This window comes from Amycolatopsis alba DSM 44262 (assembly GCF_000384215.1).
Taxonomy (GTDB): Bacteria; Actinomycetota; Actinomycetes; order Mycobacteriales; family Pseudonocardiaceae; genus Amycolatopsis; species Amycolatopsis alba.
Genome location: NZ_KB913032.1, coordinates 3480740 through 3705417, shown reverse-complemented (window position 1 = coordinate 3705417; position 224678 = coordinate 3480740). Strand labels below are relative to the sequence as shown.

223 protein-coding genes and 1 tRNA gene (2 of these 224 running past the window's edge) are annotated in these 224678 nt (G+C 68.2%); 118 read left to right on the top strand and 106 right to left on the bottom strand.

Annotated features, from left to right (window positions below):
• From AMYAL_RS0117575 to AMYAL_RS0117560, 4 genes are all read right to left on the bottom strand, one after another.
• Nucleotides 1–4972, bottom strand: the 5' portion of a protein-coding gene (locus AMYAL_RS0117575) for an NAD--arginine ADP-ribosyltransferase (RefSeq protein WP_039794038.1). The gene continues 2540 nt to the left of window position 1, outside the view; the window shows 4972 of its 7512 coding nt (coding positions 1–4972); it begins with the start codon at nt 4970–4972; its stop codon lies beyond the left edge, outside the window.
• A 10-nt stretch (nt 4973–4982) separates the two neighbouring features.
• On the bottom strand, nt 4983–5312 hold the full coding sequence (locus AMYAL_RS0117570) for a WXG100 family type VII secretion target (RefSeq protein ID WP_020632619.1): 330 nt from the start codon (nt 5310–5312) through the stop codon (nt 4983–4985).
• Nucleotides 5312–5932, bottom strand: a complete 621-nt coding sequence (locus AMYAL_RS0117565) for a YbaB/EbfC family nucleoid-associated protein (RefSeq protein WP_020632618.1) — start codon at nt 5930–5932, stop codon at nt 5312–5314. Before AMYAL_RS0117565 ends, AMYAL_RS0117570 begins: the two co-directional genes overlap by 1 nt.
• Nucleotides 5933–6014: 82 nt before the next feature.
• Nucleotides 6015–7259: an MFS transporter gene (locus AMYAL_RS0117560; RefSeq protein ID WP_026467179.1), complete on the bottom strand. Its 1245-nt coding sequence runs from the start codon at nt 7257–7259 to the stop codon at nt 6015–6017.
• A 209-nt stretch (nt 7260–7468) separates the two neighbouring features.
• Between AMYAL_RS0117560 and AMYAL_RS0117555 the strand changes: the two genes are divergently transcribed.
• Nucleotides 7469–8050: a YqgE/AlgH family protein gene (locus tag AMYAL_RS0117555; protein WP_020632616.1), complete on the top strand. Its 582-nt coding sequence runs from the start codon at nt 7469–7471 to the stop codon at nt 8048–8050.
• On the opposite strand, the gene AMYAL_RS0117550 is transcribed toward AMYAL_RS0117555, so the two are convergent.
• The gene (locus tag AMYAL_RS0117550; protein ID WP_020632615.1) at nt 8047–8469 is read right to left on the bottom strand and encodes an SdpI family protein; all 423 of its coding nucleotides are present in this window, start codon (nt 8467–8469) and stop codon (nt 8047–8049) included. The two genes, AMYAL_RS0117555 and AMYAL_RS0117550, sit on opposite strands and share 4 nt — an antisense overlap.
• Before the next feature lie 65 nt (nt 8470–8534).
• On the opposite strand from AMYAL_RS0117550, the gene AMYAL_RS0117545 reads away from it, so the two are divergent.
• From AMYAL_RS0117545 to AMYAL_RS0117535, 3 genes are all read left to right on the top strand, one after another.
• On the top strand, nt 8535–9683 hold the full coding sequence (locus tag AMYAL_RS0117545; RefSeq protein WP_020632614.1) for an esterase-like activity of phytase family protein: 1149 nt from the start codon (nt 8535–8537) through the stop codon (nt 9681–9683).
• Between the two features lie 170 nt (nt 9684–9853).
• Nucleotides 9854–12700, top strand: coding sequence for a leucine--tRNA ligase (leuS, locus tag AMYAL_RS0117540; RefSeq protein ID WP_020632613.1), 2847 nt, complete (start codon nt 9854–9856; stop codon nt 12698–12700).
• A gap of 89 nt (nt 12701–12789) precedes the next feature.
• Nucleotides 12790–13527 carry an SDR family oxidoreductase gene (locus AMYAL_RS0117535; RefSeq protein ID WP_020632612.1) on the top strand — a complete coding sequence of 246 codons (738 nt, stop codon included), beginning with the start codon at nt 12790–12792 and terminating at the stop codon, nt 13525–13527.
• On the opposite strand, the gene AMYAL_RS0117530 is transcribed toward AMYAL_RS0117535, so the two are convergent.
• Both AMYAL_RS0117530 and AMYAL_RS0117525 read right to left on the bottom strand, forming a co-directional pair.
• Nucleotides 13524–14243 carry a TetR/AcrR family transcriptional regulator gene (locus AMYAL_RS0117530; RefSeq protein ID WP_020632611.1) on the bottom strand — a complete coding sequence of 240 codons (720 nt, stop codon included), beginning with the start codon at nt 14241–14243 and terminating at the stop codon, nt 13524–13526. The genes AMYAL_RS0117535 and AMYAL_RS0117530 overlap by 4 nt on opposite strands.
• Before the next feature lie 17 nt (nt 14244–14260).
• The gene (locus tag AMYAL_RS0117525; RefSeq protein ID WP_020632610.1) at nt 14261–14653 is read right to left on the bottom strand and encodes a hypothetical protein; all 393 of its coding nucleotides are present in this window, start codon (nt 14651–14653) and stop codon (nt 14261–14263) included.
• Between the two features lie 187 nt (nt 14654–14840).
• Here AMYAL_RS0117525 and AMYAL_RS0117520 point away from each other — a divergent pair, with 187 nt between their 5' ends.
• From AMYAL_RS0117520 to AMYAL_RS0117485, 8 genes are all read left to right on the top strand, one after another.
• Complete coding sequence (locus tag AMYAL_RS0117520) at nt 14841–15389, top strand: YbaB/EbfC family nucleoid-associated protein (protein WP_020632609.1); 549 nt, start codon at nt 14841–14843, stop codon at nt 15387–15389.
• 25 nt (nt 15390–15414) lie between these two features.
• Nucleotides 15415–15753, top strand: a complete 339-nt coding sequence (locus tag AMYAL_RS0117515; RefSeq protein ID WP_020632608.1) for a hypothetical protein — start codon at nt 15415–15417, stop codon at nt 15751–15753.
• Entirely contained in the window at nt 15746–16759 is a 1014-nt protein-coding gene (locus AMYAL_RS0117510) for a hypothetical protein (protein ID WP_020632607.1), read from the top strand. The genes AMYAL_RS0117515 and AMYAL_RS0117510 overlap by 8 nt, the downstream gene beginning before the upstream one ends.
• 65 nt (nt 16760–16824) lie before the next feature.
• Nucleotides 16825–17928 carry a DUF6346 domain-containing protein gene (locus tag AMYAL_RS0117505; protein WP_020632606.1) on the top strand — a complete coding sequence of 368 codons (1104 nt, stop codon included), beginning with the start codon at nt 16825–16827 and terminating at the stop codon, nt 17926–17928.
• A gap of 324 nt (nt 17929–18252) precedes the next feature.
• Nucleotides 18253–19113 carry a ribokinase gene (locus tag AMYAL_RS0117500; protein ID WP_020632605.1) on the top strand — a complete coding sequence of 287 codons (861 nt, stop codon included), beginning with the start codon at nt 18253–18255 and terminating at the stop codon, nt 19111–19113.
• Nucleotides 19114–19181: 68 nt separating this feature from the next.
• Complete coding sequence (gene ptsP, locus AMYAL_RS0117495; RefSeq protein WP_020632604.1) at nt 19182–20816, top strand: phosphoenolpyruvate--protein phosphotransferase; 1635 nt, start codon at nt 19182–19184, stop codon at nt 20814–20816.
• A 24-nt stretch (nt 20817–20840) separates the two neighbouring features.
• Complete coding sequence (locus tag AMYAL_RS0117490; RefSeq protein ID WP_039795551.1) at nt 20841–21398, top strand: cadmium resistance transporter; 558 nt, start codon at nt 20841–20843, stop codon at nt 21396–21398.
• 67 nt (nt 21399–21465) lie between these two features.
• Nucleotides 21466–22884 carry an MFS transporter gene (locus tag AMYAL_RS0117485; protein ID WP_020632602.1) on the top strand — a complete coding sequence of 473 codons (1419 nt, stop codon included), beginning with the start codon at nt 21466–21468 and terminating at the stop codon, nt 22882–22884.
• Here AMYAL_RS0117485 and AMYAL_RS0117480 read toward each other — a convergent pair.
• Complete coding sequence (locus AMYAL_RS0117480; protein ID WP_020632601.1) at nt 22881–23543, bottom strand: DUF1707 SHOCT-like domain-containing protein; 663 nt, start codon at nt 23541–23543, stop codon at nt 22881–22883. The two genes, AMYAL_RS0117485 and AMYAL_RS0117480, sit on opposite strands and share 4 nt — an antisense overlap.
• Before the next feature lie 189 nt (nt 23544–23732).
• Between AMYAL_RS0117480 and AMYAL_RS0117475 the strand changes: the two genes are divergently transcribed.
• Nucleotides 23733–24659, top strand: coding sequence for a hypothetical protein (locus AMYAL_RS0117475; protein WP_020632600.1), 927 nt, complete (start codon nt 23733–23735; stop codon nt 24657–24659).
• Nucleotide 24660: 1 nt separating this feature from the next.
• Here AMYAL_RS0117475 and AMYAL_RS0117470 read toward each other — a convergent pair whose 3' ends face one another.
• Genes AMYAL_RS0117470 through AMYAL_RS0117460 form a run of 3 tightly spaced genes read right to left on the bottom strand, consistent with a single transcriptional unit; the run spans nt 24661 to nt 27682 of the window.
• Nucleotides 24661–25320 (bottom strand): response regulator, encoded by a 660-nt coding sequence (locus AMYAL_RS0117470; protein WP_020632599.1) that lies wholly within the window; start codon nt 25318–25320, stop codon nt 24661–24663.
• A complete protein-coding gene (gene macS, locus AMYAL_RS0117465) occupies nt 25317–26483 on the bottom strand; it encodes a MacS family sensor histidine kinase (RefSeq protein WP_020632598.1) in 1167 nt (388 codons plus the stop codon). The genes AMYAL_RS0117470 and macS overlap by 4 nt, the downstream gene beginning before the upstream one ends.
• Nucleotides 26480–27682: an AI-2E family transporter gene (locus AMYAL_RS0117460; protein WP_020632597.1), complete on the bottom strand. Its 1203-nt coding sequence runs from the start codon at nt 27680–27682 to the stop codon at nt 26480–26482. The genes macS and AMYAL_RS0117460 overlap by 4 nt, the downstream gene beginning before the upstream one ends.
• A 279-nt stretch (nt 27683–27961) precedes the next feature.
• On the opposite strand from AMYAL_RS0117460, the gene AMYAL_RS0117455 reads away from it, so the two are divergent.
• Complete coding sequence (locus AMYAL_RS0117455; protein ID WP_020632596.1) at nt 27962–28975, top strand: hypothetical protein; 1014 nt, start codon at nt 27962–27964, stop codon at nt 28973–28975.
• Nucleotides 28976–29170: 195 nt separating this feature from the next.
• Nucleotides 29171–32401, top strand: a complete 3231-nt coding sequence (locus AMYAL_RS0117450; RefSeq protein ID WP_051137678.1) for a beta strand repeat-containing protein — start codon at nt 29171–29173, stop codon at nt 32399–32401.
• 234 nt (nt 32402–32635) lie between these two features.
• On the opposite strand, the gene AMYAL_RS0117445 is transcribed toward AMYAL_RS0117450, so the two are convergent.
• Nucleotides 32636–33856: an ROK family transcriptional regulator gene (locus tag AMYAL_RS0117445; protein WP_020632594.1), complete on the bottom strand. Its 1221-nt coding sequence runs from the start codon at nt 33854–33856 to the stop codon at nt 32636–32638.
• Nucleotides 33857–33946: 90 nt separating this feature from the next.
• Between AMYAL_RS0117445 and AMYAL_RS0117440 the strand changes: the two genes are divergently transcribed.
• The gene (locus tag AMYAL_RS0117440) at nt 33947–35113 is read left to right on the top strand and encodes an MFS transporter (protein WP_026467175.1); all 1167 of its coding nucleotides are present in this window, start codon (nt 33947–33949) and stop codon (nt 35111–35113) included.
• Here AMYAL_RS0117440 and AMYAL_RS0117435 read toward each other — a convergent pair.
• Together AMYAL_RS0117435 and AMYAL_RS0117430 are read right to left on the bottom strand one after the other, a co-directional pair.
• Nucleotides 35110–35880, bottom strand: a complete 771-nt coding sequence (locus AMYAL_RS0117435; protein ID WP_020632592.1) for a dioxygenase family protein — start codon at nt 35878–35880, stop codon at nt 35110–35112. The two genes, AMYAL_RS0117440 and AMYAL_RS0117435, sit on opposite strands and share 4 nt — an antisense overlap.
• 60 nt (nt 35881–35940) lie before the next feature.
• Nucleotides 35941–36291, bottom strand: a complete 351-nt coding sequence (locus AMYAL_RS0117430; protein WP_020632591.1) for a MarR family winged helix-turn-helix transcriptional regulator — start codon at nt 36289–36291, stop codon at nt 35941–35943.
• A gap of 63 nt (nt 36292–36354) precedes the next feature.
• On the opposite strand from AMYAL_RS0117430, the gene AMYAL_RS0117425 reads away from it, so the two are divergent.
• Nucleotides 36355–36816, top strand: coding sequence for a MarR family winged helix-turn-helix transcriptional regulator (locus AMYAL_RS0117425; RefSeq protein WP_020632590.1), 462 nt, complete (start codon nt 36355–36357; stop codon nt 36814–36816).
• Here AMYAL_RS0117425 and AMYAL_RS0117420 read toward each other — a convergent pair.
• On the bottom strand, nt 36792–37163 hold the full coding sequence (locus tag AMYAL_RS0117420; RefSeq protein WP_020632589.1) for a VOC family protein: 372 nt from the start codon (nt 37161–37163) through the stop codon (nt 36792–36794). The genes AMYAL_RS0117425 and AMYAL_RS0117420 overlap by 25 nt on opposite strands.
• Nucleotides 37164–37247: 84 nt before the next feature.
• On the opposite strand from AMYAL_RS0117420, the gene AMYAL_RS0117415 reads away from it, so the two are divergent.
• Entirely contained in the window at nt 37248–38207 is a 960-nt protein-coding gene (locus tag AMYAL_RS0117415; RefSeq protein ID WP_020632588.1) for a helix-turn-helix transcriptional regulator, read from the top strand.
• Here the strand turns inward: AMYAL_RS0117415 and AMYAL_RS0117410 are convergent.
• A complete protein-coding gene (locus AMYAL_RS0117410) occupies nt 38161–39357 on the bottom strand; it encodes an FAD-dependent monooxygenase (protein ID WP_020632587.1) in 1197 nt (398 codons plus the stop codon). The two genes, AMYAL_RS0117415 and AMYAL_RS0117410, sit on opposite strands and share 47 nt — an antisense overlap.
• Before the next feature lie 84 nt (nt 39358–39441).
• Here AMYAL_RS0117410 and AMYAL_RS0117405 point away from each other — a divergent pair, with 84 nt between their 5' ends.
• Nucleotides 39442–39924 carry a MarR family winged helix-turn-helix transcriptional regulator gene (locus AMYAL_RS0117405; protein ID WP_020632586.1) on the top strand — a complete coding sequence of 161 codons (483 nt, stop codon included), beginning with the start codon at nt 39442–39444 and terminating at the stop codon, nt 39922–39924.
• Nucleotides 39925–39930: 6 nt separating this feature from the next.
• Here the strand turns inward: AMYAL_RS0117405 and AMYAL_RS0117400 are convergent, their stop codons facing one another.
• Entirely contained in the window at nt 39931–41106 is a 1176-nt protein-coding gene (locus AMYAL_RS0117400; protein ID WP_020632585.1) for a serine hydrolase domain-containing protein, read from the bottom strand.
• A gap of 65 nt (nt 41107–41171) precedes the next feature.
• Here AMYAL_RS0117400 and AMYAL_RS0117395 point away from each other — a divergent pair, with 65 nt between their 5' ends.
• Nucleotides 41172–42053: an aminoglycoside phosphotransferase family protein gene (locus tag AMYAL_RS0117395; protein WP_026467173.1), complete on the top strand. Its 882-nt coding sequence runs from the start codon at nt 41172–41174 to the stop codon at nt 42051–42053.
• On the opposite strand, the gene AMYAL_RS0117390 is transcribed toward AMYAL_RS0117395, so the two are convergent.
• Complete coding sequence (locus AMYAL_RS0117390) at nt 42045–42725, bottom strand: TetR/AcrR family transcriptional regulator (protein WP_026467172.1); 681 nt, start codon at nt 42723–42725, stop codon at nt 42045–42047. The two genes, AMYAL_RS0117395 and AMYAL_RS0117390, sit on opposite strands and share 9 nt — an antisense overlap.
• 70 nt (nt 42726–42795) lie before the next feature.
• Here AMYAL_RS0117390 and AMYAL_RS0117385 point away from each other — a divergent pair, with 70 nt between their 5' ends.
• Nucleotides 42796–43908 carry an FAD-dependent oxidoreductase gene (locus AMYAL_RS0117385; protein ID WP_020632582.1) on the top strand — a complete coding sequence of 371 codons (1113 nt, stop codon included), beginning with the start codon at nt 42796–42798 and terminating at the stop codon, nt 43906–43908.
• Nucleotides 43909–43914: 6 nt separating this feature from the next.
• Here AMYAL_RS0117385 and AMYAL_RS0117380 read toward each other — a convergent pair whose 3' ends face one another.
• The gene (locus tag AMYAL_RS0117380; RefSeq protein WP_020632581.1) at nt 43915–44508 is read right to left on the bottom strand and encodes a TetR/AcrR family transcriptional regulator; all 594 of its coding nucleotides are present in this window, start codon (nt 44506–44508) and stop codon (nt 43915–43917) included.
• A 71-nt stretch (nt 44509–44579) separates the two neighbouring features.
• Between AMYAL_RS0117380 and AMYAL_RS0117375 the strand changes: the two genes are divergently transcribed.
• The 5 genes from AMYAL_RS0117375 to AMYAL_RS0117355 are packed head-to-tail and all read left to right on the top strand — an operon-like array spanning nt 44580 to nt 47555.
• The gene (locus AMYAL_RS0117375; protein ID WP_245192937.1) at nt 44580–45218 is read left to right on the top strand and encodes a DUF3159 domain-containing protein; all 639 of its coding nucleotides are present in this window, start codon (nt 44580–44582) and stop codon (nt 45216–45218) included.
• Nucleotides 45219–45264: 46 nt separating this feature from the next.
• Nucleotides 45265–45861: a TetR/AcrR family transcriptional regulator gene (locus AMYAL_RS0117370; RefSeq protein ID WP_020632579.1), complete on the top strand. Its 597-nt coding sequence runs from the start codon at nt 45265–45267 to the stop codon at nt 45859–45861.
• Nucleotides 45858–46658, top strand: a complete 801-nt coding sequence (locus AMYAL_RS0117365) for an alpha/beta fold hydrolase (RefSeq protein WP_020632578.1) — start codon at nt 45858–45860, stop codon at nt 46656–46658. The genes AMYAL_RS0117370 and AMYAL_RS0117365 overlap by 4 nt, the downstream gene beginning before the upstream one ends.
• 32 nt (nt 46659–46690) lie before the next feature.
• A complete protein-coding gene (locus tag AMYAL_RS0117360) occupies nt 46691–47191 on the top strand; it encodes a TetR/AcrR family transcriptional regulator (RefSeq protein WP_020632577.1) in 501 nt (166 codons plus the stop codon).
• Between the two features lie 13 nt (nt 47192–47204).
• Nucleotides 47205–47555, top strand: coding sequence for a hypothetical protein (locus tag AMYAL_RS0117355; protein WP_020632576.1), 351 nt, complete (start codon nt 47205–47207; stop codon nt 47553–47555).
• Between the two features lie 24 nt (nt 47556–47579).
• Here the strand turns inward: AMYAL_RS0117355 and dnaB are convergent, their stop codons facing one another.
• The 12 genes from dnaB to AMYAL_RS0117295 all read right to left on the bottom strand — a co-directional run bounded on the left by dnaB (nt 47580) and on the right by AMYAL_RS0117295 (nt 57470).
• Nucleotides 47580–48989, bottom strand: coding sequence for a replicative DNA helicase (gene dnaB / locus AMYAL_RS0117350; protein WP_020632575.1), 1410 nt, complete (start codon nt 48987–48989; stop codon nt 47580–47582).
• 476 nt (nt 48990–49465) lie between these two features.
• Nucleotides 49466–50263: an ESX secretion-associated protein EspG gene (locus tag AMYAL_RS0117345; protein ID WP_020632574.1), complete on the bottom strand. Its 798-nt coding sequence runs from the start codon at nt 50261–50263 to the stop codon at nt 49466–49468.
• Between the two features lie 97 nt (nt 50264–50360).
• A complete protein-coding gene (locus AMYAL_RS0117340) occupies nt 50361–51722 on the bottom strand; it encodes a PPE domain-containing protein (protein ID WP_020632573.1) in 1362 nt (453 codons plus the stop codon).
• Between the two features lie 3 nt (nt 51723–51725).
• Nucleotides 51726–52319 (bottom strand): DUF3558 domain-containing protein, encoded by a 594-nt coding sequence (locus AMYAL_RS0117335; RefSeq protein WP_020632572.1) that lies wholly within the window; start codon nt 52317–52319, stop codon nt 51726–51728.
• Nucleotides 52319–52729 carry a hypothetical protein gene (locus AMYAL_RS0117330; protein ID WP_020632571.1) on the bottom strand — a complete coding sequence of 137 codons (411 nt, stop codon included), beginning with the start codon at nt 52727–52729 and terminating at the stop codon, nt 52319–52321. The genes AMYAL_RS0117335 and AMYAL_RS0117330 overlap by 1 nt, the downstream gene beginning before the upstream one ends.
• Before the next feature lie 165 nt (nt 52730–52894).
• Entirely contained in the window at nt 52895–53350 is a 456-nt protein-coding gene (gene rplI, locus AMYAL_RS0117325; protein WP_020632570.1) for a 50S ribosomal protein L9, read from the bottom strand.
• A gap of 12 nt (nt 53351–53362) precedes the next feature.
• Nucleotides 53363–53611, bottom strand: coding sequence for a 30S ribosomal protein S18 (gene rpsR, locus AMYAL_RS0117320; protein ID WP_005168122.1), 249 nt, complete (start codon nt 53609–53611; stop codon nt 53363–53365).
• 76 nt (nt 53612–53687) lie between these two features.
• A complete protein-coding gene (locus tag AMYAL_RS0117315) occupies nt 53688–54197 on the bottom strand; it encodes a single-stranded DNA-binding protein (protein ID WP_020632569.1) in 510 nt (169 codons plus the stop codon).
• Nucleotides 54198–54214: 17 nt separating this feature from the next.
• Nucleotides 54215–54535: a 30S ribosomal protein S6 gene (gene rpsF, locus AMYAL_RS0117310; protein ID WP_174720483.1), complete on the bottom strand. Its 321-nt coding sequence runs from the start codon at nt 54533–54535 to the stop codon at nt 54215–54217.
• Nucleotides 54536–54635: 100 nt separating this feature from the next.
• A complete protein-coding gene (locus AMYAL_RS0117305) occupies nt 54636–55520 on the bottom strand; it encodes a hypothetical protein (protein WP_020632567.1) in 885 nt (294 codons plus the stop codon).
• A gap of 118 nt (nt 55521–55638) precedes the next feature.
• Entirely contained in the window at nt 55639–56538 is a 900-nt protein-coding gene (locus AMYAL_RS0117300; RefSeq protein WP_020632566.1) for a hypothetical protein, read from the bottom strand.
• Between the two features lie 134 nt (nt 56539–56672).
• Nucleotides 56673–57470, bottom strand: coding sequence for a hypothetical protein (locus AMYAL_RS0117295; RefSeq protein WP_020632565.1), 798 nt, complete (start codon nt 57468–57470; stop codon nt 56673–56675).
• Between the two features lie 119 nt (nt 57471–57589).
• Between AMYAL_RS0117295 and AMYAL_RS0117290 the strand changes: the two genes are divergently transcribed.
• A complete protein-coding gene (locus AMYAL_RS0117290) occupies nt 57590–58369 on the top strand; it encodes a deoxyribonuclease IV (protein ID WP_020632564.1) in 780 nt (259 codons plus the stop codon).
• Between the two features lie 54 nt (nt 58370–58423).
• Here the strand turns inward: AMYAL_RS0117290 and AMYAL_RS0117285 are convergent, their stop codons facing one another.
• Nucleotides 58424–58906 carry a hypothetical protein gene (locus AMYAL_RS0117285; protein WP_020632563.1) on the bottom strand — a complete coding sequence of 161 codons (483 nt, stop codon included), beginning with the start codon at nt 58904–58906 and terminating at the stop codon, nt 58424–58426.
• 104 nt (nt 58907–59010) lie between these two features.
• Here AMYAL_RS0117285 and AMYAL_RS0117280 point away from each other — a divergent pair, with 104 nt between their 5' ends.
• Together AMYAL_RS0117280 and AMYAL_RS0117275 are read left to right on the top strand one after the other, a co-directional pair.
• On the top strand, nt 59011–59526 hold the full coding sequence (locus tag AMYAL_RS0117280; RefSeq protein WP_020632562.1) for a hypothetical protein: 516 nt from the start codon (nt 59011–59013) through the stop codon (nt 59524–59526).
• A 44-nt stretch (nt 59527–59570) separates the two neighbouring features.
• A complete protein-coding gene (locus AMYAL_RS0117275) occupies nt 59571–59906 on the top strand; it encodes a hypothetical protein (RefSeq protein WP_020632561.1) in 336 nt (111 codons plus the stop codon).
• Here the strand turns inward: AMYAL_RS0117275 and AMYAL_RS0117270 are convergent.
• A complete protein-coding gene (locus tag AMYAL_RS0117270) occupies nt 59863–61401 on the bottom strand; it encodes a glycosyltransferase family 87 protein (protein ID WP_020632560.1) in 1539 nt (512 codons plus the stop codon). The two genes, AMYAL_RS0117275 and AMYAL_RS0117270, sit on opposite strands and share 44 nt — an antisense overlap.
• Nucleotides 61402–61418: 17 nt before the next feature.
• Entirely contained in the window at nt 61419–62507 is a 1089-nt protein-coding gene (locus tag AMYAL_RS0117265) for an ROK family transcriptional regulator (protein WP_020632559.1), read from the bottom strand.
• Between the two features lie 70 nt (nt 62508–62577).
• Between AMYAL_RS0117265 and AMYAL_RS0117260 the strand changes: the two genes are divergently transcribed.
• Entirely contained in the window at nt 62578–63612 is a 1035-nt protein-coding gene (locus tag AMYAL_RS0117260; RefSeq protein ID WP_020632558.1) for a Gfo/Idh/MocA family protein, read from the top strand.
• A gap of 67 nt (nt 63613–63679) precedes the next feature.
• Here AMYAL_RS0117260 and AMYAL_RS0117255 read toward each other — a convergent pair whose 3' ends face one another.
• From AMYAL_RS0117255 to AMYAL_RS0117245, 3 genes are all read right to left on the bottom strand, one after another.
• On the bottom strand, nt 63680–66208 hold the full coding sequence (locus tag AMYAL_RS0117255) for a transglycosylase domain-containing protein (protein WP_026467170.1): 2529 nt from the start codon (nt 66206–66208) through the stop codon (nt 63680–63682).
• A 251-nt stretch (nt 66209–66459) separates the two neighbouring features.
• Nucleotides 66460–68865 carry a transglycosylase domain-containing protein gene (locus AMYAL_RS0117250; RefSeq protein WP_020632555.1) on the bottom strand — a complete coding sequence of 802 codons (2406 nt, stop codon included), beginning with the start codon at nt 68863–68865 and terminating at the stop codon, nt 66460–66462.
• Nucleotides 68866–69370: 505 nt separating this feature from the next.
• Nucleotides 69371–69784 (bottom strand): DUF5318 domain-containing protein, encoded by a 414-nt coding sequence (locus tag AMYAL_RS0117245; protein WP_020632554.1) that lies wholly within the window; start codon nt 69782–69784, stop codon nt 69371–69373.
• Between the two features lie 247 nt (nt 69785–70031).
• On the opposite strand from AMYAL_RS0117245, the gene AMYAL_RS0117240 reads away from it, so the two are divergent.
• From AMYAL_RS0117240 to AMYAL_RS0117220, 5 genes are all read left to right on the top strand, one after another.
• Nucleotides 70032–70577 (top strand): PadR family transcriptional regulator, encoded by a 546-nt coding sequence (locus AMYAL_RS0117240; RefSeq protein ID WP_020632553.1) that lies wholly within the window; start codon nt 70032–70034, stop codon nt 70575–70577.
• A gap of 62 nt (nt 70578–70639) precedes the next feature.
• On the top strand, nt 70640–71722 hold the full coding sequence (locus AMYAL_RS0117235; RefSeq protein ID WP_020632552.1) for an inositol-3-phosphate synthase: 1083 nt from the start codon (nt 70640–70642) through the stop codon (nt 71720–71722).
• 205 nt (nt 71723–71927) lie between these two features.
• On the top strand, nt 71928–72248 hold the full coding sequence (locus tag AMYAL_RS0117230; protein WP_020632551.1) for a hypothetical protein: 321 nt from the start codon (nt 71928–71930) through the stop codon (nt 72246–72248).
• Nucleotides 72248–73975 (top strand): alpha/beta hydrolase, encoded by a 1728-nt coding sequence (locus AMYAL_RS0117225; RefSeq protein WP_020632550.1) that lies wholly within the window; start codon nt 72248–72250, stop codon nt 73973–73975. Before AMYAL_RS0117230 ends, AMYAL_RS0117225 begins: the two co-directional genes overlap by 1 nt.
• A 101-nt stretch (nt 73976–74076) precedes the next feature.
• Nucleotides 74077–74481 carry a hypothetical protein gene (locus AMYAL_RS0117220; protein WP_245192935.1) on the top strand — a complete coding sequence of 135 codons (405 nt, stop codon included), beginning with the start codon at nt 74077–74079 and terminating at the stop codon, nt 74479–74481.
• On the opposite strand, the gene AMYAL_RS0117215 is transcribed toward AMYAL_RS0117220, so the two are convergent.
• Complete coding sequence (locus AMYAL_RS0117215) at nt 74478–75122, bottom strand: HAD family hydrolase (RefSeq protein ID WP_020632548.1); 645 nt, start codon at nt 75120–75122, stop codon at nt 74478–74480. The two genes, AMYAL_RS0117220 and AMYAL_RS0117215, sit on opposite strands and share 4 nt — an antisense overlap.
• 77 nt (nt 75123–75199) lie before the next feature.
• On the opposite strand from AMYAL_RS0117215, the gene AMYAL_RS0117210 reads away from it, so the two are divergent.
• The 8 genes from AMYAL_RS0117210 to AMYAL_RS0117175 all read left to right on the top strand — a co-directional run bounded on the left by AMYAL_RS0117210 (nt 75200) and on the right by AMYAL_RS0117175 (nt 86329).
• Nucleotides 75200–75670, top strand: coding sequence for a MarR family winged helix-turn-helix transcriptional regulator (locus tag AMYAL_RS0117210; RefSeq protein ID WP_020632547.1), 471 nt, complete (start codon nt 75200–75202; stop codon nt 75668–75670).
• On the top strand, nt 75660–76877 hold the full coding sequence (locus tag AMYAL_RS0117205; protein WP_020632546.1) for an MFS transporter: 1218 nt from the start codon (nt 75660–75662) through the stop codon (nt 76875–76877). Before AMYAL_RS0117210 ends, AMYAL_RS0117205 begins: the two co-directional genes overlap by 11 nt.
• A 97-nt stretch (nt 76878–76974) precedes the next feature.
• Complete coding sequence (locus tag AMYAL_RS0117200) at nt 76975–79008, top strand: PhoX family protein (protein ID WP_026467169.1); 2034 nt, start codon at nt 76975–76977, stop codon at nt 79006–79008.
• Nucleotides 79009–79186: 178 nt separating this feature from the next.
• Nucleotides 79187–81289 (top strand): PhoX family protein, encoded by a 2103-nt coding sequence (locus AMYAL_RS0117195; protein WP_020632544.1) that lies wholly within the window; start codon nt 79187–79189, stop codon nt 81287–81289.
• 135 nt (nt 81290–81424) lie between these two features.
• Nucleotides 81425–83065, top strand: coding sequence for a DUF7850 domain-containing protein (locus AMYAL_RS0117190; protein WP_020632543.1), 1641 nt, complete (start codon nt 81425–81427; stop codon nt 83063–83065).
• Between the two features lie 31 nt (nt 83066–83096).
• Nucleotides 83097–83717 (top strand): class I SAM-dependent DNA methyltransferase, encoded by a 621-nt coding sequence (locus AMYAL_RS0117185; RefSeq protein ID WP_020632542.1) that lies wholly within the window; start codon nt 83097–83099, stop codon nt 83715–83717.
• 53 nt (nt 83718–83770) lie between these two features.
• Complete coding sequence (locus AMYAL_RS0117180; RefSeq protein ID WP_020632541.1) at nt 83771–85498, top strand: arabinofuranosyltransferase AftB family protein; 1728 nt, start codon at nt 83771–83773, stop codon at nt 85496–85498.
• 144 nt (nt 85499–85642) lie between these two features.
• Nucleotides 85643–86329 (top strand): SDR family oxidoreductase, encoded by a 687-nt coding sequence (locus tag AMYAL_RS0117175; RefSeq protein WP_020632540.1) that lies wholly within the window; start codon nt 85643–85645, stop codon nt 86327–86329.
• A gap of 80 nt (nt 86330–86409) precedes the next feature.
• Here the strand turns inward: AMYAL_RS0117175 and AMYAL_RS0117170 are convergent, their stop codons facing one another.
• From AMYAL_RS0117170 to AMYAL_RS0117160, 3 genes are read right to left on the bottom strand one after another with little or no spacing between them, the layout of a single operon-like run.
• Nucleotides 86410–87717: an amidohydrolase family protein gene (locus AMYAL_RS0117170; RefSeq protein ID WP_026467168.1), complete on the bottom strand. Its 1308-nt coding sequence runs from the start codon at nt 87715–87717 to the stop codon at nt 86410–86412.
• 16 nt (nt 87718–87733) lie between these two features.
• Nucleotides 87734–88384, bottom strand: a complete 651-nt coding sequence (locus AMYAL_RS0117165; protein ID WP_020632538.1) for a response regulator — start codon at nt 88382–88384, stop codon at nt 87734–87736.
• Nucleotides 88381–90153, bottom strand: coding sequence for a sensor histidine kinase (locus tag AMYAL_RS0117160; RefSeq protein ID WP_026467167.1), 1773 nt, complete (start codon nt 90151–90153; stop codon nt 88381–88383). Before AMYAL_RS0117160 ends, AMYAL_RS0117165 begins: the two co-directional genes overlap by 4 nt.
• A 180-nt stretch (nt 90154–90333) precedes the next feature.
• On the opposite strand from AMYAL_RS0117160, the gene AMYAL_RS0117155 reads away from it, so the two are divergent.
• Nucleotides 90334–91029, top strand: a complete 696-nt coding sequence (locus tag AMYAL_RS0117155; protein WP_026467166.1) for an ABC transporter ATP-binding protein — start codon at nt 90334–90336, stop codon at nt 91027–91029.
• On the top strand, nt 91029–93278 hold the full coding sequence (locus tag AMYAL_RS0117150) for an FtsX-like permease family protein (RefSeq protein ID WP_020632535.1): 2250 nt from the start codon (nt 91029–91031) through the stop codon (nt 93276–93278). The genes AMYAL_RS0117155 and AMYAL_RS0117150 overlap by 1 nt, the downstream gene beginning before the upstream one ends.
• Nucleotides 93279–93494: 216 nt before the next feature.
• Here the strand turns inward: AMYAL_RS0117150 and trmB are convergent, their stop codons facing one another.
• The 6 genes from trmB to AMYAL_RS0117120 form a co-directional block, all read right to left on the bottom strand.
• Nucleotides 93495–94178: a tRNA (guanosine(46)-N7)-methyltransferase TrmB gene (gene trmB / locus AMYAL_RS0117145; protein ID WP_020632534.1), complete on the bottom strand. Its 684-nt coding sequence runs from the start codon at nt 94176–94178 to the stop codon at nt 93495–93497.
• Between the two features lie 205 nt (nt 94179–94383).
• A complete protein-coding gene (locus tag AMYAL_RS0117140) occupies nt 94384–94935 on the bottom strand; it encodes a hypothetical protein (RefSeq protein ID WP_020632533.1) in 552 nt (183 codons plus the stop codon).
• Nucleotides 94936–95095: 160 nt separating this feature from the next.
• Entirely contained in the window at nt 95096–95848 is a 753-nt protein-coding gene (locus tag AMYAL_RS0117135) for an ABC transporter permease (protein ID WP_020632532.1), read from the bottom strand.
• Nucleotides 95845–96762 (bottom strand): ABC transporter ATP-binding protein, encoded by a 918-nt coding sequence (locus AMYAL_RS0117130; RefSeq protein ID WP_020632531.1) that lies wholly within the window; start codon nt 96760–96762, stop codon nt 95845–95847. The genes AMYAL_RS0117135 and AMYAL_RS0117130 overlap by 4 nt, the downstream gene beginning before the upstream one ends.
• Before the next feature lie 152 nt (nt 96763–96914).
• On the bottom strand, nt 96915–97646 hold the full coding sequence (locus AMYAL_RS0117125) for an ABC transporter permease (RefSeq protein ID WP_020632530.1): 732 nt from the start codon (nt 97644–97646) through the stop codon (nt 96915–96917).
• Between the two features lie 30 nt (nt 97647–97676).
• A complete protein-coding gene (locus tag AMYAL_RS0117120) occupies nt 97677–98615 on the bottom strand; it encodes an ABC transporter ATP-binding protein (protein ID WP_020632529.1) in 939 nt (312 codons plus the stop codon).
• Between the two features lie 190 nt (nt 98616–98805).
• Here AMYAL_RS0117120 and AMYAL_RS0117115 point away from each other — a divergent pair, with 190 nt between their 5' ends.
• Together AMYAL_RS0117115 and AMYAL_RS0117110 are read left to right on the top strand one after the other, a co-directional pair.
• Entirely contained in the window at nt 98806–99384 is a 579-nt protein-coding gene (locus tag AMYAL_RS0117115; RefSeq protein ID WP_020632528.1) for a TetR/AcrR family transcriptional regulator, read from the top strand.
• Nucleotides 99385–100296 (top strand): SDR family NAD(P)-dependent oxidoreductase, encoded by a 912-nt coding sequence (locus tag AMYAL_RS0117110; RefSeq protein WP_020632527.1) that lies wholly within the window; start codon nt 99385–99387, stop codon nt 100294–100296.
• Between the two features lie 331 nt (nt 100297–100627).
• Here AMYAL_RS0117110 and AMYAL_RS0117105 read toward each other — a convergent pair whose 3' ends face one another.
• The 3 genes from AMYAL_RS0117105 to AMYAL_RS0117095 all read right to left on the bottom strand — a co-directional run bounded on the left by AMYAL_RS0117105 (nt 100628) and on the right by AMYAL_RS0117095 (nt 102983).
• Nucleotides 100628–101047 carry a VOC family protein gene (locus AMYAL_RS0117105; RefSeq protein WP_020632526.1) on the bottom strand — a complete coding sequence of 140 codons (420 nt, stop codon included), beginning with the start codon at nt 101045–101047 and terminating at the stop codon, nt 100628–100630.
• 74 nt (nt 101048–101121) lie between these two features.
• Nucleotides 101122–101778 (bottom strand): response regulator, encoded by a 657-nt coding sequence (locus tag AMYAL_RS0117100; RefSeq protein WP_020632525.1) that lies wholly within the window; start codon nt 101776–101778, stop codon nt 101122–101124.
• Nucleotides 101775–102983 carry a sensor histidine kinase gene (locus tag AMYAL_RS0117095; RefSeq protein WP_425332237.1) on the bottom strand — a complete coding sequence of 403 codons (1209 nt, stop codon included), beginning with the start codon at nt 102981–102983 and terminating at the stop codon, nt 101775–101777. The genes AMYAL_RS0117100 and AMYAL_RS0117095 overlap by 4 nt, the downstream gene beginning before the upstream one ends.
• A 195-nt stretch (nt 102984–103178) precedes the next feature.
• Here AMYAL_RS0117095 and AMYAL_RS0117090 point away from each other — a divergent pair, with 195 nt between their 5' ends.
• From AMYAL_RS0117090 to AMYAL_RS0117035, 11 genes are all read left to right on the top strand, one after another.
• On the top strand, nt 103179–104702 hold the full coding sequence (locus tag AMYAL_RS0117090) for a dynamin family protein (RefSeq protein WP_093976505.1): 1524 nt from the start codon (nt 103179–103181) through the stop codon (nt 104700–104702).
• A gap of 47 nt (nt 104703–104749) precedes the next feature.
• Entirely contained in the window at nt 104750–105229 is a 480-nt protein-coding gene (locus tag AMYAL_RS0117085; RefSeq protein WP_020632522.1) for a YqeB family protein, read from the top strand.
• Nucleotides 105226–105882 (top strand): TetR/AcrR family transcriptional regulator, encoded by a 657-nt coding sequence (locus AMYAL_RS0117080; protein ID WP_020632521.1) that lies wholly within the window; start codon nt 105226–105228, stop codon nt 105880–105882. The genes AMYAL_RS0117085 and AMYAL_RS0117080 overlap by 4 nt, the downstream gene beginning before the upstream one ends.
• Before the next feature lie 33 nt (nt 105883–105915).
• Nucleotides 105916–106419: a nucleotide exchange factor GrpE gene (gene grpE / locus AMYAL_RS0117075; protein WP_020632520.1), complete on the top strand. Its 504-nt coding sequence runs from the start codon at nt 105916–105918 to the stop codon at nt 106417–106419.
• On the top strand, nt 106416–108257 hold the full coding sequence (locus AMYAL_RS0117070; RefSeq protein WP_020632519.1) for a dynamin family protein: 1842 nt from the start codon (nt 106416–106418) through the stop codon (nt 108255–108257). The genes grpE (AMYAL_RS0117075) and AMYAL_RS0117070 overlap by 4 nt, the downstream gene beginning before the upstream one ends.
• A 285-nt stretch (nt 108258–108542) precedes the next feature.
• Nucleotides 108543–109265 (top strand): DUF6802 family protein, encoded by a 723-nt coding sequence (locus tag AMYAL_RS0117060; protein WP_020632517.1) that lies wholly within the window; start codon nt 108543–108545, stop codon nt 109263–109265.
• A gap of 407 nt (nt 109266–109672) precedes the next feature.
• The gene (locus tag AMYAL_RS0117055; RefSeq protein WP_020632516.1) at nt 109673–111499 is read left to right on the top strand and encodes a phosphoenolpyruvate carboxykinase (GTP); all 1827 of its coding nucleotides are present in this window, start codon (nt 109673–109675) and stop codon (nt 111497–111499) included.
• A gap of 255 nt (nt 111500–111754) precedes the next feature.
• Nucleotides 111755–112627 carry an LLM class F420-dependent oxidoreductase gene (locus tag AMYAL_RS0117050; RefSeq protein ID WP_020632515.1) on the top strand — a complete coding sequence of 291 codons (873 nt, stop codon included), beginning with the start codon at nt 111755–111757 and terminating at the stop codon, nt 112625–112627.
• Complete coding sequence (locus AMYAL_RS0117045) at nt 112624–113229, top strand: ABC transporter ATP-binding protein (protein WP_020632514.1); 606 nt, start codon at nt 112624–112626, stop codon at nt 113227–113229. The genes AMYAL_RS0117050 and AMYAL_RS0117045 overlap by 4 nt, the downstream gene beginning before the upstream one ends.
• Complete coding sequence (locus AMYAL_RS0117040) at nt 113223–114470, top strand: DUF6297 family protein (protein WP_020632513.1); 1248 nt, start codon at nt 113223–113225, stop codon at nt 114468–114470. Before AMYAL_RS0117045 ends, AMYAL_RS0117040 begins: the two co-directional genes overlap by 7 nt.
• A 76-nt stretch (nt 114471–114546) precedes the next feature.
• Nucleotides 114547–115122, top strand: a complete 576-nt coding sequence (locus tag AMYAL_RS0117035) for an EndoU domain-containing protein (RefSeq protein ID WP_020632512.1) — start codon at nt 114547–114549, stop codon at nt 115120–115122.
• Between the two features lie 226 nt (nt 115123–115348).
• Here the strand turns inward: AMYAL_RS0117035 and AMYAL_RS0117030 are convergent, their stop codons facing one another.
• Both AMYAL_RS0117030 and AMYAL_RS0117025 read right to left on the bottom strand, forming a co-directional pair.
• The gene (locus AMYAL_RS0117030) at nt 115349–115633 is read right to left on the bottom strand and encodes a helix-turn-helix domain-containing protein (protein WP_026467163.1); all 285 of its coding nucleotides are present in this window, start codon (nt 115631–115633) and stop codon (nt 115349–115351) included.
• A 227-nt stretch (nt 115634–115860) separates the two neighbouring features.
• Nucleotides 115861–117477 carry an alpha/beta hydrolase gene (locus tag AMYAL_RS0117025; protein WP_020632510.1) on the bottom strand — a complete coding sequence of 539 codons (1617 nt, stop codon included), beginning with the start codon at nt 117475–117477 and terminating at the stop codon, nt 115861–115863.
• A gap of 203 nt (nt 117478–117680) precedes the next feature.
• Here AMYAL_RS0117025 and AMYAL_RS0117020 point away from each other — a divergent pair, with 203 nt between their 5' ends.
• Nucleotides 117681–117959, top strand: a complete 279-nt coding sequence (locus AMYAL_RS0117020) for a DUF3311 domain-containing protein (RefSeq protein ID WP_026467162.1) — start codon at nt 117681–117683, stop codon at nt 117957–117959.
• Nucleotides 117956–119599, top strand: a complete 1644-nt coding sequence (gene mctP / locus AMYAL_RS0117015; protein WP_020632508.1) for a monocarboxylate uptake permease MctP — start codon at nt 117956–117958, stop codon at nt 119597–119599. The genes AMYAL_RS0117020 and mctP overlap by 4 nt, the downstream gene beginning before the upstream one ends.
• Here the strand turns inward: mctP and AMYAL_RS0117010 are convergent.
• From AMYAL_RS0117010 to AMYAL_RS0116985, 6 genes are all read right to left on the bottom strand, one after another.
• Complete coding sequence (locus AMYAL_RS0117010) at nt 119596–120222, bottom strand: hypothetical protein (RefSeq protein WP_020632507.1); 627 nt, start codon at nt 120220–120222, stop codon at nt 119596–119598. The two genes, mctP and AMYAL_RS0117010, sit on opposite strands and share 4 nt — an antisense overlap.
• An 85-nt stretch (nt 120223–120307) precedes the next feature.
• Complete coding sequence (locus tag AMYAL_RS0117005) at nt 120308–121234, bottom strand: bifunctional helix-turn-helix transcriptional regulator/GNAT family N-acetyltransferase (protein ID WP_020632506.1); 927 nt, start codon at nt 121232–121234, stop codon at nt 120308–120310.
• A gap of 238 nt (nt 121235–121472) precedes the next feature.
• Entirely contained in the window at nt 121473–121622 is a 150-nt protein-coding gene (locus AMYAL_RS49880) for a hypothetical protein (protein ID WP_005155873.1), read from the bottom strand.
• Between the two features lie 231 nt (nt 121623–121853).
• Entirely contained in the window at nt 121854–122126 is a 273-nt protein-coding gene (locus AMYAL_RS0116995; protein WP_143267706.1) for a hypothetical protein, read from the bottom strand.
• 68 nt (nt 122127–122194) lie between these two features.
• A complete protein-coding gene (locus AMYAL_RS0116990; protein ID WP_026467161.1) occupies nt 122195–123385 on the bottom strand; it encodes an ATP-binding protein in 1191 nt (396 codons plus the stop codon).
• Nucleotides 123386–123490: 105 nt separating this feature from the next.
• A complete protein-coding gene (locus AMYAL_RS0116985; protein WP_020632503.1) occupies nt 123491–124252 on the bottom strand; it encodes a MerR family transcriptional regulator in 762 nt (253 codons plus the stop codon).
• Nucleotides 124253–124323: 71 nt separating this feature from the next.
• Here AMYAL_RS0116985 and AMYAL_RS0116980 point away from each other — a divergent pair, with 71 nt between their 5' ends.
• Complete coding sequence (locus tag AMYAL_RS0116980; protein ID WP_020632502.1) at nt 124324–125355, top strand: glycerophosphodiester phosphodiesterase family protein; 1032 nt, start codon at nt 124324–124326, stop codon at nt 125353–125355.
• Nucleotides 125356–125485: 130 nt separating this feature from the next.
• Entirely contained in the window at nt 125486–125992 is a 507-nt protein-coding gene (locus AMYAL_RS0116975; protein WP_020632501.1) for a DoxX family membrane protein, read from the top strand.
• 61 nt (nt 125993–126053) lie between these two features.
• Here AMYAL_RS0116975 and AMYAL_RS0116970 read toward each other — a convergent pair whose 3' ends face one another.
• From AMYAL_RS0116970 to AMYAL_RS0116955, 4 genes are all read right to left on the bottom strand, one after another.
• On the bottom strand, nt 126054–126425 hold the full coding sequence (locus AMYAL_RS0116970; protein WP_020632500.1) for a YciI family protein: 372 nt from the start codon (nt 126423–126425) through the stop codon (nt 126054–126056).
• A 97-nt stretch (nt 126426–126522) separates the two neighbouring features.
• On the bottom strand, nt 126523–127326 hold the full coding sequence (locus AMYAL_RS0116965) for an ABC transporter permease (protein WP_020632499.1): 804 nt from the start codon (nt 127324–127326) through the stop codon (nt 126523–126525).
• The gene (locus tag AMYAL_RS0116960) at nt 127323–128276 is read right to left on the bottom strand and encodes a daunorubicin resistance protein DrrA family ABC transporter ATP-binding protein (RefSeq protein ID WP_020632498.1); all 954 of its coding nucleotides are present in this window, start codon (nt 128274–128276) and stop codon (nt 127323–127325) included. Before AMYAL_RS0116960 ends, AMYAL_RS0116965 begins: the two co-directional genes overlap by 4 nt.
• 70 nt (nt 128277–128346) lie before the next feature.
• Entirely contained in the window at nt 128347–129636 is a 1290-nt protein-coding gene (locus AMYAL_RS0116955) for an acetyl-CoA C-acetyltransferase (RefSeq protein ID WP_026467160.1), read from the bottom strand.
• 92 nt (nt 129637–129728) lie between these two features.
• Here AMYAL_RS0116955 and AMYAL_RS0116950 point away from each other — a divergent pair, with 92 nt between their 5' ends.
• Nucleotides 129729–131063, top strand: a complete 1335-nt coding sequence (locus AMYAL_RS0116950; RefSeq protein ID WP_020632496.1) for a 3-oxoacyl-ACP reductase — start codon at nt 129729–129731, stop codon at nt 131061–131063.
• Nucleotides 131064–131065: 2 nt separating this feature from the next.
• Nucleotides 131066–131911, top strand: coding sequence for a MaoC family dehydratase (locus tag AMYAL_RS0116945; protein ID WP_026467159.1), 846 nt, complete (start codon nt 131066–131068; stop codon nt 131909–131911).
• Here the strand turns inward: AMYAL_RS0116945 and AMYAL_RS0116940 are convergent.
• Nucleotides 131894–132559: a TetR/AcrR family transcriptional regulator gene (locus AMYAL_RS0116940; protein ID WP_005155885.1), complete on the bottom strand. Its 666-nt coding sequence runs from the start codon at nt 132557–132559 to the stop codon at nt 131894–131896. The two genes, AMYAL_RS0116945 and AMYAL_RS0116940, sit on opposite strands and share 18 nt — an antisense overlap.
• Nucleotides 132560–132686: 127 nt before the next feature.
• Between AMYAL_RS0116940 and AMYAL_RS0116935 the strand changes: the two genes are divergently transcribed.
• Nucleotides 132687–133331, top strand: a complete 645-nt coding sequence (locus tag AMYAL_RS0116935) for an SCP2 sterol-binding domain-containing protein (RefSeq protein WP_020632493.1) — start codon at nt 132687–132689, stop codon at nt 133329–133331.
• Between the two features lie 86 nt (nt 133332–133417).
• On the top strand, nt 133418–134008 hold the full coding sequence (locus AMYAL_RS0116930; protein WP_020632492.1) for an SCP2 sterol-binding domain-containing protein: 591 nt from the start codon (nt 133418–133420) through the stop codon (nt 134006–134008).
• On the opposite strand, the gene AMYAL_RS0116925 is transcribed toward AMYAL_RS0116930, so the two are convergent.
• Together AMYAL_RS0116925 and AMYAL_RS0116920 are read right to left on the bottom strand one after the other, a co-directional pair.
• Nucleotides 134005–134295 carry a hypothetical protein gene (locus AMYAL_RS0116925; RefSeq protein ID WP_020632491.1) on the bottom strand — a complete coding sequence of 97 codons (291 nt, stop codon included), beginning with the start codon at nt 134293–134295 and terminating at the stop codon, nt 134005–134007. The two genes, AMYAL_RS0116930 and AMYAL_RS0116925, sit on opposite strands and share 4 nt — an antisense overlap.
• A 63-nt stretch (nt 134296–134358) precedes the next feature.
• Nucleotides 134359–134841, bottom strand: coding sequence for an FxsA family protein (locus AMYAL_RS0116920; protein ID WP_020632490.1), 483 nt, complete (start codon nt 134839–134841; stop codon nt 134359–134361).
• Nucleotides 134842–134899: 58 nt separating this feature from the next.
• Here AMYAL_RS0116920 and AMYAL_RS0116915 point away from each other — a divergent pair, with 58 nt between their 5' ends.
• A complete protein-coding gene (locus AMYAL_RS0116915; protein ID WP_020632489.1) occupies nt 134900–136213 on the top strand; it encodes a hypothetical protein in 1314 nt (437 codons plus the stop codon).
• A gap of 12 nt (nt 136214–136225) precedes the next feature.
• Here the strand turns inward: AMYAL_RS0116915 and AMYAL_RS0116910 are convergent, their stop codons facing one another.
• From AMYAL_RS0116910 to pdhA, 5 genes are all read right to left on the bottom strand, one after another.
• Nucleotides 136226–138175 (bottom strand): ABC transporter ATP-binding protein, encoded by a 1950-nt coding sequence (locus AMYAL_RS0116910; protein ID WP_020632488.1) that lies wholly within the window; start codon nt 138173–138175, stop codon nt 136226–136228.
• A 26-nt stretch (nt 138176–138201) separates the two neighbouring features.
• Complete coding sequence (locus tag AMYAL_RS0116905; RefSeq protein ID WP_026467157.1) at nt 138202–138777, bottom strand: TetR/AcrR family transcriptional regulator; 576 nt, start codon at nt 138775–138777, stop codon at nt 138202–138204.
• 149 nt (nt 138778–138926) lie between these two features.
• Nucleotides 138927–140276, bottom strand: a complete 1350-nt coding sequence (locus AMYAL_RS0116900) for a dihydrolipoamide acetyltransferase family protein (protein WP_020632486.1) — start codon at nt 140274–140276, stop codon at nt 138927–138929.
• 16 nt (nt 140277–140292) lie between these two features.
• On the bottom strand, nt 140293–141285 hold the full coding sequence (locus tag AMYAL_RS0116895; protein WP_020632485.1) for an alpha-ketoacid dehydrogenase subunit beta: 993 nt from the start codon (nt 141283–141285) through the stop codon (nt 140293–140295).
• Nucleotide 141286: 1 nt separating this feature from the next.
• Entirely contained in the window at nt 141287–142492 is a 1206-nt protein-coding gene (gene pdhA / locus AMYAL_RS0116890) for a pyruvate dehydrogenase (acetyl-transferring) E1 component subunit alpha (RefSeq protein WP_020632484.1), read from the bottom strand.
• A gap of 373 nt (nt 142493–142865) precedes the next feature.
• Here pdhA and AMYAL_RS0116885 point away from each other — a divergent pair, with 373 nt between their 5' ends.
• On the top strand, nt 142866–144278 hold the full coding sequence (locus AMYAL_RS0116885; protein WP_020632483.1) for a M20/M25/M40 family metallo-hydrolase: 1413 nt from the start codon (nt 142866–142868) through the stop codon (nt 144276–144278).
• A gap of 494 nt (nt 144279–144772) precedes the next feature.
• Here AMYAL_RS0116885 and AMYAL_RS0116880 read toward each other — a convergent pair whose 3' ends face one another.
• Nucleotides 144773–145771, bottom strand: a complete 999-nt coding sequence (locus AMYAL_RS0116880) for an ABC transporter substrate-binding protein (protein WP_020632482.1) — start codon at nt 145769–145771, stop codon at nt 144773–144775.
• Between the two features lie 66 nt (nt 145772–145837).
• On the opposite strand from AMYAL_RS0116880, the gene AMYAL_RS0116875 reads away from it, so the two are divergent.
• Together AMYAL_RS0116875 and AMYAL_RS0116870 are read left to right on the top strand one after the other, a co-directional pair.
• Complete coding sequence (locus tag AMYAL_RS0116875; RefSeq protein ID WP_020632481.1) at nt 145838–146869, top strand: FecCD family ABC transporter permease; 1032 nt, start codon at nt 145838–145840, stop codon at nt 146867–146869.
• Nucleotides 146866–147870 carry a FecCD family ABC transporter permease gene (locus AMYAL_RS0116870; RefSeq protein WP_020632480.1) on the top strand — a complete coding sequence of 335 codons (1005 nt, stop codon included), beginning with the start codon at nt 146866–146868 and terminating at the stop codon, nt 147868–147870. Before AMYAL_RS0116875 ends, AMYAL_RS0116870 begins: the two co-directional genes overlap by 4 nt.
• Here AMYAL_RS0116870 and AMYAL_RS0116865 read toward each other — a convergent pair.
• Genes AMYAL_RS0116865 through AMYAL_RS0116855 form a run of 3 tightly spaced genes read right to left on the bottom strand, consistent with a single transcriptional unit; the run spans nt 147867 to nt 151326 of the window.
• Nucleotides 147867–148709 carry a transglutaminase family protein gene (locus AMYAL_RS0116865; RefSeq protein ID WP_026467155.1) on the bottom strand — a complete coding sequence of 281 codons (843 nt, stop codon included), beginning with the start codon at nt 148707–148709 and terminating at the stop codon, nt 147867–147869. The two genes, AMYAL_RS0116870 and AMYAL_RS0116865, sit on opposite strands and share 4 nt — an antisense overlap.
• Entirely contained in the window at nt 148706–149653 is a 948-nt protein-coding gene (locus AMYAL_RS0116860; RefSeq protein WP_020632478.1) for an alpha-E domain-containing protein, read from the bottom strand. Before AMYAL_RS0116860 ends, AMYAL_RS0116865 begins: the two co-directional genes overlap by 4 nt.
• Before the next feature lie 11 nt (nt 149654–149664).
• The gene (locus AMYAL_RS0116855) at nt 149665–151326 is read right to left on the bottom strand and encodes a circularly permuted type 2 ATP-grasp protein (protein ID WP_020632477.1); all 1662 of its coding nucleotides are present in this window, start codon (nt 151324–151326) and stop codon (nt 149665–149667) included.
• Between the two features lie 148 nt (nt 151327–151474).
• Here AMYAL_RS0116855 and AMYAL_RS0116850 point away from each other — a divergent pair, with 148 nt between their 5' ends.
• From AMYAL_RS0116850 to AMYAL_RS0116840, 3 genes are all read left to right on the top strand, one after another.
• Entirely contained in the window at nt 151475–152290 is an 816-nt protein-coding gene (locus AMYAL_RS0116850) for a transporter substrate-binding domain-containing protein (RefSeq protein WP_020632476.1), read from the top strand.
• Between the two features lie 70 nt (nt 152291–152360).
• Nucleotides 152361–153164, top strand: a complete 804-nt coding sequence (locus AMYAL_RS0116845) for an amino acid ABC transporter permease (protein WP_020632475.1) — start codon at nt 152361–152363, stop codon at nt 153162–153164.
• The gene (locus AMYAL_RS0116840; RefSeq protein ID WP_020632474.1) at nt 153161–153916 is read left to right on the top strand and encodes an amino acid ABC transporter ATP-binding protein; all 756 of its coding nucleotides are present in this window, start codon (nt 153161–153163) and stop codon (nt 153914–153916) included. The genes AMYAL_RS0116845 and AMYAL_RS0116840 overlap by 4 nt, the downstream gene beginning before the upstream one ends.
• On the opposite strand, the gene AMYAL_RS0116835 is transcribed toward AMYAL_RS0116840, so the two are convergent.
• The 6 genes from AMYAL_RS0116835 to AMYAL_RS49250 all read right to left on the bottom strand — a co-directional run bounded on the left by AMYAL_RS0116835 (nt 153913) and on the right by AMYAL_RS49250 (nt 158323).
• Nucleotides 153913–154656: an ESX secretion-associated protein EspG gene (locus AMYAL_RS0116835; protein ID WP_020632473.1), complete on the bottom strand. Its 744-nt coding sequence runs from the start codon at nt 154654–154656 to the stop codon at nt 153913–153915. The two genes, AMYAL_RS0116840 and AMYAL_RS0116835, sit on opposite strands and share 4 nt — an antisense overlap.
• Nucleotides 154657–154658: 2 nt before the next feature.
• Nucleotides 154659–155870 carry a hypothetical protein gene (locus AMYAL_RS0116830; protein WP_020632472.1) on the bottom strand — a complete coding sequence of 404 codons (1212 nt, stop codon included), beginning with the start codon at nt 155868–155870 and terminating at the stop codon, nt 154659–154661.
• Nucleotides 155871–155873: 3 nt separating this feature from the next.
• Nucleotides 155874–156479 carry a DUF3558 domain-containing protein gene (locus AMYAL_RS0116825; protein WP_245192933.1) on the bottom strand — a complete coding sequence of 202 codons (606 nt, stop codon included), beginning with the start codon at nt 156477–156479 and terminating at the stop codon, nt 155874–155876.
• Nucleotides 156479–156985, bottom strand: a complete 507-nt coding sequence (locus tag AMYAL_RS0116820; protein WP_026467153.1) for a PE domain-containing protein — start codon at nt 156983–156985, stop codon at nt 156479–156481. Before AMYAL_RS0116820 ends, AMYAL_RS0116825 begins: the two co-directional genes overlap by 1 nt.
• Nucleotides 156986–157361: 376 nt before the next feature.
• Entirely contained in the window at nt 157362–157964 is a 603-nt protein-coding gene (locus AMYAL_RS48445) for a DUF3558 domain-containing protein (RefSeq protein WP_084702126.1), read from the bottom strand.
• Nucleotides 157965–158083: 119 nt separating this feature from the next.
• A complete protein-coding gene (locus AMYAL_RS49250) occupies nt 158084–158323 on the bottom strand; it encodes a hypothetical protein (RefSeq protein ID WP_020632468.1) in 240 nt (79 codons plus the stop codon).
• Between the two features lie 394 nt (nt 158324–158717).
• Here AMYAL_RS49250 and AMYAL_RS0116805 point away from each other — a divergent pair, with 394 nt between their 5' ends.
• Complete coding sequence (locus AMYAL_RS0116805) at nt 158718–161063, top strand: hypothetical protein (RefSeq protein ID WP_020632467.1); 2346 nt, start codon at nt 158718–158720, stop codon at nt 161061–161063.
• Nucleotides 161064–161098: 35 nt separating this feature from the next.
• On the top strand, nt 161099–161563 hold the full coding sequence (locus AMYAL_RS0116800) for an SRPBCC family protein (protein ID WP_020632466.1): 465 nt from the start codon (nt 161099–161101) through the stop codon (nt 161561–161563).
• A 139-nt stretch (nt 161564–161702) separates the two neighbouring features.
• Here the strand turns inward: AMYAL_RS0116800 and AMYAL_RS0116795 are convergent, their stop codons facing one another.
• A complete protein-coding gene (locus AMYAL_RS0116795) occupies nt 161703–162272 on the bottom strand; it encodes a hypothetical protein (protein ID WP_020632465.1) in 570 nt (189 codons plus the stop codon).
• Between the two features lie 113 nt (nt 162273–162385).
• Here AMYAL_RS0116795 and AMYAL_RS0116790 point away from each other — a divergent pair, with 113 nt between their 5' ends.
• The 4 genes from AMYAL_RS0116790 (at nt 162386) to AMYAL_RS0116775 (ending at nt 167273) form a co-directional block, all read left to right on the top strand.
• The gene (locus AMYAL_RS0116790; protein ID WP_020632464.1) at nt 162386–163162 is read left to right on the top strand and encodes a class I SAM-dependent DNA methyltransferase; all 777 of its coding nucleotides are present in this window, start codon (nt 162386–162388) and stop codon (nt 163160–163162) included.
• A gap of 89 nt (nt 163163–163251) precedes the next feature.
• The gene (locus tag AMYAL_RS0116785) at nt 163252–165060 is read left to right on the top strand and encodes an NHL domain-containing thioredoxin family protein (protein ID WP_020632463.1); all 1809 of its coding nucleotides are present in this window, start codon (nt 163252–163254) and stop codon (nt 165058–165060) included.
• Nucleotides 165061–165100: 40 nt separating this feature from the next.
• The gene (locus tag AMYAL_RS0116780; protein WP_007032412.1) at nt 165101–165394 is read left to right on the top strand and encodes a GroES family chaperonin; all 294 of its coding nucleotides are present in this window, start codon (nt 165101–165103) and stop codon (nt 165392–165394) included.
• Nucleotides 165395–165425: 31 nt separating this feature from the next.
• On the top strand, nt 165426–167273 hold the full coding sequence (locus tag AMYAL_RS0116775) for a VanW family protein (protein ID WP_020632462.1): 1848 nt from the start codon (nt 165426–165428) through the stop codon (nt 167271–167273).
• Between the two features lie 3 nt (nt 167274–167276).
• On the opposite strand, the gene AMYAL_RS0116770 is transcribed toward AMYAL_RS0116775, so the two are convergent.
• The 6 genes from AMYAL_RS0116770 to mug all read right to left on the bottom strand — a co-directional run bounded on the left by AMYAL_RS0116770 (nt 167277) and on the right by mug (nt 172406).
• Nucleotides 167277–167993: a leucine-rich repeat domain-containing protein gene (locus AMYAL_RS0116770; RefSeq protein ID WP_020632461.1), complete on the bottom strand. Its 717-nt coding sequence runs from the start codon at nt 167991–167993 to the stop codon at nt 167277–167279.
• A gap of 29 nt (nt 167994–168022) precedes the next feature.
• Nucleotides 168023–168316, bottom strand: a complete 294-nt coding sequence (locus tag AMYAL_RS0116765; protein WP_020632460.1) for a GlsB/YeaQ/YmgE family stress response membrane protein — start codon at nt 168314–168316, stop codon at nt 168023–168025.
• A 74-nt stretch (nt 168317–168390) separates the two neighbouring features.
• The gene (locus AMYAL_RS0116760) at nt 168391–168666 is read right to left on the bottom strand and encodes a GlsB/YeaQ/YmgE family stress response membrane protein (RefSeq protein WP_020632459.1); all 276 of its coding nucleotides are present in this window, start codon (nt 168664–168666) and stop codon (nt 168391–168393) included.
• Nucleotides 168667–168788: 122 nt separating this feature from the next.
• A complete protein-coding gene (locus tag AMYAL_RS0116755) occupies nt 168789–170633 on the bottom strand; it encodes an acyl-CoA dehydrogenase (RefSeq protein ID WP_020632458.1) in 1845 nt (614 codons plus the stop codon).
• A gap of 139 nt (nt 170634–170772) precedes the next feature.
• Complete coding sequence (locus AMYAL_RS0116750) at nt 170773–171573, bottom strand: response regulator transcription factor (protein WP_020632457.1); 801 nt, start codon at nt 171571–171573, stop codon at nt 170773–170775.
• A 281-nt stretch (nt 171574–171854) separates the two neighbouring features.
• Nucleotides 171855–172406 (bottom strand): G/U mismatch-specific DNA glycosylase, encoded by a 552-nt coding sequence (gene mug / locus AMYAL_RS0116745; RefSeq protein ID WP_020632456.1) that lies wholly within the window; start codon nt 172404–172406, stop codon nt 171855–171857.
• Nucleotides 172407–172610: 204 nt separating this feature from the next.
• Here mug and AMYAL_RS49875 point away from each other — a divergent pair, with 204 nt between their 5' ends.
• Nucleotides 172611–172787 (top strand): hypothetical protein, encoded by a 177-nt coding sequence (locus tag AMYAL_RS49875; protein WP_020632455.1) that lies wholly within the window; start codon nt 172611–172613, stop codon nt 172785–172787.
• Here AMYAL_RS49875 and AMYAL_RS0116735 read toward each other — a convergent pair.
• Nucleotides 172728–173372 (bottom strand): VanZ family protein, encoded by a 645-nt coding sequence (locus AMYAL_RS0116735; RefSeq protein ID WP_020632454.1) that lies wholly within the window; start codon nt 173370–173372, stop codon nt 172728–172730. The two genes, AMYAL_RS49875 and AMYAL_RS0116735, sit on opposite strands and share 60 nt — an antisense overlap.
• A gap of 150 nt (nt 173373–173522) precedes the next feature.
• Between AMYAL_RS0116735 and AMYAL_RS0116730 the strand changes: the two genes are divergently transcribed.
• The 4 genes from AMYAL_RS0116730 (at nt 173523) to AMYAL_RS0116715 (ending at nt 177055) form a co-directional block, all read left to right on the top strand.
• Nucleotides 173523–174011 (top strand): GNAT family N-acetyltransferase, encoded by a 489-nt coding sequence (locus AMYAL_RS0116730; RefSeq protein WP_020632453.1) that lies wholly within the window; start codon nt 173523–173525, stop codon nt 174009–174011.
• Nucleotides 174012–174025: 14 nt separating this feature from the next.
• The gene (locus AMYAL_RS0116725) at nt 174026–174814 is read left to right on the top strand and encodes an alpha/beta fold hydrolase (RefSeq protein WP_020632452.1); all 789 of its coding nucleotides are present in this window, start codon (nt 174026–174028) and stop codon (nt 174812–174814) included.
• A gap of 106 nt (nt 174815–174920) precedes the next feature.
• Complete coding sequence (locus tag AMYAL_RS0116720) at nt 174921–176606, top strand: bifunctional metallophosphatase/5'-nucleotidase (protein WP_020632451.1); 1686 nt, start codon at nt 174921–174923, stop codon at nt 176604–176606.
• A gap of 110 nt (nt 176607–176716) precedes the next feature.
• Nucleotides 176717–177055, top strand: coding sequence for an MmcQ/YjbR family DNA-binding protein (locus tag AMYAL_RS0116715; protein ID WP_026467151.1), 339 nt, complete (start codon nt 176717–176719; stop codon nt 177053–177055).
• Here AMYAL_RS0116715 and AMYAL_RS0116710 read toward each other — a convergent pair.
• Nucleotides 177052–177579 (bottom strand): GNAT family N-acetyltransferase, encoded by a 528-nt coding sequence (locus tag AMYAL_RS0116710; protein WP_020632449.1) that lies wholly within the window; start codon nt 177577–177579, stop codon nt 177052–177054. The genes AMYAL_RS0116715 and AMYAL_RS0116710 overlap by 4 nt on opposite strands.
• 35 nt (nt 177580–177614) lie before the next feature.
• Complete coding sequence (locus AMYAL_RS0116705) at nt 177615–178007, bottom strand: pyridoxamine 5'-phosphate oxidase family protein (RefSeq protein WP_026467150.1); 393 nt, start codon at nt 178005–178007, stop codon at nt 177615–177617.
• 36 nt (nt 178008–178043) lie between these two features.
• On the opposite strand from AMYAL_RS0116705, the gene AMYAL_RS0116700 reads away from it, so the two are divergent.
• Both AMYAL_RS0116700 and AMYAL_RS0116695 read left to right on the top strand, forming a co-directional pair.
• Complete coding sequence (locus AMYAL_RS0116700) at nt 178044–178445, top strand: DUF4279 domain-containing protein (RefSeq protein ID WP_020632447.1); 402 nt, start codon at nt 178044–178046, stop codon at nt 178443–178445.
• Nucleotides 178446–178531: 86 nt separating this feature from the next.
• Nucleotides 178532–179185, top strand: coding sequence for a hypothetical protein (locus tag AMYAL_RS0116695; protein WP_020632446.1), 654 nt, complete (start codon nt 178532–178534; stop codon nt 179183–179185).
• Nucleotides 179186–179201: 16 nt separating this feature from the next.
• Here the strand turns inward: AMYAL_RS0116695 and AMYAL_RS0116690 are convergent, their stop codons facing one another.
• Nucleotides 179202–179690, bottom strand: a complete 489-nt coding sequence (locus AMYAL_RS0116690) for a GNAT family N-acetyltransferase (RefSeq protein WP_020632445.1) — start codon at nt 179688–179690, stop codon at nt 179202–179204.
• Nucleotides 179691–179705: 15 nt separating this feature from the next.
• Entirely contained in the window at nt 179706–180230 is a 525-nt protein-coding gene (locus AMYAL_RS0116685) for a hypothetical protein (protein WP_143267705.1), read from the bottom strand.
• A gap of 194 nt (nt 180231–180424) precedes the next feature.
• On the opposite strand from AMYAL_RS0116685, the gene AMYAL_RS0116680 reads away from it, so the two are divergent.
• From AMYAL_RS0116680 to AMYAL_RS49240, 3 genes are all read left to right on the top strand, one after another.
• On the top strand, nt 180425–181003 hold the full coding sequence (locus tag AMYAL_RS0116680; RefSeq protein WP_020632443.1) for a hypothetical protein: 579 nt from the start codon (nt 180425–180427) through the stop codon (nt 181001–181003).
• Between the two features lie 825 nt (nt 181004–181828).
• Nucleotides 181829–182365 (top strand): hypothetical protein, encoded by a 537-nt coding sequence (locus AMYAL_RS49245; protein ID WP_143267704.1) that lies wholly within the window; start codon nt 181829–181831, stop codon nt 182363–182365.
• A gap of 44 nt (nt 182366–182409) precedes the next feature.
• A complete protein-coding gene (locus tag AMYAL_RS49240) occupies nt 182410–183189 on the top strand; it encodes a hypothetical protein (protein ID WP_143267703.1) in 780 nt (259 codons plus the stop codon).
• 23 nt (nt 183190–183212) lie between these two features.
• On the opposite strand, the gene AMYAL_RS0116675 is transcribed toward AMYAL_RS49240, so the two are convergent.
• Together AMYAL_RS0116675 and AMYAL_RS0116670 are read right to left on the bottom strand one after the other, a co-directional pair.
• Nucleotides 183213–183875 (bottom strand): YdcF family protein, encoded by a 663-nt coding sequence (locus AMYAL_RS0116675; protein WP_020632442.1) that lies wholly within the window; start codon nt 183873–183875, stop codon nt 183213–183215.
• Between the two features lie 13 nt (nt 183876–183888).
• A complete protein-coding gene (locus AMYAL_RS0116670) occupies nt 183889–184656 on the bottom strand; it encodes a GntR family transcriptional regulator (RefSeq protein ID WP_020632441.1) in 768 nt (255 codons plus the stop codon).
• A 168-nt stretch (nt 184657–184824) separates the two neighbouring features.
• Here AMYAL_RS0116670 and AMYAL_RS0116665 point away from each other — a divergent pair, with 168 nt between their 5' ends.
• From AMYAL_RS0116665 to AMYAL_RS0116630, 8 genes are all read left to right on the top strand, one after another.
• On the top strand, nt 184825–185280 hold the full coding sequence (locus AMYAL_RS0116665; RefSeq protein ID WP_020632440.1) for a hypothetical protein: 456 nt from the start codon (nt 184825–184827) through the stop codon (nt 185278–185280).
• 303 nt (nt 185281–185583) lie between these two features.
• Entirely contained in the window at nt 185584–185832 is a 249-nt protein-coding gene (locus AMYAL_RS0116660; protein WP_020632439.1) for a hypothetical protein, read from the top strand.
• The gene (locus AMYAL_RS0116655; protein ID WP_039795529.1) at nt 185810–186064 is read left to right on the top strand and encodes an AMED_5909 family protein; all 255 of its coding nucleotides are present in this window, start codon (nt 185810–185812) and stop codon (nt 186062–186064) included. Before AMYAL_RS0116660 ends, AMYAL_RS0116655 begins: the two co-directional genes overlap by 23 nt.
• A 310-nt stretch (nt 186065–186374) precedes the next feature.
• Nucleotides 186375–187940 carry an FtsK/SpoIIIE domain-containing protein gene (locus AMYAL_RS0116650; protein ID WP_020632437.1) on the top strand — a complete coding sequence of 522 codons (1566 nt, stop codon included), beginning with the start codon at nt 186375–186377 and terminating at the stop codon, nt 187938–187940.
• Entirely contained in the window at nt 187937–188323 is a 387-nt protein-coding gene (locus tag AMYAL_RS0116645; protein ID WP_020632436.1) for a hypothetical protein, read from the top strand. The genes AMYAL_RS0116650 and AMYAL_RS0116645 overlap by 4 nt, the downstream gene beginning before the upstream one ends.
• A gap of 53 nt (nt 188324–188376) precedes the next feature.
• Entirely contained in the window at nt 188377–189942 is a 1566-nt protein-coding gene (locus tag AMYAL_RS0116640; protein ID WP_039795524.1) for a replication initiator, read from the top strand.
• Between the two features lie 17 nt (nt 189943–189959).
• On the top strand, nt 189960–190178 hold the full coding sequence (locus tag AMYAL_RS0116635; RefSeq protein ID WP_020632434.1) for a helix-turn-helix domain-containing protein: 219 nt from the start codon (nt 189960–189962) through the stop codon (nt 190176–190178).
• Nucleotide 190179: 1 nt separating this feature from the next.
• The gene (locus tag AMYAL_RS0116630; RefSeq protein WP_020632433.1) at nt 190180–191358 is read left to right on the top strand and encodes a tyrosine-type recombinase/integrase; all 1179 of its coding nucleotides are present in this window, start codon (nt 190180–190182) and stop codon (nt 191356–191358) included.
• A 94-nt stretch (nt 191359–191452) separates the two neighbouring features.
• Here AMYAL_RS0116630 and AMYAL_RS0116625 read toward each other — a convergent pair.
• Nucleotides 191453–191523, bottom strand: a tRNA-Gly gene (locus AMYAL_RS0116625).
• A gap of 110 nt (nt 191524–191633) precedes the next feature.
• Here AMYAL_RS0116625 and AMYAL_RS0116620 point away from each other — a divergent pair.
• Together AMYAL_RS0116620 and dcd are read left to right on the top strand one after the other, a co-directional pair.
• The gene (locus AMYAL_RS0116620) at nt 191634–192839 is read left to right on the top strand and encodes an oxygenase MpaB family protein (RefSeq protein ID WP_020632432.1); all 1206 of its coding nucleotides are present in this window, start codon (nt 191634–191636) and stop codon (nt 192837–192839) included.
• Between the two features lie 13 nt (nt 192840–192852).
• Nucleotides 192853–193434: a dCTP deaminase gene (dcd, locus tag AMYAL_RS0116615; protein WP_016338162.1), complete on the top strand. Its 582-nt coding sequence runs from the start codon at nt 192853–192855 to the stop codon at nt 193432–193434.
• A gap of 4 nt (nt 193435–193438) precedes the next feature.
• Here the strand turns inward: dcd and AMYAL_RS0116610 are convergent, their stop codons facing one another.
• The gene (locus AMYAL_RS0116610; RefSeq protein ID WP_020632431.1) at nt 193439–194617 is read right to left on the bottom strand and encodes an FAD-dependent oxidoreductase; all 1179 of its coding nucleotides are present in this window, start codon (nt 194615–194617) and stop codon (nt 193439–193441) included.
• 73 nt (nt 194618–194690) lie between these two features.
• Here AMYAL_RS0116610 and AMYAL_RS0116605 point away from each other — a divergent pair, with 73 nt between their 5' ends.
• Complete coding sequence (locus AMYAL_RS0116605) at nt 194691–195173, top strand: MarR family winged helix-turn-helix transcriptional regulator (protein ID WP_020632430.1); 483 nt, start codon at nt 194691–194693, stop codon at nt 195171–195173.
• A 121-nt stretch (nt 195174–195294) separates the two neighbouring features.
• A complete protein-coding gene (locus tag AMYAL_RS0116600) occupies nt 195295–195984 on the top strand; it encodes a CAP domain-containing protein (protein WP_020632429.1) in 690 nt (229 codons plus the stop codon).
• Here AMYAL_RS0116600 and AMYAL_RS0116595 read toward each other — a convergent pair.
• The 3 genes from AMYAL_RS0116595 to AMYAL_RS0116585 all read right to left on the bottom strand — a co-directional run bounded on the left by AMYAL_RS0116595 (nt 195978) and on the right by AMYAL_RS0116585 (nt 199955).
• Nucleotides 195978–196973, bottom strand: a complete 996-nt coding sequence (locus tag AMYAL_RS0116595) for a cation diffusion facilitator family transporter (protein WP_020632428.1) — start codon at nt 196971–196973, stop codon at nt 195978–195980. The two genes, AMYAL_RS0116600 and AMYAL_RS0116595, sit on opposite strands and share 7 nt — an antisense overlap.
• Nucleotides 196974–197003: 30 nt before the next feature.
• On the bottom strand, nt 197004–197405 hold the full coding sequence (locus AMYAL_RS48435) for a DUF742 domain-containing protein (RefSeq protein WP_245192930.1): 402 nt from the start codon (nt 197403–197405) through the stop codon (nt 197004–197006).
• 267 nt (nt 197406–197672) lie between these two features.
• Nucleotides 197673–199955 (bottom strand): (Fe-S)-binding protein, encoded by a 2283-nt coding sequence (locus AMYAL_RS0116585; protein ID WP_020632426.1) that lies wholly within the window; start codon nt 199953–199955, stop codon nt 197673–197675.
• Between the two features lie 152 nt (nt 199956–200107).
• Here AMYAL_RS0116585 and AMYAL_RS0116580 point away from each other — a divergent pair, with 152 nt between their 5' ends.
• The 3 genes from AMYAL_RS0116580 to AMYAL_RS0116570 are packed head-to-tail and all read left to right on the top strand — an operon-like array spanning nt 200108 to nt 201452.
• Entirely contained in the window at nt 200108–200434 is a 327-nt protein-coding gene (locus tag AMYAL_RS0116580; RefSeq protein WP_020632425.1) for a DMT family transporter, read from the top strand.
• On the top strand, nt 200435–200995 hold the full coding sequence (locus tag AMYAL_RS0116575) for a TetR/AcrR family transcriptional regulator (protein ID WP_020632424.1): 561 nt from the start codon (nt 200435–200437) through the stop codon (nt 200993–200995).
• Between the two features lie 22 nt (nt 200996–201017).
• Nucleotides 201018–201452: a GNAT family N-acetyltransferase gene (locus AMYAL_RS0116570; RefSeq protein WP_026467147.1), complete on the top strand. Its 435-nt coding sequence runs from the start codon at nt 201018–201020 to the stop codon at nt 201450–201452.
• A 216-nt stretch (nt 201453–201668) separates the two neighbouring features.
• Here AMYAL_RS0116570 and AMYAL_RS0116565 read toward each other — a convergent pair whose 3' ends face one another.
• Complete coding sequence (locus AMYAL_RS0116565; RefSeq protein ID WP_020632422.1) at nt 201669–202208, bottom strand: YbhB/YbcL family Raf kinase inhibitor-like protein; 540 nt, start codon at nt 202206–202208, stop codon at nt 201669–201671.
• 161 nt (nt 202209–202369) lie between these two features.
• On the opposite strand from AMYAL_RS0116565, the gene AMYAL_RS0116560 reads away from it, so the two are divergent.
• The 7 genes from AMYAL_RS0116560 to AMYAL_RS0116530 all read left to right on the top strand — a co-directional run bounded on the left by AMYAL_RS0116560 (nt 202370) and on the right by AMYAL_RS0116530 (nt 209687).
• A complete protein-coding gene (locus AMYAL_RS0116560) occupies nt 202370–203137 on the top strand; it encodes a DUF4097 family beta strand repeat-containing protein (RefSeq protein ID WP_020632421.1) in 768 nt (255 codons plus the stop codon).
• A gap of 28 nt (nt 203138–203165) precedes the next feature.
• Complete coding sequence (locus tag AMYAL_RS0116555; RefSeq protein WP_020632420.1) at nt 203166–203837, top strand: DUF4097 family beta strand repeat-containing protein; 672 nt, start codon at nt 203166–203168, stop codon at nt 203835–203837.
• Nucleotides 203834–205240, top strand: a complete 1407-nt coding sequence (locus AMYAL_RS0116550; RefSeq protein WP_020632419.1) for an alpha/beta hydrolase — start codon at nt 203834–203836, stop codon at nt 205238–205240. Before AMYAL_RS0116555 ends, AMYAL_RS0116550 begins: the two co-directional genes overlap by 4 nt.
• A 165-nt stretch (nt 205241–205405) precedes the next feature.
• Nucleotides 205406–207277, top strand: coding sequence for a molecular chaperone DnaK (dnaK, locus tag AMYAL_RS0116545; RefSeq protein WP_020632418.1), 1872 nt, complete (start codon nt 205406–205408; stop codon nt 207275–207277).
• Entirely contained in the window at nt 207274–208044 is a 771-nt protein-coding gene (grpE, locus tag AMYAL_RS0116540) for a nucleotide exchange factor GrpE (RefSeq protein ID WP_020632417.1), read from the top strand. Before dnaK ends, grpE (AMYAL_RS0116540) begins: the two co-directional genes overlap by 4 nt.
• A 33-nt stretch (nt 208045–208077) precedes the next feature.
• A complete protein-coding gene (dnaJ, locus tag AMYAL_RS0116535) occupies nt 208078–209253 on the top strand; it encodes a molecular chaperone DnaJ (protein WP_020632416.1) in 1176 nt (391 codons plus the stop codon).
• Between the two features lie 5 nt (nt 209254–209258).
• The gene (locus AMYAL_RS0116530) at nt 209259–209687 is read left to right on the top strand and encodes a heat shock protein transcriptional repressor HspR (RefSeq protein WP_026467146.1); all 429 of its coding nucleotides are present in this window, start codon (nt 209259–209261) and stop codon (nt 209685–209687) included.
• A 336-nt stretch (nt 209688–210023) separates the two neighbouring features.
• Here AMYAL_RS0116530 and AMYAL_RS0116525 read toward each other — a convergent pair whose 3' ends face one another.
• From AMYAL_RS0116525 to AMYAL_RS0116510, 4 genes are all read right to left on the bottom strand, one after another.
• Nucleotides 210024–210623 carry a DUF305 domain-containing protein gene (locus AMYAL_RS0116525; protein WP_020632414.1) on the bottom strand — a complete coding sequence of 200 codons (600 nt, stop codon included), beginning with the start codon at nt 210621–210623 and terminating at the stop codon, nt 210024–210026.
• Entirely contained in the window at nt 210620–211369 is a 750-nt protein-coding gene (locus AMYAL_RS0116520; RefSeq protein ID WP_020632413.1) for a lytic polysaccharide monooxygenase, read from the bottom strand. The genes AMYAL_RS0116525 and AMYAL_RS0116520 overlap by 4 nt, the downstream gene beginning before the upstream one ends.
• A 160-nt stretch (nt 211370–211529) precedes the next feature.
• Nucleotides 211530–212630, bottom strand: a complete 1101-nt coding sequence (locus AMYAL_RS0116515) for a globin domain-containing protein (protein WP_020632412.1) — start codon at nt 212628–212630, stop codon at nt 211530–211532.
• Nucleotides 212631–213160: 530 nt separating this feature from the next.
• Entirely contained in the window at nt 213161–214366 is a 1206-nt protein-coding gene (locus AMYAL_RS0116510) for a globin domain-containing protein (protein ID WP_020632411.1), read from the bottom strand.
• 269 nt (nt 214367–214635) lie between these two features.
• Here AMYAL_RS0116510 and AMYAL_RS0116505 point away from each other — a divergent pair, with 269 nt between their 5' ends.
• From AMYAL_RS0116505 to AMYAL_RS0116490, 4 genes are all read left to right on the top strand, one after another.
• The gene (locus tag AMYAL_RS0116505) at nt 214636–215100 is read left to right on the top strand and encodes a MarR family winged helix-turn-helix transcriptional regulator (RefSeq protein ID WP_020632410.1); all 465 of its coding nucleotides are present in this window, start codon (nt 214636–214638) and stop codon (nt 215098–215100) included.
• 75 nt (nt 215101–215175) lie between these two features.
• A complete protein-coding gene (locus AMYAL_RS0116500; protein ID WP_020632409.1) occupies nt 215176–216363 on the top strand; it encodes an MFS transporter in 1188 nt (395 codons plus the stop codon).
• A gap of 84 nt (nt 216364–216447) precedes the next feature.
• Nucleotides 216448–219045, top strand: a complete 2598-nt coding sequence (clpB, locus tag AMYAL_RS0116495) for an ATP-dependent chaperone ClpB (protein WP_020632408.1) — start codon at nt 216448–216450, stop codon at nt 219043–219045.
• A gap of 184 nt (nt 219046–219229) precedes the next feature.
• Nucleotides 219230–219940 (top strand): type III secretion system chaperone family protein, encoded by a 711-nt coding sequence (locus AMYAL_RS0116490; RefSeq protein WP_020632407.1) that lies wholly within the window; start codon nt 219230–219232, stop codon nt 219938–219940.
• On the opposite strand, the gene AMYAL_RS0116485 is transcribed toward AMYAL_RS0116490, so the two are convergent.
• Nucleotides 219937–221061 carry a hypothetical protein gene (locus AMYAL_RS0116485; RefSeq protein WP_020632406.1) on the bottom strand — a complete coding sequence of 375 codons (1125 nt, stop codon included), beginning with the start codon at nt 221059–221061 and terminating at the stop codon, nt 219937–219939. The genes AMYAL_RS0116490 and AMYAL_RS0116485 overlap by 4 nt on opposite strands.
• 108 nt (nt 221062–221169) lie before the next feature.
• Here AMYAL_RS0116485 and AMYAL_RS0116480 point away from each other — a divergent pair, with 108 nt between their 5' ends.
• Nucleotides 221170–221937 (top strand): SDR family NAD(P)-dependent oxidoreductase, encoded by a 768-nt coding sequence (locus AMYAL_RS0116480; protein ID WP_020632405.1) that lies wholly within the window; start codon nt 221170–221172, stop codon nt 221935–221937.
• A gap of 126 nt (nt 221938–222063) precedes the next feature.
• On the opposite strand, the gene AMYAL_RS0116475 is transcribed toward AMYAL_RS0116480, so the two are convergent.
• Nucleotides 222064–222744 carry an MgtC/SapB family protein gene (locus tag AMYAL_RS0116475; RefSeq protein ID WP_026467144.1) on the bottom strand — a complete coding sequence of 227 codons (681 nt, stop codon included), beginning with the start codon at nt 222742–222744 and terminating at the stop codon, nt 222064–222066.
• Nucleotides 222745–222847: 103 nt separating this feature from the next.
• On the opposite strand from AMYAL_RS0116475, the gene AMYAL_RS0116470 reads away from it, so the two are divergent.
• A complete protein-coding gene (locus AMYAL_RS0116470) occupies nt 222848–223606 on the top strand; it encodes an ABC transporter ATP-binding protein (RefSeq protein ID WP_020632403.1) in 759 nt (252 codons plus the stop codon).
• Nucleotides 223606–224678 carry the 5' portion of an FtsX-like permease family protein gene (locus AMYAL_RS0116465; protein WP_020632402.1) on the top strand. Its footprint extends 1462 nt past the window's final position, so 1073 of the gene's 2535 nt are visible here — the first part of the coding sequence; the start codon lies at nt 223606–223608; the stop codon falls past the right edge of the window. Before AMYAL_RS0116470 ends, AMYAL_RS0116465 begins: the two co-directional genes overlap by 1 nt.

Here is a 224678-nt window from a genome sequence, read left to right as displayed (position 1 = left end):
GCGCGCCGACGATCGCCCGCGTGCTGCGCTGGGCGTTCTCGAAGTCGGGGTGCGACTCACCCCGGCGATTCGCCTCGTTGATCGCGTAGGCGTGCTCGCGCGAGTACGAGTAGATCGCTTCCGCGGCCTCGGGCGAGACACGGTCCTTCAGCGGGCTGGCTTCGAGCCGCCTTTGCGCCTTCTCGCGGGCCTGCTCGGCCTGATCGGCGTTGTCGTAGCGGTCACGAAGGCTCTTGTGGTCCTCCGGCGAACCGCGGAAGTTCTCGTCGTCGACGTAGCTTTCGTCGTGCCGCGCGGGTGCCTCTTCGGTGCCCTTGAGCCGCTCGCTGATGTCGGTTTCGGTCTTGGGCGCCTGCTGCTCGTCGGGCCGGTCGGCCGGGGGCGGCTCTTCGTCGCCGCGCAGCCGGTCGGCCGTCGACTGGGGCGGTGCCTCGGCGTGCGTCTCGGGCTGTGTTTCGGTGTGTGCCCGTTGGGGTGCTTCCGGCGCTTCCGGGGTGTGGGCGTGCGGTGCGTCGCCACCGCCCATCGGCATCGCCTTGATCGACGTCGGATTGTCGGGCAGCGTCGCGAGCCGCCCGGTCATCGGATCCGCGAAGACCACGCCGTGCGGAGTGTTCACCGCGGCGACGATCCGGGTCTCGATCCGGTCCATGGACCGCGGCGAGCCCTCCGGCGCGTTCGGTTCGGCGGCGGCGTGATGCTCGAACGCCACCGCTGTCCGCGCGCCGACCGGACGTTCGCCCAGCTCACGGGCGATGTCGCCGAAGCCGTTCCGATCAGACCACTGCCCGCCGAGCTGGTCGCTGACGTGCTGCAGCGGCGAGCCGTTCGAAGGCCCGGCGACGGCCTCGCGACCGTCCATGCGGTTCTCGAACGCGACCAGCGCCTCGGCCGAGTTGGTCTGGTAGCCGTCCTTCCACGACTCGGGCGCGTAGTAGTTGCGCGTGTTGGCCTCGCCGATCGCCGGAAGCTCGTCCATGACCAGCCGGACCTGCTGATGCGGTGTCTCGGTCGAACCTGCGTGGATGACCGGCGTCCCGCCCTCGTCGAGCGGCTTCGCCAGTTCGGACCAGCCGCCGTCGGGAGCGTGTTCCTTCTTCGGCTGGGGGGTTTCGGGGGGCGGAGCGTCGGAGACGTCGATCCAGCCGCCGTTGCCGTCGGAGATCTTGGTGCCGAGGCTGGCCATGCCCTTGGTCTGGAACAGCTCCGGGCGTTCGCGGCGCAGCTGTTCTTCCTGGGCGGCCGCCTCCTCGGCCAGCCGGTCCCGCTCGGCGTTGTTGAACTCGCGCCGCTCGGCGACCTTCTGCTGGACCTGCTCCGAGGTCATGTGGCCGTCGTCGCCGGCGACGACCTCTTCGCATTCGACGACCCACTTCGGCAGCCTGCCCGCCGTGCCGTCCGCGACCCGCGCCGCGTGCTCGGGGTGATCGGGATGCCCCGGACCGATCTTGACGTCGGTGACCCGCAGCTGCGTCGCCGACTTCATCAGCACTTCGCGCTCGACCGGCCTGGAAGCGAGGTCTTCGATGTGGCGCCCGGTCTTCGACTGGATGCGCATCTCGACTTCGCCTGCGAAGGTGCTGCGCGGATGGTCGTCGGTGACCCGCGACGCGCTCAGCATCTGCGGGTCGGCGATGACCTGGCCCTTCGTATGCGCTTCGAGGAAACCCCGGATCGCGCTTTCGTTGCCGTTGAAGTTCACCCGCCGCGAGACGAGGCCCTCGTACGCGGGCATCTCGTTGAGGCCGGAGGTGATCGCCTCGATATGCGGCCGGAGCGCCTCCAGCTCCGGGCCGCCGTGGCGCTGGGCGTGAGTGATCCGCTCGGCCATGTCGGTCCGCGTGTAGCTGTGCACCGCGTACGCGCCCTGATCCGACATGTCCTTGACGCGCTGGTCTCCGTGCGCGTCACGCTTGGCCAGACCTTCGCGACGGACCTGTTCGCTCCGGGACTCCCCGGTCGAGGTGTCGAAACCACGCTTGTCGATCTGCGTTTCGGCGAGCGCGCGGTAGGCCGCGGGGTCGTCGGTGTGGAAATCCGGATCCGTCAGGTACGGCTCGTCGACCGTCGAACCGATGTCGTCGGTGGTCTTGTCGTCGGGCGTGACGTCCTGGGGCGCCTCGGTGTCGTGAGGAGCGTCGGTGTCCTTCGGGGTGTCGGTGTCCTTGGGGAGCTCCGTGTCCTTCGGGGTCTCGACGTCCTTGGGCAGCTCGGTGTCCTTGGGCAGGCTGCCGCCGTGGTCCTGGGGTGCCTGCTGCGGCGTCGGCTCCGCAGGCCGCACCGGGGCAGGCTGCTGCGGCGGACGCTGCGGCTGCTGCGTGCGGTCCTGAGGCGTGCGGTCCTGCGGACCCGCGTGCCCGTCCTGACCAGGACGCGGCGCCGGGACCTGCGGCGGACGTTGCGGCTGTGGGCCACCGAAGCGCGGCGGCTCGGCACCGGGCGGCATCGGACGGCCGGGCTGCGGACCAGGGTGCCGAGGCTGGCCCGGCTGCCCCTGATGACCCTGCTGTCCCGGCTGACCGGGGTGGTGGCCGGGCGGAGGCGGCGGTACGGGACCACGGTTGCCGGGGAACGGACCGTTCCCCGGATGCGGAGGACGCTGCGGGGGCGGCGGATAGCCCGCCGGGCCCCGCTGCTGGCCAGGGTGCTGCCCCGGCGGCGGGGGCGTCTGCGGACGCGGCGGGACACCGCCGTTCGGACCGGGACCCTGCGGCGGCCTTCCCTGATAGCCCTGGGGCGGGCCCTGCTGAGGCCGCGGCTGGCCATGCGGACCCTGCGGCGGCGGACCCTGCGGCGGCTGCTGGGGGCGCTGCCGCGGCCCGCGGTCCTGCGGATATCCGCCCTGGCCCTGGTGCTGGGACGGCTGCGGTCCGGTGGGACGCGGGCCCATCGGACCCTGCGGTCCACGGGGCGGCATCGGGCCTCCGCCACCACCAGGCGGCGGCGGAGGAGGAGGCGCGAAACCACCCTGCGGGCCCTGCTGCATCGGCTGGCCCTGGAACGGCATCTGGGCGGGTTGCTGGTCGAAACGCGGCTGCTGCGGTCCGCCGTTGCCGGAGAGCCCGGCTGCTTGGACGTTGTCGTTCGGCCGTCCCGGCCGCGACGGATCGTGCCCGCCAGGGGGAAAACCGCCGGGTGCGGGCCCATTGCCACCGGATCCCATGCCATAGCCGCCCGACGAGCCGGGCGTGCTCGAACCCGAGTTCGGCGCCATGCCGTACCCGCCGGAGGACCCGGACGAGGACGCGCCAGAGGAAGCGGCTGGCGGCATCCCGCCTGCCTGCGACGGACCGGACGAGGGACTCGACGCCGGTCCCTGCGATGGACCAGGCGACGGGCTCGACGCGGGCCCCTGCGACGGGCTGGCCGCCGGTGTCTGGGCAGCGCTCGCCGCGGGTGCCTGCGAGGGGCTCGCCGCCGATGTCTGCGCTGGTGACTGCGCGGATGCCGCGGGTGTCTGCGCAGGGCTCGCCGCTGGTGACTGCGCTGATGCCGCCGGTGACTGCGCCGGTGAATGAGCCGATGCCGCCGGTGTCTGCGCCGCCGCGGCGGGTGCCTGCGTCTGTGTCGGTGCCTGCTGCTGATTCGCGGCCGCCGCGGGAGCCTGCTGCTGATTGCCCTGCTGCTGACCGGAACCGGCGCCGTTGTCCGCGGCCGGAGCGTTGTGGTGGGTTTGCGCCGCGCGCTGACCGTCGCCGGTGCTCGCCGGGGCATCCGCCGGACGTTCCGGAGCCTGCGCCGAGGACTGGCTGACCCTGTCGCCGTCCGCCGCCCGCTGCGGCGGGCCGTCGTCAGAACTCGGTGTGTGCTGCTGAGGGGCCTGGCCCTCCGAACGCGGCTGCGACCCGGACGAAGGCTCGGAAGAACTCCTCGCCGAGGAATCGCCATCAGAGGACGAATCGCGGCTGGAAGAACCGGAATCCGAAGGAGAACGCGAAGGCGTCCCGGAATCACCGGAATCGGCATCCGGCGTCGGAGGACCGTCGACGTCCGGCGTGGCACTGGGCGTGTTCGCGGTGCGGATGTCGCCGATCTGGCTCTTCGCCCCGTCGACACCGCCGCCGACGGCCCCGCCGGAAGCGCCCATCAGGACGTCCTTGGCCGAAAGCTTGTCCAGGTCACCGGTGACGGCGGCCTGTCCGACCGTGCTGACGGCCCCTTCGGCCGCGCCGCGCACGGCACCCCGCGCCGCGCTGTCGACGATCTGGCCGCCCACGCTGTCGGAAAGCCCCTTGGTGGCGCCCTTGCCGATACTGCTGCTGCCCGCGCCGACGACCCCGTCGACGGCGCCGCTGATCGCGGAATCCTTGGTCTTGCTGAGGTCCCAGCTGTCGCGGTCGCCCTTGGCCATCTGCAGGCCCTGGATGCCCGCGTCCATGGCGAGGTTCATCGCCGTGTTCTGCAGGACCTCCTTGCCGATCTTCTTCAGGCCCTCCTTGAGGAGTTTCTCGAGGAGTTCCTTCGCGACCTTCTTGAAGCCTTCCTGCGCGAGCTTCTGCATCAGCTGGCGGAACATCATCTGGACGGTCATGCGGGTGGCGATCTGCGCCGGCGCGATCCCGGCCGTCGAACCACCGAACGTCACCGCGGCGGCCGCGATCATCGCGACGATCTGCGCGGCCAGGATCACCAGCGAGATGATGATCATGTACTTCGTGTACTCGACGTCCAGCGCGGTCGCGTTGCACGAGTCGCCGAGCGCCTTCGAGGAATCGGCGAGCGACTTGAAGTACGCCTCGTCGCCCTCGACGAACTTCTTCCAGGCCTCCGCGAACTTCTCCGCGCCCTCACCGGTCCAGCCGCCGAGGACTTCGGTGGCGCCCTTGGTCGCGGTGTCGGCGATCGGCTGGACGGCCTTCGAGGCGTTGTGCCAGGCGTCGCGCAGATCGCGGAGCTTGTCCTCGTCGCCTTCGGGCCAGCTTTCCCCGACGACGATCGGCAAGAGCCACTTGACCGCGTCGGGCATCTCCATACCCACGGCGCTAGACCTTCTTGTCCAGCGTCGTCTTGATCTCTTCCTCGGCGTTAGTGAACGCGGTCATCGACCGTTCGACGTTGTGCTGCATGCCACGCAGCGCCTCGACGATGTTCGCGAACCCCTCGGACGAACCCTTCGCGCCCGGTTCGTAGTCCTTCGCGAACTCCTTGCCTGCGTCGTCGGTGCCCCAGCACTGGCCGAGCGAGTTGATCGCGGCCATCAGTTCCTTGCCCGCGTCGTCCAGCTGGTCCGCGGCGAGCCCGAGCTTCGCCGCGGCGGTCTTCACCGCGTCCGGATCAGCGGTGAATCCGCCTCCGCCCCCACCGTTCGGCATCAGACTCCCCTGGTCAGCCAGCTCGAAGGCGGCTCTTCCTCGTCATCGTCCGACGTCTGACGCACGCGCTTGGGGATCGGTTTCGGCGTCGGCGGCGCGGGCGGGGCAGCCGCAGGAGGCGGCAGCGGGGCGTCGTCCTTGCGCAGCAGCGGGTCTTCGAAGTCGTCGTCGGACTTCGACGGCGCGGCAGGTTCCTCCTCCGCGAGGAAGTCCGGGATCGCCGGCATCAGCCCTCGCAGCGAAGGGGCGCCTTCGATGAGGTCCGAGAGATCCGGCAGGCCTTCGGTGATCGGGGCCATGAGATCGGCGACCTGCTGCTTGACCTGCAGCGATCCCTGGCGCACCAGGGTCAGCACGGTGTTGGCCAGCTGCGCGGGGTTGGTGCGCTCGAAGGCGTTCGGCTGGATCTCGAGTTTGGCGAGCGTGCCGGTCGCGTCGATGGTGGCGCGCACGAGACCGTCCTGCGAGACCACGGTCGCGGATGTCTGCGAGGCGGCTTCCTGCGCGTCCCGGAGCTGGGCCGTCTGGCGCTCGAACTGCTCGAGCAGCGTGTCGACCTGGTCCTTCATGGCGGCATTGCGCGCTTCGAGGCGTGCGCTGTCGTCGCCGGCCGTCGTCACTTGAGCCCCCGCAAGTACTGGTACCGGGCATACGCCACCCGGTGTCGGTAAGCGTCACCCTAATGCCAAGGGCAAAGCGGTATCACCGGATCTTGCGTTTTCGTACCGCGAGCAGGTGACCGGCGGCTCCGGCCAGGTAGAGGACGGTGGCCGCGATCAGCAGCCCCGGCGAACGGCCGTCGTCCGGGACCACCGTCGCGGCCAGTGAGACCGCGGCGACCTGGGTGATGTTGAAAAGCGTGTCGTAGAGCGAGAAGACCCGTCCCCGCGCCTCGTCGGCGACGTCGAGCTGGACCGACGAATCGACGCAGAGTTTCAGCACCTGACCGGCACCGGTCACCAGGAACGCCGCGAGCAACGCCGTCGGGACCACCATCGGCAGTCCGAGCGCGGATTGCGCGACCGCCGCCAGCACCAGCGCGCCCAGCACCACCCGGAGCCTGCCGAACAGCCGGATCAGCCGGGCGGTCAGCAGCCCGGCCACCAGGATCCCCGCCCCGGCGAACGCCGCCATCTGGCCAAGCCCCTTCATCCCGGCGGCGAAGTGGTTGCGCATCAGCAGCACGGTCACCAGCAGCGAGATCCCGTACGACGCGCGATGGGCGAACAGTGCGACGAACCCGGCCGTGACACTGGGCGTGCGCCAGGCCGCCTTCGCACCGTCGGAAAGGCCGCGGGCGACGGCGAGGGCCGGGTTCGACGGCTCGTCGACCGCCGACGGACCGAGCAGCCCGCGTGCGAACCCGGAGGCGAGTACCGCGGCGCCGATCCCGCCCAGCGCGGCGACCGCGGTGACCCACGCGGAACCGGCGTCGTCGGCACCGGTCAGTTCCCGGAGGCCGATCGCGCAGCCGCCGCCGACGACCGCGAGCACAGAACCCCACGTCGCCGCGAAGGCGTTCGCGGCGACCACGGACGTCTCGTCGACGACGTGCGGCAGCGACGCGGACAGACCGGAGCCGATGAACCGGGAGATGCCTTCGGACGCCAGTGCCAGGGAGAACAGCCCGATCCCCGCCGCTCCCGTGCCGACGGCGACGGCCGTCGCGAGGATGGTGAAGGACCGCAGGAGGCTCGCGAAGATCAGGACCTTCCGTCGGTCCCAGCGGTCGAGCAGCGCGCCCGCGAACGGTCCGACGATCGAATAGGGCAGCAGCAGCGCCGCGAACCCGCCCGCCATGGCGAGCGCGTCGGCGGCGCGTTCGGGGTTGAAGAGGACGGCTCCGGCCAGTCCGGCCTGGTACATGCCGTTGCCCCAGTGCGCGGAGAACCGCGTGAACAGCAGCCGGCGGAAGTCACGGTCGCGCACAAAGGCCCTGGTCGGCACAGCTGAACCCTAAAGAAGGCGGTCGGTGCGCTTTAGGGTCGCCTCTCGGCGGCTATGCGCAGTGTGGCTCCAGCCGGACGGTATTCCACAAAGGCGGTTCTTCAGTGAGCCCGTGGGACACGGAAAGCACACCGACCTGATGTGTCCAACGGTGCTCGTGATGCTGTTGTTCCCTGGCCGGACGATTTGTCTCTGCTCGAAGTGGGATCATGGCGGACGTGCCAGCGGACGCCGAGGTCGAACCGGGAACGCTCCTGGTCGCCGCCCCCACGATGGTCGATCCCAACTTCCGGCGGACCGTCGTGTTCGTCATCGACAACCGGGACGAGGGAACGCTCGGCGTAGTGCTCAACCGGCCGAGTGACGTCCCGGTGTACGACGTACTGCCCAACTGGGGCAGCCATGTCGCGGAACCGCAGTCGGTGTTCGTCGGCGGTCCGGTCGAGAAGAAGACCGCGTTGTGCCTGGCCGCGCTGCGGACCGGCGAGACGGCGTCCAGCGTGCCAGGCGTGATCGCCGTCCGCGGTCCGGTGGCGCTGGTCGACCTCGACACCGATCCCGAGGTCCTGGTCCCGAAGGTCCGCGGCGTGCGGGTGTTCGCCGGGTACTCGGGCTGGGATTCCGGCCAGCTCGCGAACGAGATCGAACGCGACGACTGGGTGATCGTCCCGGCGCTGCCCAGCGATGTCCTCGCTTCGCCGCACCACGACCTCTGGGGTCAGGTGCTGCGCCGCCAGGGCATTCCGCTGGCGCTGCTGGCCACCCATCCGGGAGACCTCCAGCGCAATTAGGCGGTGGCGGTGTCGGCCTTCTTGAAGACGCCGCAGGTCCCGCACGCGCAGCCGCTGCAACCGGCGGGCCGCTCCGGCTCCGGCTCGGGGACCGTCGCGGCGGCGCGGTTGCCGAGCACTCCCCCGGCCGCGACCAGCGCGATCATCCCGGCCACGCCCACGACCGAGGCGAGCACCAGCCCGAACGTCGTCGGCATGACCAGAGCGGCGATACCCGCGAGCACGGCGATCACGCCACCGGCCAGCGTCGGGAGCCCCGCGACCTTGTTGCCGAGGCGGAAGGCGTCGTCGCTGCGCATGGTGGCGGCGGTGCGCACGCCCGCGCCGCGGTCACGCGGCAGTTTCTCGCGCAGACCGAGGAAGCCACCCCAGCCGACGAGGACACCCAGCACGATCGGGACCAGCGCTATGACGAACACTCCACGAGGATAAGCGTGACGTCCCGGCAACCTGCCGGATACCCTGATGGACTGTGCTACAGGCCATGTCACGCCGCGCTCTAGCCGTCGCCCTGATCGGGGCCCTTCCGCTCACCCTGATGGCCGCACCGGCCGCCGAAGCGGGTCACCGTCCGCTTCGTCTCATCGGAGAACAGATCGTCCCGAACTTCCTGCCCTACGAGGGCACGATCGTCGGCGGCCTCTCCAGCATCGACTACGACCACCGCACCGGCGAGTACGCGCTGATCTGCGACGACCGGTCCGCCATCAACCCGGCGCGGTTCTACACGGCGAAGTTCACCCTCGACGCCAAGGGACTCGGCCCGGTCACCTTCACCGGCACCAAGCCGCTCCTGCGCCCCGACGGCACGCCGTACCCGCCGCTCGCGAAGAACGACCCCGCGCAGCCGCAGAACATGCAGACCATCGACCCCGAAGAACTGCGTGTCGACCCCTGGACCGGCCAGTACCTGTGGGCGCAGGAGGGCGAGCGGTCGGCGGCGGCGCGGATCGACCCGTCGATCCGCGAGGCGAAGCGCGACGGCTCTCACGTCCGCGACCTGCCGATCCCCGCCAACGAGAAGATGGCCGAGACGACAGGGCCGCGGCAGAACCTCGCCCTCGAAGGCCTCACCTTCGCCGGATTCGGGTCACTGATCGCCAGCTCGGTCGAGGGACCGCTGCTGCAGGACGGCCCCGAGCCGACCACCACGTCAGGCGGTCTTTCGCGGATCACGCTGCAGTCGCGGTTCGGCCCGATCCTCGCGCAGTACGCGTACCCGCAGGAGAAGGTCTTCGCGTCCCCGAACCCGCCCGGCGGTTTCGCGACCACCGGCGTCTCGTCGCTGCTGGCCGTCGACCAAGCCGATCCGACCCGCTACCTGGTGATGGAGCGCGCGTTCGTCACCGGCGTCGGCAACAAGATCCGCATCTACGAGATCGACACCAAGGGCGCCACGAACGTCGCGAAGGTCCCTTCGCTCGGCAACGCCAAGGTCAAACCGGTCAAGAAGCGCCTGCTCGCCGACCTCGCGGACTTCAAGCTGTCCACTGTGGACAACGTCGAGGGGATGACCTGGGGGCCGCGGCTGCCCGGCGGGGAGCGCAGTCTCGTGCTCGTCAGCGACAACAACTTCTCCGCGACGCAGGTGACCCAGTTCATCGCTCTGGCGGTCCCCTCGGAACGGCTTTGACCAGGGCGTTAAACTGGACTCATGAACACGGCTCGGCTGCTCCTTAGCCTGCCGCGCTGAACTCGGCCGATCGGCCGGGACCAGCGCGGCGACCCCTCATGCCCTCCGGGCTGAGGGGTCGAGTTGTTTCTGGAGTGGCTTGACGTGGATGAGCACGGAGGATTTCGGCGATGAACCAGGCGAGCGAAGGCGCCGACGCGGCCCCTCAGCACCGCTACACCGCGGAGCTGGCGGGCCAGATCGAGCAGCGTTGGCAGGACTACTGGTCCGACCACGGCACCTACCACGCGCCGAACCCGGTCGGCCCGCTCGCGGACGAGAGCGGCGAGGTCCCGTCGGACAAGCTGTTCGTCCAGGACATGTTCCCGTACCCGTCGGGCGCAGGCCTGCACGTCGGGCACCCGCTGGGCTTCATCGCGACCGACGTCTTCGCGCGGTACCACCGCATGATCGGCCGGAACGTGCTGCACACGATGGGCTTCGACGCCTTCGGCCTGCCAGCCGAGCAGTTCGCGGTGCGCACCGGCCAGCATCCGGCCAAGACCACCGACGAGAACATCGCGACGTATCTGCGTCAGCTGCGTGGCCTGGGCCTCGGCCACGACGACCGGCGCCGGATCCGCACCACCGATCCGGAGTACTACCGCTGGACGCAGTGGATCTTCCTGCAGATCTTCAACTCGTATTACGACGAGAAGGCGGGCAAGGCCCGGCCCATCGTCGAGCTGGAGACCGAGTACGCGCAGGACAAACGCCGTACGCCGGACGGCCGCAACTGGTGCGAGCTGACCCGCGCCGAGCAGCTGGAGATCATCGACTCGCACCGCCTGGTCTACATCTCCGAGGCGCCGGTGAACTGGTGCCCTGGGCTGGGCACGGTGCTGTCGAACGAAGAGGTCACCGCCGACGGCCGCAGTGAACGCGGCAACTTCCCGGTGTTCCGGCGCAATCTGCGTCAGTGGATGATGCGCATCACCTCCTACGCCGACCGCCTGGTCGACGACCTGGACCTGCTGGACTGGCCGGAGAAGGTCAAGTCCATGCAGCGCAACTGGATCGGCCGCTCGCACGGCGCGCGGGTGTCGTTCGATTCCGGCGAGCGGAAGATCGAGGTCTTCACCACCCGCCCGGACACGCTGTTCGGCGCCACCTACCTGGTGGTCGCGCCCGAGCATCCGCTGGTCGACGAGCTGACGGCCGCGACCTGGCCGGAAGGCGTCGACGCGCGCTGGACCGGCGAGGCGGCCACCCCGGCCGACGCCATCGCCGCCTACCGCGCCGCCGCGGCGCGGAAGTCCGAATTGGACCGTCAGGAGAGCAAGGAGAAGACCGGCGTCTTCACCGGCTCCTACGCGGTGAATCCGGCCGACGGCAAGGAAATCCCGGTCTTCGTCGCCGACTACGTGCTGATGGGCTACGGCACCGGCGCGATCATGGCCGTCCCCGGCCAGGACGCCCGCGACTGGGAGTTCGCCGAGAAGTTCGGCCTGGAGATCATCCGCACCGTCCAGCCGACGGAAGGCTTCGACGGCAAGGCGTTCAGCGGAGACGGGCCCGCGATCAATTCGGGCTTCCTGGACGGGATGGCCGTCGACGAAGCCAAGAAGACGATGATCGGCTGGCTGGAGGAGCACGACCACGGCCGCGGCACCGTCCAGTACAAGCTGCGCGACTGGCTGTTCTCGCGCCAGCGCTACTGGGGCGAGCCGTTCCCGGTGGTCTACGACGAGGACGGCCAGGTCCACGCGCTGCCGGACAGCATGCTGCCGCTCGAACTGCCCGAGGTCGCCGACTACTCGCCGGTGACCTTCGACCCGGAGGACAAGGACAGCACGCCGTCCTCGCCGCTGGCGCGCGCCACCGAATGGGTCGAGGTCGAACTGGACCTGGGCGACGGCAAGAAGACCTACCGCCGCGACATCAACACCATGCCGAACTGGGCGGGTTCCTGCTGGTACCAGCTGCGGTACCTGGACCCGACCAACTCCGAAGCGCTGGTCGCGCCGGAGAACGAGGCGTACTGGGTCGGCCCGCGGCCCGCCGAGCACGGTGTCGAAGACCCTGGCGGCACGGATCTGTACGTCGGCGGTGTCGAGCACGCGGTGCTGCACCTGCTGTACTCGCGGTTCTGGCACAAGGTGTTGTTCGACCTGGGCCACGTGTCGTCCAAGGAGCCGTACCGGAAGCTGTTCAACCAGGGCTACGTGCAGGCGTACGCGTACACCGATTCCCGCGGTTTCTACGTGCCGGCCGAAGACGTCGTGGAGAAGGACGGAAAGTTCTTCTACCAAGACGAAGAGGTCAAGCAGGAATACGGGAAGATGGGGAAGACGCAGCGCAACGTCGTCACCCCGGACGAAATGTGCGCGTCCTACGGCGCCGACACCTTCCGTTTCTACGAGATGTCGATGGGCCCGCTGGACGTCTCGCGGCCGTGGGCGACCAAGGACGTCGTCGGCGCGCAGCGGTTCCTGCAGCGGCTGTGGCGCCTGGTCGTCGACGAGGAGTCCGGCGAGCTGCGCGTGTCCACTGTGGACGCCACGGACGCGGACCGCAAGCAGCTGCACAAGGCGATCGCCGGTGTCCGCGAGGACTACGCGGAACTGCGGTTCAACACGGCAGGCGCGAAGCTGATCGAGCTGAACAACCACGTCACCAAGGCCTACGGTTCGGCCGACGCCACGCCGCGGGAACTGGTGGAGCCGCTGGTGCTGATGCTGGCGCCGCTGGCCCCGCACCTGACCGAGGAGCTGTGGAAGCGCCTGGGCCACGCGGATTCCCTGGTGCACGGGCCGTTCCCGGTCGTCGACGAGAAGTACCTGGTCGAGGACTCCGTGGAGTACCCGATCCAGGTCAACGGCAAGGTGCGCTCCCGGATCACCGTGCCCGCCGAGGCGGGCAAGGACGCCGTGCAGGCGGCCGCGCTGGCCGACGAGAAGGTCGCCGCCTTGGTCGGCGACGGCACTCCGCGCAAGGTGATCGTCGTGCCGGGACGTCTGGTCAACATCGTGCTGTAGCGACGTGACCGATTTGCGCCAGCGTCGAGGGTCATGAGGCGATTCGATGGAGTTGTTCAAGGACAACGAAATCGAACGGAGAACACCGCATGACCCTCGACGGCAAGGTGGCTTTGGTGACCGGCGGCAGCCGCGGGATCGGGGCCGCCACGGCGATCCGGCTCGCCGAGGACGGCGCAGACGTCGCGCTCACCTACCAAAACAACGCTGAACTCGCGGCCGGTGTCGTGGACACGATCAAGGCACTCGGCCGTCGCGCGCTGGCGGTCCAGGCCGACAGCGCCGACGCCGCCGCGATCTCCGCGGCCGTCGAAACGACGGTCGCCGAGTTCGGCAGGCTCGACGTGCTGGTCAACAACGCGGGCGTCGGCTTCGTCGGCCCGCTCGACCAGACGAGCCTGGAGGACATCGACCGCGTGCTCGCGGTCAACGTCCGCGGTGTCTACGTGGCCACCCAGGCCGCGGCCCGGCACCTCGGCGAAGGCGGCCGCGTGATCAGCATCGGCAGCTGCGTCTCGGACCGCGTGCCCGGTCCGGGGATGTCGCTGTACGCGGTGAGCAAGACCGCGCTGCTGGGCCTGACCAAGGGGCTCGCCAGGGAACTCGGGCCGCGCGGCATCACCGTGAACATCGTCCACCCCGGCCCGACCGACACCGACATGAACCCGGCCGACGGCCCGTACGCCGCCGACCAGCGGAGCCTGACGGTGTTCGACCGCTACGGCTCGCCGTCGGAGGTCGCCGCCACCGTGTCGTTCCTGGCACGGCCGGAAAGCGCGTACGTGACCGCGACGACCGTCTCGGTCGACGGCGGGCACGCGGCCTAGTCGGCGGACAGGCCGATCTCGCGCGCGAGATCGGCCAGCATCGCGTCGAAGAGGACGTCCGGTTTCGAGAACGGGATCGGATAATTGCCGAAGACCTCGAGCGTGACGTGCCCGTAGAGCCGGGCCCAGAACTGGATCATCAGGTACGTCACGCCGAGGTCGAGCTTCTCGAGCGGGAACGTCTCACCGGACTCCTCCAGTACGGCCAGCAATTCCCCTTGGAACGACGTGAGATCGTCGCGCAACTCGGCCGGGACCACGTCGTTCGACGGCGTCACCAGATCGTGCATCGCGAGCACCCGGCCCGCCGCCGCGAGGAAGATCCGCCCGAACGGCTCGCCCAGCCTGCTCAACGTGTCGTCGCCCGCGGGCGACGCGAAGACCAGCGTGAACTCCTTGGTGTGCGCGAGCGCCCAGCGCCGGAATCCCTTGCAGATGGCGAAAAGCTGAAGCGCGCCCTCGTCCGGCAGTTGCGCGATGTCCTCGGCCAGCCCGGCCGCGAGATCCGCGACGACGTCGGCGCGAAGGTGCTCGACCAGATCGTCACGCGAGCCGTAGTAGCGGTACAACGCCGGCGCCGTGATGCCGAGCTCGCGCGCTATCGCCCGCAGGGTCACGGCCTCCGGCCCCTGCTCGACCAGGAGCGCCCGCGCCGTCCGCCGGATGTCCTGATCGGTCGCGGCCCGCTCGCGACCCCTGCGGCCGGTGTTGTTCATCCGGGCATTCTAGGTGGTCAGTGCGCCCTTACCGCGGAACAGCCCAACAGGCGAGCCTGGAGCGCCGTGAGTGGCCGGAGCGCCAGGAAAATCGGTACGGACATCCCGGCCGCGACGAAGAAATGCACGATCCACGCCCCCGCCAGCGTCGGCCCGCCCCACGTGCCCTCGGGGTCGTCCCCGGACCAGAAAAGTCCGTAGGTCGCGATGCGGCCGACGAGATACAAGAGCAGAAACGCGAGCAGGAACGCGACCGCACTCGGCCCGAAGGCCACCACGAACCGCGCCCGTCCCCCGCCCTCCCGCCCGAGCCACCGCCGCGCCAGCCCGCGCTGGACCTTCGCGCCGCCGAGGAAGCCCGGAAGTACGAGAAGCGCGTAGATCGCGCGTTTCCAGTCCGAAATCGTCATGCTCCGCACGCTATGAGCCGCTGACCAGCGCGGATACCGGGTCAGCCGCCATCTCCGGTAGGGGAAACCGGATGCTGTGGTGATCCACACGACCGGGGTGTTGATGCGCGCGAAACGTCCCCTGATGCCAGACGGGTATGCCACACTCGGTCGCCGAACGGCTACGACGTGAACAGGGGAGGTTCGCGTGTCGAACCCTGAGCAGCTCTTCGCTGATTTCGAGGCCAAGCTGGCCGACGCCCAGCGGAAGGCGAATCAGATGCGCACCGAGATCGAAGGTGTCTCGGTGTCCGAACGCAGCAAGGACGGCCAGATCTCGGTCAAGGTCAACCACGCGGGGAACCTGGTGGGCCTGGAGATCGGCCCGTCCGTGCGGGACAACCCGGCGCTCGCGCAGGAGATCCTCCGCGTCGTCCAGAGCGCCCAGAGCAAACTGGCGGGCGCGATGCAGACCGGTGTCCCGTCCATCGCGGGCACCGAGACCATGAACGAGCTGGTCAACCAGCTGCACAACGAGTACCCGGAACCCGAACCGACCGACTACGTCGAGGGCGGCCACCAGGCCGTGGACGAGGACGACCGCTTCGTCGCCGAAGACGAACTCGACGCGCCTCCGCCCCCGCCTGCTCCGAAGCCGCCCGCTCCTCCGGCCCCGCCCGTGCCGCCGCGTGCCGCGCGTCGGCAGCAGCCGGATCACGAGGACGACTACTTCGCCGGCGGCGACTTCCTGCGCTGAGCGGGTTTCTTGAGGGAGGGAAATCATGGTGCAGCCACAAGGCGATCAGGGCTTCAACGTCGATCCGGTGCAGATCGACGAACACGCCAAGCAAGTGGAAGAGACGCACGAGCATTTACGGGTCGCGCTCGACGCTGACAGAGATCGTGTGGACATGTTGGCCTTCGGACTGATCGGCAACATGTGCGGAATGCCGTTGATCTGCAACAACCTTTCGGAGAATGTGCGAGAGGCTCTGCAGTCGGCGATCTCGGCAGGTGAGCACCATGTCGCAGCGGTACGGAAGTGGGCTGAGGTGCGTCGGGTGACCGAGCAGGACGCGATCGACCTTCTGAAGCGGGCAGAGCAGGTGGAACGTGGCTGAGAACGACGTCCTCAAGAACGCCAAGGGCGAAACGGACGCCGAAAAGTACAAGGTGGACAACGCGCTGGAAGGTGCGGGCGCGGTCCAAGACCTGGCCGGCGGCGTCGAAAAGCTCGCGAACGGTGATTGGACGGAAGGACTCCTCAGTCTGGCGGGAGCCGTCCCGGACATCATCGAGGTCATTAAAAACCCTCTGGAAACCCTGATGAGCTGGGGTTTCGGGTGGATTATCGAGCATGTCGACTTTCTGAAGGAGCCGCTCAACTGGGTCTCCGGTGATCAAGACGCCCTCGATCTCGAAGTGCAGAAATGGCTGGAGGTCGGCAAATACGTCAAGACAACCGCCGAGAAGCTGACCGATGAGGTCCAAAAGAACTGTATGGAGTGGTCAGGTGCCGCGGCTGACGCATATCGCTCGTACGTTCAAAAGCAGCTCAACGGGTACCGGGAAATTGTAAGGCTCGCCGAGCGCGCCGGGAGCATCATCAACATCTGCAAGACCGTGCTCTCGGTGGTTCGAACGATCATTCGTGACCTGATCACCGACACCTTGGCAAAGATCGTCATGATCATAGCCAGGTATCCGCCACCTGCCTATCCGGCCGCTTTGGCCGCAGAGGGTGTTCCCTTCGCGATCGAAAAAAGCACCGAGGCCATGACGTGGGCTGAGAAGCTGATGCGCGTCCTCCTGCGCGCGAAGTCCATGTTGATGGACTTCTACAAGAACGTCGGCGACCTCATCAAGAAGGGCGACGTGTTCGAAGGCGCGGGAATGGGTGCGTTCTGGGAGGTGGCGAAGGAAGCAGGAAAGACAGCCGTCAAAGAGGTGGTCAAGAGCGCGTCGGAAGACAAGGCGCGTGACAGGCAAGAGACGACTATCGGCGCCCCCGGAGAAGCGAAGCCACCAGCCAAGGCGGAAGGTGGTGCCGGAGTCCGGCGGACTCCCGAATCAGAACCGATCTTCGAGCAACCTGGAACGCAGCGGATATCCGGGTCGATCCAGTGAGTAGCGGTCTTCTGATGACCGGGTACGAAGCCGTTCCCACGGTCACACGCAGATCCCCTTGGAGGGTGGTCGGTGCCACCCTCGGTGTGCTCATCTACGCGCTGATCTGCTGGACCCTCATCGGCCGCGGGATCGTGTCCGACGGTGAGGAGGGAACGGGCGGGCTGGCCGATATGGCGACGGCGAAGACTTGCGAGGAGGTAGGGCCGCTGAGCATCGCCGGGATCGGCTATTACTGGGTTTGCGACATCGAGGTTCGCCCGTATTCATCCCGGTACAGTGAGAATGTGGTGGCGGCACGGTCGTTCCCGGACGAGTTGACACCGGCCGACATAGGTAAGCCGGTCCGAGTCAAAGAGGTCGGCAGGTACTACGCGCGGGATTTCAAGAGCGATGTTCCGTGGTGGAGCGTCGCACCTGCGGTCGGTGGGGTCGTGGGGTTGGGGCTGTTCGCCCACTGGCGACGAAACAAGCGTTTCCGCCAACCTATCTCCGAAGCACCCGTGACCACCTCGCTTTCTCTCTCGTCAGTTCGCCCGTTGGGTGGTGTGGCGGCTCCTGCCGGTCTGCCCGCGACGGCATCGAGAACAGTCACCCCCAACGACTGGTCGGCCGCCAAGTTCTGGCGCATTTGCGGGGTGATCTTCGTGGTCGCCGTCATCTCCGGGATCGTGGGTTTCACCGCGGACCGCGGAACGGAGCTCCGCGAAGCGACCCTGACGATCGCGGCGATCGGACTCCTCTCGCCCGGATTGCTTTGGTTCTGCACTCCAGCACGATGGAAAAAGGCGAGCTGGTGCACCACGCTCACGGTGTCGGTCAAGGGAATTCGCTGGTTCCGCCGTGATAAGGCGACCTTCGAGGTGAGCTGGGACGAGCTTCGGGAGCTTCGGCTGACCACTGTCACCGATGGCAAGCGCACCTTGCGCATGATCGACTTCTTCCCCCTCGATGAGGATTTCGCGAAGCGGCATCGACCGCTGAAAGGGCTATGGGAAATCGGGGCGAACCTCGATGGCCGTCTGCTTCCGCCGGTCGTGAACGGCTACCGGATTCCTGAGGCGTTCAGTGACGCCGCGTTCGCCGAAATCCGGACCGCGATGACGATGATCCGGCCGGACAAGCTGAGCGAGTATCGGGGAGTTCCGCAGAACAGGCCCGCGTCCTGAGTTGAGGCGCCCCGTCTGAACGGGGCGCCGCCGGCGCCGATCACTCGGGGGGCTACGTGATCGACGCCGGCGACCCGATGCCCTGCTCCCGTACTCAGAACGGGACCGGGGCAACGTCACCGCTCAACCGCGGCAACGCATCTCAAGAGCGGGCGTGATCGCCGAAGTGACGCCCGAGGGAAGGTTATCCCCCGAAAGAGTGACGGCGTTCCGCTGCTCGCCTGATTGTCGCACTACACGCCGAGAAAGTTACAAAGTTCTTCACATCTTCGCCGGGAGAAGGGTCATGACCGGACAACTCCTGGTCATGGCATCGTCTCCTCCATGACTTCTCAGGTGCTGGTCATCGGGTCCGCCAATGCCGATCTCGTCGTCCCGGTCGACCGCCGACCCGGTGGTGGCGAAACCGTACTCGGTGGCGACACGATCTTGTCGCCGGGTGGCAAAGGCGCCAATACCGCCGTCGCCGCGGCCCGGCTCGGCGCGGAGGTCGCGCTGCTGGGGGCGGTCGGCGATGATCCGTACGGCGAGTTGCTCAAGCGTTCGCTGGCGGAGTCCGGGGTGAACACGGATTCGCTGCGTACGAGCGATCGTCCTACTGGGATCGCGTACATCACGGTCACCCCCGATGGCGAGAACTCGATTCTCGTCTCTCCCGGTGCCAACTCCGGTTTGCGGCCCGAGGACGTCGATCTCGACGGCGCCGAGATCGTGGTGCTGTCGCTGGAGATTCCACTTGAAACGGTCGAGCACGCCGTTGCGAGAGCTGTCGAAAAGGGCGTGAAGACGCTGCTGAACCTTTCGCCTGCGGCCGAACTTCCCGAAAAGACACTCCAGGGTCTCGACGTCCTGTTGGTCAACGAGCACGAGGCGGGGTTCCTGCTCGGCGGCGAGGCCGACTTCCCGAAGCTGCTCGACCTCGGTCCGAAGGCCGCTGTCGTCACGCTCGGCGCGAAGGGTGCCGCGGTGGTGACCGCGGACGGGGTGACGGAGGTGTCGTCGCCGAAGGTCGAGGCTGTCGACACGACGGGAGCCGGTGACGCTTTCGCGGGTGCGCTCGCCGCGTCGCTCGCGAAGGGCGAGAAGCTGGCCGACGCGGCGCGCTGGGCGGTGAAGGTGGCGGCGATCACTGTGACGCGCCAGGGCGCGCAGCCTTCCTATCCGACGGCATCCGAACTGGAATGATGTCTTCTTCTGTGTTGTGCTGTTGGTTATGAGCCAGGTCACGTCCCCTATGAGATATGGTCTAGACCATGCCGTCTGAGTCACTGACCGGGGTCGCCGTCAGTCCCGGCCGCGCGAGCGGTCCTGTCGTCCGAGTCGCCGAACCCCTCGGCGAACCCGCGAGCACACCGGCACCGGCCGATCCCGCCGTCGAGGCCGCCCGGATCGACCCGGCCGCGCAGATCGTGGCGGCCCGGCTCGAGAAGCTGGCCGAGACCGCGACCGGTGAGGCCGCGACGATCCTCATCACCACCGCGGCCATGGCGGCCGACCCCGCGCTCGTTTCTTCCGCGGAGAAACTGGTCAAGGACCAGAACCTGCCCGCGCCGCGTGCCGTGTTCCAGGCGGCCGGCAAGTTCGCCGACGCGCTCGCTGCCGCGGGCGGTTACATGGCCGAGCGGGCCCGCGACGTCCTCGACGTGCGCGACAGGCTCGTCGCCGAACTGCTCGGCATCGCGCCTCCTGGCGTTCCCGACCTGGACTCGCCGAGCGTGCTCGTCGCGCGTGACCTCGCGCCCGCTGACACCGCCGGGCTCGACCCGGACAAGGTCCTCGCGCTCGTCACCGAAGAGGGCGGCCCCACCAGCCACACCGCGATCCTCGCCCGCGCGCTCGGCATCCCCGCCGTCGTCGCGGTCCGCGGGGTGCTCGCGCTCGACGCGCAAGCGCTTGCGGTGGACGGTGACACCGGTGTCGTCGAGATCGCGGACCCGAACGACGAGATCGTCACGGCCGCCAAGACCGGCGCGATCGAGTGGGACGGCACCGGCGCGACCGCCGACGGCCACCGCGTGAAGGTGCTCGGCAACGTCGGTTCCGCCACCGACGCGCAGGCCGCGGCCGAGGCGGGTGCCGAAGGGGTGGGCCTCTTCCGCACCGAGTTCTGCTACCTCGACGCTTCTTCCGAGCCGAGCGTCGAAGAGCAGCGCAAGGCGTACACCGCTGTGCTGACGCCGTTCCGCGGCAAGCCGGTCATCGTCCGCACGCTCGACGCGGGCGCCGACAAGCCCCTCGCCTTCCTGGAGCCCGACGACGAACCCAACCCGGCGCTCGGCGTACGCGGGCTTCGGGTCGCCTTCGACCGGCCCGAGATCCTCGACCGCCAGCTCGAGGCCATCGCGGGTGCCGCGCAGGATTCCGGCGCCGAGGTTTCGGTGATGGCGCCGATGGTCGCCACGGTCGCCGAGGCCGCTTGGTTCGCCGAGCGCGTCCGTGCCGCCGGAATCGCCCGCGCGGGCGTGATGATCGAGATCCCGGCCGCGGCGCTGACCGCCCGCGAGATCCTCGACGTGGTCGACTTCGTCTCCGTCGGCACCAACGACCTCGCGCAGTACACCTTCGCCGCGGATCGCCAGCTCGGCGCCGTCGCCAAGCTCAACGATCCGTGGCAGCCAGGGCTGCTGCGCCTGCTCAAGGTCATCGGCCAGGCCGCGAAGGACACCGGCAAACCCGCCGGCGTCTGCGGTGAGGCCGCCGCCGACCCGAGGCTCGCACTGGTACTGGCCGGGCTCGGCCTGACCAGTCTGTCGATGAACGCGCCGGCCGTGCGCGCGGTCGGCGCGAGCCTGGCCGCCACGACACTGGCCGAATGCGAGTCGCTCGCCGAGGCGGCTTTGGCCACGTCGGACCCGGTCGAGGCCCGCGCCGCGGCCGCCAAGCGATAGCAAAGGTCCCTTGCTCCCGCGGTGGTGAACTTGGGGCTGGTCGGCCAGGCCGCGGCGATGTTCGTCGTGACCAACATCGACGACATCGTGCTGCTCGCGCTCTTCTTCGGCCGCGGGGGCGCGGCGAGGGTGGTGGCCGGGCAGTACCTCGGGTTCGCCGGGATCCTCGCCGTCTCGATCGTCGGGGCGCTCGGGGCCGGCCTGCTGCCGGATGCCGTCCTGCCCTGGCTCGGGCTGGTTCCGCTCCTGCTCGGCCTCCGGGCGGCGTGGCGCGTCTGGCGTGATCGCGGCACGGAGGGCGAAGAGCCCGAGGCCGGTCCCGGTGTGCTCGCCGTGGCGGGGGTGACCTTCGCCAACGGCGGCGACAACATCGGCGTCTACGTCCCCGTGTTCGCCACCACCGGCACCGGCGGGCTGATCGTGTACGCGGTCGTGTTCCTCGCGCTCGTCGCGGTCTGGTGCGTCGCGGGCCGGTTCTTCGCGACCCGTCCGGTGATCGCCCGCGCCCTGGCGCGCTGGGGCCACTTCCTGCTTCCGGTCGTCCTCATCGGAATCGGCTTGGTGATTCTCTTGACCGCCTGATGTCGAAATCCGGTCCGCCACTTCGACGCCTTGGTGAAGACACCGAAGCGACGAAAGGACGCCGACCATGACGACCACCGAGACCCCGACGCGGGCAGGCCGCCGGGAGTGGGTCGGGCTGGCCGTACTGGCCCTCCCCACCTTCCTCGTCTCCCTCGACGTGTTCGTGCTGATCCTCGCGCTGCCCAAACTCAGCCAGAGCCTCGGCGCCGACAGCACCCAGCAGCTGTGGATCATGGACGTCTACGGCTTCATGATCGCCGGGTTCATGGTCACCATGGGTACCCTCGGCGATCGCATCGGCCGCCGGAAACTGCTGCTCGTCGGCGCCACGGCGTTCGGCCTGGCCTCCGTGCTGGCGGCGTTCTCGACCAGCGCGCTGATGCTCATCGCCGCCCGCGCGATCCTCGGCATCGCCGGTGCGACGCTGGCGCCGTCGACACTCGCCCTGATCAGCAACCTGTTCCCCGACAGCCGTCAGCGCTCCCTCGCGATCGGCATCTGGGCCGGCTGTTTCACCGTCGGCGCGATCGTCGGCCCGATGGTCGGCGGCGTGCTGCTGGAGCACTTCTGGTGGGGATCGGTGTTCCTGCTCGGCGTCCCCGCCATGGTCCTGCTGCTCGTGGTCGGCCCGAAGCTCCTCCCCGAGTACCGCAACGAGAACGCCGGCCGTCTCGACCTGGCGAGCGTCGCGCTTTCGCTGGCCACGATCCTGCCCGCGGTCTACGGCATCAAGGAACTCGCCCGCGAGGGCCTCGACCCGATCCCGGTGGCGTCGCTCCTGATCGGTCTCGGCTTCGGCGCGGTGTTCGTGCGGCGCCAGCGGACCCTTCAGGACCCGCTGATCGACCTGAAGCTGTTCCGCAGCCGCGCGTTCTCGACGGCGATCGGCGGGATGTGCGCGTTCACCATGCTTGGCGGGACGAGCATGCTGTTCGTCGCGCAGTTCTTCCAGGTCGTGTTGGAGCTTTCGCCGGTCGGCGCCGCGCTGGCACTGGTGCCGGGCATGCTCGCCTCGACCGTCAGCTTCCTGGCCGCCCCGATCCTCGCCCGCCGCTTCCGTCCCGCCACCCTGATCGCCACCGGACTGGTCGGCGCCATCGCCGGATTCCTGCTGCTGACGCAGGTCGAGGCCGGAGCCGGTCCGGTGATCCCGGCGATCGCCTTCGCCATCACCTGCCTGTGCGGCGGACCGCTGGTCACCTTGGGCACGGATCTGGTCGTCGGCTCCGTGCCGCCGGAGAAGGCCGGTTCGGCGGCCTCGCTTTCGCAGACCGGCAACGAGTTCGGCTACGCGCTGGGCATCGCGACCGTCGGGTCGCTGGGCAACGCCGTCACCCAGGCCCGGCTCGCCGACGCTGTCCCGGCGCACGACGCCTTCGCCAGCGGCATGCACGCGGTGTCCGGGCTGGCGGCGCTGGTGCTGGCCGGGATCGCGTACTTCGTGGTCCGGCACCTCCGGCACGTGCGCCCTGTCGGGGCTTAACCGAAGAAGCCGCGCTTCGGGTACTTGATGATCAGCGACCCCCCGTGCACGCGACCGGTGATGACGAACCGGGGCGTGCCGGGGCGGCCGTTCGACCGGGTCCGGTCGTCGAGGTTCCCGAACTTGATGTCGGTGATCGAGTTGGTGTCGACCGCGGCATCGTCGGGGATGGTGATCTCCACCGGCCCCCATTTGGCCTGCAGTTCGATGTGCACCACCGGGTGCCGGATCTCGGCCTGGGAGAAGTCCAGTTTCGTGGCGCCGTACTTGTTCCGGATCACCATCGACTCCGGGACCAGCCAGTTCCCGTCGCGCTGCAACGCCGAGTACTTGCCGTTGAGCTGCATGACCTGCCCGGACGGCTGGGCGTAGGCGTGCTGCCTCGGCGGCGCCCACGGGTTCTGCTGCTGCCGGGGCACCATGCCCGCCGCGGGATGCACCAGACCGGGCAGATCCGTGAGCACCGCGTTCAGCTCGCCGCGGGTCTTCGACGCGAGGGCGCGGTCGGTCCGCTCGGTGAACTCGTCGAGGTTCAGCATCCCGAGGCCGATCGCCTTCTGCAGCACTTCGACGACGTGTTCGCGTTCCGCGTCGGAGACCCGGATGTCCCGTCCGGTCAACGGCTTGGTTTCGGTCGTCGGCTGCTCTTCCTCGCCCATGCCTGGAATGGTAGAACCGGATCTCACGCGCGAGATCGGGGAAATACCCTGAACAGACCCGCATTTCTCCCCTGTGCCGCCCTGGTGGCGGCGGTCCTTCTGCTGGCCGGGTGCACCGGTGTCACGACGCCCCCCGTATCCCCTCCGGAGTCGACACCTCCGCCACCTTCGAAACTCGAAGGCCGAGCGGTGGACTACAGCGGCTTTCGCCTGATCATGGCGACGTCACCGCCGTCGATGCTCGATACCACCACCGGTGTCACCACCCCGCTTCCCGGCGCTCCGGCCGGCGACCGGGTCAACGATGTCATGCGGGTCGGGAAGTTCCCGGTCGTGCTGTCGGCCGCCCGCTGCGGTCCGTCCTGCCTGGAGCCGTCCGAGGTGCTCGCCTACGGGGATCCCAAGAACCAGCCGTGGAAACTGGGCAAGGCCCGCAGCGTCGCCCCGTCGGCCGACGAGACCGGCGTCTGGCTGGTTCGCGACGACGGCAACGACCTCTGCCGTCTCCAGTTCGTCTCCCTGCTCGGCGCCGAACGCGACCGCGGCCGCCCGGCGAGTTGCACGACGGCGGTGCGCCAGGAGGTGCCGCAAGGCCTGCTGATCACGGTGAACGCCGGGACGGCGACCGCCGAGGACGTGCTGATCGACCCCGCCACCGGCCGCGCCGTGCACCAGTTCCCCCGCGTCCTCGCGATCACCAAGGACCGGATGCTGCTCGCCGAGCTGACCGAGTTCTCCGTGCTCGACCTGCGGAACAACCAGCGCACGCCGGTCCGGTGGCCGGTGGCCAACGGCAAGCCCGACCACGTGGTGCCGAGCCGCGACGGGTACAAGGTGGCCGTTCTTTTCGGCGACCCCGCCTGGGCCGGGACGAGCACGCAGACCGCCGACCTGTGGGTGCTCGCCCTCGACACGCTGACCTGGACGCGCGCGCCCTCGATGCCGATCGCGACCGCGCTGAAGCAGGTCGCGGTCGAGTGGGGCGACGACGCCGCCCTGGTGCTCGTCACCGACGTGGTCGCGAGCTGGTCGCTCGACCGGACAGAGTGGCTGATCGTGAAGACGCCGCTGCCCGCCGAACGGAACCCGTCGGCGGTGGCCATCGCCCAGGGCTGAGCTACTCGGCGTCCAGTCCGTGCTCGATGGCGTAGCGGGCGAGTTCGACCCGGTTGTGCAGCTGGAGTTTCCGCAGCGTCGACTGGACGTGGTTCTCCACAGTCCGGTGGGAGAGCACCAGCTTCTCGGCGATCTGCCGCGCCGTCATCCCCTTCGCGACCAGGCGCAGGACGTCGGTCTCGCGTTCGGTCAGCCGCGGCGGCGCCGGTCCGTCGTCCGGGGCGTCGGCCATGCGGCGGTACTCGCCGAGGACGAGCCCGGCGAGCCCGGCGGTGAACACCGGATCCCCGGCGGCCGTCCGCTTGACCGCGTCCACCAGCTCGCTCGCCGAAGCCGATTTGACCAGGTACCCGGACGCCCCGGCCTTGACCGCCTCGAGGACGTCGCTGTGCTCGCCACTGGCGGACAGCACCAGGACCTTGGTCGACGGCAGTTCCGCGGTGATCTCGCGGGTGGCGTCGACACCCGACGTCTCCCCGAGGTTGAGGTCCATCAGCACGACGTCCGGTTTGACCGTGCGCGCGATCCGCACCGCGGCGGGCGCGTCCGGCGCGGTGGCCCGCACGTCGAAACCGTGCTCGGTCAGGTCACGCGCGACCCCGTCCCGCCACATCGGATGGTCGTCGACCACCATCACCGAAACACCGGGCGCGTCGGTCATCGCTTCCCCCTCGCCGCCACTGGAACCTTGATTTCCCATTCCGTGCCCTGGCCGGGCGCGGTGTCGAGCGCCGCGCTTCCGCCCAGATCCCGCACGCGTCCCTTGATGGACTCCGCGATACCCAGATGTCCCTCGGCCGCCGCGCGTTCCAACACGCCCTGCGCGATTCCCGGTCCGTCGTCGCGGACGCTGACCACGACTTCGGTGCCGAGGTCCTCCAGCAGCACCCAGGCATGCGCGTCCTCGCCCGCGTGCTTCTCGACGTTCGACAGCGCCTCGCGCGCCACCGCCACCAGCTCCACGGTCACGTGCTCGGGCAATTGGACCTCGCCTGCGGGTGTCGAGACCTGCACCGACGGCGTCGCGAGCAGCTGCAGCGCGGCCCGCAGATCGGTGGTCCCGTTCTCGCTCGGATGTGTCGGCTCGGTGGTGACCAGCGCCCGCAGCGCGATCTCCTGCTCACCGGCCAGTTTCGCCAGTTCGGCGGCCTCCCCGCCGAATTCGGCGCCGCGTTTGCGCACCCGCGCGAGCACCTGGAGGACGCTGTCGTGGATCGAGCGGGCGAGCCGCTCGCGTTCGGCCGTGGCGGCCTCCATGCGCAATGCCCTGGTCAGCGCGTCCGCGGACCGGCGCGCCATGGTCGCGGCCAGCCCGATCACGAACCCGCTCGCGGTCAGCAGGAATCCGTCCCGCGCGACGTCGACGTCGAACCGCCAGCGCACCAGCCCGGTGACCGCCGAAACCACCAGCCCGGCGAGCACCCCGCCGAGCGCGCCGAACCGCGTCCCGGCGGCCGCGGGCGGGACCGCCGCCCACACCGTCGTGATGAGCGGGGTGTTGGCGTCGAACTGCTTGGTGGTCAGGATCCACGCCGACGTGAACATGAGGGCGACGGTCAGCACGAGATCGAAGCCGACCAGCCACGGCCAGCGGCTCGACGGCCGCGCGTAGAACAGGCTGCTGAGCACCGTCCACGCCGTCATCACGCCGAACGACGTCCACGCGAGCCACTTGTCGGCGTAGCCGTCGTAGTGAACGATGAACGAACCCAGCGCGAAGAGCAGCGTTGTCACGCGAAGCACGATCACCCCGCGCCACAGCGGGGTGGCGGGGTCCCGCGTGCCGAGCGCCGAGACCGCTCGCCAGAGCGGGGTGTCCGTCATGACTTGGCTTCGGACTCTTTCTCTTCCCCCGGATCGTTCGGCGTCGCCGCCTGATCCCGCAGGACGTCGATGTCGGCCGGGTCGGGATCCTGTTCGTGCAGCAGCGACCGGATACCCGCGTTGAGCACCGCGAGCAGCGGCACCGACAGCAGCGCGCCGGCGATCCCGGCGGAGACGAGACCGGCGGTGATCGCGAGCACCACGGCGAGCGGGTGCAGCTTGACCGCGCGGCCCAGCAGGATCGGCTGCAGCACGTGGCTTTCCAGCTGCATGACACCGATGACGATGGCCAGCACGACCAGCGCGCCGACGACCCCCTTCGTCACCAGTGCGATCAGCACCGCGACCGCGCCCGCGATCACGGCGCCGATGATCGGGATGAACGCGCCGAGGAAGACCAGCGTCGCCAGCGGGATCACCAGCGGCACCCCGACGATCGCCAGCCCGATGCCGATGCCGACCGCGTCGACCACGGCCACCGCCGCCGTCGCGCGCACGTAACTGACCAGCGACGCGAAGCCTCGACGCCCGGCGACGTCGATCCGGTTGCGCACCCGCCTCGGTACGCCGCGGCAGAGGAACGTCCAGATCTGGTCGCCGCCGGAGAGGAAGAAGATGAGGATGAACAGCGTCAGGATGAAACCGGTGACGATCTCGCCGACCGTGCCCGCCGTGGTGAGCGCGGTGGTGGTGATCGACGCCTGGTTGTTCTGCAGGAAGCTGATCGCCTGGTTGATGAACTCCTGGATCTGCTCCTGGCGCAGGTGCAGCGGCCCGTCGATGAGCCAGCTCTTGATCTGGTTGAGGCTCTCCGTCAGCTGTTTCTGCAGTTCCGGCAGACCGGACGAGAACTGCGCGACGACGAACGTCAGCAGCCCGCCGAGTACCGCGAGCCCGGCGATCAGCACTATCCCGGCCGCGAGCCCGCGCGGGAACTTGATCGTCTGCAGCTTGGAGACCGCGGGCGCGAGCAACGCGGCGAGCAGCAGCGCGATCGACAGCGGGATCACGACCACCGACAGGTAGCCGATCAGGAACACGATCACGTAGAGCGCGGCGATCACCACGATGAAACGCCACGACAGTGCCGCGCCGATCCGCAGGCCGCGTGGCACCAGGTTGGTGACGTCTTCGCTGGACTCGGAGAGGAACGGGTTCGACGGGTCGAATTCCGGCTGTTTGCGCTGGGGCTCGCTCACCGGCTCACCGTATCGGTCCGAGGCGACGTTTCTTGAACATTCCGGGCAACGCGCACGGGTCGAATTCGCCCGATGCGACGCTTGACACACCGCTCGCCGGTCGACTCCGGAGTAACCAGGCCTCGCCTGCCTTGATCACTTATCGTGATTCCGTGCTACACCGTGTGTTCTTCACACGATCGTGCCATCAAGGCGCTCCTGGCTCGCTTTGGCCTTCCGCACTTTGCTTACCTCGGTCCCGCAACCGATGAACGGCACACCGAAACGACAGGAGCCCGAGTGACGAACGCGGCGAAGAACGAGGGGCGGGGCGCGGCGCGCTTCGGCCGTCTCGCTTCGCGTGCGCTGTTCGTTCTCGGCGGCGCCGTCGCCGGTTCCGCCGCCGTGTGGGCCGTTTCCGGCGCTTCCGCTTCCGCGGACATCGCCCCGGTGGTCTCCGCTCCCGACACGAGCGTCACCCCGGTCACCGACGCCACCACGGCCGGGCTGACCGACGTTTCCCGCGGTGCCTCCAAGTTCTCCGGCGACGTCGCAGGCGCGGTGTGCGGCGACCGCCACCAGGAAGCCACCACGTGGTCGATGCCGGAGGACACCAAGACCTCCCCGGCGAAGCACCACTGCGGCGGCGACATCCGCGCCGACGAGCACGAGGTCTCCAGCCGCGTCAGCGACGCTGTCACCGACTTCGCGGACACCTCGGTGGTCACTCCGGTCAAGCGGACCCTCGGCGCCGTCGAGCACATCGTGCGCAAGCCGCAGGACACCCGCCAGGTGCTGGACGAGACCTTCGCCCCGTCACCCGAGTTCGGCAACAAGGTCTGGGACCTCCTCGACCCGCGCGGACACGGCGACCTCGTACCGGAGCTTCCGGTCAGCGGCGGCCCGGTCGACCCGAAGTCCCCGCTGGAGACCGGCGGCGCCGGTGACCAGGTCACCGACTTCGCGCAGCTGGCGACGACCCAGTTCCCCGATTACTCCGAGACCGTCCTGCCGATGCCGTCGCTCGTGCAGCAGCACGACGCGTTCGACCAGGACCAGGACTCTCCTTCCCGTGACGGACACCGCGGCGACTTCCCGCGTCCGCTCACCCCGGCGCCGCTTCCCGTCGCGCCGTCCATCCCGACTGTCCCCGGTGGCGGCAACGCCCCCGGTGGTCACCTCGACGGCCTGACCCACGGCGTTCCCGCCTGGCTCGTCGCCGCCGTCGAGCGTTCCCTGACCGGCTACGCGCTGGCAGGCACGCGGTACATGCCGCTCACTCCGGGCTCGCAGCCCGGCGTCACTCCCGACTGAACACCTCCCTCCGCGGGGTAGCCGACGCGCCTCACGCCTCCCGATTCCGGGCTTGGCTTCGCGTCCGCTCCTGAACCCCCGCGAAACGGCGGTGCGCTTTTGTGCGCCCGCAGCCAGTTCCACCCCCCTCTGGTGCCTGTTCGAAGGCACCTCTCTGAACCCGAAAGGGAACCCGAAATGAAGGAGAACTACCCCATGCAATCCTGGGCAAAGCGCGGACTCCAGACCGCGTTGGTCACGGGTGGGTTGTTGATGCTGGGCACCGGCATCGCGTCGGCTGACGAACAGGTCAACCCCGACACCCCTGCCTCCCCGCTCGACGCGAACGTCACCGTTCCCATCGAGATCGACAACAACGCCGTCGGCACGCCCCTCGGCCAGCTCGACGTCCCCGGCTACAAGGGTGAGGTCAGCACCAAGGCCGTCACCAAGCCGGTTTCCGACGCGATCGATGGCGTCACCTCCCCCGGTGGCAGCCACGACGGCATCGGCGGAGGGCTTCCCAAGCTCTCCGACAAGGGCGCCGTCCCCGCACCGCTGGCCGCCAAGGACTCGTCCCGTCAGGTCAGCGGTGGGCTGACCAGTGGTGGGTTCACCACCACGGACGACATCCTCAAGGGCAACAAGGTCGTCGGCGACGTCGTCGTCCCGATCCAGATCGTCGACAACGCCATCGGCGTGATCGGCGACGCCGAGGTCGAGGGCGGCAGCCACGACCAGACCTGGTCGCACAACCAGGACGTCGAGACGACCGGTGCGGACTCCAGCCTCGCCGGCAACGTCGTGTCCCTCGACTGGGCGCTGCCCGTGCAGATCGCCGGCAACGCCGGTGGGCTCGCCGGTGGCACCGGCCGCGTGGTCGGCGGTTCCGCCAGCCAGAGCACCACCGAGACCGGCAACGTCACCACCGACGGCGAGGGCTCCGCCCTTTCCGGCAACGTGCTGGCCGGTCAGTTCGCCACCCCGGTCCAGGTCACCGGCAACGCCGCGTCCTGGATCATCGGCAACGCCAACAGCTCCGGCTACGAGGCCGAGACCGACGCCACCTCCGGCGGCTGGGTCCAGACCGACGGTGACGACAGCGCCCTCGGCGGCAACGTCGGCGCGGTGCCGATCGCCCTCCCGGTGAAGGTGAACGACAACGCGGCGGCCGCGCACGGTTCGCTCGCGAACTCGAACAGCAGCTCCTCGGCGGACGCGCAGGCCGGCGACACCACGCCCGGCTGGGCCAACGTCCCGAGCTACGTGCAGACCTCCGGCGAGGACTCGGCCGTCGCGGGCAACGCGATCGTGCCGCAGACCGCGGACGTCGCGAACGTCGGCGGCGTGGCCGCCAGCTGGGTCGGCCTGGCCAACACCGGCAAGGACGGCGGCACCAGCCAGTCCAGCGTCGTCGACGCCGGTGGCTTCGTCAGCTCCGAGGGCGAAGGCTCCGCGGGCGGCGGCAACATCGTCGACCCGGCCGTCGCGGCCCCGGTCGAGGTGACCTGCATCGCGGGCACCTACATCGGCAACGTGTCCTCCACCTCGTGCGAGAACACCGTCGACGCGAACGCCGGCAACGGCAGCCACACCACGGGTGACGACTCCACCCTCGCGGGCAACGTCGTCAACACCCAGGCCGCGCTGGCCCCCGAGGTCTACGGCGTCGGTGGCTCGCACATCGGACAGGCCGTCGCCGACGCGACCGAGACCAAGACCGTGACCGCCGGCGGCTACGACGGCACCACGGGCAACGACTCGTCCGGCTCGGGCAACATCGTGCAGGTCCCGGCCGCGGTTCCGGCCGAGGTCTTCGGCGTTGGCGGCTCGTTCATCGGCCAGGGCTCCGGCTCGGCCGACGAGACCAAGGTCGTCTCCGGTGGCGGCGGCGGGAACACCGCCGACGACAACGGCTTCCTCAGCTCCAACCTGGGCACCGTGCCGGTTTCGCTGCCGGTGCAGGCCTTCGGGATCGGTGGCGCGTTCATCGGTCAGGGCCACGGTGGCGCGGACGGCGACACCACCTCGAACGCGGGCGGCGACGTCCACGCGACCGGTGACAACGGCGCCGGCTCGGGCAACCTGGTCTACGGCCCGGTCTCCCTGCCGGTCCAGGCGCACAACTTCGCCGCGGTGCTCGGCGGAATCACGTCGGGCAAGGGCACGAACCTGACCGACTCGTCGGCCGGTGGCGACGCCACCGCCAACGGTGACGAAGGCGCGCTGGCGGGCAACATCGTCCAGACGCCGGTCGGCGGCGCGGTCCCGGTGACCGGCCACGGCATCGCCGGTGCGGGCATCGCCAAGGGCTCCAGCGTCAGCGACGTCGTCTCGGCGGCAGGCGGCGACGCCACCACCACCGGTGACAACGGCGCGGTCGCGGGCAACATCATCGGCGCGCAGGCGCTGCCGACGGTTCCGGTCACGCACGACGCGATCGCGGCCGCGGGCATCGCCACCGCCGAAGGCTCCGACACCGTCGACGCCGCTTCGGGCGGGAACGTCGAGACCTCGGGTCTCGAAGGATCGCTCTCGGGCAACATCCTCGACATCCCGGCCGCGGCCGACCCCGAGGTGTTCGGCGACGCCATCGCGGCGGCCGGTGGCGTGTCCGAGACCGACGCGGACAGCATGATCACCGGCCAGGCCGGTGGCGACAGCATCACCGACGGCAGCGGAGAGGCCCTCTCGGGCTTCAACCTCCACCACCCGCTCACCTTCGTGATCCCGGTGAACGAGCTCGAGGTCCCGGTGCTGGCCATCGCGGACGAAAACTCGACCGACAACACCGAGATCAACGACGAGGAGTACACCCGCGCCTTCACCGACTCGGTGGGCTCGGAGATGCCGATCGACGCGCTGCCCACCCTGCCCTTCGGCGCCCCGGCGCTGAACGGTGCCGGTGCGCTGCCGTCCACCCCGGCGATCGGTGGCGCCCGCGCCGACGGTCCCCAGCTGGGTGGCCTGCAGGCCGGTCTGTCCTCCCTGAAGGGGCTGACGGCTCTCCCGACCCAGATGCCGAAGGCGGACCTGCCCGAGCTGCCCGGCACCTCGGCCCTGTCCGGTGTCCCGGCCCTGCCGAAGACCCCGGCTCTGCCCGGTGACGACGCTCGTGCGGACGCCCCGAAGGTCGCGCAGCTGCCGACCCTCCCGGCGCTGAACGGCCTGCCCACCCCCGGCAAGCTGCCGGTGCAGCTCCCCACGGCCGGCGCTCTGCCGACCGCGGGCGCCCTGCCGGTGGCCCTCCCGACGGCCGGCGCTCTGCCGACCGCAGGCTCGCTGCCGGTGCAGCTGCCCACCGCGGGCACCCTGCCCGCCGTGAACAGCACCCCGGCGATGCCGACCGCGCAGGTCCCGGCTCTGGCGAACGCCGACTCGTCGCCGCTGAGCATGTTCCAGCGTTTCATCGGCACCCTGACCGGCAAGAAGTTCCACACCATGTGAACCTGCCAGTCGGCTAGCGCCACTGAATGAACCGAAGCGGGCCTGGGAGTCACTCCCAGGCCCGCTTTGCTTTGTCCTTCTCAAGGTGTCGGGAAGCGTTGCGAAAGCCACTTTCGCAACGCTGAAGGTTGCGAAAGTGGCTTTCGCAACGCCGGGTCCTCGTCGGTACCCAGGCCCAACGGACTCCCGCGGCACTCGAAGCGGGGCGTGCGGGCGAAAGCGCCCTTCGCCTCGTCAGATGCGGAGAAAGTCCCCTTCAGCCCCCGGACCGCCTGGGGTGAACAGGGCGTCCTGGGCCGCGCCCATCGCGGTCAGCACCGCGCCCTCCAGTACCGCGCTCCCGCCGACGGTCCCCGCCCGCACTTCGGTCCGCAGCGGCGAGATCTCCGCGAGCCGACGGCTGACCCTCGCCGCGAACCCGTCGCCTCCGGCGCGGCCGACTTCGCCGCCGAGCACGACACAGCCGGGGTCCAGCACCGCGGTGACCGCGGCCGCGCCGATCGCGATCCGTTCCGCGACGATCTCCAGGAACTCCTCGGCGTCCGCGTCGATCGCGTACCCGATGGCTGCCGCGGCCGCTTCCGCGTTGTCGGCCGTCGATGCGGGAACGCCGTGCGCGCGGGCGAGTTCGCAGATCGCGGCGCTGCCCGCCAAGGTGTGGAAGCCGCCGTCGCAGTCGGTCGCCGTCGGGAGCCTGCCGGGGCCCAGCATCGGCAGGAAGCCGATCTCACCAGCGCCGCCCGACGCGCCCCGCCGCAGCGAACCGTCGAGGACGACGGCCGCGCCGACACCGAATCCGAGCCACAGCAGGACGAAGGTGTCCCGGTCGCGGGCGGCGCCGAGCCGCTGTTCGGCGGCGGCCGCGAGGTTGACCTCGTTTTCCAGCAGGACCGGGACGCCCAGCCGCCGCCGGAGTTCGTCGACGAGTTTCCCGTGCCACGCGGGCAGTCCGCCGGCGGGCCGCAGTCCGCCGGTCGCCGGGTCGACCAGGCCGGGAGCACCGACGGCGATCGTGTGCAGCGCGGTCGCGCCCGCTTCGGCGGTGGTGGCCTCCAGCAAGGTGATCGCGCGCTCGACGGCCACGTCGGTGTCGACGTCGAGGGCGAACGGCAGCGAAGCCTCCGCCCGCGTCTTCCCCAGCAGGTCCGCGACCGAAACGGCCATGCCGTGGGTGCGGACGTCGAGGCCCGCGAGGTACGCGCGTCCGGCGACGATGCCGTACAGCTTCGCGTTCGGACCGCGGCGTTCCGCGCCCGCTTCGCCGACGACCTCGATCAGCCCGGCGTCCCCCAGTCGTTCGACGAGGTCGGCGACGGTCGGCCGGGACAGCCCGGTCAACGTCTTGAGCTGGGTGGCCGTCAGCGGGCCCTCGCGCTGGAGCAGGTCGAGGGCGAGACGGTCGTTGATGGCCCGCGCGGTACTCGGGGAGGCGGACGGCATCCGGATGACACTCACCGATCGATCCTCCCAGAATTAATTATCAGGTTCCCTTCCTGATAGTTTACGCTGACGCCGTCGAGTCGTCTCATGGACCTTGGGGGCCCAGTGACCAACACAGTGGAAACCGTCGGCGGGCCGACGCGGCGGGTGCGGCAGGCGCGGGTCGCCATCGCCGCCGTCTTCGCCGTGCACGGCGCGGTGACCGGCAGTTTCGCCACCCGGATCCCGTGGATCCAGGAACACGCGGGGATCAGCGCGGGCCAGCTCGGTCTCGCGCTCGCCTTCCCCGCCATCGGTGCTTCGCTGACCATGCCGCTCGCCGCGCGGATCGGGCACCGGCTCGGCGGCAGGCTGGGGCTCCGGTTGCTGCTGGCGTACTGGACGCTGGCGCTGATCCTCCCGTCCCTGGCGGGAAACCTCGTCACCCTGTGCGTCGCGTTGTTCTTCATGGGCACCGCGGCGGGCACCTCGGACGTGCTGATGAACGCCCTCGGCGTCGACGTCGAGGAGCGGATGGGCAAGTCGGTCATGTCCGGGCTGCACGGAATGTGGACCACGGGCGCGCTCGTCGGTTCCGCGGCGGGCACGCTCGCCGCGCATGCCGCGTTGGACGCCCGTATCCACTTCGCGATCGCGTCCGCCGTGCTCACCGTCGCCGGAGCGTTCCTCTGCCAGGGCGTGTTCGACGTCCGCAGCGCGCCCGACGAGCATCCGCCGCCGAGGTTCGCGCTGCCGCCGAAGTCGGCCGTGATCATCGGTGCCGTCGCGTTCTGCGCCGTCTTCGCCGAGGGGGCGAGCCTCGACTGGTCCGCCGTCTACCTGCGCGACGTCCTCGGCACCTCGCCGGGTATCGCGGCGGCGTCGACCACCGCGTTCACCTGCACGATGGCGGTGGCCCGCCTCTCGGGTGACGCGCTGGTGCGGCGGTTCGGCGCGGTCAAGACCGTCCGGACGGGTGGCGCCTTCGCGACGGCCGGTGGGCTGCTGGTCGTTTTCGCCGCTCATCCGGTGATGGCGATGGCCGGGTTCGCGCTGATCGGGCTCGGCGTCTCCGTGGTCGTGCCGCTCGCCTTCGCGGCGGCCGGACGCAGCGGGCCGACGCCGAGCCAGTCGATCGCGGGCGTCGCGACCATCACCTATTCGTCGGGTCTCGTCGCGCCGTCACTGATCGGCGGGATCGCCGACGCGACGTCGCTGACGGTGTCCTTCGGCGTGGTCACGCTGCTGGCGCTCGGTTTGGTGGCGGGCGCGGGGGTCCTTCGCTCTCGCTAGTCGAACTGGAGGGAGCGTTTGGCGAGGCCGTGCCAGTAGCCGTCGATGACGGTCTCGCCTTTCCCTTCCGAAGAGCTCGCGCCGAGCGAGACGAACAGTGGTGCGAAGTGCTCGATCCTGGGGTGCGCGAGGGCCGCCGCGGGTGCCTTGTGCTGGAAGTCCAGCAACGCGTCGAGGTCGCCCTCGCGCAGGGTTTCCGCACCCCAGTGGTCGAATTCGCTCGACCACGCCGGCGGCGTCCCGTCGGTGCCGTCGGTCTGGCCCAGCGCGCTCAGGTTGTGGGTGAAGAAGCCGCTGCCGATGATCAGCACACCCTCGTCGCGCAGCGGCGCGAGCTTCCGGCCGAGGTCGAACAGCTCCCGCGGGTCCAGGGACGGCATGGACACCTGGAGTACCGGGATGTCGGCGTCCGGGTACATCTCCACGAGCGGGACGTACGCGCCGTGGTCGAGGCCGCGGTCGGGCGCGTCGTGGACCGGGGTCTGCGTCGAGCGGAGGAGTTTCCGCACCTTGTCCGCCAGTTCGGGGGCGCCGGGAGCGGCGTATTTCACCTGGTAGAAGCGATCGGGGAAGCCCCAGAAGTCGTAGACCAGCGGCATCGTGGTGGTGGCGCCGAGGGTCAGCGGCGCCTCTTCCCAGTGCGCGGAGACGACGAGGATCGCCTTCGGCTTTTCGAGGTCCGCCGACCAGCCTGCGAGCTGGCGGGTCCAGGTGGCGTCGTCGGCGAGCGGCGGCGCGCCGTGGCTGAGGTAAAGCACCGGCGTCATGTCAGCTCCAAGTGTTTGAACTTTCAACTACCAGGATAGACGACGCCGCCGGGTTCCGCCTTATTCCCGTGCGAGGTTCGCCGCCATCCGCTCCAGCACGCCGACCGTCGTCCGGTAGTCGTCATCGTTGATGCCTTCGGTCGCGCGCGAGCGGAACTCGCCGACCTTGGTCTTGAGCCGGAGGTGCGCCTTCCGGCCGGCTTCGGTCAGGCCGCCGTCGTCGATCCAGCCGCGAGCGCGCAGGTCTGCGACGACCGCCCGCACGTCCCCGAATGGCGACAAGTCCTCGCTGTCGATCGTGTTCAGTACTTGCCAATGACGACGGGTCAGTCCCTCGTCGGCGAAGACCTTCTCCATGGAAGATTCGAGGGCCTGGTGAAGGTGGGCGAACCAGAATCCGATGGGTTTCATGGATACTCCTTCATGTAGGTGGCAACTACATGTAAAAGTACATGCACTTGGTGAGGATGGGCAATGACGGACGCCGTGGCCGACGTGGAACGCGCGATGATCGCCATCCGGCGGAGCCAGGCGAGGCGGTCGCTGTCGAAACTCGCCCGCGACCGCGCCGAATCGATGCCGGACCAGGCCGTTCAGGGGCTCCTCGACGCCGTCGAAGCGGCCGGGGAAAGCGGCGAACCGGGCACCGTCACCAGTCTCGCGGCGGCGTTGACCATCGACCAGCCGCGCGCGAGCCGTCTGGTCGCGCGGGCGGTCGAGGGCGGTTTCCTTCGGCGTGAAGCCGATCAGCGCGACGGCCGCCGCGCCGTCCTCGTGCTCACCGAGATCGGTCGCGCCGAGGTGGCGCGTATGCACGAATTCCGCCGTTCGGTATTCGCCGAGGCGATGGCGGACTGGCCGGACGAAGACCGCCGCGAATTCGCCCGGCTGCTGACCTCGTTCGTCCGGAACTACGGCGCGCTCGGCGAGAAGTAGTTCACCAGGTTGCCGTCGGGGTCGCGGAACAGCAGGGACCGGTTCCCCCACGGCATCGTGGTCGGCTCCTGGACGATTTCGGCCAGGTCCGCCAGCCGTGCGTACTCCTTGTCGACGTCCTCGACGCGGAACTCGAGGATCGCGGTCCGGTTCGATTCGGGCACCGCGGCGGCACCGCCGAACAGGGTCATCGTCTCGGCGCCGCCGATCGCCAAGGTGCACGACGGGCCGACGATTTCGGCGAACCGCTCGGCGCGCCACCGCGCGGTGATACCGGTCGCCTTCTCGTAGAACCCGGTGAGGCGGGCGACGTCGCGGGTGATCACGCGGACGGAAACGAACTGCATGACGGGTCCTTTCGGGGCCGGAAAGCGGAACACCGGCCACGCTAGGAGCAATACCGGGCAGAATCCGCCCGGTATTCTCGGGCTGTGACCCGGCCCATCGCCCGCGTGCTCGCGTTGCTGGAGATCCTCCAGCGCGGCGGGACACGCACCGTCGCCGAGCTCGCGGGACGGCTCGACGTCGACGAACGCACCGTCCGCCGCTACGTCGAACACCTCCTCGACCTGGACATCCCGGTCCGTTCGGTGCGCGGCCGGTACGGCGGGTACCGGCTGGCCCCCGGCTACCGGATGCCGCCGCTGATGCTCACCGACGAGGAGGCCTTGGCGGTTCTGCTCGGCCTGGTCGCGGGACGGCGAGCCGGGCTGATCACCACGTCGGTCTCGGCCGCCGAGAGCGCGGTCGCGAAAGTCCGCCGAGTGCTTCCGGAAGCACTCGGCCGACGGCTGGACGCGCTGCTGGAGACCGCCGAGTTCACCTCATCCGCCCGGCAAGCCCTCTCGGCCGAGGCCGAGGTGCTGCTCACCGTCGCGGAAGCCGCGCGGGACCGGCACCCGGTCGAGCTCGCATACCTCGCCGGACACGGCGGTGCCAGCGAACGCGTGGTTCATCCGTACGGCGTCGTCGCGCACTCCGGACGCTGGTACCTGACCGGTTTCGACTCGGCCAGCGGCGAGGTGCGCACCTTCCGCGTCGACCGGATCACCTCGGCCGAGGCGCGGGCCGGGACCTTCGAGCCGCCCGACGGCTTCGACCCGGCCGGACGAGTGCTGACCGCGCTGGCCGAGACGCCGCACCGGCACGACGTCTCCGTGCGGATCGACGCGACGCCCGAGGAGGTCCGCGCGGTCTTCCCGCCGTCCGTGGCCGTCCTGGAAGCGGACGGCGACGGGGTGCGTGCCCGGATCAGGGCCCAGCGGCTGGACTGGATCCCGCCGCTGCTCGCCGCGCTCGACCGGCCGTTCGTCATCGAGCGCCCCGGCGAGCTTCGCGACCTGGTCAGCGCGCTGGCAGACCGGCTGGCCGCGCGGGCGCGGGCAGGGTGAGCGCCGAATGGGCCGGTTTTTCCGCGTCCTCGGGCAGCGCCGAAAGCCCGCGCAACACGGTGTTGCGCTGCTCCAGGGCTTCGGGCGTGTCGGGGAACATGGTGGAGCCCCCTGCGGTGACCAGTGCCTGGTTCAGCTCGACGTACTCCCGGATGTTCCGTTCGTAAGCGTCGAACGCCGCCGTGTGGTCGGGCGTCATGGCCAGCTCGCGGGCCAGCATGTAGGCGCCGACCAGGGCAAGGCTCGAACCCTGCCCGGTGAGGAACGACGGCGCGTGCGCGGCGTCGCCCGCCAGCACGACCCGCCCGCTGGACCAGCGCGGCATGCGGATCTGGCTGACGACGTCGAAGAAGAGGTCGTCGGCGGTGCGCATGGTGTCGACCATGAGCGGGATGTTCCAGCCGTCCCCGGCGAAGACCGAGGCGATCAGGTCACGCTGCGCGGCGGGGTCCCGGAAGGCGTCGAAGGGCGGCTCGGGGCGGACGAAGTTCAGGAAGCCGTGCACCGTGTCGCCGTCGCCGACGGCGTAGAGCGCCGCCGCCCGCCCTGGCGTGTTCCAGAGGATGCCCTCGTGTGAAAGCCCGAAGTCGTTTCGCATGGTGAAGCCCGCGAAGCAGTAGCCGATGTAGTGGTGGAACTGCTCCTCGGGACCGAAGACCAGCGCGCGGGTGTTCGAGTGCAGGCCGTCGGCGCCAACGACGAGGTCGAAGCTGCGCTCGGTCCCGCCGCGGAAGCGCACGTCCACGCGGTCGGCGTGCTGGTCGAGGCTCGCGATGGAGTCGTCGAAGAGGAATTCGACGTCGTCGCGGATCGTGTCGTAGAGGATCGAAGTGAGGTCGCCGCGGGGTACTTCCAGATCGCGGGTCGCGACTCCGCCGTTGATCGCGTCGGGCCGGAGCGAGGTGATCCGCTCGCCGTCGGCGTCGAGGAAGGTGAGTCTCTGCGTGTTGATGTGGGCGGCCCGGAGCTGGGGAAGGACACCCATCTGCCGGACGGCTTCCACGGCGGTGCCGCGAATGTCGATGGGATAGCCGCCGCCGCGGACCGCGTCCGACTTCTCGACGACGGTGACGTCGAAGCCGTACCGGTGCAGCCAGTAGGCGAGGGCCGGGCCCGCGATGCTGGCGCCGGAGATCAGGACGGTGCTCATGAGTTCTCCTTGGATAGGTAACTTAGGTATCCTTATGGGCTCAGAGCAACCATATACCTAACTTAGGTATCTTTATGAGGTGTGATGGAAGACACAGGCTCTCCGGAGCTCGACCTGATGGCGGTACTCCCCCGCCTCACGCAGCTCGGCACCGTGCTCAACCGCAGCCGGCTGGTCGAACGGGCGATGGAGCGGGCCGAGATCTCCCTCGACCGGCCCGCGATGACGGTGCTGGTCACGCTGCACATGGCCGACCGGCCGTTGCGGGTCGGGGAGATCGCCGAACGGATGAAGGTCGTCGGGCCGCATGTCACCCGGCATCTCAACGGGCTGGAAAAGCAAGGGCTGGTCGTCCGGGTCGCGGACCCGGACGACCAGCGAGCGCGCCTGATCGAGCTGACGACGGCGGGGAAGGAGATCCCCGACCGGTACCTGCGGACCATCCTCGGCTGGTTCGGCGACGCGATGACCGACTGGTCGGCGGAAGACCGCAAGACCTTCGGCAGCCTTCTCGACCGCTTCGTCGACGACCTCACCGCCAAACTGGCGCATCTCGACGACGAGTAGCCGGGCTCACTTACCGCAGAACACCTTCTTGACCAGCTTGGTCAGCATCGCCGGGTAGGACGGCACCGGGTCGTTGTCGGGGTCGCCCGTGGTGATCGACGCGGTGAGCGTCTTGCTGCCGTCGGGCGTGCTGTACATCATCGCCCCGTAGCCGTTGTTGCTGCCGTTGTGGTTGAGGACGATGCCGCAGCCCGTGCCCAAGTCCTGCGAGAACTGCCCAAGACCGTAGAAGCCGTAGAGGCTTTCGCTGCCGGGGTGCGTCTTGCGCATCTCGGTCATCAGCCAGGCGGGGAGCAGCTTGCCGCTCTGCAATGCGGAGAAGTAGGTCTGGAGATCCTTCGTCGTCGAGATCATGTCCCCGGCGCTGGAGATCCAGGACGGGTTCTGGTGGGTGACGTCGATCGTCTTCTTCTGACCGGCGTCTTCGTACTGGTAGTAGGCGTGGGCGTACGGCTTGGGCATCCCCGGCCAGGCACCCGGCGACAGCGTGTCGCGCAGCTTGAGCGGGCGCAGGATCCGCCGGTCCAGCTCGTCGGCGAAGGGACGGCCGGTGAGCTTCTCGACCAGCAGCCTGGCCACCACGTAGTTGGTGTTGGAGTAGCTCCAGCTCGTCCCCGGCTCGAAAACCAGGGGCTTGGACACCGCGAGCCGAACCAGTTCCTCTGGCTGGTAGGTGTGGAACCGCAGGTCCACCCATTCCTTGCCCGCCCAGGGGATCCCCGGCGTGACCGTGCCGTCCGGGTTGTACTGGCCGGTGTGGTTGAACAGCCCGCTGGTGTGCTGCAGCATCATCCGCACGGTGATCCGCGGGTCCAGCCCGAACTGCGGCAGGACTCTCGCCACCGGGGTGTCGAGCCCGATCCTGCCCTCGGCCACCAGCTGCAGCACCAGGGTCGCGGTGAAGTTCTTCGACGTGCTGCCGACGCGGAAGTGACCGTCGGTCGGCGGTTTCGCGGTCCCGCCCAGCTCGCGCACCCCGGCGCTGCCGGTCCATTCGCCCCGCGCGTCGCGGACGCGCAGCTGCATCCCGCCGAACCCGGCGTCGACGAACTCCTGGAGGGACTGTCGCAATTCCGGTCGGTCCTGCCCGGCGGAGGCGGTCGGCACGGCGACGCCCGTCAGCAGTGCGGCCGCCACCGCCATGACGCCCACGCGCCGGAAGATCTTCGCTGTCTTGGTCATGGCGACCACGTTCTCGGTCCGCGCTGACACGGGACGGTCACGGCGCTGACATGGGAGCCTCGATCATGGACGAAGTCAGGTTCGAGCCGGGTTTGATACGCGCGTTGCTGCGGGAACAGCATCCGGATCTGGCGGAGCTGGAACTCCGCGAGGTCGAAGGCGGCTGGGACAACCAGCAATGGCGGCTCGGGCCGGAGCTGGCCGTACGCCTGCCGCGCACCGAACGCGCCCCGTCGCTGCTGCGCGCCGAGCAGAAATGGCTGCCCGTGCTGGCCGGTCGCCTGCCGCTGCCGACACCGGTCCCGGTGCGCGTCGGCGAACCGTCAGCGCTGTTCGAGTACACGTGGACGATCACGCGCTGGGTCGACGGCGAACCGGCGGACCGCGTGCCGATCACTCGCGCCGACGCCGCCGGGACGCTCGCGGGTTTCCTCGGTGCGCTGCACCGGCCTGCCCCCGCGGACGCGCCGGTCAGCGCGACACGAGGTCTCGCCCTCGCTTCACTGCGGGACGGATTCAGCAGTTCGTTGGCGGCGGTCGCCGACGAGGTGGATGGCGATCACGCCAAGGAGATCTGGGAGAAGGCCGTCGCGGCGCCCGCGTGGGACGGGGCGCCGATCTGGCTGCACGGCGACCTGCATCCCGCGAACGTGATCGTGCGGGAAGGGACGCTTTCCGGCGTGATCGACTTCGGCGACATGTGCTCGGGCGACCCCGCGACGGACCTGTCCGCAGCCTGGATCTTGCTGCCCGAGGGCGCGGCAGGCCGGTTCTTCGACGCCTACGAGGTCGCGGACGACGCGACCGTCACGCGGGCCCGCGGCTGGGCCGTCCTGCGCGCGCTGAACCTGATCGCCATCGGGCGCAACGGCAGACTCGGCCGCACTGGGGGCAAACCGACCTGGGAACCGGCCGGCCGGGCCGCGCTCGGACGCGCGTCAGCCTGAGACGCGGGCCTCGATGCCGTCGAGCAGGCAGTCGAGCCCGATCCGGAAGGTCTCGTCCGCGTCGAGGTGGACGGCGTCGCGCACCACCGTGGCCAGTGCCGGAAACTCGCCGGAGGCGAAGGCCCGTGTCAGATAAGGCCCGAATTCGGCCTGCCAGCGCTTCTCGTCCATCCCGGTGGCCCGCTCCGCCCGGCGTTCGGCGATCTCCCGCCGCACCGCGCCGATCGTGTACGCGTTGACCGCGGCGACCACCGGCATGATCGCGTCGACGCCGAGGTCGGTCAGCTCGGACAGCACGGCTTCCGAACTGGCCATGGTCTGAGGTCCGAGCCGCGGACGGCCGCCCAGGAGGTCGGCGAGCCATTCGTGCTGCTGAACGGTGCGCCGCATGGCTTCGGCGAAAGACCGCAGGGTTTCCCGCCAGCCGTCTCCGGAAGGCCGGATCTCGGCGTGGGCGGCGTCGACCATCAGGTCGAGCAGCTCCTCCTTGCTGTCGATGTAGCCGTACAGCCGCATCGGGCCGACGTCCAGCGCGGTCGCGATCTTGCGCAGCGACACCGCGTCCAGGCCGTCGGCGTCGGCCAGCCGGATCGCCGTCCGCACGATCTTCTCCCGGCTCAACGGGGCCAGGGCCGGTCGATTCGGCGGCTCCGGCCTTTCCCACACCAACATGCCGAAGACAATACAACGCATCGTCCGATACAGTGTATTGACCAATACGGTGTATCGAAGGAGCGCGACCATGACCATCGCCATCATCGGAGCGGGCCTCGGCGGACTGGCTCTCGCCAGGGTTCTGCACGTCAACGGCATCGAGTCCGTCGTCTACGAACGTGAGTCCTCGCGCGACGCCCGTGGCCAGGGCGGCATGCTCGACATCCATTCCGGCCAGCAGGCGCTGCGCGAGGCGGGACTGATCGACGGGTTCCACGAAATCGCCCGAGGTGAAGGGCAGGACATGAAGCTTCTGGAGCCCGACGGCACCCTGCTGCTGCAGGAGGACACGCCCGAGGACGCCCCGCTCCTGCGGCCCGAAGTCGACCGCGCCGACCTGCGTGACCTGCTGCTGGACTCCCTCCCCGAGGACACGGTGCGCTGGGGGCGCGCGTACGAGTCCGCGGAAAACGGCGTGGTGTCCTTCGCCGACGGCAGCAGCGCGGCCTATGACCTGCTGGTCGGTGCCGACGGGGCGAACTCGCGGGTCCGCGCGCTGCTCACCGACGCCCGCCCGGCGCATCTCGGGCAGAACTACGTCGAGATCGGCATCCCCGACATCGACCGCACGCACCCCGACCTGGCGGCGATGGTCGGCCGAGGCACCTACTGGGTCCTCGGCGACGGATTGGCCCTGGCGGCGCAGCGCAACGGCGACGGCCGCGTCCGCATCGGCGTCAGCTTCCACAACACCCCTGAGGACTGGTTCGAAACCAGCGGGATCCCGTTCGACGACCCGGCCGCCGCCCGTGCGCGGCTGATCGAGCTGCTCCCCGGCTGGGACGCGCGGATCCTCGCGCTGATCGAGGCCTGCGACGACACGGTCGTGCCGCGGTCGGTCAGCACGCTCCCGATCGGCCTGACCTGGCCGTCGGCGCCGGATGTCACGCTGCTCGGCGACGCCGCGCACCTGATGCCGCCGACCGGCGAAGGTGCCAACATGGCACTGCTCGACGGTGCCCGGCTCGGCCTCGACCTGGCCGCGCGTCCGGACGACTTCCCCGCCGCCGCCGTCAAGGACTACGAACGCGAGATGTTCGAACGCACCGGCGCCGCCGCGCGGATGTCCGAGCGGGTCCAGAAACTCCTGACGGCGCCGGACGCCGCCCGGAAGATGCTCGCGTTCTTCCAGCCGGACTGAGGCCGCTCACCCGGTCAGGCAGTGCTGCACGAGCGGACCGAACGAGGCCACCAATTCGTCGACGGACGCCGAAGCGATCGGCTCGACGCGCACGATGTACCGCGCCACCGCGAGCCCCAGGATCTGGACGTTGACCATGCCTGCCCGCAGCGCGGCGTCCGGCGTGCCGAGCAGGGCGGCGACCCGGTCGGTGATCTCCCGGTCGATGAACTCGCGCAGCAGTGCTTCGGACTTCGGGTCGGTGGGCGCAGACCTGGTCAGCATGACCAGCGGGGTGCGATCGGATTTGTCGAGGTTCTCCACCAGCGTCCGGACGACGCGCTCGCCGAGGCTGTCGAGGTCGCCGTCGAAAAGCGACTCGATGGCGGGCGGGACGTCTTCCGACAGGTCGATCACCGCGCTGAACAGGCCCTGTTTGGTGCCGAAGAAGTAGAACACCATCGCCGGATCGACTCCCGCGGCGGTGGCGATCGCGCGCACGGTCGTGCCGCTGTAACCGTTCCGGTCGAACAGTTCGCGGGCGACCTGGAGGACCCGCTGCTTGCTCTCCGCGCCGGACCGCCACCGGCCCGGACGACGGTGTTCGTCGTGCTCTGTCATGGCCGCCGAAGCCTAACACTCATTCTTCATCGCCTGATGGAGTTTTCCCGTACCGTGTTCTTCATCAGGCGATGAAGAATGAGGTGAGGCCGATGGGGTTCGGCATGCTGACGCAGAAGTCGTTGTCGTTGTTCGGCGCCGTCGGAGGCTGGCGCACGGTCGCCGAGGGCGTCGCGTCGCGAGCGCTGTTCCTCGTCGCGTACCTGGTGAGCGGGCAGGTGCTGACATCCGCGCTGATCGCCGTCGGCGGCGTGTTCGTGTTCGCCGTCGTGCGGCTGTGCACCGACCGCAAGGTCTGGCAGCCGTCGATCGGGTTGATCGTGATCGGGGTGTCCGCGCTGCTCGCCGGGAGTTCCGGGCAGGCCGTCGACTTCTACCTCACCGTGGTCCTCGCGCAGACCGGCGGCGGCGCGCTGTTCCTGCTGTCCATGCTGGTGCGCCGTCCGGTCGTCGGGGTGGTGATGGGCACGGTCCGCGGTGAACGTTCCGGCTGGCAGTGCGATCGCCCGCGGCGGCGACGCTACTACCTGTGCACGGCGGTCTTCCTGGCGAAGTTCGTCATCGCCGCGGCGGTACTGGTGCCGCTGTACCTGAACGGGCTGGTGGTCCCGCTCGGCATCGCCGCCACCCTGCTCGGCGGGGCGCCCGCGGCGGGCGTCTGCGTCTACCTGTGCCGGCGGATCCTGCGCGAACGAGCCGTGACGGCGTAGGCTATGAACGAAAAACCATTTTGTTCATACGTGCACAGGAGTGGGTATGCCGACCCCGTTCAGCGCGGAGGACCGCGCCCGGATCACCGAGCGGCTGCTCGACGCCGGACGTGACCTGTTCGCCGCCCAAGGCCTGCGCAAGACCTCCCTGGACGATCTCGCCGCCCCGGCCGGGATCGCGAAAAGCAGCTTCTACGCCTTCTTCGACTCCAAGGAAGCGCTGTACCTGGAGCTGATGCTGCGGCAAGCCCCTCGGCTGCACGAGCACCTGGCCGAGGTGCTGGACAAGGCCGAAAACGCGCGCGGCGCCCTCGGCGGTTTCCTGCGCGCCACCGTGCGGATGCTGGACGAGAACCCGCTCTATCGACGACTCGTCACCCATCCCGAAGAGATGCGGGCGGTGGCCCGGCGCATGGGGCCGGACGAGATGGCCAGGGCGGAGCGGATGCTGCCGCTGCCAGGGTTCCTGGAGGCGGCCAGGGGCAAGGGCGAGCTCGTCGAGGCCGACGACGACGAGCTGATCGGGGTGCTCCAGGCCGTACTGCTGCTGCCCATGCACCGTGAGGACATCGGCGAGCAGCGCTATCCCGCCGTACTCGACAGGCTCGTCGACATCGTCGCGGCCGGGCTGACCAAGGAGTGACCTTGCGCGAAGGAGTGCTGGCCGGAGGCGCCGCCTACCTCGAGTTCGGAACGGGCCGCCCGCTCGTGGTCTTCCGCACGGTGCTACCGGACTCGGCCAACCCCACCGGCGCCGCCCGATGGGCGGAAGCACGCTCTCTCAAGCCGCTGGCAGCGCACTTCACCGTGCTGACGGTCGGCCGCCGCCCCGGTCTCGAACCCGGCGTCACCATGGCCGATCTCGCCGCCCACCACGCCGAGGAGCTCCGGGCCCGGTTCGACGGCCCGGTGGACGTGCTCGGCCTGTCCACGGCCGGTTGCCTCGCGCTGCAGTTCGCCGCCGACCACCCCGGCCTGGTGCGACGGCTGGTGGTCGGCGCCGCGGGCGTCCGCCTCGGACCGGACGGCCGCCGCGTCCAGCATGAGTACACGGACCTGCTGGCCGCCGGGCGATACCGCGCCGCGGCCATGGCACTGGCGCCCACGGTCGCGGACTCCCGGCTCGGCCGGGCCTTGATGGCCGGTGTCCTGGGGCTGACCGCCGGCCGCCCGGCGGACCCGAACGGCATGGTGGCCATGCTGCGGGCCGAGGACACCTTCGACATCGAAGACCGCCTGGGCGAGATCGCCGCGCCGACGTTGGTGCTCGCCGGGGCGCGGGACGCGCTCTATCCGCCCGAGCTCGCCGAACGAGTCGCGGGCGGAGTCCGCCACGGCGAACTCAAGGTCTACGAGGGACGGCGGCACCACACCGTGATGACCGATCGCCGCTTCGGCAAGGACGTCATCGACTTCCTTTTGAGGAACGATCGTTCTTGACTGATCGTTCCTCAAAAGTCTATCGTCATGACATGGGCAGGCGAAGGGCGTTCGACGAGGACGAGGTGGTGCGTGCCGCCGTGGGGTTGTTCGGTGGCCGCGCGTACGACGGGGTGTCCATCGACGACCTCGTCGTCCACCTCGGCGTGCACCGCAACAGCCTGTACAAGACGTTCGGCAGCAAGCGCGGCCTCTACCTGGTCGCCCTGCGCCGCCACCTCGCCGACGACGTCCGTCCCTTGACCGAAGCGCTCGCAGCGGCGACGGATGCCGCGACCGCGCTGCGGCTCGTCACCTCGGCCGACCTCGGTCTGCTGCTGCTCGCGGCGGTCGAACGGGCACCGGCCGACGAAGAGGTGGCGGCCGAGGTGGCCGCGGCGCTGGCCGCCGTCGACCAGGCGATCGCCGACGCGCTCGGCATCCCCACCGCCCTGGCCGCCGCCCTCACGGCCGCCGCACTGGGCATCCTCCTGCGCGACGGCCCCGACGGCGCCGCCACCGCACTGACCCGACGACTCGATCCCCTCGACTGACAAGGAAACAGACATGGCACTGGTCACCATCGACGGCAACGACCTCGTGGTCGTGATCGAGGGTCTCGACAAGCTCTGGGCCCTGAAGAGCAGCCTGACCATTCCGCTGGCCAACGTCCGCGGCGCGACCGCGGACCCCGGCATCGCCGCCGACCCCAAGGGAATCCGGGCGCCGGGTGCCCACCTGCCCGGCGTCATCACGGCGGGCACGTTCCACCTCGACGGTGAAAAGGTCTTCTGGGACGTCAAGAACCCGTCGAAGGCCGTCGTGATCGAACTCGCCGACGAGCGCTACTCCCGTCTGGTCCTCCAGGTCGACAACCCGCGCGAGACCGTCGAGCTGGTCGAGAACGCCCTGCGCTGAACGAGCAGCGCGTCAAAACTCAAGCTAGTCGTGCGACAAGTCGACGAAGCGGCTGTAGTGCAGCTGGTGCGCGACGGTGATGGTCGCCGTCGGCCCGGCACGGTGCTTCGCGATGATCAGGTCCGCCTCACCGGCGCGCGGGTCGTCCCGCTCCCAGGCGTCGGGCCGGTTGACCAGGATGACGAGGTCGGCGTCCTGCTCCAGCGAGCCGGACTCACGGAGGTCGGACAGCATCGGGCGTTTGTCGGTCCGCTGCTCGGGACCACGGTTCAGCTGGCTGATCGCGATCACCGGGACCTCGATCTCCTTCGCCAGCAGCTTCATCTGCCGCGAGAACTCCGAGACCTCCTGCTGCCGCGACTCGACGCGCTTGCCCGAGCTCATCAGCTGGAGATAGTCGAGGACGACGAGCTTGAGGTCGTTGCGCTGCTTGAGCCGCCGGGCCTTCGCGCGGATCTCCATCATCGTCATGTTCGGCGAGTCGTCGACGAACAGCGGTGCTTCGGAGACCTCGCTCATCCGGCGCGCGAGCCGCGTCCAGTCGTCGTCGGACATCTTGCCACCGCGCATATCGGCCAGGCGGATCCGAGCCTCGGCCGAGAGCATGCGCATGACGATCTCGGTCCTGCTCATTTCCAGCGAGAAGATGACGCTGGTCAGGCCGTGTTTGATGGACGCTGACCTGGCGAAGTCCAGTCCCAGGGTCGATTTGCCGACACCGGGACGCGCCGCGACGATGATCATCTGGCCGGGGTGCAGGCCGTTGGTCAGATCGTCGAAATCGGCGAATCCGGTCGGGATGCCCTGCGACTGCCCGCCGCGCGAGGCGATCGCGTCGATCTCGTCCATGGTCGGCTGGAGCAGTTCTTCCAGCGCGACGTAGTCCTCGGTGGTGCGCCGCTCGGTGACGTCGTAGATCGCGGCCTGCGCGCGGTCGACCACCTCGTCGATGTTCGCGCCGTCGGCCGCGGCCGCGCCGTAGCCGTACTGCACGATCCGCGTGCCCGCCTCGACCAGGCGCCGCAGCACCGCCTTCTCGGTGACGATCTCCGCGTAGTACCCGGCGTTCGCCGCCGTCGGCACCGTCGCGATCAGGGTGTGCAGGTACGGGGCGCCGCCGATGCGGCCGAGTTCGCCGCGGCGTTCCAGCTCGGCGGAGACGGTGATCGGGTCCGCGGGCTCCCCTCGTCCGTAGAGATCGAGGATGACGTCGTAGATCGCCTGATGCGCGGGCCGGTAGAAATCGTCGGGCCCGAGGGCTTCGATGACGTCGGCGACGGCGTCCTTCGACAGCAGCATGCCGCCGAGCACGGACTGCTCGGCCGCGATGTCCTGCGGCGGCTGGCGGTCGTATTCGCCGCCACGCGGACCGGGGTCACTGGGACCCGGATCGGACTCCGCGTACATCGGATTGCGGTCGTCGGTCAGCGCCACCGCTGCTGCCACCTCCTCAAGACATCGAACACGCGTTCGATTATGCCAGATTTTCCCCGGTCACTCCGCCCGTGCCCGCCGGTCGCCCTCCCTCGGCTCCCGACGCTCCCCTGTGTTCACTTTCGACCCGGACGACCGCCACGGTGCGTACCCACCCGGCGGGCACGGTAGGCCCCCCGAAAGGACCAGCGCAATTTCGCCTGGGGACCGCCCTGTGGATAACCTGGGGATGACTGCGGGCATCCCTTCACAGGTGACCCAAAGCCTGTGTACAACTTGTGGGCAACGGTCGGACGGTCTGACAAAAGCGCTGGTCAGAGCCTGTGGAGAGACTGTGGAGAACTTTATTCAACTCGCGACGGCGTGTCGGGCAAAACACGTCGTTCGGCGTGTCGCACGGCGGCGCACAGGGGTGCCCTGTGGATGAATGCCACGGAGAGTGGAGGGGTGACACGGCGGGCTGAACGGTGGTGAATTCAGGACGAGAACAACCTGCCCTGTGCGCTCCGTAGTCGTTCTCCGAGAACCTGCTGGTCGGCGGGTGTGAAGGCGATCCTCGGTTCGCCACTCCCCGGTATCTCCTCGGTCAGCCACCGGCCCTCGGACGTATCGATGTAGTTCACCGGGCGTTCGATCCGCTGCCGCGCGCCGCTCCGGCCGCGAGCGGCGACGTACAGGCTGCCACTCCCCAAACGGCGTAGCGCGAGAATGCGCCGAAGCTCGTCCGCCTCCTGGCTGCCCGTGCTCTGCCGCCCGCTGCGAAGCACCTCGAAACCCTCGTCCTGCGCCGTCGAAGACGAGCGCGAGGCCTCGACCTGACTCTTCGGGACGGCGATCGGACGCCCGCGTCCCGGTGCGAGCTTCGGGATCTGGGCGAGGAACTCGGTGAGCAGCTCTTCGGGCCGCACCGAGGCGAGCGCGACGCCGTCGTGCTCGCTGTGGCGGGCGAGGACGAAACCCTCGCCACCGGCGCTCCCCGCGAGCAGGGTGAAGCTCAGCGCCTTGCCCTCGAACCCGCCGTCGACCCAGCCGTAGTACTCCAGCGACGGCCTGGCGATCGCTTCGAGCGTCGCCTTGAACCCGTTGTGCAGGCCCCGCGCGCCGAAGAGGCCCTGGCTCGCCAGCTCTTCGTTGGTCCGCTCGTCCTCGGCCCGCTGCGCTTCCTCGCCGTACCAGGTCGGGGTTTCCGACAGGATCGTGTGCGGCTCGCCGCCTCGGCGGTGGATCAGCGTGATGAGGGTGCCGGTCGTGATGGTGACCTGCTTGTCCAGCACCGGAACTGCCCCCTAGTCGTTCATGTTCGTCCAGCCCGTGACAAGACAGGCCGGGCGCGGCCCCCATCTTGGCACGCGCCCGGCCTGGCTGTTCGTATTACTCCCCGATCACCGGCGGTGCGGTGAGTTCGTCGGTTCCGAAGATCTCGTTGGGGTCGTCGCCGACGAGGAACTTGGAGCTGCGCTCCTCGTCCTCGCCGCCCTTCCCCTTGGCGCCACCGGCGCCCATCCCGCCCATGCCGCCCATCATTCCGCCCGCGCCGCGACCCGCTCCGGAACCGGAACCCGCCGCACCGCCGCCCATGCCGGCGCCGCCCATCGCGCCCGCGCCACCGGGCATGGCCGAGCCGCTCCCGCCGCCGGGACCGAACCCGCCGCCACCGGGGCCGAAGCCACCGTCCGGGCCGAAGCCGCCCGCGCCGGGGATGTCGGTGCCGCCGAAGCCCGCGCCACCGCCACCGCCGCTACCGGGGCCGAAGCCGCCGGCGCCGGGGATCTTCGGCGGGGTGAAGCCGGACGCGTTCGTCCCGTCGTCCCAGGACGGCGGCTTGTAGTTGCTGCCGGGGAGGTTCGGGTTGTACTGCCCGCCTGGCAGGTTCGCGCCCGGCATGTTCGAGCCCGGCATGTTCGAACCCGGCCCGCCGATACCCGGCATGTTGCTGCCCGGCAGGTTCGCCCCTGGCATGTTCGAGCCCGGTCCGCCGATACCCGGCATATTCGATCCGGGGATGTTCGGCATCCCGCCGGGCGGCATCGAACCGGGCGGCGTCGAGATGCCCGGCATGCCGTTGTTCCCGTTGCGGTCGCCCTGGCCTCCGCCGTCCTTGTCCTTGCCCTTGCCGTCACTGCCGCCGCCGGTGACGTCGACGTTCGACTTCTGCCCCTCCATCTTGTTGTAGGTGGGCAGGCCCTTGCCGTTCTCGGAACTGGCCTTGAAGTACTCGTTGAACGCGTCGACGTTCGCTTGGCCCTTGGAGTTGTAGTCCCGGATCGCGCGGTCGGTGTCGGTGGTCCACGGGGTGATCGAGTTGAGCAGGTTGTTCTTCGGCGGATCCTTGGGGACCTGCTGGACCTTCGCCTTCACCGTGGTGAACGCGGTGTTCTGCTCACCGAGGTACTTGTCGGAGTCCACCAGCTTCTTGCCGGAGTCGTCCATCCACGCCCGCAGCGGATGCGCGCCGGACTGCTGCGCGGCTTCGGCGCTCTTGCCGGTCCAGGCGGCGTCCATCTCCTTCGACAGGTTGTCGATGGTGGTCAGCCTGTCCTGGTAGCCGGCCTTGAGCCGGGTCGCCGCGGCCTGCCCCTCCTGGATCGACCCGGTACCCGGACCGGTGACGATCTTCTCCCAGATGTTGTAGCAGTCGATCTTGCGATCGCCGCCCGACGCTTCGAAGTCGCCGGATTTCGTGGTCGCCAGGTTGTAGGCCGAGTACCCGGCGATGATCGGCAGCAGGAACACTCGTCAGCCCTCCTTCAACGTCTCGATCATCGCTTCCCCCACTTTGAGCGCGACGGGGCACGGATCGCTCGCGCCGGGTCCGTTGTCGTACTGCACCAGGATGTTCACGGCCAGCTGGTCGGTCACGCCGACGAAGAGACCGCATTTGCCGCTCTTGCGGTCGTCGAGCGCGGCGGCGTAGACCGCCGGGTACCCGGAGACCTGGGTCTCCTCGAAGTACGCGTCGTTGGCCTTCGTGTCGTAGACGTCGCTGAGACCGTTCTTGTTCGCGAGCACCGGGCTGATCTCGATCTGGTTCAGCTTGTCGTCGGCGGCGAAGATCGAGCAGCCGGGGCCGGCGCTCGTGGTCCGCCGCTCGCCTTCGCCGAGGCCGAGCTGGGACCGCTTCGCCGCGGAAAGCGCGGCGCACGCGTCGCTCTCGATCGACGAGGTCTTCAAGGGATTCGACACCTTGGGCGCGGAGCCGGACGAGCCGCTCGACGCGCTCGAGGAGCCGGTCGTGTAGGAGGGCTCCGAAGAGGCGGTGCCGTTCTTGGTGCCCGAACAGCCCGCGACCAGCGCACCGGCGGCGAGGAGGAGTACGAGGGAACGTCGCATCACACGGCCTTGTGCTTGTTGAGCGAAGCCTGCGTCTCGGCTTCGTTCGCGGCGATCTTCTGCTTGGCGGCGGTCAGCTGGTCGATGTAATTCTTGACGTAGTCCTGCATCTTCTGGTTCTGCTCCAGGAACGCCTTGCCGGACGGGTTGGCCAGCTTCTCCCAGTCGCCGCTCGCGAACTCCTTGCCTGGCGCCTTGACGTTCGCCATCAGGTTCGCGTCGGCGTAGTCCTTCTTGAGCTCGACCTGCAGGTCCGTCCACTTCTTGATGATGCCGTCGATCTTGTCCTTGTCGAAGGCGAACCCGCCGCCACCCCCGCCCGACGTCGACGAAGGCTTGTCCGGGTTGGCCGGTGCGGACACCGTGACCTTCTCCTGCCGGTTCCGCTCGGCGTTGCTGTCGTAAGCCATTGGTTCCAGATCCCCTTTTGAGTCCCCGTGCCTCGACGTCGAGTCTCGATAATGCCTTGATCCCCCGTCAAGCCTAAGACGTTGCCCGGCCGGGTGGGGTTCCGCGTAAAGCAAAGGGCGGGACATCTCCGTGAAGGAGACATCCCGCCCTTTGGCGAAGCGGTGTTACTTGGCCTTGACCTCGAGCCGCACGTCGACGCGGACGTCGGGGTGCAGACGGGCGCCGACCGAGTGCTTGCCCACGGTCTTGATGTGGTCCTTCAGCTCGATGACGCGCTTGTCGAGCAGCGGGCCACCCGCGGCCTTGATCGCGTCCACGATCTCGCCGGTGGTGATCGAACCGAAGAGCTTCTTCGAGCCCTCGGCCGCCTTGCCGCTGAGCTGGATGGCGCCGAGGCCCTCCAGGGTCGCCTTGATCTCCTTGGCGTGGTCGAGGTCGCGGATGCGACGGCTCTCCTGCGCCCGCTTGATCGTGCGCACGTTCTTCTCCGCGCCCTTGGTGGCCACGATCGCGTAGCCACGGGGGAGCAGGTAGTTGCGTGCGTAGCCGTCCTTGACCTCGACGATGTCGCCGGGCCCACCGAGGTTGGCGACGTCGGTGGTGAGAATGATCTTCGCCATTGACGTGCCTCCTTAGCGTGCGGTCGAGGTGTAGGGCAGCAGCGCCATTTCGCGGGAGTTCTTGACCGCGATGGCGATGTCACGCTGGTGCTGGCTGCAGTTGCCGGTCACGCGACGGGCACGGATCTTCCCGCGGTCGGAGATGTACTTCCGAAGCAGGTTGGTGTCCTTGTAGTCGATGTTCTCCGGGCGGCCCTTCTTCTCGGCCTTGCAGAAAACGCAGACCTTCTTCTTGGGCTTGCGGATGGGTGGCTTGGCCACGGTTTTACTCCTGAATTCCTACGTAGTGGTTGTGTCGAGGCGTCTCGCGGGCCGGAGCCCGCGGTGGAGCGCCTGGCTAGAAGGGCGGCTCGTCGGAGAAGCCGCCGCCACCGCCGCCACCGGCGGGCGGGGCGGAACCCCACGGGTCGTCGGCGGGCGGGCCGGACTGGCCACCGCCGCCGCCTCCACCGAAGCCGCCGCCTCCACCGCCACCGGTGCCACGGCTGACCTTGTTCACCTTGGCGGTGGCGTAACGCAGCGAGGGGCCGATTTCATCGACCTCGAGCTCGACGACGGTGCGCTTCTCGCCTTCCTTGGTCTCGAAAGACCGCTGCTTGAGGCGCCCCTGCACGACGACTCGCGCGCCACGGGTCAGCGACTCGGCGACGTTCTCGGCCGCCTGACGCCAGATGTTGCAGCGCAGGAACAGGGCCTCGCCGTCCTTCCACTCACCGGACTGACGGTCCAGCGTGCGCGGGGTGGACGCGACCGTGAAGTTCGCGACCGCCGCACCGGAAGGGGTGAAGCGAAGCTCCGGGTCGGACGTGAGGTTGCCGATCACCGTGATGACGGTGTCTCCAGCCATCGGGAAAGTCCTTCGGCTCAGGCCTTGGCGGCGACGGCAGCGGCGCGCTTGATCTCGCGGCGCATGACCTTGGTGCGGAGCACGGTCTCCTGCAGCGAGAGCTGACGGTCCAGCTCCTTCACCGCTTCGAAGCTGGAGTTCAGGTCGAGGAGCGCGTAGATGCCCTCGGCGTGCTTCTTGATCTCGTAGGAGAGCCGGCGACGGCCCCAGACGTCGACCTTCTCGACGCTTCCGCCCGAAGTGCGGATGACGTTGAGGAAAGTGTCCAGCGTGGGGGCGACCGTGCGCTCGTCGAGCGTGGGGTCAAGGATGACCATTACCTCGTAATGGCGTGACACAACCACTCACCTCCTATGGGCTCGCGGCCACGGACTGTCCGTGGCAGGAGGGTTTGTCCAGGACAGCGTACCCGGCGGCGTTCGGCGCCTTCGCCTCAGGTCAGGCGACGCGGCGCAGGACCCAGGTGCGCACCAGCGCGGCGGTCACCCCGGCGAGCACGAGTACCGCGAGCAGCATCGGCAGCTGGACGTCGCCGCCGGGCATGCCGTCGGTCGCGAGCGCTTCGGCGTTGCCCGCGTTGCGGACGTCGGGGTTCTGACCGGCCTGGCCGTCGGTGCCGTACTGCGGGGCACCTTCGCCGGGAAGCGGGCTGTTGGCCGGGTAACGCACGCCCGGCGCCACCGCGACACCCGGCTGCGCGACCGGCAGGTTGCCGTAGTCGCGCGGCGGGGCGTAGCCGGTGCCGTTGCTGCCGCCGGGGAGCAGGTTCGCGCCGCCCGACGGGGCGCCGTTGGCCGCGCCGCCGGTGCCACCCTGTTGCGGGGCGGTGGTGCCCGGAGCGGGCAGCGTCGGCGCGACGTAGTTCGTCGCGACCGTGGTCAGGCCGCAGCTGCCTGCGACCTTGTGCTCGATGCTGTCCAGCGTCTTGTCGGGGTTGAGCCCGAGACCCCAGGACTTGGTCTCCTTGACCGCCTGCCGCACGGCCGCGCCGATCGCCTTCGCCTCGACGGGGCCGCCCGCCGACTGCGGGACCGTGCCGACGGCGATGGTGTTGACCTTGGCGATGTCGTTCGCGGCGACGTCCCACAGGGCGAGGGTGCCCGCCTCGCGCGCACCCGCCCGCACCAGTTCCTTGACCGAGGTGCCGGTGATCGCGACGGTGTCGCCCATCCCGCCGTTGACGGTGCCGCTGCACGCGTTCGCCAGCGTGGTGGCCGCGGAGGCGGTGCCCGCCGTCAGGAGCGCGCCACCGGTGACCATGGTCGCGAGTGCGGTGACGGTGAGCGCCTTGCGGGTGGTCTGCCAGATGGTGGTCTTCCGCACGAGCGCGATCCTCCGGGTCGGTGGGGGCGTGAGGCAGTGCGTCTGGTTTTCACCAGCGGGAAAAGCACTACCAACGGGGATAACGAGGGAGTGACCAAGAAGATACTAGGCGGTAGGACTAACTTGTAGCGGCCATTCGGCGGAGGACCCAGGTGCGGACCAGGCCCGCGCTGACTCCGGAGAGTGCCAAAACGGCGATCAGCAGCGGCAGTTTCCCGTCCTGAGTGAATCCGTCGCTCACACTCGGTAGTGCTTCGGCCTGTCCCGCGTTCTGGACGTCCGGGTTGCCCGCGACGTTCCCGTTCTCGGCGTCGACACCGAATTGCGGCGCATAGCCAGGGACCTGCCCGCCGTAGCGAAGACCGGGCGACGGGCTGAAGAGACCGGCCGTCGCCATCGGGATGGAGCTGTAGTCGCGCATCGGGGCGTAGCCCGTGCTGATGCCCCACGGCAGGCCGCCGAAGTTCGGGGTGAAGGTGCCGGGCAGCAGCGGGCTGTTCGCCGCCGGGATGCCGCCGCCCGCCGGGGTTCCGCCCTGAGCGGGAGAACCGCCGGGGCCGCCCGTCTGCGGGCCGCCGCTACCGGGCGTGCCGGGGGCGGGTTTCCCTGGCTGGGGCTGAGTACCGGGGGCGGGTTTGCCGCCGCCGGTCAAGGCCTGGGTGGTGCCGGTGACGGCGCCGTTCAGCGCTTCCGCGGCGGGTTCGCCGATGACCGGGACCGGCGCGACGACGGCGTTCACCACGGTCACCGTCACCTTGCAGACCGTGCCGAGCAGCGCGTTGATCGTGCCCGTGAGGATTCCGGAGACCGGACCCGCCTGGCCGAGGTCGAGGGGGATGCCGAGCAGCGGCGTCTTCCCGAGGATCTTGTCGCCGGTCTTCGCGGTCACCGATCCGCCGCAGGTGGCGGTCTTGGTCTCGGCGGCGGCGGCCGTGCCGGGCAGGGCGAGGGCGGCCGAGCCCGCGAGAATGAAGGCCGAGGCACCCAGGGCGGTCGCCCTCCGTGTCCGTTCGCGCATGCCTTCGACTCCTCCGTCGTCAGGTTCACCTACCTGCACAACGACGCTAATGGAGACAAGTGACGCCCGCTCACTCGAAGAGGTCAGGCATTCGAGTGGAAGCGGGCGTCACCGAGGGTCACTGTGGGTGAAGATCAGGCGGGCTTGCCCCGCAGCCAGGCGCGGACCAGAGCCGCGGCGACGACAGCCAGCGCCAGCACCGCGAGCAGCAGCGGCAGCTTGGCGGGGGTGACCGGCGCCTGGACGGCCTGCGCGTTGCCGGTGTCCTTTTCGTCGACGGTGGGCGGCGGGACCTCGCCGGGGATGATCTCGGTGATCACCGGGGCCTGGACGAAGTTGCCGGGCAGCAGCGCCGCGTTGCTGATGACGCCGGCGATCGAGTCGCCGCCGATACCGGTGGAGGAACCAGGACCGCTTTCGACCGGGAGCTCGCTGCCCGGACCACCGGGCTGGCCCGGCTTCGGGGGCTGAGGCTGCGGATTCGGGGGCTTCGGGCCGGGACCAGGTCCAGGGCCGGGGCCCGGCGGCTCGGTGACGTCGTCGGCGATGCCTTGAGTCAGGTTGCCGACCGTGTTCACCACGCCCTGCGCGGGCTCGCAGACACCCTGCGCGACGAGGTCGCCGACCTGGTTGTCGGTGAGTCCGGTCGCCTTGACCAGGTCGCCGACCGGCAGCGAAAGCAGCGGCTTCCGACCTTGGGCCGTCTTGGCCTTCGAGTCCAGACCGACCGTCAAAGCCTCAGGCGAGTTGAGCGGGGCGCCCGCGTCGAGAGCGAGGCCGTTGGCGGACTTCCCGTTCTGCAGCGTCGAGGCGCAATTGCCGGAAAGGGTCGGATTCGGCTCGGCGGCCATCGCGATCGTCGGGAACGCGAGTCCGGCCGAAACCGAAAGCGCGAAACCCAGTGCCGTGATCCGCCCGGCAGTCTTCCCCATCGAGTTCGTCCTCCGCCCCTCAAGACCAACGCGGTTTTAACGGAACGCGCTCACGCTACCCCACGAGCGTGACCATCCGGCCCGCGCCGGGGAGAAACCGGCGAAGGTAAGTTGCCAGCATGAAAATCGGTGCCCATGTCCGCGACGACGATCCCCTCTCCGCGGTCGCCGAACGCGAAGCCGAGGTCCTCCAGTTCTTCCTCTCCGATCCGCAGGGCTGGAAGGCTCCCAAACCCCACCCGCACGGCGAGGCGATCAAAGAGTCGCCGGTCGAGGTGTACATCCATTCGCCGTACCTGATCAACGTGGCGTCGCTGAACAACCGCATCCGGATCCCGTCGCGGAAGAACGTCACGCAGCACGCGAACGGCGCGGCCGAGATCGGCGCGAAAGGGCTCGTCGTGCACGGCGGCCACGTCGGTTCTTCGGAAGACGTCGAAGAAGGTCTCGTCAACTGGCGCAAGCTTTTCGAGCGTGAGCAGGAAAAGGGCGGCTTCGCCGTGCCGATCCTGATCGAGAACACCGCGGGCGGCGACAGCGCGATGACCCGCGACCTCGACACGATCGCCCGGCTCTGGGACAAGGTCGGCGAATTCGGCGCGGGTTTCTGTTTCGACACCTGCCACGCGTACGCGGCGGGCTGGGACCTGACCGAGGCGGTCAAGAAGGTCAAGGCCATCACCGGCCGGATCGATCTGGTGCACCTCAACAACTCGCGTGACGAATTCGGTTCCACGCGGGACCGGCACGCCAACGTCGTCGGCGGTGAGGGCACGATCGATCCCGAGGTGCTGGCCGCGGTCGCGGCCGAAGCGGGCGCGCCCGTGATCGTCGAGACCCCGGCCGACGGCCAGGCCGCCGACATCGCCTACCTCCGCGAGCGCATCGCCTCCGCCTGACTCCCGCATTAGTCCTCTGGATGCGACACACTCGCATTCAGAGGACCAAATGCGTCAGTCGTCCTCGGAGGCGATCTTCAGGCGGCGCATCTCGTTGCGGACCGCGAGGGTGTCGCGGTGCTTGACCATCCGCGAGAGCAGCGAAGCGGCGTCGCTCAGCGCCTCCCGCAGATCGAGTTCGTAGTCGTAGTCCGACGACTGGTAGCGCGCCCACTGGAGTTCCGTGTCGGTGCCGACGGCGCTGGTCCGCAACCAGGCGACCGTGGTGTCGATCATCGAGTTCAGCTGGTCCAGCCGGGTGTCCAGCCCGCCTGCCACGCGTTCCTCCGGCGCCACGGCGAACCGGCTCGGCTCGTCGACGGCCTCCCCCAGCAACTCCCGCGCGGTCTCGCCGGCGATCTCCTCGGCGCCGTGCGGCAACTCCGGAACGAGCGCCCAGCCTGCCTGCAGCCGCCGCTCGACCAGGTGAATCGCGGAGTACCCGTGCAGCGCGGTGGTGCGGTACACGACCGAGCCGTGCGCCAGGTGGAAGGTCATGCCGCGCAGGCTACCCAGGCGGGAGATCGTTCCCTCTCCGGCGGGAGGGCCGGACGCGCGGATCGCGAGAGGCTCGCCAGGAACACCGACCTGGAGGGAAGCTCATGAACATCAAGTCGAAGATCGCCGCCGCGGCCGCACTCGCCATCGCGGCGACCACGCTGGGGGCCGCGCAGGCGACGGCGGCACCGGAGCGGCCGTCGGGTTCGGTCGTCGTGGGATCGGCGGGCGGTCTGCTGACGTTCCCCGGCTACGACAAGGATCCGGTCCGGTTCGACTTCGCCGCGTTCGGCGAACCCGGCAGGTCCTCGGGCCGGTTCCACGTGAATCACCTGACCAAGGACGGCAAGCTCTTCGCCGACTTCGACGGCAAGGTCGACTGCGTTTCGCGTGACGGTGACATCGCCATCCTGACCGGCGTGATCGAACGCGCCGACCTGCCGGGGGTCCCGTTGGACCTCGTCGGCCGCCGCGTCGGCTTCTCGGTGCGGGACGTGCCGGGCGGGCACGACCGGATCGGCTGGAGCTGGGCCTACGGCGGCTTCGAGCACGACGTCCTGCCGTGCACCGGCACGGTGCCGTTCTTCCCGACGAGCACGGGCGGCTACGTCGTCCGCTGAATCGGCTTGACCCTCACGCCACGGGAGGGTCGAACCTGATCCGCATGAAGAATCGGACCGTGTACCGGGCGGAGGACGGCGAGCACGTCGGCTACGTCGCCCCCGCCTCGGACACTCGTTGGCAGGCACTGACCGTTTTCGGCTACCCGCTCGGCGGGCCGGCCGCCTTCGACGACTCCGTCGCGTTGCTGGAGGCGGAAGGGCTGGCCGTCCTCGCCGACCGCTGGTCGGTCAAACACGGCGAGGACTGGTTCACCTGCCGTCTGGTCGAAACCTCGCCCGACACGGTCGTCGTCCAGATCAGCGACTTCGGCGCCGAGGACTTCGGCAAGCACATCAAGCTGGAGAGTCCTGGACCCGAGGTGCTGAAGCGCGCTTGAAGTCGGGGGCGCCGTCGAGGAAACCGCCCACCGGATCGTCGTCCCCGGCGAGGCGGACAGGGTCTGTGCGCGGCTGGTAGATGTCACGGATCACCAGCGCGCACAGGCCCAGCACCGCGAGGTCGCGGACGACGACCGTGCCGAGGAACCAGTCCTCGGGCAGGCCCTTGTGGTCGACGCCGAGGTAGTACATCATCCGCGGCGCCCAGACCAGCGCGTCGATGATCATCCAGCCGAGCAGCAGGCGCCAGCGCGGGATCGCGAGTACCGCCAGCGGTACCAGCCACAGCGAGTACTGCGGGCTCCACACCTTGTTGGTCAGCAGGAACGCGGCCACCACGAGGAAGGCGAGCTGCCCGAGCCGCGGACGGCGCGGTGCTTTCAGCGCGACGTACCCGATGCCGGCGCACGCGGCGAGGAACAGCACCGCGACGACGGCGTTGAGCACGACCGGCGTCTGGCCTGCGGTGAGTTTCCCGTCGAAACCGGCCCAGCCGGACAGGTGGGAGATGACGTTGTACAGCGAGTCCGGGTCCATCGGGCGCACCGTGTTGAGCCGGAAGAACTCCCACCAGCCGGTCGGCGCGGCGAGCGCGAACGGGACGTTGACCACCACGAACGTCGCCACGGCGAGCCCGGCGGTGAGTGCCCACTGCTTGACCTTGCCCGCGCGCAGGCACAGGAAGAACAGCGGGATGAGCAGGAGCAGCGGATACAGCTTCGCCGCCGCGCCGAGACCGAGCAGGAAGCCCGCGACCTCGGGTCGCCGCCGGGCCCACGCGAGCAGCGCGGTCGCGGTGAACGCGGCCGCGATGGCGTCGAAGTTGGTGAAGACGTGCACCAGCACCAGCGGCGAGATCGCCACCAGCACCGCGTCCCACGGACGGCGTTTCAGTGATCGGCCGGTCGCCCACACCGTGACCAGCCAGGCCAGCGCGAGCCAGAGCGCGGAGATGTTGAAGTAGACGGCGACCGGGAGCGCGCCGGGCAGCCAGCCCGATTCCGCGACCGAGAGCCAGGCTTCGGCGAGCTTCGCGTTGATCCACTGGAACAGCCCGGTCGCGACCGGGTACTCCATGTACCGCGTCGTCTCCTTCGCCGTTCCCTCGTCCTCGGTCCACGAAGTCACGTACGGGAAGGTGTCCGGATCGTTCAGCCGCTCGGAACTGTAGAGCGGGATGATGTCCGAGTAACACATCGCGACGAACGGGCGGCCCGCCCGCCAGTCGAGCTGGTTCGCCCCGGAGTCGTCGGTGTACTGCTGGATGCAGGACGCCTTGCCGAACCACGAGAGCAGCAGCGCGAGGCAAGCCAGCAGCAGCCCGACTCTCTGCGGTGACCAGAACCAGTGCCGCCCGACGGCCGCGTGCTCGCCGAGCGGGCCGCCGATCGGCCTGCTGGCCGCGGTCACGAGCGGTTCGTTCCAGCTCGGGATGACCCGCTCGCCGGGGGTGAGCGAGAGCGGAGCCTCGGGCGGGGTCGTCTGGTCGGGCACGTGGCGGATGTTAGCGCCTATCCGGGTGACCACCCGGTGATATCGCCGCTGTCGTAGAACCCGGCGAGCACCTCGGCCGCCGCGCCGAACGCGACGACGTCGTCGCCCATCTCGTCGAGATCGACCTGGATGCGTTGCCAGTGCGGCAAAGGCAGCAGTTCCCGCAGCCGCGCGGCGACCGTGTCGCGGTACACCTCCGGCTCCGCGCGCACCGATCGCCCGGTCAGCACGACACGCTCGAGATCGAGGACCTGGACGAGGTCGGCGAGCCCGATCCCCAGCAGGCCTGCCGCCTCCTCCGTGGTCGGTGCCGCGTTGTGCAGCACCTCGACGCAGCCGCGGCGCCCGCACGCGCAGCGCGGCCCGTCGAAGGCGAGCGTCGTATGCCCGAACTCGCCGGCGTTGGTCCGCGGCCCACGGTACAGCCTGCCGTCGATCAGCAGGCCGACACCGATCCCGGTGCCGACGAGCACGACGGCTGTCGCGGCCTGGTCGCCGTCGGGCCAGTGCTGGGCGAAGGCGGCGGCGTTGGTGTTCTTGTCGAGCCGCACGGGCAAGCCGGTGCGTTTCGCGAGCAGGTCGCGCAGGGGGACGTGGTGCCAGCCGGGCATGTTCGTCGCGTCCCGGACCACTCCTTCGCGGTGGTCGAGCGGCCCGACGGAGCCGACGCCGAGGCCGAGCACGCGTTCACGCCCGACGCCGTCGAGCAGTGCTTCGGTCGCTTCGCCGATCGCGGAAACAGCCTGGTCGGGGGTGAATCCCGGGGTCAGTGGCCCGCCGTGCGACGCGATGATCTTCCCGGTCAGGTCGGTCATGAGCACCCGGTAGGAGTCCCGGTCGAGCTGAGCGCCGAGCGCCTGCCGGGCGTCCGCGCGCACGCGAAGCAGCGTGCGTGGTTTGCCGACCCCGGCCGCGGGCTGGCGTTCCTCGTCCAGCAGGCCGGCTTCGAGCAGTTCGGGGACGATCTTCGAGACGGCCTGCTGGGTGAGCCGGGTGCGTTCGGCGAGTTCGACGCGGCTGAGGCCGCCCGCGCGCAGGATGTGCGTGAGCAGCAGTGTTCGGTTGTGCTGGCGCAGGCCGCGCAGATTGACCCCGGTCTCCGGCATAGCGCGCATCCTGCCATGGCTGGCTGATTACGCAACACTGTTGTTTAATGGATGTATGGCTGACTTGCGAGTGGGGATCTTCGGATACGGCACCGGCGGGCGCGTCTTCCACGCCCCGCTGGTCGACGCGACGCCGGGGCTGACCCCGGCCGCCATCGTCACTTCGAATCCGGACCGGGTCGGGCAGGCCAGTGCCGACTATCCGGCCGCCGACGTGCTGCCGGACGCGGACGCGTTGTTCGCGAAGGCGGACGAGCTGGACCTGGTCGTCATCAGCACGCCGAACCGCACGCACGTCCCGCTCGCGCTTCGGGCGATCGAGGCGGGACTGCCCGTCGTCGTCGACAAGCCCTTCGCGCCGACGGCGGCCGAAGCGGCGAAGGTCGTCGAAGCAGCGAAGGCCAAGGGCGTCGGCTTGACGGTGTTCCAGAACCGCCGGTTCGACTCGGACTTCCTCACCGTCCGGAAGGTCCTCGACGCGGGCAGCCTCGGCGACGTCTTCCGCTTCGAATCCCGCTACGACCGCTGGGTGCCGAAGCCGCGCGACAACTGGCGCGAGTTCGGCGACCCCGCCGAGGCGGGCGGGCTGCTCTACGACCTCGGCGCGCACATCGTCGACCAGGCGCTGCAGCTGTTCGGTCCGGTCTCCGAGGTCTATGCGGAGGTCGACAAGCGCCGCGCCGGCGTGTCCGTCGACGACGATGTCTTCGTCGCCCTCCGGCACGTCAACGGCGTGCGCTCGCACCTGTGGGCGTCCGCGCTCGCGGGGACCCGCAACCCGCGGTTCCGCGTGCTCGGCGACAAGGCGACGTTCACGAAGTACGGCCTCGACGTCCAGGAGCCGCAGATCAAGGACGGGCTGCGGCCGGGCGACCCCGGCTGGGCCGTGGAACCGCCGTCGGACGCCGGCGTGCTCGGCGTGAACGACGACGTCGAGACCGTGCCCACCGAGGTCGGCCGCTACGAGGACTTCTACGCGCAGGTGCGCGACGCGCTCCTCGGCAAAGGCGGGTTCCCGGTCGAACCCGCCTCTGCCGTCGAGACCCTCCGGGTCATCGAGGCCGCTCACCTCTCCGGTGCCGAGCGGCGCGTCGTCACCCTCTGAAGTACATGAAGGCCCCCTTCCTCGCGTCAGGCGCGAGGAAGGGGGCCTTCATGTACTTGGGACGGAGCTAGCCGTTGTCGCCTCTGCCCCCGCCACCCCGGCCGGGATTGTTGCCGCCTTCTCCGCCGTTGTTCTCACTGGAGGTAGGCGGGTTCTTCGAGCTGGACGGCGGGTTCTCCTCGTCCTCGTTCCGCGAGGACGACGGGCCGGTCGACGGGCCCGTGGGCGGAGTACTGGTCTGGCCCTGGTCGTCGTTGTCCTCCGGCGGGGTCTGCGTCGACGGGACGGTGTTCTCGTCCCCGCCGATGATCTTGACCTTGTCGAAGCGCTCCCCCGGCGTCCCCTTCGTGTACAGCGAAATGAACTTCTCCCAGATCGGCCCGGCGATCGTCGAACCGAAGATCGACTTGCCGTTCTTGCCCTTCAGCGCCTTGTCGCCGTCGCCGCCGACCCAGACCGCGGCCGAGATCGACGGCGTGTAGCCGACCATCCAGGTCTGCGAGTTGGCGTCCTTCGCCGACGCGGGCTCACCCGGCCGGTAGGTGTGCTGCTGGGTCCCCGTCTTGCCCGCGCACTCGTGGCCGTTGGGGCACTTGAGCTTCGAGAACGGGATGACACCCTTGAGCGACTCGGTGACGTTGCCCGCGATCTGCTTGCTCTTGTCGGAGTCGTCGGAGAACGCCGGTTTCGCTTCCTCCGGAGCCGAGTACGCGGCTTCGTCCTGCGAGTTGGTCACCTTGGCGACGAAGTGCTTCGCCCGCCGCTGGCCATCGCCCGCGAAGGTCGCGTACGCGGCGGCCATGTCCTCCGGACTGATGACCGTCTTGCCGCCACCGAGCGCGATGTTGTTGTCGCCGAACAATTCGGAGACGCCGTCGGGGGCGGGTTTGACCCCGGCGTCCTTGGCGGCCTGTGCCACCGGCCCTGGCTTGGTCACGTTCACGACCATGTCGTAGAACACCGTGTTCGCCGACCGCTGCATCGCCTCGGACACCGTGCACTGCGCCGAACACGAGCTGCCGGGACCGGCGTTCCGGATCGTCTGCTTCCCGAACTGCCGGTTGTTGGACCCGTCGAACGTCGAGTTGATGCCGCCCTTGCCCAGCTGCATGTACGCGGTGAGGTCGAACGGCTTCATCGAGGAGCCGGGGTTCTGCGGCGTGTTCGCCCAGTCGCGGCCCTTGAGATCCTGGCCGTTGGGCCCCTTCACGATGGACGGGCCACCGTAGTACGCCTTCACCCCGCCGGTCTTGGGGTCGACCGCGACGAGCGCGTTGAGCAGGTTCTCGTCGGTCTGGCCCTTCATCCCGTCGGCGACCGCCTGCTCGGCCGCGGCCTGCGCCTTCGGGTCGATGGTCGTGTAGACCTTGTAGCCGCCCCGGTAATAGACGTCGTCGGTGATGCCGTTCGCCGCCAGTTCTTCCTTGACCTTGTCGCGGATGAACGGGTTCACCACCCCGGCCTGCTGCTTGTCGGCCTGCGGGATCGGCGTCGGGAACTGCAGGTTCGCGCGGTCCGCGGCGGAGATGAACTTGTTCTCCACCATGCGGTTCAGCGCGACGGTCCAGCGGTCGTTCGCGACCTTCGGGTTCTCCGAACGGCCCGGCTGCTGGATGAGACCCGCGAGCAGCGCCGCCTCGGAGGCGTTCAGTTCGCCGGCGGGCTTGCCGAAGAACGCCTGCGCGGCCGACTCGATCCCGTAAGCGCCGCGTCCGAAGTAGATGATGTTCAGGTACGCCGAGATGATGTCCTTCTTCTCGTACGTCTGGTTCATCTTGAAGGACTTGGCGAGCTCGGTCCATTTACGGGTGAGCGACGATTCGTCGTCCCCGCTGGCGACCTTGATGTACTGCTGGGAGATGGTCGAACCACCGCCCTTGCCCGCGGTCACCTGGTTGTAGACCGCGCGCAGGATGCCACCGATGTCGAAGCCCGAGTTGGTCTCGAAGGAGGCGTCCTCGGTGGCGATCACGGCCTTCTTGACGATGTCCGGGATCTGCTCCGGCGTCAGGATCTTCCGGTTGCCGCCCTTGGGGACGTCCTTGCCCATCTCGGTGTTGTCGGCGTAGTAGTAGGTCACCGCCTGGCCCTGCGTGGCCGCGACCGACTGCGGTGACGGGACGTCGACGGCGAAGTAGGTGATCACGAACGCGATCGCCGGGATGACGACGAAGAGACAGAACAGCGCGAGCAGCACCCGCCGGATTCGTCGCCACCGGCGCTTCTTGCGCTGGGCCGGGGTGAGGATCGGCTTCCCGTTCTCGTCGGTCTCCGGGGCGTACTGCTCGTCCTCGTACTGATCGTCGTAGCCACGATCGGTGGTGCCGTTGTGCTCGTGGTGCGTGATGAGGTCCGGCTCGTGCTGCGGCGCGACCGGCGGTCGCTGCGGACGCCGCGGTGGCGGCTGTTGCTGCTGGGGCGGCCCTTGCCGTTGCCAAGGTGCCTGCCCCGGACCCTGCGGGCCGGGACCCTGTCGCTGCCCGTATCCCGGAGGCGGACCTCCGGCGGGGCGGCGGGGCGGTCCGGCCGGGCGTTGCGGACGACGGGCGGGGTCAGGGTCCTGACCTGGCCATCCGCCGTGGGGATCGTCGTTCACTGGGACGTCCTCCGAACCTTCCGTGGGTGAGCGCGGTCCTGCGGTCGCAGGTCTCCTCTGAATAAGACGTGTCGGATCGGTTCAGGTTCATCGGCGCGAAGAAAAAGGCCCCGATGGCGGTGGACAGCGCCGTGGCCGAGCTCGCACGTCTCGTCCAGATCCATGGTGAAGGTGAACTCGCTCCTCGTTGCGCCGAAAAGGGTGTGCCCGGCAACTGCCCGGCACACCCTTTCAGCCACTTCGCCCGTTCATCACGGACTTTCGCCGTTCGGGAACAACGGATCCGAAGTTCCCGGCCCCGGTCTGGTCGGCTTGGTGGGTTTGGTCGGTTTCGTCGGCCAGCCACCGGTCTCCGTCGGCTCCGTCGGCTCGGTGGGAATCGTCGGCGTCGGGGTGGTCGACGGCGTCTCGGGCGTGGTCGTCGTCACCGGCGGCGGCTTCGGGACCGTCGTCGTCGGCACCGACCTGGCGTCCTTGCCGATCGGCTTGACGGTGTCGAACTTCTCCGACGGCTTGCCGGTCATGTACCGGGACATGAAGTCTTCCCAGATCGGACCGGCGATCGTCCGGCCGTAGATCGGCTTGCCGCTCTTGTCGTGCAGCGGCTTGTTGCCGTCGCCGCCGACCCACACCGCGGTCGAGATGCTCGGCGTGTAGCCCACCATCCAGGTCTGCGCGTTGCGTTCGTGGTAGCTCGCCGGGTCTTCGTCCTTGAAGTCGTACTGCTGCGTCCCGGTCTTGCCCGCGCACTCGCTGCCCTTCGGGCACTTCAGCTTCGAGTACGGGACGACCTCTTCGAGCGCGTCCGTGATGTTGCCGGCGATCTGCTTGCTCTTGTCGGCGTCGTCACTGAAGGCGGGAGAGCCCTTGGGGGCCGTCTCGTCGAACTCGACCTCGTCCTCGGAGTTGACCAGCTTGGCGACGAAGTGCTGCTTCTGCCGGACGCCTTCACCGGCGAAGGTGGCGAACCCGGCCGCCATGTCCTCCGCCGTGGTCACCGTGCGGCCACCGCCGAGCGCGATGTTGAGGTCGGGGTAGAGAACGGACTTGCCGCCCTCGTTCTCCGTCCGCACACCTGCTTCCTTCGCGGCCTTCGCCACCGGGTCGACCTTGGTCTTGTTGATCACCATGTCGTAGAACACGGTGTTCGCGGAGACCTTCATCGCTTCGGCGACCGTGCACTGGGTGCCGCAGTTGGAACTCTCGCCCGCGTTCCGGATCGTGCGCTGGCTTCCGGTGCCGGAGTCGAACTTCCGGTTGTTGGACCCGTCGAAGGTCTCGCCGAGGCCCTTGCCCATCTTGAGGAACGCGGCGAGGTCGAAGGCCTTGAACGCCGAACCGGGGTTGTGCGGGACGTTCGCCCAGTCGTGTGCCGGGACGTCCTGACCCTTGTCGTTCTTCGTCCAGTCCGGGCCGCCCCAGTAGGCGACCACGCCGCCGGTCTTGGGGTCGACCGCGACCAGCGCGTTCAGGATGCTCTCGTCCGTCTGGCCCTTCATCCCCTCGGCGACGGACTCCTCGGCCATCTTCTGCGCCTTGGGGTCGATCGTCGTGGTGATCTTGAAACCGCCCTGGTGCAGCCGGTCCTGGTCGTAACCGCGGGCTTCGAGTTCGTCGATCACCCGGTTGCGGATGTGCAGGCTCAGCGTCCCGGCGTCGTCGGCCTTCGCCTGCGCCTTCGGGATCGGCTTCGGGAACTGCGCGGCGGCGCGCTCACCGGGGTCGAGCCACTTGTTCGCCACCATCTGGTCCATCACGAAGGTCCAGCGCCTCGTCGCGTAGGCCTCGTTCTCGGACTTGCTCGGCCCCTGGATCAGGCCGCCGAGCAGCGCCGCCTCGGAAGCGCTGAGCTCCTTGGCAGGCTTCTTGAAGTAGGCCTGCGCGGCCGCTTCGATGCCGTTCGCGCCGCGGCCGAAGTAGATGGTGTTGAGGTAGGCGGTGATGATCTCCTCTTTGGACATCTGGTTGTTCATCTTGAAGGATTTGGCCAGCTCGGTCCATTTACGGGTGAGCGTCGGTGCCTCGTTGGCCGTGGCCTTCTTGATGTACTGCTGGGAGATCGTCGAACCGCCGCCCTGGCCGCCGGTCACGTTGTTGTAGACCGCGCGCAGGATGCCGCCGACGTCGAAGCCGGAGTTGGTCTCGAACGACGAGTCCTCGGCCGCGTACACGGCCTTCTTGACCACTTCGGGGACCTCGCCGGGCTTCAGCAGGTACCGGCTGCCGCCGCTGGCGGGCGCGATCTTGCCCATCGGGCTGCCGTCGGCGTACATCAGCGTGATCGGCCGGCTCTGCTGGCTCGCGACGCTCTCCTGCGACGGGACGTCCACCAGGAAGTAGGTGATGACGAACGCGATCGCGGGAACGACGACGAACAGGCCGAACATCGCGTAGAGGACACGGCGGACGATCCGCCAGCGGCGCTTCTTGCGCTGCTTCGGCGTCAGGACCTTCTTCTTGCCGTCTTCTTCGTCTTCGGCGGGCTCGTCGTCGTACGGGCCTTCGCCCTCGGCGCCGAGGGCGGCGCTTTCGTGACGATCGTCATAGCGGTCGTCGTACGGGTCGTAGCCGTACGGGTCTTCGGTGCCGTTGTGCGCGTGGTGCGTGATGAGGTCCGGCTCGCGCTCGTACGGGTCCGGCTCGACCGGACGGACCATCGCGGTCGCCTGGTCGTCGGAAGCGGGACGGCGGTTGCCGGGCGGCGGCGGTCGATGACCGACGGCGCCCTGCTGGGAACGCTGGGGGCGCCCACCGGGCGGCGGAGGCCCCTGCCTGCGCGGGGGCATGCCGTTGGGGCGGCGCGGGGCCGCGGGACGGCGCGGTTCGTCGTCCGACGGCCACTCCGGGCCGCCGCCGTCGCCGCCCGGCCACTGTGGGTCTACAGGGCGCGGGTCCACCGGGCGCGGGTCTGCCTGGCGTGGGGCCGCTGAGCGTGGTGGTGCCGAGCGGGGGGCGCCGTTGGGAGGTGTCCGGCGCTGGGGGCGGCGCGGGGGTTCCTCGCCCGGCCAACCGGGCTCGTCCTCTCCCGGCCAATGGGCACGGCGAGGTGCATCAGGCTCCTGGCCTGGCCAGGAGCGATTGCGGTCGTCGTTCACGAATGGGCCTCCCAGACCGGCGCTTCGGGGGACGCCGCTCTGTGCTCAACTGCGTTTTCGATACCTGTCACTGACCCGCTGTCCTCTGTGACCGGGTACGTGGCCGGGTGCTTCCTGGATCTCCCGTACCGAGGACGTAGGACCGCACCAGGTGGTTCCAGTGACAGCTCCGGCAGACCTCGACCTCGTAGACGGTGAACTCCGCGAAGTGCCCGTCCATCCGTACCAGTTCGTCCGGTGTCTTGGCGGATCCGGCGACGTGCTTGAGCTCCTCGCCGTACACCCAGGACACCAGGGTCAGTTCCTCCCGATGACAGACCGGGCAGTCCTGCTCACCTGGTCGTCCGTGGAATTTCGCGGCCCGCAGGAGGTACGGGCCCGCGTCGCAGACGTCGTATGTGCCGACCCGTCCGGAGTGGACGCCCTTGAGCAGCGAGCGCCGCTGTAAGGCGTAGTCCACGACCTGCCGCTGGTTTCGCACGCCAACAGAGTACGGGCTATTGCTGTGTGGTCCACGCCCCGTTCTCGGCGGGACGGTGCGTGCACGGTCGGACACGCCGACGATTAGATAACTCTCCGGTGAATTTAGTCCGGTTCCGAAGCGCTCGATCGGGGTTAGCTACACCACTTCGATGTATCGGCGCGATATAGTGGGCCGGTAGGTTGACCGAGCCGGTCTCGGTGGCCAACGCGATCGGTCGCGGTTTGTTCCCGGAAGGGGGTGCGGTGTGCTCGAGCTCGCGATCTTGGGGCTGCTGCACGAGACCCCCATGCACGGTTACGTGCTGCGCAAACGTTTGCATGAGACGCTCGGGATGTTCCGGACGTTCTCGTACGGCTCGCTGTATCCGACATTGCGTCGGCTGCTCCGCGCCGGTTACCTCGTCGAGGAGCTCGAAGAGGTGGAAGACCGGACGTGGGCACGCCGGGGCAAGCGCGTGTACAAGCTCACCGCCGAGGGCAAGGAACGGTTCGCCGAACTGCTCGGCGATGCGGGCCCGCAGACATGGGACGACGAAGGCTTCGGCGTCCACCTGGCGTTCTTTTCGAGGACACCGGCAGACGTCAGGATGCGAATCCTGGAAGGCCGTCGTCGTCGGGTCGAGGAACGCCGAGAAGGACTTCGGACGGCAATGGGGCGGGCCGAGGAGAAAATCGACCGCTACACCCGTGAGCTGCACCGGCTCGGGCTGGAGTCCAGTGAGCGAGAGGTGCGCTGGCTCAACGAGCTGATCGCGCACGAACAGGCCGAGCAGCGCGGACCGGAGACCTGAGGCGCTCTCCGTGCCCGCTGCGCATTACCTACAACTGTTGGACTAATGAAGGAGAAACCGGCATGGGCGAGAACCGCCGCGTTCGGGTGGCCATCGTGGGCGTCGGCAACTGTGCGGCCTCGCTGGTCCAGGGCGTTCAGTACTACCGCGACGCAGATCCCAGCACCCGCGTGCCCGGTTTGATGCACGTCGTGTTCGGCGAGTACCACGTCCGCGACATCGAGTTCGTCGCCGCGTTCGACGTGGACGCCAAGAAGGTCAGCCGTGACCTGTCCGAGGCGATCTTCGCCAGCGAGAACAACACCATCAAGATCGCCGACGTGCCGCCGCTGGGCGTCACCGTGCAGCGCGGTCACACCTACGACGGGCTCGGCCGGTTCTACCGCGAGACCATCGAGGAGTCCGACGAGACCCCCGTCGACGTCGTCGCGGCGCTGCGCGAGGCCGAGGTCGACGTACTCGTCTCCTACTTGCCGGTGGGCTCCGAAGAGGCCGACAAGTTCTACGCGCAGGCGTGCATCGACGCCGGTGTGGCGTTCGTCAACGCGCTGCCGGTGTTCATCGCCTCCGACCCCGTGTGGGCGGAGAAGTTCCGCGCGGCGGGCGTGCCGATCGTCGGTGACGACATCAAGTCCCAGGTCGGCGCCACCATCACGCACCGCGTGCTGGCGAAGCTGTTCGAGGACCGCGGCGTCCAGCTCGACCGGACGATGCAGCTCAACGTGGGCGGGAACATGGACTTCCTGAACATGAAGGAGCTGGAGCGGCTCGAGTCGAAGAAGATCTCGAAGACCCAGTCGGTCACTTCGCAGGTCGACCGCGAGCTCGGCAAGGGCAACGTCCACATCGGGCCGTCCGACTACGTGCAGTGGCTCGACGACCGCAAGTGGGCCTACGTCCGGCTCGAGGGCCGCGCGTTCGGTGACGTGCCGCTGAACCTGGAGTACAAGCTCGAGGTGTGGGACTCGCCGAACTCGGCGGGCATCATCATCGACGCCGTGCGCGCCGCGAAGATCGCGAAGGACCGCGGCATCGGCGGCCCGATCCTGTCGGCTTCCTCGTACTTCATGAAGTCGCCGCCGGAGCAGTACGACGACGCCACCGCGCGCGACGAGGTCGAAAAGTTCATCGCCGGCGAGGCGTGAGCTTTTCTGACGTGAGCTGAAGGCTCCCTTCGCCGCATGTGACGCGGTGAAGGGAGCCTTTGCCTTTGGGTAGGACTACTCCGTCAAGCGTGAGTACAACGCCGCTACCTGCTGATTTCCCCCGGTTTTGGAGGCCAGGGCTGTTGAGCCGGCCCGTTCTGCTCCGTAGTGTGATCGACTGACTACCGGAGCAGGGGGAGGGCTCATGGCCGGTTATGACGTGGTGATCGAGAAGATCAGAGGGACCGGGAAAGCGGCGACGCGGGTCGCGGACGGGCTGCGCGGGGCGAAGTGTTCAGCGACGGTGCCGACCGGGGACGCAGGCATGCCGGGAGCGCGGTGTGTCGGCAAGCTCGCCGAGGTCAAGCACGTATTGCAAGATCGAGAGCAGGGGTACGAGCGGCGTCTCGACGCCCATGCGGCGAGCATGGTGAAGGCCGCCGACCTCTACAGCGGTCGCGAGGACGCCGCCACCGCGGATCTGTCCGTCCCGGTGCAGTCGACGGGCGGACGGAAGCCGGTCTGATGGTCACCTGGGCCGAGGTCACTCGATGGGATTCCGTACCTCTGCAGAACGCGGTCGGTGAGGTCAACGCCGCGTACAACAAGGTCATCGCCTGCTCGGACGACCTGCGCGGCATCAACACCGCGGATGGCTGGCATGGCGAAGCTGCCGGTGCTGCGGCGAACGAGGTCGATCAGGTCATCGACGGCCTGGAAGAGTACGCCGCCGAGGTCGCCGCGTTGCGCCGTGGCGCAGGGGACGTCGGAGACGCGATCAGCGGTGTCATGAACGGTGTCAAAGAAGCAGAGGGGCTCGCCCGCGCGCATCACTTCACCATCGGTGGTGACGGAGCGATCATCGACAACGGGCCACCCCCGGACACCCCCGAAGAGCAGAAGGAAGCAGTCGCCCGAGAACGGGCGACGATCGCGGCAGAACTGCGTGACCGTGTCTCCGAGGTCCTCAAGAGCGCGACCGACATCGATGACGACTTCTGCCTCGTACTCGACCGGATCGTGTCCGGACAGACCATCGACGCGACCGGCAACGACAACGACAACACTTCGTTGGCCGCGGCAGGCAACTCCGGTGCGGCCATGGGTTCACTCAGCATCCCCGCACCCCCGCCCGAGAGTGCGACCGCGGCTCAGAACGCCGCCTACTGGGCGACCTTGAGCGAGGCGCAGCGGACCCGGCTGGCCGTGGACCGGCCGGAACTCGTCGGGCCACGAGATGGTTTCTCGGCGAAGCAACGCGACATCGCCAATCGCACTCTGTTGGACCGGCAGCAGTCCAGGTTGCGGCATGAACGCGACGAGCTACAGCGGAAGATCAACGAGTTTCCCCGAACCGGGGCCGGTCAGATCAAGCTCAACGACCAGCTGGAGTTCGACGCACTCAAGGTGGATCTCGACAAACTCGACGGGAAACTTCGCGGACTCGACGACATCGACAAACGGCTCTCGATGAGCGATCCCAACAGCCCGGACTACGACCCCACCAAGCAACGGCCATACGTGCTGCGCGTCGATGACGCGGGCGCAGGCCGGGCGATCGTCGCGATGGGCAATCCTGACACTGCGCAACACGTCGCGACCTATGTCCCCGGTACCGGATCGGAGCTTTCCGAGGTCAATACTGACCTCGGGCGAGCGGACGGCATGGTCAACGCCGCTCAGCAGGCCGGGGCGAAAACACCTTCGGTGATCACCTGGATCGGCTACGACGCGCCGCCGGGCCTCTTGGACGCAGCGAACGAGAGCTTCGCCGACGACGGGAAGCATGCGCTGGACAACTTCCAGGACGGACTGAGAGAAAGTCACCAAGGAACTCCCTCGCACAACACCGTCCTCGGCCACAGCTACGGCACGACCCTCGTCGGTCACGCTGCAAGAGACGAGCATCTCGCCGTCGACAACATCGTGCTCGTCGCCAGCCCCGGCGTTGGCGTGGATCACGCGAGCCAACTCAACGTCCCTCCCGATCACGTGTACTCCACGACGGCCGCGAACGACGCGATCAACATCACCAACTTCCCCCGTATCGAGGGGCAGGGCGATCCCCTCGATCCCCTCGGCCCCGACCCGACCGACCCGGAATTCGGCGGCAAGACGTTCACCTCGGATCCCGGCCCACGCGGGCCGATTCTCGGCAACAGCGAGGCCGCTCACAGCGAATACTGGACGCGAGACAACCCCGCTCTGCGCGACATGGGCCGGATAATCGCAGGAAAGCAGCCAGGTCACTGATGAAGAACAGAAAAGCAACCGTCTTGAGTGTGGCGTCGGCGATGCTGCTTCTCTGTACCGCGAGCTGCGGTAGTCCTCAGGAGGCTGAATTGAGGAACACGATGACGATCCAAGAGGCGAACCAGCGACTCGAGAGCTATATCCAGCAAGCGAAGTCCGCGCTTCCGGCGTCGGCTGTGCTGGTACTACGCGGGCAGAGCAAGGAAGCGCCTTGTGATGATCCAAGCGACAATGGGGCGAAGGGGCGGCTCGTGGCCGATCGCGGCTACCAGATAACCGGCCTGGCCGCGACAGGCATCTCGGAGTACTTCAGCGCTCTGCGCTCGTGGGCGCAGAACAACAACTACCAAGTCTTGCAGGAAAAGCAAAACCCGCAGTACCTGTGGCTGGAAAAGCGAGACGACGGATTTCGTCTGGCGTTGGATTCCAACGAGTCCGGCGAGCTGTACCTGAACGGATCAACGCCCTGTGTATGGCGCAACGGCACGCCGGAACCGGCCGGCTAGGCGTCGGGCAGTGACGCCAGCGCCGCCGGCAGGTCCGTGATCGACCCGACCACCGTCGTCCGCGCAAGTACTGCTGGGTCTGGCGGGAAGTGCGGATTCGGCACCGCGTACACCGTCATCCCCGCGGCCAGCGCCGCGCGCAGCCCGTTGGTCGTGTCTTCCACGGCCGCGCAGTTCTTCGGCTCCGCGCCCAGCAGCTCGGCCGCCTTCAGGTACACGTCGGGCGCCGGTTTCCCCGCCCCGACCTGCTCCGAGGACACCGCCGTCGGCACCGGCAGCCGCGTGATGTCCAGGAAAGCCTTGATCAGCAGCGGCGGCGACGAGCTCGCGATCGCCACCGGCCAGTGCTTCGCGACCTCGCGCACGACGTCCGGACCGCCGCGGATGATCGGCGGTTTCTCCGCGTACCGGCGCGCCATCCGCTCGATCACCACCTGCGCGACGTCCGCCGGGCGGAGCTGGACGCCCAGGTCGTGCGCCAGGTAGGCGGCCCATTCCGGGGTGCTCATCCCCTGCATCGCCCTGGTCGATTCGTCCCGCCAGGTGCCGTGGAACTCGTGGACGACCGCTCGCCGGACCTCGTCCCACATCGTTTCCGAATCCACCAGGACACCGTCGAGATCGAAGATCACCGCTTCCACGCCCCCAACCCTAGGCCGTGACACGCTGTGCGGCATATTACTTAGCCATGCTCAGTAATTTTAGTTAGCCTGGCTAAGTGATCACGAAAGTCGCCGACCTCGCCCACCGGCTCCGCCCGCTGGTGTTCCGGCTGTACTACCTCGTCCGCCGGGAGACCCCGCAGGTGCAGCTGACCCTCACCCAGGGTTCGGTGCTGTCGGAACTGCTGAACGGCGGACCGCGCCGGATGAGCGCGCTCGCCGAGCTCGAACGGGTCCGGATGCCGACGATGACCGACGTCGTCCGCCGCCTCGAACGGCTCGGCCTGGTCAGTCGCCGTACGGATCCCGCCGACGGCAGGGCCGTGCTCGTCGAGGTCACCGAGGTGGGGCAGCGCTTTCATCGCCAGTTGATCGTCGCCAGGGAGGAGTTCCTCCGCGAGCGGCTCCTCGAACTGGACGAGAACGACCGCTTCGCGATCGAAGCCGCGCTTCCCGCCCTCACGAAGTTGCTGCGGCAAGAAATCCAGGAAGACAAGAAGGAGGAACTGATCCGCGATGAGCGCTGAGCCTCACTCGAGCCTGTTGGACGCCCTCAAAGGACAGCCCAAACAGGTATGGATCACCGCGTTCGCCGCGGTCATCGCGTTCATGGGCATCGGGCTGGTCGACCCGATCCTGCTGTCGATCGCCGAAGGCCTGCATGCGACGCCGTCCGAAGTGACGCTGCTGTTCTCCTCCTATCTGGGGGTCCAGGCGGTCGCCATGCTGGTGACCGGCGCGATGAGTGCCCGGTTCGGGGCCAAGCGGACCGTGGTCGTCGGGCTGACACTGGTCGTCGTCGCCACCGCGCTGTGTGCCGCGTCCGGGTCGATCGAGCAGCTCATCGGGCTGCGCGCGATCTGGGGCCTCGGCAACGCCTTCTTCATCGCGACCGCGCTTTCGGTGATCGTCGGCGCCGCGACCGGCGGCCAGGCGGGCGCGATCCTGCTCTACGAAGCCGCGCTCGGCGTCGGCCTCGCGGTCGGCCCGCTGCTCGGCGCCCTGCTGGGCAGCATCTCCTGGCGCGGCCCGTTCATCGGCACTTCGCTGCTGATGCTGTGCGGTCTCGTGCTGTGCTCGATCTTCCTGACCGCCGACGCCAAGAAAGAACGGCCGAAGATCCGCCTGCTCGACCCGTTCCGCGCGCTGAAACACGGCGGGCTGCTGCGCACTTCGATCGGTTCCGCGCTCTACACCGCCGCGTTCTTCGTGGTGCTGGCCTGGTCGCCGTTCGTACTGGAGTGGAGTGCTGTCGCGGTCGGCCTGATCTTCTGCGGCTGGGGCCTTTCGGTCGCCGTCGCGGGTGTGGTGCTGGCGCCGAAACTCGCCGCGAAACTCGGGGAACGGCACGCGACCGTGGTCGCCGTCTTCGGCTACGCCGTACTGCTGCTGATCATGGCGATCCCGAGCAAGCCGGTGCTGGTCGTCGGCATCATCCTGTCGGGGCTGGTCTCCGGGCTGCTCAACACGCTCTTCACCGGGACGGCCATGTCGATCAGCGGTGCCCCGCGTCCGGTCGCGAGCGCCGGGTACAACTTCTGCCGCTGGCTCGGCGGCGCGGTCGCCGCGACCGTCGTCGGTCACCTCGCCGAGTGGTTCGGCGCCAAGCAGGCGCCGTTCGTGATCGCCGCCATCCTGTGCGTGCTCGCCGGCGCCCTGCTGACGATCCGCGAGAAGACCGCGGACCCGCACACGGTCCCGGCCGAAGCGGTCCTCGTCGGCGAAGAGATGTAAATCGAACAAATGGTGAACTTCGGACCAACGGGGGGTTTCCTCCCGTTGGTCCGTTATCTTAGCGTCGACCTCCCGAACTGCCTGACCGGAGGTCCGCGTGAAGTTCCTTCCGTTACTGGCCGGCCACTCACCAAGCCGGGCTTCAGTGACCTGCACCTACCGTTGTGGCGACGCGTGCTTCCACGACGCGCCGAACACCTCGGACAACCCCACCTTCGCCGAAGTGCTCGGCGCGGTGAGCCGGCGTGGCGCGCTGAAGGCGACCGCCGTCGTCGCGCTGGCGGCCGGCACCCCGATCGCGCTCGCCGCGCCCGCCGCCGCGGGACGCCCGAAACCGCCGCCGGGCACCGACTACCAGCGCGTCCGGCCGAACACACTCGACGCCGTCGTGGTGCCGGAGGGCTACCAGCAGGGCATCGTGATCCGCTGGGGTGACGCGGTGCTGCCGGGCGCGCCCGAGTTCGACTTCGACCACCAGACCGCCGAGGCGCAGGCGAAGCAGTTCGGCTACAACTGCGACTTCGCCGCGCTGCTGCCGCTCGACCGCTGGGGGCTTTCCTCGCTCCTGGTCACGAACCACGAGTACACCTCGGAAGAGTTCATGTTCCGCGGTTACGACCGGGACAACCCGACCGAGGAACAGGTCAAGATCGCTTGGGCCGCGCATGGGCTGACGGTCGTCCAGGTGTCGCGCGGACGCGACACCGGGCACCTGCGGCCCAGAATGTCCCGCTACAACCGGCGGATCACGCTGCACACCCCGTTCAAGGTGACCGGTCCGGCGGCCGGGAGCGACCTGCTCAAGACCGCCGCCGATCCCACCGGCACGGTGGTGCTGGGCACGATGAACAACTGCGCCGGCGGGGTCACGCCGTGGGGCACGATCCTGTCCGGCGAGGAGAACATCAACCAGTACTTCGGGAACGCGGAAACAGTGACTGATCCCGTGGCGCGCAAGCGATACGCGCGCTACGGCATCAAGGGCACCGCGACCACCCGCAAGTGGGAACGGTTCGACGCGCGCTGGGACATCGCCAGGGAGCCGAACGAGGCCCACCGCTTCGGCTGGGTGATCGAACTCGACCCGAACGATCCGGACAGTGCCCCGGTCAAGCACACGCATCTGGGCCGGTTCAAGCACGAGACGGCGAACATCCGCGTCGCCAAAGACGGCCGCGTGGTCGCCTACTCCGGGGACGACGAGCGCTTCGAATACATCTACAAGTTCATCTCGAAGGGCCGTATGAAGCCGGGCGACAGCGCGCATGCCCGGCGGCACAACATGACCTTGCTCGACGACGGCACGCTCTACGTCGGCCGGTTCACCGGCGACAGCCCGGCCGCCGAGATCGACGGCACCGGAAAGCTCCCCAAGGACGGCGAATTCGACGGCGGCGGCGAGTGGATCCCGCTCGCTTCCGGCACGAAGTCCTTTGTGGACGGAATGACCGCCGAAGAGGTGTACGTCTTCACTCGCGAGGCGGCCGACCGGGTGGGCGCGACCAAGATGGACCGCCCCGAGGACATCCAGGCGCATCCGCGCACCGGCCGGATCTACTGCGCGCTCAGCAACAACGTCGAGCGCGGCAACCCCGGCAAGGAAGGCGCCACCGAGCCCAATCCGCGGCTGAACAACAAGCACGGTCAGGTACTGGAACTGGAGGAGCGCCGCGGGGACGCGCTCGCGCTGACGTTCAGCTGGCGGCTGTTCCTGGTGTGCGGTGATCCGGCGTCGCCCGACACCTACTTCGCCGGTTTCCCCAAGGACCAGGTCTCGCCGATCTCCAGCCCGGACAACGTCGCCTTCGACAAGCACGGCAACCTGTGGATCTCCACCGACTCGGCGGGCGCGCTGGGCATCAACGACGGCCTGTACTCGGTGCCGTTGGAAGGCCGCAACCGCGGCGAGCTGAAGCTCTTCCTCACCGTGCCTCGCGGCGCGGAGACCTGCGGTCCGATCGTCGAGGAGAAGATCGTCACGGTCTGTGTCCAGCATCCGGGTGAAGTCGACGGGGCGAATGCCGACAAACCGGCCTCCCATTGGCCCGACGGCGGCGAAAATCAGCCTCGTCCGTCGGTGGTGGCGGTCTGGAAGCCTGGGAAACATGGCCTGTCGGACATCGGTTCTTAGTCGGTAAGCAACGATCTAGCAGTACTTTTCGTCGATGGCGCGCTGCCGGTCCGGCAGCGCGCCATCGCTCGTTCGCGCGCTGTTCATCTTCTGGTCAGGACCGGCTCTCATTGGTCGCTTACCGTCACGACGTTCCCCCGACTGGACTACGTGTACCCACCGCGAACATGGAGGCCCTGTGTCCTTCGAGCCTCAGCGGCTCCTGCCGTTGATCACCTCCCACCCCGGCGGCCGCTCCGCGGTCACCTGCGAGTACCGCTGCGGCAACGCGTGCGCCCACCCCGAGCCCAACACGTCGGACAACGAGTACTTCGGCGACGTCGTCAAGAACATGCTGTCCCGTCGCGGCGCGCTGAAGGCCGGTGCCGTGATGGCGGCGGCCGCCGGTGGTTTCGCCGCGCTGTCCGGCACGGCCGCCGCTGCCGAGGCCCCTGCGGACGTCGCCGCCGCGGGACACGGCAAGCCGGGCCGCCCCGGTCGTCCGGTGCCCGGCACCGACTTCGAAGCGGTGCCGCCGAACAAGCTCGACGCGGTCACCATTCCCGAGGGCTACGACCAGCGTGTCGTCATCCGCTGGGGCGACGCCGTCGAGTGGGGCGCGCCGAAGTTCGACTTCCGCAAGCAGACCGCGGCCGCGCAGGCCAAGCAGTTCGGCTACAACAACGACTTCGTCGGCCTGATCCCGCAGGACCCGCTGGGCATCGGCAACCTGCTGGTGGTGAACCACGAGTACACCACCGAGGTCCACATGTTCCCGGCCGACCAGTACGACCCGGCCAACCCGACCGAGGAGCAGGTCAAGATCGCCTGGGCCGCCCACGGTCTCTCGGTCGTCCAGACGTTCCGCGACCCGATCGGTGGCGCGCTGCGTGCGGTGCCGAGCCCGTTCAACCGCCGCATCACGCTGAACACCGCCTTCGAGGTGCGCGGCCCGGCGGCCGGCTCGAAGTTCCTCAAGACCTCCGCGGACCCGACCGGCCGCAAGGTCTTCGGCACGCAGAACAACTGCGCCGGCGGCGTGACCCCTTGGGGCACCGTGCTTTCCGGTGAGGAGAACGTCAACCAGTACTTCGCCAACGCGGCGAGCGTCACCGACCCGGTCGCGGCCGCGCGCCTGAAGCGCTACGGCTTCTCCGGCGCCGGGACCACCCGCAAGTGGGAGCGGTTCGACAAGCGCTGGGACCTCGCGCAGGAGCCGAACGAGGCCAACCGGTTCGGCTGGGTCGTCGAAATCGACCCGAACGACCCGAACTCGACGCCGGTCAAGCACACCGCGCTCGGCCGGTTCAAGCATGAAGCCGCGAACATCAAGATCACCAAGGACGGCCGCGTCGCCGTCTATTCCGGTGATGACGAGCGCTTCGAGTACATCTACAAGTTTGTCTCCAAGGGCAAGTACAAGCCGGGCAAGAGCGCGTACGCGCGACGCCACAACTCCGCGCTGCTCGACGACGGCACCCTGTACGTCGCCCGCTTCACCGGTGACAGCCCCGGCGAGATCGACGGCACCGGAAAGCTCCCCAAGGACGGCGAATTCGACGGCGTCGGCGAGTGGATCCCGCTGGTCTCCGGCGACAAGTCCTTTGTGGACGGTTTCACCGCCGAAGAGGTCTACGTGTTCACGCGGCAGGCGGCGGACAAGGTCCAGCCGACGAAGATGGACCGCCCCGAGGACATCGAGCCGAACCCGGTCAACGGCCGCATCTACGCCGCGCTGACGAACAACAGCGACCGCGGCGCGGCGGGCAAGGCGGGCGTCGACGAGCCGAACCCGCGCGTCAACAACCGCAACGGGCACGTCCTGGAATGGGACGAGGACCGCGGCGACTCGGCGGCCACGAAGTTCAAGTGGCGTCTGCTGCTGGTCTGCGGTGACCCGAAGGCGGCGGACACCTACTTCGGCGGCTTCCCGAAGGAGCAGGTCAGCCCGATCTCCTGCCCGGACAACGTTGCGTTCGACCGGCACGGGAACCTGTGGATCTCCACCGACGGCAACGCGCTCGGCTCCAACGACGGCCTGTTCTCGGTGCCGGTCGACGGTCCGGAACGCGGGCACGTCAAGCAGTTCCTGTCGGTCCCGGTCGGCGCGGAGACCTGCGGCCCGGTGGTGACCGACCACCTGGTGCTCGTCGCCGTGCAGCACCCCGGTGAGAACGCCGCCAGCTCCGCGAACCCGACCTCGCACTGGCCGGACGGCGGCACGGCCCAGCCGCGGCCGTCGATCGTGTCGGTGTGGAAGAAGGGCCGCTGGGGCCAGGTCGGCCGCATCGGCGTCAAGTAAGGCCGTGACCGGGACGCCGCTGCCGTGGGAAGACGGCATCGGCGTCCCGGTCACTCTCGGTTCTGCCTGATCGGGGCGATCGTCGACACGGTTCAGCGATTACGCAACCGGGACCGGATAACTAGCTTCAGCCCTGTGAAACGGGCACTGGTGTTGATGACGGCCGGAACACTCCTGCTGGCCACGGGCGCTTTTCCCGCGCACGCGCAGGCTCCGGACGTCCCGTCCGGCTGCACCGGCGGGGCCGCGCCGAACCCGAGCCTGGAGCAGGGCAGCCCGCCCACCGGGTACACCTTCAACCCGGCCGCACCGGTGCCGGCGGGGACGTCGAGGAGTAAACAGCCAAAGCTGTCGACGGCCAGTGGCTACCAGGCCGACGGCGGCAAATACGCCCTGATCTCGACGCCGGACAAGATGGTCAGCACCGCCTACGCGGCGATGAAGTTCGTGCCCGGCGCCGTCTACACGCTGACCGACTGGACCGGCACGAACGACGACAACCTCCGGCTCGCGGGCGCCGTCCAGGAAACGGGACTGCGGTTCTACAACGCGTCCGACAAGGTCGTCCTGGAGAACAAGCTCAAAGTCGCGCACGCCGTCGAGACCGACACCAAACTGGCAAGGCAGGACTTCCCGCCGTCGACCGCGCCCCCGTCGGCGAACGCGGTGAAGTTCTTCGCCGCCACCGACCGCAACTGGGTCATGTGGGACTGCGTCCACCTGCGGATCGACTCGTTCTCGGTGAAGGCGGAGGTTCGGGATCCGGTGAGCGGCGCCTGGGGCACCACGGCCACGATCGAGGCGGGCACCACCGTGAACTACCGGTTCACGGTGACCAACGACGGCACCACGGCCTTGGCGGCGGTCAAGGTCGACGATCCGTATTGCGACGTGCAGCCCACGCCGATCGCGGCGCTCGACGCAGGCAAGTCCGCGACCGTCACCTGCGACCACAAGAACGTCACCGAAGCGGACAACGACCACGTCAGCACCGTGACCGTCTCCAGCGGCAAGCTGCCGAAGAAGACCGCGACCACGACCATCAAGGTCACCCCGCCGCCCGCGATCGACGAGATCGGGGAGTTCGTCTGGAACGACGTCGACCGGAACGGTCTGCAGGATTCCGCGGAGCCGGGTGTCCCAGGCGTGAAGGTGACACTGAAGGACGCGTCGGGCACGGCGCTCGGCACGCTCACCACGGACGCCGACGGCAAATACCGCTTCACGAAGCTGAAGGACGGCATTTACCAGGTCTGCTTCGACATCAGCTCGCTTCCGCCGGAGTTCGCGGGCTACATCTTCACGGCGAAGGACGCCGGTGACGACGCGAAGGACTCCGATGCCGATCCGGCGACCGGCTGCACGGCGACCACCACGGTCGGCCCTCGGAAGCGCCAGGACCTGACGCTCGCCGCGGGTCTCAACGCGCCGATGAGCAAACTGGGTGACTTCGTCTGGCTGGACAAGGACAAGGACGGCCTGCAGGGCCGCGAGGAGCTCGGCGTCCCGGACGTGAAGGTGACGCTGAAGGACGCTTCCGCGAAGGAGGTCGGCTCGACCGTGACCGGGCCGGACGGGCGGTACGTCTTCGATCACCTGCGCTGGGGCTCGTACCAGGTGTGTTTCGACGTCGGTGCCCGGCAGCTGACCAGGTCCGGTGCCGCGCAGTACAACGGCACCGATTCGGCGGCGGATCCCGCGACCGGATGCACGCCGGTGGCCAAGCTCGGCCCGCCGGAGGATCTGACCAGGGACGCCGGATTGCTCGAGCCGTGAACTGTCGGTGGGTGGCGCTAGCGTCGCCACCGTGACCACCTCACATCTCGACGCCACCCGAGACTCCTACGACACCGTCGCCGAGGACTACGCGGTGCGGGTCGGACAGCTCTTCGACCAGGAGCCGATCAGCCGCGCGATGCTGGCCGCGTTCGCCGAGCAGGTGAGCGGCCCGGTCGTCGACGTCGGCTGTGGCCCAGGGCACGTCACCGCCCATCTGGCGTCGCTCGGCCTCGACGTCGCCGGTGTCGACCTGTCGCCGAAAATGGTCGAGATCGCCCGCCGTCAGTACCCTGACCTGCGGTTCTCCGTCGGCTCGATGACCGCTCTCGACTTCCCGGACGGCGAGCTGGGCGGCCTCGTCGCCTGGTGGTCGATCTTCCATCTGCCGCCCGAGGTGCTGCCGTCGGTGTTCGCGGAGTTCCGCCGCACGCTCGCGCCCGGTGGTCGCCTGCTGATCGGATTCCACGTCGGCGACGAGCGGCTGAGCCCGGAGACGGCGTACGGCCACCCGGTCACTTACGACGCGTACCTGCTGGAGCCCGGCAGGATCGCCGAGCTGCTGGGCCAGGCCGGGTTCGAGGTCACCGCGCGGCTGGCCATGGAAGGGAGGAAGCGACCACAGTCCTGTCTGTCCGCCCGCGCGGTTTGACTCGCTGCCCGCGGGCCTGATCTCCTTCGCACGCAACCGAGCCGGGCGGAGCCATGACGCAGACGAACACGACCACGGGCGAGAACACGTCCGGCTGGCCTTCGCGCGCCTGGTTCCGGCGACCGTCGACCTGGACGTGGTTCGGGTTCGGCCTGGTGCTGATGGTCTACGCCGATCTCGCCTGGCGCCGCCGCTGGATGAGTGACGACGGGCTGATCGTGCTGCGGACGGTCCGCCAGATCCTCGCGGGCAACGGGCCGGTGTTCAACATCGGCGAACGGGTCGAGACCAACACCAGTCCTTTGTGGACGGCCGTGCTGAGTGTCCTCGGGCTGGTCCCTGGGGTGCCGCTGGAGTGGGTTTCCGTGGTCACCGGACTGGTCTTCTCGGTCGCGGGACTGTTCTTCGGCCTGGACGGCGCCCGGCGGCTCTACCAGCCGCTGGCGTTCCACGGGCTCGCGCCCGCCGGGGCGCTGGTGGTCTGCGCGCTGCCGCCGTTCCGCGACTTCGCGACGTCCGGGCTGGAGACCGGCCTGATCACGCTGTGGCTGGGCGTCACCTGGTGGCTGCTCGTCCGCCGTATGTCCACAATGGACAAACTGCGTACCTGGCCGGTCGCCATGGTCGCCGGGCTGGGGCCGTTGGTGCGGCCGGATCTCGCGCTCTTCAGCGCGGTCGCCCTCGTGGCGCTGCTCGTGCTTTCGCGGCCGGGATTTCGTCGCGCGGTGGGCCTGCTGGCCGTGGCGGCCGCACTCCCGTTGGCCTATCAGGTGTTCCGGATGGGCTACTACGGGCTGCTGACCCCGAACACCGCCTTGGTCAAAGAGGCGTCGGAAGCGAATTGGGCGCGTGGTTGGGTGTACCTGGTCGATCTCGTCCAGCCGTACTGGCTCTGGCTCCCGCTGCTGTTGCTCGCGGCGGCCGCCGTCACCGTCGCGTCCACTGTGGACAAGACGTTCGTGGTGCTCACCGCGGTCCCGGTCGCCGGTGCGGTCCTGCTCGCGTTGTACGTGATCAGGGTCGGCGGGGATTTCATGCACGGGCGCATGCTGCTTCCGGCGCTGTTCTGCCTGCTGCTTCCGGTGCTGGCCCTGCCGGTGACGAGGCTGACCACGGTGTTTCTGGTGGGCGTCGGGATCTGGGCGTTCGTGGCCGCCGGGTCGCTTCGGCCGCCGTACTCCGCCGCGCCGCGTGCCGTCGGCGTCACCGACGAACGGTCCTACTGGTCGCGGTCGACGGGGCACGAACATCCGATCCTGGCCGAGGACTACGCCGACCATCCGGTGATGCCGTCGACGCTGGACGCCATCCGCGGGGTGGACGGCCCGGCGGTGCTGATCCAGGACTACGCGACCAGGCGCTGGTACGCGTACCCGACGGACCGGCCGTACGTGACCGTCGCCGCGGACAGCATGGGCGCTCTCGGCCTGCTGATCCCGCTCGACATGCGGCTGCGTGACGGTTACGGCCTCGCCAACCCGTTCGCCGCGCATTCGACGGCGCTTCCCGACGGCAGGCCCGGACATCAGAAATGGCTGCCCCCGGTGTGGGAGCTGGCGAATTCGGCGCGGCTTCCGATCGCCGAGGGCGGTCCGGCCCGCCCTGCCGACGTCGCCGCCGCGCGAGCGGCGCTCGACTGCCCGGCGCTCGTGGCGATCGACGCGTCGGTCCGGGATCCGCTGACGGCGGGTCGATTCACGGACAACCTCATCGGGTCGTTCACGCGCGGCTCCGTGCGGTTCCCGCGGGCGGCTGCCCCGCCGGTCTCGTGCGCCCCCTGACCAGCCCCGCGATGTGTCGTCCGTCCAATCACGCGAGATCGCCCTTCAATCACGCGAGTTCCGTCTCTGATCACGCGAGATCGCTCTCTGATCACGCGAGATACGCTTTCGAGCACGCGAGACCGCCGTACTAGCGTGGCGGCCATGGCTGATCTTCCCCTCGCTCTCGTTACCGGCGCCACCCGCGGTATCGGTGCCGCGGTCGCCCGCGCGCTCGCCCCCACCCACCGGTTGCTGCTCGGCGGTCGCGACGCCGACGCGCTCGGCGAACTGGCGGGCACGCTGCCCGGTGCCAGGGCGTGGCCGGTCGAACTGACCGATGCCGAGGCGCTGGAAGCGGCGACCGCCGAGTTCGGCGAACTGGACGTACTGGTGCACTCGGCGGGTGTCGCGCGGCTCGGCACGGTCGAGACCGCCACCGACGCCGACTGGCGGGCGAACTTCGAGGTCAACGTGCTCGCCGTCGTCACCTTGACCAGGCAACTGCTGCCCGCGCTTCGCGCCGCGAAGGGGCACGTGGTCGTGATCAACTCGGGTGCCGGACAGAACGCGCGTGCGGGCTGGGGGCCCTACGCGGCGAGCAAGTTCGCCGTCCGTGCTTTCGCCGACGCGCTGCGGGAAGAGGAATCCGCGCTGCGGGTGACGTCGATCTACCCCGGCCGCACGGACACCGAAATGCAGCAGGCGATCATCGCCGACGAGGGCCGCTCGTACGAGCCGGAACGGTTCCTGCGCCCCGAGTCCGTCGCGGCCGCCGTGCTGGCCGCGGTCTCCGCCACCGGTGACGCGCACCCGACCGACGTGACCCTCCGGCCCCGCGGCCTGGTCTGACCCCGAGGGGATCGAGTGTCTCGTGCGCCTCGCCTGAGACGCTCAACGTCTCCAGCGTGGTGCTCGAGACCTCATCCCTCTCAAGAGCGCAGCCGCGCCGAGGTTTCGGCGACTTCGGCCTGTACTTTCGCGCGGTCCACTCGCAGGGATTCGCCGTCGCCGACGACCTGTTCGCCCGCCACCCACACGTCGCGCACTCGGCGGGAGCCCGCGGCCCACACCAGGTTCGAGAGCAACTGCTCGTCCGGGACGTCGAGGCCCGCCGCGAAGGCCGGGTCATCGAGGTCGACGTGCACCATGTCCGCCCACCGGCCGGGTTCCAGCGCGCCGATGTCGGTCCGGCCGAGTGCGTCGGCGCCGCCGCGGGTGCCGAGCAGGAAGGCGTCGGCCGCGGTCAGCACGGTCGAGTCGCCGGTCGCGAGCCGCGCGAACATCGCCGAGAGCTGTAGTTCCTCCCACAGGTCGATGTCGTCGTTCGACGCCGGGCCGTCCGTGCCGAGCCCGACGGCGACACCCGCTTTCCGCAGGTCCGTGACCCGCGCGATGCCCGAAGCGAGCTTCGCGTTCGAGCCGGGGCAGTGCGCCATCCCGACCCCGCGCGCCGCGAACAGCGCGATGTCCTCGTCGGACAGGTGGATGGCGTGCGCGGCCAGCGTCCGGCCCCGCAGCATCCCGACCTTCTCCAGCAGCGCGGGCACCGAGCCGTGCACTTCCCGCTGCTTGACGTCCTCGAGCGCCGCCTCGGCCACGTGGATCTGCACCAGCGCGCCGCGCTCGGCGGCCGATTCCGCGGTCGCGCGCAGTGCCTCTTCGTTCAGCATGTACGCCGAGTGCGGCCCGTAGCCGACCTCGATCCGCTCACCGGGGCCGAACCGCAGACCGTCGGTGTCGATCCAGCGTTCGATGCCCTTCAGCATCGCGCGCCAATCCATCCCCGGCAGTTCCATGACCGGCGGGGCCAGGATCACGCGGCCACCGGTGGTGAGCACCGCGTCGGCGAGCTGTTCGCCTTCGAAGTACATCTCCGCGCTGGTCGTCACACCGTGCCGCAGCATCTCGACCGAGCCCAGCACCATGCCGGTGCGGATGTCGGCGGGCTTCAGCTTCGCTTCGGCCGGCCAGATGATCTCGGTCAGCCACCGCAGCAGCGGCAGGTCGCCGCCCATCCCGCGCAGCAGCGTCATCGGGCTGTGCGCGTGCGCGTTGACCAGACCGGGCAGGAGAAGACCACTCAACCGGGTCACGGGAGCGGACGTTTCGGGAGCCTCGGAGGCGGGACCGACATGGGTGACACGCCCCGCCTCGTCCACGTCGACCACGGCGTCACGCAGCAACGAGCAAGCAGGGTCGGCGGGGAGAACGACAGGAGCGTGGAAACGGCGTTGCATAACCGAGAGCTTACTTTCAGTCGACGACGCCGCTACGCCACGCCCACGCCGCGATCTCCACCCGGTTCCGCGCACCGACCTTGCCCTGCACCGACGCCAGATGCGTCTTCACCGTCGACAGCGACAGGAACAGCTCGGCCCCGATCTCGGTGTTCGTCAGCCCCTTCGCGGCCGCCTTGACCACGTCCAGTTCCCGCGCGGTCAGCGGCTCCGAAGGCGGAATGACCTCGCGTTTCACCGTGCCGCCGTCGAAATGCTTCAACAGCCGGACGGTGATCTGCGGCGAAACCAGCGCGTCCCCGCGTGCGGCCGCGCGCACCGCCTCGATCAGCAGCGCCGGACCGGCGTCCTTCAACAGGAACCCGCTCGCGCCGTTCCGCAGCGCGGTGTGCACGTACTCGTCCAGATCGAACGTCGTGACCACCACCACCTTCAGCGGATCGACCACATCCGGGCCCGCCAGCTGCTTGGTGACCTCGAGCCCGTCGATGCCCGGCATGCGGATGTCCAGCAGGCAGACGTCCGGCCGCAGTTCGCGCGCCTTCGCGACCGCCGAGACACCGTCCGGCACGTCGGCGACCACCTCGATGTCGTCCTGCGCGTCCAGGATCATCCGGAAGCCGATCCGCACCATGTCCTGGTCGTCGGCGATCAATACCCGGATCACTCTTCTCCTTCAAGTGGTAGCCACGCTTCGACGCGCCATCCGCCGCCCGGCGCCCGCCCGGCGGAGAGCCGGCCGTGCAGCAGGGCGACCCGTTCGCGCATGCCGATCAGACCGTAGCCGCCCGACCCGCCTGCCGGACGGCCCTGGGGCTCGCGTCCGTCGTCGGTCACCTGGAGGTGCAGTTCGCTCCCGGTCACCTCGGCGATGACCAGCGCCTCCTTCGCGCCGGACGCGTGCTTGCCGATGTTCGTCAGCGACTCCTGCACCAGCCGCAACGCCGACCGCCCGACCTCGTGCGGCACGTTCGACGGCAGTTCGAGTTTCATCGACGTCTTCACGCCGTGGTTCGACCGTTCGATCAGCGACCGCAGGTCCGCGGCGAGATCGGTGGTGGCCTGCTCGCTGAACTCGCTGCTCCCGGCGGGCGCGTCGCCGCGCATGCTCCGCACGAGCCGCCGCATCGCCGCGAGCGCCTCCACCCCGGCGTCCTCGATCCGGCCCATCGCCTCGACCGCGACCTGCGGATTCTTCTCGCCCATCATCTTCGCCGCCTGCGCCTGCACGACGATCCCGGTGACATGGTGCGCGACGACGTCGTGCAGTTCCCGCGCCAGCGCCATCCGCTCCGATGTCTGCGCGTCGCTGATCGCCGACTGGATGACCTGCGTCCGCTCCGAATCCCGCGACCGCAGCGCCAGGCCGACCGCCACCGAGATACCGAGCAGCAGCACCCCGACGACCGCGAACCCGGCGATGTCGTCCGGCTCGGTCATGAGCTGCGGAGTCGGCCGTTGAGTGTTGAGAATGCAGGCGCCCGCCACCACCGCGGACAACGCGGCGATACGGGGCGTGGCCTTGCTCAGCCCGACCGCGCGGACCAGGGTGACGACCAGCCCCATCCCCGCGACGACCTGTGTCCCCGGCACCCCTCCTGGAGTCGGGTAGTCGTAGCGGAGCCGGAGAAACGGGGTCACCAGCGCCGAAAGCAGCATGACCGCGGTGAGCGCGACCATCGCGTCGGCCGGTCGCCGCGGCGCCGCGATCGCGATGATCGCGGCGACGATCGAGCAGACCAGGAGGGGCAGGCCGTGCGCCCGGCTGGCGTAGGTGAAGCCGAATTCCAGGATCAGCGCGATGCTCAGCATGCCGATGAGCGGCCACTGGCCCATCACCAGCTTGTTGAGCTTCTGCAGCTTCTCGTAGCTTCTCGGATTCGTCATGCGGTCGCGTCCGGGAATCGCGAAGACCAGCGTGCCGCCCAGCAGGATGCCCCCGAACAGCATCGCCTGCGCCATGGTGCCGCCGGACATGCCGTCCATGTACCGGCCGGACACCGCGGTCAGCGTCGCCAGCACCAGACCGGAGATCACCGCGAACGCGACACCCGGCCGCGTCCGGCGCGCGGCGTAGAACAGGATCTCCACCCCCGCCACCACCTCGGTGATGGACAGGTTCGCGAGCACACTCGAATAGGTCGGGATGTTGAGATACCGGACGACCAGCGTGTAGGCCACCAGCACGACCGAAGCCGCGACGGCGGCGACGGCGGCACGTTTCTGCGCCCAGAGCGCGCAGAACACCATCCCAAAGATGCCGGGGAACAGCAGGAGGTCGATGACCTTGGGGCCGGCGTCGTCGAACGCGGCGTCGGTGATGAACGCCAGGTCGAACGCGAACGCGGCCAGCAGGACCACCGCGGGCATGCCGATGCGGCGCGCGAGCGCGCTCGCCCGTGCGTAGAACTTGCTCTGGGATGGCCCTGCTGTCACACCGTGACGGTAGAGGATCCACCGCCGTCCGCACCTTGGCCGACCGGCCCGAGCCGGGTCGGCCGATCGGCCGATGCGGGCGAGATCAGCACTGGCCGTCTGCCCGAAGTGGACACAGGTGGTTCACCGCGAAGCTCTTCCCCGAAGCGGAACACAAGTGACTGACTAGGGAGAATCACGGTGGTAGATCCACAGTGGACAGGGCAGCCGGTTCTTTCCGGACGTGGGCTGGTGAAGCGATACGGCACGCAGCACGCGCTGGCCGGGATCGACATCGACATCCAGGCGGGTGACGCGGTCGCCATCGTCGGGCCTTCGGGCTCGGGCAAGACCTCCCTGCTGCACGTGCTCGCCGGGATCCTCCGCGCCGACGCCGGGCAGATCTTCCTGGCCGGGCAGCGGGTCGACCAGCTCAACGAGCGCAAGCGCAGCGAACTGCGCCGCACCGAGTTCGGTTTCGTGTTCCAGTCCGGGATGCTCGTCGCCGAACTGAGCGCCGAAGAGAACGTCGCGCTGCCGTCGCTGCTGGGTGGCAAGGGCCGCAAGGAATCCATCGAAGCCGGCCGCGAATGGCTGGCGAAGCTCGGCCTCGCGGGCAAGGAAAAGCGCCGCCCCGGCGAGCTTTCCGGTGGTGAGGCGCAGCGCGTCGCGATCGCCCGCGCCCTGACGCACCGGCCGAAGGTGATCTTCGCCGACGAGCCGACCGGTGCGCTCGACACCCGCACCGGCCGCGCCACCATGGACGCGCTGCTCGCGGCGGCCGCCGACAGCGGCGCCGCGGTGATCGTCGTGACGCACGACCGCGAACTCGCCGAAGCCATGCCGCGCACCGTCTCCATCCGCGACGGCCTGATCGCGACGAGGTTGGCCGCGTAATGAACAGCTTCCAGCTGGCCATGCGGGTGCTCCGGGTCGACCGCCGGACCCGCACGTCGGCCATCCTCACCGCGGTCGGGGTCGCCGTCGCGACCAGCCTGGTGCTCCTGCTGGCCTCCCTCCCCGGTGCCACGCAGGCCCGCTCGCAGCGGGCGATCTGGCAGGACATCGGCAGCTACTACTCCCAGTCCGGGGAGAGCCAGCGTCCGGCGCCGCTGCTGATGGCGGCGAACAAGGACTACTCGGGCGATCGCGAGATCATCCGCGTCGACATCGCCCAGACCGGCAATTCACCGATCCTCAGCCTGCCGCCGGGCATCCCGAAGCTGCCCGGCCCCGGCGAGTCGATCGTTTCCCCCGAACTCGGGAAACTGATCCAGGCCGCACCGCAGGCCCAGCTCGGGGACCGGTTCGGCAAACTCGTCGACGCGCTCGGACCCGATTCCCTGATGTACCCGGAGCAGCTGGTCGCCGTCGTCGGCCACACCCCGGAGTCGATGCCGAAGACGGCGATGGCCGCGGACGGCTTCCCGAACAAGCAGGCGAAGCCCGACCCGATGCTCGAACTGCTCGCCTGGGTCGGCGTGATCGTCCTGCTCGTGCCGAGCCTGGTGCTCGTCGCGTCCTCGGCCCGGCTCACCGCCGCCCGGCGCGAAGTGCGGATGGCGGCGCTGCGGTTGGCAGGGGCGACCCCTGGCCAGGTGATGAAGATCGTCGCCGCCGAGACGGCGTTGTCCGCGGTGGTCGGCGCCTTGCTTGGCATCCTGGTGGCACCGGCGCTCCAAGGCCTCTCGACGTTCGTTCCCTGGGCAGGCGGGACCTGGCTCGCGTCGGACTTCAGCCTTCCGGTCGTCTCGACCGTCGCGATCGCCGTCGTGATCCCGCTGCTGGTCGTCGTCGCCGGGATCCTCGGCATCCGCCGCGTCCTGAAGACGCCGCTGTTCGCGGCTTCGGCCCACGCCCGCAAACCACTGCACTGGTGGCGGCTGCTCGCGGTCCCCGTGGCCGGCGCCTTCTTCCTCTTCGCCGTCACCCAGGACAACGGCAGCCTGCCGATGGTGATGCTCGGGCTGTTCCTGCTGGTCGGGTCGGCCGCGATCATCGGACCGTGGGTCACGTCGGCGGTGGGCGGCACGTTCGTCCGGATCTGGCGCAAACCGGCCTCGCTGCTGGCCGGGCGCAGGCTCCGCGACGACCCGAAGAGCGCGTACCGGGCCACGGCGGGTGTCGTGCTCGCGGTGTTCACCGGCTCGATGGCGCTCACGCTGCTGCCGACATTCGAGTCGATGGCAGGCGGTGGACGGACCTACCAGGACAACGTCCTCTACGCCGGATCCGACGCGACCCAGGCCCAGCAGATCGCCGAGAGGACCAACGCGTCGCTCGTGCGCAACGGGGTCACCGAAAAGGCCATCGCGGTCGGCCAGGTCTACCTGTCCACCGGCGACGTCGGCACCCGCTCGCAGACGCTCAGCCGCGCCTTCGTCATGACCTGCGAGGACGCCGCGAAACTGCTGCGGGTGAACATCGGCGGCACCTGCCGGCCGGGTCCGGCGATCTACAGCAGGACCAGCCTCGACCCGTCGGCGTACCAGGTGACGAACGACTACGACAAGGCCGGGACGCCGCTGGACCCGAAGGCGCCGGTGCACCTCTTCCCGTCCAGTGACGAGGACACCTACGGCACGATCGTCATCGATCCGGCCCTGGTGCCCGCGGGGGTCACGCCGGACCGCGTCGACGTGGTCGTGCCGACGACACCGCAGAACGGCGAGGTCGTGCGGACCGCGCTGGTCGGGGCGGCCCCCGGCCAGGAGGTCGTCAGCCGCGGCCTGCACCTGATCGGCCAGCAACAGGAACTCGGCGACCTGCGCCGGGTCACCGTGATCGGCCTGATCGCCGCCGGGGTGCTCGCCGGCTGCAGCGCGGCCGTCGCGACCGCAGGTTCGGTGATGGACCGCCGCCGCACCTTCGGGGCACTCATCGCGGCCGGGACACCGGTCAAGGTGCTGGCGAGGGCGCTGCGGATGGAAGCGGCCCTGCCCGCGATGGTGGCCACCATCGGCGCGGGTGCGGTCGGGGTCGGAGTCGGCATCGGGCTCTACAGCATGGTCGAGAAGGACGGGATCGTGCTGAGCCCGTGGCTGCTGGCGCCCGTGGTGCTGGGAATCGGGGTGGCGTTGCTCGGGGCATCCATCTCGACCCCGGCCCTCAAGCGGGTGCAGTCGGAGCCGTTGGCCGACGAGTAAAAGGTTCGCCCGAATGGCGTCATGACGCCGGGGCGGGCAGGTCTCGTGGGTGGAGTCGGAGGTAACCACCCACGAGCCGGGTGCCCGGTCATCCCTCTGTCGGGGGATGGATGAACGGGCACCGGGGATGCGCAGGGGGCATCCCGAGGCACGGGGGTGTCAAGAAAGGGCCGGTCAAGGACGTGGGGACGTCCCTGACCGGCCCTTTCAGGCGTTCTATACCCGCTCGAAGATCAGGTCGTGCGAGATCCGGCCCTCGACGTCGGCACGGTTCTCGAACTTCGTGATCGGCCGCCATTCCGGACGCGGCGCCCAGCCACCCGGCTCGCCGGCGTGACGGTTGCGCAGGAGCGGCTCGGCCGAGCAGACCTCCATCATCTGCTCCGCGTAGTTCTCCCAGTCGGTCGCCATGTGGAAGGTCCCGCCCGGCGCGAGCCGCGAGGCCACCAGCGAGACGAACTCCGGCTGCACGATCCGCCGCTTGTGGTGCCGCTTCTTCGGCCACGGGTCCGGGAAGTACAGCCGGACCCCGGCCAGCGAACCCGGCTCCACGTGCGACGTCAGCAGCACGACGGCGTCGCCGTGCATCAGCCGCAGGTTCTCCACCCCGAGCTTCTCGGCGCGCAGCATCAGCTGGCCCAGCCCTGGGTCGTACACCTCGACCGCGACGTAGTTGAGTTCCGGCGCGGCGGCCGCGAGCTGGGACGTGGTCTCGCCCATGCCCGAACCGATCTCCACCATGACCGGGGCCTGCCTGCCGAACCAGTCGTCGAAATCCACCGTGCCTTCGGGCAGCTCGCCGACCGTGCGGCCGAGCGACGGCCAGAGATCGTCCCAGGCTCGCTGCTGCCCGACGGTCATCCGGCCGCCGCGTTTGACATAGCTGACCACGCTGCGCATCCGTGGCTGGTCCTCGTTTTCCACCCGCCCATTAAACGCGGGCGCTCTGCTCGCCGGTGAACCCGCATCCGCGATCACGTCGGCAGGGCGCATCGGTGGTAAACCACGTCACTTCGGTCGACAAGCGCCCTGCCACCGCGATAGCGGGGCCTTCGGCCGGGGCGGGTTCGCTTTGGTCGAGTTCCGGAGCGCGCTTTCAGTTCCGCTACCGGACGGCTTCGAACTCCCCCAGCCGCGAGCGCAGCCCCGCGAATCCGCCGACCGCGATCGGCGGCGGTGTCGTACTGGAATGGGCGGCGAGAACGTCGATCCAGCCGTCGTGGCGGCTGGTGTTCAGCACCGTGGTCGGGATCGAATGCCCGGAGGCCCCGCGTTCGGAAGGCATGAACTCCCAGTAGCCGGATTCCCCGTCCGCGGCCCACGGGACGAATTCCCAACCGGGACGCCTGCCGAGCAGACCGCAGATCCGATCTTCGATGCGGAAACCGAGTTCCCGCGATTCGAGCCTGCCTTCGACGACGGCGCGAAGCCACCATGGCGCGGGGATTTCCCCGTGCATTCCACTGGACGCGCGGTACAGCGCGACAACGAGATCTTCGGGCGCTCGGTGCACCCAGGCGCGACGGATATCGGACGGCTTGGTCGCCGACGCCACCGTCCGGGGTAGTTCGATCGCCTGTGACCATTCGAGGTCGAGCATGGGCTCGAGTCGCGGCCGTGTGCTTTCCGTGCGGGCTTTCGGGATCGTGCGTTCCACTCCCTGACCGGAATCCACCGTCAAGGATCACCTCCGGGGCCGAGAGCCGAAAAAGCGGCTCATCCCGAGCATCGCCCGGTCACGAACAGTATGTCCGCATCCTGTGAGAGAAGCCACAGGCTCTTAACGTGGACTTAACTCCTTTGGCCGCGGTAAAAGCTCACGCGTCCCTTCGATGGGTGATCATCAGTCCGGCCGTATAGACAATCACGCAGATGCCGCCGAAATATGTCAAATAACCCCACGGCCCCAAGGGCGGCGCGAGCTTCAGCATCGAAACCGTCAGATCCGGTCCGGCGAACTGATTCGCGGCGACGAACGGCATCCACTGGTAGATGTCGCCGCCAACGCGGGGAATCAGCATGACGAGCCCTTCGATCAACTGTGTCCAGGCCAACGCGAACACGAGGGCGAACGCGGGACTGCGGAACAGCAGCCCGAGGCCGACACCGAGGAGACCGGTCAGCGCGAAGGTCAGCCCTTGCCCCGCGACCGCGCGCCAGTCGGCGCCCGAAGCCAGGCCGAGGTCGGCGGCCGGTTTGATCAGATACGCGATTCCCCAGGAGCAGAAGCCCACGATCAGGCCGATCAGGCCCGAGAACAGCCCGACGACGGCGCCCTTCGCCAGCAAGGCGGGAACGCGGGACGGCACCGCCTGGAAGGTGAGCTTCAGCGTGCCCCAGTTGAACTCGGTCGCCGCCGCGAGGATGGCGAGGACGAGCACCACGGTCCGGCCCATGGCACTGGCCGTCTGCGTGGTGGCGACGGTCGTCTGGTTCTCCAGCGGTACGAAACCGAAGAACAGTGCGGTGTAGCCGATCGCGAGGACGACCGCGATTCCGGCGCACCACCAGGGCGCACGCGTGCTCAGCAGCTTGATCCGCTCGGCGCGGAGCAGGTTCGCCGCGGTCATCGGGCCACCTCCGGGACACCTGCGCCGTACTCGACGGCTTCGGCTGTGAGTTGCATGTACGCCTGTTCGAGCGACCCGGTGAGCGGTTTCAGCTCGTGGAGGGTCGCGCCCGCGGTGAAGGCGAGTTCGCCGATGGCGTCACTGTCCATTTCGGACACGACGATCGCGCCGTCCTCCTCGCGGAACTCGGCGCCCTTCTCGGTCAGCGCCGTCCGCAGTTCGGGCAGATGCGGGCTGCGGACCCGCACGCCGAGGCCCTTCGCGCGGCCGATGAAGTCCTCCATCGTGCCCTGGTAGATCAGCTTCCCCCGGCCGATCACGACGAGGTCCTGCGCGGTCTGCGCCATCTCCGGCAGCAGGTGGCTGGACACGAACACGGTGCGGCCCTCGGCGGCGAGCGCGTGCATCAGCCGCCGGATCCACACGATGCCCTCGGGGTCGAGCCCGTTGACCGGCTCGTCGAACAGCAGTACCCGCGGGTCACCCAGCAACGCCGTCGCGATCCCGAGCCGCTGCGACATCCCGAGGGAGAACTGCCCGGCCCGTTTGCGCGCGACCGACTCCAGGCCGACCAGCCGGAGCACCTCGTCGACCCGTTTGTCGGGAAGGCCGTTGGTCGCGGCGATCCACCGGAGGTGCTCGCGGGCGGTGCGGCCAGGGTGCCGCCACGACGCGTCGATCATGCCGCCGATCGTCCGAAGTGGATCACGCAGCTCGCGGTAGGCCTTGCCGTCGATCGTCGCCGAACCCGACGTGGGGCCGTCCAGCCCGAGCATCATCCGCATGGTGGTGGACTTGCCCGCACCGTTGGGGCCGAGGAATCCGGTCACCCGACCCGCCTCGGCGGTGAAGGAGAGATCATCGACGGCGAGTTTGTCGCCGTAACGCTTCGTGAGCCTGGTGGCCTCGATCATCGGCCTCCCTCCAGTGGATTCCGACAGTACCAACGGGGAAAGGACCGGGCAGCCCCCCGACAGGCGGCCCGGTCCTTGTTCCCCTTTTTTCTCCCCGGCCGGATGCCCCGCTCCCCCGAGCAGACGTCCGGCTTTCTCCCCTGTGGAAGTTCTTACGCGTCGCGTTTTTCGGCGACGACCAGCGAGATGATCAGCATCACCAGCGCGAAACCGGCGAAGTAGGCCAGGGATCCGCCTTGGCTCAACGGCGCGTCCGCGACGGCGGGGCCCGAACCGGTGACGAACCGGTCGGCGACGTGGAACGGCATCCAGTCGTAGATGTCCTGGCCGATCTTCGGGATGAGCCGGATCAGGTTCTCCACCGCGAGGACGTAGATCAGCAGGAGCGAGATGGCGCCGGCGCTCTGCCGGATCAGGATGCCGACGGCGACCGCGATCACGGAGGCGAGCGCGAACACCAGCCCCACCCCGGCGACGCTGAGCCACTCCGCGGCGGTGTTCAGCATGAGGTCTTCCGGCCGCATGGCCGAGGCGAGCCCCCAGGCGCCGAACGCGGCGATCTCGCCGATCACGAGCGAGAGCAGCGCGACGACGCCGGTCTTCGCCAGCAGCGCCGCCTTGCGGTTCGGCACGGCCTGGAAAGTGGTGCGGATGGTGCCGAAGCGGTATTCGGTGGTCACCGAAAGCGCGGCCAGCACCATGATCACGGTCATACCGAAGGTGTAGCCGAACTGGGTGTTCGAGACGTCGGTGAATTCGCCTGCCGGCAAGGCCCCGGCGAAGATGGCGGCGAAGCCGATCACGACCGAGAGGGCGATCAGCGCGCACCACCAGGGTGAGCGTGTGGTGAACAGCTTGATGCGTTCCACGGCGAGCAGAGTCATGGCGTTTCTTTCCTGGGAAGGAGTGGTTGGCTACTGGGCGGCGGAGACCACTTCGGCGGCTTCGGCTTCGAGACCGGTGTGGTACTCGACCGAATCGCCGGTGATCTGCATGAAGGCCTGCTCCAGGGAGCCGGTCTGCGGGCTGAGTTCGTGCAGCACGATCTGGTTGGCCGCGGCGATCTCGCCGATCTTGTCACTGTCCAAACCGGACACGATGATCGCGCGGTCCTCGTCGGTGACCTGGGCACTCGCCTGCGTCAGCGCGGCGCGCAGCGCGGGCAGTTGCGGCGACCTGACCTTGACCGTGTTTTCGGCGGCCCGCGCCACGAAATCCTCGGTGGAGGACTGGGAGATCAACTGTCCCTTGCCGATCACGACCAGCTGGCTCGCGGTCAGCGCCATCTCCGAGAGAAGGTGCGAGGAAACGAACACCGTGCGGCCGTCGTCGGCCAGCCGGTGCATGAACTTGCGGATCCAGAGGATGCCCTCCGGGTCGAGCCCGTTGACCGGCTCGTCGAACAGGAGGACCTCAGGGTCGCCCAGCAGTGCGGCCGCGATCCCGAGCCGCTGCGACATGCCGAGCGAGAATCCACCGGCGCGCTTCCCGGCGACGCTGGTGAGCCCGACGGTCTCGAGCACCTCGTCGACCCGGCCCGCCGGGATCTTGTTGGACTTGGCCATCCACTGCAGGTGCGCCCGCGCCGACCGGTTGGGGTGCACCCACTTGGCGTCCAGCAGCGCCCCGACGGTCCGCAGCGGTTCCTTCAGCTCGCGGTACTGCTTGCCACCGATGCGCACCTGACCCGAGGTCGGATTGTCCAGGCCGAGGATCATCCGCATGGTCGTCGACTTGCCCGCCCCGTTGGGGCCGAGGAATCCGGTGACCTTCCCGCTCGCGACGGAGAAGGACAGGTTGTTCACCGCCAGTGTCTTGCCGTACCGCTTGGTGAGGCCCGCTGCCTCGATCATGTCTGCTCCCCTCGGCGACTGCGAGAACAATCGTCGTCCATGTGGGTGGCCGGGCGCGTCATCCTGAGGTGCCAACCTGGTACCCGACCTGAGAAGTAGCTTGCCGTCTCCGGACGGCGTACGCGATCGGTGACACCCCTGAGAGTGACCCTGAATCGCCAGGGTTAATGAACCGTGGTTCAATAACGACATGGCGAGGCCCCGCACCATCACCGACGAACGACTGCTGGAAGCGGCGGGGACCGTGATCGGCAAGGTCGGCCCTGGTTTCACGCTGGCCCAGGTGGCGGCGGAGGCAGGCGTCGCGGTCGGCACCGTCGCCCAGCGGTTCGGTTCGAAAAACGGCCTCCTCCAGGCGTTGAGCCGGTTGAACACGCGATCCGTCGTGGGGCTGATGCGGGACTGCGGCGAGCTGGCCGATCCCGTGGAGGCCCTGCGCGCGGCGGTCGTCGTGATCTACGAGGGCCTGGGGACGGCGGAAACCGCGGCGAACCATCTCGGGCAGCTGGGGGTGGACATCGGTGATCCGGAACTCCGTGCCCTGCTGGGTGAACATTTCACCGCCGTGGAGGCGGAGTTGCGGCGGCTGACGCGTGCCGCGGCACGGGACCTGCCGGGGGCGCCGGGGGTCGTCCGTGCGGCGCGAGTGCTGCTGGGGGTGGCGAACGGGGTCGCGCTGGACTGGTCGATCCGGCCGAAGGGCCGGATCGTCGACCGACTGGGGCAAGACGTGGACGCGGTGCTGACCGCGTGGAAAGGAGTGTCCTGAATGGACCGGAAAGTGGCCGTCGTCACGGGGGCGACGCGAGGATGCGGCCGGGCGATCGCGGTGGAGCTGGGCAGGCTCGGCTGGACGGTGTTCGTCACCGGCCGCACGACGAGGGACCGGCAGTCGCCGATGAAGCGGTCGGAGACGATCGAGGACACCGCAGAGCTCGTCGACGCGGCGGGCGGCTGGGGGATCCCCGTCCGCACCGACTTCACCGAAGTGTCCGATGTGGACGCGCTGAAGGCGCGGATCGAGTCCGAAGTGGACGGCCGGATCGACCTGCTGGTCGACGACGTCTGGGGTGGAGACCAGTTCGCGGACTTCGACGGGGCGTACTGGAACTCCAGCCTCGACGACGCGCTCACGCTGGTGCACAACGCGATCGACACGCACCTGATCGCGTTGCACCGGCTGCTCCCGCTGGTCGTCCGGCGGGAGGGCGGACTCGTCATCGAGGTCACCGACGGTGACCACGACGAGTACGTCGGCGCGGGAATCCCGTATTTCCTCGCGAAATGCGGGATCCGCGCGATCGGCCGGGCGCTCGGCGCCGAACTGAAGAAGTACGACTGCGTCGGCATGACCGTCACGCCGGGTTTCCTGCGGTCGGAGGCGATGCTCGACTACTTCGGGGTCACCGAGGAGACCTGGCGTGACGCGGTGGGCAAGGCCGCCCCGGTCGACTTCGCCATCTCGGAGACCCCGGCGCTGCTCGGGCGCGGGGTCGCGAAGCTGGCGACCGACCCGGAGGTCTCGCGGTTCGCGGGCAAGACGCTGGCGTCGTGGACGCTGATGAACGAGTACGGCCTGACCGACGTCGACGGCTCGCGCCCCGACTTCGGCAAGTGGATGGCCGAAGTCCGGGACAAGGGCCAGGACACGGCTACGGCCGACCACTCCCTGTACCGCTGAGGTCGGGCCTCGTGAGTGGCTAGGACGGTTAGAACCGTCCTAGCCACTCACGAGACCCACAGGATGTCGGGCTGCGCTGGGTTTGAGCGGTGGCGGTGGTGTCGCGAAGGAGGGAGGGGCGAGGGGGCTTGTCACTTACGGGTGCCCCGCCGCTGCTCTCCAGGTCCGCGGCCTCGTGGGACGCGTTGCGAAAGCCACTTTCGCAACGGTGAAGGTTGCGAAAGTGGCTTTCGCAACGCGCCCGCCCGCCGGACCGCGCCAGGTCCAGGCAGTCGTGAGCGGTAAAGCGCGTTAGAACCGTCCTAGCCACTCACGAGGCAGCACCGACGCCTCACCGCTGCTTCTTCCCGGCCAGCACGTCCAGGTAGTGCTGGTTGACCATGATGCCGAGGACGTTGCCGAAGGGATCGACGACGGCCGCGGTCACGAAGCCCGGACCGCGCTCGATGATCGGCTCGTACTCCTTCGCGCCCTTGGCGAGCAGCGCCGCGAAGGCGTCCTCGACGTTGTCGACGGCCCAGTTCGCGATGGCTCCGCCAGGGCCGGGCTGGGCCAGCGGCGGCCGGTAGTCGCCCCGGACCAGGCCGAACTCGTGCTGGTAGTCGCCGATCCGGAACTCGGCGTAGGCCGGCTTGCCGTCGTGACCGTCGCGGACGAAGTACGGCTCGATCCCGAACAGATCCGAGTACCACTCGATCGCGGCGGCCAGATCGTCGGCGTAGAACGTGGTAGTGGTGAGACCTCGCAGCATTTCCTTCTCCTCAGGTAGTGGCTCTGAAGACAAGGATCCGCCGCAAAGTGCTCACCGAATGACCACTTTGTTTCTCAGGTGACCCCTGGCCGCGCCAGGCCGGTCTCGTAGGCGAGCACGACGGCCTGCACCCGGTCACGCAGATCCAGCTTGGACAGGATCCGCCCGACGTGCGTCTTCACCGTCGCCTCGGACAGGAACAGCGTCTCGGCGATCTCCAGGTTCGAGAGGCCCTTCGCGATCAGCACGAGCACCTCCCGCTCCCGCTCGGTGAGGACGTCGAGCTCGGCCGCGTCCCGCAACGGCTTCCCGCCGCCGCCGACGAACCGGTCGAGCAGCCGCCTGGTCACCGAAGGCGAGACCACAGCGTCGCCCGAAGCGACCGCCCGCAGCGCCGACACCAGGTGATCCGGCTGCGTGTCCTTCAGCAGGAACCCGCTCGCCCCGCCCTGCAACGCCGAATAGACGTACTCGTCCAGGTCGAACGTCGTCATCACGAGCACACGGGCCGTCCCGGCTTCGACGATCCGCTTCGTCGCCTCGACCCCGTCCAGCACCGGCATCCGGACGTCCATCAGCACGACGTCCGGCCGCAGTTCCTCGGCGAGCTTGATGGCCTGCGCGCCGTCACCCGCCTCGCCGACGACATCGATGTCGGCCTGCGCGCCCAGGACCATCCGGAACCCGACGCGCATCAATTCCTGGTCGTCGACGACCACCACCTTGATCACGTCGCCAACCTAACCGGGAGCCTCGCGTGCACTTGCCACCCTCCACCGGGAGCGGGCCCGACCTCCAGCGTGCCGCCGAAGACGTTCGCCCGTTCCCTCATTCCGATCAATCCGTTCCCGCCGGGGACGGAAAGCTTCCGCGGTCCCGACGGCGCGCCGTGCGACGCCGTCTTCGTGGCCGCGGGCACCAGCTGCTTCGCCCGGCCCGCGCCGTCGTCGGTGACCCGGACGTCGATCACGTCCTTCTCCCGGCGCACCAGCACCTCCGCCTGCGCGCCATGCCCGGCGTGTTTCAGCGTGTTCGTCAGCGACTCCTGCACGATCCGGTACACGCCGAGCGAGACACCGGCCGGCAGCCCGTCGAGCGCGTCGGAACCGATCGCCAGCGTCACCGGCACCCCCGCCTGGCGGATCCGGTCCGCGAGGTCGGTCAGCGCGCTGGCGTCCGGCTGCGGCACCCGCGGCTCGTCGTCACCGTCGCTGCGGAGCACGTCCAGCAGCCGCCGCAGTTCGGCGAGCGCGCCGCGGCCGGTCTCCGAAATCGTCTGCAAGGCCCGTTTCGCCATCTCGGGATTCCCGTCGACCGCGTAGGACGCGCCGTCGGCCTGCACGACCATCACGCTCACCGCGTGCGCTACGACGTCATGCAGCTCACGGGCAATCCGGCCGCGTTCCTCGCCGACGGCGATCCTGGTCGCCTGGTCCCGTTCCGTCTCAAGTAGATGCAACCTGGCTTCCACCTCCTCGTGATAGGCGCGCCTCGCGCCGGCGAATTCGCCGAGCGTCCAGCACAGTGCGGTGGAGAAGACGCCGATGATCGCCAGCACCCACACGTCCTCCGGCGGGTCGACCCACAGCTGGACCGACGACGTGATCAGCGTCGCCAGCAGGAACAGCAGCCCCTGCTTGCGTCCGACGTAGACCAGCACCGAGTAGATGCTGATCATCACCCCGAACGCGCTGGCGGCGCCCAGTTCCAGCGCCCCGTGCGGGATGCTGACCAGCAGCAGCGCGTACGCCGACCACAGCGTCGCCTTCCGCCGGAACACCAGCGGGGTGACCATCGCGATGTCCAGCGGCACGACCACGTACCAGGGCGGCATCGGGACTTCCGGCGTCTCGACCGCCGCCACGTAGAACAGCAGGTCGGTCAGCAACAGGACGACGGCGATGAAACTGTCCCCCGCCATGGGGTGGGCACGCATCCAGAGGCTCAACCGTCGCACCTGGTAACACTATGTCGGCCCTGGCCGCTCGCGCGTCGGTCGCCGGTACCACCTTCGGTGCGACCCGAGGATGAGCGGCATGGCACGATTCGGGTCGGCAGGCTCGACGACTGGGAGGGGGCGGGCGCCGTGACGTCAGCGACGGAGCAGGGCCGTCTCGCCGGCCCGCTGTCGATGTCGGTGGCGAACCTCTGCCACCGCCTGCAGCCGCAGGTGTCCGCGCGCACCGCGGCGGGCTTCGCCGAGGTCCTGCGAAGACTGGGCGGCCCGCTTCAGGTCGCCGTCGCCGGCCGCATCAAATCCGGTAAGTCCACCCTGGTCAACGCCCTGATCGGCCGCCGGGTCGCGCCGACCGACGTCGGCGAGTGCACCCGGCTGGTGACCCGGTTCCAGTACGGCACGGTCGACCGCGTCGAGATCGTCTTCAACGACGGGCGCAAACAGGTGCTGCCCTTCGCCGCCGACGGGATGATCCCGGCTGAGCTGGGCATCGACATCGACAAGGTCTCGCATATCGAGGCGTACCTCACCAACGCGGTCCTCCAGGGCATGACCGTCATCGACACTCCTGGTCTCGGGTCGCTCGACGCCGCGTCGGTGTCGCGGACCGAGGAGCTGCTGGGCGCGGCCAAGCACCGCAAGCCCGACAGCGACGAAGAGGAAGAAGAAGGCTCAGACGAGCTGGACGACACCTCGCGCAGCGCCGTCGCGGGCGCCGAGGCCGTGCTGTACGTCGTCACGCAGGGCGTGCGCGCCGACGACCAGCAGGCGCTGGCCGCGTTCACCGCCGCGACCGCGAGCCGCGAGGCGGGGCCGGTCAACGCGATCGCGGTCCTCAACAAGGCGGACACCATCGCACCCGAGTCGGTCGAAGGCTCGGGCGGCGACGTGTGGAAGGCCGCGACGCTGTTGTCGGAGAAGCAGGCCTCGACGCTGAAGCCCCGCGTCGCGGACGTGCTCCCGGTGATCGGGCTGATCGCCGAGTCGGCCGAGTCCGGCGGGTTCACCTCCGGCGACGCCGAGGCGCTGCGCCAGCTGTCCGGGATGGACGACGACATCCTCGAGACCATGCTGATCTCGGCGGACATCTTCACCAGCTGGGACTGCGACGTCGCGGCGGGGACACGGCTGCGGCTGCTGGAGAAACTGGACCTGTTCGGCGTCCGCTACGCCGTCGAGGCGATCCGCGCGGAGCCGGAGATCACCGCGGGCTCACTGCGGCGGAAGCTGCTCGACGCCTCGGGGCTCGAAGCCGTCCGACAGCGGCTGAGCATCGTCTTCGCCGCCCGCGCCGACGGCATCAAGGCGGCCGCCGCGCTGGCTTCGGTCACCGCGCTGGCCCACGCGTCGGGCGACCCGTCGGAACGGCAGCGCGTCCACGACGCGATCGAGGTCCTGCTCGCCAAGCCCGAGGCACACCAGCTGCGGCTGCTCGAAGCGCTCACGCTGGTCGCGTCCGGCGCCGTCGACATGCCCGAGGACCTGTCCGAGGAGGTCCTGCGGGTCGGCAGCAACGCCGACATCGGCGCCCAGCTCGGCAAGCCGGGCGCTCCCCGCGCCGAACTCGCCGCTCACGCACTGGAACGCGCCGGCTGGTGGCGCTCCTTCGCGTCCTTCGGCGCGACGCCCGCCCAGAGCCGCGTCGCGCACGTCGTGCACCGCGCGTACTTCCTCATCTGGCAGCAGATCCGCGACTGATCGCGGGCCGGTTTGATAGACCGAGCGCTCGGTCTAATAATGGGCCCATGGAAACGATCGTCGACGAGCCCCAGTGGCTGCGCACGGCCTCCTGGCTCGGCTGTCCGCTGGTGGGCGCCGGGATCGGCTGGTTCCTCCAGTCGATCGCGGACTGGGTGGTCTCCCTGAGCTGGGTCCCGTTCAAGGGGCCGTTCCAGCTCGTCTCGGACATCCCCGACCCGTGGGGCCCGGTGGCCGGGGCGGGCGCCGGCCTGGTCCTAGGGCTGCTGTTCGCCGCGGTCTGGGCGCACGAGCGGCTGATCGTCAAGGTGACGCCGACCCGCATCACCCTGACCGTCAAGGGCCGCACCCGCGCCTACGAGGCCGAACTGCAGGCCGTCTTCCTCGACGGCAAGGAGCTCGTCCTGCTCGCCTCGGACGGCCGGGAACTGGCGCGGGAGAAGGGTGACGTCGACCGCGAAGCCGTCGCCAAGGCCTTCACCGAACACGGCTACCCGTGGCACGCCGAACCGCCGGCGGTGAAATGAGGACGGTCGACCCGGCCAAACACGAGGCGAAACGCCGCGCCATCCTCGACGCCGCCGCGTGGTGCTTCTCGGAGAAGGGCTTCGAGAAGACGACGACGGCGGAGATCTGCCGCGCCGCGGGGATCAGCACCGGCAGCCTGTTCCACTACTTCCCGAACAAGCGCGCGGTGTTCGTCGGCATCTTCGAGCAGGACGGCGACGAAACCGAGGCCATGATCGCGGCCGCCTTCGAGATCGAAGACCCGTGGGAGGCGATTCTCTGGGTCCTCGCGCACATGTCCGAACAGCTTCTCCACCCCATGGCGGCCAAACTCGTCCTCGAAGTCGCCGCGCAATGCGCTCGCGATCCCGAACTGGCCGAACTCGTCCAGGGCAACGACCGCGCCTTGCGTGACGCCCTGGTCGGTCTCGTGACACGGGCGGTGGAAGCGGGCCGGATCGATCCCGGCCTCGACGCGAAGACGGCGGCCAGCTGGCTCGTCGCGCTGATCGACGCGCCACTCTCCCGCGTGATTCTGGAGCCGGACCTCGATCCGGCCGCGGAACTGGCCGTGATGCGGGTGCTCATCTCCAGATTCCTTCGCCCCGTTCTGCCGATTTCGCCCCCGGCGGGCGGGCGGGTGTCCGACACTGGTGAAATCTCTCCGGGCTGATCGGTCGGTCCGGGACACCAGTTACGGGGGTCGATGCGGGTGGGAGCCTGGCTGCGCAAGAAAGCGGTCGAAGAGGAGAACCCGGACGACGTGCCGACCGGTCAGATCTCGGCGGTGAGCATCGCGGCGATCATCGCCGAAGCCGACGGTGAGACTTCGCCGCCCGAGGGAACCGAGCCGGTCGAAGCCGCGTCGAACACCGATGTGGAGTCCACGACCACGGGTCCGGCCGACCTCGAACAGGCTCTCGCCGACAGGCAGGCGCTGATCCAGCTCTGCCTGTACGCCCTCGATCGCGCCCGCAGCGGCGGCGTCGTCGAGCGGCTCGAACACGGTCTCGCCGGGATCGGCGTCCGTGCCCTGCGCCCGGACGGCGAGCGGTTCGACCCGGCCGTGCACGAGGCGGGCGGCGCGGTCGCGACCGAAGACCCGGCACTCGAAGGCCTGGTCGCGGAGACCGAGGTCGTCGGCTTCGCCGATCACGACCGGGTCCTGCGCGCGCCGATCGTCATCGTCTACGCGAAGAAGGCCCAGTGACCGCTCCGAGTGCGGCGGCCAATCTGCCGTCGCTCGTGAAAAGCACGCGCGAGCAGCTGCTCACCGTCGTCCGCGAAGCCGATCCTCAGGCCGCGAAATGGGTCGAGGACATCCGGAAGGCACGGCCGAAGAAGCCGTCGGTCGTGGTGGTCGGCGAGACCAACCGCGGCAAGAGCTCGCTCGTCAACGCGCTCCTCTCCATGCCGGGACTGTCCCCTGTGGACGCCGACGTCGCCACGGCGACGTACCTCGTTTTCGAGCACGCCCAGCAGTGGTCCGCGCAGGCCTGTTATCCGGGCCAGCTGGCGCCGGTGCCGATCAACCTCAACGACCTGATCCACTGGGTCTCGGCCGCGCACGAGCTGCCCGAAGGCCAGATCCCGCCCCGCTACGTCGAGGTCTCCGGTCCCGTCCCGCTGCTCGAACGCGTGTCCATTGTGGATACCCCTGGCGTCGGCGGGCTCGACTCGATGCACGGCGTGTTGGCGAAGGAAGCGGCCGCCGGCGCCACCGCGCTGCTGTTCGTCGTGGACGCCTCTTCGCCGTTCACCGCGCCGGAACTGCAATTCCTGCACGACATGGGCGAACGCGTCGAAACCGTGCTGTTCGCGCTTACCAAGACCGACCAGTTCCGCGGCTGGCGCGAGGTCCTCGAAGCCGACCGGAGGTTGCTCGCCGAGCACGCTCCCCGGTTCGCCGACGCGGTGTTCCACCCGGTGTCCGCGCGCATGTTCGAGACGGCGGTCAAGGCCCCGAACGAGCAGATGGCGATGATGCTGCGTGAGAAGGCCGGGATCGCCGCGCTGCAGGGCGCGCTGCAGGAGATGCTGGTCGGCCGCTCGGCGATGCTGGGCGAGGCCAACACCCTGCGCGCGCTTTCGAGCGCGCTCGCCGAGCTCAAGGCGAAACTGCAGGCGGAAAGCCGCGCGCTGTCCGCCGGCGAGGCCGAAGCCGAACAACTGCGCCAGCGCCGCGACGACCTGAGCACCGAACGCCGCTCTTCGACGCGGGGCTGGCAGCTGAAGCTGCGCGCGGAGATCCAGCGGACCAGGGTCGAGGTCGGTCACGACACCAGCAGGCAGATGCGTGACGCGTCGACCCATTTCCGGCAGCAGATCGACGGCTCGAAGCGCGACGACCTCGCCGCGCTGCCGCAGCAGGTCGACATCGCGCTGCAGACGACGTCACAGCGGATCTCGATGCTGCTCTCCCAGCGGCTGAACCAGGTCACCAACGTCGCGCTCGCCGAACTGTTCTCGCCCGAAGAGCTCGACATCATCCGCGGCCAGTTCGCCAGGGCGGGCGGTCCGCCGGTCGTCCTGCGCCCGCCGGACAAGAAGCCGCCGACGGCCGAGGACAAACTGCTCATCTTCATGGGGGTTTCCGGCGGTCTCGGCGCCGGGAAGGTCGCCGCGCTGCCGCTGGCAGGCGTCGCGATCCTGAACCCGGTGATCCTGCCCGCGACGATCATCATCGGCCTCGGCGCCGGCTGGTGGATGGCGCGGACCCGCAAACACGCTTCGGACAAGCAGCATATGAAGCAGTGGCTGGTCGAGGCGATCGCCGACGCGCGGTCCACGCTGGACCAGCTCGTCGCGGAACAGCTGATCGAAGCCGAACAGCAGCTGTCGATGGCGCTCGACGAAGCCCTCGGCCGCCGCATCGACGCGATCGAGGCGGAGCTGAAGGAAGTCGACAAGACGATCAAGATGGGCGCGCAGGAACGGGCGAAGAAGATCGCCGTCGTCGCGAAGCGCTTGAAGGACGTCTCCGACGGTCGTGATCGTGCTGAGGCGCTTCTCGGGCGCATTCGGTCACTGCGGGACAATCAAGCGTGACCTTTCCTCGGCAGCCTTATGGACAGCAGTTCCCGCCGCCGGGACCCGTGCAAAGCCCGTTCCCTCCGCTGCCGCCTCAAAGGGGTTGCCCGCGAAGCTGCAACGGCTCAGCGAGGCCGTTCGCGATCCGCGGCGCCGCAAGAAGCTGATCCTGAGGGTGGTCCTCGCCGATCGCTCCCGCGGTGGATCACCTGTCGAAGTGACCCTGTTGTGGACCGGAACCGAACCGGCCTACGGTGAGTCATAAGCTTCGACACACCAGCAGGTCAACGAGGGGGTCATCCCATGTGGGTCGACGAGAGCGGCGGCACGGACACCGAGGCGGGCTCCACGGACGCGGTCACGGTCCACGTTGACGGCGAGGAGTACCAGGCCGAGCTCAACTACGACCTCGACAAGGACGGCGTGAACGACGCCGCGGTCATCCAGCACGACGACGGCACCGGCCAGGCGTTCGTCGACACCGACGGCGACGGCGAGGCCGATCAGTACGCGGTGCTCGACGAGAACGGCAAGGTCGTCCAGGAGGCCGTCTACGACGAGGCTTCCGGCGCCTGGGTCGAGGCAGGCGGTGGCGGCCACGACGACGGTTCCGACGCGGGCACCAGCGGCACCATGCACGCCGACATGCCCAGCGGCGACGTCGAGGTCGGCCCGCCGACCATCGACACCGACGGTGACGGGACTCCCGACACCGCCGTCATCCAGACGGAGGACGGCCGCACGATCGCCTTCACCGACAAGGACGGCGACGGCAAGGCCGACATCGCGGTGGAGACCGACGCCTCCGGCAACTCCAAGACCTATGAGCACACCGGACCCGGCCAGTGGACCGAGACCGGCAGCGGTGTGGTCAATGAGGACATCGGCTCGGCCTTCGCGAGCACTCCGGCGGCCACCGAGGGCGACCCGGCGGGCGACGCGGCCTGGGGTGGCGCGGGCACCGAGACACTCGAAGGAGTGGCGAAGATCGATTCCGCCACCGGCCAGTGGATCAGCCCCAACTAAAGCCCGAAATGGACTAAACCAATAGAAGAATGGTTTAGTCCATTTTGAAGGGCCAATTCGTGTAATCCTGGTCACAGAACAGCCCGGTACGAGACCTCGTACCGGGCTTTCTCGTGTCCGATTCGCCCTCCGGGCACTCCGCACTTGTGCCGTCGATCACCGGAAGAATTTCTGCTTATGGCCCATTCCGGTGATACTGAATCGATTCCCTTATCGTTCTTGTGAGAGAACCGACAGGTCAGCTCTCGGTTACCTGCCGGTCATCCGGCTACTCTCGGGGAATCCCAAAACCTGCACACCGGTCTTCCCGCCGGTGTGCGAAGCCATTCGGTCGCCGGCACTGAAGCCCGCATCGGAACAGCGTCGTTCCCGATGTGGGCTTCTGCCGTCGGAAGTCAGGAGTAGAGATGACCGCAGTCGCCATCCCTGGACTGGAAAAAGCGCCGACGACGCACAGTGGCGTGCTGTCCTGGGTCCGGGAGGTCGCCGAACTGACCACTCCGGACCGCGTGGTGTGGGTCGACGGGTCCGACGAAGAGGCCGCGCGTATCAACGCCGAACTGGTCTCCGCCGGCACGTTCGTGCAGCTCGACGCCAAGCCCAACTCGTACTGGGCCGCCTCCGATCCCAACGACGTCGCCCGCGTCGAAGAGCGCACCTTCATCTGTTCGGACGACGAAGAAGACGCCGGTCCCACCAACAACTGGATGGACCCGGCCGAGATGAAGGCCACGATGACCGAGCTGTACCGCGGGTGCATGCGCGGTCGCACGATGTACGTCATCCCCTTCTGCATGGGCCCCCTCGGAGCCGAGGACCCCAAGCTCGGCATCGAGATCACCGACTTCGCCTACGTCGTCGCCTCCATGCGCGTGATGACCCGCGCCGGCAAGGCCGCGCTGGACAAGTTCGTCACCGAGGACGGCACCGAGCGCTCGTTCGTCCCCGCCCTGCACTCCGTCGGCGCGCCGCTGGAGCCGGGTCAGAAGGACGTCTCCTGGCCGTGCAACACCACCAAGTACATCTCGCACTTCCCCGAGACCCGCGAGATCTGGAGCTACGGCTCCGGCTACGGCGGCAACTCGCTGCTGGGCAAGAAGTGCTACTCGCTGCGCATCGGCTCGGTCATCGCCCGCGACGAGGGCTGGCTGGCCGAGCACATGCTGATCCTCAAGCTGATCTCGCCGGAGGACAAGGTCCACTACGTCGCGGCGGCGTTCCCGAGCGCCTGCGGCAAGACCAACCTCGCCATGCTGCAGCCGACCATCCCCGGCTGGCGCGCCGAGACCCTCGGTGACGACATCGCGTGGATGCGGTTCGGCGAGGACGGCCGCCTGTACGCGGTGAACCCCGAGTTCGGCTTCTTCGGCGTCGCGCCGGGCACCGACTGGCACACCAACCCCAACGCGATGCGCACCATCGAAAAGGGCAACACGGTCTACACGAACGTCGCGCTCACCGACGACGGCGACGTCTGGTGGGAGGGCATGGGCGAGAAGCCCGCGCACGCCACCTCCTGGAAGAAGCAGGACTGGACGCCGGAGTCGGAAGAGAAGGCCGCGCACCCGAACTCGCGCTACTGCACGCCGATGTCACAGTGCCCGATCCTCGCGCCCGAGTGGGACGACCCGCAGGGCGTGCCGATCTCGGCGATCCTCTTCGGCGGCCGCCGCAAGACCACGGTCCCGCTGGTGAACGAGGCCCGCGACTGGCAGCACGGCGTGTTCATGGGCGCCACCATGTCGTCGGAGACCACCGCGGCCGCCGCCGGCGCGGTCGGCAACGTGCGCCGCGACCCGATGGCCATGCTGCCGTTCCTCGGCTACCACGCCGGTGACTACTTCAAGCACTGGCTGGACCTCGGTAAGAACGCCGACGCGGACAAGCTGCCGAAGATCTTCTACGTCAACTGGTTCCGCCGCGGCGACGACGGCCGCTTCCTGTGGCCGGGATTCGGCGAGAACTCGCGCATCCTGAAGTGGGTCATCGACCGCGTCGAGGGCAAGGGCAACGCGAACGAGACCCCGGTCGGCTTCGTGCCGTCCGCCGAGGACCTCCACACCGAGGGCCTCAAGGAGCCGCTGGCCGACATCCAGGCCGCCCTGGACGTCTCGGCCGACGAGTGGCGCAAGGAACTGCCCCTGATCGAGGAGTGGTTCGAGAAGATCGGCGACAAGGTCCCGTCGTCGCTGCGTGACGAGCTGGACGCGCTCCGTACTCGGCTCGAGCGCTGACGCAAACTCGCCGAAGGGGCGCCGTTTCGTGTCAACGTCACGTTGGCGCGGGAGGGCGCCCCTTCATCGAGTTTCCGTGGGCCTTCGGCCCGAAAGAGGGCGCTCGAGCGGTGAAGTCTCCGTCGGGCGCGGGGCGCCCTTTGGGAGACCTTTCGGTGCCGGTGGGATCCACTCGGGTCCGGGCTGCGTGTGTTCATCCTCAGGGTCGTTCCTGGGGATGAGGCCTTCTTCTTTCGCGCTGAGTACCGTGGGCGCATGGTCAAATTCGGCGTCAACATGGTCGTCCCGGCGGCTCGGGCCGAGTGGGTCGAGAAGTGCCGGAAGGCCGAGGACCTCGGGTTCGACGTCATCGGCGCGGCCGACCACCTCGGCATGGCCCCGCCGTTCCCCGCTCTGGTGCTCGCCGCCGAGGTGACGACCCGACCGCGGCTCAACACCTTCGTCATCAACACCGGCTTCTACCGCCCGGCGCTGCTGGCCCGCGACGTCACGGGCACGGACCAGTTCACCGAAGGCAGGCTGGAACTCGGCCTGGGGGCCGGTTACGTGAAGGCCGAATTCGAGGCGGCGGGGATGGAGTTCCCCCGCGCCGGAAAACGCGTCGACCACCTCGAAAACACCATCAAAGAACTCAAACGGCTCTACGCCGACGAAAAACACAAACCGCCCACGGTGCAGAAACCGGGACCGCCGCTGATGATCGCCGGTCGCGGCGACAGGCTGCTCACGCTCGCCGCCGAACACGCCGACATCATCGGGTTCACCGGTACGGCGGCCGTTCCCGACGGTGGGCCGCTCGTGCCCGACGACGCGGCCGGGATCGAGGAGCGGGTGAACTTCGTCCGCGGGAAACTGAACGGGCGCGAGGCCGAATTCAACCTCCTCCCGCATTTCGTCGCCGTGGTCGAAGACCGGCAAGAAGGGCTGGAGAGCCTGCGGGATCTGCTCGACGGCGCGCTGACCGTGGCGCAGCTCGCGGAATTGCCGACCGCGCTCGTCGGTACGCACGAGCAGATCGCGGAACAGATCCTGGCGCATCGCGAGCGGTTCGGCTTCACCTATTTCACCGTGCTGGAGCACAACATGGACGCGTTCGCCCCGGTGATCGAGTTGTTGCGCGGCCGATGATCGACGTACGCGGGCTCGGCGTCCAGGCCGGGGAGCATTGGTTGTTCGACGGACTCGACTTCGAGGTCGAGGCGGGTGAATGCGCGGTCATCGTCGGCCCGAACGGGGTCGGGAAATCGACCCTGCTGCGGTGTCTGTACGGCACGCAGACCCCGCAGCGGGGCCGGGTCGTCGTCGCGGGCGGAAAGCCCGATGAACGCGACGTTTCCTTTCGCCGCAAGGTTTCCGTGCTGTTCGACGATTCCGATTTCTTCGCCGAACTGACCCCGCTCCAGCATCTCGAACTGCTGGAGGGCTCGTTCGGGGCCGATCTCGGCGATTTCGACGCGCTGCTGTCGGATGCCGGCCTTTCCGAACGCGCGAAGGTCACCGCGGGCAAGTTCTCGGCAGGGCAGCGTCGTCGTCTGCTGCTCCTCGGCGCGACAGTGCGGCCGCACGACGTGTTGCTTCTCGACGAGCCCGAACGGGCGCTCGACGTCGCGGGGAAGGAATGGCTGACGTCGTTGATCGCACGGTCCACCAAGGCCGGGGCTGCCGTCGTCGTGGCCACGCACCATCCCCCGCTGCTCGAAGCGGCCGACTCGACCCTCGAGTTGTGGTGACCGCCAAAGCCCCCACGCACGTTCCGGGACGACAGCGATTCGGCGGGCTGCTCAGCGGGGACTACCAGACCTTCCTGGCGCTGTTCGGATTCGGCGCGCTGTTCACCGCGTTCGAGAACATGCCGAAGCTGCGTTCGATCCTTTTCGGACTGTCCGCTGTGGACTTCCCGGCGGTGTTCGGTCTGCTGGTCGTGCTGTGCGCGATCTTCTGGCGCAGCCTGCTCCGGCGCGGTTTCGTCTGGGCCGAACCGGCGGCGCTGACGTGGATGGACTTCGCCGACGTCGACAGGCGTCGTGTCGTCGTGAAACGGATGTGGACGCTTTGGTCCGGGCTGGTCCTGGTGGTCGGCTACACCGGGGCGCTGGTCACCGCGATCGGTGGCGGATTGAGGGACGTGTGGATCGCGATGTCGGCGTTGACCGCGTCCGGGGCGATCCTGGCGGCCGTCACCGCGCGGCGGACGGCGATCCGCGGGGAAACCGCGGGACCGGTCGTGCTCGCGCTGGCCGGTCTGGCGGTGGCCGCCGCCGGACTGGGCCCGGTCGCGGTCGACGTGCTGGCCGGTGCGCTGTTCGTCGTGGCGGTGGCGGTGGCCTTCGGCGGCGAGCCGATGTCCGGGGTCGGGCGCCAGGAACTGGTCGACGGCTGGAACGCGCGGCTGCTGCGGGCGATGGCCGCGGTCTTCATGGATCCCATGCTGCTGATCCCGGAATCGCAGCCGGTGCCGTGGCTGTCGCTGCGGCGTCCGACGGCGCTGCGGCTCGCGTGGGCCGGGGTGCTCGGCCGTCGTCGGTACGCGGCGGCGAGTGTGGTGATCGCGTGCCTGGTCGGTGTCGGGCACCTGGCCTTCCCTGCCGTTCCTGCGGGGCCGCTGTTCGCGGTCGGCGCGTATGCGGCGCTTGTGCCGTTCGTCGGCGGGCTCGGCGAGCTGTGGCGCAACCCCGGCCGCAGGCGGTGGCTCGGCGCGTCCGACTGGGAGTTGCGGCTGGTCAACGGCCTGGTGGTCGCCATACTCGGTCTCGGATGGGGTGTTTCGCTCGGTCTGGTGACGCTGGCACTCGGGGTGGCCTCGGCCTGGTCGGCGTGGCTCGCTGTCCCGCTGGCCGTCGTCGCCGCGTTGCGGACGGCGACCCGGCCGCCGATGAACTACGACGTCAGCGGCGGTGGGGCGGCTCTTCAGGTCATGCGTGGCGTCGATGTGCTGGTCGTCGGTTCGGTCTTGCTCAGCGTGACCGGCTGAGGTCACCCGTTCCCGCGTTCGGATCATTCGGATACTCCGAACGCGGGTTACCCTCGATGCGACGAAAGGAGCACGAGTGGGCGGTGGGCACGCACCGGGGAACGGGCGGCGGGCGACCAGCGAGTTCCCTGTCGGCTGGACCGACGAGCAGATCATCGCGGTGATCAAGGATGTCGCGAACGATCCGAGCGAACCCCGGCGCAGACAGCACAACGGCCGCTGGCGCTGCGCGGGCGAACGGTACGGCGTGCACCTGATCGTGCTGGTCGAGGACAACGGCCACGTCAAGACGGGCTACCCGGTGGCGGGCCCCGGCGTGGTCCGCAATCCGGATACCGCCGCCGATCCGGCGAACCCGACCGTCGCCGACCTCGCCGCCGGACGCATCAGCTTCTTCGGCGAAAGCCTGCTCGACCAGATCGCCGACCGCGTCGCGCCGGACGTCCTGGCCTTCTACCGCACCCTGCACTGGTCGGGCGAGTGGGAGGAACTGGCCGACGTCCTCATCGCGCACGCGGTGAACGAGAACCTGCGGCTCTCCGTCGACGAATACGCGACCATGGAAAGCCTGCTGAACAGCTTCGACCTGCCGATCGACGGCTTCCTCTACCTGAACGACCGAGCGCACACCCTGGCCGCCCTGCGCCCCTGACCCCACTTTTTCGCCCCACACCCGCGAACCCCATCCCCCACCCGTCCCTGGGGGGCGCGCCCTGCACCAGCGTATCGGCAGGGGGTGACGGGGGCGGGGGTGAAAGCGTTCGGGGGCGGGAGTTGTCCACAACGGTGGGGGCCTGTGGACAAGGGGATGGGAGCGTTGCCCGCGTCGGAGAAGGGTGGCGGGCCCGTTCCGCTTCAGCCCAGCTCAGGCTGTCGGCTCAGCTGGCTTCCGCGACGTCGGCGATGTCCGGAGCGGCGCCTTCGGCTGCGGCCCGCAGCACGTCCAGCGGCAGCCCGACGGCGTCCGCGAGCGCCATCACCGTGAAAAAAGCGGGCGTCGGGATCCGGCCGGTCTCGATCTTCCGGAGCGTCTCCACCGAGATCCCGGCCTCCGCCGCGACCTCGACCATGCTCCGCGACGCCGACGCGCGCGCGTCCCGGAGCGCCAGCCCCAGCCGCTCGCCACGTTCGCGCTCCTCGTCCGTCAACGGCACTCGCACCATAAACCCAATACTAATACCGCCACTCCCCCGCAGGGCGACCCCGGCGGTCACGAGCGCCACGCCAGAGACGCTCAACGTCCCGAGCGTGGCGCTCGGGACTCCCCACCGAACCCGAGCAACCCGAGTTACCCCCAGCCTGTGGACAACTCTGTGCACAGGTCTGTGGACCGGGCAAAAGAAGGGCCCCGCCGAGCCGAAACTCGACGGGGCCACAATCCCTAGGGGTTTCAGCCGCCCGCGGGCACCGGAAGTGGGATTCCGGGGAGGCTCTGGTCGTTCGGCACCTTGCCGTCGACGAGGTAGTCCTCCACGACCTTGTCCACACCCGCGTTGCCGCCGGCGTAGATGCCGTGGTCACCCTCGCCGGTCACGGTGATCATCCGCGAGTTGGCGAACGCGCGGTGCGCACGGGTCGCGCCCTCGATCGGGGTCGCCGGGTCGTGCACCGACTGGACCATCAGCACCGGCGGGACGCCGCGGCCGTCGAGCTTCGGCAGGTCGACCGGCTTGTTCTTCCAGAAGATGCACGGCTGGATCAGCCAGCCGGCGCCGAGCAGCGGCAGATCGCGGTCGATCAGCTTCTGCGACTGGCGGATGGCGGTCTGCCGGTTGCCGACCCACGGGCCCTCGTTGCAGGGGATGGACCAGAAGCTGGCGTTGTAGGAGTCGCCGTCGCTCGGGACGAACAGCGGCTGCGGGCCGATGACGCCGTCGGCGTCCACCGTCTCCGCCTTGACCTTCTGCGCGGCCGAGGCCTTCTGCTGCTGCGAGCCGGTGCCCTCGGTCAGCGTCTTCAGGTTGACCAGGTAGTCGGCCAGCGCCGGGAAGTTGCGCTTCGAGTAGATGTACGACGCGATGGTCGAGTCGAGCGCGTTGGCCGACACCGGGACGCCGTCCACCTCGACCGGGTTCTGCGTCAGCGCGAAGCGGACCTTCTCGTAGCTCTGGCGCGTGGCCTCACCGTTCTTGCCGAAGCCGTAGACCTTGTCGTACTTGCCCATCCACGGCAGGAAGTCCTGACGCCAGCGGCGCTCGAAGCCGAGCGGCTGCCCGTCGAACGAGTTCTGCCAGGTCGTGGTGAACTCGGCCGACGAGTCGAGCAGGAAGCGGCCGGTGCGGGTGGGGAACTGCTGCGCGTAGTGCGCGCCCATCCAGGTGCCAGCCGAGTAGCCGACCCAGTTGATCTTGTCGCGGCCGAGGAGCACGCGCAGCAGGTCGACGTCGCGGATGGTCTGGGCGGTGTTGATGAGCGGGCCCAGCTCGCCGGACTTCACCTGGCAGGAGTCCGCCGCGTACTTGGTGGCGTCCAGGATCAGGTTGAGGTTCGCCCGGCTGCGGTCGCGCGGGTCGAGGTCGGAGCCGGTGCCGACCGCGTTGCCACAGGTGATGTTGGTGCTCTTGCCGGTACCGCGCGGGTCGAAACCGACGATCTCCTGGTTCGCACGCAGCTTCGTCTGGTTACGCAGACGGGCCGGGAAGTTACGGCCCGGAGCGCCGGGGCCACCAGGGTTCGTGATGACACTGGCCGTCGCGGTGCCACTGGTGGCGGCGAGGCGGCTGACGGCGATCGTCAGGTCGATGCCCTCGTTCGCCTTGTACCAGTTGCGCGGCGAACGGTAGGTCGCGCATTCGATGTTCTCGGCCCCAGGAGGCGGCGCGGACGGCAGTTCGTTCGCCTTGCACTTGTGCCAGTCGAGCTTCTGGTTCGCGTACTGCGCCGGAATGTTGGTGGAGTTCAGAGGCTGCTGTTTGGCAGCCTCCGGTCCTGCGAACGCAGGAGTGAACCCGGCCAGCATGGTGCCGGCGACAGCCGGGATCACCACCGCATAGCGGAGTTTCTTCATCCGATGCCCCTTTGATCTTGCGTGCGAAGTTGCTGTTCGCGACTGCGGCTATTGATATCCGGCGCGGAGCGGGACGGCAACCGCCCTTCGTCGTATGGGGCGTCGCTGATCAAATCGATATCGGACAGGCGTGACCCAGGTGGGCAAGAGGTTCTAGGGTCATCGGGTCCATCCGGGGTTACGGGAATGTTAGGTGAGGTCCGATGGCGTCAGGTAAGTCAGACGGGAAGGTGAGGGGCTTTCAGTTCAGTCCCTGGAACCTCCTGCTGATCATCCCGTTGCTGGTGCTGATCACGTCGCTGTTCAATGCGGACGGCCCTCGGCTGTTCGGGATGCCGTTCTTCTACTGGTTCCAATTCGTGTTCGTGGCCGTCGGCGTCCTGTGCACCGGGATCGTCTACGTGATGACCAAGGACAAGCCGACCAGTGAGCGTCCCGACCGGTTGTCCGTGGACCAGCTCGACGAGGGGGACGTCAAGTGACCAACATCCAATGGCCGGAGCTGATCATCTTCACGCTCCTCTTCGCGGTGGTCACCGTGCTCGGCTTCGTCGCTTCGCGTTGGAAGGCAGGCAACACTCTCGACCACCTGGACGAATGGGGTCTCGGCGGCCGCAAGTTCGGTTCGTGGATCACCTGGTTCCTGCTCGGCGGTGACCTCTACACGGCGTACACGTTCGTCGCCGTCCCCGCGCTGATGTTCAGTGCCGGCGCCATGGGCATGTTCGCCCTGCCGTACACGATCATCGTCTACCCGATCGTGTTGATGCCGGCGCTGCGCATGTGGTCGGTTTCGCGTGTTCGCGGATACGTCACCCCCGCCGACTTCGTCCGCGGCCGGTTCGGTTCGCCGACGCTGGCGCTGCTGATCGCGATCACCGGCATCATCGCGACGATGCCGTACATCGCGCTGCAGCTCGTCGGCCTCGAAGCGGTGCTGCGGACCATGGGTATCAACGGTTCCGGCATCGTCGGGCACCTGCCGCTGCTGGTCGCCTTCATCATCCTGGCGGTCTACACCTACCAGTCCGGCCTGCGCGCGCCCGCGTTGATCGCGTTCGTCAAGGACATCCTGATCTACATCGTGATCCTCGTGGCGATCATCTACCTGCCCTCGAAGCTCGGCGGCTGGTCGGCGATCTTCGACTCGGCGCAGGCGAAGTTCGACAAGACGCCGTCGAAGACGGACGGCATCCTGCTCAACGCCAACAACCAGTTGCAGTACGCCACGCTGGCGCTCGGTTCGGCGCTCGCGCTGTTCCTGTACCCGCACTCGCTCACCAGCGTGCTCGCCTCCCGCGGCCGCAGCGTGATCAAGCGGAACATGGTTGCGCTCCCGGCGTACTCGCTGGTCCTGGGCCTGCTGGCGTTGCTCGGCTACGTCGCGATCAGCGCCTCGGTCTCACCGATCACCAACAACGCCACCGGCAAGCCCGACACGAACACCGTCGTCCCGGTGCTGTTCGACTCGCAGTTCTCCTCGTGGTTCGCCGGGATCGCGTTCGCCGCGATCGGCATCGGCGCGCTGGTGCCCGCGGCGATCATGTCGATCGCGGCGGCCAACCTGTGGACGCGCAACATCTACAAGGAGTACATCAAGAAGAACGCGACGCCGGGCCAGGAGGCGAAGCAGGCCAAGCTCGCCTCGCTGATCGTCAAGTTCGGCGCGGTGGCGTTCATCCTGTTCATCGACCCGCAGTTCTCGATCGACCTGCAGCTCATCGGCGGCGTGCTGATCCTGCAGACCCTGCCGGCCGTCGCGATCTCGCTGTACACGCGGTGGTTCCACCGCTGGGGCCTGATCGCAGGCTGGGTGGTCGGCATCGGCTGGGGCCTGATCATGCTTTACAACATCCCGAACCCGGCCACCAAAAAGGAGCATTTCGGTGGCTCCGCGCTGGCGCTGGACCAGCTGTCGATCTTCGGCTGGCACCCGTTCAGCGGTTCGCAGCTGCAGATCTACGTCGGGTTCGTCGCGCTGGTGGCGAACCTGCTGATCGCGGTGATCTTCACGGTGATCGCACGGCAGCTGAAGGTCTTCAACGGCACGGACGACACCGAGCCCGAGGACTACCACGCCGACGAGCACGACAAGGATCTCCGCGAAATCGGCGTCCACTAGTCACTGTGCCGCGAAGGGGCCGCGTCCGGTTCGGACGCGGCCCTTCTCGTTGCCGCCGTGGCCGTCAGATACAGGACGAGCCCGTTCAGCAGATGCCAGACGAAGTGCGTTCCGGCGGGGAAGTTCCCGCAGACGGCGTGGTCGGCCGTGCGGAACGAAAGGGACACCCCGAAAACGCCGGCCGCGAGGGCGAACCTGCGGCGGTGTTCGCCCTTGAGGATGACCGCGAAGACCACGAGCCCGATCAGCGCCGAGAGATACATCCCGCCACCCAGCGACGCGACGACGGCGGTGAAGGCGAGGAACACCGGGATCGCCAGCCAGGACAGCCTGCGGCTGACGCCGAAGAACACGTGCGGGAACACGGCGGCGTAGTACAGGACGAACACCAGGATGAAACCGGTGTCGGCGGCCGCGGACCAGCGGGTGGCGAGCAGGTGGAAGGTCGTGCTGCCGAGGAACACCAGCCCGATGAGGATCGCGAAGACGCGGCCTTTCGGTTGCCGCCAGACGGCGATCGCCGCGATCAGGAACGCGAGGTTGCTGAGGCTGTTGAGCGGTTCGCCCCAGAGTCCGGGGGTCAGCCGTTCGCAGTAGCCGTCGAGGTACGCGGTCCAGTTCACTCCCCCAGATAACCCTGCCCGCGTGAACGTTCGGGGCCGACACGTCACGAAAGCCACCTTCACCGCTGCGAAAGTGGCTTCCCCGTCACCGCAGCTCCAGCCGCCAGGTCTCCCCGGTCAGCTCGTGGCCGAAGCCGGGGATCGTCTCTTCGCTGACCAGCCGGAAGCCCGCCTTCCGGTAGATCGCCCTCGCCGCGTCCAGAAGCGAGACCGTCCACAGCTCCATCGCCGGATAGCCGGACGCCCTCGCGAACTCGACGCATTCGGTGACCAGGCGTTTTCCGACGCCGCGTCCCCGTGCGGCCGGTTCGAGGAGCAGCATCCGCAGCTTCGCGGTCGTGCCGTCTTCGGCGGGCATGCAGAAGACACTGCCGACGCGCTCCCCGTCGAGTTCGGCGATCCAGCCCGCTTGGCGGGGTTCACCGCGGTTCTCGACGTAGTCCGCGACCACGCGGGCGACGAGGGCTTCGAAGCGTTCGTCCCAGCCGTACTCGCGTGAGTAGAGGGCGCCGTGGCGATGGACCACCCAGCCGAAGTCGCCCGGCCGCGGCGGGCGCAGGACCAGCGTGGGATCCGACGCGCGCTCGCCGACCAGCGAGGTGATCGTGTCCATCGCACCGAGCAGCCGTTCCTGCTCGTCGTCGCCGAACCGGCCGAGCAGTGAGCCGATCCGGTCCACCGATCGGGCGTCGAGGACGGCGAAGGCCTGGTGGCCGTTTTCGGTCAGCCTGACGATCTGACGGCGAGCGTCCTCGTCGCTGCGTTCGCGCGTGAGAAGACCTCGTTCTTCGAGCTTCGCGAGCAGCCTGCTCGCGTACCCGGCATCGAGGTCGAGACGTTTGCGCAGGTCGGTGACCTGAGTCGGATCCCGCTGCGCGATCTCGAAGAGCACCCTGGCTTCGCTCAGGGAGTACTCGGCGTCGGCCGGTCCTTCGTCGAGGACGCCGATCACGCCGGTGTACAGGCGGTTGAAGGCCCGGACGGTCGCCACCCGGTCCGCGGATCGATTCACTTGACCACCTCAACAGATTCGTTGACTTGATCAAACATTACCCCGCGAAGCTGCGAAGGCAGGAAATTTCCGAAGGGGGTCCGGACATATGGAAACCCCGTGATGCTGCCAGGTCGGGGGTCCGCCAGCATCACGGGGTCGTAGTGGGTATCGACGCCGCGTTCCGCGGCGTTACACCTCACGCACTATGTGTCGTAGGTCACTCGAATGGGCGACACCTACAACGGTTGTTGTCGGCTCAGCGCATGTGCGTGTGGTGCGCCTGGGAGATAGCGATGAGCTCCTGACGAACGGTCGCGGTGGCCGCGGTGTCGATCGCCCGGTTCAGGGCCCGGCGAGTGCGAGCCTCGGCGCGACGGGCACGGAGCTTGGCGGCGATGTTGTTCATCGGTTTAAGTCATCCCCTTGAGGGTCTTGTGTCTCGGTGGCTGTGCTTCTAGTATGCACTCTTTTTCACAAGGAAGCCAACGATTATCCGGTGACTTGGCGCACTTGCCGATGAATCGTCGGCAACAGGAGTCGAAATCCGGAGGTATTTGGTGTCGCCGGTCACTTCTTGGTAACGCTGGGCGCCTCTGGCGACGTTCCGGGATGGCCTCGTACACCCGTTTGGAGCAGCTCAGGGCCGTCGACCGAAGGCGTAGAGCACCTCTGACTTGAGCACCGAGGTTTCATCGGCGCGCAGAAGGCCCGCCAAAGCGCCGACGTAGGCGTCCTGGAAGGCCTGTGACCGCTGGGGTGTGAGGGCGGCCACTGCGTCGTGATAGGTGCCGAGGGCGTGTGCCTCCCAGGCGTGGTCGAGGTCTCCCGGCGCGAACCGGATGGTCTCCTCGACCGGGTCCATCGGAGTGAACCCGCCGGGCATGGCGGACGTGCCACGAGACTGGGCCATGAACAAGTGTGGCCGCGTAGTGTTCTCTACGACTTTCTAGTTCTGAAGCAATAAAGCCGAAGAAGGACCTAGTCCCGGCCGAGCAAGTAGTGGCCGAAATGCGGGACGGTGAAGGCGATGTGCCCGCGCTCGGCGGAGTAGACCAGGCCCTTCTTCATCAGGCTGTCCCGTGCAGGCGACAGTGACGAAGGCTTCCTCCCCAGGTAGACGGCCACATCGGCGGTTCCGGCCGGCTCGTCCCGGCCCTGCGTCAGCTCGGCCATCGCGAGCAGGTACTCACGTTCGGCGGGTGTCGCGCGCTCGTAGCGGGACCCGAAGAAGCCGACAGCGAGTTCCGCTTCGGCCTCCGGGGCGGCGACCTGGACGTCCTTCACGGTGATCGGGTCGGCGGGTGCGGCGTCCCAGGCTGCCTTGCCGTACGCCTGGATGAAGTACGGATAGCCGCCGGACGCGTCGAACAGGGCGTCCAGCGCCTCCGGTTCGATACCCGCGTCCTCACGTTCGATGGGCGCCATCACCGCGAGGTCGGCGTCTTCGCGCTCCAGCCTGTCGATACGCGCGTAACGGAAGAGACGCTCCGAGTACGACTTCGACGCCGAGAGGACGGCGGGTACGTGCGGCAGCCCCGCACCGACCACGACCAGCGGCGCCCCGGACTGCGAGAGCTCATGGCAGGCGGCGCAGAGCGCGGAAACGTCCTCGGGCAGCAGATCCTGGATCTCGTCGATCAGCAGCGCGACCCCGGTGCCGACGTCTGCGGCCAGCTCCGCGACCTCGGTGAACAGCTCGACCAGGTCGATCTCGATGTCGCCCGAATCGGCACGGCCCTGCGCGGCGGGCACGTCGATACCGGGTTGCCAGCGGTCGCGGAGCTTCGCGTCCGGTTTGTTGGCGCGCAGCGCGAACGCCTTGAGTACGCCGAGCACCTGCTCGACACGGTCCGGCGCGCGATGTCGCACGGCGAGGTCGCGGATCGCGCGGTGCAACGCGGCCGAGAGCGGCCGCCGGAGTTCGGTGTCCGGGCGGGCTTCGATCTTGCCCGCGCCCCAGCCGTGCTTGATGGCCTTCGAGCGCAGTTCGCCCAGCAGCACGGTCTTCCCCACGCCGCGCAGGCCCGTCAGCATCAGGCTGCGTTCCGGTCTTCCGCGGGCGACCCGTTCGAGCACGACCTCGAAGGCCTGGAGTTCGCGCACGCGACCTGCCAGCTCAGGCGGCCGTTGACCGGCGCCAGGGGCGAAGGGGTTGCGGATGGGATCCACTCTCACACGCTATCGGCGTTTCTAGCGTGGACCCGATATTCGGCGATATTCACCTAGCGCGTGTCGCGCCGGCGAAGGACGGGTCTGCAGCCCCGTCCTCCGTTCTTACTCACTCAGGTTGCGCTCGGCGTAGACCGCCATCGCGTCGCGGATGTACTCCGCGGTGCCCGAGCCGTGCTTCTCGTCGTACTGCCCGTAGCGCGGGTCGTCGACGTACAGCTGCCCGAGACCGGCGAAGTAGCCCTTCGACACGGCCCGCACGGCCGGCCGGAGCCACTCGTACAGCCGCTGCGTGATCGCCTGAGCCTCGTCGCCGTCCGCGGGCAGGCCCCGGTCGCGGGCCTCGCCGAACGCGGCCGCGATGTCCTTCTGGTCCTCCTGGTGCGCCTTCTTGTCCTCGGCGCTCAGCGACTTCCACCACCGGTCACCCTGCTTGTAGGCGTCGGCGCCCCAGCGTTCGGTGACCTCCTTCTCGTACTTCGTATGGTCGAAGCCGTCGAACACTTCCGTTGCCATCAGTTGTTCACCTCTCTCTGTCTTCTTCAAGGTCGTCCTGACCGATTCGATCTGCCGTCCGAGCCGCTGTCGCTCCTGCTCCAGCCACTTCAGGTGCGTGCGTAGCGCCGCTGTCGTGTCCTGCTCCCCTTCGAGCACTTCGCCGATCGCGGGCAAGCTCAGCCCGAGTTCGCGAAGCAGCAGGATCCGTTGCAGCCGTACCAGCGCGTCCTGGTCGTAGTAGCGGTATCCGTTGCTCCCCACCCGGCTCGGTTCGAGCAGCCCGATGTCGCCGTAGTGGCGCAGCGTGCGGCTCGTGGTCCCGGCCGAGCGGGCGATGTCCTGGATCGACCACTCCTTCTCGTTCGGCATGTCCTCGAAGGTAGAGGTTGACGTTGCGTCAAAGTCAATCGAAGTTCACCCGGCCGTGGCATGGTTCCCGGATGAGGACATTCGCGCTGGTCATGGCCGCTGCGCTGACCCTGGGCACGGCCGGGGTCGCCGACGCGCAGCCGCGTCGCACCTTCGACATCCAGGCCCATCGCGGCGGGCTCGGGCTCACCGTCGAGAGCACGCTCGCGTCGTTCGGCAAGGCGATGGAGCTGGGGGTGACCACGCTCGAACTCGACCTCCAGATCACCAAGGACGGTCGCGAGGTGATCACCCACGACCGCAAGACGACGCCCGCGAAGTGCCGCGACACCGCGCCCGCGACGCCCGGCGACCCGGCGTACCCGTATGTCGGCAAATACGTGAAGGACCTGACGTTCGCGCAGGTCCGCACGCTGGACTGCGGCTCGATCCGCCAGCCGAACTTCCCCGGCCAGACGCTCTCCCCCGGCGCCAGGATGCCGACGCTGGCCGAGCTGTTCCAGCTCGCGCGCGAGCACCGCGCCTGGGGAATCAAGTTCAACATCGAGACCAAGGTCGAGGCCGCCGCCCCGCAGGAGACCGCGCCGCGCGAGCAGTTCGTCCAGCGGGCGGTGCGCGAGATCCTGCGCGGCGGATTCGCGCACAACGTCACGGTCCAGAGCTTCGACTGGGGCTCGCTGATGCTCCTGCGGAAGGTCGCGCCGTGGATCCCGACGGTCGCGCTGACGCAGCCGGAGTTCCTGCAGGTCGGGCAGCCGGGCAAATCGCCGTGGCTCGGTGGGCTCGACATCGACGACTTCGGCGGCAGCCCCGTCCGCGCGGTGAAGTCGTTCGGCGCGAGCGCGCTCTCGCCGGTGCACGGCAACCCGCAGGGTGGCAAGGTCGGCGACCCCGACTATCGGCCGTTCACGACGAAGGCGCTGGTCAGCGAGGCGCATCGCGCGGGGATCAAGGTCGTTCCCTGGACGATCGACGACCCGGCCACCATGCACAAGCTCATCGATGACGGCGTCGACGGTCTCATCACCGACTACCCGGACCGGTTGCGGCAGGTCGCGGCCGACCGCGGCTTCAAGCTGCCGAGGGCGTATCCGGCCCGATAGCAAAATCTATCACTGTCTAGTGTCAGAGAAATATTCCAAGATACTCCGTTAGCGCGGTTCGGCGGAGTGGCGGGCGGGAAGACTGGGGATAGGTTTGTTTCCCGTGCCCGGATCCAGAAAGGCTACGACCGTGATTCTCCGTCGCGTCGCACGTCCGCTCCTCGCCGCGATCTTCATCTCCGGCGGGATCGGCGCGCTGAGGGACACCCAGGGGCACGCCAAAGCCGCGGAGCCGTTCCTCACCGAGTCCTTCGACAAGCTGGAGGGTGTGGTGCCGGAGTCGGTGCCGCGCGATCCCGCCACCCTCGTCCGGATCGACGCCGCGGTGAAGGTCGGCGCCGGGGTCGCGCTCGCCGCGGGCAAGGCACCGCGCCTGGCCTCGCTGCTGCTGCTCGGCAGCCTCGTCCCGACGACGCTGGCGGCACACCGGTTCTGGGAGATCAAGGAACCGGCCGAACGTCAGCAGCAGCAGATCCAGTTCATCAAGAACGCCGGTCTCGCCGGTGGCCTGCTGCTGGCCGCCGCCGACACCGCCGGCAAGCCGTCGCTCGGCTGGCGCGCCAAGCGGGCCGCGTCGAAGACGGAGAAGCACGCCGAGAAGCTGGCGAAGAAGGCCGAAAAGCGCCTGACCAAGTAGCGACCCGCGTTCAGTCCTGTGGATGCGTTTCCGGCGCATCCAGAGGACTGAACGCGTGGGGTCATGAGGTGAAGGCCTCGATGTCCTCCATCTCGACGACGGTCCGCACCTCGACCTCGATCTCGTCGAACAGCGCCGCGTAGGTCTCGGCGAAAGCGACGGCCTCCGCCAGATCCTTCGCGTTGATGAGCGCGAATCCGCCGATGACCTCCTTGGTCTCGGTGAACGGGCCGTCGGTCGCGGTGATCTTGCCGCCGCGCACCTTGCGGACCTTCGCGCCCCGCTCCGACGGGTGCACGCCCTCCGCCGTGATGAGGATGCCCTTCTTGAACGAGTCCTCGACGAAGGCGCCCATCTGCTCGATGAACTCCTTGCTGGGGTTCCAGGCTTCCGGGGCGCTCTCGTCCAGCCGGTGCATCATCAGAAACCGCATCGCTGCTCCTCAGTGTCTTGGCGGGGCTGTTTCTACCTCGCCTTCACCGACGCGTCGAGCGGCTCGACGGCGGTTCGACATTTCTGCCGAAAAATTCTCAGCGGCTCGCGACCTTCTTGTACTGGGCCGTCGCCAGCGGCGCGAAGATCGCGATGATGGCGATGCAGCACAGGATCGCGTACAGCGAGGCGTGCTCGGCGGGCCAGCCCGTCGGGGCCACGCCGAAGCGGTTCCCGAACAGGTCACGCGCCGAGTTGATCACCGCGGTGAACGGATTCCAGTCGGCGATCGCCTTCAGCACGCCCGGCAGCTTGTCCGCCGGGACGAACGCCGTCGAGATGAAGCTGAGCGGGAACATCCACATCAGCCCGGCGCTCTGCGCCACCTCGACACTGCGCGCGACGAGCCCGATCCACGCGCCGACCCAGGACAGCGCCCAGGCGAACATCAGCATCACCAGGTAGCCGAGCACCGCGTCGAGGAAACTGCCGCGGATCCGCCAGCCGACGAGCAGCCCGCACAGCGACATGACGACCAGCGCCACGACGCTGATCACCAGGTCGGACGTCGTCCGCCCGAAGATCACCGCGAGGCGCGAGATCGGCAGCGACCGGAACCTGTCGATGATGCCCTTCTGCAGGTCGTTCGCGAACCCGATCACGGTGAACGCCGAGTTGAACGCGACCGTCTGCGCGAAGATGCCGGCGATCAGGAACTCGCGGTACGCGAGCCCGCCTGCCTCGCCGCCGATCGCGTCGCCGAAGACGTACGCGAACAGCAGCACGAACATGATCGGCTGCAGTGTCGCCGCCATCAGCCAGTCCGGGTTGCGCTGGACGTTCTTCAGGTTCCGCCAGGTGATCACGCCACCGTCGGAAAAGGCTTTCGCGACCGAGCTCACTTTTTCTCCCCCTCGTCCGTGGCGTGCCCTGTCAGCGAAAGGAAGACGTCGTCGAGCGTCGGCCGGTGCAGCGCGACGTCCTGGACGGCGACGCCGTGGCCGTCCAGCCGCCGCAGTGCCTCGATCAGTGCCTTCGGCCCGCCCTCGACCAGGACGTCGACCTTGCGGGTGTGCTCGTCGACCGACGGCGTTCCCGAGCCGACCTCGGCGAGCACCTGAGTGGTCGCCGCGAGGTCGTCGGCGGACGCGACGACCAGCTCCAGCCGCTCGCCGCCGATCTCCTGCTTGAGCTCGTCGGCCGTGCCGCGCGCGATGACCTTCCCCTTGTCGATCACCACGATCGAGTCGGCGAGCTGGTCGGCCTCCTCCAGGTACTGCGTGGTCAGCAGGACCGTGGTGCCGTCGGCGACGAGTTCCTTGATGACCTCCCAGGTGTCGATCCGGCCGCGCGGGTCGAGCCCGGTGGTCGGTTCGTCGAGGATCACCACGGTCGGCTCGGCGACCAGCGCCCCCGCGAGGTCGAGCCGTCGCCGCATACCACCGGAATACGTCTTGGCGGGGCGGTCCGCCGCGTCCTCCAGCCGGAACCGCGCGAGCAGCTCGCGCGCCCTCGACTTCGCGGCGGCCTTCTTGCTCCCGTACAGCCTGCCGACCATGTACAGGTTCTCGAACCCGGTGAGGTTCTCGTCCACGGCGGCGTACTGCCCGGACAACCCGATCGACCGCCGGACGGCGTCGGGCTGGGCCAGCACGTCATGCCCGGCCACCTCCGCCTCGCCCGAATCCGGGCGGAGCAGGGTGGTCAGGATGCGGACCGTTGTCGTCTTGCCTGCGCCGTTCGGCCCCAGCAGGCCCAGCACCTTGCCCGCCGGGATCTCCAGATCGACTCCGTCGAGCGCCTTGGTGGACCCGTAGGTCTTGACCAGCGCTTTCGCCTGCACTGCGAACATGCGGACAAACTAGACCCCGGCACCGACAATGGCACCGGGGTTTTTCCCTGATCCGCGCAGAGCGGACTGACTACTTTTCGAGAATCGCGGTGACGCCCTGACCGCCCGCGGCGCAGATCGAGATGAGTCCGCGGCCGGATCCCTTCTCGTTCAACAGCTTCGCGAGGGTGGCGACGATGCGGCCGCCGGTCGCGGCGAACGGGTGCCCGGCCGCCAGTGACGAGCCGTTGACGTTCAGTTTCGCCCGATCGATGGAGCCGAGCGGTTCGTCGAGACCCAGCTTCTCCTTGGCGAACGCCGGGTCCTCCCACGCCTTGAGGGTGGCGAGCACCTGCGAAGCGAAGGCTTCGTGGATCTCGTAGAAGTCGAAGTCCTGCAGGGTGAGCCCGGCGCGCGTGAGCATCTGCGGGACTGCGTACGCGGGCGCCATCAGCAGGCCTTCGTCACCGTGGACGTAGTCGACGGCCGCGGTCTGCGAGAACGTCAGGTACGCCAGCACCGGCAGCTTCCGGGCCTTCGCCCACTGCTCGGTCGCGAGCAGGACCGTCGAGGCGCCGTCGGAGAGCGGCGTCGAGTTGCCTGCGGTCATCGTGCCTTCGGGGCCACCGAAGGCGGGCTTCAGCTTCGCGAGCTTCTCGACACTGGAGTCCGGTCGCAGGTTCTGGTCGCGGGCCAGCTTGAGGTACGGCGTCACCAGGTCGTCGAAGAAGCCCTTGTCGTACGCGGCGCCGAGACGCTGGTGGCTGGTCGCGGCGAGTTCGTCCTGCGCCTCGCGCGTGATCTCCCAGACCTTCGCGGTCAGCGCGGCGTGCTCGCCCATCGACAGGCCGGTGCGCGGCTCGGAGTTGCGCGGAATCTCGGGGACGATGTGGCCGGGACGCAGCTTCGCGGCGAGCTTCAGCCGTTCGGGGAGCGTCTTCGCGGCGTTGAGCTGGACGAGGATCTGGCGCAGGTCGTCGTTGACGGCCAGCGGCGCGTCGGACGTGGTGTCGACGCCGCCCGCGATGGCCGAGTCGATCTGGCCGAGCGCGATCTTGTTGGCGACGTTGACGATCGCCTGGAGGCCGGTACCGCAGGCCATCTGCACGTCCGACGCCGGGGTGGCGGGGTTCAGCCTGCTGCCGAGGACGCTTTCGCGGGCGAGGTTGAAGTCGCGGGCGTGCTTGAGCACCGCGCCGGCGGCGACCTCGCCGATCACCTCGTCCTGCAGGGAGAAGCGGCTGACCAGGCCGTCGAGGGCGGCGGTGAACATGTCCTGGTTCGACGCCTTCGAGTACGGCCCGTTCGACCGGGCGAAGGGGATCCGGTTGCCGCCGATGATCGCTACCTTGCGCACGGGTGCCGTCCTTTTCGTGGCCATTTTTTCCACTCCTCCGTAGGCTCTCTCACACTGTAACCTACTAGCGAGTAGGTTAGAATGCGACGTGATGCAAACTGCACGGGAGGCACGTAATGGCTGACAGGTACCAGCAGTTCACGAAATCCCCGGTGGGGAAGTTCGTGGTGCCGAAGCTCGGCCTGCCGAATCCCGCGACGCTTCGCCGGTACAAGCCGGGCCAGCCCGCCCTGGAGGGTCCCGCACTTCTCGGCGCCGCGCCGGGCGGTCGCCTCGAAAAGGTGATCGAGGCGCAGCTGCACCGCGCGGGCGTCGAGGTCATCTCGACCGCGACCGACAAGCACGCCGCGCTCGTCTTCGACGCGACAGGTGTGAAGGACCCGAAGCAGCTTCGCGAGGTCTACGACTTCTTTCACCCGGTGATCCGGAGCGTCGGGCCTTCGGGCCGCGTCGTCGTCCTCGGAACGCCGCCGGAACTGGCCGAAGGGCACGAGCGGATCGCCCAGCGCGCGCTCGAAGGCTTCGTTCGCTCCGTCGGTAAGGAACTGAAGCGCGGCGCGACCGCTCAGCTCGTGTACGTCGCCGAAGGTGCCGAAGAGGCCACTGAGTCCACGCTCCGCTTCCTGCTGTCGTCGAAGTCCGCCTTCGTCGACGCCCAGGTCATCCGCGTCGGCACCGAGACCAAGACCGCTTCCGCCCCGGCGGACTGGGCGAAGCCGCTCGACGGCAAGGTCGCCCTGGTCACCGGTGCCTCCCGCGGGATCGGTGCCGCCATCGCCGAAGTGCTGGGCCGCGACGGCGCCCACGTCGTCGCGCTCGACATCCCCGCCCAGGGCGCGGATCTGTCGAAGGTGGCCAACAAGGTCGGGGGTTCGGCGCTGCAGCTGGACATCACCGCCGCCGACGCGCCGGAGAAGCTCGCCGAGTACCTGACCACGCGTCACGGCGGCGTCGACATCGTCGTGCACAACGCGGGCATCACGCGGGACAAGACGCTGGGCAACATGACCGAAGGCGGCTGGGACTCGGTCATCTCCGTCAACCTCGCTTCGCAGCTCGCGGTCAACGAGAAGCTGCTGTCCGGCAAGGTGCTGCACGACAACGGCCGGATCATCGGCGTCTCCTCGATCGCCGGGATCGCGGGCAACGTCGGCCAGACCAACTACGCCACCAGCAAGGCGGGCGTCATCGGCATGGTGAACGTCGGCGCGCCTCAGCTCGCCGAGTACGGCGGCACGATCAACGCCGTCGCGCCCGGTTTCATCGAGACCAAGATGACCGCCGCGGTGCCGCTGTTCATCCGCGAGGCCGGGCGGCGGCTGTCCAGCCTCGGCCAGGGCGGGCTCCCGGTCGACGTCGCCGAGACGATCGCCTGGTACGCGAACCCGGCTTCGGCCGCGGTCAACGGCAACGTGGTCCGCGTCTGCGGCCAGGCACTGCTGGGAGCGTGATCATGGCCGTCAAGGAACTCCGCGAGTCCCCGAGCCTGTCTTCGTTGTATCCCAAGGCGTTGCTCGGTTCGCTGCGCAAGAGCGGCGGGAGCACGCTGCCGTCGACCGAGTTCGTCCGCGAGGGCGTCGTCGTCGACCCGGCGCAGCTCGCCGCGTACAACCAGGTGTGCGGATTCCGGCTGGACGACGTGCTCCCGGCGACGTATCCGCACATCCTCGCGTTCCCGCTGCAGATGGCGCTGATGACCGAGGCCGACTTCCCGTTCCCGTTGCTGGGCATGGTGCACGTCGCCAACCGGATCACCCAGCACCGTCAGCTGCGGCTCGACGAGTCGTTCACCCTGAGCGTGCGCGCGGAGGATCTGCGGCCGCATGAGAAGGGCAAGCAGTTCGACGTCGTCAGCGAGCTGCTCGTCAACGACAGTCCGGTGTGGACGGACGTCAGCACGTACCTGCGCCGTGGTGGCGGCAGCGGCGAGAAGACCTCGCGCGGTCAGCTCTCGCAGCCGTCGCCCAACGCGATCTGGCACGTGCCCGGAGACATCGGCCGCCGCTACGCCGAGGTCTCCGGCGACCGCAACCCGATCCACCTGCACCCGATCACCGCGAAGGCGTTCGGTTTCCCGGCCGCGATCGCGCACGGTATGTGGACGAAGGCGCACGCGCTCGCGGCGTTCGAAGGCAGGCTTCCGGAGGCCTTCGCCGTCGACGTCAAGTTCAAGCAGCCCGTGCTGCTGCCCGCCAAGGCGGCTTTCACCTCATGGAGTGAAGGCGACGGCTGGGCCTTCGAGCTGTGGAACGCGAGCAAGCCGAAGCCGCATCTGGAGGGCTCAGTCGTCGCTCTCTGACGGCTTCCAGATCTCGCCCTCGACCAGGTCGTTGAACCCGAGCCAGACCAGGTTCATCAGCCACGAGGCGAGCACGCCGTCGGAGACATCGGGGTGGTCGAGCGCCCAGTCGGCCAGCGACTCGGCCGCCCCGACCAGCGCGGCGGACAGCCCGGCGCCGGAGAACTCGGCCTGTTCGCCGAGACCCTTGCGGGTGCCCGCGGAGACGACCAGCGCGGCGACCAGCTCGATCGCGCGGGTGCGCATGTCGGTGATCTCCGCGGCGAAGGCGCCGCCGACGGTCATGGCCTGGCGGTGCAGCACCGTCCAGGACTCGCGGTATTCGGCGACGAACCGGTAGAACGCGCGAAGTCCGTGCCAAAGCTGCATGTCGGGCGGCAGATCGGGTTTGATCCCGTCCTGTACGGCCTCCAGCAGGCGGGTGGCTTCGCGGCGGATGCACGCGCCGAAGAGGTCTTCCTTGGAGCCGAGGTAGGTGTAGATCATCGGCTTCGAGACGCCGGCGACCTCGGAGATCTCGTCCATCGACGCGGAGTGATAGCCGTAGCGCGAGAACACCGAGACCGCTGCGTCCAGGATCTGGCGTTCCCGCACCGCTCTCGGCAGCCTTTTGGCGCGTTCGGCGGGACGCGGTACTTCCTCGGACAACTCAGGACCTCCCATTAGTCGCGTAGAACGCTACCGGGCCCCTTCGGGCAAGGGTGATTTCGGCACGCTTGCCCGCCTACCTACTGGCGGGTAGCCTTACGCTCTGGTAGCTGGAGCTGGAGGGAAAATGACCGAGATCGTGGGGCTGACCGGCCGCGCGCTGGTCGACGCGCTGGAGCGGATCGAGCCGGATTCGGCCGAGGCGCACTCTCTCGACGTCAACGAGGTCGCAGGCGCCATCGACCCGAAGGACCTCGGCAAGGACGACGTCCGGCGGCTACTGGCCGCACTGGGACGGCTCGCGGAGTCCGCGCCCGCGTTCGACCTCCGCAAGGTCGACCCGATCCGCTTCGCGACCCTCGTCGCGCGCGCCTCGCGTACGCAGCTCGAGAGCGTTGTCGCCGAACGGCCGCTCCGGGAGCGTGTGCTGCGCGAGATCTTCGACCGCATGGGCGCCCACATCCGGCAGGACCGGGCGAAGACGCTGCACGCTGTCGTCCACTGGCGGCTGTCCGGCGGTACCGGCGCCGGCGGGTACGACCGCTATGAGACGGTGATCTCGCATGGTGAGTGCACGGTGAGCAGGGACATGAAGGAGAAGCCGAGGGTGACGATCACGATCGCGCCCGTCGATTTCTTCCGGCTCATCACCCATCAGGCGACGCCCGCTGTGCTATTCGTCACGGGAAAGATCAAAGTAAAAGGTGACCTGGCATTCGCGGCTGGCCTGATCGGTTTCTTCGACCTTCCGAGAACGCACGAGCCGTCCTGAACCCGGCCGAACAGATACACTTCCGACCCGTGTCCAGAAATTCTCCGAACCGGCGCTGGCGGGACAAGGTACGCCTTTCCCGCCCGTTGCGGCTGCACAAGACACGCACCGCGGGCGAGCACGTCATCAACGCTTTCGCGGAGAAGCTCGAACTCGCCAAACTGACCCCGGAGCAGTTCACGCAGGTGCTGGAAACCCTGCACATGCTGGGCGAAACCGGCGCGGGCATCGAGCTGAGCTCACTGGAGACCGAAGTGCTCGTCGACGTCGTGCAACGCGCGTCGCGAGAACAACTCAAGGCGATCGCGGATCACCGGGAACTGCGTTCGGCGTTCCTCGACGAGATTTTCCGCAGAATGTCGGACCATTTCGCTCCCGAACGCGCACGGCATGTCGACTTCGTCGTCGCCTGGCGTTTCACCGATGGTGACGGAGAAGACGGTTTCGATCGTTTTCAAACGGTCATCGAAGACGGCGTATGCGTTTCCAGCACCGATCTCGCGCGCACTCCGGACACCACCATCACGCTGTCCGTCGACGACTTCATCCGGATGGCCACCGGCAACGCGGCGGTGGCGGCGATGTTCGTGACCGGCAAGGTGAAGGTCAAGGGCGAGTACGCGCCGGCGGTGCGGTTCAGCGGGTATTTCGACATCCCGAAGCCGAGCGGGAGCTAGCCACCCGGCTCGTCGAGGGTTCGCTGAGGCGTGCGGCGGTAGCGGACGTTGGGACTGCGAAGGTTCTTCTCCGTCGCCTCGATCAGGCCCTGCCGGAGAAGGACCGTCAACCATCGCGTCATCGTGCGGTCGTGCAGGCCTGTCGCCGCCACCAGATCGGCACGTGTCGCCTCGTCGTCACCCAATGCGTCAAGGATTTCTTCGCGTCGGTCGGCACGGCGTTTCGGAGGTGCCGGGCTGTCCGTGGAAGCGGGGGCCACGTCCTCGGCGAGGTCGTCGTGGAGCATGCCGCCGTCCTAGCTTAGACATTGGAGTCTAGTGGCGAAGCTGGTGTCTAAGCTGAGCGGCGGTCAGCCCTCGACGATGCGGCCCTCGATCACCGGCGGCTGCTTCCTGGTGGCCTCGGCCGGAGGAGTGTCGGTGACGACCTCGCTGTCCACCACCATCACCGGCCCGCGGGCACGGTTGGCGAATTTGACCGCCCGGCTGGCCATCCGCTTCTGCCAGACCTTGCGCGCGACACTGCGAGTCGGCGGCAGGATGAGCAGCAGGCCGATGACGTCGCTGACGAAACCGGGCAGCAGGATCAGCAGGCCGCCGAGGCCGATCAGCATCCCGTCGGTGAGTTCCTTCTCCGCGTCGGCCGGGCGGCCGAGCCGCGCGGACTCGGCGAACGCCCGGAAGGCGCGGCCGCCCTCGCGGCGCGCGAGCCAGGATCCGACGAACGCACCGGCGAAGAGCAGCGCGATCGTGCCGAGCACCCCGATGGCCGAGCCCACCGCCCAGACGGCGGCGATCTCGGCGACGACATAGAGCAAGAACGCGACAGCCATACCTGGACAACGTACGGCTTGCCCGTTTTGCTCCCGAACCCCGATACGGTGGTCGATCGTGTGGACCTGGCTGGGTCACGGCGACCCTCGCGTACTCGGTGGGATGACGGTGGCGGCGGCGCTGGTGATCCTCGGCGTCGGCAGGCTGCGCCGCGTTCGACGGCGGCGGGGCACGGAAGGGCGCCCGCCGATCGAACCGTGGCGGCATCAGTCCATGGCGAGCGCGGTCTTCCGGTGGATGACGCTCGCGGTCGTCGTCGCGGGCCTGACCGGGGCCGGGCTGCTTTGGCTGCTCGGCTTCCCCCGGCTCCCCGCCGCCACGGCCTTCGGGACGACGGAGGTCCTGGAACTGCTGAAGATCGCGCTGGCCGTCGTCGCCGGGCTGGGCGGTGTCGTCCTGCTGGCGGTGAACTTGCGCAAACAACGGGTCGCCGAAGCGGAGCACCGCCTGGACGAGGCCAAGGACGAACGCGAGCAGGCACAGAGCTTCAACGAGCGCTTCGGGACCGCCGCGGAACAACTCGCCCACGAGAACGCCACGGTCCGGCTCGCCGGGCTGTACGCGATGGCCGGTCTCGCCGACGACTGGGTGGCGAACCGGCAGATCTGCGTCGACGTGCTCTGCGGTTACCTGCGGTTACCCGCCGAAGACAGCGACGAGACCGAACGGAAGGTCCGGGAGTCGGTGCTCCGGGTGCTCGACGACCGCCTCTCGACCACTTGGCGGACACCGAAGCTGGATCTGGACCTGACCGGGGCCAGGTTCTCCGCCCAATCGGTGATGGAATTGCCCACCGCGGGCCGGATCCGGTTCGACCGGGTCGTGTTCGAGGGTGACGTCCTGTCGGCCGGGCCCCGGCAGGCGGAATCGGTGTCCTACGTCGGGGCGGCGTTCCGCAACTCCGACACCCGGTTCACTCGTGGCGGGACCTTCGAAGACGCGTGGTTCGGCGGACGGCTCTCCTTCGGCGTCAGCCTGGCCTATCGCGAGCAGTTCACCTTCCGTGGCTGTCACTTCGTGAACGCGACACTCGGTTTCGAAGGTGGGAACGAGCGAGGGCGCATCAGATTCGAGAACTGCGAGTTCGAGAACTGCGTCTTCGACTTCAGGAAGCTCGACTCCGCCCGCCTGGACGCCAGGGAGGTTGTCATCCTCAATTCCTCCCTGTCGAGAGGGAAGATCGACCTCCGAGGCATCCTGGCGTCCGGGGTCGTGCTGCGGATCCGGATGTCCGAGCTGCGGGGTGTCGGGTTCGTGGTACCCGAAGTGATCGTCGAGGGCGGGACCAAGACAGTGGCGCTCGAAGGTTCTGAAGTGGCCGAAATGGAGCTCCCGGCCGAATACGTCATCGTCCGGTCCTACCTGCCTTGACCCGCGCCTGCCTCAGTTGACGGCTTCGTCGAGGTACGCGGCGGCCTGCAGGGTGAACAGGTCGGCGTAGCCTGCCTTCGCCGCCATCAGTTCGTCGTGCGTCCCGTACTCGGCGACCTTTCCGTGCTCCAGCAACAAGATCCGCTCCGCCTGCCGGACGGTGGAGAACCGGTGCGAGATGTACAGCGTCGTCCGTCCCTCCGAAAGCTCCCGCAGGCGCGAAAAGAGGTCGTGCTCGGCTTGGGCGTCCAACGCGGACGTCGGTTCGTCGAGGATCAGGATCGGGGCCTCCCGCAGGAACGCCCTCGCCAGCGCGATCTTCTGCCATTCGCCACCGGAAAGGCTCACGCCCTGGTCGAACCAGCGGCCGAGCGGGCTGTCGTATCCGCTGGGCAGGCGCTCGATCCGCTCGTCGGCACCGGCCCGCTTCGCCGAATCCTCGATCCGCTCGCGGTCGACCAGATGCGCGAGGTCGCCGAGCCCGATGTTCTCGGCCGCGGTGCCCTGGTAAGTCACGTAGTCCTGGAACATCGCACTGATCCGCTGCCGCAGTTCCACCGGATCGTATTCGCGGATGTCGACCTCGTCGAGCAGGATCCGCCCGCCCGTCGGGTCGTACAGCCGGCACAGCAGTTTGAACAGCGTCGACTTCCCGGCGCCGTTGCGGCCGACGACGGCGACCGTTTCGCCGGGCCGGATCTCGAAGCTCACGCCGTCGAGCGCGGGTTCCGACGCTCCGGGATAGGTGAAGGACACTTCCTCGAACTGGATGTGTCCCTCCACAGTGGATGGAAGGGGGCGCGGTTCCGGCGGCGCGACGATCTCCGGTTTCGTGCCGAGGAAGCGGTACAGCGTGTCGAGGTAGAGATTGTTCTCGTACATCCCGGAAAACGCGGTGAACAGGCCCTGGACCGACGTCTGCACGGACGCCGCGGCCGCCGTGTACAGCGCGAGATCGCCGAGGGTGAGCCTGCCGCCGACGGCCTCCAGCGCGATGTACAGCGCGATCGCGGATCCGGCCGCGGTGCTCAGCAGCCCCCACGACGTCGAACTGACGCTGCGTTTGCGGGTCAGCTTCCGCTGACGTTCGTAGAAGACCTGGCCGAGCCGCTGGAACCGGTCGACGAAGTACGGGCCGAGCCCGAAGAGCTTGGTCTCCTTGGCGTAGGTGTCCGTGGTGACCAAAGAGGACAGATAGTCCATCCGTCGTTTCAGCGGTGACATCATCAACGTCAGCCAGAACGCGCGGGCGCCGTACTTCGACTGCGAGATGAACGCGGGGATCGGCGCGACGAGCGCGACCAGGGCCAGCAGCGGGCTGATCGAGACGAGCAGCGCGATCATGCTCGCGAAGGTGATCAACGTCCGAACCAGGCCCAGCGCCGAGTTCATCATCGACAGCGGCCGGGTCGGCGCCTCCTGCGCGGCCTGTCGCAGCATGTCGTAGGACGCGGAACCCTCGAAGTACGACAGGTGCAGGCTGCTCGCGTGGTTCATCACCTGGTGGCGGATGGTCAGCGTCATCCGTTCCTGCAGCAGGGATTGACCGTAGGTGGTCAGCGCCTGGGAAAGCGCGGTGAGCACGAGGACGCCGAACTGGAACAGCGCGACACCGACGATCGCGCTCTTGGTGCCGTGGCCCTGGATCGCCGCGACGACCGAATCGATCAGCAGTTTCGCGACATACGCGGTCGCCGTGGGCAGCAGACCGGAAAGCAGGGTCACCAAGGTGATCGTGATGGTCAGGAACGGGCTCGCCTGCCAGGTCAGCTTCGCGACCTTGGGCAGGCCCCGGACCGTGCCCGCGATGTTGACCCACATGCGGTTGAGCCGGGACTTCAGGTCCTTCGGGAGAGCTTCGGGTTCGGGTTCGGGGATGTCGACCGGACCGGTCAGCCCGCTGTCGGGCACCGTCGACGGCGGACGGCGTCGCCTGCCACCCCTGGCCAGCAGCATCTCCATGCCGCCACCCCCGCCGGGCGGGCCGATCACGCGGCCCCCACGGCGCCGTTGAGGAAGACGTCGACGAGTTCCATCGTGGTGGGCTCGTCACCGTTCGCGTCGAACCGCATCCGGCCGCTGAACAGCAGCGAAAGGAAGAGCGCCGCCAGTTGCGACGCCGGCAGCCGAAGCCGTTTCTGCTCCGGTTCGAACAGTTCGGCCATGGCCTCGCGCATCGCGGTCATCGACTCCTTGCGCCGGTCCCGGCCGTCGCCGGGGCTGTGGCGGTGCTCGGGCCGCCTGCCGGAGCCGTGCATGACCGCCATCAGCGCGCCCATCCGCTGGAGATGGGCGCTGAGCGCGTCGGCCGCCTCGACAAGCCTGTCGTCGAGAGGCTGTTCGAGGTCGATCACGGCGATGGCGTCGAGCACCTGGTCGGGCTTCAGCGCTTCGGCGAAGCAGGTGGCGAAGAGTTCGTCCTTGTCCTTGAAGACCCGGAAGACCGTGCCTTCGCCGATGCCGGCGGCACGGGCGATCTGGCTGGTGGTGACGCCGGCGCCGTGCTCCACCATCAGGGGCAGCACGGACTGGACGATCATCCTCCGTCGCTCTTCGGGGCTCATTCCCGGCGCTCTCCGCCGGGCGGTGGTCTCTGTCATGCCGTCCAGTGTGCGGAGTGAGCGCTCACTCCGTCAAGTGAATAAGGCTGAAGTCCGTGAAGGCCTCCTTCCCTACCTTGAGAGTAGGGAAGGAGGCCTTCACGGACTTTGGGTCAGTAGGTGATCGCGACCGCGGGGTCGGCCAGCAGAGCACCGACGTCGGCCAGGAACTCCGAACCCTGCTGCCCGTCGACCACGCGGTGGTCGAAACTCAGCGAAAGCTGGAGCACCTTGCGCACCTTGATCTCGCCGTCGACCACCCACGGGGTGTCCTTGATCGCGCCGAGGCACAGGATCGCGGACTCGCCGGGGTTGATGATCGGCGTACCGGTGTCGACGCCGAAGACGCCGACGTTGGTGATGGTGATCGTGCCGCCGAGCATGGCCGCCGGAGTGGTCTTGCCCTGGCGGGCGACGTCGGTCAGCTCGGTGAGCGCGATCGCGAGTTCCTTGAGTGACATCGAATCCGCGTCACGGACCTTGGGCACGACCAGTCCGCGCGGGGTGGCCGCGGCGATCCCGAGGTGCACGTAGTCCTTGTAGACGATCTCCTGCGCGGCCTCGTCCCACACCGCGTTGACGTCCGGAGTGCGCTTGGCCGCCAGGCAAACGGCCTTCGCCGCGAAGGTCAGCGGGGTGACCTTGACCCCGGCGAACTCGCGCGACTTCTTCAGCTTCTCCCGGAATTCCATCATCGGCGTGACGTCGATGGTGAGGAACTCCGTGACGTGCGGGGCGCTGTAGGCGCTCTGCACCATCGCGGCGGCGGTGGCCTTGCGAACACCCTTGACCGGCACCCGGCGTTCCCGCGTCGCGGGGTCGTATCCACTGTCCACAACGGACTGGACGGCGGCGGGTGCGGCGGAACCGTTGGCGGCGGCGTGCACGTCGTCACGGGTGATGACGCCGCCGTCGGCGGTGCCGGTGAGCGCGTGCAGGTCGACGCCGAGGTCCTTGGCGAGCTTCCGCACCGGCGGCTTCGCCAGCGGGACATACCCGCCCTTCGGCTTGGCAGGCGCCACAGGCGCCACAGGCGCGGCGGCGACGGGTGCGGGAGCCACGGCCACCGGAGCGGGTGCGACGGCCACGGCCGGAGCCGCGCCCTTCCGCGCCCGTCGCTGGGTGACGACGGCCTTGGAGCCGTAGCCGACCAGCGGCTTCATCTCCTCTTCGGCCGCTTCCTCCGCCACCGGGGCGGCAGGGGCCGCCTTGCCGCCAGGGTCGACGTCGATGGTGAGGATCGGCGCGCCGACCTCCACCGTCTGCCCCGGTTCGACGAGCAGCTCGGTGACGACGCCCGCCCACGGGATGGGCAGTTCGACGGCGGCCTTCGCGGTCTCGACCTCGACCACGATCTGGTTCACCGTCACGGTGTCACCCGGTTTGACCTGCCAGGCGATGATGTCGGCCTCGGTCAGCCCCTCCGCCGTGTCGGCGAGGGGAAAGTGTTTGTACTCGGGCATTTCAGGTACTTCCCCCTTACCAGGCGAGCGAACGGTCGACGGTGTGCAGCACCCGGTCCAGGTCGGGGAGGTAGTGCTCCTCGAGCTTGGCGGGCGGGTACGGCGTGTCGAATCCGGTCACCCGCAGCACGGGGGCTTCCAGCGAGTAGAAGCATTCCTGCTGCACGCGTGCGGCGATCTCCGAGGTCAGCGAAGACTCCGACGGCGCCTCGCTCAGCGCGATGAGCCGTCCGGTCTTGCGCACCGACTCGAACACCGGACCCAGGTCGAGCGGGGACAGCGTCCGCAGGTCGATGACCTCCAGGGACTTGCCCTCGTCCTCGGCGGCGGTCGCCGCGTCGAGCGCGACCTTCACCGACGGGCCATACGCGACGACGGTGGCCGTCGTGCCTTCGCGGACGACGCGGGACTTGAACAGCGGGTCCGGCGTGCCGTCGGTGTCGACCTCGGACTTCATCGCGCCCGAGTGGTACAGCTTCTTCGGCTCGAAGAACAGGATCGGGTCGTCGGACTTGATCGCCTGCTGGATACCCCAGTAGGCGTCGACGGCGTTCGAAACCGACACGACCTTGAGACCGGGAATGTGCGCGAACAGCGATTCCGGCGACTCCGAGTGGTGCTCGACCGCGCCGATGCCGCCGCCGAACGGCACCCGGATCACGATGGGCATCTTGATCTTGCCCTGCGTCCGGTAGTGCAGCTTCGCGACCTGGCTGGAGATCTGGTCGAAGCCGGGGAAGATGAAGCCTTCGAACTGGATCTCGCACACCGGGCGGAATCCGCGGACGGCGAGGCCGACCGCGGTGCCGATAATGCCGGATTCGGCCAGCGGCGTGTCCAGGACGCGCTGCTCGCCGAAGTCCTTCTGCAGGCCGTCGGTGATGCGGAAGACGCCGCCGAGCTTGCCGACGTCCTCACCCATGATCAGGACCTTCGGGTCCTCTTCCATGGCGCGCCGGAGGCCGAGGTTGATCGCCTTGCCGATGGTGAGTTTCTGGAGGTCGGCCATTTCAGTGCTCACCCGCCCCGACGAAACCGTCCATGTAGGACAGGAACTCTTCGCGCTGCGCGTCCAGCAGCGGTGTGGACTCCGCGTACACGTTGGAGAAGATCCGGTCCGGCGGCGGTTCGGGCATGTTGAAGCAGTACTCGCGCAGCTCGGCCGCGAAGGCGTCCGAATCGGCCTGCACCTGGTCGAAGAACGCCTGATCGGCGCCGCCACCGCGGGCGAGATACGCCCGGACGCGCTCGATCGGGTCCTTCAGCTTCCACTCCTCCAGCTCGTCGGAGAGCCGGTAGCGGGTGGGGTCGTCGGTGGTGGTGTGCGCGTCCATCCGGTAGGTGAACGCCTCGATCAGCACCGGGCCGTTGCCGTGACGGCACTCTTCGAGCGCCCAGCGGGAGACCGCGAGGCAGGCGAGGACGTCGTTGCCGTCCACGCGGATGCCGGGGAAGCCGTAGCCGCGGGCGCGCTGGTACAGCGGCAGGCGGGACTGACGTTCGGTCGGCTCCGAGATCGCCCACTGGTTGTTCTGGCAGAAGAACACGAGCGGCGCGTCGTAGACGGCGGCCCAGACGAAGCCTTCGTGCACGTCGCCCTGCGAAGTCGCTCCGTCACCGAAGTAACAGATGGTCGCTTCGCTGTCGTCGTCGCCGACCTTGCCTTCGAACTTCTGACCCATCGCGTAACCGGCGGCGTTGAGCACCTGGTTGCCGATCACGATGGTGTACGGGTGGAAGCCGTGGGCCTTGTAGTCCCAGCCACCGTGGTCGGTGCAGCGGAAGATGCCGAGCACCTCTTTGAGGTCGACGCCGCGGGTGTACGCGACACCGTGCTCGCGGTAGCTGGGGAAGGCCATGTCGCCCTTCCGCAGCGCGCGGCCGGAGCCGATCTGCGCGGCCTCCTGACCGAGCAGCGGGACCCAGATGCCGAGCTGGCCCTGGCGCTGCATCGCGTTGGCCTCGCGGTCCGCGCGGCGGACCAGGACCATGTCGCGGTACAGGCCCTTGAGGGCTTCGGCGTCGATGTCGTCGACATACCGGTCGAATTGCGGCGAGGAGACCCGTTCGCCTTCGGGGGTGAGCAGCTGAGTCAGCTCAGCGCCACCTTCACTCGTTGCTCGCAAACCGGCGATCACCTGTTCGGGGGAAGGTTGCGCCGCTACGGCGGCGGGACCGTCTCCAGGTTCCGGGTGCGTCCAGTGTTCGGACGGCATGCGCTGCTCTCCTTGATGTCGGCGCCTCTGGCGGCCACTTGTGGCGGCCACAGTGACTGCGCCGGCGGGGACCAGCGCGTCGGATCTGAAGCGCTGGGTCACCATCGGCGTTGACGGTTCGTGCGCACATCCTGGCATGCCGGATGCCGTTTTGGTCAGTGGCGGTTGCTGATTTGTTGCTGAGAAACGGTGTCTGATCAGGGAAAATGCTAGGAAGCCCGAGTGTGGGGCCGCCGAAAGTAGGGGATTCACTCGCGGGCCGACCAGCGGACGACGGGCCCGGACGGGTGTCCTGCCCGGCTTGATCGATGACGATCCGTGCCCACCGTTGTGACCCACAACACGCTCCTCAGGGCGTGGCAGGATGGCGGATGTGGAGCAGAAATCCGTACGCGAAACCGTGGTTTCGAACTGGACCAACGAAGTCCTTCCCAGCCTGTCCGGCCTGGTGGCGATCCCCGCGCTGTCGCCGGCCTTCGACGCCGAGTGGGCGAAGACCGGTCATCTGGCCGCCGCCGTCGAGCACGTCCGCTCCTGGATCGCCGCACGGGAGATCCCCGGCGCGACGCTCGAGGTCGTGGAACTCGAAGGCCGCAGCCCGCTGCTGGTCGTCGACATCCCGGCGACGTCCGAAGCGGCCGACAAGGGCACCGTGCTGATGTACGGGCACCTCGACAAGCAGCCCCCGGTCGGCGGCTGGTCCGAGGGGCTCGACCCGTGGACACCGGTGATCCGCGACGGTCGGCTGTACGGCCGCGGCGCCGTCGACGACGGCTACTCCGGCTACGCGGCGACGACCGCGATCGAGGCCGTGCACGCCGCCGGTGGCGAGCACTCCCGCGCGGTCGTGCTGCTGGAGACCGGTGAGGAGTCCGGCAGCCCGGACCTCCCCGCCTACGTCGAGCACCTGAAGGAGAAGCTCGGCGAGGTCTCGCTGGTCGTCTGCCTGGACGCCGGCGGCACCGACTACAAGCGCCTGTGGCTGACCACCAGCCTCCGCGGCATGCTGCACGTCAACGTCACCGTGAAGGTGCTCGAGTCCTCGCAGCACTCCGGGATGGCCAGCGGCATCGTGGCGAGTTCGTTCCGCGTCCTGCGCGCGCTGATCGACCGGATCGAGAACGTCGAGACCGGCGAGATCAAGCTCGCCGAACTGAGCGTCGACATCCCGGAGAACCGCGTCGACGAGGCCCGCGGTGTCGTCGAGATCGCGCCCGGCGCGGCGAAGACGATGTTCCCGGTCGTCGGCCGGACGGTGTCCGACGACGATCTCGAACTGCTGCTCAACAACTCGTGGCGGCCGACGCTTTCGGTGATCGGCGCGGAGGGCTTCCCGCTCCCGGCCGACGCGGGCAACGTGCTGCGCGACAGCACCACGCTCACCCTGAGCTTCCGTCTCCCGCCGACGGCCGACGCGCCGGCCGCGATGGAGGCCGTCCGCCGCGCGCTCACCACCGACGTGCCTTACGGCGCTTCGGTCGAGCTCGGCGGGTTCCAGGCCGAGAACGGCTGGAACGCGCCGGACACCGCGCCGTGGCTCGACAAGGTCCTGCACCACGTGAGCGGCGAGGTCTTCGGCGAGCCGCACAAGAGCTTCGGCATGGGCGGCTCGATCCCGTTCATGGGGCTGCTCGGCGAGAAGTACCCGGAGGCGCAGTTCGTGGTCACCGGCGCCTGCGGGCCGGACTCGAACATCCACGTGCCGGACGAGTGGCTGAACATCGACTTCGCGCAGCGGGTCACCGAGGCGGTCGCGCACATCCTGGACGCGCACGCCAAGAGCTGACGACGGACAGGAAAGGCCCCTTCATCGCAAAATTTGCGCTGAAGGGGCCTTTCCTGTCCGAGCTGTGCGGCGACCCGGTCGCGACGCCGACGTGTCCAATTCGCGTGCTTTGCGCGGGGGTCGTGAGTGGTAATGGTCGTTCTATTGAGCGGAAAGGCAAACGTGTCGTGCTCGGCTGCTCGCGCGTCTGTCGGTTTCGGGTGTCGCGAAAGCCACTTTCGGGACCTCTGAAGTCCTGAAAGTGGCTTTCGCGACGCTCGGTGCTGCGGGACCCCAGCGCGGCAGGTGAGAGACGAGGGGAGATGACGTTGTGAAAGCCACTTTCACAACCTTCAGGGTTGTGAAAGTGGCTTTCGCAACCCTGCCCGGTGAGGCCAAGTGCCCGGCGGGCCGTAGCGGTCACCCGAACAGGCGTTGACCTGGTCGTCCGGCAGGACAGCTTTGCCCTTCTGCTCCAATAACCCAACCAGGCGCCGAGAGTCGGCCCGAAGCCCCTAGGCGAACTTGTTCAGCGCGGCGGTGAGTTCCGTCAGCTGCGGCGTGAAGCGCTGGTACGAGAACGGCGTCTCGTTGTTCCACGGGATCAGCTTTCCCGCCTTCACCGCGGGCAGCTGGGCCCAGGTCGGCACGCCGCCGAGCCCGTCCGGGCCGAGCGAGAGCGAACCGCCGCGGTTGTCGTACATGATCACGTCGGCGGGGTACTTGCCGATGTTCTCCCAGCTGATCTGCTGGTAGTAGCCGCCCTGGCTCTCGTCCGGCGCCTCCGGCGTGACGAAGTTCAAGCCCTTGCTCTGGTAGTGCTTCGAGGTCGCGAACTTCGGCGCGTTCGAGACGTAGACGGCGTCCTTCTGCGCGGACACCAGCAGGATCTTCAGCCCGGCCGCCTTCTTCGCCGCCTCGCCGAGCGCGGCGTCAGCCTTCTCGTACTCCTCCTTCGCGGCCCGGATCGCCGGAGTCTCAGTGTCGGCGCCGAGCGCCTTCGCGAGCGAGATGAACTTCGCGATCCCCTCGGGCATCGAGATGTCCTGCAGCCGGATCCCGACGCTCGGCGCGGCCTTGTCGATCTTCTCCGTCTGCGTGTCCGGGACGTACCACATCTGTTCTTTGAGGTACATCACGCTGATCAGCAGCTGCGGGTTCAGCGAGACGAACTTGTCGAAGTTGAACTCGTTCCACACGTTCCCGAGCGACGTCACCGTGTTCAGGTCGACGCCGCCCGCCTGCGGATCCGGTTTGCCGTCGGCGAACTTCGACGGGCCGAAGATCCCGACCGACTTCACGCCGAGGTCCCACAGCGCCGCCGCGGCGGTGACCTGCGCGACGATCCGGGTCGGCCGCTCGCCTTCGAGTTTGCGGCCGCGGTCGTCGGTGAAGGACCAGGTCGTGCCCGCTCCCTGCGTGGGGGCTTCGTCCTGGTAGCCGCAGGCGGTCAGGAGGCCGGTGGCGCCGAGCGCCGCGGTACCGGCGAGGAAGCCGCGTCGGGAGAGGTGCATGGAGATCTACTTTCGCCTTCGGGCCGGGTTTCGTCGTTAGGCTAGCCTTCGCTTACTCTGAAGGCCATGGTCCAGGTCACGGAGCGCGTCAGATCACCCCGGACCAGCGTCTCCGTGAGAACGCTGGTCCTGGTTGGGGCGCTCATCGCGCTGGTCGCGGTCATCCTGCTGTCGATCGGCTTCGGATCGAACCGGCTTTCCCTCGGCGAAGTCCTGCACGCCCTCTTCGCGTACGACGGCAGCTACAACGACGTCGTCGTCCGCGACGATCGCCTGCCCCGCACGGTGCTCGGCGTCCTGGTCGGGATGGCGCTGGGTCTGGCGGGCGCGCTGATGCAGGCGATCACCCGCAACCCGGTCGCGGAACCCGGTCTGCTCGGCATCAACCACGGTGCCGCCGTCGCGATCGTGCTCGGCTCCGCGGTGTTCTCGGTGACTTCGCCCGGCGAGTACGTCTGGTTCGCCTTCGCCGGAGCGCTCGTGGGAACCGCGCTGGTCTCGGTGATCGGCGGGACACGCGGCGCCACGAGCCCGTTGCGGCTGGTGCTGGCCGGCGTCGCGATCCAGGCGGTGTTCGTCGGGATCAACCAGGGCATGCAGATGATCAACACGCACAACCTGCAGGCCATGCGGTTCTGGCTGGTCGGCTCGCTGGTCAACCGGAACCTCGGCCAGCTGTCCGTCCTGCTGCCGTTCTTCGTCGCGGGGGTGGTGATCGCGGTCGTGCTGGCCCGCGCGCTGAACGCGCTGGCGCTGGGCGAGGACACCGCCCGCGGGCTCGGCGCGAATCCGGCGCTCGTCCGCGTCGCCGGGATGGTCGCCGTAGGGCTGCTGTCGGCGGCGGCGACCGCGGCCTGCGGGCCGATCGCCTTCGTCGGCCTGATGATCCCGCACGTCGTCCGGTCGCTGATCGGCCAGGACGAGCGCTGGGTGATGGTGCTTTCGGCGGTCCTCGGACCGGTGCTGCTGCTCGGCTGCGACGTCCTCGGCCGCCTGCTCGGCTCGCCGGGGGAGATCCAGGTCGGCGTGATGACCGACGTCGTCGGCGGGATCGCGTTCGTGATCGTGGCCCGGCGACTGAAGGCGGTGCGCCGATGACCGCGCTCCTCCGCCGTGAGTCCGGTTTGGACAGACGGTCCACGATCGTCGTCGCCGCGCTGGCCCTGGTGGTCCTGGCGCTCGTCGTGCTTTCGGTCGGCACGGGCGACTACGAGATGAGCCCCGGCGAAGTGCTCACGACGCTGGCCGGTTCCGGGACGAAGGCGCAGTACCTGGTAGTCATGGGACGGCTGCCGCGGGTGCTGGTCGCGATCCTCGTCGGGGCCGCGCTGGCGCTGGCGGGGACGATCTTCCAGACGATCACCCGCAATCCGCTCGGCAGTCCGGACATCATCGGGTTCACCACCGGTTCGGCGACCGGCGGCATCGTGACCCTGCTGTTCTTCGGCTCCGCTCCCGGCGTCGTCTCGCTCGGCGCGCTGGCGGGCGGGTTACTGACCGCGCTGGTCGTGATGGCGTTGTGCGCGCCGCACGGTCTGCTGAGTTCGCGGCTGGTGCTGATCGGGATCGCGGTCAGCGCGGTGCTGGCAGGGGTGAACGCGTATCTGCTGGTCAAGGCGAACTTGGAAGCCGCCGCGCAGGCTGTCGGCTGGCTGGTCGGCGACCTTTCCGGCCGCGACTGGAGCTACTTCGTGCCCCTGGCGATCGCGATGGCGGTGTTCGTCCCGATCGTGTTCGTGCACGGCCGCGCCCTGCGCATGCTGGAGATGGGCGACGACACCGCGACCGGCATCGGCGTCGACGTCCCCCGCGTGCGGCTGACGCTGGTGCTGGTCGCCGTCGCGCTGGTCGCGGCCGCCACCGCGACGACCGGGCCGCTGCCGTTCATCGCCCTCGCCGCGCCCCAGCTGGCCCGCCGGATGACACGGCTGCCGGGGCCCAACCTGGTGTCGTCGGCCTTCGTCGGGGCGACCCTGGTCGTCGCGGCCGACTACCTCGGCCAGCGCCTGCTGGAGTCTTCGCTGCTTCCGGCAGGCGTCGTCGCGGCGGCCCTCGGTGGTGCGTACCTGCTCTGGCTGTTGCTCCGACGACGGGCCTAGGTCAGCCGGGTCAGCTGCACCGAGACGTCCAAAGTGGACTGACCGCCGCCGGTGAAGATGCCCTTGAGCGGCGGTACGTCGGCGTAGTCGCGGCCGTACGCGACCCAGACGTGCCGCGGCCCGACCGGGATCGCGTTCGTCGGGTCGTAGGCCCACCAGTCGCCGGTCCAGACGTCGACCCAGGCGTGGCTTTCGCCTTCGACCGTCTCGCCGAGCTTCGCCTCCGGTTTCGTGTGCAGGTACCCGGAGACGTAGCGCGCCGGGACGCCGATCGCGCGCAGCATCACCAGCGTCACATGCGCGAAGTCCTGGCAAACCCCTTCGCGCGCTTGCCAGGCGTCGGTCGCCGTGCTGTGCACGCCGGTCGTCCCAGGCTGGTACTTGAGCTGCTGGTTGACCCATTCGCAGACCGCGAGCACGGCCTCCGCCGGGTCAAGCCCCTTCCGCAGTTCGCGAGCGACCTTCGTCAGCTCCGGATCGCGTGGCGTGTACGGCGTCGGCGTCAGGTACTCGGTGCGATGGTCGACGATGGTGTCGCTGCGCAGGTCCTTCCACGACGCCGAACGGATCGGCTCGCCCTCGTCGGCGGTCTCGACCACCGACGTCGCGAGCACGGTGAACTCGGTGTGCGGCGCGTGAAGGTCGAACGAGGTCACGACGGTGCCCCAGTAGTCCGTGTAGCGATAAGCACGGGTCGCGGGCGTCGTCTCGACGCGGTTCACGACGGTGGTCTGCCGCCGATCCGAACGCGGGGTCAGCCGTGCCTCGTTGTACGACTGCGTGGCCGGCGTCGCGTACCGGTATCCGGTCCGGTGGGCCACTCGAAGCTGCCAGGTCACAGCGAAACCTCCGCACCGCTCCAGGCCACCCACGGCGACGAATGGAAGTACTGCATCGAAACCGCGTCGCCGATGTCCTTGATCGACGTCTGCAGGGTGACGAGCCGTTTCGGCAGGTCCTCCAGCAGATCCGACGGCCGCAGGAACTCCAGCTCACTGCGGGCGCGGCCGAGCTGCCGCAGCGCCTCGGACTTCTCGTTGGCGCGCGAGTTGACGCCGGGGTCCAGCCGTTCCAGGCATTCCTCGGCCTGTCGCAGCGCGTGGAACACCGAACGCGGGAAGAGCGTGTCCCGCAACAGGAACTGCACGACGCGGGCGGCGTCGAGCGCGCCGCGATAGGTCCGCAGGTAGGTGTCCTGCGCGCCCGCCGAACGGAGCACGGTGATCCAGCCGGGTGAGGACGCGCTGTCCTGTACCCGCGAAAGCAGCAGGCGCACCACCATGTCCGCGCGTTCGATCGAACGGCCGAGCACCATGAACAGCCAGCCGTCGTCGCGGCTCATCGTCGAATCCGCGAGCCCGGCGAACATCGCCGCGCGCTCTTCCACGAAGGAAAGGAACGCGTGCGGCCCGGCGCGGCGCGCGTACCGCTGCCTGTCCGGTACCGCGTTCCACGTCGCGTTCAGGCATTCCCACAGCTCGGTCGAGACGACCTCGCGGGCGCCACGGGTGTTCTCGCGGGCGGAGTTGATCGAGCCGACGATCGACGCCGGATTGTCCTTGGCGTAGGCAACCAGCTCGGTCAGCTTCCACACGTCGAGCGAGTCCATGCCCTCCGGTGAGATGCCGAGGACGGCGAGCAGCTGGCGGCTCGCGTGGTCCGGGTCGACGCTCGCGTCTTCGAGCAGCTGGTGCACGGAGACGTTGAGGATCCGGGAGGTGTCGTCGGCACGTTCCACGTACCGGCCGATCCAGTACAGCGATTCCGCGTTACGGGCTAGCACGATGAACCTCCCTATGCCTGTTGCTGCTGTTGTTGCTGGGTGGTGGTCAGCTCGGGACCCTGTTCGGCGATCAGACCGTCCACATGGGACAGTGCGCCGAGCGCGGGCCGCTCCAGCTCCCGTTCCGCCGTGGAGGACCGCGGCGTCAGCACCCAGGTGTCCTTCGATCCGCCGCCTTGCGACGAGTTGACCACCAGGCTGCCCTCCGGGAGCGCGACCCTGGTCAGCCCGCCCGGCAGGACGAAGATCTCCTTGCCGTCGTTGACCGCGAACGGCCTCAGGTCGACGTGGCGCGGTGCGAGTCGTGCGTCTACTTTGGACGGAACGGTGGACAGCTGGACGACGGGCTGGGCGATCCAGCCGCGTTTGTGAGCCCGGACCTTCCGCTTCAGCGCGGCCAGCTCGGCCGGAGTCGCCTCGGGGCCGAACACGATGCCGTAGCCGCCGGAGCCTTCGACCGGTTTGACCACCAGCTCTTCCATATTCTGCATGACGTAGTCGAACTCGTCCGGCAGCCAGCACCGGAAGGTGTCCACGTTGGGCAGCAGCGGCTTCTCGTTGAGGTAGTACTTCACCATCTCGGGCACGTAGGTGTAGACGAGCTTGTCGTCGCCGACGCCGTTGCCGACGGCGTTCGCGATCACGACGTTGCCCGCGCGGGCCGCGTTGAGGATCCCGGCGACCCCGAGCACGGAATCCGGCCGGTAGTGCACCGGGTCGAGGAATTCGTCGTCGATGCGCCGGTAGATGACGTCGACCGGGCGCTCACCTTCGGTCGTCCGCAGGTAGACGACGTTGTCCCGGCAGAACATGTCGCGGCCCTCGACCAGTTCGACGCCCATCAGCCGGGCCAGCAGCGAATGCTCGAAGTACGCGGAGTTGTGCACGCCGGGCGTGAGCACGACGACCATCGGATCGGCGACGTTCGCCGCGGCCGCCGCCCGCAGCGCGCGCAGCAGATGTGAGGCGTAGTCGCCGACCGGGCGGACCCGATGCTGGGCGAACAGGTCCGGGAACACGCGCGCCATCGTGCGGCGGTTCTCCATCACGTACGACACACCCGAGGGATTGCGGAGGTTGTCCTCCAGTACCCGGAACGTGCCCTCTTCGTCGCGCACCAGGTCCACACCGGACACGTGGATGCGGACGCCGTTGGGCGGGTTGATCCCGAACGCCTCACGCTGGAAATGCTCACACGAGGTGATCAGCCGTCGCGGCAGAACGCCTTCGCGCAGGATCTGCCGGTCGCCGTAGATATCGGCGAGAAAGGCTTCGAGGGCGCGGACTCGTTGCGCCACACCGCGTTCGAGTTTGCTCCATTCGGACGAAGTGATCACGCGCGGCACGAGGTCGAGCGGGAACGGGCGTTCCTGACCGGACAACGAGAACGTGATGCCCTGATCCACCATCGCCCGGTCGATCGCCGCTGAGCGGGACGTGAGGTCCGTCGAAGTCAGTGCGGAGATCGATTCGTACAGTGCGCGATACGGTTGGCGGACCGTGCCATCGGCGGTGAACATCTCGTCGTACGCGCCCGCGTGCGGCCTGGACGGCGAAAGATAGCCGTCGAACTGGGCTCCGGGTTTCGCCGCGCGCCTCGCCGAAGTGGTCGCTCGAGGGCGGCGGCCTGCCGGTGGGAGGCGCGGCGCCGAGTTGTTGTTCATGGTCGCCATACTCGCTCACCCTGCCATGTCGGCGCGATACTTCATGTAACGCCCGTGACGGCCGAAACGGCGATGTAACGTCGTAGTGCTGTGCTTGCCGCCGGATGAGTGGCAATATGCGTGCTCTCGACACATGGGAACTACAAGGAGTGACGACGTGGCCCGATTCAAAGCGCTCGCCCTGATCCCGGCGCTCGCCCTAGCCGCGGGCGCGCTGTCCGCGTGCGGTGAGGAAGGCGGAACCGCGGCCGGCGGCGTCCAGCTCGTCGCTTCCGGCAAGGTGACCACCTGCACGCACCTGCCCTACCAGCCGTTCCAGGTCAAGCAGGGCGACAAGATCGTCGGCTTCGACGTCGACCTGGTCGATCTGGTCGGCAAGAAGCTGAATGTCGAGCAGAGCATCGTCGACATCGCCTTCGAGAACATCGAGTCCGGCGAAGCGATGAACAGCGGCCAGTGCGACCTCGCCGCCGCCGGGATGACGATCACCGACAAGCGCAAGGAGAAGTTCGACTTCTCCGACCCGTACTTCGAGGCGACCCAGGCACTGCTGGTCAAGACCGGTTCGCCGATCAAGGACCTCTCCAACGTCGCGGGCAAGAAGATCGGTGTCCAGTCGGCCACCACCGGCGCCGAGTACACGCAGAAGGAAGCCAAGGGCGCGGAGATCGTCACCTTCGACGACCTCGCGCTGCTGGAGCAGGCCGTCAAGAACGGCACGGTCGACGCGGGCGTCAACGACAACGGCGTGCTCTACGACTTCGCGAAGACGAACACGGACACGACGGTCGTCACCGAATTCAAGACGAACGAGTTCTACGGAATCGGCGTGAAGAAGGGCAGCACCGCCCTCCTCGGCCAGATCAACGAGGTGCTCAAGGCATCCGTGGCGGACGGCTCCTACGCGAAGATCTACCAGAAGTGGTTCGGCAAGGCGCCGACCTGGCAGCCGGGCAGCCCGACCGCCGGTTGATAATCCGTTCCTTGTGGCCGGTGCCCAGCGCACCGGCCACAGGTTTGTCGCCACCTGTTTGAGGAGAGAAATGGCTTTGAGCCGCCGCCAGCGACGTTCGGCGTTCCGGACCGGGCAATACGTCCTGCTGCTGGTGATCGTCATCGTGCTCGCGCTGCTGGCCGACTGGAGCAAGATCGGCAAGGCGTTCTTCGATCTCGACGTCGCCGCCAAGCAGTTCCCGGACGTGATCACGGTCGCGCTGAAGAACACCGTCATCTTCACCGCGCTGGGCTTCGCGCTCGGCCTGGGGCTGGGCCTTCTGCTCGCCCTGATGAGACTGTCCTCGGTCGGCCCGTACCGCTGGTTCGCGCGCGGGTACATCGAGTTCTTCCGCGGTCTGCCCGCGCTGCTGATCTTCCTCGCCGTCGGCATCGGCGTGCCCACGGCGTTCAACACCCAGCTGCCGCGCAATGTCGCGATCATGCTGGCGCTGGGCATCGTGTCCTCGGCCTACATGGCGGAGACCATCCGCGCCGGTATCCAGGCCGTGCCACGCGGACAGGTCGAAGCCGCGCGTTCGCTCGGCATGTCGCCCGCCCGCACGATGATCACGGTCGTGATCCCGCAGGCGTTCCGGATCATCCTGCCGCCGCTGGCCAACGAGCTGATCATGCTGACGAAGGACTCTTCGCTGGCGTTCCTGCTCGGCACCACACCCGCGCAGCAGGAACTGGCGCAGTTCAGCCGTCAGGCGCTGCTGGAGGCCAAGGGCCTGACGCCGATCGTCGTCGCCGGGCTGTGTTATCTGGTCATCACCATCCCGCTGTCGATCCTGCAGCAGCGGCTAGAGAAGAAATACGGGGCCGGAGTGCCCGGCGGAGGAACGGTATGAGCACCCAGACGATCGTCGAGGTTTCGGGACTCCACAAGGCGTTCGGCGAACTCAAGGTGCTCAAGGGCATCGACCTGCGAGTCGAACGCGGTCAGGTCGTCTGCATCATCGGCCCGTCGGGTTCGGGCAAGTCGACGCTGCTGCGCTGCGTCAACCTCCTCGAAGAACCGCAGCAGGGCAAGATCGTCGTCAACGGTAGCGAGATCACCGACCCGGACGTCGACATCGACGGCGCCCGCACGAAGATCGGCATGGTCTTCCAGTCGTTCAACCTCTTCTCTCACCTGAGTGTGCTCGACAACCTCACCGTCGCGCAGCGCAAGGTCCTCAAGCGCGACAAGGACGAGGCTGAGCGCATCGCGCGGGAGAACCTCGCGAAGGTCGGCCTGGCGGAGAAGGAGTCTTCGCTGCCGACGCAGCTGTCCGGTGGACAGCAGCAGCGTGTCGCGATCGCCAGGGCGCTGTCGATGAACCCGGACGTCATGCTGTTCGACGAACCGACGTCGGCGCTCGACCCGGAACTCGTCGGCGACGTCCTCGCGGTCATGCGGCAGCTCGCGCAGGAGGGCATGACGATGCTCGTCGTCACGCACGAGATGCAGTTCGCCCGCGAGGTGGCCGACATCGTGCTGTTCATGGACGGCGGTGTCGTCGTCGAACAGGGCGCGCCGGACCAGGTCATCGGCGACCCGCAAGAGGAACGCACGAAGACGTTCCTCTCACGGGTCTTGAATCCGAACCACCAGGACTAGCGGCCCCGGAGCTGCTCCTGGAGCTGGACCACCTTCGAGGCGATTTCGTGCGGCCCGGCGCCCATGAGGCTCACCCAGCCCTTGGCGTCCGGGCCGAACACGACGCGGCCCTGTTCGGTGTCCATCCAGCCCGGTGGCCTCTCGACGCGTTTCCGGTTGCCGCCACCGTCACGGATGGCGACGTACAGCCTGCCGAAGAAGGTGTACGGCGACTGGATCCACTGGAGGACCTTCTTGGCGTCGCGGATACTCGGGCTGGCGCCCGTCAGCATCTCGCCCTTCATGAGGATGTGCAGGTCGGCTTCCGAGCAGTTCAGCGACGGCGTACGCGCGCCGGAGGCCTCGGGAAGCAGACCGGTGAAGTCCTGCGGGAGCGTGTCCGGCCGGGTCGGCGTCAGGTAGACGACTTTGTCGACCAGGACGATCGTGAGCGCCTCGCGGCCACTGCCCGCGGCGCGAACGGTCCGCTCGCGCCCCTCCGACTTCACCCACGAGTAGTACTCGACCGCCGGCCGCTGCAGGAAACGCAGTGTGTCAAGGAATTCGTCGTCGATCCGGCCGCGCCTGAGCAGTCCTTGTCTGTCCAATTCGGACTGTGCGGTGGCGGCCAGCTCGCGACGTTCCTCGGGCAGGTACCACTGCGCGCCGCGAACGAGCGTCGGGTGGATGTCGCCGAGATTGTGTTGGTCCAGCAGGGTTTCGTAGGTCTGGAGCGTCAGTTCGACGGGCTTCTGGAGCACGGTTATGCGCCGATCACCGGCGGCACCGGCTTGTCACCGTCGTAGCCGCCGAAGAGGGAGTCGCCGTCCTCTTCCTGCAGCGTGATCTTGCGCTGGTGCTCCTCGTCCTCGCCGCCCTTGCCGCCTTTGCCGCCACCCATACCGCCGCCACCCATGCCAGGCGAGCCAGGACGTCCCGCCCCCGCTCCGCCTGCCGGCGTCCCGCCGGGTCCGCGCATGGCGCCCTCGCCGGGCATGCCTGCCCCGACACCGCGTCCGGGTCCCATGCTGCCCGGCCCGCCCGTCGAACCTCCCGGCCCGAAGCCGCCTCCGGGCCCGAATCCGCCGCTGAACCCACCCGTACCAGGGCCGAATCCACCGCCGCCGCCACCGGGACCACCGCCTGGTCCGCCGCTTCCGGGCCCGAAGGGCGGCCGGAACTCGCCTGGCCGCATCGCGGGCGGGGTCTTCACCGAGGAAAGATCGGTCCCGTCGTTCGGCCGCCGGACCGGTTGCTGCGGGGGCAGAGGCATCCTCGGCGGCTGCGGAACCTGCGGCGGCCGTGGCGCCTGATAACCCTCGGCCCCCGGAGGCGCGGAGTACGAACTCGGACCGCCGGTGTACCCACTGGGCCCACCATGCCGCCCGCCGGAGTCGCCGTGCCCACCGGTGAACCCGCTGACCTTCGTCCCTGGATCGATCGGATCCGCCGTGATCGGCCCCGTCGACACGTTCGGGTCGTGCGCGGCCGGATAGACCGGCGCGAGCGACTGCTGCCGCGGCTGGGTGCTCTGGTAATACGGCTCGTAGATCTCGACGTTGTGCTTGGTGTCCGAGTCGAACTTCGCGGCGGCGATCTCGTCGTCACTCGCGCCGATGGACAGGATGTCCCCAGGCCCGTTGTCCCCGACGCGCTCCTTCTCGACCGGGCGGACATTGCCGCGCGTGTAGTGGAAAGAGGCGTTCTGGTCGTACATCGACTGGCGGGCGCGGTCCATGTTCTCGCCCGCGATCTTGGAGGTCGCGATGAGTGGGGCGAGACCCGCTGCTCCGCTGTCGGCGGCCTTGCCCTTCCAGAAGGAACTCAGCGCCGTCTGGCTGTTCTCCATGGCTTTGCTGATGTCTTCGTGGATCACAAGGAGCTTGTGAGACGAGACCTGTGCCCTGTCGAGGGTTTCCGTCGTCGCGGGGTTGGCGTTGAGCTTGGTGAAGATCTCCCAACCGCTGTAGGTCATCGCCTATGCCCCCTTGAGGTTCTTGATAGCCGCGGCTGCGACCTTGGTGGCGAGGCCACAGGGATCGGCGAAGGAAGGGTGCTCGTTGGAAAGACGCGGGATGACGTTGTATACGAGATCGTTCCGGACACCGATGGCCAGCGTGCAGTTTCCCTTGCCCTCGCCTCCGTTGGCGTAGACCACGGCCGGATATCCACTGATCGGGTCGACCGGCTTGAAGGTGGTGAGGCTGCCTGCTGCATGCTGCGCGTACAAGGCGTTCAGACCGTCCTTGTTCGCTGTGACGAGCCCGGCATTGATGGTGTTCGGGCTCAGCTCGAACACCCAGGTGCAAGCGATGCCGGCTGTCATGTCTTCGGAACGGGTCCGTTTGACCTTGCCGGCGATTGCAGTCATCTCATCGGCGGAAATGGCGCTGCACGGGTCTGACTCGACCGACTTGGTGTTCGTGATCGGATCAGTCACGGAAGGCGCACCGGCGGTGGGAAGACCGGCTGACGACGGCGCGCTGGTCGACGTGGGATCGTTGGTCTTCTTGTCTGCGCATCCGCCAAGCAGCGCGATCGAGGCCAGAGTCGCAAGAGTCATGATTGTGGCCGTGGGTCGCATCAGGCGGTCTTTCCAATCTGGCGGAGGGCGTCGAGGGCCGCCTGGTCTTGCTCTTGGTAGGCGGTGCGAATCTTCCTCAGGGTCTCAAGGTAGGACGAGGTGTAATCATTTGCGCTCTGCAGGAAGGACTGGTAGGCCGCTCCCGATTTGTTCGCGGCGGCGGCGTAGCCCTCGCTGCCCACCTCCTGGCCTGGAGGCTGGATCAAGGTCAACCAGGTGGCATGGTCCTGTGCTCGACTGAAGTCGTTCTCCAAGCAGTCTTCGAGAGACTTGATCACCTTGTCCATGGCGGCCGGGTCGAATTCCCAGCCACCGTTCGCCGAGGCAGCGGCGAAGTCGGCCTTCGCCTGGTTGGTGCCGAGCTCGCCGTAGTTCGGCGGCGGGCCCGGCGGTGGCGGCGCGGCGGTAGCGCCCTGGATCATCCCGGACCCTGGTGGCGGTGCCTGCGGCGTTGTCGTGTTCAGCTGGTCGTAGACCCCCTGAGGGCCGCTTCCCGGTCGTGTCATGTCGTGCCTCCCCGCACGGGCCGCGAAGGGGCGCGACCTACCCGTAGTTCACCACTGACTCCAATCGGTGACGATAGCAGCAGGTAGATCGCTGATCAGCAGTTCTGTGAAAGATCACCATCGAAAGATGGGACGATCAGCGTGATCCGGCCTGAAAGAGGGCATTTGTCCGGTCAGGACACCTGTCCTGGATCCTCTGCCGCCCGCAGGGGCGCCATCCCTCGGAAGCTGCGTCGAGGCCGCGGTCGGCGATGGTGGCGGCATGGAATTCCCGAACTTCTGGTCATTGCAGACGCTCGCGAAGACTACTGCGCCTGTGATGACCACAGATCGAGAACAGGGTGCTCCAGTGCATCAAACGGCCTTTCCGATTTGGCTATTGTGCCGCCTTGAAATGCTGCACGGCGAACTCGCCGATCTTTGTGAGTAGATCGCAGGCATCGTCGTATTTGGGGCTGCCGCTGAAAAGCTGTGTCGTAAGGACGTACATCATGTCGTCGCGAACGCCGATCGCCAGATTGCACACGCCGGGCCCCTCTCCGCCGTTGGCGTAGACGACCGCTGGATAGCCCGCTATATCAGCCACAGGCTGAAACGTCGTGACCCCGCTACCTTGCGCCTTGAGCGCGTACAAGTGACTGAGCCCGTCTGGCTGGCTGGCATTGAGATTTCCGGTCATCGTCCCCGAGGTGTTCGTGAAGATCCACAAACAACCTTTGCCGCCAGCTATTTCCTGGGGTTCGACTGTCTTCAGGGTTACGCCGGTGCTGTTGATCTCCGCTTCGCTCGCTGCGTCACACGCGTTCGTTTCGAAAGCTGTCGTTTTCAGAGGGGTCACGACCTTGGGAGCTCCGGCCCTCGGCAGTTCTGTCGCGTTCGGCGACGGCGATGCGGGTGCGGGTGTTCCCCCGGTTTCGGTGCTGCAGCTTGCCAGTAATGCTGTTGTGGCGATGACCGTTGTGACGAGACGGAAACGCATTCAGAGGACCTTTCCCGCGCGGCGGGGACATGGATTTGATTCTTGATCTTGTTGTTCGTAGTTGGCTGTGACGGCGTAGTCATAGCTAGCGATCTCGCCGACCAGGGACAGTTCAAGGCCTACGCCTCCTTGAAGTTCTTGGTCGCCAACGCGCATGGGTCGGCGAAGGAGAAGTGGTCACCCCCGGCGCTCACGGTGTTCGCGCCCACGGCGAAGACCCAGGCGCAAGCGTTGCCCATGCTCAACTGCTCCAGATCGAAGCGCTTGACCTTCCCGCCGATCGCTTCGATCTCGCCCGCCGGGATGGCGCTGCACGGGTCCGCCTCGACCGCCGCCGTATTCGTGATCGGGTCGCTCACCGCCGGTGCCCGTCGGACGGAAGCTGCGCCGAGGACGGCGCGCTCGTCACCGCGCTGCCCGCTGTCTGAGTGCCGCAACCACCGGCCAAGAGCGATACCGCAGCCGCCAAGAGCAAGAAACGCCGCATGTCGTGCCTCCCCGCACGGGCCGCGAAGGGCGCGACCTACCCGTAGTTCACCTCTGACTCCGGTGAGTGACCGTAGCAGCGAGCGGACACCCAGGCGGCGAATCCGACCAAGATCACCGAAACGGCCTGGTCCGGAACCCGCGGCGGCTGTTCTGCCGTCGTAGTCCGGTGGCAGGTTCCGGTCTACTGCCCTGGGCCCCTTGCGAATCCCGTGGGTGATCGGCTTCGCTGGTGGCCGGGGAACGACGGGGGAGGGAAGCGAGACGATGCCGGGCTTTCGGCGCAACAACGGGCCGCGCGATCCGGGAGAGGGCGATCTGAACGGCGACGCGTCCTTGCCGCCGCTCGATCCGTTCGATCCCAACCCCGACAAGCGGTACGAGGTCCCGGCGTCCGAGCTGATGAAGCCGGGGACGACGGGCCTGCTGAGGTGGCGACGTCAGGCGACGAACGCGCCGATCGTGCAGATCGAAGACGCCTACATCACCGGGACGCTCGATCTGCGTGCGGCCGACATCAAGTATCTGTTCCGGTTCGAGCGGTGCCGGTTCGAGCATCCGCCGGACGTCCGTGAAGCGCATCTGCTCGGGCTCGTGTTCCGCAAGTGCTGGCTGCCGGGGCTCAAGGCGCGCAACCTCCGCACCCGCAACGACGTCCGCCTCATCCGCAGTGTCGTGCAGGTCGACGGTGAGCACGAGATCGAGGAGACCACGGTCCAGCGCGGCGACGATCGCGAGCGCGGGATGCCGAACGCGGCGGTCAACCTCACCGACGCGGTCATCGAGGGCTCGGTCGTGCTGACTCGCACGGTGATCACCCATCCGCGGGGCAAGGCGATCCAGGCCGACCGGGTCAACATCGTCGGCGCGCTGCTGGCGTATCGGTTGGTGGCCAACGGAGAAGTCCGCATCCCCGGTATGCGGGCAGGCGGTAACGTCAACTTCTCCGGCGCGACGCTGAACAACCGGGACGGCTTCGCGCTCAACGGCAACGGGATCCACATCGGCGGCAGCCTGTTGTGCGAAGTGGACAACTATGGGCCCGCCGCGCAGCGGAAACGCTTCTCCGCCAGTGGGATCATGTTCCTGCCGAGCGCCACTGTGGACAGTGACATCATTTTGCGCGAGGCCAAGCTCTCGGTGAACCAGGCCGGGCCGATCGTCGTCGACGCGTGGAAGTCGAACGATCCGTACATCGATCCGCGGCCGGCGCTGGTCGCTGATCGCGCGACGGTCAACGGGAACGTCGAACTGAGCGACGGTATGCAGGCGACCGGGACGCTGCGGATGGTCAATGCCCGGATCGGCGGTTCGCTGCGCCTGGCGGGTGCCGAGGTCCAGGTCGTCCGCGGGCAGACCATTCCTTACTACGACCGCGCGCTCCATCTCGACGGCACCACGATCGGCGGCGATCTCGAGGCGACGAGCCTGCGCGTGCCGTCCGGGCAGTTGCGCATGGCCGACATCACCGTCGGCGGCAACGTCCTGGCGTGGAACTCGATGTTCCTGCACCCGCGCCGTGACGTCTTTTCCGCGCGGCGCGCGAAGATCGCGGGCAACTTCCAGCTCACCGACGCCACCGTCCAGGGCACTCTGCGGCTGCAGGGCGCCGAGGTCGGCGGCAGTGTGAACCTCTTCGGCACGAGCCTGACCGAGCCTGGTGCCCGCACGCGCACCAGCTACTCGCTGGACGTCCGCACCGCGCGGATCGGCCGGGACCTGATCCTCACCGAGAACAAGGAGCGCCCGTTCGTCGCGCAGGGCGGGGTCAACCTCGACGGCGCACAGGTCGCGCGGCGCGTCGATTTTCGCGGCGCGCGGCTCGGTTCCCTGCCGCAGCACGGAATCGCGCTCGACGGCAGTGACGTCAAGGCCGACGAATTCCTGCTCACGCCCGCCGTTCCGCCGGACGGCCGGATCGTCCTGCGGCGCGCGCATTGCGGGACACTGGGCGACAACGAGGCGTTCTGGGCGTCGACGACGGGGCTCGAGCTGGAGGATTTCCGGTACGACGCGCTGCAGGAGGACATCGCGCTCGACGACGACCGCGCGATCGACCATCGGATCGTGTTGCTGCGCAAGGCGATGGACGGCTACCGCCCTGGACCCTACGACCAGCTGGCGGCGACGCTGCGCGCGTCCGGAAATGAAGAGCACGCCTCCACGGTGCTGTTGAAGAAACAGCAGTTCCGGTATGTGGCGTTGGCGAAGGGCTTCAAGTTCTTCGGACCCGGTGTGCGGGTGTGGAGCTGGTTGCAGCGGTCGATGGTCGGCTACGGCTTCCGTCCGGTGCGCGCGCTCGGCTGGCTGCTGACGCTGCTCGTGCTGGGCAGCCTGTGGTTCGGGTTCGGGGTCGACGACTGCGTCACCAAACCGAATCTCACGGTGAGCGGGCCGCGATGCCTGGTCAACCAGGACGACACCGGCCTGCAGTGGAACCCGGTGCTGTACACGGTCGACCTGCTGGTCCCGATCGTCGACTTCGGCAACAAGTCGCGCTGGTACATGCACGGTGTGGACAATTGGGTCGCGGCCGGGTTCACCGCCTCGGGCTGGGTGCTGGCGACGACGGTCGCGGCCGGGATAAGCCGCATGCTCCGGCGGGACAACTGAGGGTATTTCACATACTCTCAGTACGGAGGTATGCCATGACTGAGCCCAGCGCCACCGGCAAGATCGCGATCGCCGCCCCGCCCGAGAAGGTGTACGCCCTGGTCAGCGACCCTGGCGCGCTCGCGGGGATGGCCGAGGAGTACGAGGGACACCGCTGGGTCGGCGCGGCGGACGGTCCCGCGGTCGGCGCCAAGTTCCGCGGCCGCAACCGAAACGGGATCCGTCGCTGGAGCACTCTCTCGACGATCACCGACGCCGAAGAGGGCAAGCGGTTCGCGTTCGAGGTGACCACTGTCGCCGGGCTTCCCGTCGCGCGCTGGCAGTACGACATCGAGGTCTCCGGCGACGGCTGCGTGGCCGTGGAGAGCACGTGGGACCGGCGGCCGGGCTGGCTGCGCGGGCCGACGTCGCTGTTCACCGGTATCTGGAAGCGGGACGACGCCAACCGGGCGAACATCGCCGCGACCTTGGCCCGGCTGAAGGCCGCCGCCGAATCCTGACCCTTACCACCACTTTTCCGAATCGCGAAAAGAGCAAGGGACCTTTGCTATCGCCGGGGGCACATTTGGTGACCTCCGTCGCGCGAAACGACCACATGTAGTGGCCCAGAAACGCGAATTCAAGGCATGAACGGTCCGTTCATTCCACGAACCGCGACCAGAACTCGACGTGCCGGGGCCCGCCTGCCGGTGGCGGGCCCAGCGGCTCGTCGCCGAAGTCGTGCCGCAGGTATCCCCGCAGGTCGTAGCCGTAATAGACGATGTCGGTCTGATACACCGACAGCACCGGATATCCCGTGCTCCCGGCGATCCCCGGCAGATACCGATGCCCGCAGACGGGAACCAGCTGGGGCACGAGCGCCAGATGCGAGCGGGCCCGCGCGAGCGCGTCGGCGAGGTCGATCGGGCGCATGCCCCAGTCCGGCAGCCAGAAGCCGTTGTGTTCGACGTCGTACAGCACCCCGTCGACCGGCCAGTCCAGCCGTTTCCGCAGCTGGTCGGGGTTGCCGCAGCGCCAGTCCGGCCAGCGGTCGCCGATCGGCACCCCGGCGGACAGGAAGGTCCGGTGGTCGGCGGCGAACCGGAAGCCGAAGCGTGCTTCGACGTCGTCGAGCTCGGCCTCGCTCAACCCTGGACGCACGGGTTCGGCCAAGCTCGCCTGGAGGTCGTGTGCCTCCTCGATGGTGAAGGCGTGCTCAACAGTGGACATGTGTTCGAGCGTAAATTGCGCATCGAGCAAGCGCCTTCTCTTTTAACGCCGACCGAGCGCGGCGGCGAAAACGGGATGAGAAGCGCACGGTCGGCGCGGTAGCGTCCGCGAGTGTGAGCTTCGAAGACGACCCGGCCGACGGCTGGTTCCCCGAGAGCGTGGCCACGGATTACGACGATCCAGGTGGCGCGAACGCGCCCGAAGCGGCGACGCCCGTCGTGGACGTCCTCGAAGATCTGGCCGACGGCCCGGTGCTGGAGTTCGCCGTCGGGACCGGGCGGATCGCCGCGCCGCTGGCCGCGCGCGGAGTGCCTGTCAGCGGCATCGAACTGAGCCGGTCGATGGCGGCACGGATCGCGGGCAAACCGGGTGGCGACGCGGTCGAGGTCACGATCGGCGACATGACGAGCACACGGGTGGCAGGCGAGTTTTCGCTGGTCTACCTGGTGTTCAACACGATCGGCAACGTGACCACCCAGGACGGCCAGGTCGACGTCTTCCGCAACGCGGCGGCGCATCTGCGGCCGGGCGGGCTGTTCGTCGTCGAGGTCGGCCTCCCGGACCTGCGCCGCTTGCCACCCGGACAGGACATCGTCCCGTTCGCGATGACCCCCGGTTACGTCGGATTCGACCAGTACGACGTGGTCACCCAGGAGTTCACGTCGAACCACGTCACCGTGTCACCGGACGGGACCGGGCGGTTCCGCCGCATTCCCTTCCGTTACGTCTGGCCCGCAGAGCTGGACCTGATGGCCCGCATCGCCGGGATGCGCCCGAAGCACCGCTGGGCGGATTGGGACCGCTCCGAACTCACCGCCGAGAGCACCGGGCACGTGTCGGTCTGGGAGAAGGTCCCTCATCACCCACATGAGGCTCCTCCCCTGGGGTGAGCTCGCCCTCTCAACGCCTGGACGGAGGAACAGAGCGGCCACGCGTGTAGTTCACTCATGGCGTGACTTCTCCACGAACGCAGTCCCGCGTGCGGGCGCCCGAGCTCGCCGGTGACGTGTGGCTCAACACCGGCGGTGAGCGGCTCACGCTCGCCGGGCTGCGCGGCCGCGTCGTCCTGCTGGACTTCTGGACCAGCGGCTGCGTCAACTGCCTGCACGTGCTGGACGAGCTGCGCCCGCTGGAGGCCGAGTTCGCCGACGTCCTGGTGACCATCGGCGTGCATTCGCCCAAGTTCCTGCACGAGGGTGAGGCGGCCGCGATCGAGGCGGCCGTGCGGCGCTACGAGGTGCACCACCCGGTCCTCAACGACCCGAAGATGGCCACCTGGTCGCAGTACGCGGTCAAGGCGTGGCCGACGCTGGTCGTCGTCGACCCCGAGGGTTACGTCGTCCACGTCGCCGCCGGTGAGGGGCACGCCGAGGCGCTGCGCCGGGTGATCGCCGACCTCGTCGCGACCCACGAGGCCAAGGGCACGCTGCGCCGCGGCGGCAGCCCGTACGTCCCGGCCGAGGAACAGCGCGCCGAACTGCGTTTCCCGAGCAAGGCCGTCACCACCGCCGAAGGCCGGATCCTGGTCGCCGACACCGGCAACCACTCCGTCGTCGAGTTCGCGTCCGACGGCGAGACGATCATCCGCCGCTTCGGCAGCGGTGCCCGCGGCGCGCAGGACGGGCCGTTCGACCTGGCGACCTTCACCGAGCCGTCCGGGATCACCCTGTTGCCGTACGAGGTCGCGGAGCGCGCGGGCTATCACGCCGTCGTCGCCGACACGGCCGGTCACCGCCTGCGCGGCATCGACCTGATCACCGGCGAGGTCTCCACGGTCGCCGGCACCGGCCGCCAGTGGCGCGACGGCGTCGACACCGGCAAGGCGCTCGACATCGACCTCACCAGCCCCTGGGACGTCGCCTGGTGGGGTCCCGCGGGCGGGATCGTGGTCGCCATGGCCGGCAACCACACGCTGAGCGTGTTCGAGCCGGTCTCGGGCACCATCCGCCGCTTCGCCGGTACGACGGTCGAAGGCCTGCGAGACGGCGACGTCCACGAAGCTTTCTTCGCGCAGACGTCCGGTCTCACCCCTGATGGGCAGCGGCTGTGGCTCGCGGACGCCGAGACGTCCGCGCTGCGCTGGATCGAGCCCGAGGGCGAGACGTTCACCGTGCACACCGCGGTCGGCGTCGACCTGTTCTCCTTCGGGCACGTCGACGGCCCCGCAGACCAGGCGCTTCTGCAGCATCCGCTCGGCCTCGCCGTGCTGCCCGGCGACACCATCGCGATCGCCGACACCTACAACGGCGCCGTCCGCCGCTACGACCCGCTCACCCGCCGGGTGACCACGCTGGCGACCGGCCTCGCGGAGCCGTCCGGTCTGCTGGTGCACGACGGCGAACTGCTGGTCGTCGAGTCGGCGGGCAGCCGGATCGGACCGGTGCCGCTCGGCGAGCAGGCCGTGGCCGGGGACGCGCACGCGGTCCGCCGCCCGCCGACCGTGCTGGCGCCGGGTGAACTGGAGTTCTCCGTCGTCTTCACCCCGCCGCCCGGCGAGAAGCTCGACGACCGCTACGGCCCGTCGACACGGCTGGAAATCAGCGCCTCGCCGCCCGAACTGCTCGCCGAAGGCGCGGGGGTCGGCACGGACCTGTTCCGCAAGCTCCGCTTCGCCGAGGGAGTCACCGGAGGCGTCCTGCAGGTCGTCGCGCAGGCCGCGAGCTGTGACGACGGTGGCGAGCATCCCGCCTGCCGCATCACCCGGCAGGACTGGGGAGTGCCGTTGCGGTTCGAAAACGGTGGAGAAAGCGCGCTGAGCCTGGTCATGGCGGGGGATCCGGGAAAGTAGAGTCGTACCTGTGTCAGACGGGCCGAAACTCGAAATTCAGATGCTGCAGGACAGGGTGCTCGTGAAGCTGTCCCCCGAAGACGGCGAGCGCCGGAGTTCCGGCGGCATCGTCATCCCCGCCACCGCGCAAGTGGCGCGGCGGCTGGCGTGGGGTGATGTACTGGGCGTGGGCAACAGTGTGCGGAACGTCAAGACCGGCGACCGCGTGCTGTTCAACCCGGACGACCAGCACGAGGTCGAGATCCAGGGTGAAGGGCACCTGGTGATGCGGGAGCGGGACATCCACGCCGTGGCGACCGAACGGACCGAACACGGCACGGGGTTGTACCTGTAGCGCAGCTCGGCCGCGGGAGGGGTGGTGAGAGTTGGCACGCGATGACCATGACGAATCGGGCACCGACCTTTTCACCGACGAACTCCTCGCCGAACCGCAGAATGACGAGGGCCTGGTAGACGAGCTCTTCGAGGGCGACAGGGTGGTCCATCCGCCGCCGACGCCCGCGTCGAAGTTCCGCAAGGGGCTCGGCAAGGCCGTCATGGCCGCCGGAGTGCTCATGGGCCTGTTCGTACTCGCGTACGCGGTCGACCTGATCGTCAGCGCGGGGGACGTCCCGCGCGGCGTCACCGTCGCGGGGATCGACGTCGGCGGCCTCACGCACAAGGAGGCCGAGTCGAAGCTTCGCCGTGAGCTGGAGCCGAAGCTGATCGAGCCGGTGCGGGTCCGGGCGGGCGATGTCCGCACGGTCCTGTACCCCACGTCGTCCGGTCTCGGCCTGGACTGGCCGCAGACGCTGGGCCGCGCCGGTCACCAGCCGCTGAGCCCGTACACGCGGTTGATGTCGTTCTTCACCAGCCGCGAGGTCGGCGTCGTCACCTGGACCGACGCGCCGAAGCTCGAAAAGGCCGTCTCCGACCTCGCTGCCGCGCAGGTGAACCGTCCGCCGATCGAAGGGAACATCACCTTCCGGCCGCTCGCGGGCACCGACGGCGGGGTCGCCGCGGCCGCGGTCGAACCGCGGGCCGGTCAGGCACTCGCCGACGTCAAGGCCGCGGTCACCACGGTCACCGACGGCTGGCTGGGCGACGGCGGGGTCGAGCTGAAGGTGGACGTCACGCCGGTGAAGGCGACTTCGCAGGGGGTGCAGGCGGCGCTCGGCAAGATCGTCCTCCCGGCGGTCGCGAAGCCGCTCCTGATCCGCGGTGAGGGCAAGGACGCGACGCTGAAACCGGACGCGATCGCGGGGTCCTTCCAGTTCGCCGCCCGCGACGACGGCAACCTCGAAGTCCGCATCGACCAGGGCAAACTCCGGGCCGCGGCACAACCGCAGCTGAAGGAGACCGAGACCGACGGCGCGGACGCGCAGATCGTCTTCGTCGGCGACAGGCCGGCGGTCCAGCCGTCGAAGGACGCGAGGAAGGTCAACTGGGACCTCACGTTCTCCGCGCTGACCTCGGCTCTCGCGAAGAGCGAGGACAGGGAGCTGAAGGCGGTCTACGACGCCAGCAGCCCGGCCGTCAGCACCGACGCGGCGAACGTGCTGGGCATCAACGAGGTCATCGGCGAGTTCACCACCTCAGGCCTGAGCGGTCCGGCGATGACGAACGCGCAGGCGCTGGCCACCAGGGTCTCCGGTGCCATCGTGAAGCCGAACGAGACGTTCAGCCTCGGCGCGCGGTCCGGGGCGAGGACGGCGGACGCGGGCTACGTCCCCGCGCCGTCGAACGAGGACGGCACCGGTCCGGTCGTGGTCGGCGGCGGTGTCTCGCAGCTCGCGACGACGCTCTACAACGCCGCGTACCTGGCGGGACTGGCCGACGGCGGGCATCTGGAACACGACCACTACCTGGACCGCTATCCGGTCGCGCGCGACGTGAAGGCGATCAACGAGGACGGTTCGCCGGTCGAGATGCAGATCGTCAACGACGCCCCGACCGGCATCGCGATCCAGGTGATCCCCGCCAACGGCTCGGTCACCGTGCGGATCTGGGGCACGAAACGCTTTTCGGTCCAGAGCGTCGGCGGCGATCGGCATTCCTACGTCCCCCAGCCGGTGCGGATCGGCTCGGGTCCCGGCTGCGTGCCGGATCCCGGTGCCGCCGGGTTCAGCACCTCGGACACCCGCGTGCTCGTCGACGTCGTCACCGGCACGGAGGTCCGCCGGGAGACCCGCAACGCGACCTACTCGCCGCGCGCCGCGGTCATCTGCACCTGAGCCTCACCGCAGCACCATGCAACCGCGGGCCTCGAAGTCCGCGAGCCACGGCGGCTCCCGGAAGTCCTTGTTCCATCGCAGATCCAGTTTGTCCAATTTGGACAGCTGGGTGAGCGAAGACGGCAGCGAAGTGAGTCGGTTCTCGCGCAGGTCCAGCTGGCGTAACTCGCTCAGGTCCCCGAGCGAGGACGGCAACGACGTCAGCCGGTTCTTCCGCAGATGCAGCTCGCGCAACGCGGAAAGCGTTCCCATCGACTCTGGGATTTCGGTCAACCCGTTGCCATACAGGCGAAACTCGCGCAGCGAGGCCAGTCCGGAAAGGTCGTCCGGGAGCGTGGCGATGCGATTGTCCGTGCACCCCAGGTACTTCAGCCGTCCGAGCGAGCACAGCGCGACCGGGAACTCGGTCAGCTTGTTGTCGCTCACGTAGAGGTATTCCGTCAGCCCGGAAAGCTCGCCGATTTCGTCCGGCAGCGTCGAAAGCTCGTTGTGCCCCAGGTCAAGCGTGTGCAGCTGCCGCAGGGCGCCGATCGAAGACGGGATGGTGCTCAGCCGGTTGGTGGCCAGGTTCAGCACCCGGAGACCGGTGAGCGACCACAGGCCGCCGGGAACGGACGTCAGCCGGTTGTCGTAGAGGTCCAGGTATTCGAGCGAAGCCGGAAGAGGGACGCCGGACAGGGTGGTCAGCCCCTGGCCACTGAGTTCGAGACGAGTGGTCACAGGGGCCGACCGTAGCCGTGGCGCCCGTGTCAGGTCGCGGCGTGGTGCCCGCCCTTGACCTTCGCGTAGATCGCGGACGCGGCGATCACGCCGACGACCGCCGCGCCGACCTGGAAGGCGTGCCGGATCCAGTCGATGCCCGAGGTGTCCCGGACGCCGAACACGCCGGCCAGCCAGTTGCCGATGAAGGCGGCGATGATGCCGACGACGATCGTCAGCCACATCGGGATCTTCTGGTCACCGGACGCGAGCATCCGGCCGATGACGCCGAGGATCAGGCCGACCACGATCGTGGTGATGATGCCCCAAAGGCCACCCAACATGGTTCCTCCTTCGCTGGAGAATCGAGTTGGACCAACGGTGACACCGAAACCGGCTCGTCGCGCCTCAAGACCCCTTACCGGGTGACACCGCGGCGTCCGTAGAGGTTCGCGGCCAGGGTGACCCCGATGCCGGCGATGACGATCTGGGTGATCAGTTCGAGCCAGTCGAAGCCCTTGGTGTCCGCGTAGCCGAGCCCGCGGGCGATCGCGGTGCCGACGAAGGCGGCGATGATGCCGACGACGATCGTGAGCCAGATCGGGATGGACTGCTTTCCGGGCGCGAAGAACCTGCCGAGAACCCCGAGGATCAAACCGACCACGATCGCCATGATGATGCCGGTGATTGTCATTGAAGACTCCTTTGCCGAGGCGTCCGCCGACGGGCGGACTCAGCACGGAGATACCCCGCAAGACCCCGTCGAAACGCGAAAAGCCCCCTCCGCGCGGGAGAGGGCTCTTCGTCACTAACCGTTTAGAACGCGGCTTCGGGGATTTCCATGAGGCTGTTGTCCGCTGCTTCGACGATCGCGCGGCGCGAAGTCAGCTCCGGCAGCACGCTCTTCGCGAAGAACGACGCCACGGCGAGCTTGCCCTCGTAGAACGGGGTGTCCTTCGCCGACGCGCCCGCGTCGAGCTTGCCGATGGCGACCTCGGCGTGCTTGATGAGCTGCCAGCCGATGAGCAGGTCGCCGACCGACATCAGCAGGCGGACCGTGTGCTGCCCGACCTTGTTGATGTTCTGCGGGTCTTCCTGCGACGAGGTCAGGTAGCCGATCAGCGAGCCGAGCATGCCCTGGGTGTCCTCGAGCGCCTGCTTGAGCAGCCCGCGCTCGTTCTTGAGCCGCCCGTTGCCGATCTCCGACTCGATGGTCTTCGTGATCTCCCCGGCGACATAGGCCAGCGAAGCGCCCTTGTCGCGGACGATCTTGCGGAAGAAGAAGTCCAGCGACTGGATGGCCGTGGTGCCTTCGTACAGCGAGTCGATCTTCGCGTCACGGATGTACTGCTCGATCGGGTAGTCCTGCAGGAAGCCCGACCCGCCGAGGGTCTGCAGCGACTGCACGAGCTGCTCGGTCGCGCGCTCGGAGCCGACGCCCTTGACGATCGGCAGCAGCAGGTCGTTGACGCCGTGCGCGATCTTCTGCGAGGCCTCGTCGCCCTCGCCGGTCCACACCTGGTCCTGGAAGGTCGCCGTGTAGAGGTACACCGCGCGGAGGCCCTCGGCGTACGCCTTCTGCAGCATCAGCGAGCGGCGGACGTCCGGGTGGTGGGTGATGGTGACGCGCGGCGCCGCCTTGTTCAGCATGTTCGGCAGGTCGGCGCCCTGGACACGCTCCTTGGCGTACTCGAGCGCGTTGAGGTAGCCGGTCGACAGCGTCGCGATGGCCTTCGTGCCGACCATCATGCGGGCGTACTCGATGACCTGGAACATCTGCGCGATGCCGTCGTGCACCTCGCCGAGCAGCCAGCCCTTGGCGGGGGTGCCGTGCTGGCCGAAGGTCAGCTCGCAGGTGGTGGAGGCCTTGATGCCCATCTTGTGCTCGACATTGGTGACGAAGGCGCCGTTGCGCTCGCCCAGCTCACCGGTCTCGCCGTCGAAGTGGAACTTCGGCACGAGGAACAGCGACAGGCCCTTGGTGCCCGCCTTGGTCTCGACGCCGGGGCCCTCGGGACGGGCCAGCACCAGGTGCATGATGTTCTCGACCATGTCGTTCTCGGCCGAGGTGATGAACCGCTTCACGCCGTCGATGTGCCAGGAGCCGTCCTCCTGCTTGACGGCCTTGGCGCGGCCGGCGCCGACGTCGGAACCGGCGTCGGGCTCGGTGAGCACCATCGTGGCGCCCCAGCCGCGGTCGATCATGACCTGCGCCCAGCGCTTCTGCTCTTCGGTGCCGTTCTTGTCGACGATCCCGGCGAAGCTCGGGCCCGCCATGTACATGAACAGCGGCGCGTTGGCGCCGAGGATCAGCTCGGCCGCGGCCCACTGCACGGTCGGGGGCAGACCGAAGCCGCCCAGCTCGTTCGGCAGGCCCAGCCGCCACCATTCGCCGTCCATCAGCGCCTGGTAGCTCTTCTTGAACGACTCGGGGATCTTCACCGAGAAGGTCTTCGGGTCGTATACCGGCGGGTTGCGGTCCGCGTCGGCGTACGAATCGGCGAGGGGACCGGAAGCGAGCTTGTTCAGCTCCGTCAGCACGCCGCGGGCGGTCTCCTCGTCGGATTCCGCGAGGACGCCCTTGCCGAGGCGGTCCTGCACGCCGAGGACCTCGAAGAGGTTGAACTCCAGGTCTCGGACGTTGCTCTTGTAGTGGCCCATTTCGTCACTCCAATGTGTTCGGCTCCCCGGCCGGGCACACGTCCCCTACTCGCCGGTAACTTCAGGATATTACCTGTGGGTAACCGGCGGCAAGTGAATGGCCACTGTTGTGATGTGTAAATCAGCAATACGGGCGATCTCAGCGAGGTGACGGCGCGATCGAAGTGGCCGAAGACGGCTCGGCCGGGCTGTGCGCGTCGTCGGGGTTCGTGACCAGGATGCCGGATCGGAACGCGATCGTCACGGCGTGTGTCCGGTCGCGGGCCGAAAGCTTGCGCAAGATGCTCTTGACGTGGGTCCGGACGGTTTCCACCGACAGGAACAGGATCTTCGCGATCCCGGAGTTCTCCAGTCCCTCGGCGACCAGTTGCAGGACCTGGTACTCGCGACGCGACAGCGGCATCAGGCCGCGCGCGGTCGCCGGTTTGGGGGCGTCACCCGGTTTCGGGAGCACGGGCTGGCGCTTCGGCCGCGCCGTCAACGCCGCCAGCGTCGGGTCGATGTAGCGACGGTCACTGTGCGCGCGCCGGATCGCCTCGGTCAGATGCCGTCCGTCGGTCGCCCGCGGCACGATCGCGTGCACGCCTGCCGCGATGGCCGCGGCGAGGTACTGCTGAGTGCGGTTCGTGTCCCTGATCATCGTGATGATGACCAGTGCCGGATCGCCGTTGCTGAGCAGCCGGGACAGGTGGCAGTTCGGGTCGAGCGCCGAATCCAGCACGATGACGTCCGGTTTGAGCTGTTCGCACAGCTGGAGCGCGGCGTGATGGCTCGCCGCGTGCCCGAGCCATTGCAGTCCCGGTGTGCGGTGGACCAGTGAACTCAGGCCCTCGCAGAAGATCGGGATCGGATCGACGGCGGCCACGCCGAGGCCACGGCCACCTGGTGACAGTCCGCCAGGCCTGCCGGCCTGCGTTCGGTTCGGCTCGATGCCTCGCATCACGGACCCCTCCGTTTTCCTGCCCGTCATCTCCGGACGAGAGGACGTGAAGTCCATTCGGTGACCACGGCCCCCCGGCGTGGTCACCCTCGTCAACCGGTCCTCCCTGCGGGACCGGACAGAGATGACACCTCGTAACTATTACGAGTCAGTAGGTCGGCGGGCGTGACGCGGTATCCCCCTCATAGATGTATCGCGTCGTCGCAGCAAACTCTGCGTATCGGCCGGTTGTGGATCTCTTGCTCGAATGAGCGCGCCGATGGTGGATCTTGACGCGTTCGCTACTCAGAGTGGACTTCGGCGCGAAGGCGCCCGAATTCGTCCCCGAGCGTCGCGGGCGTCCAATGCGCGTTCAGCCCGCTGGGATTCGGCAGGACCCAGACCCGTGCGCCGGCGATCTCGCCGTCCTGCGGGCCGATCTTCGCCTTCGGCAGGCCGAACGCGGTCCGGTAGGCGGTGATCCCGACCACGGCGAGCCAGCGTGGCCGGTATTCGGCGACCCTCGCCGTGAGAAGCCGCCCGCCCTCGCGGAACTCGTCCGGCGTCAGCTCGTCGGCCCGCGCCGTCGTCCTCGCGACGACGTTGGTGATGCCGAGGCCGAGGCCGAGCAGCTCGTCCTGCTCGCTCGGGTCGAACAGGCGCGGGGTGAAACCGCCGCGGTACAGCGCGGGCCAGAACCGGTTCCCCGGCCTGGCGAAATGCAGGCCGAGGGCGCCGGAGTAGAGACCAGGGTTGATCCCGCAGAACAGCACGTCCAGATCCGGCGCGATGACGTCGTCGATGGTCCTGCCGTACGCGGCGGCCAGCTCGTCCTTGGTCGGTTTCGTCCTCACCGGGTCAGTTTCCGGCACGCCGGCGGGAGGACTGAACGCGGAAGGCTTGGGGTGCTCGCTCGGTCGCCCACGTATCGGCAGCCTTCGTTCGCGGCCGCTCCCGCGTGACCTGCGACACCCACTTTCGTCGCAAGGGGTGGCCAAGTCGCCACGACCTGCGTACTGTTTGTGATCTCGCACACAAGGCCGTATCGAGGAGGCGTTTTGCAGCTCTCGCTCATCCTCGGCCTGGTCGCGTTGATCTTCGTCGTGGCCACCGTGCTGGTGGTCGCGGAAGACCGGCGGGCCGCGCGGCGCGCGGCCCAGCGACGGCAGGCGAGGCTAGCGAACCTGGGCGAGGTCGATCCGCTCGCGGCGCAGCGGCTGCATCTCGACCATTGAGGGAACAGGCTTCCGCACGAGGCTGAGCAGCAGGGCCCCGGCGATCCAGCCGAGCATCGCGCCGCCGGTGTTGTTGAGCAGGTCGTCGACGTCGAAGATCCGGTAGACGTAGGGCGCGGTGCCGAAGTTCGCGGTCAGCTGCGTGATCTCGATCAGCAGCGAAGCGGCGAGACCGATCAGCGTCGTGCCGATCAGGCCGCGCTTCCACAGCGTCCTGGCGAAGAAACCGAGCGGGACGAACAGCAGCACGTTCATGGTGGCCTGCTGGAACGTCTGGGTGGTGAACCAGTCGGACACCGGCAGCCCGTGCTTGAGCAGTTCGGTGTGGATGTCGGTGATCCACTGGAACGGGTGCAGCTGCACGGTCTGGCTCAGCCGTTTGGTGCCGGGGCCGGGCAGCGGCAGGAAGGTCACCGCCAGCGTCATCGTCGCGTAGAGCAGCACGGCGGCCATGGTCAGGACGGGACGAAGGCGCACCCGGCCACGCGAGTGCAGGACGATCAGCTGCGGGATCAGCACCGTCGCCCAGAGCGCGAAGAAGCCGATCAAGCCGTACTGCAGGGCGGTGACCTGTGCGTTCGTCATGACACAGACGTTATGGATCTCCAGGGGCCCGCCACTTCGGTCGAAGGGCCGCTGGGGCCGGGGCCTGATCGGCCAAGTGGCCGATCCCGATCTTGGCCGATCGGCGATATTCGCTCCCCGATCCGCCGGTGGACGTGGGATTCTGCCCGGATGCTGCTCGTTCGACGGCTCACCCCCGAAGACCTCGACGCCTTCCGTGAGGTCCGCCTGCGCGCCCTGACGGACACCCCCGAGAACTACGGCTCGATCGCCGCGGCCGAACGGGCGCAGTCCGACGACGAATGGCTCGCCAAGCTGGCCGGAGACGCCTGGTTCGCCGCCTTCGACGACGGCCGCGCGGTGGGCCTGGTCGCCGGGCGGGCACGGGACGGCGACTGGATCCTCTATTCGATGTGGGTCTCGGCCGAAGCCCGCGGCCAAGGGCTGGGCACGAAGCTGGTGGGCGCGGTGCGGACGGCCGCCGAGGAAGACGGCGCGAGTGAGGTGTGGCTGCACGTCGCGGAGGACAACGACCGGGCGCGGCGGTTGTATCTGAAGTTCGGGTTCATCGCGACGGGCGAAGTCGAGCCGATGCCGAACGACGTCACCCGGCGCCGGGAACGTCTTTATTTACCTGTTACCGCCGGTAGCAGTAAATAGCCTAGCCTCGCGGGATGGACAACGTCGTCTTCGACCGCGCGGGCAAGGGCGAGCCGCTGGTGCTGATCCACGGGGTCGGCCACCGCCGTCAGGCCTGGTCGCCTGTGCTTTCGCTGCTCACCCCGCACCGCGACGTCATCACCGTCGACCTGCCCGGCTTCGGCGAATCGGCGCCGCACTCGGACGGCTACGGCGTCGAAGCCGTCGTCGAGATGTTCGGGCGGTTCTTCCGCGAACTCGGCCTCGGCAAGCCGCACGTCGCGGGCAACTCGCTCGGCGGGCTGCTCTCGCTCGCGCTTGGGGAAGCGGGGCTCGTCCGCAGCGTGACGGCGTTGTCCCCGGCCGGGCTGTGGACGCCGCGGCAGCAGCGGTACGCGCTGAGCATGCTGCGCACCCACCGCCTGCTCGCCGAGCGGATCCCCGAGCGCACCGCGCGGCGGCTCGCCGCGACCCCGGCCGGCCGGTCGATGCTGACCGGGATGATCGTCGGCCGCCCGGACCGGCTCACCACGCAGGTCGTCATGGAGGACATCCGGGCGCTCGCGGGCTGCCCCGGCTTCCGGCCGACGCTGGAGCAGGCGCGTGGCGGCTTCCGTTTCGACGGCGTCGTCAAGGACGTGCCGGTGACCATCGCGTGGGCGGAACGCGACCGCATCCTCGCCCGCCCGAAGGCCGCCGAGCTGCGCCGGATCGCGCCTGAGGCGGAGCTGCTGGTGCTGCGCGGCTGCGGGCACGTGCCGATGAACGACGAGCCCGAGATGGTCGCGCGGGTGCTGCTGGACGGCAGCTCAAGCGCCATGTGACGTTTGCCTATCGTCCTGCTTTTTCCTCTGGTGAAGGTCAATTCCGCCAGGCAGACTCCTCCGCCGTGCGCCCGATGGGGACTTCTGGGTGCGAATCGGAGGAAGAATGAAGCTGTCTACCCGGCTGGCCGTTGCCGTCGGTGCCGCGCTGACCGCGCTGGGTGCCGTAGCCGCGCCCGCGTCCGCCGCGCCGGCCACCACCGACGTCCGGATCATCACGTTCAACGACCTGCACGGCAACCTCGAACCGCCGTCCGGTTCGAGCGGCCGCGTCACGCTGCCCGGCGGCGGGACGGTCAACGCGGGCGGCGCCGCGTACCTCGCGACGCACCTGAAGCGGCTTCGCGGCGAAGCGCGTAACTCGGTCGTCCTCTCGGCCGGTGACAGCATCGGCGCGTCGCCGGTGATCTCGGCCTTGTTCCACGACGAGCCGACCGTCGAACTCCTGAACCAGCTCGGCGTCAAGGCTTCCGTGGTGGGCAACCACGAATTCGACGAGGGGCTCAAGGAACTCCGCCGGATCCAGAACGGCGGCTGCCATCCGACCGACGGCTGCCAGTTCCGGAAGTCCTTCAAGGGCGCGAACTTCCCGTTCCTCGGGGCCAACGTGTACTACGAGAACGGCTTCCCGGCGTTGCTGCCGTTCAGCATCGAGTTCTCCGGCGGCGTCCCGATCGGCATCATCGGCGCGACGCTGAAGGACCTGCCGCAGGTCGTCACCCCGGAGGCGATCAAGGGCCTGAAGTTCGGCGAAGAGGTCCAGGCGATCGACCGCACCGCCAAGCTGCTCGACCTGTTCGGCGTCAAGGCGCAGGTCGTGCTGCTGCACCAGGGCGACAACTCCGAGACCGCCGGTCCCGACGAGTGCAAGGTCAAGCCGGGCGCCGCGACCGCCATCGCGCAGCAGGTTTCGTCCAAAGTGGACGCGATCTTCACCGGGCACAGCCACCAGCAGTACAACTGCGTGATCAACGACCCCGACGGCAAGCCGCGCCCGGTGATCCAGGGCGCGTCGTTCGGCCGTCTGCTGTCGGTCGTCGACCTGAAGATCGACCGCCGGACCCGCGACGTCGTGCGTGGCGAGACCAAGGCGCACAACGAGATCGTCACCCGCGACGTCAAGCCGGACGACGACGTGCAGGCGCTGATCGACGAGGCCAAGGCCAAGGCCGCCCCGATCGCGAACAAGGCCGTCGGCACCATCACCGCGGACCTGGTCGCCAAGGGCGCGCCCTCCGGTGAGTCCCCGCTGGGCGACGTCATCGCCGACGCCCAGCTCGAGGCCACGCAGTCGAACGGCGCGCAGATCGCCATGACGAACCCTGGCGGCATCCGCACGGACTTCACCTACGCGTCCTCGCCCGCCGGTGAAGGCGACGGCGTCGTGACCTACGGCGAGGCGTTCGCCGTGCAGCCGTTCGCGAACATCATGCAGACGATCACGCTCACCGGGGCGAACCTGAAGAACGTGCTCGAACAGCAGTGGCAGGCCAACGGGATCGTGCGGACCCTGCAGATCTCGAAGTCGCTGAAGTACTCGTACTCGGCTTCGGCGGCCCAAGGGTCGCGCATCTCGAACCTGACGCTGAACGGCGCGCCGATCGACCCGGCGGCGTCGTACCGCGTCTCGGTGAACAACTTCCTCGCCGCCGGCGGGGACGGCTTCACCGAGTTCACGAAGGGGACCAATCTGTCCGGTGGTCCGGTGGACCTGGACGCGCTGATCGCGTACTTCGGGGCGCACCCCGGCATCGCCCCGCCAGCCGCGGACCGGATCACCGTCCTGCCGTAGCTCCCCCGAGTGCCATGAACGGTCCGTTCCTTGCAAATTTCGCAAGGAACGGACCGTTCATGGCGTCCACGGGGCTGGTTTTGTCAGTGACCCAGGGCACAATGTCCGCCATGACGACCTGGGAAGAAGTCGTGGACCTGGCGGGCAGGCTGCCGGAGGTCGAGGAGTCCACTTCATACCGCACACCGTCGCTCAAGGTCGCGGGCAAGAACTTCGCCCGGCTGCGCACCGAGGCCGAGGGCGGCCTGATGCTGCTGTGCGAGCACGCGGAGAAGGAAGCCCTGCTGGCCTCCGGAGACCCCGCGTACTTCACCACCCCGCACTACGACGGCTACGGCGCGATCCTCGTCGACCTGGAGAAGGTCGAGAAGGCGCAATTGCGTGAACTCATCGAGGAAGCCTGGCGGATGAAGGCACCCGCCAGGCTCACCAAAGGCCTGGACGACTAGAGGAGTTCCCCTTCGAGCATGCTCATCAGGTACTCGTCGTGCCACTTGCCGTTCTGATCACGGAACGCCTGCCGATGCCTGCCGTCGATCTGGAAGCCGATCTTCTTGTAGACGTGGATCGCGGCCTCGTTGTCGACCACGACCCACAGCGCGATCATGTGCAGCCGCATCATGTCGAAGCCGTAGCGGCAGAGCGTGCGCATGGCGTCGGTGCCGTACCCGCCACCCCAGTGGTCCTTCTCACCGAGGTAGATGTCGAGTTCGGCACGGCCCTGTTCCGGGGTGGCGTCGCGCAGGGTGCAGGTGCCGATCAGCGTGCCGACGGCGAGGCTCTCGATCGCGAAGTTCGCCTCTTCGTAGCTGTTGGGCTTCCGTTTCGCGAAGCGCTCGCGGATCTGGGCGAGCGATTCCGGATGGTCCGCCATCATCCAGCGCATGACCTCCGGGTCGTTGTTCCAGCGCCACAGCGTGTCCGCGTCCTCGGGTTCCAGCGGCCGTAAGCGAATGAGTTCACCGGTCAGCATCGTCCCATCCCAAGATCGGTATCGGACTTTCCAGACTATTGGGCGACCCCCGCGAGCAGCCACCGCTTTACGGGCACTTCCAGCAGCACCCTGGCACCGAACGGTTCGATCTCCTCACCTGCCGCCCAGCCGTCGTACTTCGCCGCCAGGGCGGCGAGAACGTCTTCGCGCAGAGCCCCGCGATGGACGCGCGCCAGGCCTTCGGCGACCACGGGCGCGTCGCCGTCTTCCAGCGCGAGGCTGACGCGCGGATCGTTGCCGACGTTGCGCACCTTCACGTTCCGCTCGCCGCTGCCGACCCAGAAGACGTCGTCGAGATACACGAACCACACCGGCGTGACGTGCGGCGAACCGTCCACACGGAGCGTGCAGAACCAGGCATTGCGCTCCCGCGCGAGACGTTCGATAAGCGATTGATCACGTTTCACCTGGTCAGCCTGCCTGAAAGCTAGGGTGCCGGGCGTATGAAGGTCCACCAGTACTGCTACTTCGCCTTGAAGAGCGCGACCGTGTCCGCCGGGGAGATCACCGCGCGGCTCGGCATGGCGCCCGACGAGGCCCAGGTACTGGGGTCGCGGTCCGCGGAGCATCGGCTGCCGCGGATGCACGCCTGGAAGGTGACGCATTGTGGTCAGGGACCGATCGACGACCAGATCGAGGGTCTGATCGGCAGGCTAGCCCCGGTCCGGCCGGGGATCCGGACGCTGGTGGACGAAGGCGCGAGCGCGGTGCTGCAGGTGGTGCGCTACTTCCACCACCGCGACGGCGGCGAGGAATTCGGCTGGCAGCTGTCACCGGCCGTGATCGCGTTCCTCGCCGAAGCCGCCGCCGCGCTGGACGTCGACGAGTACGACCTCAGCGAATAGCGCTTCCGGCGGTCCGGTTCACGGCGAGGTCGCCGGAGATGGTGGGATGGTGCCCCACAGCCGGACAACCCCGTTGGGAGCCCCGCATGTCGAGCGAGAACTGGCCGCTGCGTCAGGATCCGGAATCGCCGGTCATCATCTCGCGGTCACTCGTGGAGGACCCGTCGAATCTCGCGTTCGTCGTACTGGACGACGACGGCGACTGGTTCATCAGCGACGGCAACGAATTCTCCGAGGACATGGACCTCAACCGCGACGCTTTCGGCGCGCTGCCGCTGCGGGACGCGGTGGAGCTCATCCCCGAAATCGCCGCGCTCGCCGGCCTCCCCACCGGCATGGCCGCCGACTGGGACCCCGAGCGTCGCGCGTGGCTGCTGAGCTCTGTCGCCGACTCGGATGACGACGAAGAAGACCTCCTGGTGCGCGCCGCCCGCCTCGCCGCATGGACGCATCCGGGCTCACCGCTCGAAGAAGTCCAGGTGAGCACCGAACTCGCCGAGATCTCCACCGACCCCGCCGCCCCGGCCCGCGCCGTGCGCCAGGTCGTCCGCGAGGCCGACGGCAGCTGGCTGCTCGTCGGTTTCCAGGTACCGGAAGACGAGGACTTCGAGGTCGAAGCCCTGGAGATGGAGCACGCCGTCACGCTGTACCCGGACGTCGCGCTGGTGCTGAGCGCCGCGCCCGGCCAGGTGTACGACCGGCCGAGCGCCGACGACCCCTGGGAACTCGTCGAAGGCTGACAGCTCGGCTTCGGCCTCAGCCGAAGTCGCAGTACATGACGTGCAACCCGATGCGCCCCAGCGTCGGGTGCTCGAACGCGCCCGGCACCGTCCCGACGATCTCGAACCCGAGCCGTTCATAGATCCGGATCCCGGCGATGTTCGACTCGACGACAGCGTTGAACTGCATGCCCGCGAAACCCTGCGCCCTGGCCCAATCCAGGACGTGCGCGCACAGCGCACTGCCGACACCCTTGCCGCGAACGTCCTTGTCCACCATGAAACTGGCCGTCGACACATGCGATCCGGGCCCGCCGCGGTTCGGCCCCATCTTGGCCGTGCCGAGCACGCGGCCGTCCTCGACCGCGACCACCGTCCGGCTCGGCGGCTTCTCGGCCCAAAGCCCTCGCGCGGTTTCTTCGGTGAGGTCGGGGTCGTAGGTGTACGTGTCAGCCGCCCGCACGACTTCGCGCACGATCGGCCAGACCTGCGCCCAGTCGCCGTCGCCTATTTCCCGGATCTCCATGTCCTGCACCGTAAATCAAAAACCGGTCCGGCGGTTCCGGTACCACCGCCAGGCGAAGCCGGAACCCAGCAACAGACCGGCACCTGTCAAAGCCGCGCCGATCCAGAGCTTCGTCTCGCCGGATTCCGGTTCCACGCGTGTTCCCGGCGGCAAACCGGCGGCGATCCCGTCGATCTTGGCCTGGATCGAACGGTGGTCGAAGACGCTCAGATCGCCGTCCTCGGCCAACGTGGTCAGCCAGCGGCGAACGTCGTCGTTCTGCTCACGGGAGAAACCGGGGAACTCGAGCGAAGCGGTCCGGAATCCGCCAGGGCCCATGCATTGCAGCGGTTTGCCGGTGGACGCGTCGAGGTACTGCCCTTGCGTCCCGCACTCGTCACCCGCCTTGGCGAAAATGACGGTATACGGCCCCGGTTCGCTGCCCCTGTTCAGCCCGATGATGAGGAAGACCACGCCTACCAGCAACACCGGGAGGAGCAGCGACCCCGCCAGAACGGTCAGCAAGGCGGCCGCTGTGCTGTCGCCCGTCTTTCTTCGCACGAGGGGACGGTAGGCGGGGATTGAAGGGAGGGGTCCCCAACATGCCGGCGGCGTCGCTCTTCAAGATCAGGCGATGTCGTTATCGCCCAGAGTGCGACGGATCGTTTCAGTCAACGTTGGCTGTGTTCGTAGCTTGAACCCGTATCCGTACGCTTCGTGTGTGATCTGTTGCGGAGGCGGTATCGAGGAATGTCATGGCAAGTAGCTGGGTGACGCTGGCAGCGGCCTTGATCGCGGCTGCTGCCGCGGTCTTCAATGTCATGGTGGCCAAGCGAGGCGCTAGTAACGTCGAGCTTCAGAAGTGGCGTCGGCAGCAGGTTGGAGAGCTTGGAGCGCGTGTCATAACGACAGTTCATGCGGTCGTCGACACATGGCAGGCGATAGCTTGCGGACGTGTGATCATGAACGAGGTATCCGGTGAGACTCGGGAACGTGCGCACGGCGAGGTCAGAGAACTGACAGTGAAGTTTTATGAATTGATGGACACGATCGACCTGGCGGTGGCGGAACTCGATATGCTCGCTGGTCGCGACGTTGTGTCCTACGGTTCCCATCTTCTTTCGGTGCTCGACGAGTGGCGGCAATTCGTGCGTCAGGACAGGGAACCCGAGGGGTCGAATAGAATGTGGAGTGAACGTGAGAATATGGCCCTGGAGATTCACGCTGCGCTCTTTGAACTAGTGAATGCCATGCGATTGGATCTCGGCATCGGGAGACGGCCGGCCTTCGCGGTCAGACCCGAATGTCGGGCCCAGGTCCGAGTTGATGAGTGACACGCGGCGCCGCTGCCCTTGGCCGCGGCGTGAGTGTCATGGAGGCTCCGCCGTGAGGAGGTTTGGTCATAGCCGACGGCCGGTGGTTGGGTCAGAGAGGTAGGTCCGCAACGGCCCAGCCGGAAGATCGCCCAGTCAGAGCAAAAGCCCCAGGTCCTAAGTGGACATCCACTGACCTGGGGCTTTCGCGTGAGAGCGGATGACGGGAATCGAACCCGCGTATTCAGCTTGGGAACCAGGGTGATCATGCTGGAAAGTGCCCCTGACCTGGGGATGGCGCTTGCTCGGGGTGGCCCTGATTGACCTTGGTTGACCCCTCTGAATGGCCCGTTAATGGCCCAACGCACCCCGCCCCCACCTGCGTCTTTGTGCCTGTTTGCTCCGCTTCCCTCGCCCCTGCCATCTCTAGCGCCGGGTCGGTCGTGTCAAGGCACGCTTTCCCGCCTTGATGCGGGCGGCACGGTGTTAGACGCTGAGCAGCGAGGGACACCCGGTGACCACTGCCACGCGGTCAGGTGGGTCGGGTGATCTGACGTCGTGCTCCCTGGGTCTCCGGTGGCGGCGGCGCGCTGTGCGGTGCTGCCTCGTCGGCGGGCTCGCCCGGCGGCGCCTGCCGGAGCGGAGCGGGAGGCCGGCGTCCGCCATGGGGCGAAGCCCGCCGTACGGGCGGTGACGTGCGCGCCGCCGGTGGCGGCGCCTTGATCCCATAGAGCCAAGTTCGGCAGATGACTTCAGATCAGGTCGCACTTCACGATTTGAGCAAGTCAAGGCAGCGATCGAAGTAGGCGTAACCCCCACATTGGATCGGCAAGGGATACTGAAAGGGTGAAGGTGATGCCCGTCTGGGCCTGGACTGTGCTTGGCCTGGGGCTTGGGCTGCTCGTGGGTGGGGCGTGGGTGCCGGATGGTACTTATGCGCAGTCAGTCATGGTCCAACTTGGCTCAGCCGCGTTGTTAGTTGCGCCCATCGTGCTTGCGGAGAAGGCGATCACGGAGGCGTTGCGCAAACGTGTCGACGACGACGCTGCCGTCCGGCGTGCAGAGGAGCTTGCTCGCCTGCACGACATGGTTCGGCACATTGGACTTTCTCTTAGTGCTCAGCCGTCAAGTACTCCCAGCGAGCTGGGAAGCATGCTCGCGTCCGATGGCTGGATATATCGCAGAGACTACGACGGCCATGCAATATGGGAAAAGGTTGACCGGAAGATCGCGGTGCCGATTGGTTCCACGCTCGTTTCGCGCGGAGTAATATTAGGCGTGATCCGCGACGCTGGCTGGTCGAATGATCGTTATATCGAGCTGTATCAATCTGTGACTGCTGGAGATGGTGTGCTCGGTGAAAAAAGAGAGGGACAGTCTTGAGTCAGCCTGAATCTTTCGAATCTGACCCTCGAACCTATTCTCAAATGCGGGATGATGAGTCGGTTCCTGTCGAGGTGAAAGATGTACGAATGGTCGACGAAGCCTTAACTTTGACCTCGCAAATCTTGCTTCGTCGAGGTTTTGAGGAGGCTGCTCAGGCAATGCTGAAGATTGCCAGAACTGAGGTTGAGTACTTTTACGATTACAACGAAGAGACCCGAAAGTTGTGGGTCGAGTATGAGCCTGAGCATGCGGCGGAGTTTGCGAAGCACGATGACACCATCTCGGATATCTTCAGAGAAGTAGTGCGGAGAAAAGAATTTGACCTCGCGTGGATTGAGTTTCGTGAGGCGTTTCCAGACATTTACTATGGCTGGAGGCAGCAGCTCGTCGAAGTTCTTCGAGGGCAAAGGCGGACTAATCAAGCTCGTGTAGTTCGAGAGCAGGCACCGCGCTGGTTCGAAGATGGCCTCTACTTTACAAACCCTGGCGAATTGCAAGTGTATCGTAAGCTGAAGAGTTTGCAAGAAGAATTCTTCCCTACTGGTGACACAATTGCCATCTTTCCGCTTCCGCGTGGACGAATTCCTGGGCATACGCGAGAACCGGATTTTGTTGTCACTTATAAGGGGCGTACGGGGGTCCTTGAGATCGATGGGCCGCATCACAATGTGCGTCGTTCGCACGACACTTCTAGTGATCACCTTTATCGCGATGCAGGGATCGCGTTTGTAGACCGAGTTAGCGTTGAGGCATTGAGTGACCCTGTAGAATTGGAGGAGGTGTTGAAACGTTTTCTGAAGAGAATTATGAATTCGAAGTAGTCGGTAGCCGTACAAGGCGCCTGCTATATCAGGCGCCTTGTGAAGCCTGTCTGCGTTAGGCGAGAGTAAGCGCGCGAAACTTCGTCAGGAACCTCCTGATGTATTGCGAAGCCGCGTTCGGCGTAGACGGTGATGCGCTGGGTATCGCCGACCAGCATGTTGATGACGCGGTCCACGTCGCCGATGCTCTCGATGTACTCGTCCAAAGGCAGCGGCCGCGAAGCGCAGATGACGTCGACCTCAGGCCAGAGCTTCTTGCAGGTCGCGTACGCGCGACGCTGCTGGTACGGCCGAGAGATGAGCACGACTGACCCGACCTCGATGCCGCGAGACTCCAGCAGTGCGCGAGTGAGCGTGATGTTGTCCCCGGTGTTCCGCGCCTCGGGCTCGACCAGGATGGCGTCATCGGGTACGCCCAGCTCAAGCGCATGTTCGCGGTAGTGGACTGCCTCGCCGCGCGGGAACCGCTCGACAGTCGTCGGCGCGTTGGCCCCGGTGAAGACGATGAGCGGGAACATTCCGGCCTGGAACAGTTCCGCGGTAAAGGTCGCGACCCCGAGATCATGGCTGCCGAGTCCGATTCCCACGTCGGCGGGCCGGAGTTCGTGGTGCATGTCGTGGTAGTCCCAGAGCATCTGGACGTCGGCGCGGAGCCCGTCCGGCAGGGTGGTCGAGCGCTCGGGCATGGGGTCTCCGGGATCAGTCGGGGATCTTGAAAGTGTAGGTCCAGGAGAAGCGGCTCGCGGCGTGTACGCCTCGCGCGAATTCGACCACGCGGCCGTCCTCGGTGTACGTGCGGCGTTGCAGGACCATGACGGGTTCACCTGCGGGAAGTTCGAGCTGTTCGGCCTCGTCGGGTGTCGGCATCCGCGCGTAGAAGGTCTCAGTCATGGTGTCTGGCTCAAGGCCTTGCAGGGTGAGGACCAGGAACCCGCCACCTCGTCCGGCCGGGCCGGGTGTCGGGTCGACGATGGGGGTGCCTTCGACATCGGCGGGGCGGTAGTAGCTGGCGAGTACGTGGGTGGGCTGGCCGGCGTCCTTGACCAGTCGTGCCCGCTCGTAGACCGGTGATCCGACGATGACACCGAGGGCGTCGGCGACTTCTCGGTCAGCTTCGATCTTGGCGACGGTCTGCGTCTGGTCGGTCGGCTTCCAGTCGCGGCCGGAGGCTTCGCGGTCGGCGACGAAGGCGACGGTGTCGCCGTACTTCCACTTGCTCTTCGCGTACCGGTCCTTGCCCAGGCGCTTCATGGGCGGGCGTGCGCGAACGACTGTCCCGCGTCGTCTGATCGGCGTGACCAGTCCTTCGGCTTCGAGGACCCCGACGGCCTTGCGAACGGTGTTGACGTTGACGTCGTACTCGTCGGCCAGCTCGTCTTGCTTGGGCAGCGTGGTGTCCGGGGCGTAGTCGCCCCGCTGGATCGCGTCTCGCAGGATCGCGGCCAGCTCTCGGTAGCCAGTGCCCACCTGGTCCTCCTTCGTCGGTCGATAACGCTAGCGGTATCACCCCATCATGGTCTACGGAGTCCGATAGAGATAGTTCTATTGACAACTCGTGCGGCGAAGCGCTTAATAGAACTACCTCTAACAAGGTGTAAGCCCGGTAGGGCTCCAGAGACGACAGGAGACAGACACATGGCGATCGCCAAGGGACACCGTTTCGAGATCGACTTTGATGCCGCGTTCCCGCTGGGGCTGGTGATGGTCGGGGAGGTCGCGCCGGACAACGAGTACCAGTCGCGGGAGGACAGGTCTGCTGGCCGACCTGTTCGTCAGCGGGTCGACGAAGTGACGGGCAAGCGTCAGTGGAAGGCGACGGTCACCGACCCAAGCGAGACCAACTCCAAGCGCGCGTCTTACGACGTCACGTTCCTGGCAGATGTGCAGCCGGTGCCGACCACGTCCGAGGTGCTGCCGGGTATGCGGCCGATCGAGCTGGAGGGCCTGACGGCTGAGCCGAAGGTGGCTGGCCAGGGCGAATTCAAGTACCAGTCCTACGTTTTCCGCGCGACCGGTTTCAAGGCTGCCGCATCGGGTGGCACATCCAAGTCGGGCCGTAACACTGCCGAGTCCACGCCCAAGGCGGCGTGATGACGGGCCGGGTGCCTGGCAGTCAGGGCGTGGCCGTGGTTCCACCGCACCTGGTCCAAGCCTGGGAAGAGGCGTACCGCCACTACAGCGCGATGGCGCAGCGGACCGCACATGACGGGGATGCCCTGGCGGCGCATGACATGGCCGTCGCTTCCTTTGCGGTGGCGTCGGCGTGGCGGGAGCTGGCAACGCAGGGCCAGTTGTCGTGGTGGGTGCTGGCGGCGGTGACGGCGGCTGTTGAGGGGTTCGAGGAGAACGCGCGGTCGTGGGAGATGCGCGCTTATAGCGAGGAGGGGCAGGGCCGTGGCGTTCAACGCGATGTGGAAGCCGGGGCGGCAGGCGGTCGCGGGGATGCAGGGCAATGGTTCGGCGAACCCCGCCCTGGTCATCTACCTGGACCCGGACAGCTTGGCGATCCTGCCACCGTCCGACCCGGCCGCGTGGCCGGAGTTCATCCGGCTCCTGCGCCAAATCCGCGACAGCGCGGACGAACTGGCCGTGTTCCTCGACAAGCACAAGGCGGTGCGTGATGACGACGCCGGGCCGGAATGAGCCGCAGACATTGGCGGACGCGCATCTGGTCGCCTCGGCTCATCGTCCGAAGCCTGGGTCGAATCTGACTACCTGGCTGAAGTTCCATCAGGCCAACGCACGCATGTACCGAGCGGTGTCCGATGTGGACCGAGGGCACCACCACGAACTCCGTTACTGGGTGGGCTATGAGGAGCGGAAGGCGGAGGAGGTGGCCGCGCAGATCCTGAAGAACAAGTCGGAAGCTAGCTGAGAACTGAATAGCTGCCGGGAAAACGTGCGTGGGGACGTGCGGCGTACAAGCACGTCTTCACGCGCTTCCCGTGTCTCGTAAGGCGCAGAACCGGTACCTGGCCTAGGAAACCTCGCCGGTCCTGCGCTGTCCACAACCTCTGGAAGTGAACAATGACAACGCTAAACGATGGCAACAAGCGACCGCTAGACGGGGTCACCCGAACGCGCTGCACAGTCTGTAAACGGTTCGCCAAGCTCCTGCCCGGCGAGACGGAATGTGCACCCTGCCGGGGAATGCTGCCGTTGGACCTGACCGGCGGTGGTCGCCGATGAACGCGAATGGGATTGGTGTCCTCCTCTTCGGTGGCGGGGTACTGGGTGTGGTGGTGTGGCTGCTGCACAAGCTCGGCCGCGCGCTCGCCACGATCGCGGAAGTCCTGGCTGCGGCTGCGGTGGTCTTCGTCGCTCTGTGGTCGGCCGTGAAGTTGTTGGTGTGGCTGGGAAAGCAAGTCTTCACGTACTGGCGGACCAGCCTCGGTGTCCTGGCCGTGGTGGCCTGGTGGCAGTGGCGTGGCTGGCCGTCGCTCGCGATCACGGCGGGTTCGGTCAGCGTGGTGCTGGTGGTGTGGCGGCTGATCGACGTGGTGTCGTTCGATCGGTGCTGTGGCCGGTTCCTGCGGACGTGGTGGCTGCGGTGGTTCACCTACACCCGGAAACTGCCGGGCTGGCTGCACGCCTGCGGCCTGTCCATCTCCGACGGCACCGTGCCCGTGGAAGTGACCGTCAACCTCGTCGGCCGTCGCCGGAAGGCAGTCTCTCGTACTGCGGGCGGTGCGGCGGTGCAGGTGCCGAAGGTGCTGGGCGTGAAGTCGGGGCCGTCGTGGGATGAGGTCCGTGTCCGGCTCGTGCCGGGTCAGAAGCCGGAGGACTTCGACGACGCCGCCCGCGCCTTGGCCGTGGCTCGCAAGGTCACGCGGTGCCAGGTGCGGGAGCTGGAACCCAACGTCGTCTCGCTCGACTTCCAGCGCCGGGACCTCCTCCAAGCTCCTGTGGACTGCGCGGAGCTGGCGACCGTCGACGGCGTGGATCTGCGGCGGGTGTTTGCCGGACGGACCGAGTACGGGAAGGACTGGCGGCTGCCGCTGACCGGTCCGGGAGCGCACATGCTCGTCGCCGGTGCCACCGGGGCCGGGAAGAACTCGGTCATGTGGTCCCCGCTCGTGTCGGCCGCCTCGGCGATCCGGGCCGGAACGGTACGCGTCTCCGGGATCGACCCGAAGGGGATGGAACTCGCCTACGGGCGCGGGATCTTTGCCCGCTACGGCGTTGCGGGCAAGGAAGCGATCGAGGTCCTGGACGACCTGCTCGACGGGCTCGAGTCCCGCAAGCGCGAGTTCGCCGGGCGCACCCGTGAGGTTCCGATCTCCACGGAGAACCCGTTGGAGGTGCTGGAGTTCGACGAGATCGGCGCGCTGACCAAGTACACCGACCGCAAGACCCGCGAAGCCATCGTCGAACGGGTCGCCATCCTGACCACCCAGGGCCGGGCGCTCGGCTACACGGTGCGCGGGTATGTGCAGGAGCCGACGAAGGACACCGTTCCCGTACGTGAGCTGTTCCCCCGGCGGGTCTGTCTGCGGGTCACCTCGAAGACGCACGTCGGGATGGTCCTCGGTGACGGCGCGTACGAACGCGGGGCGTGGGCGAACCGGATCGAAGAGTCGACTGCGGGCGTCGGCTACATCTGGGGCGACGGCATCCGCGAACCGCTGCGGGTCCGTGCTGGCTGGGTGCCAGACGAGACGGTCAAGGCGCTGGAGACCTACGTAACCAACGGCGGCGCCCACGTCGTCGACCTGGCCACCCGTCGTGGGCCCGAGGGGGTGGCGGCGTGAACCGCGTTCTGGTGTTCCTCGATGCGATCCGCGACCACCTCGACTCTTACGCCTTTCCGCCGGTTGTGTCCGTGCGAGTTGGTATTGGCTCGGAGCCGGTGTCTGTCCAGCTCGATACCGACCGTCTAACGGATGTGGCGCGGAGCCTGGTCGTCTGGGCGGATTCGCTGGAGAACGTGACTGCGTCGATCTGGCGGGTGCCTCACGGCGGCAGTGTGCATCTGGAAGTGCAGGGCCGGACTCCCTGTGGCATCCCGGTTGTGGTCTACGGCGGTGTCCAGTTCGACGAAGCGACTTTCCCGGACCTGCCTGCGGGGATGCGACAGGACATGCCGGTGTTCGTGCTGCGGCAGTGGAGCACGCCTGGGGAGGTGGCAGCGTGACGAGCACCAAGGAAGCCGCGGTGACCCCGCCGGCCAAAACCCGGGCCGCCCGGATGCGCGAACCCCTTGCGTCGGACGTGGTGAAGGCGACCGCTGAGAAGCACGGCGTGTGTGTTCGGCCGTTCACGATGGAGGTCGGGGACACCGAGACCGGCGAACTCCGCTACGTCCCCGTTCCCTGCGGCTCGACGGTCGAATCGGTCTGCCTGCCGTGCGCTCGGAAGGCGAAGGCCCTGCGACAGGTCCAGTGCCGTGAAGGCTGGCACATGACCGAGGAGCCCGACTTCACCTCAGAGTCGCCGACTGAGGCACAGACGGAGCTGCTGGCGTTCCGGGCTGACCTCGTCGCCGCTTACCGGCAAGAGACGGACCAGGCGGAGGCTGACGAGCTGCGGGAAGAGATCCAGAGTGTCGATGAGGAACTTCGGCAACTCGGGATGCGCGGCCGTCTCCCGTCGATCGACCTGCCCACCAAGAAGGCGGTGAAGCGGTCGACGAAACGGCGGCAGGACGCGCCGAATCTCCCTCGGCGCAAGGTCGCGAAGACCACCGTGGGCCGGGAGTACGCGGGAAGGTTCCGGCCGTCGATGTTCGTCACGCTCACCTGCGACACCTACGGCCCGGTCCGGTCGGATGGCGCCCCATTCGATCAGTCGACGTATGACTATCGGCGGGCGGCTCGGGACGCGGTCCACTTCTCCGCGCTGGTGGACCGGTGGTGGCAGAACCTCCGGCGGGTCGTGGGCTGGGACGCGCAGTACTTCGCCACCGTTGAGCCTCAACGGCGGGCGGCTCCGCACCTGCACGCGGCTATCCGGGGATCGGTGCCGCACGACGTGATCCGGCAAGTCACCGAAGCGACCTATCACCAGGTCTGGTGGCCCAACCACGACCAGGTCGTCTACGTCGACCGGATGCCGCTCTGGGACGGCGACCGCCGGGTGTTCGTCGACCCGGACACCCGCGAACCACTGACCGACTGGGACGACGCGATAGAAGCCGTGGAAGACCCGGCGCACGTAGTCACCTTCGGCCGTCAGGTGCACTCCAAGGGCATCCTCGGCGGCTCGGAGGAGGCCGGACGGCACATCGGCTACCTGACCAAGTACCTCACCAAGTCCACGGGTGAGGTGGTCGAAGCCGACACCGTCAGGCAGAGGGATCACCACGACCGGTTGCACGCGGAACTGTCGGTGACACCCTGCTCGCCTCGGTGCGCCGTGTGGCTGCTGTACGGCATCAATCCCAAGGGCGCCAACGGAAAGACGACACCAGGGCACTGCAAGGGGAGGGCGCATCGGCGGACCACGCTCGGCCTGCCCGGTCGCCGCGTGCTGGTGTCCCGCAAGTGGTCGGGGAAGACGCTCGTCGACCACAAGGCCGACCGCAAAGCGTTCGTCCTGGAAGCGCTGGCGGCGGTCGGGATCGAGAAACCTGCACCGGCCCCGGCTCGGCTGATCTGGCGCAAGGTCGACTCCGGCGACCCCTCCGTGCCACCTCGGGACCACCTGGTGATGCACGCGATCTCGGAACGGATCACGTGGAAAGCCGAGTACGACAAGGCATTGCTCGCCGCGCAGAGTCCGCCGGATCTTTCGGCAACTCCGCTGGCGGCTTAGGAACTGGGGAGGCGAACGTGGGAAAGAACTACCTGACAGTCGAAGAAGCAGCCGAGTACCTGAACACGCGCGTCCGGTTCGTGCGGCGGCTCATCGCGGAGCGGCGCGTGGCGTTCCACAAGGTCGGCGTACACGTGCGGTTCGCGATCGCTGACCTTGAGGAGTTCATCCAGGCCGGTCGGGTCGAGCCGATCACGCGGGCTTCGGTGATCCGGGACCTCGGAAGGGTGGCCTGACATGGCGAACAAGCGAGGGCACCGGGGTTTCGGCAACGTCCGGCAACGTGCATCGGGAAAGTGGCAGGCGCGTTATCCGGGGCCGGACGGCCAGATGCGGAACGCTCCCAGCATGTTCGCCAGCAAGCGCGCGGCCGAACAGTGGTTGTCGGTGACCGAAACGCAGATCATCAAAGGCGAGTGGATCGACCCCGAGCGAGCGAAAGTCACGCTTGGAAGCTACGCAGACCAGTGGATTACACAGCGGCCTGGGCTGCGTCCGCGCACGGTCGAGTTGTACCGGTGGCTTCTGAGGAAGCACATCGAAGCGGATCTTGGCGGCGTCGAACTGGGCAAGTTGTCGACGGCGATCGTTCGGCAATGGCGCGCGGATCGGCTGGCGGCCGGAGTGTCGGAGTCGGTCACGGCCAAGGCGTACAGGCTGCTCCGGGCGGTCCTCACTACGGCGGTCGACGAAGACAAGATCTTGCAGCGCAACCCCTGCCGGGTGCGGGGTGCCGACAGGGAGAACCCGGCGGAGCGGCCGATCCTGACCGTTCCACAGGTATTCGATCTGGCTGGGCGGATGCCGGAGCGGTTCCGGGCGCTCGTGCTGTTGGCCGCGTTCGCGTCGCTCCGTTGGGGTGAGGTGTCGGCGCTGCGGCGGTGCGACGTCGCGGAGGATGGGAGCTGGGTCCGGATCTCGCGAGCGCTGGTCGAGGTTCCGGGGCGGGGGCTGATCGTCGGTCCACCGAAGTCGCGGGCAGGAGTGCGGACGCTGATCGTTCCGGCGGCGATCCGGCGGGACGTCGTGAAGCACCTCGACGCGTTCGTGAAGCCGGATCACGATGCGTTCCTGTTCACCGGTGAGCGTGCAGGTAACCCGGTGCGTCGGCCGAACTTCAGTCAGCGGACCAAGTGGACGGAGGTCGTGACGAAGATGGGGCTCAAGGGTCTGCACTTCCATGACCTCCGGCACGCGGGGAACATCTGGGCGTCGAAGGCGGGCACGTCGACCAAGGACCTCATGGCGCGGATGGGGCATGACGACATGCGGGCGGCGCTCATCTATCAGCGGGCGACCAGCGACGCTGACGAACGGATCGCCGACAGGCTGTCGAAGCTCGTCGACAAGCACCGTACTGGCGGCACGGACGACGATGACGACGGCCTGAGCGGTCAGCCGGTTCCGGTCGGCTAATGGCCCATTAATGGCCCAGCTCGGAGAATGATCTACCAAAGCGAAAGCCCCAGGTCCTAAGTGGACATCCACTGACCTGGGGCTTTCACGTGAGAGCGGATGACGGGAATCGAACCCGCGTATTCAGCTTGGGAAGCTGATGTTCTACCATTGAACTACATCCGCAGTGCTCGGCCAGCATACATGGTCCGGATCTCCCCTTGCCAAGACCCACCCCACCTTGACGTCGCCGCCGAAAGTGACAACACTTGTTGTCTACCTCGGAGGTGATCCGGATGGGCGAGCGGCTGCCTGACCCCGAACTGTTCCGGCAAGGCGGGTTCCGGGTCGCGTCGAGGCTGTTCATCGAGGGTGACATCAGGGGCGACGAGCGTCAGGTGGCCAGGCTGCGGAAGTTCGCGCAGCGGGAGGACCCGGCGGCGGACGTGCTGGTGCCGCTGCTGAGAAAAGGCGCCCAAGGACAGTTCGATCAGGCGCTGCGGCAAGGCATCGAGAGTGTCGAGAGTCCGCCGGAGGAGCTGGAAGCGTTCTTTCGCAACGTCGAGGCGACGCCGTATTGGGTCGATCCGGACCGCCTCGACCGTGGTGCGCGCGCGATCACGCGCGCCGGGTTGCTCGGGCTTTTTCCGCTTGGCGACGTTTCGCTGATGGGCGGCTATCTCGCGTCGCGCGCGACGAAGTCGCTCGTCGGGACCGGCGAGATCGAGTACAAGGCGTCGCGGCGCCTTGTCGAGACGGCGACCTGGTGGATCCACGTGACCACGCCGGGCGCGCTGGTGCTCGGCGGGCGTGGGTACGAGTCCGCGTTGCGGGTGCGGGTGGTGCACGCCCACGTGCGCGCGGCCATGAATCGCCGCAAGGACTGGGATTACGCCGCTTGGGACAAACCGGTCAACCAGGTCCAGACCGCGGGCACGCTCCTGCTCTTCTCCCTCGTCTACGTCTTCGGCACGCAGCTGCTCGGGCTCCGCTACAGCCCCCGCGAGCGCGCCGACATCCTGCACCTTTGGCGTTATGTCGGCTGGCTGATGGGCGTCGACGAGGAACTCCTGCCCGCCGACGAGGAAGACGCTTGGCGCCTGCTGTGGCTGCTCGCCACCACCGAGTTCATCCCCGACGACGACTCCAAGCGGCTCGCCGCGGCGCTCATGAAGTCCCACGCGGGGATCGGCGAGGGCCGGGGCTCGCTCGGCAAGGTCCTCGCGCACGTGTCTGTCGCGGGGCACGGGGCGATCAGCAGGCTGCTGCTCGGCAAGACCAACGCCGACTTCCTGGAGCTGCCCGACGATCCGATCGCGCAGGCGGCCGTGCTCGCGGTGGCGGGAGTCAACTTCGCCGCCGAGACGGTGCGGCGGGTGGTGCCGGGCGCGACGGCGCTCCAGGAGCTGATCGGGGCCGCCGGACGACGTCACTATCTCCGGCAGGCAGCCAAGGTGTTCCGGCCCGACACCACCTACGGCAGGCACATGAAGGCCGCTTGACTACGCTGAGCGCGTGCTCCTCAGCGACCGTGACCTCCGTAAAGAGCTCGACGCCGGCCGTCTCGGCGTCGACCCGTTCGACCCGACGATGGTCCAGCCGTCGAGCATCGACGTGCGACTCGACCGCTTCTTCCGCGTGTTCGACAACAGCAAGTACACGCATATCGACCCGCAGCTCCAGCAGGACGAGCTGACGTCACTGGTCGAGAAGGAGGGCGAAGACCCCTTCGTCCTCCACCCTGGCGAGTTCGTGCTGGGTTCGACCTACGAGACCGTCACGCTCGCCGACGACCTCGCCGGCCGTCTGGAGGGCAAGTCCTCCCTCGGCCGCCTCGGCCTGCTCACCCACTCCACCGCGGGCTTCATCGACCCCGGCTTCTCCGGCCACATCACCCTCGAACTGTCGAACGTGGCCAACCTGCCGATCACGCTCTGGCCGGGGATGAAGATCGGCCAGCTCTGCATCTTCCGCCTGTCCAGCGCGGCGGAGTTCCCGTACGGCTCGAACGAGGCCGGTTCGCGTTACCAGGGGCAGCGGGGACCGACCCCGAGCCGCGCGTACAAGAACTTCCACCGCGTCGACACCTGGCGGTAGCGCGTCAGCTCACCGGGGCTTCCCAGTCGATCCGATGCCGCCACATGAAGGCGTTCGGGTCCTCCGACGGCGGGTTCTTGAACGCCCGCGCGATGAAGAAGTCCCGGATCACCCGTCCGACGGGGCCGACCGCCTTCGCGTCGCCGTTGCGTTTACCGCGTTCGACGACGGCCTCGACGCGCTCGCGTCGCAGGCCTTCGTAGACGGCGAGGGCTTTCGCGATCGAGGGCACGTCACGCAGGCATCGCGCCAGCGTGACGGCGTCCTCGATGGCCATCGCGGCGCCTTGGCCCGCCGCCGGTGAGGTCGCGTGGGCGGCGTCGCCGATGATGACCATCCGGTCCGTCCGCCAGGTCGGCACGCTCGGGAAGTCGTACGTCGCCCACGGCCGGTAGACCTTCCGCGTCGCGCGCACGATCTCGACGGCCGGAGTGCGGTCCGACGCCAGCTGCCGGATCAGGTCCTCGCTGGTCATCGTGGCGAGCTCCGCTTGCGACGGATCATGCTTCCGGGGCACGTTCGCGAACCACCAGACGCCGCCGTCCGGGTGGACGACGTGCGCGAAGAACAGCCGTTTGCCGAAGGTCATGTGCATGACGCCGGGCTCGTCGTCCAGTCGCAGGCCTTCGGCCAGCCCGCCGGTGTTCAGCAGGGGCACGTAGCGCGGCGACGGCGCCCGCGGGTCGATGATCTCCCGCACCCGCGACCGGAGCCCGTCTGCACCGATCAGCAGGTCGCCTTCGGACGACGAGCCGTCCTCGAACGTCGCGCGCACACTGTCGCCAGACTCGCGCGCGTCGGCCAGACGTTTGCCGTAGCGGACCTCGATGCCCCGTCTGACGGCTTCGTCGCGAAGGGCGACGTACAGGTCGGAGCGCAGGACGGTCTGGCTCACGGTGCCGTCCTCCAGCTGCCCGCCGAGTGCGAAGTCCGCCAGTTCGCGCCCGTTCCCCAGGTACATCTTCATCCGCGGCGTGTCGAACCCCAGGTCTTTGACCAGGCTTTTCAGTCCCAGCGGTGCCAGCGCGTCGAGGCCGTTCACCGCGAGGGTCAGGAACGCGCCGACCCCTTCGGCGGTCCGGTCGTGCGCCTCGTGGATCACCGGCTCGTGGCCCGTCTCGTGCAGTGCGATCGCCGTGATCGTGCCCGCGATACCCCCGCCGGCGATCAGGATCTTCCCCATGTCGTTCACCCTATCGAATCTCTTAGAAACTAATTCGTTCTATCGAACTAAAGACTCCGCTAGGCTGGCCGACGTGTCAAGCGAGCGGGCGGAACTGGTCGAGCGCATCCTCGGTGGATCGCGGGCGCTGTCGACGGAGACGGTCATGTTCCACTCGGCGATCGCCGAGCAGGGCGGCCTCTCGGCTGTCGAGAGCAAGGTGGCGGACTACCTCGCCCGCTTCGGTCCTCAGACGCCGAAGGCGCTCTCGCAGCTCTCAGGGCTCGCGCCGGCGTCGATCACCGCGCTCATCGACAGGCTTGTGGGCAAGGGGATCGTCGCGCGGAAACCGCATCCCGAGGACAGGCGGAAGGTGCTCATCGAGATCGACGGAGCGATGGTGGCCGCCGCCGCGCCGATGTGGGATCACCTGGTGAAGCGGGTCCGAGAGGCCTGCGAGGGGTACACGGACAGTGAGCTTGAGACCGTTCTCCGGTTCCTGGCCGACGCGACCGCGATCACCCATGAGTCAACGAGTTTGATCACTCAAAGACAGAGCACCCACCGCAACCGCTGACCGGTATTACTACTTTCGGGGGTATTGCCGTAACCAGTTCGTGATAGTTTTCGGCCCCGTGTCCCCCAATAGAACAAGAAGCCGGTTACTGCTTGTCACACTCAGTGTTCTGCTGGGTGGGGTGATCGCGAGTGCGAGCTACCTGATGGTGACCGACCGGTTCCAGGGCACCGCGTTGAGCAACTTGTCGCTGAGCGTTCCCGACACCAAGGGCAGACCCGGCGACGCCCTCGCGAAGCCTCCCGCCTACTTCGGCCAGACGTCCGCCGCGGCCCCGGACGGCCCCGCACCCGGCTCGTCCGCTCCGACCTCGTCTTCGGCTGCTCCCACGTCTTCCTCCGCGCCACCCAGCTCGTCCTCCGCCCCGGCCGAGCCGCCCAAGCCTTCCGAGGCCCCCAAGCCCACCCCGAGCAAGGCCCAGGATCCGCCTCGCTCGCAGGACAGTTCGCTCGCCGGTCAGGTCATCGACCTCGTCAACGCCGAGCGTGCCGACGCGGGCTGCTCGCCGGTGAGCAACGAGTCGCACCTCGCCGCCGCGGCGCAGGGCCACAGTGACGACATGTCGGCCCGGAACTACTTCTCGCACACCACGCCGGAAGGCACCACGTTCGACCAGCGCATCCGCGCCGCAGGCTACGACAAGCCCGGCGCCGAGAACATCGCCAAGGGCCAGTCGAACGCCGCCAAGGTGATGGACGCCTGGATGAACTCCGAAGGTCACCGCGCGAACATCCTCAACTGCAAGCTGAAGAAGATCGGTGTCGGCGTCAACACCAAGGGCATGTACTGGACGCAGAACTTCGGCTACTGACCCTTCTCCCATCGTTCGGCGATCTCGCCGTAACGGGCCAGTACCGTCGCGCGCAGCTCGGGATCCGTACGCGGGACCGGTTCGATGAACACCTCGGTGACGTCGCCGAACTCCCGCGTCAGTTCGGCCGCCAGCCGGACGCAGGCGCGTTCGACGTCCGCCGCGCCCAGTGCGTCGTCGAAGTCGACGCGGGCGCAGACGAGCACCTGATCGGTGCCCATCAGCATGGTCTGGAGATCGACGACGGCCTCGATCTCGGGCGCGCCCCTCAGATGGTCACGCACCCCGCGCACCAGCCTCGGATCCGCCTGCCTGCCGATCAGCAGGCCGCGGTTGGTGCGCCCGAGCACGTAGGCGACCAGCGCCAGCAGTATCCCGATCGCGATCGACGCCGCACCGTCCCAGACGTGCGAGCCGGTGAGCTGATGCAGCCCGATCCCGGCGAACGCGAGCAGCAGGCCGATCAGCGCGGCCGAATCCTCGAACAGGACCGTCTTCGGCGCCGGATCGTCGATCAGCCGCAGATAGACCGAGATCTTCTGGCCCGCGTCGGCGGCGTCGCGCCGAACCTGCCGCACGGCCTGCAGCCACGAGACGGACTCGAGGACGAAAGCGATCGCGAGGACGACGTAGCCGACGATCGGATCGGTCTGCTCGGTCTCCTCCCCGAACACCGTCGAGAAGCCTTCGTAGAGCGCGAACATCGCGCCGGAGGCGAAGATCGACACGGCCGCGAGCAGCGACCAGAAGTACCGCTCCTTGCCGTAGCCGAAGGGGTGGACGCGGTCGGCGGGACGGTCCGAGCGTTTCAGCGCGGTCAGCAGGAGTACTTCGGTGATCGTGTCCGCCACCGAATGCGCGGCCTCCGAAAGCATCGCGCCGGAGCCGGTGATGATCCCGGCGATCAGTTTCAGCACGGCGATGGCGAGGTTGACCCCACCCGCCAGCACCACGGTCAGGGTGCTTTCGCCACCGGATTCTTCACTCACCTAGCGCAGCGTAGTGCGAGTAGGCCGATCTCACAGTCGACGCAAACCCTGCAGGACCCGTTCCATCAAGGCGAGTGCCGGATGACCGTCGAATTCAGCCTGCGTTTCATGAACGGTAACCAGACCGAGCTCGGCCATATCACCCAAAAGGACCTTTGCTACGCCGAGTGGAACGCTTAGTGACGCTGCCACTTCCGCGACAGAAGTCGGACGTCGGCACAGTGATCGGACCGAATGGAATTCGACACTGAACCCCGGCGCGCTCCATGGCGCGTCGCTCCGGACCGAGATCATCGCTTCGATGGCGAAGTTCCGCTTGGACTGCGTACGTCCGCCCGTGCGGACGTACGGGCGGACGCGCGTGCGTTGCGCTTCCCGGCGCGGCGGCCGCCTGGCCGCCGGAATGCTGGGAATGGTCGCTTCCTGAGCCATCCTGGCGAGTGCGGCTGCCGAAGGGAGACGGGCGGGCGGGCGCAGTGTCGACGATCCCGGCATCGCGAGGCGGTGTCCCTTGCCCGGACGGAGTTCGTGACGGTTGCCCATTGATTTCCTCGCCCCTTTTTTTCGACCTGCTGCAGCCTATCGCCAGGGTGTACCGCCGAACGGGTAATGGGAACGAAATTGCAGGCCGGGGATAAAACGAGAGGGAACATTCTCTCGCATTATGTGCGAGAGAATGTTCCCTCCGACCTTGAGGTTCTACTTGTCTTCCGCCGGAAGCGACGGTTCGGTGGCGGGCTCGTCCGCCTTCTCGTCGAGTTCAGCATCTGAGACGGCGTCCAAGGACGGCGCTCCCGCCGGGATCAGCTGCGGTTCCGGCTTGCGCTTGACGGAGTTCAGCAGCAGCTGCGCGACGTCGACGATTTCGACCTTCTCGCTCGCCTGCCCGTCGCTCTGACGCGCGGTGAGGCCGTCGTTGAGCATCACCTTGCAGAACGGGCAACCGGTCGCGATCTTCGACGGTGCGGTGCCGAGCGCCTCGTCCACGCGTTCGACGTTGATCCGCTTCCCGATCTTCTCTTCCATCCACATCCGCGCGCCGCCGGCGCCACAGCACATCGACCGGTCGCCGTGCCGCGGCATCTCCCGCAACGTCGCGCCGGTGGCGCCGACGAGCTCACGAGGAGCGTCGTAGACCTTGTTGTGGCGGCCCAGGTAGCACGGGTCGTGGTAGGTGACGTCCTCGGCGACCGGTGCCACCGGGGTCAGGTGCTTCTCCCGCACCAGGCGGTTGAGCAGCTGCGTGTGGTGCACGACGTCGAACTGGCCGCCCAGTTCCGGGTACTCGTTCGCGAGGGTGTTGAAGCAGTGGGCACAGGTGACGACCACCTTGCGCGCCTTGCGTTCGCGGCCCTCGAACACCGAGTTCAGGATCTCGACGTTCTGCTGCGCCAGCATCTGGAACAGGAACTCGTTGCCAGCGCGGCGGGCCGGGTCACCGGTGCAGGACTCCTCGGAGCCGAGCACGGTGTACTTGACGCCCGCGATGTGCAGCAATTCCGCGACGGCGCGCGTGGTCTTCTTCGCGCGGTCCTCGAACGCGCCGGCGCAGCCGACCCAGAAGAGGTACTCGGCGTCGCCGAGGTCGCCGTCGAACACCGGCACCTCGAAGTCCAGGTCCTCGGTCCAGGCGAGCCGGTCCTTGGCGTTCTGGCCCCACGGGTTGCCCTTGTTCTCCAGGTTCTTGAACATCCCGTTGAGCTCGCTGGGGAACGCGGACTCGATCATCACCTGGTAGCGGCGCATGTCGACGATGTGGTCGACGTGCTCGATGTCCACCGGGCACTGCTCGACGCACGCGCCGCAGGAGGTGCAGGACCACAGCACGTCGGGGTCGATGACGCCGCCGTCGTCGCCGATGAGCGCCTTCTGCGACTCCGCGATCGCGAGGACGTCGATGCCCGCGTACATGTTGTCGCCGGACAGACCGACCTCGTCACCGGCCATGTCGCGCTTACCGCCCGCGAGCAGGTACGGCGCCTTCGCGTAGGCGTGGTCGCGAAGCTGCGTGATGAGCAGCTTCGGCGAAAGCGGCTTGCCGGTGTTCCACGCGGGGCACTGCGACTGGCAACGGCCGCATTCGGTGCAGGTGGAGAAGTCCAGCCAGCCCTTCCAGCTGAAGTCCTCGATCTTGCCGACGCCGAAGGTGTCCTCGTCCGGGTCCGCTTCTTCGAGGTCGAGCACCTTGCCGTTGCTCATCATCGGCTTGAGCGCGCCGAGCGCGACGCCGCCGTCGGCCTCGCGCTTGAAGTAGATGTTGAAGAAGGCGCTGAACCGGTGCCAGGCGATGCCCATGGTCATCGTGCGCGCGACGACGATCAGCCAGATCGTGGCGCTCATCAGCTTGACGAAGGCGAACACCGTGACCAGGTCCGGGCTGGACGGCAGCAGCAGGCCGAGCGGATGCGAGACGAACGCGGCCCAGACCGGGGTGTCGTGGACGCCCAGCGCGGACTTCGCGGCGCGGACGCCGATGATGCCGATGCCCTCGATGAGCACGACGGCCTCGATGAAGTACGCCCACTTGAAGTTGGAGCCCTGGAAACGGGACTGCCGGTCCGCGCGGCGCGGGTGGTTCTTCTGGCGGATCCCCATCAGGATCAGGATGCCGACGATGGTGCCGACCCCGAGCAGCTCCATGAGCAGCTGGAACAGCGACCAGTCGTCGAGGATCGGCCAGCCCCACGTCGGGACGAAGACCTCGCCGTACGCCTCGAACAGGGCGAGCGACCCGAGCAGGAAGCCCCACATGACCAGCCAGTGCGCCGGGCCGACGCTCTTGACCTTGTTCATGCGGGTGTGCGCGGCGAATTCCTTGATCAGGGTCTTCATCCGCGGCACGAACGGGCCGTTGCGGGTCGAGTCCGGCTGACCGAGGCGGATCACCCGCACGAAGCGGGCGATGGTCGCGAAGAACATTCCCCAGGCGACGACGCCGAGCAGGACCGCGATCCCGCCGAGCGTCAGCTGTACAGCGCCCATCGTCGGGTGCCTTTCGTCCGAGTGAAGCTGTGGTGGTTCGGGCAGACTAATGCTTCTTACTGATGGGTAACCCACTGGCCGCGCCCAAGTCCCACCGATGTGGTGTACGCCTCTCTTTGTTTTAAGACGATCGTCCAGGTAGTTTTTGTGACATGGGTGCGTACCTTCTCCTCGCTTTCGCCATCGCCGCCGAGGTGACGGCCACGGTCTCGCTGAAGCTCTCCGAGGGCTTCTCCAAGGTCGGACCGTCGATCGTCGTGGTGGCCGGATACGCCTTCGCGTTCGTCGCGCTCGCGTACGTTCTGAAGGCGGGCGTGCCGGTGAGCGTCGCCTACGCGATCTGGGCCGCGGCCGGTGTCGCCCTGGTGGCGGCCGTCGGGATCGTGTTCTTCAAGGAACCGGTCAACTTCTCCGTGATCGCCGGGCTGGTACTGGTCGTCGGCGGGGTCGTGTTGATCGAGGCAGGGAGCGCGCACTAAGTGAAGATCCAGGTCGACGGCCGGAAGGCCAGGGGCGAGAAGCGGCGCGAGGAGATCATCGCGGCCGCGCTGCGGGTGATCGAACGGGACGGCGTCGCCGGTGTCACGCATCGGACGGTCGCCACCGAGGCCGGCGTGCCGACGGCTTCGACGACGTATCACTTCTCCAGCCTCGACGACCTGCTGATCGCCACCCTCATCTCGTGCGCGAGGGATATGGCGACCGAGGTCTACTGGATGATCGACCGCGCCCGTTCGCGCGGCAGCCGCGGCGCGGAAGAGGTCGCCGGGCTGCTCGCGGAGGCGCTGGGCCCGCGGCGCGGGCGGACGATGGCGGAGTACGAGCTGTATCTGCTGGCCGCGCGCAAACCCGAGCTGCGGCCCGCCGCTCGGCGCTGGCTGGACGTGCTGACCTCGATGGTCCGGCACGACGACGAGGTCGCGTTCCGGGTGTTCCTCGCCGGTATCGACGGCCTGCTGATCCAGGGCCTCATCGACGACGAGCCGCCGTCCGCGGACGAGCTGCGGCCGGTGGTGGACTATCTGCTGAAACCTCGTTGACCTGCTGGGTAACGTGCGGATCATGAGGACTGTCGGCGCATACGAACTGGATGACGACCCGGCTCGGGTGGACCTCGACGTGGTGTGGAAGTGCCTGTCCACCGACGTTTACTGGGGCAAGTGGCGAGACCGCGAGATGATCGAGAAGGTCTTCAAGAACGCTTGGCGCGTCGTAGGCGCGTACGAGGCTTCGAGCGGCCGTCTGGTCGGCTTCGCGCGGGCGTTCTCGGACACCATCGGCAGCGCGTACCTCGCGGACGTCTTCGTCCTCGACGAGGCGCGCGGCAAGGGGCTCGGCAAGGAACTGGTCCGGGAGATGATCGACAACGGGCCGGGCGCGGAGTTCCGGTGGATGCTGCACACCGCCGACGCGCACGAGCTGTACCGGCCGTTCGGCTTCGCGGAGCCCTCGAACGGCCAGTACATGGAGCGGACGCGGGCGAACGGTCAGGCCTAGGGATTGAGCTGGTTTGTCGGTGTCGGTGTCATGTCCGCTCGCCGGCGTGCTGGCTTCGAAGGTTGCGAAAGCCACTTTCGCAACCTTCAACGTTGCGAAAGTGGCTTTCGCAACGTCGCCCCTCGCCAGGCCGCCCCGGCCTGAGCCTCCTGGAGTCCGTGAAGGCCTCCTTCCCTACCTTGAGCGTAGGGAAGGAGGCCTTCACGGAAAGCCGTCTCAGCCCTTGTTCTCGTGCAGGGCGGTCAGCGACGCCCGGCCGATCGCGTGGCTGAAGAGGTTGAAGCCCAGCAGCGCGGGCGTAGCGTCTTCGCCGACGTCCAGCTTTTCGACGTCGACAGCGTGCACCGCGAAGATGTACCGATGCGGCCCGTGTCCGGGCGGCGGGGCGGCGCCGAGGAACTGCTTCACGCCGCCGTCTCCCTTCAGGGTCACAGCGCCCGCCGGCAGACCGGAGCCCGCTTCGTCGCCCGCGTTCGCCGCCAGCGCGGTCACCGACGCGGGGATGTCGAACACCGCCCAGTGCCAGAACCCGCTCGCCGTCGGGGCGTCAGGGTCGTAGCAGGTCACGGCGAAGCTCTTGGTCCCCTCGGGAAAGCCCTCCCAGGACAGCTGCGGGGAACGGTCTTCGCCGCCCGCGCCGAAGATCCCGGAAAGCTGGGGTGTCGGCAGGAAGCCGCCTTCTTCGATGTCGATGCTGCTCAAGGTGAAGGCAGGCAGATCGGGCAGGAAGTCGTACGGATCGGGTGCCTGCGGCATGCGTCCTCCTGGTCGTGGAACAGATGACGGAGCCAGGTTATGACCCCGAGGACCCCGGTGCGGGATCAGGGACGAATCCGGGGGTTACCCCTATGTCCAACCCGCCGCGCTGCCCTTAGCGTCGAGCTACACGAAAACCTGCTCTGGAGGGACTCAAGACCATGGCGCGCCCACTCCTCGCACTCGGAGGCATCGCGTTGATCGGCGTCGGTGTGCTCACCGGTCTCGGCTGGTGGTGGCCGTCCGACGCGGAGGCGACCAGCGAGCTCACCCAGCCGATCAAGAGCGTCCGTGTCCAAAACGACGACGGCGCCGTCAAGATCCGCACGGGCAGCGGCCCGGTGAAGGTCCACCAGGCGTTCGAGTACCGCTGGAACAAGCCGGGCGACGCGTACCGCGTGGAAGGGGACACCCTGGTCCTCGCCGGGTGTGGCAACAACTGCGAAGTCGACTACGACGTCATCGTCCCGGCGGGGATCCCGGTCTCGGGCAAGGTCGACTCCGGCGCGGTGGAGATCGCCGGTGTGTCCACTGTGGACATCACGGTCGACTCCGGCCGGGTCGACGTGAACGACGTGCCGGGCACGGTGAAGGTCAAGGCCGACTCCGGCCGTGTCGAACTGCAGAACATCGGGCAGGACGTCGACGTCTACGCGGGTTCCGGCGCCATCAACGGCGAGCGGCTCGGTGGGAACGTCCAGGCGCGGGCCGACAGCGGGCGCATCGACCTCGAGCTGGTCAAGGCCGCGAACGTCACGGCCAAGACCGACAGCGGTTCGATCGAGGTCTCCGTGCCCTCCGGCGACTACAACGTCACCGGCACCACCGACAGCGGCCGCCGCGACATCGACGTCAACCAGTCGGGTTCGGCCCAGTACAAGCTCGATCTCACCACTGACAGCGGAAGCGTCAAGGTCAAAGCGGCCTGACGGACTTTATCGGGGGAAACACTTTCTCATGGGCACCATCGAAAAGCGCGTCCTCGGCGCGCTCGCTCTCGGCGCGCTGACGGCCTTCGGGATCGTCGGCTGCACGACCGAAAGCCGCCAGACGCTGAGCGACGGCACACCCGTCACCGAGCAGATCACCGCGATCCGGGTCGACGTCCCGGTCGGCGGGGTCACGCTCCGCGTCGAGGACGGCGCGCCGGTCTCGCTGCGCCGCCAAGTGACTTACACCGGAAAGAATCCCGGCAAGACGCACAGCGTCGAGAACGGCACGCTGGTCCTCGGCGGCTGCAGCCAGTGCGGCGTGGACTACGAGGTCGTGGTTCCGCGTGAGCTGGCGATCACCGGCGGCATCGGCACCGGCAAGATCTCCCTCGCCCGCGTGGCCTCGGTCGACCTGCGCGGTGAAGTCGGCGACCTGAGGGTCGAGAACTCGTCGGGCCCGGTGCGACTGACCACCGGCACCGGCGACATCGAGGTCGGGCTCGCGAAGCCCGGTGCCGTGACCGCGAACGCGGAGGTCGGCAAGGTCACCGTCGTCGTCCCGGACGGCTCGTACCAGGTCCGCGCGAAGTCGGAGATCGGCACGGTCGACACCGCCGGTGTGCGCCAGGACGCGGCTTCGGCGAACGTCCTGGACCTCAAGTCCGGCACCGGCTCGATCACGGTGAAGCCCGCATGAAGGTGCTCGCGACGGTCGCCGCGCTGACCCTGCTGCCGCTTTCCGCGCTGCCCGCGTCGGCCGCGCCCCGGCTCGACTGGAAGCCGTGCGCGACCGAGTACGCGCCGACGCTGGAATGCGCGAACCTCCAGGTGAACGGGACGATCTCGATCGCGCTGGCGAAACTGCCCGCGACCGATCCCGCGCGCCGCGTCGGCTCGCTGCTGACGAACCCCGGCGGTCCCGGCGGCTCGGGGGTCACCGTGCTCAAGTACGGCGGCCGCGGTTTCGCGCTGGACAAACCGGAAACGGCCGAACTGCGGCAGCGCTTCGACGTCATCGGGTTCGACCCGCGCGGCGTCGGCGACAGCAGGCCCGCGATCACCTGCGGGCCGGAGCTGCACGATCCCGCGATCGGCCTCTTCCCGCGAAGCCGCGAGGAGTACGACAAGCTCATCGCGCACAACCGTGCTTCGGGCAACGAGTGTCTCAAGCGGACCGGGCCCGAGTTGTCCTCTGTGGACACTTGGCACGCGGCGGACGACGTCGAGTCGATCCGGGTCGCCCTCGGCGAGCCGAAGGTGAACTGGCTCGGTGTCTCCTATGGTTCCGAACTCGGTGCCGTGTATGCGGAAAAGTATCCGGCGCGCGTCCGCGTGATGGTGCTCGACGGCGCCATCGACCATTCGCGCCCGACGCGGCTGGCCGTCCTCGACGAGGCCATCGCGACCGAAGGCGCGCTCAAGGACTTCGCGAAGTGGTGCACGACGTCGGCGGATTGCGCGCTTCGCGGCAAGGACGTCCTCGCCACCTACGACAAGCTCATGGCGACACCGGGCGGTGTCCCGTCGAAGGAACTCGGCCGGAACGTGACCGCCGAGGAAATGGCGTCCGGTGTCTACGGCTCGCTCATCCTTCCCGCCTTCTGGCCGGAACTGGCGAAGGGGATCGCCACCGCGACGACGGGGAACGCGGACGGACTGCTGCCCTATTCGCAGCTGGACCCGTCCTACGGCGCGTACCGGGCGATCGGCTGCCACGACTTCGGCCCGGCCCACACGTCGTACGCCGACATGCGGCTGATGCAGGGCCTGGTGAAGACGGTCGCCCCGCACAGCTGGCGGTATTCGGAGTTCTGGGACATCACGAGCGGGTGCGCCGGCTGGCCGGTCGCCCCGGCGTACCTCCCACGGCCGCAGAAAATACGGGGCGCGGCGCCGATCCTCGTGGTCGGCGGCGAACACGATCCGGCGACGCCACTCGTCTGGGCGAAGGGGCTCGCGCGGAACATCGAGAACTCGACGTTGCTGGTCGACGCCGGGTACGGGCACACGGGGCTGCTCAACTCGGCCTGCGTGCGCACCGAAGAGGTGAAGTACCTGGTGAGCGGGCTCACACCCGCTCCGGGCACGGTCTGCCGGTAGCACGGGAACAAGACGCCCGTGTCGCACGTTGAGCCGGGTACAAGGTTGAGTGCGGTCGACTCAAGTCCGGCTTGACGGAGACGCATCATCCCGATAGAACTTGCGTGGCACCCACTCAAGGTGGGGGCGAACGTGCAGGTCAAGAACTAGCAGGAGGATCACACCATGGCGCGAGCGGTCGGCATCGACCTCGGCACGACCAACTCGGTCGTCGCTGTCCTTGAGGGCGGCGAGCCGACGGTCATCGCCAACTCGGAAGGTTCACGCACCACCCCCTCGATCGTCGCCTTCGCCAAGAACGGTGAAGTGCTGACCGGTCAGCCGGCGAAGAACCAGGCGGTGACGAACGTCGACCGGACCATCCGGTCGGTCAAGCGGCACGTCGGTACCGACTGGAAGACCGAGATCGACGGCAAGGCCTACACCTCGCAGGAGATCAGCGCCCGTGTGCTGATGAAGCTCAAGCGCGACGCCGAGGCGTACCTGGGCGAGACCATCACCGACGCGGTCATCACCGTCCCCGCCTACTTCGAGGACGCGCAGCGGCAGGCCACCAAGGAGGCCGGGCAGATCGCCGGCCTGAACGTGCTCCGCATCGTCAACGAGCCCACCGCGGCCGCGCTGGCGTACGGCCTCGACAAGGGCGAGAAGGAACAGACCATCCTGGTCTTCGACCTCGGTGGCGGCACGTTCGACGTCTCGCTGCTGGAGATCGGCGAGGGCGTCGTCGAGGTCCGCGCGACCTCCGGTGACAACCACCTCGGCGGTGACGACTGGGACGAGCGCATCGTCACCTGGCTGGTCGACAAGTTCAAGGCCTCCAGCGGCATCGACCTCACCAAGGACAAGATGGCGCTGCAGCGCATCCGTGAGGCGGCCGAGAAGGCGAAGATCGAGCTGTCCAGCTCGAACTCCGCGGGCATCAACCTGCCGTACATCACCGTCGACTCGGACAAGAACCCGCTGTTCCTCGACGAGCAGCTCTCCCGCGCCGAGTTCCAGAAGATCACCTCGGACCTGCTCGAGCGCACCCGCAAGCCGTTCAACAACGTCATCCGTGACGCCGGTGTCGCCGTCGGCGACATCGACCACGTCGTGCTCGTGGGTGGTTCCACCCGCATGCCCGCCGTGTCGGACCTGGTCAAGGAGCTGACCGGCGGCCGCGAGCCGAACAAGGGCGTGAACCCGGACGAGGTCGTCGCCGTCGGCGCCGCGCTGCAGGCCGGTGTGCTCAAGGGCGAGGTCAAGGACGTCCTGCTGCTCGACGTGACCCCGCTTTCGCTGGGCATCGAGACCAAGGGCGGCGTGTTCACCAAGCTCATCGAGCGCAACACCACGATCCCGACCAAGCGTTCGGAGATCTTCTCCACCGCGGACGACAACCAGCCGTCGGTGCAGATCCAGGTGTTCCAGGGTGAGCGCGAGATCGCGGCGCACAACAAGAAGCTCGGCATGTTCGAGCTGACCGGTCTCCCGCCCGCCCCGCGTGGCGTGCCGCAGATCGAGGTCACCTTCGACATCGACGCCAACGGCATCGTGCACGTCCTCGCGAAGGACCTCGGCACGAACAAGGAGCAGTCGATGACGATCACCGGTGGCTCCGCGCTGCCGAAGGACGACATCGAGCGCATGGTCAAGGACGCCGAGGCGCACGCCGAGGAGGACAAGCAGCGCCGCGAGGAGGCGGAGACCCGCAACCAGGCGGAGACGCTGGTCTACCAGACCGAGAAGTTCGTCAAGGACAACGAGGACAAGCTGCCCGAGGAGCTCAAGGGCAAGGTGAAGTCCGCGATCGACGAGGCCAACGAGGCGCTCAAGGGCACCGACTCGGCGAAGATCCGCGAGTCCATCGAGAAGCTGAACACCGCTTCGCAGGAGCTGGGCACCGCGCTCTACGCCAACGCCACCCCCGGTGCCGAAGGTGCCGCCGGTGAAGGCGCTGCCGGTGCGGCCGGTGCGGGCGCCGGTTCCCAGGCCAAGGCGGACGACGTGGTCGACGCCGAGATCGTCGAAGAGGACGAGAAGGACAAGAAGTGACGGGACGCTACGACGAATCCGAGGGCCGTGGCCCGGAGGAGCCGGTGGTCGTGCGGGACCGTAGGCGGATCGATCCGCTGACCGGTGAGGTCCGTCCGGCCACCCCGGCCGCCGAGCCCCAGGACGGCCCGAAGCACGCCGCCCCGGCCGAAGAACCCGCTTTGCCGACGGAGCCGGCGCCCGCGACCCACGCGGGCCCCGGCCTCGGGGACTCCATCGTGGACGATTCGGTGTCGGTGGCCACCGGCCTGGAGAAGGAGCTGGCGGAACGCACCGCCGACCTCCAGCGTCTCCAGGCGGAGTACGCCAACTACCGCAAGCGCGTGGACCGTGACCGTGAACAGGTCGTCACCGGCGCCAAGGCGACGGTCGTCGCCGACCTGCTCCCGCTGCTCGACGACCTCGAGCGCGCGGAGCAGCACGGCGATCTGACGGGTGCGTTCAAGGCGGTCGGCGAGAAGCTGGTCGGGAGCCTGCAGCGATCGGGGCTCGAGCCGTTCGGCGCCGAGGGCGAGGAGTTCGACCCCAGCGTCCACGAGGCCGTCCAGCACAGCACCTCGCCGGACGTCGCCGGACCGACGGTCACCACGGTCATGCGCCGCGGTTACCGCTTCGGCGAGCGTGTGCTGCGCGCGGCGCTGGTCGGGGTCACCGATCACGAGCCGGGCGCCGCTCCCGCGCCGGCGGCGCAGGACGCCCCGGTGGACCCGCCCGTCGGCGGCGAGCTGCCGCTCGAGGGCGAACTTTTCGATGAGAACAACCGCTGATCGGCGATACGGCGTGAAAGGAGGAGACGTTCGGTGAGTGCACGGGAATGGATCGGTAAGGACTTCTACCGTGAGCTGGGCGTCTCCTCCGACGCCACCGCGGACGAGATCAAGAAGGCCTATCGCAAACTGGCCAAGGAGAACCACCCCGACGCCAACGCGGGCAACGCGGAGGCCGAGAAGAAGTTCAAGGCGGTTTCCGAGGCGTACGGCGTTCTTTCCGACACGTCCAAGCGCAAGGAGTACGACGAGGCTCGCCGCCTCTTCGGCTCCGGCGGTCCGGGTGGCTTCGGCTTCCCCGGCGGCGGTGGCGGAAGCGGCGGCTTCGACGTCGGCGACATCTTCGGCCAGGCGGGCCAGCAGCAGGGCGGCTTCGGCGGTCTCGGCGACATCCTCGGTGGTCTTTTCGGCCGCCGCGGCGCCGCGGCCGGTGCCACGGCCAACCGGCCGCAGCGCGGCGCGGACGTGGAGACCGACGTCCGGATCGACTTCACCGAGGCGGTCAAGGGCGCGACCCTGCCGCTGCGGCTGTCGAGCCCGGCGACCTGTTCCACCTGCGGCGGGAACGGCGCGAAACCGGGGACTTCCCCGAGGACGTGTTCGACCTGTCAGGGCAGCGGGCTGGTCAGCCGGAGCCAGGGCGCGTTCGCGTTCTCCGAGCCGTGCCGCGACTGCCGCGGCCGCGGCACGATCATCGACGACCCCTGCCCGGAATGCGCGGGCGAGGGCGTCAGCACCCGCACCCGCACGCTGACCGTGCGGATCCCGCCGGGCGTCGCCGACGACCAGCGGATCCGGCTGGCGGGCCAGGGCGAACCGGGCAAGGGTGGCGCGCAGCCGGGCGATCTGTACGTCCGCGTGCACGTCGCGCCGCACGCGGTGTTCGGGCGCCAGGACCTCGACCTGACGATCACCGTGCCGGTGTCCTTCGCGGAACTGGCCCTCGGCGGCACGATCACCGTGCCGACGCTGGAGGGCAAGGTCTCGCTGAAGGTGCCGCAGGGTACGGCGAGCGGTCGCGTGCTTCGCGTGCGCGGCAAGGGAATCGCGAAGCGGGACGGCTCGCAGGGCGACCTGCTGGTCACCCTGCAGGCGGCCATTCCGGCCAAGTTGGACGACAAGGCCCGTGAAGCGCTGGAGGCCTACGCGGAGGCCATGTCCGAGCACGACCCACGACCGGAGATCACCGAACTTCTCGAAGGCAGGTGAGCACGATGTTCGGCGCGCTGCCGCACGGTGCGGACGAGGACACCCCGGTGTTCGTCATTTCGGTGGCGGCGCAGCTGTCCGGCCTGCACGCGCAGACCCTGCGGTCCTACGACCGCCAGGGTCTCGTGTCGCCGGGCCGGACCTCCGGTGGTGGCCGCCGGTACTCCATGCGGGACATCGCGTTGCTCCGCGAGGTGCAGCGACTGTCCCAAGAGGACGGTGTCAACCTCGCGGGCATCAAGCGGATCATCGAGCTGGAGAACCAGGTCGACGCCCTCCGGGCGCGGATCGCCGAACTGACCGAAGAGCTCACGGCGGCGTATGTCACCGCCGAGCAGACGGCCGCGGCCGTGCACGCCTCCTACCGCAAGGACCTCGTCACGCTGCGGCAGCAGACGGCACTGGTGGTCTGGAAACCCAAGAAACGGTCGTGAGTGGCAAGTCGCGTTATCGAGGGGCAAGGCGCGAACGGGTCGAGCTCGGCTGCTCGTGCCTCTTCGGGCTTCGGGGTGTCGTGAAAGCCACTTTCGGGATATCAGATGTCGCGAAAGTGGCTTTCGCGACACCCGGCCCAGCGCGACAGGTGAGAGCCGCTGGGAGCTGATGTCGTGAAAGCCACTTTCGCAACGTTGAAGGTTGTGAAAGTGGCTTTCACAACGCTTCCGGCGAGGCCACCAGGCGTTGACTGGCCGTCCGACAGGACAGCTTCGCCTACCCCTCGATAGTCCTCTGATCGCCCGGACGCCGGGGCGATCAGAGGACTGATTGCGCTATTGGCCGGGGACCAGGGCCCGGATCTGCTGGACCTCGCCGGTCCGTGAGTCCATGATCCGCTGGGCCAGCGCCTTCGAGCCTGGGTTCTTGCCGTCCTTCAGTTCGGTCCTCGCCAACGCGACCCCGTTGTGCTGGTGCGCGACGAAGATGTCGGCGACGTCCAGGGTGAACTCCGAACCATCCTTTTTGGACAGTGCGGCGAGCAGGCCCTTGTCGGTGAGCCCGTCGCCACCGTGATGGTGGTGCGCGTTCGGGTCCATCGAGCCCGTCTCGGGTTTGCCCCAGTTCTTCAGCCAGTTCCGCATGTCGGTGCTCTCGGTCTGCTGCGTCGCCTCGATGGCGGCCGCGAGATCCTTGAGCTCCTGCTTCTGCGCCTGCTTGGTCTTCACCAGTTTGACGATCTCCACGCCCTGGTCGTTGTGGGCGAGCATCATCTGCAGGAACATCACGTCGGCGTCGTTGTACTCGGCGGACGCCGGTGCGCCCGAGGCGGGGACCGGGGAGAGCGGGGCACCGGCGGTGGTGGGTGAGCCATCACCGGCACCGCAGCCCGCGAGGGCCACGAGACCGGCGACGAGAACGAGGGCCAGCTTCACTGGCGTGTCCACAGTGCGGGGGTGTTCGGCGGTTCCCAGCCCTGGATCGCCGTATGCGCCAGCTGGCAGCGGTAGGTCGCGCCGTCGTAGGTCACCGTGCTGCCGACCGTGTAGGCCGTCCCGGCGGCCCAGGTGCCACCGGTGGGCGGGTTGGTGGTGCTGCTCGGCGGATTCGACGTCGACGGCGGGTTGCTGGTGGTCGGCGGATTGCTGGTGGGCGGGTTGCCACCGCCGATCTGCAGGTCGATGCAGCTGTAGAAGGCCATCGGAGTGTCCGCGATGTTCCAGATGGCGAGGACCTTCTGCCGTCCGCTGAAGCCGTTCAGGCTGACCGTGTGGGACGTCGGGTCCTTCGGCGCGGAGTTGTTCCCGCTGATGTCGGCGATCTTGGTGCCGCCGATGTAGTACTCGTAGTTCGTGGTCCGGTGGTAGGCGGTGAACTTCCAGTTGAAGGTCACGCTGTTGCCGACCGAGGCGGCTGGCCAGGACTTCGACTCGTCGTTGAGCTCGGCGAATCCCGGAAGACCGCCGTTGCAGCTGCGGAGCCCCTTGGGGCCTTCGACGCTCTGCGGTTCATAGACGATGGCACCGCAGCCGGAAACCTTGCCTTGGGCGCAGTTGGCCTGGCGGCTGGGCGGGGACAGCACGTAGCCGTGGGCGCTGGCCACCTGGGGGATGGCCACGACGGCGATCGGGGCGAGGATCGCACCGGCGGCGGCTGCCACGAGCTTGCGTTTGACGGTCATGCCGGCTCCTGGGGATGGAACGACGGTGTTCCCGTTGAGGGGGAGCAATGTGGTCTAGACCATAAATCCGCCGGTGACCGCGGTCAATGATTCGCAGACCTACTACTGCGTCGAGCCCAGGTAGAACAGCCGAACGGCCTAATACGAACGAAGCATCGGCTCAGTCCAGGGTGAAGGGGTCGTACTTGATCCTGGCCAGATCCGTTCCGGCGGCGAGCAGTTTCGCGATCGTCGCGCGGATCATCGACGGCGACCCGGCGACATACACGTCACGCTCCTTCCAGGCGCCGCGCTGCGTGACCGCCGTGGCCAGCGTGCCGCGGTCGCCGCCTGCGATGGTGCCTTCCTCGGTCACCGGGGTCACCGTCAGCCAAGGGCAGGTGACGGCCAGCCCGCGGAGCTCGTCGAGGGCGTAGAGGTCTTCCGGCCGCCGCCCGCCGAAGAACAGGTGCACCGGCGGGTTGTGCTGCCAGCGCGACATCTCGTCGAGCAGGGCGAGCATCGGCGCGACCCCGGTGCCGCCACCGATCATCAGCAGCGGGCGGCTTTCGGTTTGGTGCACCGAAAGCGCGCCGAGCGACGGGCCGAGGCGCCAGGTGTCGCCGAACCGGGTGTGGTGGGCGATCGAACGCGACACCCAGCCGCCGCGCACGGCGTGCACGTGGAACTCCAGCAACCCGTCGTCGTGCGGCGCGGTGGCGGGCGACAGGTACCGCCACATCCTCGGCCGCTGCGGGACTTCCACGCTGACGTAGCCGCCGGCCCGGTACGGGAGCGGCTGGTCGGTGCGCACCTTGACGATGGCGACATCGCGGGACACGAGACGGTGCTCGACGACGGTCGCCTTCCACCACGCGGGCCCGGCCTCCTTGTTCGCGGCCTCGCGCATGCTCTTCGAAATGACGCCGTACGCGGTGACCCAGGCGTCTTCGACTTCGGGTGTCCAGTCGTCTTTCAAGAACCTTTTCAACGTGGCGATCAGTGCGACGCCGACCGCGTCGTAATGCCTGCCGAGCACGTCGAACTTCCGGTGATCCCGGCCGAGCTGACTGAGGAAGGTGGTCAGTTCTTCCGGTCGGTCCACCATCTGCACGACGTAGACGAGCGCGCGTAGTAAACGATTTCGTTGGGTGGCCATGTTGATCGGGAACAGCGCCCTGGTGTCCGGCGAAACGGAGAAAAGCGCCCCGTAGAAGTACTGGGACAACTCGTCGGCCTTCGTTTCGACGGCGGCGAAACTCGTCCGGACGAGCTTGGCCATCTGGACGCTCTTGTCAACGGTCGGGGTTTCGATCAAGGGCGGAACGGGAACCGGTCCGGTGGTGGGAGTCCGTGGTGGTGAAGATCTGGACGAACTCGGTGGATGCTCGTACTTCACTGTTTCGGCAGTCATGGCTGAACGATGTTCTCCAGTTGTATCGGGCATATTCTCCAGACCCGATGTAGTGATGGCGATCGTGTTCCCCCGAGGGTTCCTGACTGTATGCCCGAACGTCGGGAAAGGATCCGGTAAAAGATGTTTCCCGCTCGAACGGACCAAACGATATACGCGCCGTCAACCCCGTCTGGCACTAAGTAAGGGCGCTCAAGCAGCAGGGATTTCCCTTGCTTCACCAGTGTTTTTCGCCAGTTTTCGGCAAGTCCTGATCCGCCGATCGGGTGGCGTTTTTTCCGTGTTCGGCCGACTACGTAACAGTATGCGGTCTTATGCTGATCTCCATTGTGGAATCGCATTCGACGAACGCGTTTCCGGCAAAGCCGGTGATCTTTGAACGGAGTGGGAAATGCCTGCTAGTCGATGGTGAAGGGGTCGTACGCGATCTGGTCGAGCGCGCTGCCCGCGACCAGCATCCGGGACACCGTCGCCCGGATCATCGCGGGCGAACCGGCGACGAGGATCCGGTGGCCCGGCCAGGATCCTTGCTGTGTAACGGCTTCCGCGAGCGTGCCCTGGACGCAGCCGGGCGCTTCGTCACCGTGCTCGATCACCGGGGTCACGGTCAGCCACGGGTTCGTGGCCGCGAGGGCTCGCAATTCGTCGAGGTCGTAGAGGTCCTCACGCGACGGTCCACCGTAGAACAGCTGGACCTTCGGGTTCTCGCCCCACTGCGCGAGGTCGTCCAGAATGGCGCGCAACGGCGCGACGCCGGTGCCGCCCGCGATCATCAGCACGCCGCGGTCGTCGGCCCGGTCGACCGCGAGCCTGCCGAGCGGCGGGCCCAGCCGCCAGACGTCGCCGGGTTGCGTATGACTCACGATGGCGCGGGACACCCAGCCGCCGTCGACGGCGCGCACGTGGAACTCGATGCCGCCGTCCTCGCGCGGAGCGTTCGCCGGGGACAGATAACGCCAGAGCCTCGGCCGCTGCGGGACTTCGACGCTCATGTACTGGCCGGGCTGATACGGCACCGCGAACTCGGGCTGGACCCGGACCAGGGCGAGATCCCAGGTGAGCCGCCGGTGTTCGAGTACGGTGGCCGACCACGACGCCGGGTTGACGTCGGCCGCGGCGGCCTCCTGCATCGCGCGGGCGACGATGGTGAACGCCTCCGCCCACGCCCGTTCGACCTCCGGTGTCCAGTCCGGACCGAGGTGGTTCTTGAGCGAGGCGAGCAGCGCGGTGCCGACGGCCTCGTAATGCCGCGGGATCACGCCGAACTTGCGGTGGTCGCGGCCGAGCTGGGTCAGGAACGGCACGAGATCGTCCGGCCGGTCGACCATCTGCACGATGTGGACCAGTGCGCGCACCAGCCTGCCGCGCTGGACCTCCATGTTGATCGGGAAGAAGTCGCGGGTGGCGGGCGCGAGGGTGAACAGCATCCCGTAGAAGAACTGGGAGATCTCCGGGATGAAGGGCTCCGATTTCGCCCAGGTGTCACGGATGAGCCCCACCATCGCGGTGACCGCGGGAGGGGCTGCGCGTGGCGCCGACGACCGGGGTACCGGGCTGACCGCGTCGGCTGTCACGGGCTGGGAGTCGCTGATCGGAAAGCGCATACCGGAAGAGAGCTTCCCAGGTTCACGGACGTGTGACCACTGGAGAAGAATTCACGGACCATTCACCTCTCCGGTCAGTGGCTGTCGGCCGGTCGGCTGGTTCCGGCTCGCTCGCGAGACTAGCCGCCGAGAGCCCTTTTGCCCGCATCGTTGCTCCGGACGGGTGTACTCGAATCCGGCGGGCAGTGGGCGATCTCACGAGGTAAATAGTTGTCTTACGCAAGTGTCGCCGAATAAACTTGTACTATACAAGTAGCCGGGAGGAATCGATGAGCTCAGCAGACGACGCGAGGGTCGAGCTGATGCGTGAGCTGAAGGCAGCCTCCCAGCTGCAGCACGCCTGGATCATGCAGGCCTGGCAGGACGACCCCGGCCTGCATCCGGCCGCCGCGATGCTGCTGTCCGATCTGGCGAAGCACGGCGAGGCGCGGCCTTCGGAACTTGCCAAACGGCGCTTTGTGGACCTTTCGGTCGTGAGCCGTCAAATCTCCCAGCTGTCCGCGGCGGGAATGGTCGACCGCCGTCCCGCGCCCGAGGACGGCCGCGCGTCGATCATCAGCATCTCCGAGCGGGGACACGAGGAACTGGGGCGCAGGCGGACCGGTTATCTGGCGTTCATGGAGCGCGCGCTGGGTGACTGGGACGACGAGAAGGTCATCGAGCTGACCACACGCCTGGCGGAGATGAACGCCGATGTGCGCGCGGTCCTCGGCGGCCGCACCTGCCCCGTCTGAGGGGTTTTGTTGCTACCCGCCGGTCTTGACTGAACGGACCTTTCGTAGCGCTGTCACGCCGGTAGCGTCGAAGTCGTGCGGAGCAGGGTCGCGTTGCTGGTCGCGTTGGGAATCGACAACTTCGGCTCGGGACTCTTTCTCCCGCTGGGCCTCGTCTTCGTCATCCGTGTGGTGGGGCTGCCGCTCGCCCAGGCGGGGGTGGCGGTCACGCTCGGTGCGCTGGCCGGGTTGCTCGTCCCCGCGTTCGCCGGGCGGCTCGTCGACCTGATCGGACCGCGGACGGTGATGATCTGCGCCCACGTCCTGCAGGCCGCCGGAGCAAGCGCTTTCCTGTTGGCCGGTGGTTTCACCGGTGTCGTCGGTGCGTCGGTCATGCTCGCGGCCGGGCAACAGCTGTTCTACAGCTCGCAGTTCTCGCTCATCGCCGATGTCGCCGGCGAAGGGCCGAAGGACCGGCCGTTCGCCGAAGCCGCGATGGTCCGCTCCGCGGGCTTCGGACTGGGCGGGCTCGCGGCCGCCGGACTACTGGTGTGGGTCGGCCGCGATGGCCTGTACGTCGCCGTGATGGTCGACGTCGCCACCTTCGTCGTCGCCGCGGCCATCCTCTCGACGCTGGTCACGCCCACCCCTCGGCACCCGAGGCGGCTTTCGGGACCCGCGCGGGTCTGGCGGAACCGCCCGTATCTGGCGCTCATCGTGTTCAGCGGGCTCTTCGCGCTCACGATGGACTTCTTCCTCATCGGGATGCCGGTGTACGTCTTCAACGGCTTGCAGGGACCCCGGTGGCTGCCCGGCGCGATCATCGCGCTGCTCACCGTCGTCACCAGTCTGGGTGGTGTCGTCGGGCTGCGGCTCACCCGGAAGCTGACCCGGATCGCCGCGATGCGGGCGGGCTCGGCGTTGTTCGCGGTGTGGTGCCTGGCGTGCCTGCTGGCGGTGTTCGTGCCGAAGGTCTTCCAGCCGGTCTACCTGCTCGGCGCGACCCTCGTGCTGGCCGCGGGCGATCTCGCGTTCGGCCCGCGGTCCGGTGCGCTGGCCGAAGCCGCGGCGCCGCCGGAGGCGCGAGGCCGGTATCTGGCGGCCTTCCAATACGCGTTCACGCTCGCCGCGGTGATCGCTCCGGCCGTCGTCGCGCTGTTCTCCGTGGCAGTCTGGATCCCGTGGGTGCTCGTGGCCGCGTGCGCCTGCGCGGCCGTCGTCGGACTCGGCCGGGTGGGCCCGCGCCTGCCCGCGGAGGCCGTGTCGCCGACCGGAGGCAGATGAATTCAGGGTTGAGCGGAACAGACTCAACTTTCCTGACGTTGTACCTGTCGACAAGACTTCGCAGGACCTAGCACGAGGTGAGGGATGGACGCTTTCAACCCGACCACGAAGACCCAGCAGGCGATCTCGTCGGCGGCGCAGGCGGCCACGATGGCGGGCAATCCGCACGTGGCGGCCGCGCATCTGCTCGGCGCCCTGCTCGCGCAGGGTGAGGGGCTCACCGCGCCGCTGCTGACCGCGGTCGGGGCCGATCCGGCGCAGGTGCACAAGGAGCTGGAACCGCTGATCGCGGCGCTGCCGTCGGCGACCGGCGCCACCGTTTCGAGCCCGCAGTTCGACGCGAACGCGGTCAAGGCGCTGACGCACGCGCAGAAACTCGCGACCGAACTCGGCGACGAGTACGTCTCGACGGAACACCTCCTCGTCGGCCTCGCCACCGAGGGCGGCCCGGTGGCCGACCTGCTCAAACGGCACGGCGCCACCCCGGACGCGCTGCGCGAGGCGTTCGCCAAGGTGCGCGGCTCCGCGCGGATCACCAGCGCGGATCCGGAGAGCACGTTCAAGGCGCTGGAGAAGTACGGCGTCGACCTGACCGAACGTGCCCGCGCCGGTGAGCTGGACCCGGTGATCGGCCGCGACACCGAGATCCGCCGCGTGGTGCAGGTGCTCTCGCGCCGCACCAAGAACAACCCGGTGCTGATCGGCGAGCCCGGCGTCGGCAAGACGGCCATCGTCGAGGGGCTCGCGCAGCGGATCATCGCCGGTGACGTGCCGGAATCGCTGCGGGGCAAGCGCGTCGTGGCGCTGGACCTCGGCTCGATGGTCGCGGGCGCCAAGTTCCGCGGCGAGTTCGAAGAGCGGCTGAAGGCCGTGCTCAAGGAGATCACCGACTCCGCGGGCGAGGTCGTCACCTTCATCGACGAGCTGCACACCATCGTCGGCGCGGGCGCGACCGGCGAGGGCGCGATGGACGCGGGCAACATGATCAAGCCGATGCTCGCCCGCGGTGAGCTGCGGATGGTCGGCGCGACCACGCTCGACGAGTACCGCCAGCACATCGAGAAGGACGCCGCGCTGGAGCGGCGCTTCCAGCAGGTACTGGTCGGCGAACCGTCCACAGAGGACACCATCGGCATCCTGCGCGGGCTCAAGGAGCGGTACGAGGTGCACCACGGGGTGCGCATCACCGACGCCGCGCTGGTCGCCGCCGCGACGCTGTCCGACCGCTACATCACCGCCCGGTTCCTGCCGGACAAGGCGATCGACCTGGTCGACGAGGCCGCGTCGAAGCTCCGCATGGAGATCGACTCCCGGCCGGTCGAGATCGACGAGGTCGAGCGCGCCGTGCGGCGGATGGAGATCGAAGAGATGGCACTGTCCAAAGAGGACGATGCCGCCTCGAAGGAGCGGCTCGCCGTGCTGCGGTCGGAGCTGGCCGAGAAGCGGGAGACGCTGACGGCGTTGACAGCGCGCTGGCAGAACGAGAAGGGCTCGATCGAACGCGTCCGCGACCTCAAGGAGCAGCTCGAACAGCTGCGAGGCGAGTCCGAGCGCGCCGAACGCGACGGCGACCTCGGCAAGGCCGCCGAACTCCGCTACGGCCGGATTCCCGCGCTGGAGAAGGAGTTCGAGGCCGCGACGGCAGCCAGCGAGGTCAGCCAGCAGAACGTCATGCTCAAGGAAGAGGTCAGCGCGGACGACGTCGCCGACGTGGTCAGCGCGTGGACCGGCATCCCGGCCGGACGGCTGCTGGAGGGCGAGACGGGCAAGCTGCTCCGGATGGAGGAGGAACTCGGCAGGCGCGTCATCGGGCAGAAGGAGGCCGTGCAGGTCGTCTCGGACGCGGTGCGCCGCACCAGGGCAGGCGTCGCGGACCCCGACCGGCCGACCGGCTCGTTCCTGTTCCTCGGCCCGACCGGCGTCGGCAAGACCGAGCTGGCGAAGGCCCTCGCCGAGTTCCTGTTCGACGACGAGCGCGCGATGCTGCGGATCGACATGAGCGAGTACGCCGAGAAGCATTCGGTGGCGCGCCTGGTCGGGGCGCCGCCGGGCTACGTCGGCTACGACCAGGGCGGGCAGCTGACCGAGTCGGTGCGCAGGCGGCCGTACTCGGTGGTGCTGCTCGACGAGGTCGAGAAGGCGCACCCGGACGTGTTCGACGTGCTCCTGCAGGTGCTCGACGACGGGCGGCTCACCGACGGCCAGGGCCGGACGGTGGACTTCCGCAACACCATCCTGGTGCTGACCTCGAACCTCGGCTCGCAGGCCATCGCCGACCCGGCGCTCGACGAGCGCCAGCGCAACGACGCGGTGATGTCGGTGGTCCAGCGGCAGTTCAAACCGGAGTTCCTGAACCGGCTGGACGACATCGTGGTCTTCCACGCGCTCGGCACCGACGAGCTGACGTCCATTGTGGACATCCAGATCGAGCGGCTCGCCTCGCGGCTGTCGCGGCGCCGCCTGACGCTGGACGTCACCGCCGGGGCACGCGAGTGGCTCGCGCTGAACGGCTTCGACCCGATCTACGGCGCGCGTCCGCTGCGGCGGCTGGTGCAGTCGGCGATCGGCGACAAGCTGGCGAAGCAGCTGCTGGCCGGTGAGATCCGGGACGGCGACACGGTCCGGGTCGACATCCCGTCGCAGGAAGCGTCGGAAGCCCTGACGGTCACTCGGGTGGAGTGACGCCTCGTGAGCGGTAAGGACGGTTCTGACCGTCCTTACCGCTCACGAGTTCTTGGCGACACAGCGATTTGTCGACGTTTCACCGCGTCTTTCGTGAGCTTTCCAGGGCCCGGCACCGAAAGGGGCGCGCGACACGGCGCCCGGCGATCACATCCGGTGAGGGCAGGGGGATACCCTGACCGGCGTGGGTATTCCGGCGTGGATCTGGTTCGTCATCGCCGCCGTCGCCTTGGTGGCGGGGCTGGCGCTGCTCGCGGCCGACCGGGCGAAGGAGGGCTCGCGCAATCGCGAGCGAATGCGCTGGGCCGAGCTGCGCGGCTGGCAGTTCGTCGAGGAGGACGAACGGCTGCCGCGGCAGTGGTCCAACGGCGCGATCGGGTACTTCGGCGCGCAGATGGCGGTCAACGTCGTGGCCGGGTCCACCTTCACCTCCGACGGACGCCGTCCCGTCTTCATCTTCGACATCGAGACCGAGGGGCAGATCCCGGCGGTCGTGGTCGCGGTGCGCTGCAACCGCGTGCACGAGACGCCGCTGGAGATGTGGCTGTCCAGTGTGCCGTTCCAGCGCCAGGACATGCCCGAGATGCTCGGCCCGATCGGCCAGCGCTACGCCTTCGCGGACGATTCCGAGGGTGCCCGCAAGGTCATCACACAGGAACTCGTCGACGCGGCCGACTCGCTCGGCGGCGACGTCGGCGTGGCGTGGCTGGAGAACGAGTGGGTGCTCGCGAGCGTCGCCCCTAACGCCGGGCCGTCGCGGCTCGAGCGGCTGCTGCGCGACCTCGGCGAGATCGCCGACATCGTGGACCCGTTCGACGAGGAGTACGACAACGCCTCGGCCCCTGGCCGCCACTGGCAGGCCGATTCGCCTGAGGACGTCGAGCCACAGGGCTAGGACTGCTTGAGCTCCAGCGGGAGCGCGCCGGCGGTGAAGCCGGTGTGCGACGGCTGACCGAGCACGGTCAGATCGAGCGTCCCGGACTGCGTCACTCGCCCCGGATCGGTGCTGGGCAGGACCCCGCGCAGTGACGTCGTCGCGGTGCCGCGGACGGACGCGACCTCGCCGATGCCGAGATCGCCGCTGATCTTGTTCGAGCCGGATCCGGTGAGCCCGGCGCCGTGCTGTCCCAGGTCCGCGTCCTGTGCGGTGGTCACCAGCCCGGTCCCCGGACCGATCGTGCCGCCGAAGGCGTGCTCCTGGCCGTAGCCGATACCCGAACCGACGTCCATCGGCAGGACGCCGTTGAACCGGCCGACGCCGTGCTGTGCCGACGTCGCCCCGACAGCGGCGAGGTCGCCGAAGTCGACTCCGTGCCCGGAAGACCGGCCGGCCTCCAATGCGCCGCCGAGGTCGCCGGTGAACCCGCCGTCGAGCCGCAGTGCCCGGTCGAGTTCCCCGCCGGTGTGCTGCTCGGTCTCGTTGATCACCCCGACGCCTGGCAACGGGCGGACGGAGTGATAGGTCCCCTCGGACGCGCGGACGCCGCGGCTGTCCTCGGAGGCGAGGGTGGAGGTGCCGGTGCGCGGGTCGAGCGCCGCCTCGGTCAGTCGCGCGCCGGTCTTCTCGAGTTTGGTCTCGTGACCGGCGACGACGCTGCCGTAGCGATTGAGCTTCACCGTTTCCCGCTGGCCCTGCATGACGGCCTCGGTGCTTTTCGTCGCGGCGAGCGCGCCGACCTTGTCCGGGCGGGCCGTGACGCCGTCGCGGGTCTCGACGGTCTCGCTGACCGACCGGCGGAGGTCCGCGACGACCTTCGCGTCGCCCAGGTCCTTGCTGTAGACGTTCCGCTCGGTGCTGGTCAAGAAGCCGCGAAGGACGGATGTGTCCCCTTCGCTGCTGAAGCCGACACCGCGATCGAGGCTGCCTTCGCGCTGGTGGTCGAGGGGAAGCGGGATCGCCGGGTCCGTCTGGGCGGCGAGCGCGGTGGCCGGACCGGCGAACAACAACGCCAGCGGGGCCGCGCCGGCCGCGACTTTGGGCAGGTAGCTCGGCTTGCGCCTGCTGTGCTTCCCCATGGGGCGGGACGATACTTCCCGACTTTCGCCAATGCACGTCAAATCCCCACGGTGGGTGACCCTCACGCAGGACCTTTCCGGAACCCGACCGAGGAGTAGGTTCCCGTCATGACACAAACCGCCCTGATCACCGGCGCCACGGCGGGCATCGGCGCGCAGTTCGCGCGCAGGCTCGCCGGCGAGGCGTACGACCTCGTGCTCGTCGCCCGCGACGTCGACAGGCTGGAGAGCTTCGCCGCGGAACTGGTCGAGGCGCACGGCGTCGACGTCGTCGTCCTGCCTGCCGATCTGTCCGAGGTGGAAGGGCGTGGGCTGGTCGAAGCCCGCCTGGCGGAAGCGCCGGTGGATCTCCTGGTGAACAACGCGGGCTTCGGGCTCAACGGCGATTTCTGGACCATCCCGCCGGACGCGCTGCAGCGTCAGCTCGACGTCAACGTCACCGCGGTCCTGCGGCTGACCCGCGCCGCGCTGCCGGGGATGATCGAACGCGGCACGGGCGCGATCATCAACGTCAGCTCGGTCGCCGGTTTCTTCAGCGGCCGCGGCTCGACGTACACGGCCAGCAAGAACTGGGTCACGTCGTTCACCGAAGGCATCGCCGCCTCGCTGCCGAAGAACGTCCGCATGATGGCGCTCTGCCCCGGCTTCACCACCACGGAGTTCCACGAGCGGGCTGGCCTGGACAAACCCGGCCCGAAGGCGTTCTGGCTCGGCGTCGAGCAGGTCGTGGACGAGGCGCTCGCGGATCTGCGCCGCGGCAAGGTCGTCTCGGTGCCGAGCCTGCAGTACAAGGCGCTCGTCGCGGTCGGTGGCCTGCTGCCGCGCGCGGTGCTGCGCAAACTCGGCGGCGGTTTCGGCGGCAAGGGCCGCACCTGAGCGGCTGCGCCTACGCCGGGCCTTTGGCGCCGACTGTGTCGGCATGTCGCGAAAGCCACTTTCGGGACATCAGACGTCCCGAAAGTGGCTTTCGCGACACTCTGGAGGGCTAGGCGAGCACCGGCACTAGTCGTCGTCCGCGGTCTCGATCGACCGCACCCCGTCCGTCGCGGCGAGCACGGTGGGGGCGTCGGCATGGCCGGGTCCGCTGAGGTCGAGCGTCACCGTCACCTCACCGTCGCGGTCGCCGGTGATCCGCAGGGACGTGACCGACCAGCGACGGCTCGTGCAGAGCTCCAGCAGATCGCGCAGCACGCCTTTCCCGTCCGCGTAGCTCACTCGAAGCCTGGTGGTGCCCGTGCCACCGGGCAGGTGCTTGGTCAGCCAGGTGAAACCGAGGACCACCACGAAATGCAGCGCCGTCACCACGATGGCCAGCAGGAACAGTCCGGCGCCCGCCGCCATGCCGATGGCCGCGGTCTCCCAGACCGCGGCGGCCGTGGTGAGCCCCCGGATCGCGCCCTGCCGGGTGATGATCAGCCCGGCGCCGAGGAACCCGACCCCGGAGACGATCTGCGCGGCGATCCGGGACGGGTCGAGGACCACCTGCGCGGTCGCGAGGATGTCGCCGAAACCGTACTTACTGACCAAAAGGATCAACGCGGACGCCGTGCCCACGATGGTCTGGGTCCGCAATCCGGCGCTCTTGCCCCTGATCTGCCGTTCCAGCCCGATCGCCGCCGACAGCGCGAACGCCATCACCAGTTCACCGACCTGGAGCCAGCCCTGTCCGTTGGAGACCATCACCTCACGGTCTCATCCGATCCGGTGACGGGTAGGGCCCGCCCTACCAAGGAGAGGCACGCTCGCCCCAGGGTGTTTTCTCCCGGCGATTCCTAGGGTTTTCCCCATGAACAGTGGGCGGAACGGTGACGCGGTACGGCTCGACGGCGTCCGCAAGGAATACGGCAAGGGCGTCGTCGCCCTGGACGGGGTGACGCTGACCTTTCCGCGTGGCGGTTTCACCGCGGTGATGGGGCCCTCGGGCTCGGGCAAGAGCACCTTCCTGCACTGCGCGGCCGGGCTGGACCGGCCGACGTCGGGGTCCGTCGTGCTCGACGGGCAGGAGCTGGCCGGGATGAGCGAGACGAAGCTGACCAAGCTGCGCCGCGACCGGATCGGCTTCATCTTCCAGGCCTTCAACCTGCTCCCGGCGCTGACCGTCGAGCAGAACGTCACGCTCCCGCAGCAGCTCGCCGGCGCCAAGCCGGACCGCCGTGTCGTCGAGGAAATGCTGACCCGCGTCGGTCTCGGGGGCCGCCGCAAGCACCTGCCCGGCGAGCTTTCCGGCGGGCAGGCGCAGCGCGTCGCGATCGCGCGGGCGCTGGTCACCCGGCCCGCGGTGGTCTTCGCCGACGAGCCGACCGGCGCGCTCGACACCCGCACCGCCGCCGAGGTCCTCGCGCTGCTGCGCGAGTCGGTCCGCAGCACCGGCCAGACGGTGATCATGGTGACCCACGACCCGATGGCCGCCTCCTACGCCGACCGGGTCATCTTCCTCGCCGACGGCCGGATCGCGGACGAACTGCACGCGCCGACCGCCGACGTCGTCGCCGAGCGCATGACCCACCTGGGTGCCTGGGGCAGCCCGGCCAGGGCCGGTGCGTGATGCTGCGACTCGCCTTCCGGACCCTGCGCCTGCGCAAGGGCGGGTTCATCGGCACCTTCATCGCCGTCTTCTTCGGCGCGCTGATCGTCGCCTCCTGCGGTGGCCTGATGGAGACCGGGATCCGCAGCAACGCGGAATCGCAGCGCCTGGCCGCCGCCCCGATCGTCGTCACCGGCGGCCAGACCTTCGAAATGCCCAAGGAAGACCCGGCCACCCTCGACGGCGACGACAAACGCAAGTTCGAGGACGCGCGGCTTCCCGAGCGCGTCCGGCTCGACGACGGACTGGTCTCCCGCCTGAGGTCCGTCCCCGGCGTCTCGGACGTGGTCGGCGAAGTGAGCTTCCCGCTCGCGACGGGCGGGCGGCCCGCACTCGGCCACGCCTGGGATTCCGCCGCGCTGACCCCGTACGCACTGGTCACGGGTACCGCGCCCGCCGCGGGCGAGATCGTCGTCGAGTCCGCGTCGGGCTTGAAGCCCGGCGATGTCGTCGAGGTCGCCGCGCACGGCAAGACCGAATCGTTCCGCGTCGCCGGTGTGGCCGGTGCGCCGCGTTCGATCACGCAGGCCGCCGTGTTCTTCTCCGCCGCCGACGCCGCCCGGCTCTCCGGATACCCCGGCAAGGCCGACGCCATCGGTGTCTTCACCAAGCCGGGCGCCGACGTCGAAGCGGTGCAGGCGAAGGTCGCCGAGGTCGCGACCGGGGCGAACGTCCTGACCGGCATCGACCGCGGTGTCGCGGAGTTCCCCGAGGCCGACACGAGCGGGACCAACCTGATCGTCATCGCCGGAGTGGCGGGCGGGCTTTCGGTGATGGTCGCGATGTTCGTCGTCGCGAGCACGCTGAGCCTGTCCACCCAGCAGCGCTCCCGTGAACTCGCCTTGATGCGGGCGATCGGCACCACCCCGCGCCAGCTGCGGCGCATGGTGCTCGGCGAGGCGCTGGCCGTCGGCCTGCTCGCGACCGCGCTCGCCGCCGTGCTCGGCCCGTTCCTCGGCGAATGGCTCTTCGGGCAGCTCGTCGAAAACGGCGTCGCCCCCGCGGTCCTGCGGTTCTACCAGGGCTGGCTGCC

What these genes read in the sequence shown, in the direction of transcription:
- AMYAL_RS0117570 (WP_020632619.1), bottom strand. Translation starts at nt 5,312, where the DNA reads ATGCCGAACGGTGGGGGCGGAGGCGGATTCACCGCTGATCCGGACGCG.
- AMYAL_RS0117555 (WP_020632616.1), top strand. Translation starts at nt 7,469, where the DNA reads ATGGCGGACGTGCCAGCGGACGCCGAGGTCGAACCGGGAACGCTCCTG.
- AMYAL_RS0117545 (WP_020632614.1), top strand. Translation starts at nt 8,535, where the DNA reads ATGTCACGCCGCGCTCTAGCCGTCGCCCTGATCGGGGCCCTTCCGCTC.
- leuS (WP_020632613.1), top strand. Translation starts at nt 9,854, where the DNA reads ATGAACCAGGCGAGCGAAGGCGCCGACGCGGCCCCTCAGCACCGCTAC.
- AMYAL_RS0117535 (WP_020632612.1), top strand. Translation starts at nt 12,790, where the DNA reads ATGACCCTCGACGGCAAGGTGGCTTTGGTGACCGGCGGCAGCCGCGGG.
- AMYAL_RS0117530 (WP_020632611.1), bottom strand. Translation starts at nt 14,243, where the DNA reads ATGAACAACACCGGCCGCAGGGGTCGCGAGCGGGCCGCGACCGATCAG.
- AMYAL_RS0117525 (WP_020632610.1), bottom strand. Translation starts at nt 14,653, where the DNA reads ATGACGATTTCGGACTGGAAACGCGCGATCTACGCGCTTCTCGTACTT.
- AMYAL_RS0117515 (WP_020632608.1), top strand. Translation starts at nt 15,415, where the DNA reads ATGGTGCAGCCACAAGGCGATCAGGGCTTCAACGTCGATCCGGTGCAG.
- AMYAL_RS0117500 (WP_020632605.1), top strand. Translation starts at nt 18,253, where the DNA reads ATGACTTCTCAGGTGCTGGTCATCGGGTCCGCCAATGCCGATCTCGTC.
- ptsP (WP_020632604.1), top strand. Translation starts at nt 19,182, where the DNA reads ATGCCGTCTGAGTCACTGACCGGGGTCGCCGTCAGTCCCGGCCGCGCG.
- AMYAL_RS0117485 (WP_020632602.1), top strand. Translation starts at nt 21,466, where the DNA reads ATGACGACCACCGAGACCCCGACGCGGGCAGGCCGCCGGGAGTGGGTC.
- AMYAL_RS0117480 (WP_020632601.1), bottom strand. Translation starts at nt 23,543, where the DNA reads ATGGGCGAGGAAGAGCAGCCGACGACCGAAACCAAGCCGTTGACCGGA.
- AMYAL_RS0117470 (WP_020632599.1), bottom strand. Translation starts at nt 25,320, where the DNA reads ATGACCGACGCGCCCGGTGTTTCGGTGATGGTGGTCGACGACCATCCG.
- macS (WP_020632598.1), bottom strand. Translation starts at nt 26,483, where the DNA reads ATGACGGACACCCCGCTCTGGCGAGCGGTCTCGGCGCTCGGCACGCGG.
- AMYAL_RS0117450 (WP_051137678.1), top strand. Translation starts at nt 29,171, where the DNA reads ATGCAATCCTGGGCAAAGCGCGGACTCCAGACCGCGTTGGTCACGGGT.
- AMYAL_RS0117435 (WP_020632592.1), bottom strand. Translation starts at nt 35,880, where the DNA reads ATGACGCCGGTGCTTTACCTCAGCCACGGCGCGCCGCCGCTCGCCGAC.
- AMYAL_RS0117430 (WP_020632591.1), bottom strand. Translation starts at nt 36,291, where the DNA reads ATGAAACCCATCGGATTCTGGTTCGCCCACCTTCACCAGGCCCTCGAA.
- AMYAL_RS0117425 (WP_020632590.1), top strand. Translation starts at nt 36,355, where the DNA reads ATGACGGACGCCGTGGCCGACGTGGAACGCGCGATGATCGCCATCCGG.
- AMYAL_RS0117420 (WP_020632589.1), bottom strand. Translation starts at nt 37,163, where the DNA reads ATGCAGTTCGTTTCCGTCCGCGTGATCACCCGCGACGTCGCCCGCCTC.
- AMYAL_RS0117410 (WP_020632587.1), bottom strand. Translation starts at nt 39,357, where the DNA reads ATGAGCACCGTCCTGATCTCCGGCGCCAGCATCGCGGGCCCGGCCCTC.
- AMYAL_RS0117405 (WP_020632586.1), top strand. Translation starts at nt 39,442, where the DNA reads ATGGAAGACACAGGCTCTCCGGAGCTCGACCTGATGGCGGTACTCCCC.
- AMYAL_RS0117400 (WP_020632585.1), bottom strand. Translation starts at nt 41,106, where the DNA reads ATGACCAAGACAGCGAAGATCTTCCGGCGCGTGGGCGTCATGGCGGTG.
- AMYAL_RS0117395 (WP_026467173.1), top strand. Translation starts at nt 41,172, where the DNA reads ATGGACGAAGTCAGGTTCGAGCCGGGTTTGATACGCGCGTTGCTGCGG.
- AMYAL_RS0117390 (WP_026467172.1), bottom strand. Translation starts at nt 42,725, where the DNA reads ATGTTGGTGTGGGAAAGGCCGGAGCCGCCGAATCGACCGGCCCTGGCC.
- AMYAL_RS0117385 (WP_020632582.1), top strand. Translation starts at nt 42,796, where the DNA reads ATGACCATCGCCATCATCGGAGCGGGCCTCGGCGGACTGGCTCTCGCC.
- AMYAL_RS0117380 (WP_020632581.1), bottom strand. Translation starts at nt 44,508, where the DNA reads ATGACAGAGCACGACGAACACCGTCGTCCGGGCCGGTGGCGGTCCGGC.
- AMYAL_RS0117375 (WP_245192937.1), top strand. Translation starts at nt 44,580, where the DNA reads ATGAAGAATGAGGTGAGGCCGATGGGGTTCGGCATGCTGACGCAGAAG.
- AMYAL_RS0117370 (WP_020632579.1), top strand. Translation starts at nt 45,265, where the DNA reads ATGCCGACCCCGTTCAGCGCGGAGGACCGCGCCCGGATCACCGAGCGG.
- AMYAL_RS0117360 (WP_020632577.1), top strand. Translation starts at nt 46,691, where the DNA reads ATGGGCAGGCGAAGGGCGTTCGACGAGGACGAGGTGGTGCGTGCCGCC.
- AMYAL_RS0117355 (WP_020632576.1), top strand. Translation starts at nt 47,205, where the DNA reads ATGGCACTGGTCACCATCGACGGCAACGACCTCGTGGTCGTGATCGAG.
- AMYAL_RS0117335 (WP_020632572.1), bottom strand. Translation starts at nt 52,319, where the DNA reads ATGCGACGTTCCCTCGTACTCCTCCTCGCCGCCGGTGCGCTGGTCGCG.
- AMYAL_RS0117330 (WP_020632571.1), bottom strand. Translation starts at nt 52,729, where the DNA reads ATGGCTTACGACAGCAACGCCGAGCGGAACCGGCAGGAGAAGGTCACG.
- rplI (WP_020632570.1), bottom strand. Translation starts at nt 53,350, where the DNA reads ATGGCGAAGATCATTCTCACCACCGACGTCGCCAACCTCGGTGGGCCC.
- AMYAL_RS0117315 (WP_020632569.1), bottom strand. Translation starts at nt 54,197, where the DNA reads ATGGCTGGAGACACCGTCATCACGGTGATCGGCAACCTCACGTCCGAC.
- AMYAL_RS0117300 (WP_020632566.1), bottom strand. Translation starts at nt 56,538, where the DNA reads ATGCGCGAACGGACACGGAGGGCGACCGCCCTGGGTGCCTCGGCCTTC.
- AMYAL_RS0117295 (WP_020632565.1), bottom strand. Translation starts at nt 57,470, where the DNA reads ATGGGGAAGACTGCCGGGCGGATCACGGCACTGGGTTTCGCGCTTTCG.
- AMYAL_RS0117290 (WP_020632564.1), top strand. Translation starts at nt 57,590, where the DNA reads ATGAAAATCGGTGCCCATGTCCGCGACGACGATCCCCTCTCCGCGGTC.
- AMYAL_RS0117285 (WP_020632563.1), bottom strand. Translation starts at nt 58,906, where the DNA reads ATGACCTTCCACCTGGCGCACGGCTCGGTCGTGTACCGCACCACCGCG.
- AMYAL_RS0117280 (WP_020632562.1), top strand. Translation starts at nt 59,011, where the DNA reads ATGAACATCAAGTCGAAGATCGCCGCCGCGGCCGCACTCGCCATCGCG.
- AMYAL_RS0117275 (WP_020632561.1), top strand. Translation starts at nt 59,571, where the DNA reads ATGAAGAATCGGACCGTGTACCGGGCGGAGGACGGCGAGCACGTCGGC.
- AMYAL_RS0117265 (WP_020632559.1), bottom strand. Translation starts at nt 62,507, where the DNA reads ATGCCGGAGACCGGGGTCAATCTGCGCGGCCTGCGCCAGCACAACCGA.
- AMYAL_RS0117250 (WP_020632555.1), bottom strand. Translation starts at nt 68,865, where the DNA reads ATGGTCCGTCCGGTCGAGCCGGACCCGTACGAGCGCGAGCCGGACCTC.
- AMYAL_RS0117235 (WP_020632552.1), top strand. Translation starts at nt 70,640, where the DNA reads ATGGGCGAGAACCGCCGCGTTCGGGTGGCCATCGTGGGCGTCGGCAAC.
- AMYAL_RS0117230 (WP_020632551.1), top strand. Translation starts at nt 71,928, where the DNA reads ATGGCCGGTTATGACGTGGTGATCGAGAAGATCAGAGGGACCGGGAAA.
- AMYAL_RS0117225 (WP_020632550.1), top strand. Translation starts at nt 72,248, where the DNA reads ATGGTCACCTGGGCCGAGGTCACTCGATGGGATTCCGTACCTCTGCAG.
- AMYAL_RS0117220 (WP_245192935.1), top strand. Translation starts at nt 74,077, where the DNA reads ATGACGATCCAAGAGGCGAACCAGCGACTCGAGAGCTATATCCAGCAA.
- AMYAL_RS0117205 (WP_020632546.1), top strand. Translation starts at nt 75,660, where the DNA reads ATGAGCGCTGAGCCTCACTCGAGCCTGTTGGACGCCCTCAAAGGACAG.
- AMYAL_RS0117180 (WP_020632541.1), top strand. Translation starts at nt 83,771, where the DNA reads ATGACGCAGACGAACACGACCACGGGCGAGAACACGTCCGGCTGGCCT.
- AMYAL_RS0117175 (WP_020632540.1), top strand. Translation starts at nt 85,643, where the DNA reads ATGGCTGATCTTCCCCTCGCTCTCGTTACCGGCGCCACCCGCGGTATC.
- AMYAL_RS0117170 (WP_026467168.1), bottom strand. Translation starts at nt 87,717, where the DNA reads ATGCAACGCCGTTTCCACGCTCCTGTCGTTCTCCCCGCCGACCCTGCT.
- AMYAL_RS0117150 (WP_020632535.1), top strand. Translation starts at nt 91,029, where the DNA reads ATGAACAGCTTCCAGCTGGCCATGCGGGTGCTCCGGGTCGACCGCCGG.
- trmB (WP_020632534.1), bottom strand. Translation starts at nt 94,178, where the DNA reads ATGCGCAGCGTGGTCAGCTATGTCAAACGCGGCGGCCGGATGACCGTC.
- AMYAL_RS0117135 (WP_020632532.1), bottom strand. Translation starts at nt 95,848, where the DNA reads ATGACCGCGGCGAACCTGCTCCGCGCCGAGCGGATCAAGCTGCTGAGC.
- AMYAL_RS0117130 (WP_020632531.1), bottom strand. Translation starts at nt 96,762, where the DNA reads ATGATCGAGGCCACCAGGCTCACGAAGCGTTACGGCGACAAACTCGCC.
- AMYAL_RS0117125 (WP_020632530.1), bottom strand. Translation starts at nt 97,646, where the DNA reads ATGACTCTGCTCGCCGTGGAACGCATCAAGCTGTTCACCACACGCTCA.
- AMYAL_RS0117120 (WP_020632529.1), bottom strand. Translation starts at nt 98,615, where the DNA reads ATGATCGAGGCAGCGGGCCTCACCAAGCGGTACGGCAAGACACTGGCG.
- AMYAL_RS0117115 (WP_020632528.1), top strand. Translation starts at nt 98,806, where the DNA reads ATGGCGAGGCCCCGCACCATCACCGACGAACGACTGCTGGAAGCGGCG.
- AMYAL_RS0117110 (WP_020632527.1), top strand. Translation starts at nt 99,385, where the DNA reads ATGGACCGGAAAGTGGCCGTCGTCACGGGGGCGACGCGAGGATGCGGC.
- AMYAL_RS0117105 (WP_020632526.1), bottom strand. Translation starts at nt 101,047, where the DNA reads ATGCTGCGAGGTCTCACCACTACCACGTTCTACGCCGACGATCTGGCC.
- AMYAL_RS0117095 (WP_425332237.1), bottom strand. Translation starts at nt 102,983, where the DNA reads ATGCGTGCCCACCCCATGGCGGGGGACAGTTTCATCGCCGTCGTCCTG.
- AMYAL_RS0117090 (WP_093976505.1), top strand. Translation starts at nt 103,179, where the DNA reads ATGTCGGTGGCGAACCTCTGCCACCGCCTGCAGCCGCAGGTGTCCGCG.
- AMYAL_RS0117085 (WP_020632522.1), top strand. Translation starts at nt 104,750, where the DNA reads ATGGAAACGATCGTCGACGAGCCCCAGTGGCTGCGCACGGCCTCCTGG.
- AMYAL_RS0117080 (WP_020632521.1), top strand. Translation starts at nt 105,226, where the DNA reads ATGAGGACGGTCGACCCGGCCAAACACGAGGCGAAACGCCGCGCCATC.
- grpE (WP_020632520.1), top strand. Translation starts at nt 105,916, where the DNA reads ATGCGGGTGGGAGCCTGGCTGCGCAAGAAAGCGGTCGAAGAGGAGAAC.
- AMYAL_RS0117060 (WP_020632517.1), top strand. Translation starts at nt 108,543, where the DNA reads ATGTGGGTCGACGAGAGCGGCGGCACGGACACCGAGGCGGGCTCCACG.
- AMYAL_RS0117055 (WP_020632516.1), top strand. Translation starts at nt 109,673, where the DNA reads ATGACCGCAGTCGCCATCCCTGGACTGGAAAAAGCGCCGACGACGCAC.
- AMYAL_RS0117050 (WP_020632515.1), top strand. Translation starts at nt 111,755, where the DNA reads ATGGTCAAATTCGGCGTCAACATGGTCGTCCCGGCGGCTCGGGCCGAG.
- AMYAL_RS0117045 (WP_020632514.1), top strand. Translation starts at nt 112,624, where the DNA reads ATGATCGACGTACGCGGGCTCGGCGTCCAGGCCGGGGAGCATTGGTTG.
- AMYAL_RS0117030 (WP_026467163.1), bottom strand. Translation starts at nt 115,633, where the DNA reads ATGGTGCGAGTGCCGTTGACGGACGAGGAGCGCGAACGTGGCGAGCGG.
- AMYAL_RS0117025 (WP_020632510.1), bottom strand. Translation starts at nt 117,477, where the DNA reads ATGAAGAAACTCCGCTATGCGGTGGTGATCCCGGCTGTCGCCGGCACC.
- AMYAL_RS0117020 (WP_026467162.1), top strand. Translation starts at nt 117,681, where the DNA reads ATGGCGTCAGGTAAGTCAGACGGGAAGGTGAGGGGCTTTCAGTTCAGT.
- AMYAL_RS49880 (WP_005155873.1), bottom strand. Translation starts at nt 121,622, where the DNA reads ATGAACAACATCGCCGCCAAGCTCCGTGCCCGTCGCGCCGAGGCTCGC.
- AMYAL_RS0116995 (WP_143267706.1), bottom strand. Translation starts at nt 122,126, where the DNA reads ATGGCCCAGTCTCGTGGCACGTCCGCCATGCCCGGCGGGTTCACTCCG.
- AMYAL_RS0116985 (WP_020632503.1), bottom strand. Translation starts at nt 124,252, where the DNA reads ATGCCGAACGAGAAGGAGTGGTCGATCCAGGACATCGCCCGCTCGGCC.
- AMYAL_RS0116980 (WP_020632502.1), top strand. Translation starts at nt 124,324, where the DNA reads ATGAGGACATTCGCGCTGGTCATGGCCGCTGCGCTGACCCTGGGCACG.
- AMYAL_RS0116970 (WP_020632500.1), bottom strand. Translation starts at nt 126,425, where the DNA reads ATGCGGTTTCTGATGATGCACCGGCTGGACGAGAGCGCCCCGGAAGCC.
- AMYAL_RS0116960 (WP_020632498.1), bottom strand. Translation starts at nt 128,276, where the DNA reads ATGTTCGCAGTGCAGGCGAAAGCGCTGGTCAAGACCTACGGGTCCACC.
- AMYAL_RS0116955 (WP_026467160.1), bottom strand. Translation starts at nt 129,636, where the DNA reads ATGGCCACGAAAAGGACGGCACCCGTGCGCAAGGTAGCGATCATCGGC.
- AMYAL_RS0116950 (WP_020632496.1), top strand. Translation starts at nt 129,729, where the DNA reads ATGGCTGACAGGTACCAGCAGTTCACGAAATCCCCGGTGGGGAAGTTC.
- AMYAL_RS0116945 (WP_026467159.1), top strand. Translation starts at nt 131,066, where the DNA reads ATGGCCGTCAAGGAACTCCGCGAGTCCCCGAGCCTGTCTTCGTTGTAT.
- AMYAL_RS0116935 (WP_020632493.1), top strand. Translation starts at nt 132,687, where the DNA reads ATGACCGAGATCGTGGGGCTGACCGGCCGCGCGCTGGTCGACGCGCTG.
- AMYAL_RS0116925 (WP_020632491.1), bottom strand. Translation starts at nt 134,295, where the DNA reads ATGCTCCACGACGACCTCGCCGAGGACGTGGCCCCCGCTTCCACGGAC.
- AMYAL_RS0116920 (WP_020632490.1), bottom strand. Translation starts at nt 134,841, where the DNA reads ATGGCTGTCGCGTTCTTGCTCTATGTCGTCGCCGAGATCGCCGCCGTC.
- AMYAL_RS0116910 (WP_020632488.1), bottom strand. Translation starts at nt 138,175, where the DNA reads ATGGAGATGCTGCTGGCCAGGGGTGGCAGGCGACGCCGTCCGCCGTCG.
- AMYAL_RS0116905 (WP_026467157.1), bottom strand. Translation starts at nt 138,777, where the DNA reads ATGAGCCCCGAAGAGCGACGGAGGATGATCGTCCAGTCCGTGCTGCCC.
- AMYAL_RS0116900 (WP_020632486.1), bottom strand. Translation starts at nt 140,276, where the DNA reads ATGCCCGAGTACAAACACTTTCCCCTCGCCGACACGGCGGAGGGGCTG.
- AMYAL_RS0116895 (WP_020632485.1), bottom strand. Translation starts at nt 141,285, where the DNA reads ATGGCCGACCTCCAGAAACTCACCATCGGCAAGGCGATCAACCTCGGC.
- pdhA (WP_020632484.1), bottom strand. Translation starts at nt 142,492, where the DNA reads ATGCCGTCCGAACACTGGACGCACCCGGAACCTGGAGACGGTCCCGCC.
- AMYAL_RS0116880 (WP_020632482.1), bottom strand. Translation starts at nt 145,771, where the DNA reads ATGCACCTCTCCCGACGCGGCTTCCTCGCCGGTACCGCGGCGCTCGGC.
- AMYAL_RS0116875 (WP_020632481.1), top strand. Translation starts at nt 145,838, where the DNA reads ATGGTCCAGGTCACGGAGCGCGTCAGATCACCCCGGACCAGCGTCTCC.
- AMYAL_RS0116870 (WP_020632480.1), top strand. Translation starts at nt 146,866, where the DNA reads ATGACCGCGCTCCTCCGCCGTGAGTCCGGTTTGGACAGACGGTCCACG.
- AMYAL_RS0116855 (WP_020632477.1), bottom strand. Translation starts at nt 151,326, where the DNA reads ATGGCGACCATGAACAACAACTCGGCGCCGCGCCTCCCACCGGCAGGC.
- AMYAL_RS0116845 (WP_020632475.1), top strand. Translation starts at nt 152,361, where the DNA reads ATGGCTTTGAGCCGCCGCCAGCGACGTTCGGCGTTCCGGACCGGGCAA.
- AMYAL_RS0116840 (WP_020632474.1), top strand. Translation starts at nt 153,161, where the DNA reads ATGAGCACCCAGACGATCGTCGAGGTTTCGGGACTCCACAAGGCGTTC.
- AMYAL_RS0116830 (WP_020632472.1), bottom strand. Translation starts at nt 155,870, where the DNA reads ATGACCTACAGCGGTTGGGAGATCTTCACCAAGCTCAACGCCAACCCC.
- AMYAL_RS0116825 (WP_245192933.1), bottom strand. Translation starts at nt 156,479, where the DNA reads ATGCGACCCACGGCCACAATCATGACTCTTGCGACTCTGGCCTCGATC.
- AMYAL_RS0116820 (WP_026467153.1), bottom strand. Translation starts at nt 156,985, where the DNA reads ATGACACGACCGGGAAGCGGCCCTCAGGGGGTCTACGACCAGCTGAAC.
- AMYAL_RS48445 (WP_084702126.1), bottom strand. Translation starts at nt 157,964, where the DNA reads ATGCGTTTCCGTCTCGTCACAACGGTCATCGCCACAACAGCATTACTG.
- AMYAL_RS0116805 (WP_020632467.1), top strand. Translation starts at nt 158,718, where the DNA reads ATGCCGGGCTTTCGGCGCAACAACGGGCCGCGCGATCCGGGAGAGGGC.
- AMYAL_RS0116800 (WP_020632466.1), top strand. Translation starts at nt 161,099, where the DNA reads ATGACTGAGCCCAGCGCCACCGGCAAGATCGCGATCGCCGCCCCGCCC.
- AMYAL_RS0116795 (WP_020632465.1), bottom strand. Translation starts at nt 162,272, where the DNA reads ATGTCCACTGTTGAGCACGCCTTCACCATCGAGGAGGCACACGACCTC.
- AMYAL_RS0116780 (WP_007032412.1), top strand. Translation starts at nt 165,101, where the DNA reads ATGCTGCAGGACAGGGTGCTCGTGAAGCTGTCCCCCGAAGACGGCGAG.
- AMYAL_RS0116765 (WP_020632460.1), bottom strand. Translation starts at nt 168,316, where the DNA reads ATGTTGGGTGGCCTTTGGGGCATCATCACCACGATCGTGGTCGGCCTG.
- AMYAL_RS0116760 (WP_020632459.1), bottom strand. Translation starts at nt 168,666, where the DNA reads ATGACAATCACCGGCATCATCATGGCGATCGTGGTCGGTTTGATCCTC.
- AMYAL_RS0116755 (WP_020632458.1), bottom strand. Translation starts at nt 170,633, where the DNA reads ATGGGCCACTACAAGAGCAACGTCCGAGACCTGGAGTTCAACCTCTTC.
- AMYAL_RS0116750 (WP_020632457.1), bottom strand. Translation starts at nt 171,573, where the DNA reads ATGCGAGGCATCGAGCCGAACCGAACGCAGGCCGGCAGGCCTGGCGGA.
- AMYAL_RS0116735 (WP_020632454.1), bottom strand. Translation starts at nt 173,372, where the DNA reads ATGACGAACGCACAGGTCACCGCCCTGCAGTACGGCTTGATCGGCTTC.
- AMYAL_RS0116730 (WP_020632453.1), top strand. Translation starts at nt 173,523, where the DNA reads ATGCTGCTCGTTCGACGGCTCACCCCCGAAGACCTCGACGCCTTCCGT.
- AMYAL_RS0116725 (WP_020632452.1), top strand. Translation starts at nt 174,026, where the DNA reads ATGGACAACGTCGTCTTCGACCGCGCGGGCAAGGGCGAGCCGCTGGTG.
- AMYAL_RS0116720 (WP_020632451.1), top strand. Translation starts at nt 174,921, where the DNA reads ATGAAGCTGTCTACCCGGCTGGCCGTTGCCGTCGGTGCCGCGCTGACC.
- AMYAL_RS0116715 (WP_026467151.1), top strand. Translation starts at nt 176,717, where the DNA reads ATGACGACCTGGGAAGAAGTCGTGGACCTGGCGGGCAGGCTGCCGGAG.
- AMYAL_RS0116710 (WP_020632449.1), bottom strand. Translation starts at nt 177,579, where the DNA reads ATGCTGACCGGTGAACTCATTCGCTTACGGCCGCTGGAACCCGAGGAC.
- AMYAL_RS0116700 (WP_020632447.1), top strand. Translation starts at nt 178,044, where the DNA reads ATGAAGGTCCACCAGTACTGCTACTTCGCCTTGAAGAGCGCGACCGTG.
- AMYAL_RS0116695 (WP_020632446.1), top strand. Translation starts at nt 178,532, where the DNA reads ATGTCGAGCGAGAACTGGCCGCTGCGTCAGGATCCGGAATCGCCGGTC.
- AMYAL_RS0116690 (WP_020632445.1), bottom strand. Translation starts at nt 179,690, where the DNA reads ATGGAGATCCGGGAAATAGGCGACGGCGACTGGGCGCAGGTCTGGCCG.
- AMYAL_RS0116680 (WP_020632443.1), top strand. Translation starts at nt 180,425, where the DNA reads ATGGCAAGTAGCTGGGTGACGCTGGCAGCGGCCTTGATCGCGGCTGCT.
- AMYAL_RS49240 (WP_143267703.1), top strand. Translation starts at nt 182,410, where the DNA reads ATGCGGGATGATGAGTCGGTTCCTGTCGAGGTGAAAGATGTACGAATG.
- AMYAL_RS0116675 (WP_020632442.1), bottom strand. Translation starts at nt 183,875, where the DNA reads ATGCCCGAGCGCTCGACCACCCTGCCGGACGGGCTCCGCGCCGACGTC.
- AMYAL_RS0116665 (WP_020632440.1), top strand. Translation starts at nt 184,825, where the DNA reads ATGGCGATCGCCAAGGGACACCGTTTCGAGATCGACTTTGATGCCGCG.
- AMYAL_RS0116655 (WP_039795529.1), top strand. Translation starts at nt 185,810, where the DNA reads ATGACGACGCCGGGCCGGAATGAGCCGCAGACATTGGCGGACGCGCAT.
- AMYAL_RS0116650 (WP_020632437.1), top strand. Translation starts at nt 186,375, where the DNA reads ATGAACGCGAATGGGATTGGTGTCCTCCTCTTCGGTGGCGGGGTACTG.
- AMYAL_RS0116640 (WP_039795524.1), top strand. Translation starts at nt 188,377, where the DNA reads ATGCGCGAACCCCTTGCGTCGGACGTGGTGAAGGCGACCGCTGAGAAG.
- AMYAL_RS0116630 (WP_020632433.1), top strand. Translation starts at nt 190,180, where the DNA reads ATGGCGAACAAGCGAGGGCACCGGGGTTTCGGCAACGTCCGGCAACGT.
- AMYAL_RS0116620 (WP_020632432.1), top strand. Translation starts at nt 191,634, where the DNA reads ATGGGCGAGCGGCTGCCTGACCCCGAACTGTTCCGGCAAGGCGGGTTC.
- AMYAL_RS0116610 (WP_020632431.1), bottom strand. Translation starts at nt 194,617, where the DNA reads ATGGGGAAGATCCTGATCGCCGGCGGGGGTATCGCGGGCACGATCACG.
- AMYAL_RS48435 (WP_245192930.1), bottom strand. Translation starts at nt 197,405, where the DNA reads ATGGCTCAGGAAGCGACCATTCCCAGCATTCCGGCGGCCAGGCGGCCG.
- AMYAL_RS0116585 (WP_020632426.1), bottom strand. Translation starts at nt 199,955, where the DNA reads ATGGGCGCTGTACAGCTGACGCTCGGCGGGATCGCGGTCCTGCTCGGC.
- AMYAL_RS0116580 (WP_020632425.1), top strand. Translation starts at nt 200,108, where the DNA reads ATGGGTGCGTACCTTCTCCTCGCTTTCGCCATCGCCGCCGAGGTGACG.
- AMYAL_RS0116570 (WP_026467147.1), top strand. Translation starts at nt 201,018, where the DNA reads ATGAGGACTGTCGGCGCATACGAACTGGATGACGACCCGGCTCGGGTG.
- AMYAL_RS0116565 (WP_020632422.1), bottom strand. Translation starts at nt 202,208, where the DNA reads ATGCCGCAGGCACCCGATCCGTACGACTTCCTGCCCGATCTGCCTGCC.
- AMYAL_RS0116560 (WP_020632421.1), top strand. Translation starts at nt 202,370, where the DNA reads ATGGCGCGCCCACTCCTCGCACTCGGAGGCATCGCGTTGATCGGCGTC.
- AMYAL_RS0116555 (WP_020632420.1), top strand. Translation starts at nt 203,166, where the DNA reads ATGGGCACCATCGAAAAGCGCGTCCTCGGCGCGCTCGCTCTCGGCGCG.
- AMYAL_RS0116550 (WP_020632419.1), top strand. Translation starts at nt 203,834, where the DNA reads ATGAAGGTGCTCGCGACGGTCGCCGCGCTGACCCTGCTGCCGCTTTCC.
- dnaK (WP_020632418.1), top strand. Translation starts at nt 205,406, where the DNA reads ATGGCGCGAGCGGTCGGCATCGACCTCGGCACGACCAACTCGGTCGTC.
- AMYAL_RS0116530 (WP_026467146.1), top strand. Translation starts at nt 209,259, where the DNA reads ATGTTCGGCGCGCTGCCGCACGGTGCGGACGAGGACACCCCGGTGTTC.
- AMYAL_RS0116520 (WP_020632413.1), bottom strand. Translation starts at nt 211,369, where the DNA reads ATGACCGTCAAACGCAAGCTCGTGGCAGCCGCCGCCGGTGCGATCCTC.
- AMYAL_RS0116515 (WP_020632412.1), bottom strand. Translation starts at nt 212,630, where the DNA reads ATGGCCAAGCTCGTCCGGACGAGTTTCGCCGCCGTCGAAACGAAGGCC.
- AMYAL_RS0116510 (WP_020632411.1), bottom strand. Translation starts at nt 214,366, where the DNA reads ATGCGCTTTCCGATCAGCGACTCCCAGCCCGTGACAGCCGACGCGGTC.
- AMYAL_RS0116505 (WP_020632410.1), top strand. Translation starts at nt 214,636, where the DNA reads ATGAGCTCAGCAGACGACGCGAGGGTCGAGCTGATGCGTGAGCTGAAG.
- clpB (WP_020632408.1), top strand. Translation starts at nt 216,448, where the DNA reads ATGGACGCTTTCAACCCGACCACGAAGACCCAGCAGGCGATCTCGTCG.
- AMYAL_RS0116485 (WP_020632406.1), bottom strand. Translation starts at nt 221,061, where the DNA reads ATGGGGAAGCACAGCAGGCGCAAGCCGAGCTACCTGCCCAAAGTCGCG.
- AMYAL_RS0116480 (WP_020632405.1), top strand. Translation starts at nt 221,170, where the DNA reads ATGACACAAACCGCCCTGATCACCGGCGCCACGGCGGGCATCGGCGCG.
- AMYAL_RS0116470 (WP_020632403.1), top strand. Translation starts at nt 222,848, where the DNA reads ATGAACAGTGGGCGGAACGGTGACGCGGTACGGCTCGACGGCGTCCGC.